Source organism: Shewanella sp. ISTPL2, assembly GCF_013283205.1.
Classification (GTDB): domain Bacteria; phylum Pseudomonadota; class Gammaproteobacteria; order Enterobacterales; family Shewanellaceae; genus Shewanella; species Shewanella oncorhynchi.
Map to the genome: position 1 here is coordinate 4596396 of NZ_JAAPAV010000001.1, position 230686 is coordinate 4827081.

Sequence of the window (230686 nt, forward strand, 5' to 3'; positions counted from 1 at the left end):
CGACCACGTTAGTATTGGATAAAGGTCAGCCTGTAGATGGTTTTGCTGGCCTGCAAGATGCGGCGCAAGTCACGGCTATGCTGGATAAATATTTACCGCCTATGTGGCAGTTACAGTTAGCACAGGCCAAAGCATTGCTCGCCTTGAGTCAAGTCAGTGCAGAGGATCTTGCTACTGCGGCTGTGTTGCTTAAAGAAGCACATACAGGGTCAAATCAAGCGGGTGAGGTGAGTCTAGTGCTTGCCGATGTGTATCTGATGCAGGGCGAATTAGTGTTAGCACAAGCCATGCTTGAGAAGGTAGGGCTTGCTGACCAAGATGGTTACTACCAGAGTTTAAAAGCTAAGCTCGCACTTGCCTTAGATGCGGCGGATACCCCTGAAATTCGCGATTTGCAGCGAAAGTTTGAGCAAAATCCAACAGATTTAGTGTTATTACTCGAGCTGAGTAAGGCATTGCATGCTGCCCACCGCGATGATGAATCATTAGAACTGTTATTCGGTGTGCTAAGTAAAGATTTAGGTGCTGAAAATGGCACAGTAAAACAAGTGTTTATGGAAGTATTAACGGCACTTGGCCAAGGTAATCCCATAGCCAATCAATACCGCCGTAAGCTCTATACTTTGCTCTATTAATGAAAAAAATCGCTTAGTAACCGCAGTTTATTTGCGGTTTCTGAGGCTAAAGTCGAAGCTAAAACCCTTCTCAATGGCGGCCAGATGTGCGAAGATCGCCGCCCTAAGAAGAATATCAATGCGAAAAGAGGACTCTTGAGATGCGCATTATCCTATTGGGCGCCCCAGGTGCCGGTAAAGGTACCCAGGCCCAGTTCATTATGGAACAGTATGGTATCCCACAAATTTCCACTGGTGATATGTTACGTGCCGCGGTAAAAGCGGGTACTCCACTGGGTTTGGAAGCGAAAAAAGTGATGGATGCTGGTCAACTGGTTTCTGATGATCTGATCATCGGTCTGGTTAAAGAGCGTATCGCACAGGAAGACTGTGTTAAAGGTTTCTTGTTAGACGGTTTCCCACGTACCATCCCACAGGCGGATGCGATGGCGGCAAACGGTATTAGCATTGATCACGTGATTGAAATCGACGTGCCAGACGAAGAAATCGTTAAGCGCATGAGCGGTCGCCGTGTTCACCCAGGTTCTGGCCGTGTTTACCATGTGGTTTTCAATCCACCTAAGGTGGAAGGTAAAGACGACGTGACGGGCGAAGATTTAGCTATTCGTCCAGATGATGAAGAAAGCACTGTGCGTAAACGCCTCGCGATTTATCACGAGCAAACTAAGCCGCTGGTTGAATACTACGGTAAAGTGGCTGCCGCTGGCCAAACTCAATACAACAAGTTTGACGGTACTCAATCGGTTGCGGCCGTGAGTGAGCAGTTAGCTAGGGTGTTGAAATAACCGAATAAAGGTTAATTTACGAGAACAAGTTCTCATATTAAGAAAAAGCCTGCCGATGCAGGCTTTTTTTATGGGTATCGCAATGTTAGCCTCCAAGTGAACTTCATTAACCATGAGCCTAACGTTGAATCCTTCCCCTGCTTTTGGTGTGTTATTGGTTAACCTCGGCACGCCTGATCAACCTAGTCCTAAGGCCGTTAAACGCTTTTTAAGGCAGTTTTTAAGTGATCCGCGTGTCGTCGATTTATCGCCGTGGATTTGGCAACCGCTGCTGAACGGTATTATCCTCAACACCCGTCCGGCTAAAGTCGCGAAACTTTACCAAAGCGTGTGGACGCCAGAAGGTTCGCCCTTGATGGTGATAAGTGAGCGCCAAGCACAAAAACTGGCGGTGGACTTAAGTGCAACCTTTAACCAGACCATCCCGGTTGAACTGGGTATGAGTTACGGCAATCCCTCCATCGATGCGGGATTTGAACGCCTGAAAGACCAAGGGGCAGAGCGCATTATTGTGCTGCCTTTGTATCCCCAATATTCCTGCTCGACGGTGGCAAGTGTGTTCGATGCCGTTGCCCGTTATCTTAAAACTGTGCGTGACATGCCGCAGGTTCGCTTTAATAAAGACTATTTTGACCATAGCGCTTATATTGCTGCGCTGGCACACAGTGTGACGCGCCACTGGAAAACCCATGGGCAGGCCGACAAGTTGCTCTTGTCATTTCACGGTATTCCACTGCGTTATGTGAAAGAGGGCGATCCTTACCGCGAGCAGTGTTTTGTCACGGCTAAACTGTTGGCGCAAAAACTTGAGCTGAGCGAGTCGCAATGGCAAGTGTGCTTCCAATCGCGCTTTGGCCGCGAAGAATGGTTAACGCCCTACGCCGATAAATTACTGGCCGAGTTACCTGCGCAAGGGATCAAAAGTGTCGATGTGATTTGCCCTGCGTTTGCGACCGATTGCCTCGAAACCTTAGAAGAAATCTCCATTGGCGCTAAGGAAACCTTTTTGCATGCGGGTGGCAGCGACTATCGGTTTATCCCTTGTTTGAACGACGATGAGTTACACATTGAATTATTACGGCAATTAATCCAAGAACAAGCGGTATCTTGGGCCCATACCCAAGCCACCTGAAGATACGAGTTTCAGAGCGCCTAGGGTGATTCAATTCAAGGCGCATCAATGACAGAATGTCGGCCACCTTTTGAATTGATGCAACACGGAAGTGAAGTGCCCTAGGCGCTCCGTCCCGGCGTTTTTTAACGCACTTTATACTGTGTTGACTATTTTTAACTTAGCCCACTAGGTCTGCAAATAGCCGCCTTGCCTAAAGTGCGTTAAATTCCCGCTGAATCCTGCATCTTCAGGTTGTTTGGGTATTGGAGCACTGGCTTCGAACTGATTTTGTGATAGAATCTGCGCCCTTCCGGCTAAGGGGTGGTTTTTTTGTCTCGCTAGCCTAGACTCAATATTTTTAGGATGCTGCTTGGCTTGACCGCCTCGGCAGACGCCAATTAGCATGGATGCCAGGAAAAGAGAGCCACTATGAAGTTTCCCGGTCAGCGTAAATCTAAACATTATTTTCCGGTTAAAACCCGAGATCCGCTGCTTGAACAGCTGACTCAACAGCCTCAGCCGTTTGCGACCTATATCAGCGGTATTGATCAAACCTTAGTGGATATCGAAGCGAAAGTGGAAGACGAATTGCTGAGCCGTTATGGCTTGCCCAAAGGCAATTCTACCTTGATCAATGATGAACAGGCCCACAGACTCTACACTGAGTTAAAAATTCATGGTTTGATTAGCGATGAATTTGCTGGTGGCACGATTGGTAACACAGTGCACAACTATTCTATTCTGGCCGATGACCGTTCAGTGCTGTTTGGGGTTATGAGTCAGAATATTGAAGTGGGCAGTTACGCCTACCGCTATTTATGTAATACATCTTCTAAAGTCGACCTTAACTTTCTACAACCTGTAGATGGTCCTATCGGTCGCTGTTTTACCCTGATTTCTGAGTGCGGCGAGCGAACATTTGCTATCAGCAAAGGCGCTATGGATAAACTCACACCTGAATTTATCGATAAAGACGTGGTGCAGGGCAGTTCAGCCTTAGTGTTGACCGCGTATTTGATGCGCGCCAGTGATGGCGACCGTATTACCGATGCGGCCATGTGCGCTATCGAATATGCAAAAGCCGCCGAAGTTCCCGTGGTATTAACCTTAGGCACGCGTTTCTTGATTGAAGAAGATCCACAATGGTGGCAAAACTTCATCAAAGAACATGTCACCATTTTGGCGATGAATGAAGACGAAGGTGAAGCCTTAACGGGTTCACGGGATCCTCTGCTTGCCAGTGAAAAAGCCTTGGAATGGTGCGATATGGTATTAACCACAGCGGGTCCAATCGGGCTTTATACTGCGGGTTATACCGAGGACTCAGAAAAACGCGAAACGACGCACACCTTGTTGCCGGGCGCTATCCCTGAATTTAATCGTTATGAATTTTCCCGTCCAAAGCTTAAAAGTGACTGTGAAACACCAATCAAAGTGTTTGCCCACATTTCACCTTACATGGGCGGCCCTGAAAAAATCGGTAACACTAATGGCGCTGGCGATGGCGCATTATCGGCGTTATTGCACGATCTGGCGGCCAATACTTTCCACAAGACTAACGTGCCAGGCTCAAGTAAACATAAGCGCGATGGCCTGTGTTATTCCTCGTTCTCTCAAGTGTGTAAGTACGCTAACCGCGTCGCCTATGAAGTCTTAGCTCAGCATAGCCCGCGTTTATCCCGTGGTTTACCTGAGCGCGAAGATAGCTTAGAAGAATCCTACTGGGAAAGATAAGTCGATAGCTGTATTGGTATTAAGCTAACTGATTTACGCTAGGGCAATAACGGCAAACCGTTGTTGCCCTTATTTTTATAGCGTTTATCAATAATCAATTAACTAAGCATTAATTTTAACTACAGGCAGTTGCGAATAAATGTTAACGTTAGTCGGGTTCAGGTAGTCCAAATACAGCGATAATTTAAGGTGGAATTTTCGGTGAAAGCGCAAATCTTAAGAGAAATGAAGGTACTCACGGCCATAGAGCCTGAGTTCGAAGTGCAACGTCGTGTCGCGTTTATTAAAACCAAACTAAAAGAAGCGCGTAGTAAGGCATTGGTATTAGGGATCAGCGGTGGGGTGGATTCTTCTACTGCTGGGCGTTTGTGTCAGTTGGCGGTGGACAGTTTAAACCAAGAAAATGGCCAAGGCGGTTACCAGTTTATCGCTGTGCGATTACCCTATCAGATCCAAAAAGATGAGCATGAGGCGCAATTAGCCTGTCAGTTTATTCAGCCCTCTAAGTTGGTCACTGTGAATGTGCATCAAGGTGTTGATGGCGTGCACAGCGCTACCGTTGCCGCGTTAGTCGAAGCTGGATTGCCTTTGCCCGATGTGGCGAAGGTTGATTTTGTGAAGGGTAACGTCAAAGCCCGTATGCGGATGATAGCGCAATACGAACTCGCCGGACTCGTGGGCGGGCTTGTGGTGGGGACAGATCACAGCGCCGAAAATATCACAGGTTTTTACACTAAATGGGGCGATGGTGCCTGCGATTTAGCGCCATTATTTGGTCTTAACAAACGCCAAGTTCGCCAACTCGCCGCGTATCTTGGTGCGCCAGAATCGTTAGTCTATAAAGCGCCGACCGCGGATTTAGAAGACAATAAACCGTTACTTGAAGATGAAGTCGCGCTTGGCTTAACCTATGCGCAAATCGATGATTTCCTTGAGGGTAAAGACGTTGGCAAGGCGGTTGAGGACAAGTTGATTGGTATTTATAAGGCGACGCAGCATAAACGTCAGCCTATTCCAACCATTTACGACTAACCCTGAATCGTCCTTGAATATGCACTCGTTTGAACTCTGTTCACGAGTGCTTTTTTATGCCTTTGTTATTTGGTGACTAATGCTGTGGTGACAGCCGTTACCACAATCATAATGGAATTATTCACTGTGTTGGGGCTCTGGCGTTGCTAAGTGTTGCCGTGTCAGGGCGATCTGTTGGTTTGGGTACTGGCGATAATCCAAATAGGGCGTGAGTAAAAAATGCTGTCCTAGCGAAGATGGCAGCTTAAGTGCGGTTATAGATTTATTTTGGGCAGTTAAATGCTGCGCACCGAAATCGTTCACGGACATGGTGAGCTCTAAAGCATTTGCAGCTACTTGCCCCGCAATGAGATGAATCTTAGCGTTTGCCATCAGATCTATAGCGCCTATGCAGATCATTTCATTTTGCTTAAGTAACACTTGGTCACGATAGCTGCGCCAATCATCTCCAACCGTACTTATTTTGGCCATAATAGTGAAGATCTTACGCCAATGATTGCCATTTAGAACCATGAGAGCCCCGACAGCATCTGGCTGAGTGTAATGCCAGCCGTCAGGTATCAGCGGCGCGGTAGGAAGATAGTAGGCGAACCTAGCGTGTGGATTACCGATTATCATCGAGAGCGTATAAGTTTCGTTGGAATAAGACTATTTTCGATCCTAACCCGATTAAGGCCTATGCGGCTAATAAAATTGCGAGATGAGTAAATTGGGGTGACTAAATAGGAGTGATTAAATTGTACTGCTTACACTAGTAGATTTTATCGCGGTAAAACGTTTGAAGGATGTTTTTATCTACCCGTATAATCTAGTTGCACATTTTATTTTCATGTAGGAACAGCGATGAAGGCCATCATCATAGGTTCGACAAAACACCTATTTTTAGCTGCAGTGTATGCAAGTACTGGCATAGTGGTGGCGTTACTCGCGACAGGGATCTATTTTCTTAATGCGCGCCCTGAGCTGTCACTTTGGCATACGGTCGAGCTAAAAAATGAGTTCCATTACAATACCAAACTTGCCAATTTTAATGAGTACTTAGCGCTAGAAGACCGCTTATTCGCCGAAGTTGAGCGCAAAGTTGTACAGAAGATTCCCGCCAATGAATTTTCTCCAGTGAACCGCTATGTCAAAAATAGCTTATCTGATCCTGCCCATTGGCCACAAAACTGGAATCGCAGTTATGAATGGCCTGTGGCTAATGCCGAATTTGGAGTATTACTGCTCCACGGTATGTCGGATTCGCCCTATGCTCTATCCAATGTGGCGGCGCACTTTAAAGGTAAAGCCCATGTGCTCGGTTTAAGATTGCCAGGGCATGGCACGATTCCAAGTGGATTGACTGAGCTTTATTGGCAAGATCTGGCCGCAGCGGTTAATTTAGCCACAGCGCATATGCGGCAAACTCTGAAAGATAAACCATTATTTGTGGTGGCTTTTTCGACGGGTGCCGCCGTCGCGCTGAACCATGAGTTAGAACGTATAAGCCATGATAAAGCCCCTGATTATGATGGAATGATTTTTATCTCTCCCGCGATAGGGCTAGCGCCATCTGCGGCGGCCGCACGCTGGCAGAGTTGGATAGGACGATTGTTGGAGCTGGATAAACTGCAATGGAACAGTATTCAAGTAGAGTACGATCCCTTTAAATACACCTCTTTTGCGGTTAATGCGGGCGATGTAGTTTATCAATTAGCCCTGCGTAACCAAGGTTTATTGGCAGGATTAACGCCGCAGCAACGGGCGCAAGTTCCGTCGATACTCACCTTTCAGTCGGTAGTGGATGCAACCGTTTCAACCGCGGCGGTGGTGAATAATCTGTATCAAACATTGCCTGAAAAAGGCCATGAGTTAGTGTTGTTTGATATGAACCGACTCGATGTAAATGCCAAGATGGTGTCCAATGATCCGCTTGCGGGCTTGTTGGCGAACATTAATAACCCTGAGTTACATTATCGTGGCACTGTGGTGGAAAATATCAGTAATGAAACCACGCAGATTCAGGCGCGATACTTTGGTTTAGATGAACTGGGTTTAGATGAACAGAATTTAGATACACAGGATATAGACGCACAGGGTAAAGTGCTCACTCAGGTCAGTGAAAACGTGCGGATATTAGATTTATATTGGCCTGCAGGCGTGTATTCTTTATCCCATGTTGCGCTACCTTTTGGCATAGATGATGGGCTTTATGGCGCGGTGATCCAGCCTGATTTACATAGGATTCAAATCGGAGCCTCAGCTTCGCGCGGAGAGCGCGGCTTGTATAGCGTGTCAGCGTCTGAAATGTTACGACAGAAATGGAATCCATTTTTCCCGTATCTACTCGAGCGCATGGATGAGTACCGACTCGCCCATATGCACTCGCATTGAATGATGATTTAGTAAACGGGTGTCATTATGTCTGTTCTGCAGCTAAATCCTGTTTGAGTATGGACGTAATCAGTATCGAGCAATCATTATCGACGAAAATTGTGTCATTCAGAACATAAACTAAGCAGTTGATCAAAGAGATGTAATGAAGCCCTTGCGCAGTTGCGAGGCAATTGCTACAGTTCTGGCTCGCTTAAGATAAACCCCATAAACAGTATCTTAGGTGATAAGTAATTGAGCAAAAACCGTAAAGATTATCGCTAAACTATATTTAGCTAAGTCAGCACAGGTATGCAATATACTTAAAAATTCGGTATGTAGCGCAGCCCGGTAGCGCACTGTCATGGGGTGTCAGGGGTCGGAGGTTCGAATCCTCTCATACCGACCAAATTCATAAACAATAAAGCCTGCAATCTTAATCAGTTGCGGGCTTTTTTGTGTCTGCTTGTTTATATCAGGGTGGACTAACGGGGGACTAATGGGGGACTAACGGAATTCAAAAATTCTTTTTCCTATTAGTGCTTTGCCTTAGTTTTATTAATGGCTGAATTTAATCTCAGCGTGTGGAACTTCGGTCCATTGCAGGTGATCCCGCACATAGATTTTGGTGGACTTGGCATCGGTGTGAGCCATCCGACCTTGAGGGTCAACACCCATATCAGAAAACAATCTGGCAGATAGCGCGCGGATCTCGTGAAAGGTTGGGCGCTGGCTCATTTCTAAATGGTCACACAGACCTAACTCATCCCTCAACGCCGAAAAGGCTCTGCTAAGGTAATTAGGATCAAGCTGATAGCGGTGGTCTGTGGCCACACTTTGTTTATTCTGTTTGTCTGGTCGGCGATGAACCACATAAGGGCAAAGTAGCCCGTCTCGACTCTTATCAATAATGGCCTTCAATACTTCACCAATCGGTATGGCCACATGGCTGGCTTCTTTTTCTTCTACCTTTTGGCGGTGAATAAATAGGGTGCCGTAAATGCCATCGACAGGTTCATCAAACCATAGGCAACCGCATTGGCCTTCCTTAGGTTTTTTAATGCTGTATTTAATCCGCGAAACTTCAAGGCGCGCTTGGGTCGATTGCAAAGCAAGGTCCATTGCCGTTTGTAACCACAGTGGCGCCGCGGCATGGATTCGTTGATACACTTCAAAGCTTAGGCGTTGGCGTTCTTTGCCTTTGGTTTTACGCTTTTTCATTTTTCGAGAGGCTGGATTATCTAACATGATGGACTGGTCGATCGCGTAGTTAATCAGTTTCTCTAAAAATCCCAACTTACGGTTATGCACATTGGGGCTGGCATCAGGATGATATTGGTTTAAATAGCCGTTGATATGCTCTAGGCTAATCTCTTGGCTGCTAACCTCGGCAAAATAGGCTTTAACCCGTTCGGCATCGTTGCGCATGGTACTGGCCAGTTGTTTACTTGGCATTTCCTCTTTAAATATCAGTTCTAAAAGACGGTCCACATGGCTGGCAAAGGACTGGCCATCAGCCAGAGGCGACTCGCTTGAGGCTTCAATTAACTGATCCACACTTAAGCCAATAGTCGGTCGCATAATGCGGTTGTACTCAACCGCAATTTGAATTGCCTGCACCTTGTCTTTACCCAGTGTTTTGCGAACACCATTTACCAACGTAAAGCGGTAAGTGCCCTTGGAGCTATCAAACTTAAGGTGCTGAGGCAGATTTTTATTATGCGACTTTTTAGGGCGTACCATGTTAATTACCTTGAGGCTGCTATTAATTCTGACACCGCGCTGCTAACTGCGGGCGCGACACCAAAGTGTTGGTCTTCGTAAACATACACCTTGTTATCGACGATGATCCCGCGGATCACACCACGTAAAATCCAACCTTTAATGGTGCGATTTTGTGGGGCCGAGTTAGATGCAAACTCACGTTCAGACCACTCACTGGCCCTCATTAGTTTGGAAGGTTTTTTATAGGACATTTTAGACTCCTAGTATCTCTAATCTAGCGATAACGGCTTGTTCACGGCCTTCAGTTGTCGATAAATCGAATTTAGGGCGCTGGCTGAGAACGGCAACTTGCTGCTCAAGTTCAGCGACCTTAGCTTTAAGTTCTGAGTTTTCTGAAATTAGATGATTCATTCGATCATTCATCGTCATTCTGCACTTACCTGTGTTAAACAACCTTCATCCTCATCTTCTTGCCATTCACCTGAGTCGATTAATGCTTTGGTGCATTGACTGCAAATCTGATGGGTACTGCCGCAATGTTCGACAAAGGTTGGTCTATGTGCTTCACAGAAATAACCCTCGCAGCTGATCTCATCTTCGCCATGCATACCACCACACGCATAAGAAAGGCCGCGGTCGATTTGTTTGTGGCAACCCGGATGATCACAGGTTGCTTCGAAGGCATAACCAATGGGTCTGCCGTTACTATCCTCACCACAATTTGACCAGCTCATTGCTTACCATCCTCAATGTAACGATGAAAATCATCCTCGCCACACGTTGCAAATTCCTTTTCGCAATGCGCCCATGAACAGACAAATTCGTTTTCGTATAGATCTGATGCGTAAATCGTATTTTCACCGCCACAGTGTGGACATGAAACTATTAGCCCAGCAGGCTTTGCCATCTTCTTCATTGTTTACCACCATTTGTTACGCTTTTTTCTTGGCCGCAAATTTTTAGAAGCTCGTTCGCATCAGTTATTGCACTCTCGATTCCTAGGCACTGTGGATAGTCATTACTTAATACAAATAGGTTTGGCAGTGCTTGTGTAGATATGAAAGTTTTGAGCTTATCCACCTGCATCGCCAGCTGGCCGCGCTCAGCTGTTAGAGTGTCAATTTCTTGCGCTGCCTCAGCCGCAAGATTCTTTTCACCACGACGAGATAAGTCGTCTTGATCTGTAGCGAACTGCTTTAGCCGTTCAGATAGTGAAAGCTGCTTCATGCTGCTTCCTTGTCCTTTGGCGCGAAGAACAGCGCGACGGGGCCATCTTCGGTGTCGTGAATACTCAGCAAGAATGAGCCGGCTTTGTCGCAAACGGGTTGCCAATCGCTGATATCGGTGTCGCCCTCGTCAAAGTAGCGCTCGATTAAGTTTTCAGGCGCATCGTGTTCAAACCAAATCGCTACAAACTCGCCGCCTTGGCGTGCCGCCCATGCTTCACACTCCACACGGGTCACACCTTCATCCCACTCGGGCATATCTGGATGGGTCCAATAACCTTCTTCACGTTCTACTGTTGCTGCTTGTATCGACTTCATGCTGCTTCTCCTTTTATCCTGAGTTTTGATTCTGCGTTGAGTGCGAATACTTCGGCGTCGGCTTGGCCGAAGTCGCTGCACTCGATGGCGTTAAAAGACTTACAAATGCCCCAGCCGTGGTAATTGTTGGGGGTGTACTTCACTTCGATTTGTTGCTGATCGCACATCAAGGTGGAGTAGGGCTTAGATAACGTGACCACACCCGCTTTAGTGCTGAACGTATTCATGCCGCCTCCTTGTTTTGGTTGTCGCTGGTTTGGCTGACTGGCGGGTGGCAGGGCAGGCGCATTGGGTGATATCGGTACGAATACACTATGGTGCGGCTAATGCCCTTGGCGAGGTTGGTTAAACCGTTGCCCAATGCTTGCCAGTACAGGCAATCTAACGCGCCGAGTGCTAGCGCGATTTTGATGCTGTCGCCCGTTGTGGCCTTGAGTAACAGGCTCAACTTATGGCTGCGGTAATGATTTAGCAGATGGCGAAACGCCGCTGATTGAGTCATTTAGGCCACCTGCTTCGGTTGCAAAGGGTTTGATTGCAGCTTGGCCCAGTCGATGGCCTTAATGGCCTCGACCGTGGCGGCGATTTGCTCTAGCTTCTTTTGCCCGCGCATAAAGTTCGACAGTTCAATACCGTGGCGAGCAGCTGCGCGTTCGGCGGGCAGGGCGTTGGTGTAATGCAGCGTTAACGCAGCAATCACCTCGGGTGAACTAATGCGGGTGAGCGACAGCAATAACGCAACGCGCTCTTGTGATTCAAAGCCCGGGAGTAAGTGGTTCATGCTGCACCGCCTGTGGTACTGATCACCCTGAACTCGATCACCCACACCCACGGGTTAGCATCAACGTTGTGATAGATTTGCTCCCAAGTGCGCAGGAATGCCGCCCGTGGCTTCTCATACCAGCCCGTCGATTTCGCCGCGGCAGAGCATGAATGATCAAACCCCTCTTTTATGGCATCGTCTTCTGAGATCTCATTTAATCGCTCAACCCGAACGGCGGTGACTTCCAGCAAAATGCGCGCCGCCCAGCGTGGCATGTGGATAGACGGAATAAACCCGCGATACTCAGCGCCATGATAATCAAAGTCTTCATCACCCGTGCCTGCCGTTAATCCACCACAGACATAATGCAAATCAGGCCAGTGTGCTTTGGTCATTGCCTCACGGACCCACAGCTGATCACCAAGCGTGCCGAACGGCGAAACAAACGCGCAATCTTCATCGTTAACACCAAAAACCTCATCATTGGCTGGTTGATAGAATCCGTGCTTATCAATGACTGTCGGTGTATACCATTCGGCATTTCTAGAAAATGGCGCCCAATCATCATGCGGCTGAGCTTTAAACATTCTGCGCGTCTGTGTTTTACGGCCATCAAGGATGGCGCGCACCATTTCGGTGTTGAAGATAATAGGGCGCTGTTTCATGCTTCACCTCTGTTCCATTCGTGCTCAGGGCTTGCGTCCCAGTAGCAAAACTCGATAAAATTTTTAAAGCCGTCGCCGTACTCTAAATAACGCTTATAGCGCTGCTGTGACTTAGTTGTTTTGCGGATACTGCCAATGCCACCGTATTCAACCTCCCAAGTTGGGTGGCAATGACGAATAACGCCTGGCTTATCGTCGTCAAAGTTAACGCCAAGGTGATGGCCGCAATCTTTGATGATCACGCCAGCGCGGCCATTCACTTTAACTAAGCGGCCTATTTCGGCTGGAACAGCGTAATGCTGTTTGATGTAGTCAAATTGGCTCATGTTGATTTCCTTATCTTCTAACCAAGAAACGGTGCAGACCTTTGGCGGCACGAATGGCGACAGTGCGGTCGGTGGTAAACTTGCCACCGGGCAACATCCAACCTTCCTTAAACGCGACGATATGGCCAACGCCGATTTTGATATCGCTGTGTAGCGGTTTGTCATCAGTTAACATGCTGCTTTCCTTCTCTCGTCATCACACACCGCAGGGCTAAGCTGCGGCTTCGCCGTTAAACACCACCAGATTGATGATGGGTTTCTTGGTTTTGGGGTTCACCTTGTCCGAAAGCTTGTGATAGCGAATATGCACATCGCGGTGGGCTTCTTGGGTCATGGCTAAAACGATGTATTGCTGGCACAGCGCGGGCGTCGATAACGAATGCGACAGTCGTTGTGGCTTCATGGTTTCAAACAAGTGCTGCGCCATCTCATCCAACTTAGCTTGGTACTCGTCGGGGCTCAGTTGACGGCGGTTAGGGTGCGCACCTACTGAGGTGCTGCACTTTTTGGCCGCTTGATTTTTCGCTAAGGTCATGGACACGCCGTAAACAAAAAACATAATTGCCTCCAACAAGGTGAAACTGTCGCCGTTATCGTTACAGGGATATGGACCATCACCCCTTGGTTGCTTTGCCTTGGCTGCTTTGTCTAGATAGCCTAAATCGTGAATGTTCGCGGTGGCTCTATGGCTCTACTGCGTTAGTGGCCGACGGGCGCGGCTGTCGTCATCGTGTGCAGCGGATGCACATTAGTGACGGTTTGCGAGTCGTTACGCCACACCATCACCTTGCCGTACAAACCTTGTTGGGGCTCGGTAAAGCGCAGGCTGAAATTGAGCCCGAGTTCGCCCGTGTGGCGAATGAACTGGCGGTAAAAGGCGGCGCTGGGTTGGTGATAAGCAAAATGCTTGACCAGCTCGGCGCAACGGACTTGCACCCGTGGGCAATCCATTGGGTCGGTGTGGCCCTTGGCCAGCGCCATCAAGCAGGCAAAACGTATTGCAACCAGTAGACGAAACTCATCGCGTTGCTTAGGTGTGGTGTGAACTTTCGCTAGAATCATTTCCTTGTCCTCGGTAGTGGGTTTATTGAGTACAAGTGCAAAGTTAAGATAACTTGACTTATGAGTCAAGTTAATTGGTTTAAAAAACTTGACTAAAGTTTAGTTGATTTTGATTTGATGGCTTTTTGTACGAGTGTTTATGTAAAGTAAGGTATTGAGCTAAAGAGGATTTATGGTGATGTTAGGTAAAGCCATTTTAATAGATGAGGCAGATTGCCCTTTTATGTCACAAAAGTGTTTTGGCTCGTTAGAACAATTGAAAATTCCCTCACGTGTTGCCCTACAAATTCTCACCTATTTGCCTAATGTTTGGCCCTACTGTAACGCGACTAGCAATGTATGGGTATTCAGTCGTATTTAAATTTAGATACTTTTGAGTGTTTTTTAACTCATTTTTTTGCGCGATTTTCCAACCTGAAATTGATAAAGCCTATAAAATCATGTGGATATACTTCCCCCAAATTAGTTAATAGGTTTGGAAAACGCGCATGCGTGTTTTTCCGGATGGTATATTTGATAAAAAGCTGATAAGTTCTTTGTATACAAATAGTTAACTGTGCGCGTTCTCACTGGTCTAAATAAGGTAAAAGTGCATGCGTACTAAAAAATGTTCAAGCGATTTATGCCCTGCAAACAGCGCAGCGCATAAATACTAAGACGTTAGCCCCTTCAGTATGTAGACTATTTATGGATACAAATAAACCTAATCTATTCGTTTGGAGAGATTGGCTTGATCAATCTTATATAGACATAAATCACTGGGAAAATAATCTCACTTGCATATATTGTTCTAATGAACTCGGATGGAGTAGAGAGTTAATAATTCCCGAGGATCAAGATTTCAGTATAGATACAGATGCTTATTCAGAAGCGAAATGTCAAAAATGTGGCTGGGTTAAGCGTAAATGGAAGTCTTGGCATACCCAACTTCCTTCCGTTAACTCTACTAGGTGGGTGACTTATCGAGGACTTCGAAGCTTTGAAATATCTGATCCCAGATTAGCCATTGAAGAAATTGCTACGCATCTAAAACGGCGTTATTCGGACATACATAGTGTTACACCAAAGCAGTTTGAAATGCTTATAGCAAGCATATTCAAGTCGCTAGGATGGGATGTCAGAATTACTAAAGAAACAAGGGATGGTGGAGTTGATATCTATCTACTCCAAAAGTCTAATAACGAACAAGCAATAGTGGAATGTAAACGCTATAAGAATAAAGTAAGTATTGGTGTTGTTGATCGTTTACTCGGGGTGCAGCTTGCCAAAGGAATTAAAAAGGCTTACTTAGTAACTTCCTCAGAATTCACAAAGCCTGCATTAGAAAGGGCGGCATCACCTCATATCTCTAAATCTGGTTTTGAGGTTGATCTTTGTGATGCAGAATATATAGCAAGAGCCCTTAATGTTTTTAATGAGGATCTTCCTCCGATGTTCTTAGAAAAGAATTACAAGTAAAAATGAAGCTAACAAGCAGCAACGGACTGTCAAACCTGTCACTCAAATTGCTTCGGCAATTACGTGCCAACTGTGCTGGGCTTCAGCTGTCTTTGAATCACATTTTTGTTATATAAGCTTATGATAATTAATTAAATTTGATAAGCTAAATGGTTAAAGGCTATTTGGCTTCTTACCATTAACCGCCAGAGGTTTTGTTATAATTTAAGGGAGCTTGATGAAGTACTATACATGCGATCCAGAGTCCAAACAGTTTACCGAGTTGTCCGTGGCATCATTTGAGCGTGATACGGAAAAAAGGCCTCCATTTTATCAAACTATCGGTACTGAAAAGCGTTACTTTGCATATTGTCCTGGATGTGGTAACCCAATAACAGTAGTCAACCTATACATTGACAAAAAGTATGAAGAAGATGGGACGAAGCAGAAGACACATGGAAGACATTACCCAAGTAAGATAAAAGGTTTCCTTGAATTTGATCAAAGAGCTTATGAGGATTGCCCTTTTGCTAAGCCTTCTAGTTTTTCGGGCACACAAAAACGAGAAAAAGGCGTGGTATCCAATGAACTTACAGAAATTCTTTTAGAACATGCAGAGACGGTACATTCTTTTGCAAGGTCGATAAGTGACGTAAACTTAAGTGACACTTTATTTGAGAAAGTGTTGAAAACATTTTCCGAGTCAGAAGGTATATATTTTAGGTATGTTAATAAGTTCAATTTACCTTATGCATTACTCTATTTGGCTCATAACCAATGTTTGAATTATCAGTTCCTATATCGTCTAGAAAGCAACGTTATAGCAAGTGAAATTCAGAAAAAAAGTAATTGGTTTGAAGTAGTTAAAGGACAGGTTATACCTAAAGGCGATAGAAAAAATAAATTTATCAACATGTACTTTACGGATCATATAAAATCAATTCGTAATGATGAGCCATATCATCAGTTTACTCAGGTTATTACCGAAAGCTTCAATGGTGAAAAAAATACCATTCTAGAAAGGAAAATAACGTTTGATAACTACTTTTTCTACAGAACAGTCAATAGGGTAGAGAAGTTACGAGCTATAGCAGAAAAAGTATTCGCCAACAGCTAACAAAGCATTGAAGAGTGATTCCCAACGTTTGGCATTTTTGATGTTATCGTTGGGTTTTGCGTTTAAGGTGGTATTTCGTGATAGTGTTGCTCACACCTTAATGCTGTGTTATATGCCAGTTGATATTTGTGTCCTTTAATAAAAATGGAGAAAAAATTGACCAAAAAAGATGGAAAACAATTCGAACTTCTCGTAAAAGCTATATATGAAGAAATACTCGAGCAAGATAGTGTTGAATCTATTTCTGTTAAACATGATGTTAGCTTGAAAGGGCGTTCAGGTCAGGAACATCAAATAGATGTTTATTGGTCATTCAAATTAGCAGGTGAAACCATTCAAGTCGCAATTGAATGTAAAGATTATAAATCAGCTGTTTCAGTTGGACGAATTAGAGATTTTTCAGCTGCTTTAGATGATATTGGAAATGTGAAAGGTATATTTGTAACAACGAAGGGGTACCAAACTGGTGCTATTAAGTTTGCAGAATTTCAGAGGATCGCTTTAAAGACAGTGCAAGTACCTACTGATAGTGAACTGAATCCAGAGGGTGGAATAGAAAGTATTATTGTGAACGGTAATATACTATATATAGATAATGTTCAGGTATCACCTAAATTTGATCTTAAGTGGGTGTTGGAGAATACAGAATTTAAGGAAGGTGATTCTTTTAGTTTTGATGGTAGAAATGATGAGATTAAGGTATTGGATAGTAACTTCAATTTAATTGGAACAATACTAGATTTTGAAAATAAACTACCTAGAAGTCCAGAAGATTCACAGAGTTTAAAGCATAAGTTTGAATTCGAGGATGGTTATTTCCATGTGCCTAACTCAAATACCAAGCCATGGAAGCTAGAATATATTGATTTTACGTATGATACACACACTTATAAAACCCAAAATCATATAAACCTTAAGCTTACAGCAAAAGCTGTTCTAAAAGATGTGCTAACGGGAGAGGTATTCCTTTTCAAAAAAACGGTTGATAGTACAGGCATATACAAAGCATTTTAAAAGGAACATAAACAGTTGGTTAGGTTCCGCTTCGCTTCACATTTTAACCAACTATTTATTTCCGCTTAAGTGGGCGTTACATGCTTTAGTTGCTAATAGAATGGTTAAGCCGAATCTAGATATTAAGCGTAATTGTTTAACAGGGTTATACTCAAAAAAACGTTGGAAAAGCTATTTTCGTGATACAGTCGCTTTTGCACCATTGTCACAGCAAGACTGAATACCAAAACACTTTGCCGATCACTTTGACCTGCTTGACTTGGTCGGCATCGAGGCGTTCGTCTGGATATTCGTCAGTGTTGTAGCTACGAAGACGTAAGCCACCACCGGGTAATTTATACAGCACTTTGATACGCAGCATGCCATCGTGGTTAACTGCGTACATTTTGCCGTCGATCACATCGGTGGCAGAGGTATCGACGCCAACCGTTGAGCCGTGGGGTAATATGGGCTCCATGCTGTTGCCGTTCACTTTGACACAGGCTGCATAGTCGCTATTCACACCTTGACGCTTAAGGGTGCTCTTAGTGAAGCGCAGTTTTGGTCCTTTAAATTCGCGGCAATCGAGAATGCCATCCCCTGCGGCTAGCTCCACTTCCATGTAAAACGGTATTTCAACTTCATCTTCCCCTAATGGGGTATCACTATCCCATATCTCAAAACCGCCAGCCCATTCAGCGTTGGATTCCGGTTTAGTTTCTTTATTTCCAAAGAGAAGATATTCGGGTGAGCAGCTTAAGGCTTTCGCTAAGGCATGCAGGTTCTCGCCTTTGGGAGAGGTAGAGCCTGATTCCCAAAGCGATACTGTGGCTTTAGTTAAGCCTATTTTTTTGGCAATGGCTGGCTGTGTAAAACCAAGCTCTTTGCGTCTTTGTTTAATGCGTTCATTCATCATAGTAAAGCTATCTTAACTTAACGTAAGTCAAGTTACCTTTTCTTTTGTTGACATTTTAGTTGAGTTTTCTTAACCTCGGTTGAAATTACTTGTCGGAGTTTGTCTATGAAAACGAAAGATGCGATCTCGCATTTTGGAAACAAGCTAAAACTGGCTGAGGCTTTGAGTGTTACTAAATCGGCAATTAGCCAGTGGGGGGAAGATGTTCCCGAACTCCGCGCTTATCAAATCGAACGGTTAACTGGTGGTGAGCTCAAGGCGACTGAGTTGCCGTTAATGAGCCCTGAGCATGCTGCTTAATACTGAACCGTCATAACACGTTAACAGAGAGAGGCTTATTAGCATGAAAACCCATTCACGTAAAAAAGATAGCCGTTTGAATTTGTTGATGAAAACGATTCATCGGGTGTTGGAGTTACCTAAGATGACGCGCTTTGCGCTGGCGATAGATTTTGTTGCGGCGGTTGAGCGCCTCGGGCTGAGTGAGGTGCTGGCGGCGGAGGGCATTAGCTTTGCCAGCACCCAAGACGTGCACAACGATGCGCGGATAAATGCGCAAAAGCTGTTCCGTTGGCTCGGCCAGTACGAGGGCCAACATCCGCAGGCGGATCGCTTGTTTCATGTTGAGCAAGCATTGGTTGCGGCACTGCCTGAGCATTTGCGGGTGCAGTATCTCAACGATGTGTTTGGTTGCACTGGGGTGACGGTCATTGCCGACCGCATGAATGACGGCCATGTGTTGCATGTGGCCGATATGGCGGCATCCCTCACCAAAGAGAACGCCGAGGCGCAAGTGGCGGTGATCCATTTGGGCGAGGAGCCCAAGCGCGAGCAGTTAGTGGCGGCGCACCGCGAGTTAAAAGAGTCGGCGGCGACCACGCAAGCCAGCATGGCGGCGTTAGAGCTGGCATATCCGTATTTAGCGAGTCATGGCGGTAAGGCGGCGCAATTCGCGGCCGAGAAGTGATAGCTATGCCGCAATCGAACCTTAACATCAATGTTATCGCCAGCGCTAAGACCGAGTTGCACCAGCAGTTGGTCCGCTTGGGCGACATGATCGGCGACGGTTTGCACTTAGAACCCGATGGCAAATGGATTGCGAAAGAGTATGTAAAAGTGGCGCGGGCGTTAGGGTATCGGCCTAAACGCGCGAATCACAGCGCACAGATTAATGCGGTGATGCTTAAGCGGGTGGCTGATGTGCCGTGTGGCCAGTGCGGTTTGGCTTTAAAGCAAACCAAGTCGGGCTCAAAACGCGCCGTTTGTGCCAATGGGCATAAATGGCAGTTGTTGAAATGACTTGGTGAAACGACTTGTTGGAATGAAAGAAGGAGTGAATGGCATGTTCACAAATCAGTTAAGTGATAACTGGGCGCGTAAAAAACGCCGTTATCAAATTGCCCGCCACAGTTTGGCGACGAATGCGGGCTTGATACCTAAGTGGCAGTGAGGAGGATAAACGATGTTTGATCCTGAATGTTTAATTTGTTGTTTGGAGGGCGGCGCCGCGTGTTCGGTACATGGGCAAGTTGGCCGTGCTGATGGGCCCGCCGTGGCCGCGCTGACCGAAATGGAAACCGCGCAAGTGACGTTACTCATGATGCAAGCAAAGCAGTTAATGCTTAAGGCGATGGCGCTTAAATCTAAGTCGAACATGCCTAATCGCACTGAGCCTAACGCCAAAGATCCTAGCGCGGCAACCTCTGAACGGGCCCCGTTAAGTGGCGTGAACATGGGCAAAGACATTGCCTGTTTTCATGGGCATACCACGGCGGAGTTGTTTAGACGAACGCAGGTGGGGCGAATGGTTGAGGTGTTAAGGAGCTGCGATGAATTGCAGCATAGTCGCCCCGAGCGTTGGGCGGTTATCGCGACCGACATAGTGGATAAGGCGTTGCTGGGTAGTGGCAAGCAATTGTTGCTGCCGACGGTTAGCATCGACTGGATTATGAATTATCTGCTGATGGAAGAACAACGCGCGGAACGTTCTATTGCGCTATTGGCAGCGGATGTAGGCGCGGCTGATGCGAGTGCAACTAATGCGAATGCCGCTGATATGAATGCAGCTAATGTGAATACCATCGTGACTAGCCGCAACGAGCACATTAAACGGCGTGATTTTTTTAGCCAGTTGCGCAGTAACTTGGCGCACAAGGTTTACTTGCTTGGCAGTGAAGGCGAGCGAGCGGAGGGCAACGGGGCGCATTGCAGTTGACCCGTTGCAGTAGACATAAGAAAGCCCGCTGAAGTTTTGGCGACGAATGCGGGCTTAATACCTAAGTGAGGCAATATCATGTTACTGAAGCATGGGGTTTGCGTCAATTCGAGTTTGTGGGTTGCTCCGTTTGGGGGTGACTTATGAGTATGGAATTGATGGTAAAAGCGATGAAGGCCAAGGTGGGCAATCCACTGCGCAAGCTGGTGTTGATCAAGCTGGCCGATAACGCCAATGACCAAGGCGAATGCTGGCCGAGTTACCAGAACATTGCAGAGCAGTGTGAGATAACCCGTCGCAGTGTGATGAACCACGTAAAAACGTTGGAGGACGACGGCTTTTTACGGCGCGAATATCGCAAGGGCGAGAAGGGTAACTCCACCAATATTTTCCATATTCGTTTTGAGCCGATGGCGCCAAAATGCAAGGGAGACGCCGCTGTATTAGGGGGTGAAGCAAATTCACTATCCCCCAATGGCGCAGATTTGCCCCCTAGTGAATATGGTTCACCAGCTAGTGAACGTGGTTCACCACTCCTAGTGAATCTGGTTCACCCAGAATCTATCAATCTTGAATCTATCAATGAATCTTTAAAAGACTCTTGTCCAGCAACGAGTGCTAAGTCGGTTTTCAATGCGTTTTTCAAAGCCTATCCCGCCCATCGCAAAGGCGGCTCGGATTCGGCTGCGTGGAAAGCGTGGAAGGCTGAAAAGCTGACCGATGCTGATTGTGTGTTGGCGGTGAGCTGGTTGAAGGAGGCTGCGGCGCTGGATGCGAGTTGGGGCTTTAGTGCTAACGGCCAGTTTGTGCTCGGTATTACCAAGTTTATCCGCGAACGCCACTGGCTAACGCCGCTGCCAAGACCGATGGCCGCGGCAGTTGGGCAAGTGGATTGGAGCTACGCGGTGTATGACCCTGAGGACCCCTTGATATGACGGCCAACCCAAATGCGAGCATGAAATCACTGCAGACCTTGATGCGCCAGCCGCTGGTTGGGCAGGGGCGTGTGAGCCAACCTGAGCCCACGGCGATGGACATGGCGATTGTGGACAGCGTGTTTAGCAAGTTGCGGGTGTTGTTTCCGGTGAGTGCGCCACGGCCTGAGGACGAAGCGACCCACAAAGCCGAGTGGCTTAAAACCTTGGCGGCACAGGGCATTGCCAGCCGCGAGCAAGTGCAAGCGGGGCTGAATCGCGCTAGACGCGAGCAGGGCGATAGGCAGTTTTGGCCGACACCGCGCCAGTTTGCGCTTTGGTGCCAACCGACGGCCTGTGATTTGGGGCTGCCTAAGTTAGAGGCGGCATTCAAGGAGGCAACGCGCCATTACCATCACCCTGATAAGCATACGTGGAGCCATGATGTGGTGCGCTTAGCAGTGCGTGAAACAGGCAGTTGGATGTTTGCGACTGGGCTCGAAAAGGACGTGTTAATGACCTTTGAGCGCAATTACACAGTGCTGTGTCGGCGCTTTAGCCGTGGCGAGTTGACCGATGTTGAATTGCCAAAGGCATTACCCGAAACGGTGACGCGGCCCACTGAGGCGGCCAAGGCGAAATCAATTATTGCCACGCTACGAACCAACCTTGGGCTTAAGGGGGCAAACGATGGCAACTAAACCACTGACACAGCGCGAACGTTTGATGCGCATCATCACCGGCAAACGGTTTTGGACTCTGTTTGAAATCCAGCAAGAAAGCTTTAACCGCTTTGGAGTTCACGACAGTGAGACAGCGTTAAGTGCGCGGTTTCGGGATATGCCGATGAACCAGCGAGTGAAGCGCATACGCTCAGGTACCCATCACACCTTTGAATATCGGTTGGAGGGTTAGATGGCGCAGGTAATGACAGCAACAGGCGTAGAGCAAGGCAAGTTAAACGATGCAGTATTGCGCCGTTGGTTGCGGGCAGGGATAACACGGGACTTTCGGGACACGCAGTTTCCGGCGGTGCGGTTACGGGCTTCGACCGATAGACGCCAAGCCTCAGTGTATTTAGTGATGAACGAAGCGGGCAAAACTGTGTGGCAAAAGCAGGGCGTGTGGCCAGTGATGTGCTTGAAGACCTTTTTAGCGGAGTTACCCAGTTTGCTCGCCAAACGCAGCATGGGCCAAACGGTCATCAGCAACGAGTTTGCGACCGTCGCGCAATTGCTGGCGTGGTTTGTGAACCATGTGGAATGCAACCGCACCTTAAGCAACAGCTGGCGCAGTAACTGCAAATCGTTAGTGAGTAAACATCTCAGCGGCTGCTTTGCTGAGTTACCGCTTAATGAGCTGAACTTTATCGCAGTGGACAGTTATTTAATCAAACCCATGTTGGCGCAGGGGTATTCGGCCAATTACATCAAAGCCGCGGTGAAAGTGTTAAAGCGGGCGTTATCGGTTGCGGCCGATTTACGGGTGTTAGACACCAATAGCTTGGCGGGGTATCGGGTGCAAATGAGTTTGAAGATGCCGCCTTTGGTGGGCACGCAATTAAGTGAGTCGGACGTGGGCCCGTTATTCAGCGCATTGCGAAATGCAGCAAGACCGGTGGCCATGTTGTTTGTGCTGATGTTGATGTTCGGTACCCGCATAGGTGAAACCCGCTTAGCACGTTGGGACCACTTTGCCGGCGATTACTGGTTTATTCCCGCTGAGAATGCCAAGAACCGCCAAGAGCATCGCTTACCCATGACGCCCACAGCCAAGAAACTTATTACCCATTACGCCCAATGGCAATACACGCATGTGGGCAAGCGGGCGTTTTTGTTCCCAGGCGAAGTAGGGCCGGTGAGCATTCGCACCGCGCAGTATTGGAGTGAAACGATTCGGTTTAAGGCGTTTACCTCCCACGCATTAAGAAAACTGTGCCGCACCATTATTGCCGACATGGGCGTCGATACTATGGTGGGTGAGCGGATTTTGAATCACACCTTGCCATTGCTGCTACGCACGTACGTTAACAGCACTTTAGATAAGGGCATGTTGATGGCATTAGATGCCTACCACGCACACTTAATCACGCTGGGGTTTGATGATGTGGCGCCTGAGATTATGCGCCAATCGACCACTGAGCCGAGTGAGCCAGACGAGCCAATGTTAGTGGGGTGGTTATGACAATGACAATAACAATCACAAAAACAATCACAAATAAAACGAGTGGGTTATGGACTTCACGCAGGAGGATTTATGGCTAATCGCGCCACGGATGTATTGAAAGTAGGGCGCCGTTTACGGGGCATGACCCAAGACGAAGTGGCTGAGATTTACGGCATTAGCCGCAACACTTACCAACGTTGGGAAAATGGCCGTACTACTGCGCCCTATGACGATGTGACATCGATATGCCTTGATGTGTTTAAGCTTTCGATTGAGAAGATAAATGAGGTGGCTAATGGGCTTTAGCGATGAACCCGAGCAGAGGATGAACATTAAGGCGTTGCGGTTAGGGCTGTATCGCTGGGGCCGTTATTGGGTGCACCAAGAATTGGGCAAGGGGTTTTCAAACCGCAGCGCCTGCGACCGTTTAGGCGAAGCGCTGGGCGGTGGCAACTTAAAGCACGAACTCAACGTGCCTGCCCATGTCGCCCATTTTGACCAGCTCGTTGAGCAGTTATCCATTAACTGCAAACGCGCCATTCGCGCCCATTACCTCTGCAAAGAGCAGTGGGCCTTAATGGGATTTGACAGTAAAAAGTCATACATCTTCTGGCTAAGAAAAGCCGAAATGGCACTGCTGGATAGGATGAGTTAGAAGGAACGCCCTCTTGCGAGGGCTGGCGGGTTAGACGGTTGTCCACCAAGACTGCTAACCCGTTGATTGGATTTTATCAAAGGTTCGGACAGATCCCTATGCGAAATAATTCGCTATTAAATGATGCACTGAGCTTAGGTGTGAGCTCGATATTGATCACAATGAAACTAGGCTTTTACAAATGATTGTTTTGTGGGTTTATCATTCTGGTGCTCTTGCCGCAATACGCCTTTATGCATTTGTTTGGGCTAACGCCAGTTACCCCCAAGTGTTTTACGGGGCTATCCAAACACTCTGTAAGTTAAGTGTTAGTTGACCTGAATTAGTAAGACTACTAGAGGCAATCGAGATTGCTTTATTACTTAGAATTTATAACTTATCTAATGGACTCGTTGTCCCTGCGTAATGTTGGCCAAGCACATGGGTGTAGATTTGTGTTGTACTAACGTCATTATGACCAAGTAGCTCCTGAACACTTCTGATATCACTGCCCGATTGAAGTAGATGGGTTGCAAAGCTATGTCTAAATGTATGACAGGTAACACGCTTAGTTATTTTGATGTTACGCACCGCATTGCCGAGCACTTTACGAATAACACTCTGATGAAGATGATGCCTGCAAAGCGTTCCTGTATAAGGATTAATGCAGGTTGTGGTTGAAGGGAAAATGAACATCCATCCGTGTTGCTTAAAGGCATTTGGATACTTACGCTCTAACGCATTGGGTAGGGAAGGGCCGATCCCTTGTTGGTTGTCACGGTGTTGAATCTCCATTGCCTTATTAATATATGCTGTGAGTTTAATGGCACATTTATGGCTAAGGATTGTTTGTCTATCTTTATGACCTTTACCATCCCTCACAGTCAACGAAGCTTGTTCAATATCAATATCTTGGATACGTAACCTGAGGCATTCTGAAACTCTAAGTCCACTACCATAGAGTAGTTCTATTATTAGCCTATCGCGGCCATCAAGCTCATTTAGTATTAGTGAGATTTCTGATGGGGATAACACAGTAGGTAAATAACGCTGTTTTGTGGCATAGCAAAAACCTAAGTTTCCAAGCTCATGATGCAAATGTTTCTGGTACAAATAGGCTAACGCGTTCAGTGCAATTTTTTGAGTGTTGATAGCCACATTCCGTTGATTGGCAAGAAAGGTTAAGAATTGTGCGACCTCCTCTGTTCCCATCGTTTCAGGGTGATGCTTGTGGTGAAAGTTAATGAACGCCTTGATCCAATACAGGTAGGATTTTTCTGTTCTAATACTGTAACCACGCATGCGCATTTCTTCTTGAACACCGCTTAAAAAAGGGCTTTTTATACTCATGATAGCAATCCTTGCTTTTACTGTTTATATATACAGTATTATTTAGAAATCGCTTAAATCAAGGAAGAGTGTAAATTTTTTTGCGCGTTTACACTTATGTTAAATTATATATTGTATTAATTATCAATAAGTTATTTTTTGATGGTTTGAGATAATAGGTTTGGGAAACGCGCATGCGCGTTTTTCCAGATGGTGTATTTGAAAAAAAGCTGATAAGTTCCTTTTATTACAAGTAATTAACAGTGCGCGTTTTTACTGGTCTAATGAGGTAAACGCGCATGCGCACTAATAAAATGTTAGGGCTACAAAGGAATCGAGATGCGGAGTGAGTTTCAATACTTTATGAATCAAGATGATCATGTAGCCTTTGATAATCACCTTCTCAGTATCGATGGGGTAAGTATCAAGCAGGGGAAACACTTCGATGAGATTCTATTCGATGATGGTTTTATCCAATATCAGCGAAGCATCCTAGAAGATGGAATCCTTACGTCAGGCCGTATTGCTATTGCTTCAACTGATCTGGAAGGTTCTTACAACTTCTCTTCACATCAGGCTGTTGAAGCACTGTACAAAAAATTAAGAAGTTGGCTCAAAAAACGTAGTGTCAACACGCTGGTTTGCTACAACGAAAAATCAGAAAAACCCGCAGCTCAAACCGTTAAGAACTTTTGGTTGTTAACTGGTGCTGAGACGATGCTAAATGAGTCGGCTATTAAACTAAAACAATTTAAATCGGGCAATGTCGTATTTAACCTGGCATAAAGCCCTAACAAGCAAAGGCAGCCGACGCGTACCGCGCAGCTGCTTTGAGCGTTAGGCAACAAGGAGAGTTCTGTGACCTGGCCTAATGATGCAGATGGGGATGTGCTCCAACGGCTTGAAGCCGATGGCTTCGATTTTTCTAAATCCTATACGGTTGATTACAACATTGACTTTGATCGTTGGCCGCCAGCACCAGAGGCTCTTGAATTACTCAAAGCTCAATACTGCAATATTGAGGTCTACGAGCCAGATGAAGATTATGCTGGGTATGTGCAATTTCAAATAAATGCCCCTATTACTTATGAAGGCGTCACATCTACTCAAAGAAATGCTAGTTCCGCAATGCAACCTTTTGGTGGAGTTTGCGAGTCTTGGGGAATATTGCACTAGCACATAGCCTAACAAATGGTTCAAATCGTTCGCTTCGCTCACTGGGACGGGCTAAAGCCCGCCCCTTAACCAAACGTTATGTACCTAGGTTGAGTATGAGAGTATTTATAGTTGTTTTTGCTGCAATGATATCCAGTTTTGCTCACTCAAACTCTGAGTTAGATGCCGAAAATGAGGGAGAGGCAGTTGGAATAATATATGGCTACTTTAAAAAAGTAGATGTTATAAAGTTCATGTGCGAACGGAAAGCACCTGAAAAAGGAGTGCTACTTTCAGAAGCTATTGATAAATGGAAGACTCGAAATAGTTCTGTGGTTGCTAATTTAACTAACGGGCTAGATAGAACTCCAATAGATATGCGTGAACAGCTATTTGAAATGGAAAAACAAGTTTCAAGAAATAGGATCATTCTATTTAACAAAATGAGTCAGTTCGAAAAAGAAAATACTTGTGCCTCATTAGCTGAATATTTGAATTCTGATTCTTACAAAAATGAGTACCCAATTGCCTATAAGCTCATGAGTGAATAAGTACATAACAAGCGCCTTAAACATCGCGGCCTGCGGCCGCTGGACTCGCAACAAGTTGCTCGCCGTTTAGGCGTGCGTTATGTTCTGGTAGAAACGGAGAGACCGTGCAAAATTACTCAGTCAGCGTGAATGACAATGACTCATATATGTGCGCGTGCACAGATAGAGTCTTTGAGAATGTGATTGGTGTAAAGGTCTGCCCAGAATGCAAAATCAGAACTAATTTTGATTTTATTAATGATAATTTTAGAATAAAAAGAAAAACAGACGATTTATCAGCGACCTATGACGGTTACTATATAGCCTCACTGAAATTCAAAGAAGCCATTTCTAGAGAAGGCTTAACGGGCATACATTTTGTGGCAATTAATCGAGAGCCACTATATTTTGTTATGTTTGTAACTAACATAGTGCCTTTTGACACTGAGAAGCGAAAATCGAAAGCAGACAAATACTGCTCGGCATGCGGTAACTACGAGTCAGTTGTTGGGGCTATACCAGCATTCTTAAAGGAGCCTCCACGCCATGATTTATCTCGCACGGATGTGGCCTTTGGCTCAGGCAACTCTAAATCACCGCTTTTGATTGCAAGCGAGCGCTTCATCTCGCTGGTTCAACGCGAAAAATTGAAAGGTTTATTTTTTGAGCCAACAAGAACATAACAATGGGTTCAAATCGCTCGCTACGCTCACTGGGACGGGCTAAAGCCCGCCCCTTAATGCATGGATTAGCATGGTCAAGTTTCTGAAAGTAATTGCATATGTTCTTATTGGAGGAGTGGTCATAGTTGGTGCATTGCTTTTGTGGTTTGATCGCTCAAAAGATATAGATTTTACCATTTACCATCCTGATGCTTGGGTTACATGCAACGGAAAAATCAACAAGGATTCAGTTGAATATGCTCAGCTTAATAAATGGTTACAACTGAATAACTCAAGTTGGCAAAACTATGTAGCAACTGCTGTTCCTGGTTATTTTTATAAATCAGACGATATTACGATTCATGTATATAAGCATGGCGTAGTCGTTAATTATTATGACGGTCAAAACTGGTCTCAAGTGCAAAAGTCCGTTGATACAAAGGAAATTCATGGTATTTGCAAAAGCAGTTAACAAGCCAATTCAGCGGAAATTTTACTCGCTGAAAAACGCTCATAAAATCCCCTGCTTGGGGCGTTAGTACGATAAATGACGAATCGAGAAATTATCACTCTCATGCACACGCTATCACACGGCAGAATAGGACCTTGTGGTAATTGGGTGCGGGTTTTTAATGATAGTGAAGAACTGGACGATCGGAAGTTTAGTAAACTCCTAAAAGATACTATTCAATCCGACATCGTTCTGATATATCAAAGTTCAATCAATGTCACTGAAGCGAAAGCTTCTGAAGCTTTCGAAATAGTTGCCCAGTTTGTTAAGCACGGTGTAGTTAAAATAGCAGACGTAAGGTTTACGTCGCAGATTGAAATAGACCCGTTAGGCGTTGGTGCGGTATATCGTACTAACAAGTAAATTATGTTCGCCCAGCAAGCTGGGCTGGGACGCGAAAACAGCACGCGCCCCATATTTAAAGCGTTATATGCCAATGGTGGACCATGCTAACTGTTGAAAAAGATGTAGAAGCACTCCAAGTGTACATACATGGAACACCTGAAAAGTTGCGTTGGCTTGCTAGCCGATTGGAAGCGATAGCAAATCAGGCTGAAAAATCAGGGCAAGCTCATGATCACTTCATGACAGAGGATTGGGGTGGAAATGAATTATCAAATGAGCTTCAAGGTAATCCTGAATCACGGCAAATAATCAATCATTTAATAGTGTATGGCCATAAAGGTTCATAAATTGGAATATAACAAGTTGCTTAATTTCGTTCCGGCCACAAAAAGCATGGCCTCCACGGGACTGCCTACGCTGTGCTGCGGCAGCCCATTAGCAAAGCGTTATACATCAAAAGGATCTTGCAGATTTGTCTATCTGGATTAGAAAAGTAACTGACGGGAATTCGGAGAATTATGTTCGCTTGGCTGAGGAGTCCTGGGATCTACCAGAATTATTTAAAATTTTTGAAAACTGGCTTACCGAACATGCCGATAATCTCCCATCTGGACATCAGTGGATAGCCGATATTGGTTTCACACCGAGAGAAGGGGCTAATGGTGGAGGTCCTATTTTGTCAGTTCAACTAATGAAAAAGTGTACTGATTTAGGTATGTCTATTTATCTCTCGGAGTACAACGATGAAGATGATGTATAACAAGTTAAATCATCGGAAAACCGTTCACTGGCTGCGCCAAAACGCTCGCGTTTTCCGCTGTTTAAAGCGTTATATTTCTAAGGTGAGTTATGATCTTTCCCAAGTTTAAATACCATCCCGATCCGATAAAAACTGGGAGTATAGTAGAGAGTAAAAACTCATGTGATTGCTGCAAGCATCAGCAGGGGTACGTTTACTCAGGTTCTATTTATAGTAAAAATAGACCAGACTCAATCTGTCCTTGGTGCATTGCCGATGGTGGTGCAGCTAAAATGTTCNCATCGAAAGATGAGGCTTTTTTCGTTATGGTGTCGTGGATAATTCGTGTCAGTGACGCACATGCTTTGGGCTCGAAGTATGTGGTTATCGTCATAGCCGGCCATCCCAATTCCTACGAGTGTACGTTATTGTTATTCGGATCAGTCCGAGATAATTTTAATCTCTTGGCTTGTAGCTGACGCTCTATGCCTACTGGTAACGTCTATCTTTTTCTCGTCCTAATTGACTTAATATCGTTTATATTGAAGTATTTATTATTAAGCAGATACTTAAATTCCAAGAATGATTGAAATTGAGTAATTTGCCCCAAGATCGTCTTAAGTGCTGCAGTTTTGTAGCGTCCATCAATGAGGTCTATGCCATGCTTTATGATTTAACGGTTGTACAATTTAGCAAGATGCTGAAAAATTTAAGCGTTATTCTTGAAAAAGGCGAATGCTTCGCAAACCTCAAGAAAGTTGATATGGCGGTGCTATTAAACTCACGTTTAGCGCCGGATCAATTCAATCTTATTCGCCAAGTTCAAATTGCCTGCGATACTGCCAAAATTGGCGTAGCACGTTTGACTGATAACTTAGATACAGTACCAAAGCATGATGATAGCGAGACGACGCTGGCTGAGTTGCAAGCGCGTATTAGCTCGGTTTTGGATTATTTAGCGACGTTTAAAGCGGATGATTTTGCTAATGCGGCCACGATCCATGTCTCACAACCACGATGGGAAGGAAAATATCTTACAGGTTATGAGTTTGCCATTGAGCACGCTATTCCGAACATTTACTTCCATGTAACAACAGCCTACGCGATTTTGCGCCACAACGGTGTTGAAATTGGCAAGAAAGATTACCTCGGCGCTATGCCATATAAGTCGTAAATCTAGGCTAGATGTAGTACTGTTGCGTAGCCTAATTGTTGCGCAGCAGCGCTTTGCCGCTCGAGCTTACCAACCTTTCTGCATTACTACCTGTTCTTTCTCTACCTATGTTATGCCGCTTTGTCGCTGGAAATTTAGGACTCGTTAGGGTTCTGTTACGCGGATGAAGTCAATCAATACTCAGTTTTTCATTTCGACCTTACGTCTCGATTATTTTTATCCTGTTAGCATGTGATTTAATTTTGTTGGCTTAGGTAAATGATATGGGCCGTAAGTTTATGAGTCGCCAAATTATCTATTACTTAAATAGTGAATGGCGAATTGACTCATTATAAAGATGACCTGTTTGTTCGTTTTGAGCAGGGATTTACTGGAAGAGCCTATTTAAGGTTCTAATTAAAGGAGTTAGCTATGTCTATCGAATCTCAAGCCGTCGAGAGTCCAACTGATGCAACGACAACTAAGAGCAAGAAAGCAAAAAAAGCCGCCATTACTAGTGGTTTGCGCCTCAAAGACAAGTTAACCCAAGACACTCGCCGCCGAATTGAAATTCTGCACGAGCAACGCCAATTATCCAATCGTTTCGGCGTGGATATAGAAATTGACTAAAGCCTTTGGCTTGTCGCTAAGTATTGGATATCACATCTAGATATTTAGCCAGCATGTACAGCTTCACGACGCCCGTCGTGAGGCTTGCTCACTCTCTTTAAACATTCACTTCTTAAATTTATATTCCATTATCGTGACCATCTCGCCCTTATAATCTTCATGTGAAATCATTGACCAACCCAGCGCTCGATAAAAATCGGCTTTATCTGCAGTAAACAAATAGATTTTCTGTAAACCAATCGCTCTAGCATGCTCAATGACGGCATTGACTAGCAACTTACCTAATCCTTTATTTCGATGGTTTGCATTCACATACACATTGGCGAGCCAAGGGCTTAAGTCAGTTCGGCTGTCCATATCTGCAGTGATTAATGAAGATGATCCCATCACTTGATTTTCCTGTTCGCAGATAAACATTTTGGGGATGGCGGCGTCAGTTAAATACTCGTTCATTTCCTCAATCAGCGTGGTGACAGAAGCATCCGCAGAACTCAAATGTGCCCATGCTTGATGATGCCACTCCGCCAATTGTGGAATGTGTTGCGGGGCAGATTTTAGGTCGATAACTTTCATATAAATCTCTAGACTGATTGCTGAAAGGGGGAATGGGCAAATTATACCCTCTATTGGCTTGCATGAACTTAGTGGTCATAGGCCGAGTGAGTATACCGCTTAATTCGGGATCGGCAGAAATACGCTGGCTTTAAGCCCGCCTTGTTTCGCATGGCTAAAACCGAGTTCGCCTTGATAACTGTCGACGATATCTTTGCAGATAGATAATCCTAAACCATGGCCCTGGATGCTTTCATCTAGCCGAATGCCGCGCTCAATGATAACGGACAGCGCGGCATCGGAGACGCCTTCGCCATCATCACTCACTTCTATCCCATAGCCTGTGGTTGGCACGTTCTGCTGACTGATATGGATCTCAATATTTTTGCTACCATGCTTGCAGGCATTATCCAGCAAGTTGCCTAAGAGTTCGAGTAAGTCATCCCGATCAAACGGCATCACTAAGCCGCTCGTGTAATGGCTATGAATAATGCGGTCTGGGTAAATGCGCTGCATCACTTGAATCAGTGGCGCTAGGTCGTCATCGAGGACAGTATAACGCCCTGGAGTGGACAGGCCGACAATCTTAGTGCGCTTAAGCTCTCTCTCGATGATGTGGTGCAGGTTTGCGAGCACCTTGCCGCCCTCACTCCGCTGTTCTGGTTGAAGGCTTTCTAGGTAGGACTGCAGCCCTTGTAACGGACGTTTCATTTCGTGGGCTAAGTTACCCAAGGCATTACGGGAGCGTTGTACTCGCTGGCCCAATTGATTGACTAAACGATCTATCTCTTCGATCAGTGGGACTATCTCGCTTGGTACTTGGTCAGGATTGATTTCTTGCCCTTGGGTGCGCATTTGCCGGATAGCTTCTGGCATCTGCTCTAAGGGTTTAAAACCGCGTTTAAGTAATTGATACTGTGCTATTAATAGAATAACAATCGTGAGCAACACGGCTGCGCTGGCAAAGGCTAAAAACTGCACTTGGGTTTGTTCGATCTCGCTGATGTCTTCTGTCACCCACAGGATAACTAACTGATCATCTTTGATAACGGCCTGACTGAACATCAGCCAATGTTCTTTGCCGACAAACTCAGTGGCTTGGTGTTGTTCACCAGAGGTCAGCTTAAGCATGTTTACGTTATGGTCGAATAGGGAGCGTGAACGCAGAGTTTGCTCGCCGATTTGAATCGCAAAATAATGCCCAGAATTAACCCTGTGGTACACATTGGGCAAACGGTCGGAGGTGAGCGCCCAAGTGCCATCGGGATTGTGATTCAGGGCGGAGATCAGGCTGTCGGCATCGTGTTGCAATCGAGAGGCAACAAAGTCTTGGGTTAATATTTGGATACCTTGGTACAGAAAATACAGCAACAGCACCATAGCAAAGGTGAGCGTGATCAGCAGATTGCGCGTCAGATAGCTCTTGAGTGAATACACGCCTTTTACTCCTTGAGTCGATAACCTTGGCCGCGGCGGGTTTCGATATAATCCTTGCCTAAGCGCTGGCGCAGGCGGTTGACGTACACTTCGATGACATTGCTGTCTTTGATTTGATCTTCTTCGTAAATGCGTTCACTGAGCTCTGACTTAGAGACGATCTTGCTGGGATTGACCATTAAGTAATGCAGCAGACGATATTCAATCTTAGTCAGTTCTATCACTTCACCATCAACATTAGTGACGGCTTGTTTGTCGACATCGAGGGAGACGCCTGCATGCTGCAACACATTGTCGGCGCGGCCAAAGTGGCGGCGGATCAACACTTCGAGCCTTGCGAGTAGTTCTTCAATGTGAAAAGGCTTGCCGAGGTAATCATCCGCACCCGCCTTGAGACCGTCGACCCGTTCGTGCCACGCATCACGGGCGGTGAGGATCAGCACTGGCATAGCCAAGCCTTTTTGTCGCCATTGGCCAAGGACTTGTAAACCAGGTTTGCCGGGTAAACCGAGATCGAGGATCACGGCTTCGAAGTTTTCTTCTTCGCCTAAAAAGGCACCGTCGATACCGTTATCGGCGTGCTCGACGGTATAACCCGCCTTGTTAAGGGCGGGAATGAGGCGCGCGACCAGATCGGTATCATCTTCAATCAATAGCAAACGCATCAGTCGACCTTTTCCTTTAGCCACTCGCCGGTTTTGGCGTCAATTTTGATTTCATACACTATGCCATCATCACGAAGGATTTCGAGCTCGTAGATGATCCTTCCATGTTTTTGCTCGACTTCGAGATCGAGCAACCGCCCCTTTAGCCGTGATTCATAGCGTTGCATTATGGTGTCGAAGGGCAAAACCTTGCCCTCCTTAACCCACTCGACCACTTTGTTTGAAAGATCATCGTCGTGGGCATTGCAGCTGGGGCTGCTAATCATCCCAACGGCCAAAGCCAGGAATATTAACGGTATCTTCATCGAATATGCCCTTCTCTGCGAGGTTGTGACAATTGCTGCATTGACTGAATGAGCCGACTTTGGGGTTATCTTGCACCATACGTCTTGGGATCTCATCGTGTTTGCCAATAAAATATGCCTGTTCTGTGATCTTCTGCGGCCCAGACCCTACGAGCAGCGGCGTGCTGTTTTTCATCACCTTACCATTTTGCGCCGCATGTTGAACCAGATATTCCTCAATTCTAGCAGTGACTTGAGGATCTAGACTGGCGTTGTCACCAAAGTGATTATCAAGATTTGCGGTAATGGCGCGCCACTTATTGGCGGGGAGTAAATTGGCTGGATAAGCCATGTGGCAGCTACCACATTCTGCCGTGTATTCCGCATTCTGTGGAACGGCGCGGCTGAGCTCGCGGCCATCGTCCGCATAGCCTGTGCTGGCTAAGGTTAGGCTGATGCCGATAACGCCAATGGCTAATGCCGCAGCTGTGAGTGATGAACCTAAGATCCAGCTAATAGGGTGTGCTTGTTGAGTCATGACATCTTCCTTTTTGTGCCGTTACCTTCTGTGGAAGGTATTGAAATTAATTGATCTAATTAAATGAGCTAATTGAATGAGTGATACGGTCGACATTTGGCGGTTATTGCAGGCTTAACCAGAGTAAGGCATCGCCTTTTTCCTGTGGCGTGCAGTCGCGTTTAAAGGTCCAGTTACAGTTACGGGTAAACCATTTCTCGATTTTGGCTGAGTCGGTTAACCGATCTGCGGTAATCGACGGCGCCATAGGGTCAATGGGTTTACGGGTATTTTGGTGCATCCCCATGTCGGTGACTTTGGCGGTATGGCAACTGGCGCAGCTACGACCGTCCATGTCCTGTAACCAAAGCTTTTGTCCTGCGGCTGCGGTAAAGGGTCCAGCGCCTTGGGCTTGATAACTTTGCAGCTGCGTGCCGATGCGCTCGGCACTAAGTGGCAGGCTTTGCACTTTACTGTTGGCGGCGCTAACGCTAAGGCTAGTCAGCAGCAAGGTGGAAATCGCGACAATGGCAAGGCGACTTTTATTCGTATGTCTGGTTAATCTGTTCATAGAGCATTCCTTTTGGGCTGGATGTCTTATTGCTAAGCAAAATGGCTAATGGATTAATCTTTTTGTTCCGCAGGGCGTTGTTTCTTGCCCGTGACCATGGCTCTGACTAAGTTTTCTTTGTGCAATAGGCTGCTGACGATGACGCCGCCAACGTGGATGACCACAAGGAACACGGTGAAGTTGGCAAAGAATTCATGGACTTCTTTTATGGCGCCTTCGGGCCAAGTGGCGAAAAAGCCCGTGGCTAATGGGCCGTGTCCGTCGGTGGCGTACAGTGCCATGCCTGAGAATCCCGTGATGGCAATGCTAGCAATCAAGGCCACTATCATCATTGCCCCAGCGGGGTTATGGCCTATGTAGTCTTTGGCTTTGCCCGTGACGAGCCCTTTGAGGTACACCAGTACTTCTTTAGGGCGAGTGATAAAGTTGCTAAAGCGCGCATTGTGTGTGCCCATCACTCCCCACAGCAGGCGAAACACCAGTAAAATTAAGATGCTATAACCTGCGTAACTGTGGATGGTCATCCACTCGTCTTCGCCTTCAGTGAGGTAGGCTAAGGTAAAAAAACCGACGAGTGACCAATGGAATATGCGGATCAACAGGTCCCAGACTTTGATGGTTTGCAGTGTGTTTGATGGCATGGTGTGACGCTCCTAAGTGGGTTTAGGTGTAGGCTACTTAACCCAAACTTAAACCTCGCTTAAATTTTGAGGCGCGAACATTTATCGAATTGATGGGGGTGAGTGGTGCGCTTGCTCGTGTGGCGAGTCTTAAATGTCAACGAAAACTCACTTGTTAAGCTATTGGTATTACGGTAAATTCTGCCATCTCAACTGAGTGAAGGGATTAACTTATTTATGTCTACCGCCGTTATGCGCGCTTTCATCAGCCGCAATTCGAGTCGTAAATCCTTTTGTATTTATGCCGTTTTATTATTTTTGACCGAAGTCTTAATCGCCTTATATGCACCTGCGGGTTTTATCCGTGGTTTTGTGGGCGATGTATTGGTGGTGATCTTACTGTTTTGCATGGTGCGGGCTGTCGTTCCGGTTGACAGCCCAGCAGAAAAGTCCCTAGCACAAAACACAGGCGAGGGCATGAAGCGTTTTTTTCAAACTCCTTGGTTGGCGTTTTCGGTATTGCTGTTTGCCTTTGCTATCGAGTTTGGTCAGTATTGGGGTTTAGTCGACAAGCTAGGCTTGGGCGGAAATCGCTTGGCGCGAATAGTGATAGGTAGCCATTTTGATCCACTCGATCTCGTGGCGTATTTTGTCGGCTATTTGATCTTACTGGGCTGTTATTGGAAAAGCCGTCAGTCCTAGTGCTTTGAATCCGCAAGAGTTGCGTGACGTGTATTTTCGCAGATAGACGAGATAAGTGGGGTTAGGGATGCAACCGATAACGGGGTTTTCACTGCTAACAGAGCATGCCGATGGGGTTGAGCCTCATCCACTGAAAATGCCTCTGTATTTTAATGGCCAACCTACTCACACTTTTATTGCAGGCCTAGTGATTGAAGCCCAATATCGCTGCGTTTTATCCAATAAAACCTTGGGGTATTTGGTCATCACTTCTTTCGATTGTCCCTTCGAAGAATCGACCGAGTTTAGTCTGCTTGATGAAGGGTTTAAGCTCATTGCGACAACCTCTTTGGCGCAAATGTACGATTCTTTTCTGCTTTATGCCCATTGGCCTATGACGGATAACCGACTGAGATTGCACTATTATGGTCAGTTTGTGCTGGATTTAGTGATGACAACGGGCAGTTCTTGGTTACCTTTTCAGCCCAAACTTAAACTGGTTGAAGTTATCGATCCCCAAAGCGATCCACAAACAGCCTCCTCTCTTGCTGAATTAGCTCAGCGTTTAGCGCGGATTGATAATATAAACTGAGTGAGGTTTGAATTAAATTCAGTTAAAAAAGAAAGGGCTATTCGCCCTTTCATGTTTATCACTTGTATCGATTACTCATGCGGAAAGTTTAATAAGCTTGCTTGCAAAGACGTTTAAAAACCGAAATAAAAGCTTCCTCACATCAGCTTGTTTGAGCCCCAAAAACCTTAGAAGAAACCTAAAGGATTCACATCGTAACTCACCAAGAGATTCTTGGTATTTTGATAGTGGTTGAGCATCATCTTATGGGTTTCGCGGCCGATGCCGGATTTTTTGTATCCACCAAAGGCGGCATGGGCTGGATAGGCGTGATAACAGTTAATCCACACGCGGCCCGCTTGAATGCCACGTCCCATGCGTTGAGCCGTGTTCATGTCCCGTGTCCACACACCAGCGCCTAGGCCGTACTCAGTATCGTTCGCGATCGCTAAGGCTTCGGCTTCATCTTTAAAAGTGGTGACCGAAATGACGGGGCCGAAGATCTCTTCTTGGAAGATACGCATCTTATTGTGGCCTTTCATAATCGTCGGGCTGATATAATAACCTTCGCTTTGACCGCCATCGAGTTGGCAAAGTGTGCCGCCCAATAGTACTTCTGCACCTTCAGCCTTACCTATGGCTAAGTAACTTAAGATTTTATCGAATTGCTCTTTAGAGGCTTGAGCGCCGACTTGAGTGTCGGTATCTAAGGGATCGCCTTGTTTAATGGTTTGCGCGCGGGCGAGCACTTTTTCGATAAAGCGATCGAAAATCGATTCTTGGACTAGCACCCGAGATGGGCAAGTACAGACTTCACCTTGGTTAAAGAAGGCCAGCAACATACCTTCGACGGCTTTATTTAAATATTCGTCCTCATGGTCCATCACATCGGCAAAAAACACGTTAGGCGACTTACCGCCAAGCTCAACGGTCGATGGAATTAAGGATTCGGCGGCGCATTTTAAAATGTGATAGCCAATTTCGGTGGAGCCCGTAAAGGCCAATTTAGCGATGCGTTTGCTGGTGGCCAAAGCTTGTCCTGCTTCGGCGCCAAAGCCGTTGACTACGTTAAGAATACCCGCGGGTAATAGGTCTTCAATCAGCTCGAGCAAGACCAGAATCGAGACTGGCGTCTGCTCCGCAGGCTTGAGTACCACACAGTTACCCGCCGCTAGCGCAGGTGCGATTTTCCATGCGGCCATTAAGAGTGGAAAGTTCCAAGGAATGATCTGGCCGACCACGCCTAAAGGCTCTGGGAAGTGATAACTGACTGTGTTGCCATCGATATCGGCAGCGCTGCCTTCCTGTGCGCGGATACAACCCGCAAAGTAGCGGAAATGATCGACGAATAAGGGCAAGTCGGCATTTAAGGTTTCACGCACCGCTTTACCGTTTTCCCAGGTTTCGGCAACGGCTAAGTATTCGAGATTTTGCTCGACGCGATCGGCAATGCGCAGTAACAGGTTTGAGCGCTCGGTGACTGAGGTTTTACCCCATGCTTCTTTGGCTGCGTGAGCGGCATCTAATGCTAATTCAATATCTTGTGCATCGGATCGCGGGATTTGGCAAAAGTTTTGGCCATTCACGGGGGAGCGATTGTCGAAGTATTTGCCATTGACTGGGGCGACCCATTTTCCGCCGATAAAGTTGGCGTATTTTTCTTTGAAGTTAACGATTGCGCCTGCGGTTCCGGGTTGAGCATAAATCATAGAATCATTCCTTCTTGTGGATGGCATGCTGGGCGTTGGCGATTTTTACGCTCTTGGCTTCAGCAAGGGAGTCTTGTTGATGCATCTCTGCTGGATGCCTTTTTAAATATTTTTCGTTTTGCTTTAAGCCAATCCTATTGATTGGCTTAGTGTTCTCTTATGCAACACCTGAGGCTTGCATACCAAGGGTGCATCGCAAGGAGAGTGCCAAACTGGCAGGAGTTGTACACTTGTTGTGCTAACAGTATGATGAAAAGCTAATTTTGCAGATTTGAATAAGTATGGGCACTCAGGGAGAGAAGTGTGTCCTGTGGTTACTTTGTCATTGAGTGGCACACAGCAATTGTGCTGAAACGGAACACAGCTCTGGGGAGCACGGCTATGGCAGTTAAACCGCATTTACCATCGACACAGGCGTGGTTGGCCGATTCGTGGCAGCGCAGCATTGGCGCTGGCTTGTCAGAATTTCAGTTACCCCAAGATCTTAGGCTCGATGCCTGCGGACTAAAGCAGAAACATGAGCAATATCAAATGCTCATAGCATTAGTGCAATCCCATGCCTTGCCTTTGTTCAATCAGTTGATGGCGCATTCTAATAGCCGACTCCTGCTCTCCGATGCCGAGGGTTATGTGCTTAGGCATTGGGGTGTGAGCCATTACTCCACAAAACTGGCAGATGTGGCTTTGGATATTGGGGTGAATTGGCTTGAGCAGCACAAGGGCACCAATGCGATAGGGACGGCACTTACCGCCAAACAAGCGGTCTCTGTGGTGGGTGAGCAACATTTTATTCGCCAGAATCGTTTTATGAGTTGCACTGCTTGCCCGATATTTTCCCCCCAAGGTGAGATGCTCGGGGTGATTGATATCACCAGCGAGCAGCAAAGGCACACTCAGCAGACGCTAATGTTAGTGTCCAGTTTGGCGCAGCAGGTCGAGACCGCGCTTTTGTGCCATCTGCCCGATAGCCATTATCGAATCGATTTAGCGGCGCAGCCCAATCTGCTCAATTCGGGTTGGCAGGGTATAGTGATTGCCGATAGCGATGGCCGCATCGTGGGTTGTAATCCCATGGCGAAACAATTGCTTAATCATGCCAAGGTGGGCGATACCGTCGAGCAGTACTTAGGCGATAATTGGAGCCGAGCGGGTGGTTTTAATCAGCATTTAGCCTTGCATCTACAGACTCAATCCTTAAATATTCCCAGCGCTAAGGGTCGAGTTGCGATTAGCAATAAATCGCTCAGTCAATTGGGGGTTCGGTTTCGCGATCCTCAATTAGAACGCGCTTGGCAACATGCCAATAAGGTGATCACCAAGCAAATTCCGCTGTTAGTGCTCGGTGAGACTGGGGTGGGTAAAGAGCAATTTGTTAAAAAGCTCCATGCCCAGAGTGCGCGTCGCACCGAGCCCTTAGTGGCAGTGAACTGCGCCGCATTGCCTGCCGAGTTAGTCGAATCTGAACTTTTTGGTTATCAGGCAGGCGCTTTTACTGGGGCAAACCGCACTGGATTTATCGGTAAAATTCGCCAAGCCCACGGCGGTTTTTTGTTTTTAGATGAAATTGGCGAAATGCCGCTGGCGGCACAGAGTCGTTTACTCAGGGTATTGCAAGAGCGCGAAGTGGTGCCCGTTGGCAGTAATCAAAGCTTTAAAGTCGATATCCAAATCATTGCCGCAACCCATATGGATTTAGAACAACAGGTGACTCAAGGGCTGTTTCGGCAGGATTTATTCTATCGATTGAATGGTCTGCAAGTACGTTTACCTGCGCTGCGTGAGCGGCAGGATATCGAGCGTATTATCCATAAATTGCATCGTAAACATCGTATCGCCGCGCAGGATATCTGCCCAGAACTGTTAGGGAAAATGATGCAATACGACTGGCCGGGGAATTTGCGTGAGCTGGATAACCTCATGCAAGTCGCTTGCTTGATGGCAGAAGGGGACAATACCCTCAATTGGCAACATTTACCCGATTATCTGGCGGCCAAACTCACATGCGAGCCGTTAAAAGTAGGCCTGTTACAAGCTGAATCTTTATGTGATGAATTTAAGGAGGTAAGTGGTCAACCTTCTGCATCACCGCTGCAAAGTGGTAAGTTCGCTGTGGAGCCGAATGCCACAAAGGTTCAATCGGATTCCCTAAATGAGGCGATTTATAGCAATGTGCTGCAGGCATACCAAGCCTGTAATGGCAATGTGAGCCAATGCGCTAAGCGTTTAGGGATCAGCCGTAATGCCTTGTACCGGCGATTAAAACAGATGGGGCTTAAGGATTAATGCTAGCTTACGGCTCTTGTTGTGAAGCTCAATCAATCGCTAAATATCTTTTAATCACCCCACGTTTATCCACTTCGCAATAGACTAAAACCGAGAGGTTTTAGTCTACAATCTCTAGCTTCAGTATCTGACAATGTGATTTTTTGTTGTTGCCAATTTATGTCTAATAGGTTTTGTTGATTCATATAATCGATAAAGATCGTTTCTTCTAATTACAAATTCAGAACTATACTGCGGGCAGGCAGAAAAGAGCTTGGCGTTATGCATAGAAGAGGAACTGTTATGCATCTTACTAAAAGCCTTTTAATTATTTCTATGGGTCTGACATTGAATGTACAGGCTCAAACTTTACCAACAAATACCCTGACACGTGACAATGGTGCACCTGTGGGTGATAACCAAAACTCGACCACAGCGGGCAGTAATGGCAGCGTGTTATTGCAAGATGTGCAGCTTATCCAGAAGCTACAACGCTTTGCCCGTGAGCGTATTCCTGAGCGTGTCGTCCACGCCAGAGGCACTGGTGTGCATGGTGAATTTGTATCGAGTGGCGATTTTAGTAACCTAACCCAAGCGGCACCCTTTGCACAAAAAGGTAAAGTGACGCCCGTATTTGTGCGCTTTTCTACCGTGATCCACTCAAAAGGTTCACCAGAAACGCTGCGTGATCCCCGAGGGTTTGCGACCAAATTTTATTCGGACCAAGGTAACTGGGACTTAGTAGGTAATAACTTACCCGTATTCTTCATTCGCGATGCGATCAAGTTTCCTGACATGGTGCATTCACTCAAACCATCGCCAGTGACCAATATGCAAGATCCGAATCGTTTCTTCGATTTTTTCAGTCACGAAGCGGGTTCAACCCATATGTTGACTCAGGTTTACAGTAACTTAGGTGTACCTGCCAGTTATCGTGAAATGGACGGTTTCGGTGTACATGCGTACAAATTTGTGAATCGAGATAACCAAGTTAAATACGTGAAATTTAACTGGAAGAGTCTGCAAGGTGTTAAAGGCTTACGTCCCGATGAAGTGGTTAAAGTCCAAGGACAAAACTTTAACCATTTAACCGATGATCTTTATAGTGAGATCAACAAGGGTAACTATCCTAAGTGGGATCTGTACGTTCAATTACTCGACCCGACTGAGCTTAATAAGTTTGATTACAACCCACTAGACGCCACTAAGGTGTGGCTAGATGTGCCAGAACAAAAAGTGGGCACTATGACGCTGAACCGCATGCCTGCAAACTTCTTCCAAGAGACTGAGCAAGCGGCATTTGCGCCATCGAATTTGATCCCTGGGATTGAGCCTTCGGAAGACAGATTACTGCAAGGCCGTATGTTCTCCTACGCCGATACTCAGCTGTATCGACTCGGCGCGAATTTGTCGCAATTGCCGATTAATAAACCCTTAGTGGCGGTGGCAAACCACAACCAAGAAGGTGCGGGCAATATGGGGCATACCCAGTCCGATGTGAACTATCAACCGAGCGTACATTTAGCCTTGGCCGAAGATAATCGTTATCGTGCGGTAACAACTGCGCTGACGGGGACTGTGCAACAAACGGCTATTAGCAAGCAGGATAACTTTAGCCAAGCGGGCGTCTTTTATCGCAGCTTGAGCAAGCAAGATAAAGCAGATCTGATCACTAACTTGGCCGGTGACTTAGGCAAAGTGAACGATACCAATGTGAAGCATCAGATGCTCAGTCACTTTTATCGTGCAGACCCAGAGTTTGGTGAGCGTTTAACCAAGGCCGTCAAGGGTGATCTGGCCGACGTTAAACAGCGTTCAATCTGATTTTGTTATTTTTAGGACTGTTTGGGTCGCAGAGATTTGCGCGTTAACAGTCCGAACCTAGTAAGTCCCGCAAGACGTAAACAAGCTCTTTTCTGCCCAGTTTAAGAGGGCGTCTTGCGGGCATTTCGTCACGTCTCATTGTTTAAATCTCTATTTTAGCTGTGCTGGGAGCCATTGATGAAACACACTATTGCTATCTTATTATTGATTATTGTGGCCCTGAGTATGTCGGTGGCAATGGGGGCGGGTTCGCTTCAAGCGCCATTGGTTACATCCGCAACTGCAAGTCAAACAGACGAGCCCGATACCGCACAAGTACAATTGCTGGTGGACTACTTTTTTGCTGCAGCGCGTACCGGCGATATCACAGTGCTTGAGCATTTTCTCGATGCTGGCTTCCCTATTGACCAGAGAAATAGTCAAACCTATACCGCGCTAATGGTGGCGGCTTATAACGGCCAAGAGGCTGCAACGGATTTATTGCTTGAGCATGGTGCTGATGCTTGTTTGCAAGATAAGCGTGGTAATACGGCAATGATGGGCGCTGTGATTAAGGCCGAATTCAATATTGTAAAGCGGCTATACGCGAAAGAATGCAATGCGAACCTAACGAATAATGCCGGAATGACCTTGACTGAGTTTGCCCGTTACTGGGGTCAAAGTGGCGCTTTACAGCAGGCGAGTTTGAAGCAATAAAGACGCTAGATCTTGCCATCTCTTGCGCTCGATCACTCTTGGTCATTATCTTTAATCTGTTTAGATCTCAGCATTTACTATTAGCAATAAGTCTGCTTGTTAATGATGTCTATGCCTTTTATGGTAACTTTTTGAATATCGTTTAATACGGTTTGGCCTTCGGAGAGCGATTTATGTTTGATGCCTTACTACTGACGCAAGAAGATAAACGTACGTTTGCTCAAGTTTCACAAATCACAGAAGCTGATTTGCCAGAAGGGGAAGTCTTGGTTGATGTCGCCTATTCCTCGCTGAATTATAAAGATGGTTTAGCTGTGACGGGTGCTGGCAAAATCATTCGTCAGTTTCCTATGGTACCAGGCATCGATTTTGCGGGCGTGGTGCGCGAATCGACGGATGCAAGATACCAAGTTGGCGATCAGGTGATTTTGACGGGCTGGGGCGTGGGCGAAAATCACTGGGGTGGAATGGCGCAAAAAGCGCGAGTTAAAGCCGACTGGCTGGTGCCCATGCCGCAAGGTTGTGATGCCGCTAAATCCATGATGATAGGCACGGCTGGGCTTACGGCTATGTTGTGCGTGCAAGCGCTGCAGCAGGCTGGGGTAACACCGCAAAGTGGGGATATTCTTGTTACAGGTGCCAGTGGTGGTGTGGGTTCTGTGGCGGTGACTTTGCTCGCCAATGCTGGCTATCGTGTGGTTGCCTGCAGTGGTCGGGTTGAACAGAATGCGCCTTTATTGAAGGAGCTTGGCGCCGCAGAAGTGATTGATCGCAGTGAACTTGAACAAGATGCTAAGCCGCTTGAGGCGCAGCGCTGGGCGGGTGTGGTCGATACCGTTGGCAACAAGATCCTCGCCAAAGCATTAGCGCAAATGCAATACGGTGGTGCAGCCGCTATCTGTGGTTTAGCGGGCGGTTTTGCATTACCAACAACCGTTATGCCGTTTATTTTACGGGGTGTGAGTTTACTGGGAATCGACTCTGTTTCTTGTCCATTTGAGAAGCGAAAAGCGGCGTGGGAAGCTGTGATTAAAGCACTACCCGAACATTTTTATCAGCAAGCTTGTCAGCAGATATCATTGGCTGAGGTGCCTGATTTCGCAAATAAAATTATCCAAGGTCAAGTCACAGGACGTGTATTAGTTAAGCTGTAATCCCGTTTCCTACGTTTTAACACGATGGCAACACTGAGGTGTTGCCAATTACGACTAAACCATTAGTTGAGCCTCCTGTACTTGTTCTTCATATCGGCTATTTCGGCAGTGTAATCGTCACTTTAAGGCCTGTTGGTATACGGTTCTCGGCTTTAATCTTACCTTTGTGGGCGGTGATCGCCGCTTCAGTGATTGCCAGCCCAAGTCCCCAGCCTCCACTTTCTCTTTGTCTTGCCGAGTCTGGGCGGTAGAAAGGTTTAAAAATGGCATCGAGTTCGGCGGCATCTATGCCTGGACCATCGTCTTTTATGGTAATTTGTACTTGATCAGCCGTCGCACTCGCCTGCAGGTGAATACCGCTTGCGGCATAACGGATCGCGTTACGCAGCAGATTTTCAATCGCGCGGGAAAGTGATTTAGGAAAATGCGCTAACTCAATTTCTTCATCGATATCGATAGTAATGCTTTTACCTTGCTGTTCTGCTTCAAATTCCGCATCGTCTAAAACTTGGCTCAGGGATTCGGCCAAGCCTAAATGTACTTTGGTTTCGTTAGTACTGAGCTTGACCCGCGAGAGCTCTAACAATTCACTGATAAGCTTTTCGAGTTGCTCAACTTCATAACCTATGCGTTCCGTTTCGGTGGTCTGCTGACCTTTTTTACGGGCGAGGGCAAGGGATAACTGTAGCCGCGTCAATGGGGTGCGTAGTTCATGGGAAATATCCCCCATGAGCCGCTGCTGATTATTCACCATAGCTTCGATGGAGTCGGCCATGCTGTTAAAAGCCGTGGCGAGCTGACCAATTTCATCGTTGCGCTGAGTGGTGGACTTATCGACTCGGTGACTTAAGTCGCCTTCTGCGAGGGCATTAGCACTCTTTTTAAGTGAATTTAATGCCTTACCTAAATGCCACGCGAGCAAGCCACATAATAATCCCGAAAGGAAAATCGCCAGGCTTAAGGTTAATAACTTATTTTCGGCGAAGAAGAAGAACCAAGGCCGTGGATGGTTATCTGGTAGGCGACCATAAAGTGAATAGGTTTCAGCGCCCAGATTAAATTGATAGGGACCAAACACCAGCTCATCTTTAAACTGATGGCTAATCGGTTGTTTTTCTTCATCTGCCATCAGCATAAAGCTGCGTACACCGCGACTCACCCTGTGTGTGTTGACGACTTGGCCCTGGCTGTTGACGAGATAAACTCGTAGTGGCTTGCCTTCCATGTCTCGATGTCTTTCCCAGCGACGAAGAAAATCGGATTCCAGTAAGGCGGGGTTTTCTTGAATGCGCTTAGCTATCGTCGATAGGACTTTTTCAAGGTGAGGTGGCAGTGGCGCACGGTCGTGATTTTGTTGCAGCAATGGTAGCAGACCCACTAAGGCAATGATTAGCGAGCTGCAAAGCCAAAATCCGAGCAATAATTTGATAAATAAACGATTAGGCACAGTCGATACCGCCGTTATGGAAGCCAAATATAACCTTTGCCACGGATGGTTTTCACCCTTGGCCGACCATCGCTACGCTCGGGGAGTTTTTTACGTAGATTCGATAAATGCATGTCTAAGCTGCGATCGAAGGGCATGAGTTTTTTGCCGAGCACTTTCTCGTTTAACTCTTCCTTGTTCATCAACTCTCCAGCGTGCAGTGCTAGGGTGTGCAGCAGAGTGAATTCGGTGCCTGTGAGTATGATTAATTGCTCATTACAGTAAGCTTCTTGGCGCGATGGATCTAAGCGCAGATCGCCAAACTCTTGGGCGGGCGCGGCATGGATTTCTTGGGTTGTTAAGTTCGAACGACGAATAATGGCGCGGATACGGGCAATTAATTCTCTGTCATTAAATGGTTTTGGCAGGTAATCGTCGGCGCCTATCTCAAGCCCAACCACGCGATCGATTTCATCGCCGCGGGCCGTCAACATTAATACTGGGGTTTGTTTATGTTGGCGCAGTGCGCGTAGCACTTCAAAACCGTTTAATTTAGGTAGCATTACATCGAGTAGGATCAGATCGTAATCTGCGGTCAGTGCCAGATCTAAACCTTGTTTACCGTCGTAGGCCAAGGTTAATTGAAACCCTTCTAACTCGAGCAGTTGCCCTAGTAGCTCAGATAAACCCAGATCGTCATCGATTAATAATATCCGACTCATACTGTTCCTTAATCTCTGTAATGTGGCCTCGTGTGCCTGTTTATCATAGGCACTTTTAGCGCTTTGGCTGAGTATACCTGTTTTGATGTCAATTGCTGTGTAGCAATGTAAGCCAAAGTAAAGAATAGAGAATCTGTTAGTTATTGCCGCAACTTTACAGTGATTTACTCAGGCAACGCCCTCACTTACATATAGGGGTTTAGACTGGAAGGGTCGAAAGTGACTCGGCTTAAAAGGGTCGTCACTGTGTCTTATTACTTGCCATATTAAAGTTGAACCATCGAGGTTAACACTATGAAAACATTATCACCTTTGAAAGCGAGCCTGTTTGCCATTCTAGCGAGTTCTGCGGTTTTCGCGACGGCAGTTAATGCTGCACCTAAGGATGCTGGCTGCGACTTCTCTAAATCTGAATTCCATAAAGGCGACCGCATGGAACATGGCGGCCGACATATGGACCACGGTGGCATGCATCGTATGTTTGAAGGGCTCGATTTAACGGATGCCCAGAAAGCTGACGTCAAAAAGTTGTTTGCCGATCAGAAAGCCACGCGCGCTGATAATCGTCCAACGAAAGAGGAACGCTTGGCACATCGCACAGAGATGCAGGCCTTAATTACCGCGCCAAGTTTTGATGAAACACAAGCAAAGGCACTGATGAGTGCGCAGCAAGAGCAGCGTCAAACTCAAGCCATTGAACGTATGAAGCTGCATAATCAAATATTTAATCTGCTGACACCAGAGCAGCAAGCTAAGTTTAAAGCGCGATTTGAAGCACAAGCTGGTAAAGAACCTCGCGGTTAAGCGTCTTAGCTGATATACAATAGGGTCATAGCTTCCCAAGATAGATCCCTTATGACTCAAACTTCCCAATACGATTTTTGGGTCAAACTGGCTAGCCGCGCTTCCGTGGCTACCGCTTTGATCCTTATTCTTATCAAGATGTTCGCTTGGCTTTATTCCGGCTCCGCCAGTATGTTGGCATCTTTGACGGATTCCTTTGCCGATGCTCTCGCTTCTATTATCAATTTTATTGCCATTCGTTACGCGCTTGTGCCGCCGGATCATGACCACAGATATGGCCATGGTAAGGCTGAGCCGTTAGCGTCTCTAGCGCAATCCGCCTTTATTATGGGCTCCGCATTTTTATTACTTTTCTATGGTGGCGAGCGTCTATTAACACCTGTTCCGGTTGAAAATGCCACCATAGGTGTAGTTGTTTCTATCATAGCGATTGTGATGACGTTAGCTTTAGTCATGTTGCAGAAACGCGCATTAGCGGCGACAAAAAGTACTGTGGTTGAAGCTGATTCGCTGCACTATAAATCAGATTTATTCCTTAATGGTGCGGTATTGTTGGCACTAGTATTAGCGCAATACGGTTGGTGGTGGGCTGACGGTTTATTTGCGGTAATGATTGCATTTTATATTGGTCATCAAGCCTTTGGCTTAGGTTATCGCTCAATTCAAGCCTTGTTAGACAGAGAGCTAGACGAAGAAACTCGCCAGCAAATCACGCAAATCGCGATGGAAGATCCACGGGTGCAAGGGCTGCATGATTTACGCACTCGTCAAGCAGGCAAAACTGTTTTTATTCAATTTCATTTAGAACTCGATGGCAATTTGAGTTTGAATGAAGCCCACAGTATTGCTGATACAACAGGGATAAGAGTCAAAGCCGCCTTCGAAGATGCTGAGGTGATTATTCACCAAGATCCGGTTAAACCTGAAGTCAACGAAACATAAATTAAGGACAAGCTATGGCATGGATGCAGAAGCAAAGTCACAGATGGGATCATTCCACTCGATTGATATGTCGCTATCATAGGCTATCGACTCGCTTTGAGTTGATAGCCGAATCTGTGATTTCTGACATTAGCATCCCTATGAGTACAGAAATCACGCTCCTGATGGAACAGAAACCTTCGATAGTAAATCAAGCGGATAGTACCGTATCTCCTGTGATAGCGGGGGCTTGGAGTCAGTTAGTCCTGCGTAAACATCTTTATTACTTACCGCAGAAAATTGATCTCGACATTGCTAACCAAGCTTATCGAGTCCATGTCTGGCCATTATTTCTTTAGCGTACACGTATTACTTGTGTGGCGTCTGGCAGAGTTGTCGTATCCGAATATTTGGATGTGAGAAGGCGTCGTTCCCTCATCCGTTGGCTATATGCGAGTTTTATAGGGCTGTTGCGGGTGTTAGGTTAAAGTTATTAATAGTTTCAATTTAAAAATAATACTTACAGTAAATATTATTTAGCCACATAACGAATAACAATAACTTCCATTTTCCGACTCAAGCTGAATCAATGCTGTATGATTTGTATTTTGATAATTTAAACCATGACACTTCTGAATTGCTTATTGTAATATCCGCGCCGTCTAATACTTTCGTTAAATCATTAGGGAATTATGATGAATAAATTATCAATTGTTGCTATCTCTTTACTATCAGCATTAGCGGCCACTCAAGTCTCTGCAGCAACCGACACTACTGGATTTTATGTGGGTGGTGCATTAAATAGAGTCACAGCTGATGCTTTTGATGGTTCAGAAACCGGTACTGGTGTAGGCGTATACGGTGGCTATAACTTCAATGAATGGTTTGGTTTAGAAGCTAACCTGTTTGCCACTGGTGACTTAGGCGATAAGGATGTTGATATTAGTGCAGGTGCATTAAGCTTCACACCTAAATTTACTGCACAAATTAATGATATTTTTTCTGCCTATGCCAAAGTGGGTATAGCATCTATGGCGGCGAATGTTGATGGCTATGGTTACGATGAAGACTTTACTGGTTTTGGTTGGACTTATGGTGTAGGTGTTAATGCCGCCGTAACAGAGCACTTAAATATCCGTGTAAGCTATGATGTCACTACAGGTGATTTAGATGCCGACCGTAGCTATTTAGGATTAAAAGATATTGACACTGATATTAAGCAATTCGCTGTAGGTATGCATTATCAATTCTAATTTTTTTAGATTTGGCATATTTAATTCATGCCAATGAAAATGAAATGAATTTCAAATAGAAAGGGATGTGAAGATATCCCTTTTTATTGTTTGATATGAATAAGCTTGTATTGATATAACGAGTAGTAACGTTATTTTATCTACTCAATCCATCGACAGTTCTTTTAATTTCCGCGTTAAAGTATTTCGTCCCCAGCCTAAACGTTTCGCCGCTTCCTGTTTATGGCCTTGAGTATGGCGCAGCGCAGTTTCTAGCAGTATGCGCTCGAATGCGGGCTGCACCTCAGTTAACAGATCGCTGTTTCCTTCCGAGAGTTTTTGGTCTATCCACTCAGTCAGTGCCGATTGCCAATCTTGGCTGCCTTTCGCCGTGTGGGTGACACTCACAGGGTCTTTCAGTAATTCTGGCGGTAAGTCTTGGGGTAAAATTTCTTGCCCCGATGCCATTACGGTTAACCAACGACAGGTGTTTTCGAGTTGTCGGACATTACCGGGCCAAGGTAATTGGGAGAGTTTTACCGCAGTCTCCTTGGCCATGATCTTAGTTTCCACGCCAATTTCCTTTGCTGCAGAGGCGAGGAAATGGGTAGCGAGCTGGGGAATGTCCTCCCGTCTTTGTGATAGTGGCGGCAAGTGCACGCGGATCACGTTGAGGCGATGGAACAAGTCCTCTCTAAAGCCACCTTTTTGTACTAATAATTCAAGATCTTGGTGGGTCGCCGCTATGATACGCACATCGACTTGTACCGCATTATGACCTCCGACGCGGTAGAATTGGCCATCGGCGAGCACTCTGAGTAACCGTGTTTGTACGTCTAACGGCATATCGCCGATTTCATCTAAAAAGAGCGTGCCACCGTTTGCTTGTTCGAAGCGACCTTGGCGCACATTGGCTGCGCCAGTGAAGGCACCTTTTTCGTGGCCGAATAGCTCAGATTCGATTAAATCCTTAGGGATCGCTGCCATGTTCAGCGCGATAAACGGCTTATCTTTACGTGGGCTGTGCTTGTGTAACGCGCCAGCCACTAACTCTTTTCCCGTACCCGATTGACCATTGATCAGCACGCTGATCGATGAGCGTGAAAGTCTGCCTATGGCGCGAAACACTTCCTGCATCGCTGGCGCTTCACCTATGATTTCGGGTGTTTTGACTTGGGCTTCCTGCGCGGGTGCAGGGCTCTGTTCAGTGGCATGGGTAAGTGCGCGCTCAACCAGAGAGATAGCCTCATCGATGTCGAAGGGTTTAGGCAGATACTCAAATGCGCCCGCTTGATAGGCACTCACTGCACTGTCTAAGTCTGAGTGCGCTGTCATAATGATCACGGGAATATGGGGATAATGCACCTGCAATCGTTCGAGCAGGCTTAAACCATCCGTGCCGGGCATACGGATGTCCGACACTATCACGTGCGGTTGCGATATTTCTAATGCCTGCCACAGGGATTCGGCGGCGGCAAAGCTGGCGGTGCTGAGCTTAGCACCTTGCAGTGCCTTTTCGAGTACCCAGCGTATCGAGCTGTCATCGTCGAGGATCCACACTTGTTCACTAATTCGCATCTTGCTTCCTCATACGGTAGGGGTAGGTACTCTCGAAATTATTTAGCGCTTAAAATCGGTAATGAAATGATAAATTCTGTGTGCCCAGCGCTGGAGAGGCAATCGATCCTTCCCGAGTGTAAACGGGCAATATTATGGGCAATCGAGAGGCCTAAACCTGAACCTTGCTCACGGCTTGTCACCATGGGATAAAATAATGTGTCCATTAGCTCAGGCGGTATACCGGGGCCGTTGTCGATAATCGATAGGGTTAACACTAGCTTGTGGCGCTGTGAACCTATGGTGACTTGGTGTTGAGTGCGAGTGCGGATCAAAATCTCGCCCCCCGTATGCTCAAGTGCTTGCACCGCATTTTGTAAAATGTTCAGCACAGCTTGCTGCATTTGGTCCGGATCCATCTCGATATCGGGAATGGATGGATCGTAATCCCGTTTGAGCTGGATGTTAGCGGGCAGCGCCATTTCAACTAACTTATAGACCTTTTGCACCACTTGATGGATGTTGTGCAGACTGTGCTGTGTCGGCCTTTGCGGGCCGAGCAGACGGTCCACTAAATTACGCAGCCGATCGGCCTGCTCTATGATGAGCGTAGTGAATTCCTTCAGCGCCGGATCATCCAGCTCCCGCGATAATAGCTGCGCCGCACCGCGAAGGCCGCCTAAAGGATTCTTGATTTCATGGGCTAAGTTGCGCACCAAAAACTGCGCCGCTTGTTGCTGTGCATCTTGACTCAGTTGCTGATGAATGCGTCTTTGTTGGTCGACTTGGCGCAGTTCGAGCAGGCTGAGCTCTGCCTCATCATCGAGGGGAATAAGGGTTAAATCAACGGTATGATGTTGGCCATCGAGCGTGACTAGTGCTGCCGTATTGACCGTTAAGCCTTGGCCGGCTGTTACTGCATCCATTAATAGCTTGGCGTCGACACCGAGGATTTGATAATGCTCAGGCAAAGTTTGTTCTACGAGTCTATGGCTACCAACACCTAATAATTGCTCTGCTGCTGCGTTGGCATAACAAGGCTTGAGATCCTTATCTATGACAAGTACAGCGGTAACTAAATGATTGAGCAGTGTCTCTTTATCCATCGACCATTCCTAGAAATAGGGTTGCACCACTATGGTGCACCAATCTGGTGCAAGCTGCAACTTGTCTTCATCAAACGGTTTAGTCAGGAGGAGTTAATCTAACTTCATGTATTTAAAGTTTTTATACTAACTTTTACTATACAAATAGTGACATTAACGCTTAGCTGCTTGATGAAGAAATATCTTTCTTGGTGAACTTGATGCAAAGACTTTGCCGTTTTGAGTCAAAGCGTCAACGACTAAGGTATGTTCACCTCTGTCGATGTTTTTGAGTTTAAAGGTACCGCCAATTTGCGGTTGACCGACGGGGTTGCCATCGAGCTTGAGGGCCATCAAATACTGACTTTTTAGCTCTGGGGTGATAGTCGCAACGACGTCGAAATCGCCATTGTTATCTCTGACGGTTTCCTCTTCGGTCGGAGAGGTAATATTGACTTGATATTGAATAGATTCAATTGCTTGAACTGAGCTGTTTAAGTCTGTTTTGGGCAGAGGAAGGGCAATTTGATTTAAGGTCTTATCTTTTAGCTCAACGACTTGGGCATTTGGCTGCGGCTCATCGGAGTAATGGACTTTGCCATCCTTATCGACCCATTTATAAACAGTCGCTTGCGCTAACATGCTAAATAGCACTAAGCCGATGAGTGTGAGTGAACGCATGCTAAAGTCCCTGTAGCCTTGAGATAGAGTTAATCAAGATTAGTCTCTTTTACATCAAAAATCATGGTGTTTGTTGCACTAAGTGGTTAAGGATGTCATCACAGAGAAGGTATAAAGTCGACAGAAAATGGGGCGGCAGAAACAGGGGTTAGTTAAAGTTGGTTAAGCTCGGGCACTAACATGTGCCCGAATTCTATCCATCAATTACAGGCTTGCATCGAGTTGTTTCTCGATCTCACTCGCTTTGACCCAAGCGGCATGTTGGGATAATTGAGTGGCATAGCGTTCAATGTGTTCAAATTTCGCGAGATCGCCACTGTTCGCCAGTAGTTCTACAACAAAGGACATCATGATATCCGCACCCGTGAGCTTGTCTGCAACAAGATAGGTTTTATCGGCCAACATATCATTGAAGTAATGGCTTATCTTACTGACTTCTATCGCCGCATAACCTTCAAGGAAATTGGTTTTACAACCGTCCTTTTGCACGAACATACGCAGTAACAAAGGCAGCATGGCTGAGCTTTCGGCAAAGTGTAGCCATTGCAGATAACTGACATAGTCTGCGCTGTCTCTGGCGGGGGCTAAGGTATCCGCCGCATATTTTTCAATAAGATATTCGGTGATCGCACCCGATTCTGCTATCACTTGACCGTCCATTTCGATAACGGGTGATTTACCTAACGGATGAATTTGCTTAAGTTCGGGTGGCGCGAGAAAAGTCTGGCTATCACGTTGATAACTCTTAATTTCATAGGGTTGACCTAGCTCCTCTAGCAACCAGATGATACGTTTAGAGCGTGATTTATTGAGATGGTGCAAGGTGATCATGGGCTTTCCTTTGGACAGTGAGAGTACATTTTGGCTGTCGCACTATTATGGTGCGACAGCTCTTTTTAACGTATTTAGCACACTTGTGCGCCTGTCTTTGTTCATTTCAAGCTGAGCGTCGCGTATTTATCGCTTAGCCTCTCGCGTTCAATTGCGCAACTATGGTTTCGGCTACGGCTTCGGATGATCCCGGATTTTGGCCTGTGATCAAATGGCCATCTGCGACGACAAAGCTTGTCCAGTCATCGCCTTTGACATAATTGCCACCATTTTTCTGCAGCATGTCTTCAACCAAAAATGGCACGACATGAGTGAGTTGCACGGCTTCTTCTTCAGAGTTGCTGAAACCGGTAACCCGCTTGCCGCTGACCAATGGCTTGCCATCACTGGTTTTAGGGTGCAGCAATGCAGCAGGCGCATGACATACGAGCCCTAGGGGTTTATTGGCTTGATAAAACTGTTCAATCAAGACGATAGAATGTTTATCTTCGGCAAGATCCCACAGTGGACCGTGGCCGCCCGGATAAAAAACCGCATCATAATCGGCTGCGTTGATTTCACTTAAGCGAGTGGTATTCGCTAGCAGTGCTTGAGCCTCAGGATCTTTGCTAAAGCGTGCAGTAGCTTCGGTCTGAAAGTCTGGCTCATCACTTTTTGGATCGAGTGGTGGTTGACCGCCCAGTGGTGAGGCTAAGGTAATGTCAAAACCTTTATCTTTAAAAACATAAAAAGGTGAGGCGAATTCTTCTAGCCAAAAGCCGGTTTTTAAACCGGTATCACCGAGTTTATCATGCGACGTGAGTACCATTAATATATTCATTTTCATACCTTTACCTAAGTTGCTCACATCAATATGTGTGAGCTTTGGGTTTAGTTCATTTGACGTTATAGGGCTAAGGTCAAAATGTCACGGCTCATGGCTGGGTCAATATTGCCATGTTCGCCAAGTGCCACCATGCCGTGCAGTTCAAGCTGTTTCACTACAGTATCAACGTGGCTGGCATCGAGATCATAGGCAGATAAATGTGTCGGTATGCCCATGGCTTCGAAGAAAGCCTTGGTTTTTGCGATAGCGGCGTCGATACGCTCGTCATCTGTACCTGTGTTGATGTGCCACACACGGTCGGCGTACTGGAGTAGCTTTTCGCGTTTAGCCTCTTTTGTACATTGCAACAGGGCAGGCAGTACGATTGCCAATGTACGCGCATGGTCGATATCGTAAAGTGCAGTTAGTTCATGGCCAATCATATGGGTTGCCCAGTCGTGGGGAACACCGACGCCAATCGTGCCGTTGAGTGCCATAGTGGCAACCCACATTAAGTTCGCGCGAATGTCGTAATCTTCGGGTTGAACTAGCACTTGTGGACCAAGCTCAATCAAGGTTTGTAAAAGACCTTCGGCAAATCTGTCCTGCACGGCGGCGTTAACTGGGTAAGTGAGGTATTGCTCTGTGATATGTACAAAAGCATCGACAACACCGTTGGCCACTTGGCGCTCTGGCAGGGTGAAGGTTTTGGTCGGATCGAGTATTGAGAATTGTGGATAAACCAAATCATTACGGAATGGCAGTTTAGCCTGTAGTGATTTACGGGTCACTACGCTGGCGTTGTTCATTTCGGAACCGGTCGCAGGTAAGGTTAACACTGAGCCAAAAGGCATAGCTTGAGTCACATTGGCGCCCCAGCTAGTGAGAATGTCCCAAGGTTCACCTTCGAATACCGCTGCAGCGGCAACAAATTTAGTGCCATCGATAACCGAACCACCGCCAACCGCGAGGAGGAAGTCGATATTCTGCTCACGTACTTGGGCGACGGCTTTCATTAAGGTTTCATAGGTTGGGTTTGGCTCAATGCCATCGAACTCGACAACGAAACGATTACCCAATGATTGTTTAACTTCGTCTAACGTGCCTGTTTTTCTAGCACTGCTGCCGCCAAAGAGGATCATCACTTTAGCATCGCTCGGTACTAGAGAATCAATTTCGGTGATAGTGTCTTTACCAAAACGGATTCGGGTCGGGTTGTAATAGTTAAAATTTAGCATGGATGATGTTATTCCTATTATTACTTTAAATGAGCAGCGTTAATTGAGCTGTATTAATTAATCGCCCGTTAAATTAGTAGACCAGTCGTCTAATTTTGGGGCGTGAAAATGTATTCTTTAAAAATCTGGGCTGATCGATATCAGCAAATATTAGTTTTGAGTCGGTATTAGGTTAAAGGGCCGTTTTAGGCGTTAAAATGGATTCAGTCGTTACGAGTGCACGTTCGAGTGCCGTAGGGCTGTGGCCCAACTTGTTCATTAAGCTGGCGCCTAACCACATGTGATACAACATTTCAGCGGTTGATTGCGGATCTTGCTGGGCGATTGATCTATCGGTTATGCCCACTTGAACACAAGTCGTTAACCTCTCTATGATGCCGGCGGAGCCTTTAAGTAAGGCAACACGCATGGCTTCTGATAAATCGGCCACTTCGGCGCTGAGCTTAACGACTAGACACTTTTGATCTACGCAGCCATCGGCTTGTACGTGCAACCATTGTTGCCAGTATTGCATCAAGCGTTGATGGCCTGTCAGTGTTGAGTCATTGAATAATGCGTCTAAATCTAATTGATATTTTTCAAAATAATCAGTAATAAGCGCTTCACCAAATTGTTCTTTGGATTTGAAGTAGTGATAAAACGAGCCTTTTGGCACTTCGGCCGCCTGCAGCAGTAGGGATAAGCCGACGCTGGAGAAGCCTTTGCGTACGATCAGCTTGTAGCCGATGTCGAGAATATGCTGGCGAGTGGATTGAGTTTCAATTTTCATGGGGTTTAGGATAAATCAAATTAGACCGGTCGTCTAGTGTTGTTTTTTTCGGCGATATCAACGCATTCGATTTAGTATGCTTTGCATTGTGACTTTTGCGCTGCCTTGAGCCAAGTTAATAAAATTGCCAAATTGATAAATGTTAGACGGATAAGGCATTCTGATGGTGAAATGGTGAAATGGTGAAATGGTGAAATGGTGAAATGGTTCGGTAGGACAACATACTCACAGTGCTGAGATAAACCGTCACTGTGAGCGTTCGATTAACGATTGATATGAAATATTAATCGCACTGTCACTTAATCGAGATGACTAGAGATAGCTACAGCAATATTCGGCAATGGCTGTGTTACGAATTTTAAAGCTAACATTTGCAGCCAGCTCAAATTGAGTGCCTTCTCTAAACTCCTGCCATACAGAGCTCTCCGGTAACAACACCTCAAAACGGCCACTGGTGACTTCCATTATTTCGCCTTGGGAGGTTGAGAACTCATATTCCCCTGGTAATACAACACCTAAGGTCTGCTTGCTGCCATCGGCAAAAAATACGCTACGGCTAGCCACTTTGCCATCAAAGTAGATGTTGGCTTTTTTAGATACTGACACTTGCTCGAGTAAACTCATTATTAATCCTCTATAAATTGGCTTGAGATGAATTTATATGCATATTTAATAAATTTCAATGCATCATTTGTCGCATGGATGTGCGCATTCAATATAAGTTGATGCTAACGTTCGGTTTATTGCTTATTTCCCACTATATCATTTTGTTTGAAATGGTCGGTATGGCTTGGCTGTCATTTAAAGTTATTAATCATTTTTCTACTTAAAAATAATGAGTTGTCGGAATTTTAGTGAACTTTTGATGAAAATAGTCGGCACCGCTTTGTTTAGCTGAGATTCTTCTCCTATAGTTTTAAGGCAGGTTTGATTCTGCAAAGATTGAAGGAATGGAATTCGACGCGCGACAAGGAGTCTCACCATGGGTTTTACTCGTAAAATTCAGCTTATCAGTTTATTGATTGTCCTATTACCCCTCATATTTGCCACCGCAATAGTGACTTACATTGCTCGGGATGAATTGTTTGCCGAGGCTCAGTCTCGTTTAGTGGCAGTGCGTGAGATCAAGCAACGGCAGATTGTTGGCATGTTTCAGGACTTTTCCGATAACCTGCAGGCCGTCAGCGCCGTAATTGCCAGCCAAAAAAGCCTCGATACTCTTACTGACATAGATCAAACCTTGCAGTCATTAAATAAATCCCTCGGTTTTTATGACCTATTTATTATTAGTGACGATGGCACCGTTTTATATACAGTGGCGAAGGAGTCTGATTTCGGCACCAATTTGCGTACTGGACCCTTCCATGATTCGGGATTAGCACAGTTATTCAATAAGGCATTGGGATCGGCGGGCACAGTATTACTACAAGATTTTTCCGCATACGCGCCTTCAAATGGTCAACCTGCGGCATTTATTGGCCAGTCGATTCAGTTCAATCAGCAAAGATTGGTGGTGGCGGCTCAAGTATCAATCGATCGCATCAACAGAGTTATGCAAATTCGTGAGGGTATGGGGCAAAGTGGTGAAACTTATCTCATTGGCCCAAATAATCGTATGCGTTCTGATTCTTTTCTCGATCCCATTAATCGCACTGTTACGGCTTCGTTTGCAGGAACGGTAGCTCAGAATGGTGTCGATACGCTGGCGGTAAAGGAGGCGCTGGCAGGTAAATCGGGTGTGATGCAAGTGAATGACTATAACAATAATCCCGTTTTATCCGCTTATTCTCCTGTCGTTGAGCTCGGTTTACGTTGGGGTTTGATGGCTGAAATTGATGTGAGTGAAATAGCAGCTCCCGCCTACCGTATGATGTTTATCGGCTTATCTGTTTGTGCAGCAGCCTTAGTGTTGGCGTTCGCTGCCGCTAAGTTAGTTACAGGGTTTGTATTAAAGCCGCTCGGCGGTGAGCCTGAGGACATGTGTAACTTGACCAGTATGATCGCCTCTGGCGATTTAACTCATAATTTACCGCATGTTCAAACGGATAATCACCTGATGAGTTGGTTGGCGCGGATGCAAACTAAGCTCAAAGAAATCATCAGTCAGCTGGTGGGCGTTGGGCATGAACTTGAATCTGCCGCCGAACAAAACTCTGCCGCTATGACACAAGCCGATTGCAGTATTCAGATGCAGGCTAAAGAAACTGATATGTTGGCTACTGCAGTTGAAGAAATGAGTTATGCCGCAGCTGAAATCAGCACGAATACGATGAGATCCTCCGATGAAGTGTCCGCCTGTACCCATTCGAGTGAAATTCTTTCGCAAAACTTGGCTAGTACTCGTAAAAGCTTAAAAGTGACCTTGAGCAGTTTTGCAACTATTCATCAACAGGTGGGCAGTCTTGAGGCGGATAGTCAGAAAATCGGCTCAGTATTAGCTGTGATAAATGCGATTGCGGAACAAACTAATCTCTTGTCTCTTAATGCGGCGATTGAAGCAGCGAGAGCTGGCGAGCATGGTCGTGGATTTGCTGTGGTTGCCGATGAGGTGCGTCAGTTAGCGGTGAAGGTTCAGTTAGCAACTCAGGATATTGGGCAAGTGTTAAAAGGTATTCAGCAACAGTCAGGTGTGCTGGCGTTGCATAGTGTGACTTGTTCCACTGAAGCCTCTAAAACCGCAGAAGATGCGGATGGAATGCAGACCGCGGTGGATGATATTGCTTTGCGCTTAGAAACCTTAAAGGCATTAATGATTCAAACCGCAACCGCTGCGGAAGAACAAACAACGGTTTCGGCGACGATTGCGCAGGGGATTGCGGGCTTAAGCGTGGCGGCGGAGGAAAATAGTGCGGCTATCAGCCAAGTAGCAGCGAGTACGCGGAGTCTGTTGGGGTTAGCAAATCAGCTTGGTTTAACAACGGCACAGTTTAAGGTGTAGATATTTTTCGCTGCATTTACAGTGTTCTCACCTTAGTTGGTGCTGTAAATGTGACTGAGCTGGATGTTACACATCCGCCAGAAATGGATTTCTGGCGGATATTTTTATCAGGACTTCAGTTGGTTATCCCATGAGTGAGCATTAACGTTTACGCCAAATTGTCATTTCTGAGATGGAATGTTGGAATTTACGTTTAGTCTCGCGGATCACGAAGGGAATTTCCTTCACTGCGACCAGCTCAAATTGGCCGATCAAGGTTTCGGTCAAACCATCTAAGGTGGTGAAGTTCTCTCCTTTGACTTTAACGCCACCTAACCATTTATCCTTGGGCGTATAATCTTCAAGCCAAGTGTATGGCGAGGCAATCACAAGGTATCCACCTTGATTAATCCGCTGGGCAATACTGGTTAAAAAGTGTTTAGGCTCGTTCAACCTGTCGATAAGATTTGAGGCATAAACCAAATCATAACCTGTGTAGATGGGCTTTAAATTACAGGCATCACCTTGCATAAAGTTGACCTTTTTCGCCTCAAGCTCATATCCCAGTTTTGCGAGACTCGCACTCTTAAATTCCTGTAAGTCGCCTTCGGTGCGTATGGTGTAACGTTTTTCACCTTGTTCTGTCAGCGCATAGGCCTGTTGAATAAAGCGCGCCGAGAAGTCGATACCATCAACATGATCAAACACTTTTGCCAGCTCGAAACTCGCGCGACCAACGGAGCAGCCGATATCCAGGGCTTTAGCAGTATGAGTCAATTGAATTTCACTCAGCGCTTGCTGCACACCATTGACGCAGAAGTTAGCAACCCCGAAATATTCGGCGCCATAGTGAAATTCAAGGTATTGGGAAATCAGTTCATCCGTTTCGTACACATTGACCTCTTCCATTTGAGCTGGATTTTGGGTGGATTCCACATAGCGAAAGCCCGCGTGTTGATAAAAATGTCGACGAAACGAATAGCGTGATGAAGCTATTGCCTCATTACCCGTAGAGATCCACGAGCCGCCTTTGATGAGATTATGTTTGCCATCGAAGGTTGGGGTGGAGAAATCATCGTAAAGTGGGTGTACGGCGAAGCCGTCAAAACCGTCGATTGCGGTTTCTGTCCATTGCCAAACATTACCGACAATATCGAAAAAGCCATTATGTTCGAAGCGATTCACTGGGCAAGAAGAGGCGTAATAAGCCAAAGCAATATTGCCCGGCACTTCATGCCAATCGGGCGCATCGGCGGGCACATTCTCGCGTAAGATGTACCACTCAGCTTCAGTTAATAGACGTATATTGCTTTGCTTTTGTTCGGCTTTCCAATTACAGAAGGCCTTAGCTTCGAGCTGATTCACTTCAACAGGCCAGTTTAATGGCAGCGGAATTTCTTCCACTAAGTTACGTTGCCACCATTTATCTTGTCTTAAGCGCCAAAAACGCGGCATTTGTGCTTGGGTATAGGCAAGCCAAGCTTGGCCTTCTTCATTCCAAAATTGGGGTGAGCGATAGCCGCCAGCTTCGACGAATGCGAGATACTCTTGATTCGAGACTAAGAATTTAGCCGCCTTAAAGTCGTTAACGTTAAATATTTTATGGCCGTACTCATTGTCCCAGCCGTAGGTTTGGTCTTGTTCTGTTTTGCCTAAGGTCACTTTTTGCCCTTTTACAGCCAATAAACTGTTGGTCTCGGCAGGGGCGGTGTCTTGGCACGCAGGCCAGAGGTGGTTGGGCGCGACATACTCCAGCGGCAGTTGGCGTATGATCACCGATGAGGTTTCTAAATGAATACGCTCATGTTCAATGCCCATCAAAATGATCCAAGCTGGACTATTTTGAGTGATAGGTAACGCTAGAGGCATTTCATCGATAACACGATTGATGACAGCATTAACTTGTTGGCGATAGCTTCGCACCTCTGCTACATCCGGCCACGGATAATGTTGTTCGTTCAAATCATCCCAAGACATCTCATCGACACCAATGGCGAACATGGATTCGAAGTTGTCGTTTACTCGTTCATCGAGAAATTTACCAAGTTTGAGTTTGTTGATATAGAAAGTGGCCGTATGGCCAAAGTAAAAGATTAACGGATGGCGCAGCGGCTCGGCTTTGAGGTAATAGGCGCTATCTTCTTGGATCAAATCATACAGAGACTCGTATAAAGCCCATGTCTGATTAAAGTATTGCTTAAGCTCTTGACGCTTTCCGGCCTCAGTTTCACCAATGAGCTTAAGGGGTTGAGGGGGTTGCGTTATGGGCTTATCCATAGACAAGTAAACTCCGTATTTATCGGCCTGCGGTGCAAGCATGGGAAGATTAATCTATCGTGTGTGACTCTATACGCGATTACTGAGCTCAGGATCACTTTGTCAGCTTAATGTGTCGGTTTCAGGCAAAGTGTTTTACAAACTAACAGAAAGACCAATTGAGTCCAACATCAGTGCTGGAGCTTAAAGCATCTCAGGTATGACCCTTTGGTTTGGAATTATCTTACAAAGAAAGTGATGCGCTCAATTTAGTGATGCTATCCCTTACAGGGATTAAAATTATTTTATCCCTGAAGAGTATTTTCTCTGTCGGGGTTAAGGCAGAATGATCCCGTCCGTAAAATTATTATGCAGGATATAACGGGATGACAATTAACGCATTATGGATACCCGCCTGGTATGAGCTTGATCCGTCGATCGTAGTGGGTGTGACTGAGGAGTTTGTTTTTCACAAGACTGCCGCAAACGAGGCGTTAAAGTTTTACAGCGGTGCAAAGGAAAACGATGCCGTTAAGGCAACCGGAACTATTTCGGCCATTAAGCACAATGTCTTGGGGGACATTGAAAGTGTCGATGCGCAGGGGCTCGATTATACGCTTGTGTTGCAAGATGGACGGCGTTTGTTAGTCAACGCAGAGGAAAACCCTGGCTTGGTTTATGAGTGGGTTGATGACAGTTGGCAGCCTTCAGATATGGTCATTACAGATTGGACATTAGCAGTACAATTTGCGTCTTTATCACCATTGACGCCAATAAAGTAATTGAAGGTTTATCGTGAGTAACTAGATGGCAAAGTGCAGTTAGCGCTCGGGATCCGAGGTTGACTGCACTTTTACTTGTTCAGCAAGTTGTTGGTATTCTTGTTTGATTTCTGCAATATAAACATCGTGAAAATTCAATTCATTAAATTCTTCTATACAGAGCTGATAACGGCGTAGCTGCTCAGATTTTTCTTCGGCGGTATCCCATATTTCCATTAGCATAGCGTTTGATTCCATTCATAAATTTAATATATGTATCCAGCATGCATTTTAACTATGTCTACTGATAATTAATCGAGTCGGCTTCAAAATGGTTACGCTTCATGTTGTCCTGAGACGTTATCTTTTCTATAAATCGATGTTAAACAAAGTGTTAGAGTTAACAACTATATTATACCGTATGAGTGGATAACTTTTTTCCTCATCTTCTTCGGGACAAATGCTTACATCAAGGCGCTGCCATATCCTTATAATGTTTCTATCTTGATGATTGGATTGTGCCTGTGAGCATTTTGCTCTAGATTGATATTTCTTTGTTTTTATCTTCTGGCCTTGATTCTTTTTTGCCCTTTGGAGCCGTGTAATGGCTAATATTCTGTTAGTTGCCAATCTCAACTGTGATCGGATCTTACTGCTTGATAAACCTTTAAAAACGGGTGGACGTTTCCATTATCAAGATGGCGGCCAAAGGCTCGGTGGCGGTGGGGCAAATACCGGATTAGGTTTAGTCTGGGCTGGGCATAGCGTCGCGTTGGTGAGTCAAGTGGGCCGTGATGACATGGGGGATTGGCTCATTGCAGAAGCCAGTACTCAAGGGCTCGATTGTCGTTTAGTGCAGCGCCGCGCCGGCAATACATGCGAAATGCTGCTTGTAATGACGCCAGATGGCGAGCGCACCATTATTCGGCCACAAAGACCCATATTTGAATTATCTGTACCGCCGAAATGGCAGCCATGGGACGCGCTGTATTTTAATACTTCCGCAGAAGGCTCTGTCAGCTGGGCAAAAACAGCTTTAGAACATTGTCTTGTGGTCGCGCAATTAGCCAAGGACGACAGACAGAGACCTTGTCATATTTTATTGGCCTCCATGAGTGATATTCAGGGGCGTTGTGATGGCGCATCTTGGGAATATGGCAAAAGCATTGGCGGCGATTGTCTGCGTTACTTTATTGTCACCGATGGTATCAATGGGGCTAAGGTTTACACGCACGATCAAGTGCAGCATGTTGCCGCTATCCCTGCCACAGTTGTTGATACCACTGGCGCTGGTGATGCCTATGCTGCAGGGTTGATCCACTGTCTCTGCATCGGCCAGTCGATTACTGAGGCCATGGCAGAAGGGGCGATTTGGGCGGCATTTGCGGTGGCAACTGATAGTTCTATTCCGGGTGAGGCACTAAAACAGTATTTAGAGGCGAAGCAAATCGCATGAAAATCTGCGGGCGAGCAGTTTGAGTCATCTTTCTGTCATACGTCCTTGCTAGAGTATGTCTTGTGGCGCATAGCTTGTCCCTTAACGTTTTCTTGTACTTTTCTCCCATTTATTGGTTAGTATGTTTTTTGCCTCGTTTCCCCAACGAGGCATTTTTTTGCTCAAAATAAAGTTATTCCATCGTAGAACGCCAATACGACAGAAATCTTGTGCGGCTATGGCGCAATTGCGTTAACATTTATTCAACTAAAATAGTTATCGTTAAATTAAAATAATAAGCCACTCAAGGTGTTCTGTAGTCTTTGGAGTTGAGAATGGGCAATAACGCTTGGAATGATAAAAATAAATTTATTTGGCTTCTGTCTGTTTTGCTTTTGGTCTCCTTTTTAGTGACCAGCGGTATCAGTTACAAAGTAGCCCATGATTCACTGAGCCAACAAATAGAGAGCAATACCTTACCGCTCACAAGTGACAATATTTATTCAGAAATTCAACAGGATTTGTTACGACCCATCTTTATTTCATCCTTGATGGCGCAGGATACCTTTGTTCGGGATTGGACCTTAAGTCATGAGCAAGAGCCCGAAAAACTCATTCGTTACCTTAAGGAAATCCAAGAAAAATACGGTACAGTCACGAGCTTTTTTGTGTCTGAGAAAAGTCGAAATTATTACCATTCCACGGGCATTTTAAAACAAATCCAAGATGTAGAGCCTGACGATGCTTGGTATTTTCGAGTGCGTTCTTTACCTGAATCTGAGCATTATGAGGTCAATATTGATGCCGATACGGCTGATCGCAGTAAGACAACAGTATTTGTGAATTATAAGGTTTTTGATTTTGAAGGAAAATTTATTGGTGTTACCGGTGTGGGGTTGGCGGTTGAAAAGGTTAAAGCCTTAATTGAGTTATATCAAAAGCGTTATAACCGCCGAGTGTTCTTTACGGATCGGCAAGGTAATGTCACTTTGCATGGCGATCAATATGACGGTACGGATTCGCTGCAAACGAACGTAGGGCTTGATAATTTGGCTACGCGTATTTTAACCAGCCCAAGTGCCGCCTTCAGCTATCAGAAAAGCGGGAAAACGGTTTATCTCAATAGTCGCTTAGTTCCTGAGTTTAAGTGGTATTTGATTGTTGAGCAGGAGGATGCGCCACAAGAGCGGGAACTGTTAAATACGTTTTGGGGTAATTTGGCGTTAAGCCTAATGGTGACTCTAGGTATTTTATTCATCTCAAACATGACCTTAGGTCGTTATCAGCGCAAACTAGAAATTATGGCGTCTACCGATAAGCTCACTGGCGCCGCTAACCGTCAGGTGTTTGATGAGTACTTTAGGCAGGCGTTAGATAAAGCTAAGCTGACACAATCGCCGATTTCAATACTCTTGTTGGATATCGACCACTTTAAAAAAGTGAACGACAGTTATGGGCATGGGATTGGTGACTTAGTATTAAAAACCATGACTAATATGCTGCGTGGTTTACTACAACAACAGGATATTTTATGTCGTTGGGGCGGTGAGGAGTTTTTAATTTTACTCCCTGAGATGGACTTATCCCGAGCGGCAGAACTGGCAGAACAGATCCGTGACCTCATTTCCCAGCGGGAAATTAAAGTGAATGGATTACACATTTCTATTACTGCCAGTATTGGTGTTGCTGAGCATCAAGTGCAAGAGCCTGCGGAGGACCTTATCAAACGTGCCGATCTGGCCTTGTATCAGGCAAAAGAAGCGGGCCGAAATCAAGTGGTGTTAAATCATTCATAGACTCTACTCGGTTCTTCTTGGCAGCAATGTTTAGCCTACCTTTGTGGGTTATGGCGTGGGTTGATTGTATTATTGGCGTATCGCGGTTTACACTCTGACAGTAATGCGCGATAGGTCATTGATTTGGAGTTGCAGATGTCAAAGTTGTTGATTAATAAGTTGTCTGGATTGTACTTAGGAACTCATCTTCAAGAAATGTCCGGTGTTGCTACGGGGATTGATGGTAAGCAAGCGGCTCAACAACTGTTAGTGCATATCGACCATGTTGAAGGGGACGCGCAGGCCGATCCAAAACACCATGGCGGCCTTGATCGCGTGCTACATCATTTCCCCCGCGAGCACTACGGCCAATATCGTCGTTGGGACTTAATCACCCAGCTCGAAGATGCGCCCAGCATGGGAGAGAACATTAGCACAGTTGGACTGAACGAAACTCAAGTCAATATTGGCGATATCTTGCAAATTGGCGCAGTAAAAGTGCAAGTGACTCAGCCGCGTTCACCTTGTTTTAAATTGAATCTGCAATTTGGTCACAAAGAATTCGCCCTCGCCATGCAGCAAAGCCAATTATGTGGTTGGTTTTATAGAATCTTAACCCCAGGGATTATTCAGTTAAACGATAGGATTGAATTAGTTGAGCGTCGTACTGATATCAGTGTTGCCGAGGCCATGTCACTCTATTTCTCGCCAACGTTTAATACCAGTGCCTATGATCGTTTAGCTTCCTGCGAGGGATTAGCGCTGAGTTGGGTTAATAGCCTACAACGCCGCTTAGCATTACAGACAGTAGAAGATTGGCAAATGCGTTTATATGGGCCGAGTGGAAAATAAGGCTTTATATTCAAAATGATAAAACAGGGATGACCTATGATTGAACCCGTTACAAAAAGTGATAAAGATTTTGGCTTACTGGTATACGCCTCAAGTTTTATTGGATACTTAGTGCCGTTGGGCTCTATTCTTGGTCCTTTGATCATTTGGCTGATGAAGCGTGAAGAGTCCGCATTTGTCGATCAATGTGGCCGTAGTTGTTTGAACTTTAAATTGAGCCTGTTGATTTATGTGATCATCAGTGCCGTATTAGCTTTGGTCGGAATAGGTTTCATTTTATTGATCTTACTGGGTATATTCGATCTGGTGTGTACTGTGCTGGCGATTATTAAGGCCAGCGAAGGTAAAGTGTATCGCTATCCATTAACGATTAAATTTATTGCTATGGATTAATTGCCTCTGCGAGTTAAAGAAAAACGCCTTAGATGGAAACATCTAAGGCGTTTTTTATGGCGTAAATTTTAAGGTTTTACACCTTAAACTTGGCCACTAAGGTATCTAAGCGGTGTGACAGTTGATTCAAGGCTAAACTCGCCTGTGCCGCCGCTTGTGCAGTATTGGCAGTACGTTGAGTAATGTCATTGATTTCAGTGACGTTACGGTTGATGTCCTCCACAACTGTGGATTGTTCTTCCGTTGCCGCAGCAACTTGAATGTTCATGTCGCTGATAAGACCAATGCGATCGCTAATGCCAATTAACGATTTGCTGGCTTCATCGACGGCCACAACGCCTTCGTGGGAGCGGGTACGACTCTGGGCCATCGCATTAACCGCGCGGCTGGCTTCCGATTGCAGTTTGTCGATCATGCCTTGCACTTCATTGGTCGATGCCGCGGTGCGTGAGGCTAAGTTACGTACTTCATCGGCCACGACAGCAAATCCACGTCCAGCTTCGCCGGCACGTGCTGCTTCAATGGCCGCGTTAAGTGCTAACAAGTTAGTCTGCTCAGAGATAGCGCGGATCACATCTAAAATACCACCGATGGATTTAGTGTGGGTCGCGAGGGACTCAATCACTTCACCCACTTGGCCAACGTCTTTCGACAATTGGTTAATGGTATCGCGGGCACGGGTTACCACAACTTGGCCGCTGCTGGCTTCAGTATCTGCATCTCTGGCGGCAACCGCAGCTTGGGCGGCATTACTGGCAATTTCATTAACCGTCGCGCCCATTTCATTAATGGCCGTTACCACCATCATAGTGCGATCTTTCTGCTCGTGGCTGTCTTCTAAGGTTTGCTGTGCCTGATTCGACACATCCTTAGCCGAGAAACCGAGCTGTTCGCTGGTTTGTGCCACTTCGATGACAGATTCCTGTATCTTACTGATAAAGCTGTTAAATCCTTTGGCGAGCTGTGCAATTTCATCTTCACCATTGACTGGTAGACGTTGACGTAAGTCACCTTCGCCTTCGCCTATGTCGTGGAACATGGCGGCAACTTGGGCAATAGGACGACTCACAGAACCTGCCACCACGATGGCGAGTACAATAAAGCCCGCTGCAATTATTAGCGTCCAGATTAAGATCTGATAAGCCGCTTCGGTTAATAGTGCGAACACTTCGGCCTCGGGCACCTGTGCGACTAAGTACCAATCCATAGATGCGATATAACTACTGGCAACCAGCATTTTTTCGCCATTGATTTTGGTATTGATCAGATTGAAATCACTGCGGTTTAATAATGAGCTTGAACTCGCATCCTTGTATAAGCTGCTTAGGCTGCTCTTACCAATTTGGCTCGTATCTGGGTGGAGTTTTACCTCACCTTTAGCATCCACTAAGTAGACTAAACCGGTTTCTTCAATTTTAAACGAGCTCAGCAAACGCACCATGTCATCGAGTGATTTAGCGAGCCCGACTAAGCCGCGACCATTGGGTTGTTGGTAGTTGATGAAGAGTTTGACTTCGCCGTTGGCCTCAGTAAATACGTTCAACATACGTTCTTGGCCACTGTCTCGGTAACCAAAAAACCAGCCGTCCTGCGCAGGAGTGAGCACGCGCAAAAAACCATCCTGAGTATAGTAGGCGGCAGTTTGTCTGTCGGCGTAGGAAGCTTGCGCTAGCTTATACTGACGAGTGATGTCTTTGAGTTGGGCTACGACTTGGGGTTCTTGGGCCTGCGGTCTACCGTCTTCGAGCCATTGCAGTAACATGCGGCTACTGGCCAATTGCTCTGCAGCATTCATCAAAGTGGAAATGTCGAGATCGATCTTATTGCGAATTTGCATCATTAAGCTCGGTAATTCCGAGCCTAACATCCTTTGTTGTACGACATTTTTCGCGCTACGTTGGCTTAATACGCCGACGAGTATGGTCGACAGCAGTACTGCAAATGTCACTGTTAACAGAATTTTCTGCTTAATGGTGAGGTTATTAAATATCATAAATATCAATATGCCTGTGTTGGACTATTTTGAGTTATCGGTCAACGCACTCTTGTACGGTAAAAGATTATCGGACAGAAATGTTAAAAGTTAACCTTAGTCTAGGCCGGTTGCCGAATAAAACAGCGTATAGAACACTTATTTGGCCTAACCTGTTGGTCTTGCTGTAGATCTAATTATGTAGAGTATAGATGGAAATGAGATGGTGATTGAAAACGAACTCTTTTTTGTGTGGCAATTGTGGCCAATGTCGCGAGTAAGGGCAAGCAAAAAAAGTGAACTATTCGTGTAAAAGGTGAAAAAAAGGCGCTCAACTGAGCGCCATTATTTACATTTATCATCCAAATGTTACATGTTGGGGTAGTTTGGACCACCACCGCCTTCCGGTGTAACCCAAGTGATGTTTTGGCTCGGATCTTTAATGTCGCAGGTTTTGCAATGAATGCAGTTTTGCGCATTGATTACAAACTTGGGTTGACCCGCCTCTTCGACGATTTCATACACGCCTGCTGGGCAGTAACGCTGTGCTGGCTCATTAAACTGAGTCAAGTTAATGCCCAGTGGAATGCTGCTGTCCTTGAGACGTAAATGGCATGGCTGATCTTCCTCATGATAAGTGCTCGACAGATACACTGAGGACAGTTTATCGAAGCTAAGCTTGCCATCGGGTTTTGGATAATCAATCTTGCTGTAAGCGCTCACAGGTGCCATTTGCGCATAGTCTGGGTGCTCATCACGCAGTGTGATAGGGAACTTTCCGCCAAACCAGTTTTGATCTATATAGTTGAATGCGCCGCCTAAATAGGTACCAAATTTGTGCATTGCTGGACCAAAGTTGCGGGATTTATGCAATTCTTCGTATAGCCAGCTTTCTTCAAGGTGGGTTTGGTAACAGTCGAGATCTTTACCGCCTTCAACCCCAGCCATCATGGCTTTACCTAAGGTTTCTGCTGCAACAATTCCGCTCTTCATCGCAGTGTGAGTGCCTTTGATTTTCGCAAAGTTCAACGTACCCGCGTTGCAGCCTATGATAAGACCGCCAGGAAAACTCATCTTAGGTAGCGAGTTTAAGCCGCCTTTAGTAATCGCGCGGGCGCCATAACTAAGGCGTTCGCCACCCGTTAAATACTTAGCAATCACAGGGTGGGTTTTATAGCGCTGGAATTCGTCAAATGGGCTCAGATGCGGATTTTTGTAGTTCAAATCAATAATAAGGCCGACCGCAATTTGGTTATCTTCCATGTGATAAAGGAAGCCGCCACCCGATGCGCCCTCGGTTAATGGCCAGCCACCTGTGTGAACGACTTTGCCTTGTTCGTGTTGCTCGGCGGGGACTTTCCAAATTTCTTTGAAGCCTAAACCGTAATGCTGTGGTGTTTTACCATTATCTAAATGGTATTTTTCGATAAGTTGCTTACCTAAGTGGCCGCGGCAACCCTCGGAGAAAACGGTATATTTAGCATGCAACTCCATGCCTGGCATAAAGCTGTCTTTGGGTTCGCCATCGGCACCCACTCCCATATCGCCAATCAAAATACCTTTAACGCTGTTATCGGCGTTAAATAGCAGTTCACTGGCGGCAAAGCCGGGGAATATTTCGACACCGAGTTCTTCTGCGCGATTGGCAAGCCAGCGGGACAGATTACCGACGCTGATAATAAAATTGCCGTCGTTGTGCATGGTTTTTGGCACAAAAGCATTAGGCATGACTCGGCCGTCGGTGGCTGAGCTGAGTAGGTAGATTTCGTCGTGGGTGACAGCGGTTTTTATTGGGGCATCTTTTTCGCGCCAGTCGCTGAATAGCTCGTCTAGCACTTTTGTCTCGAACACTGCGCCTGACAGAATATGCGCGCCCACTTCTGAGCCTTTTTCTACCACACAGACGGTAATTTCTTTGCCTGAATCCTGTGATATTTGCATTAATCGACATGCCGTGGCCAAGCCAGCTGGACCAGCACCGACGATAACAACATCGAATTCCATTGATTCGCGTTCCATCAGTTCACCTCTTCCTTCACGTTTCCCCGATTTTTATCGAGTGTTGTAGTTTGTAAACGGGCGTTTTATTGCTTGCACCACCTTACCTGAAAATAAGATAAGGTCACAGTGGATTAAGCTGCTGTTTAGTCTAATTCAATACAAATCTTTAGGTGAGGACTGTCACAGATTATTCACGCTAGCGTGATCTAGGTTAATAAATACCTGTTTAGGGGTATAGCTAGTGAGTACTTTCGGCCTATAATCACCGACGACGGTTCTCCGAGCTTGCCTGCCTAAGTCGAAAGATATGGAGGTGTAGCCGTGGTAATAATGCCACCGGGGTGGGATAAGAAATGCTCTCACCTCCCACACTTGGAAAGGTGATCATGTCTCAATTACAAGACAGCTTTGGTCGAAAATTTCACTATTTACGGATGTCAGTCACTGACGTTTGTAACTTCAAATGCAGTTACTGCCTCCCTGATGGTTATCATCCTGAAGGTAAACCAAAATTCTTATCTCTCAATGAGATAGAAAACTTAGTCTCCGCATTTAGCCAAGTCGGCACCCAAAAAATCCGCATTACAGGCGGTGAACCTACCCTGCGTAAAGACTTTACCGACATCATTCGTGTCGTCGCTGATAACCCGCGCATTCATACTATTGCGACGACCACTAATGGATATCGACTCGAAAAGCATGCCAAAGAATGGTTCGATGCTGGCTTGCGTCGTATCAATGTGTCCGTGGATAGTTTAGATCCCAAAATGTTTTACCAGATCACTGGCGAAAATAAGTTTGATGAAGTGATGCGGGGGATTGATGCCGCCTTGTCAGCAGGTTTCGAGCGAGTAAAAATCAATGCCGTACTGCTTAAAGGTTTAAACGATAAAGATTTGCCACGTTTTTTACACTGGATTAAACACACGCCAATCGACCTGCGTTTTATCGAGCTGATGGAAACGGGTCTTGGTCGTGAGTATTTTGAAGCCCATCACCTAGCGGGCGCCGACATCAAAGCACAGTTACTGGCAGATGGCTGGCAATTAGATACGCCAAGTGCCTCCGATGGTCCAGCCCAAAATTTCAGCCGCAGCGATTATCAGGGCCGTATCGGCTTGATCATGCCCTATGCCAATAATTTTTGTGCTACCTGTAACCGTTTACGGGTATCTGCTAAGGGTAAATTGCACTTGTGCCTCTTTACGGAATCCGGTGTCGATTTACGTGATCTGCTACAGCATTCTAACCAGCAAGCGGAATTAATTGAGCGTCTGCACGGTCAATTAGCCCAGAAGAAAGAAACCCATTACTTGCATCAAGGCATCACAGGTGTCACTCAGCATCTTGCCTCTATTGGCGGCTAGACCTGGTTTTAGGTCTGTTGCCATAGCCAATTTAGCGCGAGTATAAGCTCAATTTCCCTTGTACCCTGTTTTGACCTCAATTAAAGGATCGCTCCGATGAGCAATGTATTTACTCATATTAATGCCGATGGCAATGCCCATATGGTTGATGTAACTGAAAAAGCCGTTACCGAGCGCGAAGCCCGTGCAGAAGCTTTTATCGAGATGGCGAGCACGACACTCGAGATGATCATGAGTGGTAGCCACCACAAGGGTGATGTGTTTGCGACCGCGCGTATTGCGGGCATTCAAGCCGCGAAAAAAACCTCAGACCTTATCCCTCTCTGCCATCCGCTGATGCTAACGAAAGTTGAAGTCGATTTAGAGGCACAACCTGAACATAACCGCGTGCGTATTACTAGCCTGTGCAAGTTATCCGGTAAAACGGGCGTAGAGATGGAAGCGTTAACTGCGGCTTCAGTGGCGGCGTTAACTATCTATGACATGTGCAAGGCCGTGCAAAAAGATATGGTGATCTCCCAAGTCCGTCTGTTGGAAAAGCGTGGCGGCAAGTCGGGACATTTTAAGGTTTAGCGGATCAAAAACGAGAGAAGACTATGATTAACGTGTTGTTTTTTGCTCAAGTTCGAGAATTGTTGGGCACAGCTAAATTAAGTCTAGAGGCGAGCGAGCAGACACAAACTGCCGAAGCATTACGGGCAACGCTGGCGGCCACCGACGACAAATGGGCTAAAGTATTAACCTCTGACAAATTGCTGGTGGCGGTAAATCAGACCATTAGCCAATGGGATACACCTGTAAGCGATGGTGATGAAGTCGCCTTTTTCCCACCGGTTACAGGAGGTTAATATGCGTTTATTACCCGCAGTTCGAGTGCAAGAGGTCGATTTTAGTGTTTCTGAAGAATATCGCCAGCTAGCTCAAGATGATAGCGATGGTGCCGTAGTCACTTTTGTCGGCAAAGTGCGTGATTTTAACGATGGCGCCGCGGTGACAGATTTAACCTTAGAGCACTATCCGGGCATGACCGAAGCCGTGTTAGAACAAATCGTTGCCGAGGCGCGTAGCCGTTGGCCGCTTAATAAAGTGACGGTTATTCACCGTGTCGGTACTATGGCTCTGGGTGAGCAGATTGTGTTTATCGGCGTAACCAGCGCCCATCGCAAGGCCGCTTTTGCTGCCTGTGAATTCTTAATCGACTTTTTAAAAACCAAAGCGCCATTCTGGAAATTAGAAGCGGGCGAGCAAGGTAAAAGTTGGGTTGAAGCGAAAGATGCCGATGAACAGGCGGCTAAGCTATGGCAACACAAAGACTAGTCGCGTGGCAGAGATACTCGTAGTCGCAACGCAGCTTGCCAGTTTAAGTCCCGCGCGAATATTGCACTAAGGTGACCCAATGCAGAGTTTGACCCGTTTCTTCCATACCTGTGTTTTTGCATTACTCTGGTGCTTGGCGGTCGTGCCATCTAGCAGTCGAGCGGCGGATAATACAGCGATTCCCGTAATTGCCGCTGCCTCAGATTTACGTTTTGCCCTCGATGATATTAGCCAAAAATTTACCAATGAAACTGGGCTAAAAGTAAAAATATCCTATGGGTCATCGGGCAATTTTGCTACTCAAATCCAAAATGGTGCGCCCTATGAATTATTTTTATCTGCGGATGAAAAATATATTCAGCAATTGCATAGTGCTGGTGTTGTCCGCGATGCTGGCGTGCTTTATGCCCAAGGGCAACTCGCTATTGTTGTACCTAAAACCGGTCGTTTGTCCGTTGATCCTGAACTTAAGGGGTTAGCCGAAGCACTCGCTGCAGGAAAAATTACCCGTTTTGCTATTGCTAATCCTGATCACGCTCCCTATGGCGAAAAGGCCAAAGAAGCATTGCAGTTTGTGCAGTTGTGGGATGCGATTCAACCTAAATTGATCCTCGGGGAAAATGTGTCCCAAGCAGGGCAGTTTGCGATTAGTGGTTCAACCCAGGGCGGGATTATTGCGCTCTCTTTAGCTATGTCTCCTACTTTTGCCAAACATAGTGATTACGCCATAGTGCCAGCAAAAATGCATAGCCCACTGTTTCAGCGTATGGCATTAATGGCCAAGGCGGGTGAAACAGCTCAGCATTTTTACGATTATTTAAGAGCCGATAGTGCTCGTCGTGTTTTGGCCGATTATGGTTTTTCATTGCCAGAGCAACCATGATGGATTGGCAGGCACTTTGGTTATCGGTCAAGCTGAGTGGCATCACCGTTTTAGTGTTGATTCCTTTAGCTATTTTGGCTGGACGAGCATTAGCCTATCGTCAATTTGTTGGCAAATCTTGGGTCGAGGCGCTGATCATGGTGCCCTTAGTATTACCGCCGACTGTGATTGGTTATTACTTGCTGGTGGGGCTTGGCAGTCAAAGTTGGCTCGGACAATGGATTGAGCAAGTCATGGGTCAGCAACTCGTGTTTCACTTTTCAGGTCTGGTTATCGCCTCTGTTTTAGTTAATATTCCCTTCGCTGTGCAGCCGATACAACGCGCCTTTGAAACTGTACCTAATGATGTTCGCGACGCAGCCGCTTGTTGCGGCATGAGTCGACTTAAAATTCTACTTAAAATTGAATTGCCTATGGTGTGGCCGGGTGTGCTAACGGCATTAGTTCTGTGCTTCTCCCATGTGCTTGGGGAGTTTGGCGTTGTGCTGATGATGGGCGGCAATATTGCTGGCGAGACTAAGACGATTTCGATTGCAATTTATGACAGTGTGCAATCATTCGATTTTAATGCCGCAGGCACTATGTCATTAGTCTTATTGCTGTTTGCCGTGACGGCGTTAGCACTAACAACCAGTCTATCGCGGCGTTTAGGAGGTCAGCGTGGCGCAAATCATCGCTGATCTGCAGTGTCAGATCCAAAATCATAAACATATTAAACTCAACGCCGATTTTCGCTGTAAAGCGGGTGAAGTACTTGCTGTGGTAGGGCCGTCTGGCGGTGGAAAAACCACGCTGCTACGGATGATCGCTGGGTTAAATCATCCCGATACGGGACAAATCCACTTTGGCGATCGGCCTTGGTTTGATGATAAAGCGCGTATCGCCTTAAGCCCGCAGCAACGCCATATCGGTTATATGCCGCAGCATTTTGGCTTATTTCCGAATCTCACTGCCTTAGAAAATGTAGTCGCTGGGCTTGATCATATTCCCAAGGCGGAGCGCATTCCGCGCGCGAAAGATTGGCTCGAACGGGTCAATTTACAGGGATTACCCGATCGATTACCGGCGCATTTATCGGGCGGCCAGCGCCAGCGCGTTGCGCTTGCCAGAGCGCTTGCTCGCGAACCGTCGGTTTTGTTGCTGGATGAGCCTTTTTCTGCGGTGGACAGGGAAACTCGCGAGCGTTTATACCTTGAGCTTGCGCGCCTCAAAGAGCAGTTACTCTGCCCAGTGATTATGGTCACCCATGACTTAAATGAAGCCTTGCTGCTGGCTGATTCGATGATTTTGATCAGCCAAGGCAAGATGCTGCAGCAAGGTGCACCTTTCGAGGTATTGTCGCGGCCACGAAATGAAGCTGTGGCTAGGCAGATGGGGCTAAGAAATATTTTTGATGGTGAAGTGGTATTTCAAGACAGCACTAAAAATCTCACTTGGCTTAAATTTGGTGAGCAGCTAATTGCCTGCGACTATGGCAAAGATCGCCCTGTGGGAAGTCGAGTCCGTTGGGTTATCCCCAATCAAGGTATTCGTTTTAATTCGATATCCAAAGGGCGTTTATGCCGCAGTTTTAATAAATTAGATGTCACGATCGACGCTATGCTGGTGATGGGCGAATCCGTTCGGCTTATCTGCTACGTCACTGGCACCCCATTACAACTTAACACTGAAGTCTCGCTGCATTTTGCCCAAAAGCTTGCTCTTACTAAGGGGATGCAAACTACGGTGGCACTCAAATCCGAACAAATTCATATTTTGGAATAGCTTAGTCCACCATGATAACTCTGAGTAAACCAGCCACCATTTAGGTGCGATTTCGCATTATCGCATCTAGCTCAGTTATCAATTGGGCTATTGTCGTTTGAAATTGAGCCAATTCCGCTTCAGCATTATTATTTCCCTGTTGCCTCATTTTTTCTTCGAGTATCCAAGCGTGCTCTGCTATTGATGTGAGCCCTAACATACTGATAGTTCCTGCACATCTATGGATCTTATCCGCAAGTTGAGGTGTTTTAAGTTGAATATCCTGAAGTGAGGTTTCGAGCTCAGTTTTAAACATTAATAGCATTTTGCTTAATGTCTCTTCCCGACCAAAGGCATCCTCTAATATTTTTATATCGATAAGTGCTGGTTTTGCAGACGGTAGCCATTTCAAAAGCATTTCATACAGCTCATCTAAGTGCAGTGGTTTTGCCAGTAAGTCATCCATCCCAACTGCGATGCACCTTTGCTTCTGCTCATTTAGCACGTTGGCCGTGAGTGCGATGATGGGAATATGTTGCCCCTCGATTTCCTGCGATCTCACTTGTTGGCAAAAAGTGTAGCCATCCATCACTGGCATGCGGCAATCGCATAACACTAAGTCATATTGAGTCTTTTGCATGAGGGCGAGCGCTTGGGCACCGTTATCTGCGATATCGCATGTTAGGCGTAACTGTTTCAGCTGTCGCTGCACCAATATCTGATTAAGTTGATGATCTTCAACTAATAATATTTTGCATTCTGGCCAGTTAAACTTAAATTGAATATCCCTTTGCGGGGTTGAGACGATAGTATCAATCCACCCCATGTTGATGTAACAAACATCTTTCACAGCTTGCGATGTTAAGGGATTTGCATTCAATAAACATTGCTCATTTTGATATCTATAACCCAGTGCTTCATTAAAGTGAGTGCAGAGTATGTGTTGCCGATCATCCGAAGCATTATCAGTAAACAACAGGTCTGCATTGGCTTTATTCTCTGTTAATACAATGCCTAATGAAGCTAAATGCCAAGATAAAGTGTGACGTAGTTTTATATCGCCGATGGCGATATATGCTTTTAATCCCTGTAATTGCTCATCAAATTCATTCTGAGCCACCACAGGTAACCGAATGCGTAAACCAATAAATGTGCCTAAATGAGGGGCGCTATTCAGGATGATGTCGCCGCCCATCATTTCGGCGAGTGTATGGCTAATGGCAAGGCCCAAACCTGCACCACCATAGCTACGTGTTGTCGAGACGTCAGCTTGCTCAAAAATATTGAATATTCGCGCTTGAGTCTCAGTGTTCATGCCGATACCCGTATCTTGTACGCCAATGAGCAGTAATTGTTGACCTTCTTGTTCGGCTTCAAGCTTGACTGAGACTTCAATAAACCCGCGTTCAGTGAATTTAATGGCGTTATTTACCCAATTGAATAGGATTTGCTTTATGCGAAGACTGTCTCCTGTTACCCGTGCTGCTACGCCTTGGTCAACGTGTAAATAGAGGCTTAAGCCTTTAGTACGTAAATCATTCATGACCATATTAAGCGTACTATCGAGAACTTCACGCAATAGTATTGGTGTCGATTCTAGACGCATTTTTCCCATGTCTATTTTAGAAAAATCGAGAATGTTATTAATGATTTGGAGGATTTCTTCCGCGCCATTACTAATGATTTGCACCATTTGTTTTTGTTCTATGCCAAGAGGGGTAAAGCTGAGTTGCTCTGCCATACCCACGAGTCCATTCATGGGCGTGCGGATCTCATGGCTCATGGCTGCGAGAAATTCAGCTTTTCTTTTAGTGGCTTGCTCGGCGTTTTCTTTTGCGATGGCTAGAGCATTTTCGACGATGCGCCGTTTATTGATTTCTTGCCTGAGTTTTAAATAGGCTATGGTTAAGCCGCCAATGAAAAGCAGTAAACCTATCGCAATCGGCAGTAGTGTTTTGAGTAAAGTGTGCCAAGAGATGCCTTCACTGTAATTTACGGCTAGCCAAGTATTGCGGATCTGCTGTTTTTCTTTCTCACTCATACTGGAGAAAACACGGTTAATTAATGGGATAAGTGGCCAATAAGGTTCACGAACGGCAACAGCGAGTTCATCTTTATAAGGCGTTGGTGCCGCTACTCGTAATTCATTGTCAAATTTGTCGTCGATAAGCATAGTCACAACGGCCAAATTACCTATGTAAGCCGCTGCTTTGCCCTTTGCGACTAAGGTCAGACCTTCGTCGGGATTGGCAGAAACTACAACATCGATATTCGGATAGGCTTTTTTAATGCTTGGCAGCAGTAGATTATCTGTGATGACCACGCGTTGAAAGTTCAGTTCTGACAGCCCCGCGATTCGCGGACTGTTGCGGGCAGTGGCTATAACAATAGGGAAAGACGTAAACACTTCGCTCATGTGCCAGTCTGGATATTGTGCTTTCAATCGTGTTGGAATAATGGCGAGATCAATCTCATGATTAACGAGTGCGGTTTGGATTTCATCCCACGTTCTGGTTTTTTGTGCCGCATAATCAAGCCCTAGTTTTTCTCTGAATTGTTCAAGATAATCAGCAAGTAAACCAACCAAGATGCCTTTATTGTTAACCGAAGAGAATGGCATCCAATGACTTACAAATCCGACTCTGAGTGAAGGTAAACCTGCCAGCCATTCGCGTTCATTGGGTCTAAGTAGAAAATTACTGTGGCCTAAAAAATGAAGATCACCCATACCCAGCCAAGTTACTTCGAGAGCATTGCGCTCTTCTACACTCAGAGCCATTAAGGCGTTATCGAGTTGTGTTACAAGCAGGCTATTGTTCTTCGTGATCCCTAAATGTAAGTTTTCCATCATCAGGGGGGCTTGGGCAACGATAAGAAGTTCAGGGTGTGCACTAATGTATTGGTTAGCAACATGAAGATTACCGATATAGGCATCGGTCGTTTTATCAATGACGGAGGAAAGTGCTTGTTCTGTATTAGAAAATGTTACTTCTGTTACGGTTGGATAATGCAGTTTGACTAATTTCTCCGTCGAGAATCCTTTTTCAACGGCAATCCGAGCTTGGCCAAATTCACTCACATCGCGAAAAAATCGGCTGTCGTAACGAATAACGACAACAGTGGGGGAGGTGTAGTATGAGCGGCTAAACATAAGGCATTGAGTACGTTCAACAGTACGAAAAGCGTCAAGCAAGACATCGACTTCCCCATTACAGCCAGCAGAATAGAGGCTCATCCAATTGGGATAAACCTTCCAGTCAATTTGGTAATTAAGATTTTTGGCGAGCAGTTGTATGAGTTCGACACTAAATCCCGTTGTTATCTGGTCATTAATTTGTTGAAAAGGTCCCCAGCCATTGGCGAGTACGCCTACTCTAATTGTTGTGGTTTTGGGCTGTTCGGCATGAGTGATAAAAGTCATGCATAGCAGGGATAAGCAACTGAAGATGCAAAGAAGTTGGTAACGCATTTTTTGAGTCGCACTCATCTCTATGACCAAAGTGTATTAAGTCTCGAAAAAAACACCGATGCCAAGTAGTATAGATAAGGCATCCATAAGTTCACATTATCACGAGGAGTTATATATGGCTTTTAAGATCATCCTTGCCGACGATCACCCTATTATACTCACTGGCGTGCGTAGTTTGATGGCTGAAATGCAGCCAAGTTGTGACATTGTTGCTGAAGCAAATAATGTTTCCGAATTATGGCGTACATTAGAACAACATGAATGTGACTTATTGATCACAGACTTTAGTATGCCTAATGATGACAATGTCGACGGTATGGCCATGATTAAACAGCTAAGACGAAAATATCCAAATTTACCCATAATAGTATTGACCCAAGTACATAATTTAGGTGTATTACAAGCGCTGTTACAGATTGGAATACAAGGCTTATTATTAAAAAAATCAGTCATTGCCGAATTAGAGAAAACAGTTAAAAAAGTATTATTAGGTTCTGTTTACATTGGCGAAACTGTCCGTGAATTATTAAATGAACAAGGTATTAATCAATATACCATCCCAGTTGAACTTTCACTGAAAGAAATAGAAGTGGTACGTTTACTGGCAAACGGCATGTCAGTGACTCAAGTTGCCAGCTATTTACACCGCAGTGTAAAAACCATAAGTACCCAAAAAACCAATGCGATGCAAAAACTCGGTTTAAAAAGTGACAGTGAATTGTTTCATTATGCACAGCAACAGGGATTATTTTAATGTTAAAATGGAGGGATTTCAGCCTCGAACATAATAGTTACATCCCCTTGGTAAGTGCTTCCTGGATATTTCATCATTTCAGTTAAGTTGGTTTTGTTAATTTCAAACAATAGCTTTCTTGCAACATTGATATATTCCCCATCTGTATTTGTAAAATGGTACTTTGATGTCGATAGCGGCACTGATTTTCCTATACCATTTATATAACTGATTTCTATATTTGTTTTGTGACTGTTTTTAATGTTTTTAAGTTGGCACTGGCCATTGTTTTGATATTGGCAATAACTCAATGAAACATCAAATGGTGCGCTAAACCAAAACTTAAACGGCAATTCAGCCTTTAAGTTGGGCGGTGTTTTTCCGCTGTTCATCCATGGTGCCCAGCCCTTAGGCGGTTGCAAGATTACTTTATTGCTGCCAGCAGGGAATTCTAACTTAAGTTGATGCGTGACCCTTAAGGTAAATTCTATGGTTACGTTTGAGTCTGAATAGGTTGCATCACCAAAGTCGAGATCTTTATTGCGTCCAAGGCTCAGGGTTATATTGCCTTTATAAGTACCATTTTCCATTTTTAAAGGATCGGGAGGTTGCAGTTTATAACCAATATAAATCCTTTGAAGGGTGACATTCTTTGATGATGTGAATTTCGGGTTAAATTTATTGTTGTAACAAATGCCTCCAGACTGTTGGTTAGCGTTTTTTATGTCATAAAAATAATCTAAAATGCTACTGCTTGCCCAGGTATTTAATCTGAAGTTGCAATCTCCTTGAACATAATATAACCAAAAATTATCGGTTTCTCCTGCTTCTTTTATTAAGTTCGGGGTTTGAGATGCTCCAATTTTCGTTAGTTTAAATTTCATTTTGTGTGTTTTACTACTCCCTTTTTTTGTCAGCTCTACAGTTTTTTCGCCAGTAAACTTTTGATAAGTAATAGCATGTTCTAGTTTTCCATCATTACTAATTAGTTTTGATGATATTGTCGTCTCTATTTTTATTGCTTGCTCATTTTCTAAAGATGCGGTGCCTTTACACCAGAAATCACCAGTCATATTTTCAGGAACTGAACATGGTGTAGTGTTAATAAACTTACTACCATTAATATCATAGGGCGCAGGTTTATATTCAGCAGTAACCTGAATGGTAGCTGCCTCTGTTAATGGGCTGAGTAGCAAATATCCCAACAATGCATATAAAGCGTAACGATAATTCACTTGGCTAGGTTCTCTGTTAATGTTTGTTGTGCCCATGTTTGGGCATTACAAGTGATATTGCCTAATAGCAATAGGTTCTGTTCACGTTTCACTCGGTGTAAATCGAGTTCAAGGTTGCACTCTTGTATACCTTGATACTCCACTTGCAAGCTCGGATGGTGTTCACTCATTTCGACGGCAAAAAAGCCATCGGCCTCACTCAAGCTGCGCCCCGCATGGTTGGCGATAAGTGCGCCTTTAAGCGGCAATCCCTGTTGATTCACTAAGCGGCCAATCACAGTGACAGTCTTCATGACTCTGATTTGTTGGTAACTGACGCCTCCCTTATTGAGGTGGTAGTGCAATACGCTCGGTTGGATGACTGAAGGTGTGTCATCAAAGTCCTGTATGGCGAGTTGTACGCTACCACTGCGATAGGCGGTCACTGGCACTAAGTTGCGCCCAGGCTTTAAGGTGACACTGCCACCGTGCTCATCTTCTGCTTGTAAAATGATGTCTGGGGTATCAGCCATGACATCGATTATCATGCCCGCATCGTGGTTTTGGCTTTGGCCTGAGATGCTGAGTTCACCCTGTTGCCCCAGTGCAACCATACTATCGAGGTTTATGCCGCCTGTGATGCCGCTGTTATAGGACGATGACTGTGCATAGGCATCCCCGCTAACAATATCGTTGCTAAAGCGGCTATTGGCGGTTGCACCAACCCCATAGCTATCCGTGTTTAGCCCCATCCCTATGGTTTCAATGCCACGCCAGTCTAGTTGCTGTTGGTAATCAACATAGGCATGCTGTTCTTGCCCGCCAGAACGTGAAGTTCTGCTGCCTAAGCCACCACCCATTCGACGCGTTTGAGCGCCTAAGTTCATACTGAAATAAAGTGCTCCGCCTTGGTCGCGCTGGGCTGAAGTGTTAATGCTGCCAGGACGATCGAACGCATTTAAACTCCAGCTCATTTGGCGTCCCCAGAGTTTGTCGCTGTACTGCCAACCTAAGTCAATTCCTTGACCTTGCTCGGATTGATGTGACAAATAGGCCGAAACAGAGTGACCATTTCCTAAGTTATGTTGCAAAGATACACTCGTCTTTTGGGGATTAGAGTTCGTGATATCACTACTTTGCGATTGATTGAGCTGTTGCTGATGGCTGAGTACAAAGCTGCCGTGTCTATAGCTATAAACTGCTTGTAAATCAAAATCGCTGCCCTGTTGTTCATTCATCACCCAGTTACCAAAAAAGCGCAGTTGTTGGTTCCAGTCCCAATCAGCCGAAATGCTGTAGTGCCAACCTTTATCCATAAATTGAGCCGCGGCGCCAAGGATGATCGCCGGTGTTAATAAGTAGTTTGCGAGTACCCCCGTGCTGAGTCCGCGTCTGCTTTCATCATCCCAATTCGTTATATCTTGTAACTTTTCTCCAGCAAACAAGTTCACCCGAAAGGGTTCTTCAGTGTTTTGCCATTGAATGGGTTTGTTAATGATTTCTCGACGACGTTCAGTGACTTGGCCATCTTCTAGAATCCGAATTTCAACTTCATATATGCCAGATGGTAATACTTTAGTATCAATGGCTTGTAAGCCAGCGTTAATCTGTTGCGAGTTGATCAATTGTCCATTTTGATAGATTTCTACCACACCTGCACGATTCGGAGTGACATAAATGGGTGTGGCACTGGCATAGGCTTGATCGACCAATAACTGATTAGAGTCACCCAACATCACGCCCATCACAGCTTGTGAGCTGCCGCTATAAATGATGGGCTGACGAACTAAACCTTGGGCATAAGGGGAGAAATACCCGAGTCGATAGAAGTGTCCTTCGTTTTGGTGTTCTGTATACAACTGTTGAATAGTCGAGTTGAGTGTCTCTTCATTATTTTGAGTGACTTCACCTTCAAGCAGTGTGGTCCACTGGCCTAAACTTGCTTGGGCTTGCAAATTATAACGGCCTGCGTAATCGCTCTCATTGGATTGACTCCAATTGAGTTGTTGTCGAAATAGCGCGCCGTAGCTGCCTTGTTCAGGCAAGGCATAGTAGTGTGAGTTTGATGGCTGCTTTTCGATATTGGCCGTTAAAATAGATAATTGAGAGTTCTCCAAATTATATTCAATCGCTAATATGCCGCCCTGACAGCCTTTTGAGCACAAACCCAACTTATGTTTTTGGTTTAATTGCGCTATCCATAATTGTTGCTGACGTTCGTCAAGATCGCTTTCGCTCACGTCTATGAGTTTTAATAGTTGCACACTGGTATCGAGTCCTAACACTATTTCACCTTCGCCAAGCAATTTATTATCAATGGTGATTCTTACTGTTAATGGGGCATTGAAAAAATGCTCAGAAAATCCATCAGGTAAGTCTTGATATTGCTTTAGCAGCTTGAGCGAGTCCGATGGCGTGTTATTCGCCAAAGAGCAAGAGCTAAAGATTAGCGTTGCGATCAGAATCGTCAGGATCAAAGATGACAAGTGTGTTGCCTCATATCGAAAAAATGAAAAGCATGAGTCGTTAACTTGAAAATTAATAAAGCTCCCTTCGCGGGAGCTTTTTTGAAATTTAACTTAATAAATCTCTATGGTTTTTTAATTGGCGCTTCCGATTCGAAAATCATATTGACCATGCCTTGGTAGTTACCTGCTACATAGCCGCTTGCTGGCGCAGTAGGAATGATCTCTAGTGCAAGGGTTTTACCCGTTTTAGCATTGTCGACATCGACTAATTCAGTCGCAGATGTCTTCAGTTCAATACCGCCCACTTTAACTGTTAGTGCAATATTATCATTGCCACTGGCGATAATGGCTGGGTTTGATAAGTAACCCGTAATAGCACCAATAGTACTTTTAACTTCTAGTTGCTTATTTAATTGATCTAGCTTTTTTGTATGGGCGTTATATGCTAACTTTTGCTGGCTGTTGATCCAGTTATCATTGCCTGTTGGTTGCACAAAAAAGTTCTCTGACGGAATTTGTGCAATCACAGTGACTTGATGTTCAATCTTTTCAGCCGCAAATGAGTTCATGGCCACTAATAAGGTTATTGGGGCCGCTTTCCATATTTTCATTACAGTCTCCTTTAGGATGCATTAGTTACCAATAACTATGCTTTTGGTTTTATCACCTTCAATCAATTGAAAGTGATAGCTTTCGTTACTATTTTTTACCAGTTGCTTTTTTGAGCCGGGTAAGATGTGCAATTTGGTCGCTGTGGAACACTCTTTGGTTTTTTTGTTACATGATTCAAAAAAATCTAAAACAATAGTCGTATTCCCGTTATTTTTTATTTCTGCGCTATTTGTGTCTTCCGTTATTTCAGTCGAGTATTTAGGTTCTTCTGGGGTGATAAATAAAAATGCCCCATAACCTGTTAGTATTTGTATTCCGGCAGTGAGTTCTTCACGCGTTTGTTCATTTTTTTGCTCATCAAATCCATCATTGTTTTTTGGCTGCACTGGTACAAAGCGAACTCTAAAGTAACGTTCTGTGTCTTTTTTATCTAAGAATAATAATCTCGTTGCTTGTACTCCCTTGGCTGGAATAATTAAGCGAGACGGGCTCGCTATCAAGGCGCGGTTTTCTGCGTCTTGTTCAGGTACTTCGTATGGCAGACCATGTTCATCATATTTTATTTCATTGATAGATATTTTAATAAATGCGGTTGAATTGCCCATGTTCATTATTTTTTTCAAATAAGTGGTTTTATTGCTAGGCATGTAGTCAAATAAGGTGCCTATGCTTATTTCTGCCGCAGCATAAACTTGAGAGCTATAAAAAATAATACCAAAAAGCGCTAAATATAATCGCATTATTATTGAGTTACCTTGATTTCATTTTTGGTTGATGTTGCTGTTCGATTGGAACAACATTTTAGCTGTATTTTATATGGGTGATTTTTATGCGTTAATAGGAATAGTCCTATAATAAAGTGCAGTGATTTTTTGTTTTTAGGATTTATCTGATAGAAGCGAGTGCCAATTTAGTTAAAAATAAGTCAGATATATTAATATTCTGTAGGTATCTATGCTGTCAGTTAAGCGTAAAAAAGTGAGTGAAGATATTGCAAGCTGCATTATGTCTGATGTGGTTATGCCTTTTTATCAGCCTATTATCGGGGTTGATAAAACCGTTATAGGATATGAAGCACTTGCACGCCGTTGGGATGCCAAGCGTCATGCATATACAGGTATTGATTTTTTATTGTTAGATAAAAATGCTGCTTTGCATATTGATATATGGATGTTGAGGTCGATTATCAAAGACTTACCTCGATTAGCCGATCAAGGCGTTGGCATACTGTCCATTAATTTAAATCCCATGCCATACAGTGTGACTTACCAAAATTTATTACAAATGCTGTTGCTTCAAGCAAAAGTGCTGTGCATCAAAATTTGGTTTGAAGTGTTAGAACACACTTTATTAGATGATAAACAGCATGAATTGATTGAAATGTTACGGGCACTAGGAGCCAGCATCGTACTGGATGATTTTGGCTCCCAAGAATGTAATTTCTTGCGTATGATGGTATTGCCCTATGATGTCATCAAGTTAGACCGTTCCCTTTTGCTGCAAGCTTGTCGCTCTTCACATTCAATGCGTATGTTGACGAGCTTAGTTGAGTATTTACAGCGATTAGGAATGCAGGTTGTTTGTGAAGGTGTGGAGACTTTGACGCACATTGATGTGGCAACCTTATTGGGATGTGATTATCAACAGGGGTATGCCCATGCTATGCCTGCGCCGATTTCACACTGGGATAGTTAGGACGAATCACGCACTAGCTGCAAATTAACTGAGGCTGTTTATTTCGTTTTTCGCTTACCGAGTAATCCAATCCAAAATGTCCCTTCCAATAGCATGCCTAAGATGATGAACACCAATGCACTGGTGGCGCTGCCATAGGCATAAGCGCTTAATGCTGCTATTAATAACAAGCTTAAGCTTATCCATCGTATGACTGGTTTCATTTTCGCTCCGATTTAAAAATACCGTTACCTGACGCTAAGTTATCTGACTTTAGTCGAGGGAGATTTATTTGCCAATTCCACTTTGTAATGACACAGATAGACTAAAATACCCGCTAAAATTCAATCCTCTTGATTCTAAATGGCGAAATTGAGGGTTATCACTGAAAATGTCATGTTTAAAAATCCTCAGATGATCAAAGCTTAATCTTGTTTCCATCGGTGTTTAAGCTGGTATTAGGTAGACTTAACACATTAGCCACAAAATGATTTAGTGTTTGGCTTATCAGCGATGTAGGTGCTGTTGACGTTGGATTTCAGATCAATTGATGGCCGAACCAGAGTTAACGCTGACACAGTGTGATTCTATATCCAGTGGTAAATTGTGAGGGATTAGCTTGGAATTGCATACAGGCGCAATAGGTCCATCGACTTCTAACTGATTGTCTCATAAGATACAAACTTAGCTGATTTATATGGAGGGGCCATGAGACTATGGTTGCTAGGATTCATGTTGGTATCTGGTGTCGCAACGGCGGCTCAGAGCATGTATTCGATGTTTGCGGGTGGAGACTATGTACCGCCGTTGAGCGTTATGCAGCAGATTGAAAAAGGGTTCTCCGGTGTGATTGCCGAATTTCATATGGAAGAGCAAGAGGGTGAATTAGTCTATCAATTTGAGTTGATTAATCCTTTAGCAAACTCTATAACGCGGTTTGAATATCGTGCCAGTGATGGTAAGTTACTGAAACAAAAGGCGAGTAAAGTAAGCGCCGATGATCTGGGTGAGGTTGAGGCAACGCGTATGATCGCGGCAAAAGATCAAACCTTTTCAGGTCTAATCATTAAGGCCACTAAAGATCATAAAGCCTTCTTAACCGAAGCAAAGTTAGACCACGACTTAGGTATCAGTTACTTAGAACTTAAGCTGCTAGACGATACGGGTAAGTTTAAGTTGGCCTTTGATGTCGAAAATTTACGACCGTTACCTTTACTTAAGTGGGATTGAAATATCTAAGTCAATCGAGTGCTCACACGAGTGCTTAAGATTGAGGAGCGCAACATACAGATGAAAATACTTTTAGTTGAAGATGATGCGACGACGATTGATTATATCGTCAAAGGATTTCTTGAGCAGGGCCACAATATCGAAACGGCGAGCGATGGTCATCAAGGCCTGTCACTCGCGACGAGTAGTCAGTACGATCTCGTGATCCTCGACCGCATGTTACCTCAGCTCGATGGCTTAAAATTGCTGGCCGCCTTAAGGGCAACGGGTAATCAAACCCCAGTGCTGATTTTATCCGCTTTAGCGCACGTCGATGAGCGAGTAAAAGGCTTGCGGGCAGGTGGCGACGACTATATGACTAAGCCGTTTGCTTTCTCCGAGTTATTAGTTCGCGCTGAAAAACTGATGCACCGCGGGCAATCTGTGCCTGTGACAACTGATCTCGTTGTTGGTGGTTTGAAGATGGAGTTACTGACCCGTAATGTCACTTTAGACGGGCAGGAGTTGATGCTACAGCCGAAAGAGTTTCAGTTACTTAAGTATCTGATGGAACATGCTAATCAAGTTATTAGCCGCACCTTATTGTTCGAAGCAGTGTGGGATTATCACTTCGACCCGCGCACGAACGTCATCGATGTGCATATCGCAAAATTACGCCGTAAATTTGAAGAGTTAGGCCATGGCGAGCTTATCGAAACCGTGAGGGGAGCGGGTTATCGCTTACGACAAAGGCATTAAGCCTTACCAAAGCAGCGCCTGGCGCATCACAATCGTTTTTTCGACCTTAGTGATAGTGATCATCGGGGCGTTGCTATTTGCCCTTTATCGACAGTTGATTATTGAGCAGCAGTATCAAGTGACTCAATATTTAGAGTCAGAGACCCAACGTTATCAGCAACTTGCCCTAACGGTTGATCGCCGTAGTTTTGCCGCTCAAATCCGCGCCGCCGATCCACAAACGGCCCTGATCGCTTGGCGTAATAGCTACGATATGGTCGGTGCCTTGAGCTTTATGCCCGAAGGCATGCCCATGCTGCCGCAAACGCGGGATTTTCCTATTTTAACTGGTGGTCCAGATAAGCTGCATATTCTTACCGGCGGTCTGGTGATGACCCGCTACGGCCCAGTATTGATTGCGACCCGTACCGATAACTTAGCGACGTTAATTGATAAGTTTATCAGTGCCGCCGCGACGGCTGTCATGCTTACCGTAGTGTTGACTTTAGCGCTGGGTTATTTGTTTTCTAAGGCTATTTTGCGTCGGCTTGTACAATACAACCGTTTGAGTGAACAGATTGAACGCGGTCACTATGACACCCGCTTACCCTTGAGTTGGCGTCAGGATGAGTTCGATATGTTGGCACTGCAGTTTAATAATGTGCTGGATATTCTTGAAAATAACCTGATGGCAGTGCGTGGTGCGACCGATAATATTGCCCATGATTTACGTACTCCACTGTCACATATCCGTATTGGTATTGAAGAGTTGGCGAGTAAGCCGAGCAATGAGATTAGCGAAGGTTGCGCCATTTTGACCGAGGAGCTCGATCATTGTTTAGCGACGTTTGATGCCATGTTATCGCTCACGCGTATCGAAGAAGGTCAGCAGACACTCGATTTGCAGGAGTTAAGCCTAGCGCAACTGTGTACCGACTTATTGGATATGGCCGATGCTGTGGCTGAATCTAACGAGCAAACCTTGAGTTTATCGCTACTGACAGATCATAAGGTTTTTGGTGATAAATACTTATTATTCCAAGCCTTATATAATCTTGTCGATAATGCGATGAAGTATTCTGGCCAAGGTGCGCGGATTGAGATTATTCAGTCAGGCCCACAAATTCAGATCCGCGATAATGGGCCCGGTATTCCAGACGAGAGTAAAGAAAGAGTGTTCGAACGCTTAGTGCGCCTCGACCCTAGCCGGCATTTACAGGGCACTGGTTTAGGATTATCTATGGTCAAAGCGATTCTCTCACGGCACAATGCCAAAATTAATCTCACGGATAATCATCCTGGCTTAGTCGTCACTATTCAGTTTTAAGTCGATGATCCGCATTACAACACCGAGTACTCCATGTATCGAATCATAGCCGATGAGGCTGATTTTATTGTTATTTCTAAATCAGCCAAAGTGCATTTCCACAGTCAGGACGGAACAGCGGGCGTGGTGGCGCAGGCTGAGCAAGATTTAGGGATTAAGCTTTTTACCGTTCATCGACTCGATACGCCCACCTCCGGTCTGTTGATTTTGGCTAAGAGCGCGGTCGCCGCCAAGCAATTTACTGAGCTGTTTACCGCCCATAAAGTGCAGAAATATTACCTCGCCCTCGCGAAAGGTAAGCCGAAGAAGAAGCAAGGCTGGGTGATTGGTGACATGGCAAAGTCGCGTCGTAGCATGTTTAAGTTACTGCGGACTAAAGAGAATCCAGCGATTACGCAGTTTTTCTCCTTGAGTGTTGGCGAGGGATTGCGTTTATATTTGCTTAAACCCCACTCAGGTAAAACCCATCAATTAAGAGTCGCCTTGGCGAGCTTAGGTGTACCTATTTTAGGGGATGATTTATACGGAGGTGAGGCTGCGGATCGGTGTTATCTGCATGCCTATTGTCTGCATTTTCGCTATGGTGATGACGTGACAGGTTGGCATGATTACGCTTATCGGGATTTGCCGACTCAAGGTGAGCATTTTGGCGCTGAAGGTGTCACTGAGGCGCTAGTTTCATGGCGTGAGCCCGATACTTTGGCTTGGCCTGCGAAAGGAGATTAATCTTTGCAGCGTTATGTTGCGAAAGCCTAGCAAGCTTGGCAAATACGGTCTCTGCCCTCAGATTTTGCGCGGTACATAGCTTGGTCTGCTTGAATGAGTAGTTTGTCAGGTTGGCATCCTTGATAAATCGTGGCGTAACCTAAACTGGCATGGATTTTTATCGTAACACCTTGCCATATAAATGAATTATCCTTAAGTACTTGATGCAATTTCTCGGCGACGACTCTGGCCGCGGGAGCATCAGTTGCGGGTAAAATCACTAGAAACTCCTCTCCACCGTGACGACATAGGGCGTCATTTTCTCGCAATACCGATCCAAATAGTCTCGCCGCCGTCAGCAGGGCGAGATCGCCCGCATCGTGCCCGTATTGATCGTTTATGTCTTTAAAATGATCAAGATCCAATAAAATCATACTGTAAGGTACTTTATCCCGCAGCCAGCGTTGATGGATATTGTTTAAAAACTTATGCATAGCACGGCGATTCCACAGGCCTGTGAGTTGGTCCCGCTCCGCTAACATGCGGATTTTACTGACAAGCCGAGTCATGGCATTACCTATCATCACGATATTGATCAATAGGGCCAGAAATACATAGAACCAAAGCACAGGTATGGCTTCTTGCGTGTGCATGGCGATAAACATCGAACTTTCTTCGGGAGAGAGTAAGGCGATAAAGATACGAATGATAAAAATACCCACCATGGCGACTAAGGGCATGACCATAGCGATGGCAACTCGATTTCCCGTATCGCGTTTGATGGCAAGATAGTTATCTCGAGTTAACATGGCGAAAATGAGCGCGGCGCAGGCTGAGAATACGATGGCCAAAATGCGTTCGGAGCTGAAATTAGGTGGAACCAAGAGCATCACACCAGCGGTGAGTGCTAAAAGAATAAGATCCGATTTTACGCTGGGCTTGAGTCTGAAAAGCGCCTTCGTTCCCCAACGCGCTAGAATGAAGCCAAATAAAATCGCCATATCCGAGCAGAACCAAAAAAAGTAACTGGAGGCTTCGGTGCGTTGGCTGTTGAGTATGATGCCAAGGAGGACGAATAAGTTCGCCAGAGAAAAGCGCATACTGGCTTGAGTGGCAATTTTTAAAGGTTGTGCAATGAGTCCCCATGCGACGGCAGCCGTGCTAGTAAGCAGGCAAATAAACTTGATGAGTAATAAGGCTTGGGGATCAAATATCATTCTTTTACTTCATATTTTTCTTTAACTATAGATGCTTTTAGGGATTTTCGGTTGGAGTTTGCTGGATATCTTAGTCTACTCTGGACAGATAATGGGTTGAATATCCTTTTTCATTTTAGGAAATGTTAAGGGCCTTCATTTAGGCTACAACAGTGATTATTTACGCCTTGCAAACTAAAAGGTTTGCAAATTCTGAGCCTTCCTGCGAAGTTAGATCTTGTTGATTTGCCTACAATCTCCGTTTTGAGGATGTTCTGTTATGGATACAAATAAACTACTTTTAGTCATTATTGCGATTTTATTGCCCCCAGTTGCTGTATTTTTGAAGGCGGGAGCGGGTAAAGATCTGCTAATAAACATAGTGTTATGTTTACTGTTCTGGTTCCCTGGTTTATTACACGCACTCTGGGTCGTGACCAAGGCATAATTTGCTTTCTTCCACACAATAAAAAAGCGCAATTTAATTGCGCTTTTTTATGTTTCAAAATGGGCCTTTCACTTAGAAAGGTAAGGTGTAGCCTATTGTTGCAGTACGCCCCATCCCTTTGAAATAACGATCATTTGTACCCATGGTTTGTGAGTAATAATTGAAATAATCCTTATTAAATAGATTTTGCAAACCTAGGCTCAGGGTGCCAGTGTAAAGCGGCATTGAGAAGGAAGCATCGACTGTCGTGTAGCCATCAAACTCTGCATACTTGTTGCCCGCCGCGTTTTTAAAATCGCGGTCCATGTAGTAATTGGCTTGAACGCGGGTCGACATTTCATTATCGAAGCTATGGGTCCAGAACAGGTTGATACGGTTTGGCGAAATATTTGCACCATCGAGATCGGTATCGACTTGGCTATCACCATTTGAATCGTATTCGCCCTGCTGGAAGGCGATATTCATGCCGAGATCATCATTGCTGGTAATGTAGGCGGTGACATTGGCTTCAATACCATCGATCACACTCTTTTCGCGCTTCACGTCGTAGAAACCATCACTATTTAAGGCCAAACGTGAACCAAAATCAGTGGCGGAACGATAGTAAGCTAGCTTAGCGCTTAAGTATTTACCTTGGTAATCGGCGCCGACTTCAACGTTATCTGTGACTATCGGCGTGAGTGCCAGTGAGCCATCTATGCTGGGATTGTCGCCGGGGAAGCTTTTACCATCACGCAGAATTCGGCCGATATCCGGCATGCCAAAACCTTGGTTATAGCTGGTATAAACGCGAATGTCAGGAGTGATTTTATAAGAGATACCGACGTTAAATAAGGTTTCATCGAAGGTGGCTGAACCGCCCGCAATTTGCTTATTGCCTGCACCCCACAGGGTTTTGTAGTCATCGACACTTAACTCGGCATGTTCGTAACGAACACCGGTCGATAAGGTTAAATTTTCAATTAAGTCATAATCTAACTGCAAGTATGGCGCAACGTTGTCATAGGTACTTTCGGGAACCCATGAAAAGCCAGTTTTTACTAAGTCTTGCTCAGTGGTGTCGCGGAAAAGGTCGACACCGTAGGCTGCATCAATTCCTGAGCCGGCAATATCCTTAGCGATCAAGGCGCTTTTTAAACCCCATTTAACCGAAGAGTTACGCGATTGCTCGTAGTACAAGCTTTCGCCTTTACTGCCGACACCGCACTGGATCACTTGGTCGCTACCTTCGAAGGATGGATCGTAGAAGCTATCGAAACAGCCGCCGCCATAAACTGCTTTAAAATCTTGATTAAAGAGTTGTAGGCTAAGTTGCTGGCCACCAATATTGGCGTGGGTGTAAGTCAAACTTGTGGTGGTCACTTGGTTGTTGGCGGCTTCCCATGGCTGGGTTTCTTTAACTGCACCTGTGGGGACACCATTGGGCTTGTCACCTGCAACGGGCATCCAATCGCCATTGTTGTCTGCATTGTAATGGTTAACCATTAATTCAAGGCGAGACTCATCGAAGTTATGGCCAAGCTTGATGAAGAAGTCTTTACTTTGACTATCCATCGACTCGCCTTGAGTCGTGTCGACACCCACTACGTTATGATTGGCATCGTAATAGACGCCATTATTGCGGTAGCTAACCGAACCTATCATGTCGATAAATTCTGACTCGCCAGAAAACGCATAGCTAGCACCAAAGCTTAAGCCATTGGATTTCATTGAATCAGGCACTGTGACATCGAAACTAGCAACCTGTTCGCTGTCGCCTGTTGGCTTTTTAGTGATGTAGTTGATGATGCCGCCTTGAGCACCGAGACCGTGCATGGCATTGGCGCCGTGAATGATTTCGATGCGCTCAATCATGGCAGGATCTATAGTTTGTCCCTCTCTACCACCACTGCGAAGTGGGTTCGATTGAGGCACTCCGTCGATCATAATTAATGGCGGACGACCACGCAGGGTTTCACCTGTGTTACTCATCTTCTGGCGGCTCGGTGAAAAGCTAGGCGCTAAGTTACCGATAATAGTCGATAAATCTTTAGTGGTGCGGAACTGTTCTTCTAATTGGGCGCGGTCGATGATAGTGACAGTATTGGGGATCGAGCTGGGAGATTTATCCATTCGACTTGCAGTGACAGTGATTTTTTCTATGTCTTTATTTTTGTTGTTTGGACTGTTGTCGGTGGTATCTTGGGCCGCAGCGGATTGGGTTAACGCTGCCAATACGGCTAAAGCAACAAACGAGGTTTTGAATGTCATATAACTTCCTGCTAAGGGCGAATGAGTTTATTACACCGGCTCCCTTGGCATAGGTTAATATTCCATTAAATTGTATTGCAAATGATAACGATTTTTATTATTCGCGATTTTAGGGGAGGAATTACAGCTTGTCTAGTCACGTCATACAGGAAATTACATGATTTGACGACAGTATGAATAAATTGCGACACAGCACTCGGTATCGAGAGGTTTTACCGTAAAGGCCATACATATAATGCGATTTCATGTCGGTAAGGCATTACCTTTTTTGGCATTTGTCTTTGATTTAGGAGACCTATGTTTTAGTCGCAGGTTTGATTATTTGATTGGGCTACGTGTTTGCCTTAGAGCTTTCGATTGTCTGGCGCGTTGATGGAAGGCTATAATCGCGCCCCTTTATACCGTATCTCGCATTGGTACTCTGATGAACCGTAAAAAGAAGATTAATCAAACCTTGGAGAGCAAGGCAAAAAAGGCCAATGCCAAACTGCAATCTAGCAATAAACCTAAATATATTGCGAAGGCAGAGAGAGAAGCATTAGCTGCGGCAGTTGAGCATGAGACCCCATCAAAAACCGCAGAACCTCAGCTTGGCCAATAAGCTGATTAAAGTAAGTTGTTAAGCCTATAGTGCAGTTAAATACTCGATAGGGTTTTGATAAAAGGCCTTTTTATAACCTTGGGTTGAAGTATCCATCAGCCAAGGTTTAGGCAATAAGCTCAAAATGGAATAGTGCAGATGGGGCGGTTTACCTTGTGCATTGCCCGTATCGCCGACAGTGCCCAAAGTGTCACCTTGGTAGGCAATCAATCCTGTGGCTGATTCAATTTGTGCTAAATGGGCAAAGTAGTGAATTTGCCATTTCGGACCTAAACCAACCACCACATTTCCTCCTTTGAAGAAGTCACCTCGATACAAGATCAGCATAGGCGTTGGCGCAATCACTGCGGTGTTTTTGGCGGCGAAAATATCTATCCCCTTGTGAACGCCCGATGGACCCCAAGGTTCATACCAAAAGGTTTGGCTGTTCCAATCTTTACTGCTGGCCCCCTTTACTGGGATCGCGGGTGACTCAGGGATCAGATAACCACCAAGTAGCAGTAACGTCAGTGCTAATCCAACATATTTCAATTTCATTTTTTATCCTGCATTAAGTGTTTGCGTACCTTAAGTTTTAATGAAAATCGCTAAATTCCCGCCAACTTTCAGGATATTGCAAGCGCTCGGCTTCTGAAAGCGATAGCCAATAGGGGCGCCAAAAATAGCTGCACCAAAAGTCGATATTACCTTGAAGACTGCCGAGGGTATCGGGATCGATATTAGGAAAGCTTTCCCATGGATTGGGCGGGGTGGATTTGAATCTGATTAATGCTTCTAGCAAGGGTTTGTCATTGGTCACTAAGGTTATGCACACACCCGCAAAATCGTCATATTGGTTCAGTAATACGCAGGTCGCTTGGGTTGGATGTTCGATAAAACCGTTAAAGTTGACCGTTTGCTCGGGCAATGTGTTAAAGCCTGCCTGGCTAAGTAAAGTGTTTAAGGCCTCTTTCCCTTGGTAAGTCAGCAAGCAATGCAATTGATAAGCAAAAATATCTGCTCTGTCCATAGGTACAACGAGTGGATAGGTTTGTATGATTGGCAAGCTGATATTGGGCATCTGGGCTTGATGAAAAACAGTGTGTAACTCAGTTTGTGGCCTAGATTGCTTGAGGCTATTACTGTTGCGCGCAAAGCGTTGTTTAATCCAAGTTAATACTGACATTATTGTTATTTCTCAGTGAACTTTACTGGTGAATGGCGTATTTGCGGATTCTGCAATCGGGGATGCCGTGATTTCCGGAGCCTGCCATCTTAACCAACCTTTTACTCGAGGCGCATCAATATACCAGAGGCCGTTTTGTTGAATTAATGCCAACCGTTCGCGTGATGGGCCAAAGGGGCCGGGATTTTGCTGGGCAATTTCAATACTGCTATCGGTAACTGAGGCAATGATCGCAACGTGACCATAGGGGTTAAATATCCATGGAGAAAACACGAGTAGATCATCCTGCATAGGTTTGGTCTGACTCGCATTAGTGTATTGCCGCATAGCGCGTTTTTCATTCCACATGCCATCGCTTAACTTGTTATCAAAAAAGTCTCTAGCATGGCCTAAAGCGTCAGGCATTTTATGCTGGTAGCGTTGGTAAAAGTAGCGCTTAACAAATTCAACACATTGATATTGAATACCTAAGTTATAACCATCTATAGATAGGTTACGTCCTGAATGGGTATTAACTCCTCCGTTATAATAGATATTAACCCCGTTTAGAGTGTCGATGACTTCTCCTACTTGATGGTGGGAATTAAAGTTAATCCGAGTTATCAGACTGTAGGCACAGTATATGAGCCCCATCAGTATCGCGAAAAAAGCTAATAGAATGGATAAGCGTCTAATCATCTTTAGTACGGCAAGCTAAAAAGAGTTGTTGAGTAAGATACTTATCTCACTTTCGGGCTGCGTATTTTATGTTCTGAAGAATATGGGCGTCTAGGGTATGGGTTTTATATTGGCACAGGTTAATACTTTTGTGTGATCTAAGGTTATCTAAAACAAAGGCCGCATTAGCGGCCTTTGTTATTTGTGGAGGTTAGAGTAAAGCGGTTGCGAGTAGATAACCGACAGCCGATGCTGTCGCTACACCGATAAAGCCTGGAATGATAAAGCTGTGGTTAATAATGAACTTACCTATTTTAGTCGTACCTGAACGGTCAAAGCCGATACAGGCCAGATCACTTGGATAGGTTGGTAGCACGAAATAACCGTAGCTTGCAGGGAGGAAGGCGATTAAGAGTTTTGGATCGACCCCTAAGGCGAGTCCCATAGGTGCGATTGCTGTGAGTGCTGCCGCTTGGCTATTAACAAGCTTAGAGATGAGAAACAGCACTAAGGCATAGGTCCAAGGCTGGCTTTGTACTACATGGGACAGGTTTTCCTGAAGTACATCCATATGGCTGATGAAGAAAGTATCACTCATCCAAGCCACACCAAATACTGAGAAAATTGCTACCATGCCCGCTTTAAAAACGGGACCGTTAGAGATGTTGGTCGGTTTGACTTTACAGGTCATCAGGATAAAAGCACCTGCAATTAACATCATCATCTGGATCACTAAGTTCATCGAGAGCAAGGTCGACTTACCTTTAACGTCAAAGGCGGGACGCAATTCACTAAATGAACCTAACAGTACCACAGCAGCGATAGCGGTGAAGAAAATCCCCGTTGCCCAGTAAGCTTCCTTCGGATATTTTTGATTTAACAGGGTTTCGCTCTTGTCATAGATAAAGGCTCTTTGGACTGGATCTTTAATGCGTTCTTGAAATTCTTCATCTTTATCTAAATCTTTACCACGACGCAGACTCCAAAGTGCAGCGGCCATGACACCGCAAAGCGATGCTGGCACTGACACCATTAAAATTTCGAGCAGATTGTAAGCGCGGCCTACACCCTGTTGTGATGCCAGAATCGACACCATAGACACCACAGCTACCGACACGGGCGAAGCACAAATCGCCATTTGCGAGGCGACAGATGCCACCGCCATTGGGCGCTCTGGGCGAATATTTTTCTTCAGCGCGATATCGGAAATAATCGGGAACATGGTGTAAACCACATGGCCAGTACCGCAAAGGAAGGTCAGCGTCCACGTGGTCAGCGGCGCTAGAATCGTGATGTATTGTGGATGACGGCGCAGTAAGCGCTCGGCATACTGCATCATCACATCTAATCCACCCGCGGTTTGCAATACGGCTGCACAGCCAATGACTGCAAGTATGGTTAGCATAACTTGCACTGGCGGTTGTCCCGGCGCTAAACCGAAAACAAAAATCAGTAAAAATAAGCCAATACCGCTGATGAGGCCTAATCCCATGCCGCCGTAGCGGGTACCTAGCAGTAGGCAGCTAAGCACTACTATAAATTCCATTAAAATCATCCGATTTACCTCTGCGGAACTTACCGCTTAGCTATTAGTTGAGTGATGAGTGTCTTCAGGAACATTCTGCGGAGTAAAAGTGTTTGAAAAATTGCGCTGGCGCATGGTGTAAATAAAAAATGGCATTAGTTTTTTCGGAAATTTGACCTAACGCTAGAAACATGTGGCGATAAGTTGCATTCTGGTTACGAGTTTTACGGATTGGGCTAACGCTTTGAGCTCACTCCGTTTAAAAGAACGATAACAATACTCAAGGATAAGCCCGTGAAACCTGCCACCTTTAATACCGAAGCTTTTGATGATTGGATCCGCAGCCGCTTTGTGGAACTCAATTCCGAGCTAGAACAGCTTTACTACCAACAAACGGAGCGGGCCAATGTGCTTGATATCGGCGCAGAAGCTAAGTTGGCGCTGGAGAGCGAAGGGCGAGAGTTGATTAAGACCTTGCTCGATGAGGGGAATACTGATGAAGGTTTCGACAGTGCCTTCGATTTACTCGGTAATGTGGGCTTGTATATGGCGGCCTGTCGGCGCCATGAAATTACCGAGCCCTCGCGGGAAACGACATCGCCATTAGCTGAGGCTTCTGCGCTCGCCATGCATATTGGCGCTTCAATAGGCGTCACGCCGCGCTTTGCCACCGCACATTTAACTACTCACAATCGTGCCCACAATGGCATTTATAAGCGCTTTACCGATCTGTCCGCCGAAAAGCTGTTTGTGGATTACAACACTAAGGGCATTTTGGCCTATAAACGCGCCGCCGATGCGCTATTGAAGGTCCAGCCTTTGGGCATTTCCCATCCCATCAGTCACGATTTACTGCGAGTCGCTAAACAGGCCTTGCAAGATGTGATTGAGTCGAATACCCAATTATTTAATCGATTAGATACGGACCGTTTCTTTTACTGTGTTCGCCCTTACTACAAACCTTATCGGGTGGGCTCGGTCATTTATCGCGGCGCTAACGCCGGGGATTTTGCGGGGATTAATGTCATCGATTTAACGCTAGGTCTTTGTTTTGCCAATGAAGCTTCCTACTCGCAAATGCTGGTGGACAAGTTTTTATACATGATGCCGGAGGATCAACAGATATTGCGCGAGTGCATGCGTCGGCCGAATTTGATGGATGACTTCCTGCAGGCAAAAGACTGCTCAACCCAAGATTGGTATCAAGAAAACTTGCGACTCTTTATTGAAGTCTGCGAATTACATGGCGAGACTGCGATTCAGCACCATAATGAGTTAGTGACTAAATATATTGCTGAGCCTTCGACAAGTATGGAGCAGCAGCATTTAGCCAAAGTCACCGCCAGTGGTCCGCCACTGCATGTGCTACTCGGCTCATTGGAGCGACTCAGAGACAGACGCGCCGCCGCTCAGCGCAGCGATATTCGGACTCGTTATTGTGATATTAAAAAACTAAAAGAGAGTTTGAGATAACACTATGTTTGAAGATTTTAAAAAGGACTTTTACCTAGCAGGTCCAGGATATCTATTAAACCATTCCGTTGGCCGGCCATTAAAATCGACCGAGCAGGTCTTTAAAGAAGCCTTTTTTGCGCCTTGGCAGGAGTCGGGGCGTGAACCTTGGGGCCAGTGGCTGGGTGTGATTGATGATTTTACCTTTGCTTTATCTAAACTATTTAACGGCCACCAAAAGGATTTTTGCCCTCAGGTCAATCTTTCCAGTGCGCTGACTAAAATTGTCATGTCCCTCGACAGATTGAACCGCGAACACGCCGTTGTGTTAATGAGTGAGATTGATTTTCCCAGCATGGGTTTTGCCCTTAAAAAAGCGCTGCCTGCCAGTTGCGAAGTACGCTTTATTCCTAAAGGGCTCGATATCACCGACCCTAATGTGTGGGATACGCATATCAGCCGCGATGTGGATCTGGTGTTTGTCAGCCATGCTTACTCGAATACGGGGCAGCAGGCGCCATTAGCCAATATTTTCACTATAGCCCGTGAGCGAGGTTGTTTGAGCTTAGTGGATGTAGCGCAATCGGCGGGGATTATTCCGCTGGATCTCGCGCTCCTACAACCCGACTTTTTAATCGGTTCGAGTGTGAAATGGCTCTGCGGCGGCCCTGGTGCTGCCTATCTTTGGGTTAATCCCGCCATATTGGAGAGTTGTCAGCCTAAAGATGTGGGTTGGTTTAGCCACGAGAATCCGTTCGAATTTGATATCCATGATTTTCGTTACCTGCATTCCGCACTGCGCTTTTGGGGAGGGACACCATCAATCGCGCCTTATGCCATTGCCACCCATAGCATTCATTATCTTGCTGGTTTAGGTACTCCGTTGCTGCGTAAATACAATCAGCAATTGATTGATGCTGTGGCGCAAGAGCTCGACCATGAGTTTGTGTCGCCGCGGGATACTGAAAAGCGCAGCGGCACGCTTATTCTGCAGTTTGGTAAACAGCAGCATCAAATGATGACGGCATTGGCGAACGCGAATATTAGTGTCGACGCCCGCAGTATGGGGATCCGGATTTCTCCGCATATTTATAACAATATGGCTGATATCAAGTTGTTACTTGATGTGATTAAAGCAAATCGCTAACTTAAATGATTTAAAATGGCTTGCTAGGCTAAGTTGTACCACGTAATTACAACTAACAAGGCACAACACTCTGGGAGGCAAACCGCGACATGGTCGTTCCCGTATGCCGGCGTTAATTCACCGCCACACGGGCAACTTGAGGTTATTTATTGGGTGCGATCATGCTTAAATCTTATAGTCATAGCGGCAGACCATGGGTCGCGGGGTGTGGAGCTTGGGATCGCTGGGCGTGATCGCTAAATCTGCAGGTAGCATAACAGTATCGATGATCAACGCACTGCTCATATCAACGAGTGTCAGCGGGATGGTAAAGAGCAGTAAGGGTGGGGCCGCTAACGCGGAGATCATCATACACTCCTCGCCATTATCAACAGCCGTTTGCACACTTGAGAAAGAGTGACCCCAAGTTGAATTTTCTCCCATCCTCGACGTTATCGTTGCACATCCCGTGAGAGAACAGCACACGACCAACCAAGTCAACCAACGCATAACCACTCCATTGTTTATATGTGAAAAACTGCATTGCTTCGGTATGATCTACTCACTTGATCAACTGAGAGCGTTAGTGATGTGGAACCAGATCAGGTTTCATTTGACGCCAACCTGTTCTGTTTCAACAGCTTGGCATTCTAACTATATGATTATATCTGTCAATTATTCATCAACAGAAACGAGATACAACCAAGCTCAATAACCTAGTTGTTAACGGCGACTCTTGTTTTGGATTGGTATTAAACATGGAGGTTTGTATGCCGTGCCCTTGCAGAACTCAGATGAGTTTTGAACATACTCTTTAAAATCAGTCTCCACTTCCCTCACTGGCCATCTAGCTACTTTTATTACTTTCCTTAAAACTGTTTCAGTAAATATTCGCTTGAGGGTAGGCCGAGAGCATATTATGTTGCTGATTTAAAATGGATGACTGGATTTACTGCCTGGCGATGGCCACGCTACAAGTAGAGTCTACCGAGAGGTAACAGGATGAACAATAAAGCAGCGTCGCCGCAGTCGGCGTCGACAGAGCAAGAGACACAACCGTTGGACGACAGCCGGTATGAAGACCTGCCGCGCAGTGAGTACCTGCAATTACCCCAAGAGGAGCAAGACCGGCTCAATAAGCTACGTCAGCAGCGGGTACGCGAGGCACCGACCCTCTATGAGTGGGATATTAAGGTAGCGACCGTGTATAGCATGGGGTGGCTCGTTGTCATTATTCCCTGCGGTATAATGGTGCTGATTGGCTTGGTGGCACACTGGTATGAGTCTGACCAATGGTATGGTTTTTTTTTCATGGCATTGATTTTTGCGCCATTTATCCGCTACCTCTGGTTGGCCGACAAACAGTACCATTATCGACTCACCACCGAGGGTTTAGTTACCACCTATCATGATGCGATTCCGGATGCCGCCTACGCGGTAGTGCGGGGGCTGGCTTGGTTTGGGGTAGTGGTTTGTATTGTCGGGGTGGCCTTTTTAGGCCCGGCAGCGCTGGTTGGTGCAGGTGGAATGGCTCTGGGGGCATTTTTCTTTACTGGTTTTAAAAATGTAGAAACCACCTCAATAAGTGCTATCAAGCGTGGACACCCCCATATGATAAAAGTGACCCACAAGAGGCCATATATATCGTGTGATACAGACAGGTTTTATTTCGGATATTATTCAAATCTCGACTGTTATTGTCATCCCGAAGATATGCATAAAGTGTTGTCGCTACTGATGAAGCAATTACCGGGGTCGGAACTCTTTTTATTGAAAAATGAACGAATAGTTGGCCTCTCTAAAGTTGGCACCCGTGACGGCGAACCAGTCCAATTGTCAGATTTTGCCCCTGAGAATCCCCTGCCCAGTTAACGTTTTTTCTCGCGCCTGTTACTGGCGCTAATTACGACCATTATCTGGATGCAGGCTAACAGACCTTTAGCGGCGAGGTCGTCAAGGGTGAGAAGACATTAAGTACGAGCTGTGTGGGTAGGTTAACGATGACCGTGCAGTCGGTGGGCACAGCAAAGGGATAACTAAATGAATAAGAAAGCAACGGTGCAGCCGTCGGCGTCAACAGAACAAGCGCCCCCCCCATTGGACGACAGCCGGTATGAAGACCTGCCGCGCAGTGAGTTCCTGCAATTACCCAAAGAGGAGCAAGACCGGCTCTATCAGTTGCGTCAGCAGCGGGTGCGGGAGGCGCCCACGCTTTATGAGTGGGATATTCAGGTGGCGACTGTCTATGGTCTATTTTGGTTAACCTTCCTGATCCCGTGTGGCTGTTTAGCACTTATAGGGAGCTATTTGCTATCTGGCGATACTAGCTTGGGTGTGGGGTTAATCATCATGGCCCTAATAATGTGCCTATCTGCTCGCTACCTCTGGTTGGCCGACAAACAGTACCATTATCGACTCACCACCGAGGGGCTGGTCACCACTTATCATGATGCTATTCCGGATGCAGCCTACACGGTAGTGCGGGGGCTGGCTTGGTTTGGGGTAGTGGTTTGCATCGTCGGTGTGGCCTTTTTAGGCCCAGCAGCGCTGGTTGGTGTAGGTGGAATGGCTCTGGGGGCATTTTTCTTTACTGGTTTTAAAAATATAGAGACAACTTATGAGAGCCCTATAAAAAATGGGCATCGTCATTTGATTAAGGTAACGCGGAATCGTCCATTTATTGCCTGCCAATCGGATGTACGAACAATGGGCTTACGAGCAAGTATTCGTCTTCATTGCCCATTGGATAAGATGCACACTATCTTGTCATTGCTGATGACGCAGTTACCTGATTCAGAAATCCGTGTATTTAAAAATGAGCGCGTGTTAGATGGCGTACCATTTGCGTTATTTGAGTCAGGCGAACCTGCCCAACTGGCAGATTTTACCCCTGACAATACCCAGCCCAGTTAACGTTTTTTCTCGCGCCTGTTATTGGCGCGAGACTCGGTGTCCATCAGTGACAGCTTTGCCACCAAGATGCTAACAGACTTTTTAGCGGCAAGGTCGTCAAGGGTGAGAAAACATTAAGTACGAGCTGTGTGGGTAGGTTAACGATGACCGTGCAGTCCGTGGGTACAGCAAAGGAATAGCTATATGAATAAGAGAGCAGCGCCGCAGCAGTTGGCGTCGACAGAGCAAGAGACACAACCGTTGGACGACAGTCGGTATGAAGACCTGCCGCGCAGTGAGTACCTGCAATTACCCCAAGAGGAGCAAGACCGGCTCAATAAGCTGCGTCAGCAGCGGGTGCGTGAGGCGCCCACCCTCTATGAGTGGGATATTAAGGTAGCGACTGTGTATGGCATTGGGTGGATCATGGTCCTTATTCCGTGCGGGATTACGGCTCTAGTTGGGTTGGTGACATACTGGTATGGATTTGAGCAATGGTATTATTTTCTCATCATAGCGATGATTTTTGGGCCATTNCACCTCCCATTTACGGCCGGTGTATCCTTGCGCAGCATTCGCCTCAGGCACCACTGTTGCAGGGGTGTCTTCCGTAGACACGCCATCCGTCTGTGACATTGAAGGCGTGTTTGTGGTCTTCGTCGCAACAGGCGGACGAGCCGATGTCCCCGCATTCGTCGGTGTTTCTGCGACGGCTGTCGGAACATCGACTTGAGTGCCATCATCTGTCATCGATGGCGAACCGTTGCCCGTCACTGGTGGGGTTGTACCATTGCCATTACCTGCCGCGGGACCACGAGGATGACCAGTCGCTGCACTCGGCGCTGCATCTGGGGTTGTCCCCAGATTACGTCTAGGTCCTTGGGTGTAATTGCTGCCCGTTTGCGCACCCTGACTCAGATTCACTGGTGTTGAACTACTCACCTCCCATTTACGGCCGGTGTATCCTTGTGCAGCATTCGCCTCAGGCACCACTGTTGCAGGGGCGTCTTCCGTAGGCACGCCATCCGTCTGTGACATTGAAGGCGTGTTTGTGGTCTTCACCGCGACAGGCGGACGAGCTGGTGTACCTGCATTCGTCGGTGTTTCTGCGACGGCTGTCGGCACATCGGTTTGAGTGCCATCATCTGTTACATCCGCCACCGATGGCGAACCGTTGCCCATCACAGGTGGGGTTGTACCGCTGCCATTGCCAGCCGCGGAACCACGAGGATGACCAGTCGCGGTACTCGGCACTGCATCTGGGGTTGTCCCCAAATTACGTCTAGGTCCTTGGGTGTAATTACTGCCCGTTTGCGCACCGTGGCTCAGATTCACAGGTGTTGAACTACTCACCTCCCATTTACGGCCAGTGTATCCTTGTGCAGCATTCGCCTCAGGCACTTCTGTCGCAGGGATGTCTTCCGTAGGCACGCCATCCGTCTGTGACATTGAAGGCGTGTTTGTGGTATTCGCCGCGACAGGCGAACGAGCCGGCGTACCTGTATTTGTAGGTACATCGGTTTGCGTGCCATCATCTGTCATCGATGGCGAACCGTTGCCCATCACCGCTGGGGTTGTACCGCTGCCATTACCAGCCGCGGGACCACGAGGATGCCCAGTAGCTGCATCTGGGGTTGTCCCAAAATTATGTCTAGGTCCTTGGGTGTAATTGCTGCCCGTTTGCGCACCCTGGCTCAGATTCACAGGTGTTGAACTACTCACCTCNCCGTACAACTGACGTAACCGGTACTATCGAACTGCCAGAAGGCGTAGAGATGGTAATGCCTGGCGATAACATCAAAATGGTAGTGACTCTGATTTGCCCAATCGCGATGGACGAAGGTTTACGCTTCGCAATCCGTGAAGGTGGTCGTACAGTTGGTGCTGGTGTAGTAGCTAAAATCATCGCTTAATTGCGATAGAGATTAGTTTGAAAAGGAAGCTTCGGCTTCCTTTTTTGTTTAAGTGGATTATTTCATAGGTTTTGTGGTTTGCATGGGATTCGCATCCTTGCTTACAAAGTCGAATAAGAATACAATCTATGGCCGATTTTTGACCCTGAGCTTATGCTATTTTGCGTTTCTAAGGGTGTTCGGAAATGCAGAGTGATGTGGGATTATGCCCGTCAATTAATGTGCTCTAAGCTCAGGCCGTATTGAGTAACGGAAAAACCGATGACAACAAATACTGAAAACCAGAACAATTCTCTGGATATCGTGAAGTGGGGTTTAGTGATTGTATTGCTAGCCGCTGCTGTTATTGGCAATCAAATGTATAGCGAAGCCAGTGCCGTCATACGTGCGCTTAGTGTTATCGTTGCATTCGCTATTGCTGGTTTTATTGCGCTTCAGACTGTAAAAGGTAAAAAAGCGTTAGCTTTTGCCCGTGAAGCGCATATCGAAGTGCGCAAGGTTGTATGGCCGACGCGTCAAGAAGCGCTAAACACCACTTTTATTGTCCTTGCAGCAACAGGTATCTTAGCTCTTATCCTTTGGGGTATGGATGCTGTGTTAATGCGAATTGTCAATTTTATCACTGGCGTATAGGCACCTCGAATGACTGAAGCTAAAGAAGCTAAAAAAAGATGGTATGTAGTGCAGGCATTCTCAGGCTATGAAGGCCGAGTTTGTAAGTCACTGATTGAATATATTAAAATGCATGGCATGGAAGCATACTTCGGTGAAGTATTGGTTCCGACTGAAGAAGTCATCGAAATGCGTGCAGGTCAGCGTCGCAAGAGCGAACGTAAGTTTTTCCCTGGCTATGTGTTAGTCCAGATGGAAATGAACGATGACAGCTGGCATTTAGTCAAAAGCATCCCGCGTGTTTTAGGCTTTATTGGCGGAACGTCTGATCGTCCTGCCCCAATTTCAGATAAAGAAGCTGATGCAATTCTGCGTCGCTTACAAGAAACGACAGCGTCACCGACTCATAGAACCATATTTGAGCCTGGTGAAGTGGTACGTGTGTGTGATGGTCCATTTGCTGACTTTAACGGCACCGTTGAAGAAGTGGATTATGACAAGAGCCGCGTGAAAGTATCAGTGATGATCTTTGGTCGTTCTACGCCTGTTGAACTTGATTTTAGTCAAGTTGAAAAAGGCTGATTAAATAAACTACAAAATCCGTTTGGCAACGGGTGCGAATTTCTATATAATTCGCACCCGTTGTTTTCGGGGGAGCATGTCAGCATGTCGCTGATGCGCGTTTGAACCCAAACTGAGGAAATGTCAGATGGCAAAGAAGATTGATGCTTATATTAAGCTACAAGTAAAATCCGGTTCTGCGAACCCGTCACCACCAGTTGGTCCAGCTTTGGGTCAAAAAGGTGTGAACATCATGGAATTCTGTAAAGCGTTTAACGCCCGTACAGAAAAAATGGAAAAAGGCATGCCTATTCCAGTCGTGATCACTGTATACAGTGACCGTTCATTCACTTTTGAAACCAAGACTTCTCCAGCGTCTTACTTACTGAAGACTGCTGCAGGCCTGAAATCAGGTTCTCCACGTCCAAACACTCAGAAAGTGGGTACTATCGCTCGCGCTAAAGTTCAAGAAATTGCTGAACTTAAAGCTGCCGATATGACTGGTGCTGACATTGAAGCGATGACTCGCTCAATCGAAGGTACTGCGCGTTCAATGGGTTTGGTTGTAGAGGATTAATATAATGGCAAAGCTAACTAAACGCATGCGCGTAATTCGCGAGAAAGTTGACGGTACTAAAAGCTACGATATCAACGAAGCTGTTGCTCTGTTAAAAGAATTAGCAACTGCAAAATTCGTTGAAAGTGTAGACGTAGCAGTTAACCTGGGTATTGACCCACGTAAATCTGACCAAAACGTTCGTGGTGCAACAGTGTTGCCACATGGTACTGGTCGTGACGTTCGCGTTGCAGTATTTACACAAGGTGCAAATGCTGAAGCTGCTAAAGCTGCTGGCGCTGAGCTAGTTGGTATGGATGATCTGGCTGAGAAAATCAAAGCCGGTGAAATGAATTTTGACGTAGTTATCGCATCTCCAGATGCAATGCGCGTTGTTGGTATGTTAGGTCAAATCTTAGGCCCACGTGGTTTAATGCCTAACCCTAAAACAGGTACAGTAACGCCAAACGTTGCTGAAGCTGTTAAGAACGCCAAAGCGGGTCAAGTTCGTTACCGTAACGACAAGAACGGTATTATCCACACTACTATCGGTAAAGTGGATTTCACACCAGTTCAATTGAAAGAAAACTTGGAAGCGTTAGTGTCAGCACTGAAAAAGGCTAAGCCTGCAGTTGCTAAAGGCATTTTCGTGAAAAAGATCAGCATCTCTACCACTATGGGTGCAGGTGTTGCAGTTGATCAAGCTACGCTTGAAACAACTCTATAATTTTACAAAGCGGGTGCATTAGTCTATAATGCGCGCACTTTGTGGGTTGAAGCCTGTTTTATCTTCCGTTTAGGCGGAGTTTAACTCAGGTTTCCGTCCAAGACCGCAGGTGTTTTTTGTAAAAATAACTTAATTTCCTGCGTAGACGGTGTCAGGCCCCAGCTAAAATTTTTTACTGGATAATCTGCACCGTAAGTCACTAAATACATAAGTATTTAGTATGGTAAATACTAGGGAATACCCTAGGTAGAATCCAGGAGTAAAGCCAATGGCATTAAGACTCGAAGACAAAAAAGCGATTGTTGCTGAAGTCAACGAAGCTGCCAAAGGTGCGCTATCTGCAGTTGCCGCTGATTCTCGCGGTGTGACTGTAGGTGCTATGACCGGTCTGCGTAAAAAAGCTCGCGAAGCTGGTGTATATGTACGTGTAGTACGTAACACGCTAGCTCGTCGTGCTGTTGAAGGTACTGCTTTTGAGTGCCTAGCAGAAACGTTCACTGGCCCAACTTTGATTGCGTTTTCTTTAGAGCACCCAGGTGCTGCAGCACGTCTGTTAAAAGACTTTGCTAAAGAACAAGCTAACTTCGAAGTTAAAGGCGCAGCCTTTGAAGGGAATTTCATCCCTGCAGCTGAAATTGATCGTTTGGCGAAACTGCCAACATACGAAGAAGCACTAGCTCAGTTAATGATGACTATGAAAGAAGCATCTGCTGGCAAGTTCGTTCGTACACTGGCCGCCCTGCGCGATCAAAAACAAGAAGCCGCTTAATTTCAAGCTGGCTGCTTAATAAAATTGAATTCAGAACAATAGGAAACATTTGTTATGTCTATCACTAAAGACCAAATCTTAGAAGCCTTTGCAGCTATGTCTGTAATGGAAGTTGTTGAACTGATCGAAGCTATGGAAGAGAAGTTCGGCGTTTCTGCCGCTGCTGCTGTTGTTTCTGGCGGTGCAGAAGCAGTTGTTGTTGAAGAACAAACAGAATTCAACGTAGTTCTGACTGCTCACGGCGACAACAAAGTTGCAGTTATTAAAGCCATCCGTGGCGCAACTGGTTTAGGCCTGAAAGAAGCTAAAGCTATGTCTGAAGCTGCTCCAGTAGCAGTTAAAGAAGGCGTTTCTAAAGAAGAAGCTGAAGCTCTGAAGAAAGAACTTACTGAAGCTGGTGCTTCTGTAGAAATTAAGTAAGCTATTATTTAGCTTGCTCACCCAAGCCACTTGGGTGGAGGCTGGCGGTTTTTTAACCGTCGGCCTTTTTTGCGCTATATGCGCTGGCGATTTTTTTTCACCGTTTGTCGCCAAATTTTGCAGTCCCTAGCAGAGATTACTGGTTAGGTTCTTGCCATCAACGGTGATGGGCAAACGTGCTGAATTTTAATAACTTAAGTTATTTATTCAGTCTTGGTCACATCTCGTAAGCAGAGGAAACCCATGGTTTACTCCTATTCTGAAAAGAAGCGTATTCGCAAAGACTTTGGTAAGCGTCCAAAAGTTTTGGATATCCCTTATTTATTGTCTATCCAGCTAGACTCTTTTAAGAAGTTCACCGATCAAGATCCTACCGGTGAGCGCGGTTTAGAAGCCGCCTTCCGTAGCGTTTTTCCCATCAAGAGCTTTTCTGGTAACTCAGAACTGCAATACGTCAGCTATAAGCTTGGCGAGCCTGTTTTTGATGTGAAAGAGTGTCAGATCCGTGGTGTTACGTATTCAGCTCCACTACGCGTTAAATTACGCATGGTGTTGTATGACCGTGAAGCAGCGGCGGGCACAGTAAAAGATATTAAAGAACAAGAAGTCTACATGGGTGATATCCCATTGATGACGGATAACGGTACTTTTGTTATCAACGGTACTGAGCGTGTAATCGTATCTCAATTACACCGTTCTCCAGGCGTGTTCTTTGATCATGACCGTGGTAAAACCCACTCATCAGGTAAGGTGCTGTATAACGCACGTATTATTCCTTACCGTGGTTCATGGCTTGACTTTGAATTCGATCCTAAAGATGCACTATTTGTGCGTATTGACCGTCGCCGCAAACTGCCTGCGACCATCATGTTACGTGCATTAGAATATTCTACTCAAGAGATCCTCGATCTGTTCTTCGAACGCGTTGAGTTCAAGATCAAGAAAGATACTCTGGTCATGTCTTTGGTGCCTGAACGTCTGCGTGGCGAAACTGCCAGCTATGACATCAAGGATGCTGAAGGTTCTGTACTGGTTGAAGCGGGACGTCGTATTACTGCGCGTCACATTCGTCAGTTAGAAAAGACCAATACCACTGAGCTTGAAGTGCCAGTTGAATATATCGTGGGCAAATATGCTGCTCAAGATTATATCGATCCGGACACAGGTGAAGTTTTAGTCTCTGCCAACAGTGAAATTAGCTTAGAAGATCTGGCTAAACTATCATTGGCCGGTATTAAAGATATCAGTACGTTGTATATCAACGAGCTAGATCATGGTGCTTATATTTCAGATACGCTGCGTATCGATTCAACCACTAACCGCTTAGAAGCGCTGGTTGAGATCTATCGTATGATGCGTCCTGGCGAGCCACCAACCAAAGATGCTGCCGAAGCACTATTCCAGAACTTGTTCTTCAGTGAAGAGCGTTATGACCTGTCTAAAGTAGGTCGTATGAAGTTCAACCGTCGTCTCAGCATTCCTGATGACGAAGGTAGCGGTGTATTGTCTAAAGAAGACATCGTCGCGGTAATGAAGAACATCATTCATATCCGTAACGGTTTCGACGAAGTCGATGACATCGATCACTTAGGTAACCGTCGTATTCGTAGCGTCGGTGAAATGGCTGAAAACCAATTCCGTGTTGGTTTAGTCCGTGTTGAGCGCGCCGTGCGTGAACGTCTGTCTTTAGGTGATCTGAATGAGCTGATGCCACAAGACTTGATCAACGCTAAGCCAATTTCTGCTGCAGTGAAAGAGTTCTTCGGTTCTTCTCAGCTGTCACAATTCATGGACCAAAACAACCCGCTGTCAGAAGTAACGCATAAGCGTCGTATTTCTGCTCTTGGCCCTGGTGGTTTGACTCGTGAACGTGCAGGCTTCGAAGTCCGCGACGTACATCCAACGCATTATGGTCGTTTATGTCCAATTGAGACCCCTGAAGGTCCAAACATTGGCCTAATCAACTCATTAGCAAGTTTTGCCCGTACTAACTCCTACGGCTTCCTAGAAACGCCATACCGCAAGGTTATCGACGGCGTGATTACTGACGAAGTGGAATACTTGTCAGCAATTGAAGAAGGTCGTTATGTGATTGCACAGGCGAACATCGAAGTTGACGCTAGCGGTCGTATGGCAGAAGAGCAAATTGCTTGTCGTCATAAAGGTGAATCAACCTTTATGCGCGCTGCTGACATCCAGTATATGGACGTTTCGCCACAACAGATTATTTCTGTTGCTGCGTCACTGATCCCGTTCTTAGAACACGACGATGCTAACCGTGCCTTGATGGGTGCGAACATGCAACGTCAAGCCGTACCCACACTGCGCTCTGAAAAGCCGCTAGTAGGTACTGGTATTGAACGTACTTTGGCTGTTGACTCTGGTGTTGTGGTTGTTGCTAAACGTGGTGGTTTTGTAGACTACGTTGATGCGAGCCGCATCGTTGTTAAAGTAAATGAAGATGAGCTGCGCCCAGGCGAAGCCGGTATCGACATTTATAACCTGACTAAATACACCCGTTCTAACCAAAACACTTGTATCAACCAACGCCCTTGTTGTGCTGTTGGTGAGCCAGTCGTTCGTGGTGACGTGTTAGCAGACGGTCCGTCTACTGACTTAGGTGACTTAGCCCTTGGCCAGAACATGCGTATCGCATTCATGCCTTGGAACGGTTACAACTTCGAAGACTCGATCTTAATTTCTGAGCGTGTAGCGCAAGAAGACCGTTTCACCACTATCCACATTCAGGAGCTGTCTTGTATTGCTCGTGATACCAAACTGGGTAGCGAAGAAATTACGGCTGATATTCCAAACGTAGGTGAATCTGCTCTGTCGAAACTCGACGAGTCAGGTATCGTTTACATTGGTGCAGAAGTGAAGGGTGGCGATATTCTGGTTGGTAAAGTGACGCCAAAAGGCGAAACACAGCTAACGCCAGAAGAGAAGTTACTCCGTGCTATCTTCGGTGAGAAAGCGTCTGATGTTAAAGACAGTTCACTGCGTGTTCCTAACTCTGTTAAGGGCACTATCATCGACGTTCAGGTATTTACCCGTGACGGCGTTGAAAAAGACAAGCGTGCAGTTGAAATCGAAGAGATGCACATTGCCCAAGCTCGTAAAGACTTAGGCGAAGAGTTCAAGATCCTTGAAGAAGGTGTATTGAGCCGTGCGCGTAACTTGTTAATCGGTGCTGGTTTCACTGAAGCGCAAATTGCTGCGTTGCCACGTAAAGATGTATTGGTTCAAGTCATTGACGATGAAGCAAAACAAACTGAACTTGAGCAATTAGCTGAACAGCATGAAGAGCTGAAAGCTGACTTCGATAAGAAGTTTGAAATCAAACGTCGCAAGATCACCCAAGGTGATGACTTGGCGCCAGGCGTACTCAAAATCGTTAAGGTTTACTTAGCGGTTAAGCGTACTATCCAACCTGGTGACAAGATGGCGGGTCGTCACGGTAACAAGGGTGTTATCTCTAAGATTTGCCCAATCGAAGACATGCCATATGACGAACAAGGTAACCCAGTAGACATCGTATTGAACCCGCTAGGTGTTCCATCACGTATGAACATTGGTCAGGTACTTGAAGTCCATATGGGCGCCGCTGCCAAAGGCATTGGTAACAAGATCACTGCGATGCTTGAAGAACAGCGTGAGCTGGCTGAAGTTCGTGGTTACATCAAGCAAGTTTATGAATTAGGTGACGAAGTGCAGCAGCGCGTCGATATCGATTCATTCACTGATGATGAAGTATTACGTCTTGCGACTAACCTGAAAGGCGGTATCCCGATTGCAACTCCTGCATTCGACGGTGCTAAAGAGAAAGAGATCAAGCAGATGCTTGAACTTGCAGGTTTGCCAACCTCTGGTCAGTTGAAGTTGTTTGATGGTCGTACCGGTAACGAATTTGAGCGTCAAGTAACGGTAGGTTACATGTACATGCTCAAACTGAACCACTTAGTTGATGACAAGATGCACGCCCGTTCTACCGGTTCGTACAGCTTAGTGACTCAACAACCACTGGGCGGTAAAGCTCAGTTCGGTGGTCAGCGTTTCGGTGAGATGGAAGTGTGGGCACTAGAAGCATACGGTGCCGCTTATACGCTTCAAGAAATGCTCACTGTTAAATCGGATGACGTTAACGGTCGTACTCAGATGTATAAGAACATCGTCGACGGTAACCATCAGATGCAACCTGGCATGCCAGAGTCCTTCAACGTGTTACTGAAGGAGATCCGTTCACTCGGTATTAATATCGAGTTGGATCAGGCATAAGCGCAGGCCTTTAGCCGCGTTTGGCAAACAGAATGGTGCTCCGTGCAAGCGGAGCACCCGGTTTAACTCCTTCAGGAGAGAAACGTGAAAGACTTATTAAAGTTTCTGAAACAGCAAAGCAAGACTGAAGAATTTAACGGCATCAAAATTGGTCTGGCATCGCCTGATCTGATCCGTTCTTGGTCTTTTGGTGAAGTTAAGAAGCCAGAAACCATCAACTACCGTACCTTCAAGCCTGAGCGTGAAGGTCTGTTCTGTGCGCGTATCTTTGGCCCAGTCAAAGATTACGAATGTTTGTGCGGTAAGTACAAACGTTTGAAGCACCGTGGTGTTATTTGTGAAAAGTGTGGCGTTGAAGTAACCCAAACTAAAGTACGTCGTGAGCGTATGGGTCACATCGAACTGGCTAGCCCAGTTGCGCACATTTGGTTCTTAAAATCACTGCCGTCACGTATTGGCTTAATGCTGGATATGACGCTGCGTGATATCGAACGCGTACTGTATTTTGAATCATTTGTCGTGATCGAGCCTGGCATGACCAGCCTTGAACGTGGCCAAATGCTGACAGAAGAAACTTATCTGGATGCATTAGAAGAATACGGTGATGAGTTCGAAGCTAAAATGGGTGCCGAAGCAGTACTTGAACTGTTACGTGCTATCGATTTAGCGAAAGAAATCGAACAAATGCGTGAAGAATTGCCTTCAATCAATTCTGAGACTCGTCGCAAGAAAGTGACTAAACGTCTTAAGTTGATGGAAGCATTCTACACTTCAGGCAACAAGCCTGAGTGGATGATCTTAAAAGTACTGCCTGTGTTACCACCTGACTTACGTCCGTTGGTACCGCTCGATGGCGGCCGCTTCGCGACTTCAGATCTTAACGACCTGTATCGCCGCGTGATCAACCGTAACAACCGTTTGAAGCGTCTGTTAGATTTAGCTGCGCCAGACATTATCGTACGCAACGAAAAGCGTATGTTACAAGAGTCTGTTGATGCGCTATTAGATAACGGTCGTCGTGGCCGTGCTATTACCGGTTCTAACAAGCGTCCTCTGAAATCTTTGGCTGATATGATCAAAGGTAAGCAAGGTCGTTTCCGTCAGAACTTGTTGGGTAAGCGCGTTGACTATTCTGGTCGTTCGGTAATTACCGTAGGTCCTACTCTACGTCTGCACCAATGTGGTCTTCCTAAGAAGATGGCACTGGAACTGTTCAAGCCATTCATCTATGGCAAGCTAGAAGGTCGTGGCTTAGCTACTACTATCAAAGCGGCTAAGAAGATGGTTGAGCGTGAAGTAGCGGAAGTTTGGGACGTTCTGGATGAAGTGATCCGCGAACATCCAGTGATGCTCAACCGTGCACCAACACTGCACAGACTGGGTATCCAAGCGTTCGAACCTGTACTGATTGAAGGTAAAGCGATCCAGTTACACCCACTCGTTTGTGCGGCATACAACGCCGACTTCGACGGTGACCAAATGGCGGTACACGTACCGTTAACACTGGAAGCGCAGCTTGAAGCCCGTGCCCTGATGATGTCTACCAACAACATCCTGTCACCAGCCAACGGCGAGCCTGTTATCACCCCGTCTCAAGACGTGGTATTGGGCCTGTACTATACCAGCCGTGAGCGTATTAACGGCCGTGGTGAAGGTATGGCATTTATGTCTGTTGCTGAAGTTGAAAAAGCTTACGCAACTGGCGCTGCTGAACTGCATGCCCGCGTTAAAGTTCGTATCACTGAAACCATTATTGGTGACGATGGTGAGCGCACTGAACAACGCCGTATCGTTGATACGACTGTGGGTCGTGCTTTGCTGTCACTTATTCTGCCAGCAGGTTTGTCATTTGATCTGGTTAACCAGAACATGGGCAAAAAGCAGATCTCTAAACTGTTGAACACCTGTTATCGTCAACTGGGTCTGAAAGATACTGTTATCTTCGCTGACCAATTGATGTATACCGGTTTCCGTTTTGCAACCATCTCTGGTGCCTCTGTCGGTATCGATGACATGGTTATTCCAGACGAGAAATACACCTTAGTTGCTGATGCAGAAGCGGAAGTTCTTGAAATTCAAGAGCAGTTCCAATCTGGTCTAGTCACAGCCGGTGAGCGTTACAACAAAGTTATCGATATCTGGGCAAGTGCCAACGAAAAAGTTTCTAAAGCTATGATGGAAAACCTGTCAACTGAGACAGTGATTAACCGTGATGGCGTTGAAGAGAAACAAGCCTCGTTTAACAGCATCTATATGATGGCTGACTCAGGCGCTCGTGGTAGTGCCGCACAGATCCGTCAGTTGGCGGGTATGCGTGGTCTGATGGCTAAGCCAGACGGCTCAATCATCGAAACGCCAATTACCGCTAACTTCCGTGAAGGTCTAAACGTACTCCAGTACTTTATTTCTACTCACGGTGCGCGTAAAGGTCTAGCCGATACGGCATTGAAGACAGCGAACTCGGGTTACCTGACTCGTCGTCTTGTAGACGTTGCACAAGATTTAGTGGTTATCGAAGACGATTGTGGTACTCACGAAGGTCTAACCATGAAACCGCTGATTGAAGGTGGTGATGTGGTTGAGCCGTTACGTGAACGCGTACTGGGTCGTGTGGTTGCGATTGATGTGTTCTATCCAGGCACTGAAGACGTATTAGCACCACGTAACACGCTACTCGACGAAGCATGGTGTGACAAGTTAGAAGAGCATTCAATCGACGAAGTGATTGTACGTTCTGTTATTTCTTGTGATACCGATTTCGGTGTGTGTGCAGCCTGTTACGGTCGTGACTTGGCTCGTGGTCATATTATCAACCACGGTGAAGCCATCGGTGTTGTGGCAGCACAATCTATCGGTGAACCAGGTACACAGTTAACGATGCGTACGTTCCACATCGGTGGTGCGGCATCTCGAGCGTCTGCAGAAAACAATGTCCAAGTGAAAAACTCGGGTTCATTGAAACTGCATAATGCTAAGCATGTTACTAACAGTGACGGCAAACTAGTTATCGTTTCTCGTTCTTCTGAACTGGCCGTTATTGACGAGCTGGGTCGTGAGAAAGAGCGTTATAAAGTGCCATACGGTACTGTGCTCGAGAAACTAGAAGAAGCAGCTGTTGAAGCGGGCGATGTTATCGCTAACTGGGATCCACATACTCACCCAATCATTTCTGAAGTGGCGGGTAGTATCAAGTTCGTAGACATGATTGACGGTGTCACTATGACACGTCAAACAGACGAACTAACGGGTCTGTCATCAATCGTGATCCTTGACGTTGGTCAGCGTGGTACTGCGGGTAAAGAAATGCGCCCAATGATCCGTCTGCTTGGCGCTAATGGTGCTGACTTGATGATCCCAGGTACTGAAGTGCCAGCACAATACTTCTTACCAGGTAGTGCGATCGTTAACTTAGAAGATAACGCGCAAATCAACGTGGGTGACGCATTAGCTCGTATTCCTCAGGAATCGTCTAAAACACGCGACATCACCGGTGGTCTGCCACGCGTTGCTGACTTGTTCGAAGCGCGTAAGCCAAAAGAGCCTGCTATTCTGGCGGAAATCTCTGGTACCATCTCGTTTGGTAAAGAGACCAAGGGTAAGCGTCGTTTGGTGATTACACCTGCTGATGGCGGCGATCATTATGAAGAGATGATCCCTAAGTGGCGTAACTTAAACGTGTTCGAAGGTGAAAAAGTCGAACGTGGTGAAGTTATCGCTGACGGTCCAGAAGCTGCGCACGACATTCTGCGTCTTCGTGGTATCCACAACGTAGCTAACTACATTGTGAACGAAGTACAGGACGTTTACCGTCTGCAAGGCGTGAAGATCAACGATAAGCATATCGAAGTGATCATCCGTCAGATGCTGCGTAAGTGTCTTATCACTTCTGCCGGTGACACTGACTTCCTCGAAGGGGAACAAGCTGAAGTGTCACGCGTGAAGATCGCTAACCGCGAACTGATCGCCCAAGGTAAAGTGCCTGCGACCTTTGAACGTGAACTACTGGGTATTACTAAAGCATCTCTGGCAACAGAATCCTTTATCTCAGCAGCATCGTTCCAAGAAACCACGCGCGTACTGACCGAAGCCGCCGTAGGTGGTAAGAGCGATCAATTACGTGGTCTGAAAGAAAACGTTATCGTTGGCCGACTGATCCCAGCCGGTACTGGTTACGCTTATCACAAGACTCGTAATGAAGCGCGTGCGAAGAAAAACGAACCTGTAGTAGTGAACAAGATCACTGCAAGTGAAGCCGAACAGAACTTGGCCGATCTCTTAAACTTGGCTGGTAGCCAAGATTAAGTAATAAGTTTGTTATAAAAAGGCGCCTATGGCGCCTTTTTTCTTGTAATATGCCGCAAAAGTTGGCTATTTCTTGACAGTCAGGCATTACCTTTCTAAAATTCCGCGTCCCACCATTGTGGGATATAGATTTTTCACACCTTATCGTTGAGTTTGATTCAACTGACTCGGAGCTATACATGGCAACTGTAAACCAGTTGGTACGTAAGCCACGCGCGCCAAAAGTCGACAAGACTAACGTGCCTGCGTTGAATGCGTGCCCGCAAAAACGTGGTGTTTGTACACGTGTGTACACTACTACCCCTAAAAAACCTAACTCTGCACTACGTAAAGTAGCTCGTGTGCGTCTAACTAACGGTTTCGAAGTTACTTCGTACATCGGCGGTGAAGGCCACAACCTGCAGGAACATAGCGTGATCTTAATCCGTGGTGGTCGTGTTAAAGACTTACCAGGTGTGCGTTATCACACTATTCGTGGCGCATTAGACTGTGCAGGCGTGACTTCACGTCGCCAAAGCCGTTCTAAATACGGTGCTAAGCGTCCTAAGTCTTAACTTATCCGTTAAGTAAGGCCAAGCTAGTTTTATTTTGAGAATTCCAGTTTTGGAAATCCCTGAAGCATACGGAGAATTGTTATGCCAAGACGTCGCGTTGTAGGACAACGTAAAATCCTACCAGATCCAAAGTTTCACAGTGAGTTGCTGGCTAAGTTCATCAACGTCATTATGCAAGACGGCAAAAAGTCGACTGCAGAAAAAATTATTTACAAGGCACTAGATGTTGTCGCTGAAAAGAAAAGCGAAAACCATTTAGTTATCCTTGAAGCAGCCCTGGACAACGTTCGCCCATCAGTCGAAGTTAAATCTCGTCGCGTTGGTGGTTCTACGTACCAGGTACCATGTGAAGTTCGTCCTGTGCGTCGTAACGCACTGGCGATGCGCTGGTTAGTTGAAGCTGCTCGTAAGCGTGGTGAAAAATCTATGGCTTTACGTCTGGCAGGTGAAATGCTGGATGCGTCTGAAAACAAAGGTACTGCTGTTAAGAAGCGTGAAGACGTGCATCGCATGGCTGAAGCTAACAAAGCCTTTGCTCATTACCGTTGGTAATATGATGGTGTGGGCTTAGGCCCACACCATAGTTGTTGATATTGCCAAGGCTTAGGTCTTGGTGGAGAGGGTATAATCGTGGCTCGTACAACCCCAATTGAGCGTTATCGTAATATCGGTATTTGTGCTCATGTTGACGCAGGTAAAACCACCACAACAGAACGTGTTCTGTTCTATACCGGTTTGTCTCATAAAATCGGTGAGGTGCATGACGGCGCCGCTACCACAGACTGGATGGTTCAAGAGCAAGAGCGTGGTATCACTATCACCTCGGCTGCGGTAACCACATTCTGGCGTGGTATGGATGCTCAATTCACTGAACACCGCATCAATATCATCGATACCCCTGGTCACGTTGACTTTACTATTGAAGTTGAACGGTCTCTGCGCGTCCTCGACGGTGCTGTTGTCGTTTTCTGTGGTTCATCTGGTGTTGAACCTCAGTCAGAAACAGTGTGGCGTCAAGCTGATAAATACCGCGTTCCACGTTTGGTATTTATCAACAAGATGGACCGTGCAGGTGCAGACTTTGAACGTGTAGTGAAGCAAATTAGAACTCGTCTTGGAGCCACTTGTGTGCCTATTCAATTGAATATTGGTGCAGAAGAAAACTTCAAAGGCGTGATCGACTTAATCAAGATGAAAGCAATTAACTGGAATGAATCAGACCAGGGTATGACTTTCACTTATGAGGAGATCCCTGCAGAGTTAGCAGCTAAAGCGGCTGAAATGCATGAGTATCTGGTTGAAGTGGCAGCCGAATCTTCGGATGAACTGATGGATAAGTACCTTGAAGAAGGCACGCTATCAGAAGACGAAATTAAAAAGGCGCTACGTCAGCGTACTATAAATAATGAAATCGTTTTAGCGACTTGTGGTTCTGCATTTAAGAACAAAGGCGTTCAAGCGGTACTTGATGCGGTTATTGAATTCTTGCCAGCGCCAATTGATGTGCCTCCAATTAAGGGCATCGATGAGAACGACCAAGAAGTAGAACGCCCATCAGATGACAATGCGCCTTTTGCTGCATTGGCATTTAAGATTGCTACAGATCCATTCGTAGGAACTTTGACCTTTATTCGCGTGTACTCTGGCGTACTCGAATCAGGTTCGGGCGTTTACAACTCTGTCAAACAGAAGCGTGAACGCGTAGGTCGCATGGTGCAAATGCACGCAAACGATCGTACTGAACTGAAAGAAGTCCGTGCTGGTGATATCGCAGCGGCGATTGGTCTAAAAGAAGTGACTACGGGTGATACGCTTTGTGATAACGATCATAGAGTGATCTTGGAACGTATGGAGTTCCCAGAGCCAGTAATTACCATTGCCGTTGAGCCTAAGTCAAAAGCCGACCAGGACAAAATGGGTATCGCGTTGCAAAAGCTTGCAGCGGAAGATCCATCATTCCGAGTTGAAACTGACGAAGAATCATCACAAACTCTGATTTCGGGTATGGGTGAGTTACACTTAGACATCATCGTCGACCGTATGCGTCGCGAATTCGGTGTTGAATGTAACGTAGGTAAGCCACAAGTGGCCTACCGCGAAACTATCCGAGCTTCAGTAGAAGCTGAAGGTAAATTTGTACGCCAATCAGGTGGTCGTGGACAATTCGGTCACGTTTGGTTAAAACTAGAGCCTAATGAAGAAGGCGCTGGTTACGAATTTGTCAATGCTGTTGTGGGAGGTGTGATTCCTCGTGAATTCATTCCTGCGGTTGATAAAGGTATCCAAGAACAGATGAAGAATGGCGTTCTCGCTGGCTTCCCTGTGTTGGACGTGAAGGTCACTCTGTTCGATGGTTCATATCATGATGTGGATTCGAACGAGATGGCGTTCAAAATTGCAGGTTCTATGGGCTTCAAAAAGGGTGCGCTTGAAGCGAATCCGGCGTTGCTCGAACCTTGCATGAAAGTAGAAGTAACTACCCCTGAAAATTATATGGGTGACGTCGTTGGTGATTTGAACCGTCGTCGTGGCTTAATTGAAGGGATGGATGATGGCTTCGGTGGCATCAAAATAGTCCATGCTGTAGTGCCTCTTTCTGAAATGTTTGGTTATGCAACTGATTTGCGCTCTGCTACACAGGGTCGCGCTTCATACTCTATGGAGTTCTTGAAGTACTCTGATGCACCGCAAAACATTGCAAAAGCGATTATTGAATCTCGTAGCTAATATCCAGTTACGACATAAATGTTATTATGGTCCAGCACTGACTGGACTATTCTGAAAAGAAAGGAATATATCGTGGCAAAAGCTAAATTTGAACGTATTAAGCCTCACGTAAACGTGGGCACCATTGGTCACGTTGACCATGGTAAAACCACACTGACTGCAGCTATCTCTCACGTACTGGCTAAGACCTACGGTGGCGAAGCTAAAGACTTCTCTCAAATCGATAACGCTCCAGAAGAGCGTGAGCGCGGTATTACGATCAATACCTCTCACATCGAATATGACACGCCTTCACGTCACTACGCACACGTAGACTGCCCAGGCCACGCTGACTATGTTAAAAACATGATCACTGGTGCTGCACAGATNTGAGTTGCTCTTTAACAAGATAAAACAAGAAATCTGTGTGGACACTCACAGGTGTTGAGTTAATCGAAACTGCTTAACCTTCGGGTTGGCAGTCAAAAATTTAAATCAATGTAACAATGAGTGTTCATAGCAATATGTACAGTTTGTTTCTTTAGTTAGAAACAAAAAATCAGAATTCATTGAGCCGCTGAAGTCGCAAGACGGAAGCAACAAAACTTTAATTGAAGAGTTTGATCATGGCTCAGATTGAACGCTGGCGGCAGGCCTAACACATGCAAGTCGAGCGGCAGCGCAAGGGAGTTTACTCCTGAGGCGGCGAGCGGCGGACGGGTGAGTAATGCCTAGGGATCTGCCCAGTCGAGGGGGATAACAGTTGGAAACGACTGCTAATACCGCATACGCCCTACGGGGGAAAGGAGGGGACCTTCGGGCCTTCCGCGATTGGATGAACCTAGGTGGGATTAGCTAGTTGGTGAGGTAATGGCTCACCAAGGCGACGATCCCTAGCTGTTCTGAGAGGATGATCAGCCACACTGGGACTGAGACACGGCCCAGACTCCTACGGGAGGCAGCAGTGGGGAATATTGCACAATGGGGGAAACCCTGATGCAGCCATGCCGCGTGTGTGAAGAAGGCCTTCGGGTTGTAAAGCACTTTCAGTAGGGAGGAAAGGTAGCAGTTTAATACGCTGTTACTGTGACGTTACCTACAGAAGAAGGACCGGCTAACTCCGTGCCAGCAGCCGCGGTAATACGGAGGGTCCGAGCGTTAATCGGAATTACTGGGCGTAAAGCGTGCGCAGGCGGTTTGTTAAGCGAGATGTGAAAGCCCTGGGCTCAACCTAGGAATAGCATTTCGAACTGGCGAACTAGAGTCTTGTAGAGGGGGGTAGAATTCCAGGTGTAGCGGTGAAATGCGTAGAGATCTGGAGGAATACCGGTGGCGAAGGCGGCCCCCTGGACAAAGACTGACGCTCATGCACGAAAGCGTGGGGAGCAAACAGGATTAGATACCCTGGTAGTCCACGCCGTAAACGATGTCTACTCGGAGTTTGGTGTCTTGAACACTGGGCTCTCAAGCTAACGCATTAAGTAGACCGCCTGGGGAGTACGGCCGCAAGGTTAAAACTCAAATGAATTGACGGGGGCCCGCACAAGCGGTGGAGCATGTGGTTTAATTCGATGCAACGCGAAGAACCTTACCTACTCTTGACATCCACGGAATTCGCTAGAGATAGCTTAGTGCCTTCGGGAACCGTGAGACAGGTGCTGCATGGCTGTCGTCAGCTCGTGTTGTGAAATGTTGGGTTAAGTCCCGCAACGAGCGCAACCCCTATCCTTATTTGCCAGCACGTAATGGTGGGAACTCTAGGGAGACTGCCGGTGATAAACCGGAGGAAGGTGGGGACGACGTCAAGTCATCATGGCCCTTACGAGTAGGGCTACACACGTGCTACAATGGCGAGTACAGAGGGTTGCAAAGCCGCGAGGTGGAGCTAATCTCACAAAGCTCGTCGTAGTCCGGATTGGAGTCTGCAACTCGACTCCATGAAGTCGGAATCGCTAGTAATCGTGGATCAGAATGCCACGGTGAATACGTTCCCGGGCCTTGTACACACCGCCCGTCACACCATGGGAGTGGGCTGCAAAAGAAGTGGGTAGCTTAACCTTCGGGGGGGCGCTCACCACTTTGTGGTTCATGACTGGGGTGAAGTCGTAACAAGGTAGCCCTAGGGGAACCTGGGGCTGGATCACCTCCTTACCTATACGACTAACTTAATGTTTGTTGAGTGTTCACACAGATTGCTTGTTTAGCTTCTCTTAGGAGAAGTCAGAGCTAAATGCGCCGCGAGCCGGTACGCATTGTTCTTTAACAATTTGGAAAGCTGATAGTATTTAATTACATGAGTCTGTCATGTGATTAATTACAAAACGTTTAATGCGCAAGCATTGAACATGAGTTCTCAAACACTTTATTAAGTGTCTTGAATATTCAATAGTAAATTATTCTTTATTGAATAGTTTACGTCTAAGGCGCGTCCACTTCTTTGGTCAGAAGTGAGACAAGTAAAACCAAGCTGGTCGCAATGCGGCGCAGATGAGTGAAACTCATTTGGGTTGTATGGTTAAGCGACTAAGCGTATACGGTGGATGCCTTGGCAGTCAGAGGCGATGAAGGACGTAGTAACTTGCGAAAAGCGTTGGCGAGCTAGTAACAAGCATTTGAGCTAACGATGTCCGAATGGGGGAACCCAGCAGCATAAGCTGTTATCGCAACATGAATACATAGTGTTGCGAGGCGAACGAGGGGAACTGAAACATCTAAGTACCCTTAGGAAAAGAAATCAACCGAGATTCCCCTAGTAGCGGCGAGCGAACGGGGATTAGCCCTTAAGTCAGTGGGGTGTTAGTGGAATGCGTTGGAAAGCGCAGCGGCACAGGGTGATAGCCCCGTACATGAAAACTAACCATTGATGAAAACGAGTAAGGCGGGACACGTGACATCCTGTTTGAATATGGGGGGACCATCCTCCAAGGCTAAATACTCCTGACTGACCGATAGTGAACCAGTACCGTGAGGGAAAGGCGAAAAGAACCCCTGTGAGGGGAGTGAAATAGAACCTGAAACCGTATACGTACAAGCAGTGGGAGCGGTTCTTGAGACCGTGACTGCGTACCTTTTGTATAATGGGTCAGCGACTTACATTTTGTAGCGAGGTTAAGCGAATAGCGGAGCCGTAGGGAAACCGAGTGTTAACTGCGCGTTTAGTTGCAAGGTGTAGACCCGAAACCCGGTGATCTAGCCATGGGCAGGTTGAAGGTTGAGTAACATCAACTGGAGGACCGAACCGACTAATGTTGAAAAATTAGCGGATGACTTGTGGCTGGGGGTGAAAGGCCAATCAAACCGGGAGATATCTGGTTCTCCTCGAAAGCTATTTAGGTAGCGCCTCGAGCGAATACCATTGGGGGTAGAGCACTGTTAAGGCTAGGGGGTCATCCCGACTTACCAACCCTTTGCAAACTCCGAATACCAATGAGTACTACTCGGGAGACAGACGGCGGGTGCTAACGTCCGTCGTCAAAAGGGAAACAACCCAGACCGTCAGCTAAGGTCCCAAAGTACTAGCTAAGTGGGAAACGATGTGGGAAGGCTTAGACAGCTAGGATGTTGGCTTAGAAGCAGCCATCATTTAAAGAAAGCGTAATAGCTCACTAGTCGAGTCGGCCTGCGCGGAAGATGTAACGGGGCTAAGCTAGTCACCGAAGCTACGGGTGCACAGTTTACTGTGCGCGGTAGAGGAGCGTTCTGTAAGCCGTTGAAGGTGAAGGGGTAACCCACGCTGGAGGTATCAGAAGTGCGAATGCTGACATGAGTAACGATAAAGGGGGTGAAAAACCCCCTCGCCGAAAGACCAAGGGTTCCTGTCCAACGTTAATCGGGGCAGGGTGAGTCGACCCCTAAGGTGAGGCCGAAAGGCGTAATCGATGGGAAACAGATTAATATTTCTGTACTTCCGCTAACTGCGATGGAGAGACGGAGAAGGCTAGGCTAGCGCGGCGTTGGTAGTCCGCGTTTAAGGTGGTAGGTGGTGTTCTTAGGCAAATCCGGGAACACGTACTTTAATGTACACACTGAGAGCTGATGACGAGGTCCTACGGGACTGAAGTAGTTGATGCCATGCTTCCAGGAAAATCTTCTAAGCTTCAGGTTAGTGGGAATCGTACCCCAAACCGACACAGGTGGTCGGGTAGAGAATACCAAGGCGCTTGAGAGAACTCGGCTGAAGGAACTAGGCAAAATGGTACCGTAACTTCGGGAGAAGGTACGCTCCTGTTGGTGATGAGACTTGCTCTCTAAGCTGACGGGAGTCGCAGATACCAGGTGGCTGCAACTGTTTATCAAAAACACAGCACTGTGCAAACTCGCAAGAGGAAGTATACGGTGTGACGCCTGCCCGGTGCCGGAAGGTTAATTGATTGGGTTATCGCAAGAGAAGCTCATGATCGAAGCCCCGGTAAACGGCGGCCGTAACTATAACGGTCCTAAGGTAGCGAAATTCCTTGTCGGGTAAGTTCCGACCTGCACGAATGGCGTAATGATGGCCACGCTGTCTCCAGCCGAGACTCAGTGAAGTTGAAATTGCGGTGAAGATGCCGTATACCCGCGGCTAGACGGAAAGACCCCGTGAACCTTTACTATAGCTTGGCACTGAACATTGAACCTACATGTGTAGGATAGGTGGGAGACTTTGAAGTTGTGACGCTAGTCATGATGGAGTCGTCCTTGAAATACCACCCTTGTAGTTTTGATGTTCTAACCTAGGTCCCTTATCGGGATTAGGGACAGTGCCTGGTGGGTAGTTTGACTGGGGCGGTCTCCTCCCAAAGAGTAACGGAGGAGCACGAAGGTTGGCTAAGTACGGTCGGACATCGTACGGTTAGTGCAATGGCATAAGCCAGCTTAACTGCGAGACATACACGTCGAGCAGGTACGAAAGTAGGTCATAGTGATCCGGTGGTTCTGAATGGAAGGGCCATCGCTCAACGGATAAAAGGTACTCCGGGGATAACAGGCTGATACCGCCCAAGAGTTCATATCGACGGCGGTGTTTGGCACCTCGATGTCGGCTCATCACATCCTGGGGCTGAAGTCGGTCCCAAGGGTATGGCTGTTCGCCATTTAAAGTGGTACGCGAGCTGGGTTCAGAACGTCGTGAGACAGTTCGGTCCCTATCTGCCGTGGGCGTTGGATGATTGAAGGGAGCTGCTCCTAGTACGAGAGGACCGGAGTGGACGAACCGCTGGTGTTCGGGTTGTCATGCCAATGGCATTGCCCGGTAGCTACGTTCGGAATCGATAACCGCTGAAAGCATCTAAGCGGGAAGCGAGCCCTAAGATGAGTCATCCCTAGGAATTTAATTCCTCTAAAGAGCCGTTCGAGACTAGGACGTTGATAGGCATGGTGTGTAAGCGTTGTGAGGCGTTGAGCTAACATGTACTAATGACTCGAGAGGCTTAACCATACAACCCAGATGGGTTTTACTGAAAATGTTCCAGACATTTTCTAGCACTTCCTCCTTCCATGGAGGTCGTACGAAAGCCTTAGACAGAATACAGATACTTGATAAAGTTAAAGACTCAACAGAAAATCAGCTTTCCGAATTATTATTAGCGTGAGCCAGAGATGGACACGGTAATAAACAGAATTTGCTTGGTGACAATAGCCTTGTGGAACCACCTGATCCCATCCCGAACTCAGAAGTGAAACGCAAACGCGCCGATGGTAGTGTGGGGTCTCCCCATGTGAGAGTAGGTCATCGCCAAGCGCCTAATTATCTCATTGAGATGTAACGAAGCCAGCTGAATAAGCTGGCTTTTTTGCGTATGCAATTTGTTAAATTGTCATTTAAAGACCAATGCTATCTAGCATTTTTCTATTCATTTTAGTTTTGGTTCTTCTGCTAGTTCTTTACGTTTTTTCCTTCCTTTATTTCAGACTTTTCTACTCTAAGTTGATTATTTACATGAAGATCTCGCTTAGTTTGATAAGTCCTTTTGCTTAGTGGTTAGTTTCCCGTTAGCATACAAAAATATTAATTTTTTTGTTAACGGCCATCTGTTGCCTATGCTTCGTAAGCTTTCGCTCGCGGTACTGCTTCCTCTTTGTATGCTGACCCTATATTTAGTGTTGGTCATAGGTGAGTACCTGTTCGAAAGTGACCAAGTTAGGGCTGAACTTGCGCAGCGACAGTCGGCTTTGATAAAGCAACAGTTGTTCCGCATGCAGAATGTGGTTCAATCGGCGCAAGCTTTACAGGATGTGGAGCGGATTGAGCAGGAAGTTTCCTTGGCTGCACTGGATATGGGCACTATGGTGTATATCTTGGTTGATGCTGAAAGCCGTATTCGTTTTGCTAATCATACTGTGTGGCGTGATAGCAATGCGACTCAAGTCATCGATGGTTATGATGTAGATCTTCACCGCTCTGTGGTTCAAGCTTTTCTTCCGCAGATCCTCGTTAATCTCGACCGTTTAACTATTCAAGCATATTATCCCGTTCTTCCCCAGTATGGTGGGGCTGTTGATTTGATTTATCTTGAAGCCGATTTAGCCCCTTTAGTTGCCGAAGCTTCTGCTAAGTTGCAGCAACGTTTTATGCGGGTTTGGGGCCTTGGCGGATTATTGCTGATTGGCTTTACCTTTATTTTATATTTCCTGCTGATCCGCCCATTCCAAATGTTGAGCGAGGCAGCTAAGCTGGTAGGTACTTCTTCCTTTTCGACATCGATACCTTGGAGTTCATCTGAAGTTTTATCTTTGCAAGCCAGTTTGCAGCAGGCACATGAGCGTTTAAGTCGGGCAGTTAAACAGCTGAATGACAGTGAATTGCGTTGGTTATTTGCTGTGGAAGGTTCGCGTAACGGTATTTGGGATTGGGACATCAGTACGGGGGAGGTTTTTCTTTCTGATCGCTGGAAAGAGATGATTGGTTATGCGCCTGATGAATTGGCTGGAGTATTCCAGACATGGGAGACGCGGCTACATCCCGATGATAAGCAGATTGTGTTAGATGCTTTGCAGGAATACGTTAGCGGAAAGAGTAAAGAATTTGAAAGTGTTCACCGCTTACGGCATAGAGATGGCCATTATGTGTGGGTGTTAGACCGCGGTATGTTAGTTGATTGGGATCCCCAAGGCCGCCCGACTCGCATGATAGGCATTCATATGGATGTGTCAGAAAGCGCGAAGAACCATGCTGCAATTACTGAGCTTGTGGATCAATCTGTTGTCGGTCGCAAGATGTTGCCCGATGTCTTTATGGGGCGTTTATCGCAATTTTTAACCCAAGGTAATAGTTCGGGGCAATGGGGAGCATTGCTGCTCGTTGAGGTGGATCGCTTAGGATTGGTCGCCACTTTAAATTCCCATGAATTAGAGCGCTTGTTAACGCAAATCGCGGCCCGTTTATCGAGTTATTTCACTGAAAATATAACGGTCGGTCGATTAGGGTCTGGTAATTTCGTTTTGCTTGCTAAAGATTTAGCGGCAGATGCGTCAGCCGCTGCTCGTCGTGCTTTAGCCCTTGCGAGTGAGTTAAGGCAAGTGATTGCTCGACCATTCCATTACGGTCATCATCACTTTGAGCTGAGCGCGTGTGTGGGAATCTGTTTACTCGATAGTATAGAAACCTTAGATCCCGCTTTAGTGATGCGTCGTGCCGAGTTAGCAACGTTAAGATCTAAGCAAGCAGGTCAAGCTGGGTGCGCTTTTTACCATGCTGAAATGGACTTTCGCCAGAGCCGTGATGAGCTGTTGCAACAGGAATTACAAACCGCATTACAACAAGATAGCTTAACGTTAATGTTCCAGCCTGTGATCAATGCGACCAGTGAACTTGTCTCGGCTGAAGTGCTCACGCGTTGGTATCGTGCTGATGGAGAGTTTATTCCGCCAGCTGAATTTGTGGCGTTAGCAGAACAAGGGGGAATTATTGCTGAGCTTGATCTTTGGGTGGCTAAGCGGGTGTGTCTGTTTATTCAGAAATCGCGGGCTCAAGGAAGGAGTTTGCCTCCTTTGACTCTCAATATCAGTGCATTCTCATTTGGTCAGGCAGATTTTGTTGATACATTCGTTGGGTTGGTTAAGGAGCATGGTATTGGTGCTAATCAACTGGGTATTGAGCTCAATGAGGCCGCATTTTTAATGCAACCACAGTTTGTGGATGAGCGTGTCTCTAAGTTAGTTGAAGCAGGTGTAGGCATCATCCTCGATCATTTCGGTTCGGGCTCGAGTGCCTTGAGCTGCTTAGCGAATCAGCCATTAGTTGCGGTTAAATTGGATATGAGTTGTATTGATTCATTAACCACAATGCCAACAAAAGTGAATGTACTTATTACCTCTGCGCGGCAATTCAATTTGAGCGTTGTCGCCAAAGGTGTCGAATCATCCCAACAATATCAAGCTTTTGTTGAACTTGGCTGTGATGGCTATCAAGGCTATTTATTCAGTCGAGCCTTAAACCAAGCGGACTTTATCCAGCTTGTTTGTCCTCGTCCTTTATTGCGTAGCGTTTAAAGAAGTCGAGAGCATAGTTTAAGGCTTGGTTTCGGCAGGCGTCTTTTTCCATAAAAATCTCATGGGCAGCCCCAGCGATTACTTTCAATTGGCAATGGGTACTCACGGCGAGATTCTGGGCCGCATTATCAACAATCTTATCTTCACTCGCTTGCAGTATCAGTATCGGAGTGCGAATTTGTGCCGTTGCCAGTACGCAAGTATCTGCCGCATCTAAAGATTCAGTCAACCAACGGTTAGTGGGTGAACCGAGTTGTAACTTAGGGGCAGCATCATACAATTCTCGGTAGGCTTGGTATCGGGTTTGGCTGTGAGTTAGCTCATTCCCTTTGAACGGAACAGGTTTATAGTTTTGTCCTGCAAGTACATAATTAGGCTCGCCGCCATTGAGTGTGGTATCGAGTTTACTGGCTAACCAGCGCACGAACGCTTTTGGCATAGGTAATTTAATGCCATACATGGGCGCTGAAAATGCCGCGGCGGTAAAAATATCGGGATGCTGTTTGAGATACAAAGTGCCAATCGCGCCACCCATTGAATGGCCAAGTAGCATGAGTTGTTTGTCGTTTTGTGGTAACACTATCTTCTGCATAAATAGTGCAAAATCATCAATATAATCATTGAATCTTCGCACATGGCCCATGTGTGGATTGATTGTCATACGATCCGATAGCCCTTGGCCACGGTGATCTATGGCATAAACAGAGTAACCTTGTTGGTATAAGTCGAAGACCAATTCTTGATACTTTAAATAGGACTCGACTCGGCCACTGCTGAGAACGATTGCGGTATGCGCTTGGGGATGTTTGACCATCATATAGGCCAGCGTAACGCCGTCGGCAGAGGCTAGCGTGTCTTGAACAACGCTTTGCCAGAAGGCTTGCTGCTCTGAGGTATTTAAATCGTGTTCAGTCGAAAATGTCGCTTTGGCTTGGCTCATACTCAGTCGCAAATCATTTGGCTTGAATGGTTTGTTAGAGTGTAACAGACAACCATGGGAGTCTGAAAATACCGACTCCCATGAATTTCATTAACTTAGCGTGTCGCCTTTTTCGCTTCAATAAAATCATTGATTTGCTGTTCGAGGATCGACATAGGCACTGAGCCATTTTCGAGCACAGCATCGTGGAAGGCACGAATATCAAATTTGTCGCCGAGTTCCTGTTCTGCCTTGGCACGTAATCGTTTGATTGTTAACTCACCAATTTTGTAGGATAAGGCTTGTCCTGGCCACGAAATATAGCGGTCAATTTCGGTAGTGACATTGTGCAGTGATAGTGCGGTATTGCTGGCCATAAAGTCGATGGCTTGTTGACGACTCCATCCTTGGGCGTGCATGCCAGTATCTACGACTAAACGCGCCGCGCGCCACATTTCATAGGTTAAGCGACCAAAGTTACTGTATGGATCTTGGTAGAAACCAGCTTCTAAACCTAAATATTCGCAATATAGCCCCCATCCTTCACCAAAGGCAGAGATATAGCCATAACGACGGAAATCTGGGAGTGAGGTTAGCTCAGAGTTGAGTGAAATTTGCAGATGATGACCGGGTACGGCTTCGTGCAAGGTTAAGGCTTCTAGCTCGTAGAGTGGGCGTTTATCCAATGCATAAGTGTTGACCCAGTAGTAACCGGGTTCATCATCGCTGTTCGATCCTGAATATCGCCCAGTGGTGTATTTCGGTGCAATTTCGGCGGGCACTGGCGCTATACCATAGGGTTGGCGTGGGAGTTTGCCGAAGTACTTAGGTAGCATGGCATCGGCTTTTTTGGCAATAAATGCCGCTTCTTTGAGTAACTGCTCGGCACTGGTGGTGTAGAACTGGGGATCGGTCCGCAGGAAATGTAAGAAGTCGGCAAAGTTGCCTTTAAAACCTACTGACGCGATGATTTGTTCCATTTCTTGGCGGATACGTTGTACTTCTTTTAAACCCAGTTCATGCACTTCTGCTGATGTCATATTCAAGGTCGTATAGTAACGTACCCGATTCTCATAAAATTCAGCACCGTTAGGTAAGCTACTGGCCGCGATATTTTCCCGTGCATTGGGAATGTACTCTTTAGTCATAAAATCATAGAAGTTTTGGTACAGAGGTAGAACTTTTTGCTCAACTAAAGCGTGGCCTTCTTGGGTCAGCTGAGTTTTTTGTGCCTCAGTGAAATAGCTGGGATATTGAGTAAAAGGTTTGAAATAACTGCTCTTTTCAACAGGGACGATATAAGCACTGATACTGTCTTCAAAGCCATTGAGTGTTACTTTTGGCGGCGTTATTCCCTCGGCTAATCCTTGTTTTAGCCAGTGGGTTTGCTGGGCGAAATAGGTAGGGAGAGTATTGAGTTTGGCAATATAGTTGCGGTAATCCTCAAGGGTGCTGAATCTTCCCTGTGCGATTGACGTGATATAAGCGTGGAAGCCGCTTTCCGCCGTAATGGGCAGGTAATAATCCTTGAAACGATATAGGTCGACATCGTTTTGGATCTGATCTTCCAGTATTTGAGCGTTAATCTTATCTTCTTTACTCAAGTTGCTGCGGTCGAGTGCTTTGAGCTGCGCTAGTACTGCTATTTGACCTTGATTAAGCTTAGCGAGCGCGGCTGGCGAGAGATCCGCTAATTTTCCTGCTGCACTGGCATCGCCCATGCTGTAAGCCATTTCAGGACTCGCACTGAGCTGTAATTGCCAGCTTTGGTCGATAATCGCTTGCAGCGCTGGGGCGATTGGCTCAACTTGCGACTGTGCTGCTGATATTGTCTGTGACGATGGGGTTTGAATATCTTTTGTGGTTTGAGTGGCACTGCAGGCGCCTAATGCGCATATCAATAAACTGGGGGTTAAGAGTTTATGCATGTTAGATCTCTGATATTTTCGTTGTTATTGAAGTCATTATGCCTGATGAATGCGGCCGTTCCTTGTATGGATATTAAGCAGAATTGTGACTGAATGTGAATTTAAATGCGTTTGGCGCATAAATGCCCCCGAAAATGCGTGTTAAACTTAGTGTCCGCCCTCGACCAAATAACAAAAGCATTGGCTGGGTAGTTCAAATAGGGGTTAAATATGATTGATACATCCATTCCATTGGTGGATCTGCATCGTCACCTAGACGGTAATGTGCGGGTAAATACCATTTGGGAACTAGGACACCAACACGGCATTGCGCTACCTGCCGATTCTTTAGAGACACTCGCACCTTTTGTGCAAATTCAGGGGAAAGAAACTAGCTTAGTCGCCTTCTTAAAGAAGCTCGATTGGATGGTTGCTGTACTCGCAGATTTGGATGCGGTTAAACGCGTCGCCTATGAAAACGTTGCCGATGCGGCGTTATCTGGCTTAGATTACGCTGAGTTACGTTTTAGTCCTTACTATATGGCGATGAACCATAAGTTACCGATTGAAGGCGTAGTTGAGGCGGTAGTTGACGGCGTTAAAGCGGGCTTAAAAGACTATAACGTGAAGATCAATTTGATTGGCATTATGTCACGTTCATTTGGTCAAGCTGCTTGTACTCAAGAACTTGAAGGCTTACTCGCCCATAAACAACATCTCGTGGCTATGGACTTAGCCGGTGATGAATTAGGCTTCCCTGGCGAGTTATTTAACGATCACTTTAAACGTGTTCGTGATGCTGGCCTTGCGATTACGGCTCACGCCGGTGAAGCTGCAGGTTCACAAAGTATGTGGCAAGCGATTCAAGAACTTGGCGCAACTCGAATTGGTCATGGGGTGAACGCGATTCACGATCCTAAGCTGATGGAATATCTTGCTAAGCACCGTATTGGCATCGAATCTTGCCCAACCAGTAACTTGCATACTTCTACTGTGGCTTCTTACGCTGAGCATCCATTCAGAACCTTTATGGATGCAGGCGTGTTGATAAGCCTAAATACCGATGATCCCGGTGTGAGCGCTATCGATATTAATCATGAGTATCGTATCGCCAAATCTGAACTCAAGTTAACCGATGCTGAGTTAGCGCAGGTGCAACGTAACGGCGTTGAAATGGCATTTTTATCGGACAGTGAGCGCAAAGCACTGTATGCCGCTAAGGTATAAGTCGATTCTGAGTCGTTAATAAAAATAGCTATGAATAAAAAATCCGACTCTAGAGTCGGATTTTTTATGAGCGTTTACGAGTGCTGCGATAGGCGTTTTAGATCACGCGTGAGAACTGTTGCTGACGCGCTTTTTTACGATAGTAAAGATCGAAGCACATACAGATATTGCGGATCAATAAACGGCCAGTAGGGCTGATAGTGATCTGTCTGTCGACGATTTCAACTAACTTATCATCGATAAATGTCTGCATTAACTTAAGATCTTCCGCGAAATAGGTTTCGAAGTTAATCCCCAGTTTCTCATCAATTTTCGCCATATCCAGTTCGAAGTGGCAAATCAGCTGTTTAATCACTACACGGCGGATTTCATCGTCACGGTTTAGGCTGCAACCTTTCCACAAAGCATGGCCTTCCTTATCTATGGCCTCATAGTAAGGGCGGATATCTTTCTGGTTTTGCGCATAGCAATCGCCAATCTGACTGATGGACGATACGCCAAGACCTAACAAATCACATTCTTCTTGGGTTGTATAACCTTGGAAGTTGCGGTGCAGTCTGCCTTCGCGCTGTAACTTGGCTAACTCGTCATCGGGTTTAGCAAAGTGGTCCATACCGATATATTGGTAGCCTGCGCCAGTTAAGGTCTCGATAGTTTGGTGCAGCATTTCGAGTTTTTGTTTTGGCGAAGGTAAATGCTCGTCTTTGATCTTACGTTGAGCGGCAAAGCGCGCAGGTAAGTGAGCATAGTTAAATACCGACAGACGGTCAGGCGATAAATCTAAAACGCGCTGCATAGTAACGGCAAAGGTTTCTGGCGTTTGGTGTGGCAAACCATAGATTAAATCTATGTTGGTTGACACAAAACCCATGGCTTTCGCTTTAGCCATTAAGTCGAAGATAAATTGCTCATCTTGTTCGCGATTAACGGCAATTTGCACTTCTTTATTGAAATCTTGTACACCGATGGAGATCCGGTTAAAGCCCGCTTCTTTCAACGTGTCGAGCATTGACAGCTCAATCTCGCGAGGATCGACTTCAATTGAGTACTCGCCTTCTTCCGCAAAGTTAAAGTTGGCTTTAATCAATGACGTAAGTTTAAGAATCTGCTCTGGATTTAAGAACGTGGGTGTACCGCCGCCCCAATGCATTTGGGTCACACTGTAATGTTTGAACAGGGGCGCACGTTTAATAATTTCTTGGCTTAAATATTCAATGTATTGATCGGCTTTGTGTTGGTGGCGGGTGATGACTTTATTACAGCCGCAGTAATAACAAAGCTTGGCGCAGAACGGGATATGAATATACAGCGACAGTTTATCGCTTTTGCTATTTTCAATGGCCGTCAGCAGATTTTGTTCGGTGAATGTATCATCGAACTCTAATGCCGTTGGGTAAGAGGTATAACGGGGACCGCTGTAGTTATATTTTTCGATCATCGACTGATCCCAGCTAATCTGAGTGGGCTGCTTCAAGGCGTGTCCTCCGTGGGTAAATTAGCAACAAGCGAAGTATGCAAGGTTCTTAAGTAAATAACCTTGATCTAGGTTGTAAAAATGACGTCTGTCTTTTTAGAAGTTACGCAATATCTATCAAAAAAGTACGCTTGTCTGTCGATATTTGGCGGTTTTGTGCGCAGGCTCACGGGAGTAAGGAGGGTAAGATTGTTGTGGGTTTTATCGAGATAACCTCAAAACCACAATATAAGTGGTCTTGAGGTATAGCAATGGGCTGGTTTAATGCATCGCTTTGGCTTGGTAATCCGACAGTTTTTTCGCATCATCACTGATGCCTTGTTCTAATGCGGCTTCAGACTTCATTCTGATCAAGTCTAACTTCATTCTTTCTTGCTTAGGCAAGGCTTGACGAGCATCCATGATGGGATGATTTTTAATTAACTCAAAGTGTTTGAATAATGAAGGGTAATCGGGAGCCACACGCTCACTTAATGACAGGATTTCAAATAATCGCCCAATCCTGACCACGCCTTCAGAGATCTCACAGCGGTCTTCAATCATGGCTGTGGCGATATAGCGGATATCATCTAAAACTTGGGCACGTTTTGCGTTCGCAGTCACTTCACGCTCGGCTTGTTCAGCCTGCTGACGCTTTTTTTGTTGCTTGAGTTTTAGGATTAAGAAGGTGGCGTAGCTACTTAGCGCTACTATGATGATAAAACCGAGAATAATGATAGTCGTAGACACAAAGACTCCTTATATGAATGGCATAAGGAGCCACAGCTAAAAACTGAGTTCCCTATGCCTTAGCACTGAGAGGTTAGAACTTGTCTTGATAATCTTTTAGTAAGTCAGCGCCTGATTCGAACTTGTCGAATAACTCATCGTCAGACAAAGACTTAGCAGGTGATGAAGGTGTGTCATCATCCATATCGTCGCTAATGCCCAGTTTAATCATCAGAGCTTCAATCTTATTTAGCTGTTGATCTAACCACTTTTGGTCAACCTCGTTGAGGTCGCGGCCTTCTTCAAGCATATCTAACAGCTGATTTAGTCTTGGATCTTCTTCCAATTTCAGCAATTTTTGCTCGTCAGTCAGCTTAGCTTGTTTAACTTTTGGCTGAGCGGCTTTATCTGTTACCACTGCCGCAGGAATCGCTAAAGCCACAGGCTTTTTACTGCCATGACGCGGGTCTTTTTTCTTAGCGGCCTGCTGTTGCGGCGCTTGCGCTAAAATTAAGCTTTCGTTATGACGACTACCTGATTTATTGCCAGAATCTTTACGTTTGCCAGTCGCTACAGCGCGATCTTGCTTCTTCACTCTTGGCTGTAACTTAGGGCTGTTCTCGCCGCCCTTGCGTGTTTTCTTGCTACGAGACATGGTCTTCTCAATTATTTACAACGTATGGCCTTGCAGACTAAGGGTGAGCTTGTCTACAAGGTGCGAAATTAGGCCGAGTATTATACCAGATTATGATGTTTTTTGCATCAAAACGAGGTCCTTTGCGGCAAATAATAGTTCAAAATCGCTATTGTTTGCGAGGTACTCGAAGGTTTGTCGCTGATAAAAGCTCACATGGGTGAGGTTGTTCTTATAATGCCACTTAGCAAAACCATCTAATTCAGTCAGTAATGGTGTGCTTATCGCTAACCAACCACCAGAATGCAGTAGCCGAGAGAGCAAAGTCCACTCTTTTATAGGGTTTTGAAAATGCTCAAATACCCGATAACAGCAGATAAAATCATACTCTAGCTTTAACACGTCATGATTAGGGGCAAAAAAGGGATCATATTGATTTAACTTGTGGCCCGCATTTTCTATGGTCGTCAGGCTCTCATCATCGAGTATGCGGCCAAAATTCAATCCTAATAAACTGCCCGCTTGTTGCTGCTCTAATTGCGCTAACAGCGGCAAAATAAATTGCGATAACTGTTTTTGCTTCGACGCTATGCGTGAACGACCGTATCTTTGCTTCTCTGCCGCGGGGGGTAAATGGCTATTCGCATCCGCAAAGGTTAACTCACATGTCTTGCAAACATAAAAACTCCGCTTTTTATCTTGATGAAGGAGTCGTGTCTGACTGTTATGACAAAGAGGGCATCTGGGCATTGAGTCTGCTGAAGTGGTTATTAAGGCTTTGATTGTACCAATTATATTGGTTGAGTGCACATTTTAGACACTAATGGGGTGTTACAAAAGAAAAAAGGCGGCAGTTAAACTGCCGCCTTACAAAGGGTGCTTTAGCACCTTATCCTGATTCCAAGTATCCATACTTGCTATGCGACTTTCCCGGTCGGTATCCTTCTTTTTTTTACTGCTTTCCCTGCATTATTTTTGTTAATGGTCTTCCAGACACTTTATTTTTTTCTGTCGCCATCCTGACTACAGTTTCCGTAGATGGTCTCGCGACACATCTTTTAAAGCATCGTCATCATTGACGTCGAGTTAACCATCCATGTTACTTAAGTACCTTCCTGTGATAACAAGCATCCAGCCAGTGCATCCTAAGCTTATCGCTTCCTTTGCTACAGTTTACATCATGTAAACTATGTCCTGATGGGGCAAGTTACCCTTAGTGTAAGGTGTTTTGCTAGAAGCAAATTGGCGTTATCGGCCATCCCTTACAAAATTGTGCTGACCTGGATTTCAAGTGGAAATCACGACTCTTGTTATTATTAGAGAGTGGTCTTAAGTATATTATTGTTATTGAGTATCTTTATTCTTATATCTTGAATGTTAATTATACCGAAACCTGTAAGTTATTATTAATCTTTTTGTACAAACAGATGGGTTTATCTCGGTACGGGGCTTATTAAACCGAAATCTGTGATCTATGTCAAGCACGAATCTTAGCAGTTTACGTCCACGTCAACTTTGTGGTGTAAAAAAGGGTGACAATACACCCTTCTTTTCACTCGCGAAGATTACTTCAGGCTAGAAAGATACTTTGATAGCGCGTCGATATCGCTATCATTTAGTTTTTTAGCCACATCTTGCATCATGCCATTCAAGTCATTATGGCGGCCCGCTTCACGGAATTTTGTCAGCTGGATCTTGATGTAGTTTGCGTGTTGGCCTGCCAGCGTTGGAAAACCTGCAAGCTCAGCGCCTTTACCATCTGGGCCATGACATGCCATACAAGCGGTAATGCCACGAGAAACATCACCACCTTTGTAAAGTTTAGCACCTAACTCAGGAACATCTTTTGCTTCAGCCACTTGGATTGCTTGGCTAGAAAAATATGCGCTAATGTCGAGAATATCCTGATCGCTTAGAGGCATTGCCATGCCACTCATGATAGGATCCATACGACCATCTTTACCACCAGTTTGTGCTGCGCTACGGAAATCATGTAGTTGCTTTTGGAGGTAAGTGGCGTGTTGGCCCGCAATTTTGGGGTACATATCGATCATACTGTTACCGTCCATACCGTGACAGGCCGAACAGACAATGATTTTCGTTTTTCCCGCTTCAGCATTACCTTCAGCAATCGCAGGTGAAGATATGGCGGCAATTACAACAGACAGCGCAAGAGCTAGCTTTTTCATGGCGTTCCAACTTCTGGTTAAATTATTATCCTGAGCTTACTAGGGTGACCCGCAAGCGTGGTAAAATATGATTAATGTGATCGGAGTAATATTTTACACGAAAACGTGGGAAAGTAAGTAATTCTTCATAAATTATGGTATTGCGTAGAAAAATTTCGGAGTAAATAGTGACTGAATCTCGTATAGATTTTCGTAGGGCAAAGTTTTTAATCAGTGCACCTGACATTGCACATTTGGATCAATATCTGCCCGGCGATGTTGGAGTTGAGATTGCATTTGCTGGCCGCTCTAATGCTGGAAAGTCTAGTGCACTCAATGCATTAACTGAGCAAAAAAGTTTAGCAAGAACCAGTAAAACACCGGGCCGTACTCAACTAATTAACGTATTTGAGTTAGATGCTCAGCGTCGTTTAGTTGACTTGCCTGGTTATGGCTTTGCGCAAGTCCCACTTGCGTTGAAAAATAAATGGCAGCAAGCATTGGGTGAATATTTGCAAAAACGCGCTTGTTTAAGTGGCGTGGTTGTCTTGATGGATATTCGTCATCCATTAAAAGATCTCGATATGCAGATGATTGAATGGGCAGTTGCTAGTGAAATTCCTGTATTAGCTTTGCTAACGAAATCAGACAAATTAGCCCAAAGTGCTAAGATGAAAACCGTAAATGAAGTGCGTCTCGCACTAAGTGAGTTTGGCGACTGGGTGCAAGTTGAACCCTTCTCATCACTTAAAGGAACCGGTAAGCCTAAAGTGTTGGCAATTCTTAATGAATGGTGTCATCCACAGTGGTTGACTGATGAGTTAGATGCAGCGAATAACGCTGAATAATATCGCCTGTTTTGGTGTACATGGTAGAATTTGACTGTGTATACCTCCTCTTTGTTTTTACTGCAATTTTTTCTCTTTTGTTCAGTCTCATTCCCATCGGTTATTCGTTAATCTCAGGCAAAAAAATAGCCGATGATATTATCATCGGCCAAAAATATTAGCTCTTTTGGGGAGAAGCTAAATTCAACAAGACTCAAGCACCATCAAATTAGCTTCAATGGTTCTCAATGAAACTAGCATACAGCCAATCCATCCCTTATTAAAGCAAATACTCTAAAATTTACTTAAAGTCTGAAAAAAGAGCAAAAAAAAGCCTCAGCAAACAAGTTGCTGAGGCGCCAGAATTTGGCTCATCACTATAAGTGAAATAAAGGTCTGAAAGATAGAACATCTTAACCTCTGTACCCTACGCAGAGAATATTACTCTATTTATCTTTAAATGGAAAACAGTTTTTTCAAAAAAGAGGTAATTATGTGCGCTTGATCTCAGGTTGTGAGTGAAAAAGCATCTCAAATTGATCCTAAAATTTCAGTGAAAATGGTTAATTGGCTGATTTAAAGAGAAAACTCGAAATTTATATACAAAAGTGATCAATATTTGAGATTTGATTTTTTACTCTAATCCTGACCTAAGATTTTGGTGTACGCGTGAGAGAACAACCGTTATGGCATTCTTGAGCATATATGGCTGACTTGAATGCAGTTTCAATTCGAGTAAATCACACCTTTTAATATCCATCTGCTGTGGCAGTGTATCGATGAACTCTACTGCCAAATGTATCAGGTAAAGATTGTTTGGCTGTGAGTGAATCATTTTCTGCCGATGAAGTTTGTCTAACTTAACGAGCTAATTTGTATTGTGAAAGGGTTATTTATGCTGAGTGATGAAAAGGACTCTGTATTGATGTTCTTAGAGGCGATTAAGACGGGAGAGAGCTAATCTGAGCTCAAAATATTGAAGTCAGATTAGCTTTATTTTCAGTTAAATCATATTGATAGTGTTCTTCTGGATATTACTGAGATTAGTGGGCTTCATCCCAGTTATCACCAATGCCTGCTTCGGCAAGCAGTTCAACATCGAGATTAGCTGCTTGCGCCATCAAGGTGCAGATTGTCTTTTTAAGTGCCTCTGCTTTATCCGCATCGACTTCAAACACTAATTCATCGTGAACCTGCATGATCATAGTGATTTCGCCTTGGGTTTCTGTTTTGATCCACTGGGCAATATTGATCATGGCCTTTTTGATGATGTCAGCAGCCGTACCTTGCATTGGCGCGTTAATCGCAGCACGTTCAGCACCTTGGCGGCGCATCGCATTACGATCACGGATTTCGGGCAAGTAGAGGCGACGACCAAACAGAGTCGACACATAACCTAAGTCAGCAGCACCCGCGCGCGTTTCTTCCATATAACGTAATACGCCAGGATAACGGGCAAAGTAGGTATCGATATAGGTTTGTGCTTCATGGCGTGGGATATCAAGCTGACGCGCCAAACCAAAGGCTGACATGCCATAAATTAAGCCGAAGTTAACCGCTTTGGCACGGCGGCGTTGTTCTGTGGTTACTTCATCAAAGTCGGTACCAAATACTTCTGCAGCAGTGGCTCTATGAATGTCTTTGCCCTCGGCGAAGGCTTTGAGTAAGCCAGCATCTTGGGATAAATGGGCCATGATCCGTAGTTCGATTTGCGAGTAGTCGGCGGCCAAAATTTTACGGCCTGCTGGGGCGATAAAGGCTTGGCGAATACGGCGACCTTCTTCGGTGCGAATCGGAATATTTTGCAGGTTAGGTTCGCTTGACGATAAGCGACCTGTTGCCGCATTAGCTTGATGATAGCTAGTGTGTACGCGACCCGTTTTGGCGTTGACCATCAGTGGCAGCTTATCGGTGTAAGTGCTCTTTAACTTAGATAGACTTCGATGTTCGAGGATCACCTTTGGCAGTGGGAAATCTAAGGCTAATTCGACTAATACTTCTTCCGCGGTCGATGGCGCACCCTTTGGGGTCTTTTTGGTGATCGGATAACCTAGCTTTTCATAAAACAATACTTGCAGCTGCTTAGGTGAACCAAGATTGAATTTTTCACCGGCAATGTCGTAGGCTTTTTCTTCTAAGGTATCGATTTTACGCGCCAGTTCATCGCTCTGTTGGCCGAGTAACATGCTGTCGATTAAGACCCCTTGACGTTCAATGTCCGACAACACTTGGATTAGCGGTAATTCGACTTCGGTAAACATGGCGGCAAGTTCGGCTTCTTTCTCGAGTCTTGGCCATAAATGTTGGTGTAAACGCAGTGTGATGTCAGCATCTTCTGCTGCATAAGGTGCAGCCGTCTCTAGCGGGATTTGGTTGAAGGTCAGTTGTTTTGCACCTTTGCCAGCAATTTCTTCAAAACTGATATTTTTATGGCCTAAATACTTGAGTGCTAAACCATCCATATCATGGCGCGAAGCCACTGAGTTGAAAACATAGGATTCGAGCATAGTGTCGAAAGCGACGCCCTGTAGTTTGATCCCTGCATTGGCTAAGATACTGATGTCGTACTTAAGATTTTGACCGACTTTCTTAAGTTTTGGATCCTCAAGCAGCGGACGCAGTTTTTCTAACGCGACCGTTTTATCGATTTGAGTCGGTGCACCAACGTAATCGTGGGTCAAAGGAAGATAAGCGGCTTTTCCTGTCTCAACGGCGAAGGAAATCCCGACTAATTCGGCCACCATGTAATCTAAGCTGGTGGTCTCAGTATCGACTGCCATTAAGTCGGCTTGTTTAAGCTTAGCAATCCAAGTGTCTAATTCGGCTTCGGTGAGAATGCAGTCGTACTGTGTTTCAATCGCTTCGACTGGAGATGAGTATTCTTGTGTTTCTGTGGATGCCGCATCAATTGAGGTATTTGCCGTCATTTTATTATCTAAGACTTCAGCTAACCAACGTTTAAACTCCATCTCGCCGTAGCATTTGATCAGTTCATCTTTGTCTGCTGGCATGAGAGTGAGTTCGTGCCAATCTTGCTCAAGTTCGACATCGGTTTTGATGGTGGCGAGTTCGTAAGAAAGCTTGAGCATGTCGGCATTTTCAATGATTTTTGCCGCCATGGTTTTAGAACCTCTAAAGCCGAGCTCGGCGACTTTTTCGGGTTCAGCTAATAAGTTACTCACACTGCCGGCTCCCGTGAGCATAGCGAGCGCCGTTTTCTCTCCCACGCCGGGTAAGCCTGGAATATTGTCAGCCTTGTCGCCCATCAGTGCGAGTAAATCTATGATACGGTCTGGACCGACACCAAATTTGGTGACGACTTCTTCTGGGCCCATTATGGTGTCTGTCATGGTGTTGATGAGCGTAACGTTCTCATCCACTAACTGGGCCATGTCTTTATCGCCTGTGCTGATAAGCACGGCACGGTTTTCTAAGCTGGCTTGGCGGGCAATAGTTCCAATCACGTCATCGGCTTCGACGCCGGAAATTGAAATCAGTGGTAAACCCAGTGCGCGAATAATGCGATGCAAGGGTTCGATTTGCGAACGTAGATCATCAGGCATAGGTGGGCGCTGTGCTTTGTATTCGCTGTACATGTCATTGCGGAAGGTTTTTCCCTTGGCATCGAACACGACTGCTATATGGCTTGGCTGATAACGGGTCAACAAGCTGCGTAACATATTCACTACGCCATAAACGGCACCCGTTGCTTCGCCCTTTGAGTTTGTTAGGTGAGGAGGCGCATAATAAGCGCGATACAAATAAGAAGATCCATCCACAAGCACAAGTGGGTTTTTAGCGACGGTTGGCATAGGTATTTTTCGTTTATCGATGACTTAGATGGCGCTAAGCATGCCACAGAAGCACTATTTCAGCCATGGCAAAATGACTCTCAGCCTGTGGATAAGTCTGTGAGTGAAAAAGTCAACTGAGAATAATGGCGATGATTACGGCTTAGTGCGATTTTTTTAAGTTGTTGTTTTTTATGTTTATAAAAGATTTGTGTGAGTTCAATACTGTTTCTTAAAAAATCTTCCCAATTTGTGGATTTTTTATTGACTCCGTAAAATACATCTAAGGATTGGCTTAATTTTCGGCACTCGTCAGATTCGACGAATTAAGTTAGCACGATTTTTAATCAGATCAACTAGTTTGTTTATGGTTTGTTAAAACTTAATGACATAAGAAGGATATTTTTAATGAAAAAAGTCGCAGTGTTACTGAGTGGATGTGGTGTTTTCGATGGAACTGAGATACATGAATCGGTTTTAACGCTTTTATGCTTATCCCGATCAGGGGCTCACTACCAGTGTTTTGCACCAGATATCAAACAGATGCATGTGGTAGATCATCTCACTGGTGAGGTCGATGCTGCTGCAAGTCGTAACGTGCTGGTGGAGTCGGCACGTATCGCCCGTGGCGAAGTCAAAGCGACCACAGAATTAGATATCGCCGAATTTGATGCCTTGATCATTCCCGGTGGCTTTGGTGCGGCGAAAAATCTGTGTAACTTTGCGACGAATGGCAGTGAGTGTGAATTGGAACCGCTGGTGACTGATTTTATCAATGAGTTCATTCTGGCGAAAAAGCCCGTTGGTTTTATCTGTATTGCTCCTATGATGATCCCGCGTTTATATCCCCAGGGAGTAAAAGGCACTATCGGTAATGATAGCGATACTGTTGCAGCGTTTAATTTGATGGGCGGTGAGCATCAGGTTGCGACAGTACATGAGATAGTCGTGGATGAAGCGAATCGCATTGTCAGCACTCCCGCTTATATGTTGGCTGGTAATATTGCTGAAGCGCATTCAGGCATCGAGAAGCTAGTCGTTAAGCTACTAGAAATGACTGATCTGAGTTAGTTTGAGCGGTTTGCAGAGGGGTGAAGCGAGTTATTGAACCAAGATAAATTTTAGGATTTATCTTGGTTCACTATATTAGATTGAGTTATTAGATTGAGCTCGAGGATTTGCGGCTATCAAATAAACCTTGGGCTAAACCTATGAGTAAGCCGCCAATGTGGGCGCCGTTAGCAACCGAAACCCCTAGAATATCTGTGAATCCCAATGCCAACCATATCATCATAAAGCCCATATATGATGGTGGGAAATCTATTCCTGCTGCGGGTTTACGTATACCCATGATCCAAGTGTAACCCACCACTGCATACACAACGCCGGACAGCCCGCCAAAGTTAGGTCCACCGACATAATATTGGATAACGTTTGGCAGTGTTCCTGCGACAAACAGCAGGATGAGTAATGGTGCAGTACCAATACGGGTTTCGATTTTACCGCCTAAATACCACCACCAGAGCAAATTAAAGATGACGTGCATGGCGGAAAAATGCAGCAGGCTCGGTGTAAAAACACGCCAGAACTGGCTGAACTCTGAATGAGGTACTGCCCCAAAATAGGACAGTGCTTTGTAGGTTTGGTTGGCGAATCCTAAGTTCATCGCTGCAAAAATGAGTACGCAAGCCGCAAATATGATCAGCGTGACTGGGCCTGCGCCAGTAATAAATTGGGTGAACAACTGCAGCGAAGGGGCACCATAATCGAGTTTGGTTTGGGTATCGCCGTGTTCCCATGAGGCTTGCAGATATTTATTGTCGTAAGGGTGAGCAATAAAGTGGGCAAACTCTTTGCGTGCTTGCTCCACATCTTTGTCATGGATAACCAGAATGGCAACACCCTGAACCAGCGGCTCAATTTGGCAGTCAATGTCTTCCCCTTTGAGGTAATCGACAAATGCCTGCGCGGCTCTGCTGTTGGGGAGTCTGCCAATTTCTATCATGCATTCGCCTCATGCCAAGCGCTATAGCCGCCGTCTAGGCTGTAAACGTCATCAAAACCTTGTTCGCATAAATATTGCGCCGCATTTTGGCTGCTCATGCCGTGATAACAAACCACCACCAGTGGGCTATCCATATCGGCTTGGCTAATAAATTGCGCTAGGTTTTCGTTATTCAGGTTAGTTGCACCTGCAATATGGCCGTTGGTGAAGCTATTGCCATCGCGGATATCGACGATTTGCACTGGCTGTGCTTCGGTCATTTGCAGCAATTGATTAACGCTTAAGTGTTTAAAGGAAGACATAATAAAACCTGACAAAGCTAAGAGATGGAAATCAAGATGGGATAAGTGTGCAACAAGGGGCTGCGAGTGTACAGCCCCTATCTAGGTAATGCTCTGGAGGATTAATCCCAGCTGAGGATTACTTTACCTGATTGGCCCGAGCCCATAGCGTCGAAACCTTGTTGGAAATCGTCAATCTTGAAGTGGTGAGTGATGATAGGTGAAATATCTAAGCCTGATTGGATAAGACTGGCCATCTTGTACCAAGTTTCGAACATTTCACGGCCGTAGATGCCTTTGATGACCAAACCTTTGAAGATCACTTTGCTCCAGTCGATGGCCATTTCACCACTAGGAATACCGAGCATAGCGACTTTGCCGCCGTGGTTCATGGTATCTAACATGGCGTGGAAGGCTGAGGGTACGCCAGACATTTCTAATCCAACGTCGAAACCTTCGGTCATGCCCAGTTCTTTCATCACGTCTTTTAGGTTTTCTTTTGACACGTTCACAGCGCGCGTGGCGCCCATTTTACGGGCCAGTTCTAAGCGGTATTCGTTGACGTCGGTGATCACCACATGGCGAGCACCTACGTGACGACATACTGCTGCCGCCATTATGCCGATGGGACCTGCGCCGGTGATCAACACGTCTTCACCGACTAAATCGAAGGATAATGCTGTGTGCACAGCGTTACCAAAGGGGTCAAAGATTGAGGCTAAATCATCGCTGATATCATCAGGGATTTTAAAGGCGTTAAAGGCGGGGATAACTAAGTATTCTGCAAATGAACCTTCACGATTGACACCCACGCCAGAGGTGTTACGGCATAAATGGGTGCGGCCTGCGCGGCAGTTACGGCAGTGGCCACAGGTAATATGACCTTCGCCAGACACGCGGTCTCCAATCTTAAAACCACGAACTTCTTGGCCTATATCAACCACTTCGCCTACATATTCATGACCAACAACCATAGGGACTGGAATGGTTTTTTGTGACCATTCGTCCCAGTTGTAGATGTGCATGTCGGTGCCACAAATCGCAGTTTTTTTAATTTTGATCAGCAGATCGTTGTGGCCCATCACTGGCTTAGGCGCATCGACTAACCAAATACCTTTTTCGGCTTTTAACTTGCTTAGTGCTTTCATTGTCTTAAGTCCTAAATAATGCCCATTTCTTTGGCAATACGGGTAAAGGCGGTGATCGCTTTGTCGAGTTGCTCACGGGTATGTGCCGCTGACATTTGCGTACGGATACGGGCTTGTCCCTTAGGAACGACTGGGAACGAGAAGCCAATAACATAAATATGTTCTGCTAATAAGCGGTTAGCAAAGTCGCCCGCCAGTTTCGCATCACCAATCATCACTGGGATAATCGCGTGGTCGGCGCCGCCCAAAGTAAAGCCTGCTGCTGACATTTGCTCACGGAAATAACGGCTGTTTTCCCATACGGCTTCGCGCAGGGCTTGGCCTGATTTGAGCATTTCTAACACATGGATAGATGCAGTCACGATTGACGGCGCTAATGAGTTAGAGAACAGGTAAGGACGTGAACGCTGGCGTAACCAGTCGATGACTTCTTTTTTACCCGAAGTGAAACCGCCCGATGCGCCGCCTAAGGCTTTGCCTAAGGTGCCGGTGATGATGTCCACTCTGTCCATCACATTGCAATATTCGTGGGTTCCACGGCCGTTTGCGCCAATAAAGCCTACCGCGTGAGAGTCATCGACCATCACCAGTGCGCTGTATTTATCGGCTAAATCACATACGCCTTGCAGGTTAGCAATCACGCCGTCCATCGAGAATACGCCATCGGTGGCGATCAAGATATTACGGGCGCCCGCTTCTTTCGCGGCGATCAACTGAGTTTCTAAATCGGCCATATCGTTGTTGGCATAACGGAAACGCTTTGCTTTACATAAACGTACACCGTCGATGATAGAAGCATGGTTTAACGCATCAGAAATGATGGCGTCTTCTGCATCTAACAAGGTTTCGAATAGACCTGCGTTCGCATCAAAACATGAAGAGTAAAGAATGGTGTCTTCAGTGCCGAGGAATTCGCTCAGGCTAGCTTCTAGCTTTTTATGTATGTCTTGGGTACCGCAAATAAAACGTACTGATGCCATACCAAAGCCGTGGCTGTCTAAGCCCTGTTGGGCGGCTTTGATTAGCTCTGGGTGATTCGCTAGGCCTAGGTAATTATTCGCGCAAAAGTTAACAACTTCTTGGTGATTAACTTGAATGGCAGTTTGTTGCGGTGAGGCAATAACACGCTCGCTTTTATATAAGCCTTCGGCTTTGATGTCTGCAAGCTGTTGATTAATCTGTGCGTAGAATGAGGTAGAGGCCACCTGATATCTCCTTAGTTAACTTTATTCTGATTTTGGGAGTGGCGGCATTCTAACTCTAAACCTAATCGGCCTACAGCCTTTTTTTCATGCAGGTTCGCAAGATAAACTAGTTTAGGGCTAAAGTGGTTTTTACATTATAAAAACTAATGTGCAACATAAGTTTGCCACTGTTTGACTGAGTATTCTTTTAAGCGTTGTAGAGCGAAAACGGGTTCGCACTCAGTACTATAATTGCTTTGAGTTTAGTTCCGAATGCGAGTTCCCAACATAGGCGTTTGGGATGATGTTATAGGGATTCTTGACTCGCTAGCGCGTGGTAATGTTGCTCTAGGCGAGTAAAAGTCGCAACGGAAGTCGGGGTTGCATAGGCTTTGAAAATCATCAGCACCCTTAAAACGCCTTCATAAAGTGTCGCTTTAGTAATGGTGGACGTGCTGGATTGTGTGAGTTGATAACCAATCCAAAAGCTGACGATCATCTTAATGGTATCCGCCAGTGGCGTGATTTTGTCAGCATCGACACACAGAAATCCGTCTTGTGTGAGTTTATGCAGCACATGGCTTGAACGCGTTAAGACTTGCTGCTGTGCGTGCAAATAGCGTTTTTTTAGTTCTTCATCGCGAGCGAGAATATCCGCAAGATTGGCGTACATGAAGCGGAATTGCCACAAGGTATAGAACATAGCATCGAAGTAGCCGATTAACAGTTCTACATCCACTTGCTTATCTTCATAGGGTTGGAAACCCGATTCGAGATGATTCTCATAGAGACTGAAAATACAGCGGATAATGTCTTCTTTATTGCGAAAATGGTAATAAAGATTCCCGGGACTCATATTTAAGTGAGCGGCAATGTGATTGGTGGTGATGTTTCTTTCGCCATGCTCGTTGAACAGTTCAAGACTGGCATAGATTATTTTGTCGCGGGTTTTCATAAGTTATCCAAATTGCTAGTGAACGCCACATAATTGATCAAAGAAAGCTAACCAACGACCGCCGAACTGCTGGTAAATTATCCCTAATTTGGTGCATATGCTAACATTGCCGCTATTCATCAGGCAAAACTCATAAGCACGTTTTTAATGAATCGTTTTCTCTATTCCACGATCTTATATTTATTATCCCCTTTGCTAATCGTCTATTTAGCATTTCGTGCTATTAAAAGCCCTGATTACCGCGGTCGTTGGGGGGAACGTTTTGGATTAACCCGACTTAAATCGACGGATGTACTGGTCCATTCTGTGTCTATGGGTGAAACGCTTGCGGCAATCCCATTGATCCGTTTGATTATGCAATCACACCCTGAGTTAAGCATTACGGTTACCACAACCAGCCCAACAGGGTCTGCCGAAGTGCGTAAAGCCTTTGGTGACTCAGTGCAGCATTGTTATTTACCCTTTGACTTACCTTGGTGTGTGCGGCGTTTCTTGCGCCAAGTCTCACCTAAATCTTGCATCATTATGGAAACCGAACTGTGGCCTAACTTGGTTGCCTTAGCGGCCAAGCGAGGTGTGCGCTTGATGTTGGCCAATGCACGTCTGTCGGCCAAGTCGGCGGCGCAATATGCTAAGCGCCCTAAACTCAGTCGACCTATGTTGCAACGACTCGATGTTATTGCGGTGCAGACTCGAGTGGAAGCGCAGCGTTTTATCGAGTTAGGTGTATCGCAGGACAGAGTAACAGTATGCGGTAGCTTGAAGTTTGATCTCAGTATTACGCCCGAGCGTTTAGCCAATGCCAAGCTGTTGCGTCAGACTTGGGGGCGTGAAACCTCGCCGATTTGGGTCGCTGGCAGTGTGCATCCTGGAGAATTTGACGCCATGCTCACCGCCCATAGGCAATTATTGGCTCAGTGGCCTGATGCCTTGCTGATTATTGCACCGCGTCATCCTGAGCAGTTTTCTGCCGTTGCTGAGTTTGTTGCCAGCCAAGGTTTTGAATCTGTTCGCCGCAGCGGTAATCTTCCTGTGACGGCCACGACTCAAGTGCTGGTAGGCGATACCATGGGTGAACTTCTGACCTTTTATGGCGCCGCGGATCAAGCTTTTGTCGGTGGTACGCTGATCACTAACGGTGGTCATAATCCCTTGGAGCCTGTTGCTATGGGCGTACCTGTTATGGTGGGGCCGAACCATTGGGACTTTGCCCAAATTACGCAGATGTTGGCGGATGCTGGTGGGTTAAGGGTTGTCACTTCGGCGGATGAACTGGCGGCTAACTTGATTGCCTATTTTGCGAAATCTGAGTTACGCCTTCAGGCGGCAAACGCGGGATTGGCTGTGGTTGAGGCAAATCGCGGTGCCTTGCAACGACAATTTCTTCTCGCGCAATCTTTAATAACCGCTTAATTCAACAAGATAATTTGTTTAGTGGATCAGGCGCTTTGCATCGTCGCTTGATAGCCCAGCAGCAGTGATGACCAGTTATCAGCGGTGAAGGCAAGGTTTGGTAGCTTGGCTTGTTCTTTATTAAAGGAACGTAACAGTCTGTCTAGATTCGATTTCTGCCATTGCGGGCTCGGTGTTTTTAACTCACCACGGTCGAAATCGATAAGATAAAACCGCTCTGGCGTTAAGGGTTCAGTTTGTGCGGGCTGGAACAGAATATTCTTGGCATTGAGGTCGGCGTGGTACACACCACGCTGGTGGAATTGGGCGATAGTTGCTCCCAATGCTTGCCATTGCTCAGTACTCATGACCCCTTTGCCGAGTTTAGCGACTAAATCCTCGGCGCCTTCGACCCGTTCGATAATGATATCGGCGCGGTAAAATAATCCATCACGCACTATGTTGGCGGCAATCGGTTTAGGTACAGCAAAATCTTCGCGATACAAAATGTCTAATAAGCGTAACTCACCCATGGCGCGGGTATTTTCGAGGCCAGTATAAACGTAAGCATCTTTGCTGAATTTCTCCATTAAGCCGCCACGCCAATAATGACGCAATACCCAATGACTGTGCTCAAAAGCCACAAACCAAGTGGTGTAGCGGCCTTTGGATGAGCCGACGACAGCATTTTTAGCCCGCCAAAAATCCACCGAGAACCACGCGGGATCGATATCTGTTGGCGTATCTTGGCAAACTGCCATGTGACCTTGGGCGGTTTTTATGAGCTGTATCTGAGCATTCATCGGAGATTTGTTGACTTAAGCGTGGCACCTAGGGCCATTCTACATTAAGATCCTTAGCTTGCGCCAAATAACCTTAAGAGCTTTTAGCTTCAATCCCAATGAGTTTAAATCCCAATACCATGAATTCCCTTTGTTTGCTGCGCTTATCCGCTATCGGTGACGTCTGTCATGCCGTGGCTATGGTGCAGGCGATTCAGCGGCAATACCCCGAGCTCAAAATCACATGGGTGATCGGTAAACTCGAATATCAATTGTTGAAGTATTTACCCGGCATTGAGTTTGTTATTTTCGATAAATCTCAAGGATGGCGCAGCTATTTTAATTTGCGTAAGGCCTTAAAAGGCCGACGTTTTGACGTGCTGCTGCATATGCAGGTTGCGCTACGTGCTACCTTGGCTTCATTAGCCATTTCGGCAAAGGTGCGCATAGGCTTCGATCGTGCCCGCGCCAAAGAAGGTCAGTGGCTAGTGACAAATCACAGGGTGGAGCCCTTGGCCAAGCCCCATGTGCTCGAAGGATTTATGGGATTCGCTAAGGCGATTGGCGTTAACGATCTCACTCCTCAATGGCATATTCCTGTGCCAATTGCGGATACTGAATTTGCCCAGACGCAGATTAAAGACAATGAAAAAGTCTTTATCATTTGCGCTGCAGCCAGTAAGGCAGAACGTAACTGGTTACCAGAGCGTTATGCCGCCGTTGCGAGCCATGCGATTGCGAAAGGGTTTAGAGTCATGCTGTGCGGTGGTCCAACGCAGCTTGAGAAGGATTTAGCAGAGCAAATCTTGCAGGCGTGTCCCTCTAAAATCGATAATTTAGTGGGCAAAACCAGTCTGACTCAATTATTGGCCCTGCTAAAACGCGCAAGCTTAGTGTTAGCTCCGGATACGGGCCCTGCGCATATGGCGGTTACCCAAGGTACCCCAGTCATTGGTTTATATGCCCATTCCAATCCTGGGCGCACAGGTCCTTACCTATCGCAGCAATATGTGGTGAGTGCCTATGATAAGGCCATGAGATCGCAACATAGTGGACAAATTAAGTGGGGAACTCGCGCCAAAGGCGAGCATTTGATGGCTTTGATCGGTGTTGAAGCCGTGATTGAGAAGTTTGAGTTAGTGGTTCAGCAGACACTCAGTTAAGGCTTGTTAGTATCGTGCATTCTTGTTCAGCACTCTTGAAATATCGCTGCATTAGCGGTGGGTATTCAGAATATCATTTAGGAGATAAATCATGCGGATAGCCATTGCCATTGACAGTTTAGCGGGTGGCGGAGCCGAAAAGGTCATGATTACCTTAGCCAAGCAATTTATTCGCTTAGGGCATGAGCCGCATTTTTTAGTCATGGAAGATAATCGCTATTATGAAATCCCAGATGACTTACCCATTCATCAATGTTTTGCCCCTAAGGATAAAGATTTCGACCATTTTGGGCGATTGAATGCTTCGGTTAACAAACTCAGCGCAAAAATCGCGGAAATTGAATCTCAAGTGGGCAAGTTTGATTTGTTTTTATCAAACTTAGATAAAACCAATTTGATGATGACCAAAACCGGTGTTTCACCGCTTTATGTCATAGTCCATTCTTCTGTAGAAGAAGAGTTGAGCCGCCAATTTAAACTGGGACCGTTTGCTTATTTCAAGAAGCTAAAATCCAAAAAAGCGCTCAATGGCCAGCATTTGATTACTGTCTCAAATGGCATTGCAAAGGAGATTAAAGATAAAGGTCGTTTGCATCCAGCATCTATGCAAACTATCTATAATCCATTTGAATTTAACGAAATCACATCTCAATCACAGCAAGATAATCCGCAAATCCCTCAGGGAGATTATCTTATTCATGTCGGTCGCTTTGCTAAGCAAAAGCGCCATGATGTGTTGTTTGAAGCCCTCAAGCTCACGCAAAATCAACTTCCTGTCGTGCTCTTGTGTCATAACCACAAAAAAGCGATAAAAGCAGCGAAAAAGTTTGGTATTGAAAAGCGATTAATTATTCCCGGTTTTCAAAGTAATCCTTTTCCATGGATTAAGCAGGCTAAGGCATTAGTGCTCAGCTCTGATTTTGAAGGTTTACCGACAGTCTTGATTGAATCTTTAGCTTGTGGGACTCCTGTTGTGAGCACTGATTGCCCACATGGACCCAGTGAAATTTTAACGGGGAATTTAGTGCCTTATCTCGTGCCGCGTCGTGATCCCAAAGCGTTAGCTAAAATGATAGACGAGGTTGTTAGCTTGCCGCCATCCCTCGAGCAGGTTGAGATTTTGGCCAAAGTCGATGCGACCTTAATTGCCGAACAATATTTAGCATTGGCAAAATAATTTATTCGTTTGTGTTTTAGGAGCATGCTTGTGGAAGAAGCCAAACAAGCCAAACAAGCCAAAAGACGTTATTTATTTTACATAGCGCAAAACTATTCCTATGCGATGTTAAGGCCACTTCAACAAGTCATTTTGGAAAGAGGTGATGAGGTTAGCTGGTTCTTAGAGGGAAATGAGGTCGATCCTAAGTTTTTAAAAACCGATGAACTGCGCTTGCAGAGCATCGATGCTGTGAAAGCGTGGAAACCAGATGCGGTATTCGTCCCTGGGAACGTTGTCCCTCGTTTTATTCCTGGGGTTAAAGTGGGCGTATTCCATGGATTTAATGCGGGTAAAATGAATCATAAGGGCCGAGAAGATCACTTCGAAATCAGAGATTGTTTTGATTTGTATTGTACCCAAGGCCCTGCGACGACTCTGCCCTTTCTGAAACTAGAGAAAAAGTTTGGTACTTTTACTGTCGTTGAAACGGGATGGCCTGCGCTCGACCCCCTATTTCTTGAGAATAAAGATAATCCCTATATCAAAGCTGATGACCCAAGGCCAGTAGTACTCTTTTGCTCAACATTTTCCCCAAGTTTGACCTGCGCACCTGTGGTATTTGAGCAGATTAAAGCCCTGTCGCAAAAGAGCCAATGGCGCTGGCTCGTGCAATTTCATCCAAAGATGAACCCTAAGATTGTTGAGCAGTACAAGGCTTTAGAAAACGAGAATTTACAGTTTGTTGAAACTGATAATGTGATCCCTTTGTTGCAGGCGGGGGATGTGATGTTGTGTGACACTTCATCGATTCTGTTGATGTTTTTAATGCAGCGAAAACCAGTGGTGACCTTTAAAAATCAGTCACCGAAAGATCATTTAATCGATATCAGTCGGGTTGAGGATATTGAATCTGCATTAACGCGAGCACTGAGTCGTCCTGATGATTTGATGGCGCACATCCATGATTATTGCAATCAAATTCACCCTACGGGCGATGGTCAATCTAGCCAGCGAGTTTTAGCCGCAACAGATGCTTTGATTGATAAAGGCACAGATTGGCTAAAACCTAAACCATTGAACTTGTTGCGCCATTTTAAGATGCGGCGCAAGCTAGGTTATTGGAAGTTGTTTTAGCTAGTTGTCGTTACTTATGGGCCGATATTGAAATATCGGCCCATTTTGTTAGCCTTGCAGTTTCGTTTCTTCAACCAGTTTAAAGATGATTTCTTGCATATTTTTCTGGAAATCTTCAATACTGTGGTTTGCTTTGATGTAGTCAACTGCCTTAACCGCGAGTTCTTGTCTTAGTTGTTCGTTTTCCATCAGATGGCGTATACCATCGACAAATAAATCGACTTTATCAAAACCATCTCCGAGCACTGTACCTGTAAATACGCCAAATTGACTCGTCAGCTCGTCGGGGTCACGGCAACTGACGAGAAGGGTGCCATAAGATAACGCTTCTAAGAAAGAAATTGGTAGAGCTTCGTGAATTGAAGTGTTGACTAAAATTTTAGCATCTTTGATTAGCTGGTTTTTTCGATCGCCTTCTACATGCCCTACAAAATGTAGGTTGGGAATATTTAGGTAGTCATTCATGATGGACTGATTTTTCTTTGACTGCCTAAATGACTGACCTAACATGAAAAATTCATATTCAGGCATCAGTTTAGCTATCTCGCAAAATAACCAACCACGTTTGACTGACTCAATTCGTCCCAGAAAGATAATGTGATTTTTCTTCGGGTGTGCTTCTACATCGAAATTATGATCGATCTCGATAGGATTGGGTAAATATTTGATTTCTGTTTTATCATCGAGATTGTAGAGATCTCTGGCTTTACGATCTAAAAAGCGTGCCTGAGAAATAAATGAGACTTTCCCTGCCGCCCAAAGGTCATGAACAAACTGATAAATATTACTGTCCCAATAACTTTTCTCAGGGAAAAGTTTTACGGTATTAATTTCATCCCATTCATAATCAGGTCTTGGATCTTGAACCCAAAAGAGGAGTTTTTTATCAATATTGGGGATAGTTTTTAGAATACGATATGAGTGGGTTGTCATTTCTATTGACAGAAATATATCGTAATTCTTCTTTTTCAGAAACCTAATATTAAGGAAATCCATAAACTTAGCCGCTAAGCGGTAAACTTTAATGCCATCTATCATATAGCGACGAGGTATTAATCTTTGCTTGCTGCAGTCTTTTTTTATCAGCACTTCTACTTCAATATTTTCGTTGGGTAAGTGTTTGGCGATTAAGTGGCGTGCTAGAAAACCGTATCCACCATACACTGTTCCTGTACCACCAAAGTACTCATCAACTAATAAAGCCACTTTAAGCTTACTCATTACTACCCCAAAAAATCATTTATTGCTAATTCTACTTAGGTAGAATTATTTGATGGGAAGTATTTTGATATTTTTCAAATAGACTATCAATGAATTTATTTATTCATAAATACAGAATGGTTAACCTTATAATAAACTGTTTTATCGATGTTCAATAATAGTAATTATACAGGCTAAATGTATTGTATTTCTGTGTGTTATCACTCTTTGTTTGATGCATTTGTTAATGCATTGTGTTTTCGGGGGCTAATTCAAATGAGCCGTCATACTGTATCAGAGTGTAACAGGTGTTGGAGGTTAAGTAGAAACTCTACTTATATTCAATAGAGTTTCTACTTTTTACCGTATAAAGATATTTATTCGGCTAAGTCAAAATATTGCTTTGCAATATTTTGACTATCTACGGCTTTAAGAATAGCAAGGTCTTCAAGCGATGGAGGCGATGCCAGACATTCCAGAGCCTTTTGTGCCAACAATGCAGGTTGGCGAACGGGAACCAAATATTTAGCTAAATGTCCGGTAAGGATTTCATTCGGGCCGTGAGGGCAGTCAGTGCTTACGACGGGGGTGCCACAGGCCAATGACTCAATGACTACCGTTGGCAAGCCTTCAAAATCTGAGCTCAGTAGCATTAATTCTGCGTTGGCAATCCAAGCATAGGGATTATGTTGAAAACCGGGTGTGATAATTCGGTGCTCAACACCGTATTTTTTGGCTAATTTACGCGCTTTATTTGGTCGATTACAGAGAAGCACGAGTTTAGGTGCTGTCGGCATATCCCTCAATGCTTTGAAGAGAATGTCATGGCGCTTTTGACGAGTGACTCTACCCACATGGATCATATAAGGCTCATTGGGAATTTCGGCGATAACTTCTTGAGTCTTAATTTTTATTTCTTCTAAGCGAAAAGGGTTGTAGATGGTTTGCACGCTCTGGGGTTTTAACCAAGAAGTGGCTCTGAGTTCGTCGGCAATACCATTTGAGACTGTGATGATTTTTTTGCCGATCAGAGCCTTGGCTTTTTTCCATCTGCGCCAGAAGTGTACTGGACCGCGTTTTAACTCCATCAATAACTCTTGTTTTAACGCACAATGACAGAAGTAGTAGCAAGGATCGAAATGACAGCCGGAAACAACAACATCGCAGTCAGTTGAATTACTTAGAAAGAGTGAAAACTTGCCCGTTTTTTCGGCGGCGCTCACTTTAGCTTTGAGTTGTTGTATCTGCTCCTGTAGCGAAGGTTTTTGACCCGCTTCAAACAGATAATGAATGGTCACATTTTGCGGAGGTATAAAATCGCCTTCCCTGTGAAACACAAACAAATGCACATCTTGTCCTGCTTCCTGTAACACTTCTGCCTGCGACAAGGCGACTTTCACTGTGCCGTTGGAGAAAAAGTTATGGCAAAAAATCGCGATTTTCTTCATATATGCTCTTCTGCGTGTCTTCAAACGTCGTTTTTTAAACCTAACACTGCTCAGTGTATATCGTTAAACAGGGGGAGCAACATTGTATGTGGTCGGTTTTAATTTCGTGCAACATTATACCTGTTCGTGCCTTTACATGGGCTTAATCAATAGCGTTCTTGCTTATTTTTAAGTTTTTTATCGGTATTTAAAGTCGTTTTTGCTGCGATTATTCACTCGCTTGGCTAAAACGAGTAGACTGGCGAGCAATGATTTTTGGCATCCATGTGAGTTGAGTCAGCAAAGTGCATACAAGAGCTATTTATCCAGGAACTTTTGATCCTATCACCAATGGTCATGCCGACTTGATTGAGCGTGCGGCTAAACTGTTTAAACATGTGGTGATTGGCATTGCGGCTAATCCTTCCAAGCAGCCTAGATTCACCCTTGAAGAGCGAGTTGAATTGGTCAATCGGGTGACTGCTCATTTGGATAATGTCGAGGTGGTGGGGTTTTCGGGGTTGCTAGTGGATTTTGCCAAGGAGCAAAAGGCCAGTGTACTTGTGCGTGGGTTACGCGCGGTATCCGACTTTGAATATGAATTCCAATTAGCAAATATGAATCGCAGATTGAGCCCTGATCTGGAAAGCGTGTTTTTAACGCCTGCCGAGGAAAACTCATTTATCTCTTCAACCTTAGTAAAGGAAGTCGCTTTGCATGGTGGCGATGTGAGCCAGTTTGTTCACCCTGAAGTAACGGCTGCATTGGCGGCAAAGCTTAAGTTGGTTAAACCTTAGATTTTACCTGCGAACTAGATAGTTTTTACGTAGGAGTTTTGTGTTAACTTTGAGGCATTGTTGCCTTGTGATGATACTTAAAAGGATGTTATGAAGGCTTTTTTTCCCCCCACGATCCTTGCTACTAGCATTGCCTCTGGCCTGTTTTTTTCTTCAATGCTTGCTGCTGCACCTTGGGTCGATGCCTCTGATATTTATCTTAGAGCTGACATTCAAGCACTTGCTGATGCGGGTGTGATCACTGTGCCTGTGAATACTTATCCATTGATGTGGTCAGGCATTGGTGGTGATTTAGCGAAAATTGAGCCTGAGCTGCTTTCTCCCTCTTTAGTACAAGCCTTTGCACGGGTTAATTTTTATTATCAAAATGCTGTCGATAATCGTGGTAATGCACGGATAAAAGTATCGGCAGCATCTGATCCTGCTCGCTTTCAACATTATGGTTCTGGCTATCGCGAGAAAGGTGAAGTGCTGGGCTCCTACGAGTATTTAGGATCGCGTGTTGCTTATAAGGCGACGGTGGCAGAAACCTATGATCCGCAAGATAATAAAAACTTCCGCCTTGATGAGTCTTATTTTGCCATCATTTTTGGCAATTGGATCGCAACCTTAGGCGCGGTTGAGCAGTGGTGGGGACCGGGGTTTGACTCGGCTCTACATCGTTCTAATAACGCCCGCCCTATGTCATCGTTAACCTTGAGCCGTAACAATGCCGCGGCTTTTGAAACACCTTGGTTATCTTGGATTGGCCCTTGGACCTTTAAAACCGGATTTAGCTTAACTGAAGTGGATCGTGCTGTGCCTAAGACGGCTGAGTGGGATATGCGCTTAAGTGCAAGACCGATTAAACAGTTAGAAGTGGGATTGTCTTGGTCGACCTTATTTTGTGGTGAGGGCCAAGATTGTAACTTTGACTCTTGGTGGGATTCGGTTGCGAGTAATGCTGTTTGTATCGATGGTACAAATGATTGTGCGCCGAATGAGCGCCGCGATGCAGGCCATAGAACTCAAAGTATTGATATGCGTTATGCCGATACTTTGCAGGATATCCCTGTTGGATTATATCTCGAACATAGTTGTGAAAATGGTAGTGACTGCGGCTCACTTTGGGGGATTGATACCCATTTTGGCACATCGGGTAAGCAGTTTAAGTTGTTCATGGAATATTCGGACACCTATGTAAAATGCGATGGTGATAGTGCCAATTGTTTCTATGAGGATCCTGTCTATCTGAGTGGTGCTCGCTACTATGGTCGTGCTTTGGGTTCTACCTATGATAGCGATGCACAAGTGTTCGTGGTTGGATTAGTTGGCCAGTTTAATAACAGCCGTGGTTTTACCTCGTTGCTGCGTTATGCGAAGCTGAATAAAGATGGCTCCAATGTGGCGAACACTTGGGCACCACAACCGCCAAAAGAAGATTTATTGATGCTGGAGCTTTCTTACCGTATGCCTGTGTGGAAAGGCATGTGGAGCTTAGGTGGAACAGTATCGAGATCGGAATTTGAAGTTCAAGAAAATGATACAAATGCCACGCTATTTAGCAGTTTTGAGTATCGTTTTTGACAGATATAATTGATTAAATAACGAAAAATGCCAAGCACTTGCTTGGCATTTTGGCTTATAAATAACGCAATATTAGCGTGTTTGGCAAATGCCACAAAATACTGTGGTGCGCTGGCCTAAACGGATTTCACTCAGCAAGTTACCGCAGCTTGTGCAGGTTTCACCGCCGCGACCATAGACATGCAGTTTTTGGGCGAAGTAGCCCGGCTTGCCATCGGCATTGGTGAAGTCTTTCAGCGTGGTGCCACCCTGTTTAATGGCGTGGGCTAAGATTTGCTTCACTTCTGCAACTAAAACGGTCAAACGCTCGATATCGATTTTACCTGCTTCGGCCTCTGGGTGAATGCCCGCCGCAAACAGGGCTTCATTGGCGTAAATATTACCCACTCCCACCACTATATGATTATCCATCAGGCAGAGTTTGATGGCCTTTTTCTTGCCCGCTAAAGCTGCCGCTAATTGTGCGACATTAAAGGCATGGGTCAGTGGCTCTGGCCCCAGTTTGGCGAGTAATGGATGCGCTTCTTCTGGGAGTTCACACCATAGCCAAGCACCGAATCGTCTTGGATCGTTAAAACGTAAAATGCGGCTGTTGGCGAGCACTAAGTCGATATGGTCATGCTTTTCCACTGGGGTATCGTGGGGCAAAATCCGTAAACTTCCCGACATGCCTAAATGCACTATGCTAGTACCCGCGTCAGTGTCGATTAACAGATACTTAGCACGGCGTCGCACTTGGCGTATAACTTGGCCGATAATCTGTTTGGCTATGTCAGGCACAGGCCAGCGCAACGAGCCATTGCGGATCACAAGATCAACTACGGTTTGCTCGACAAGGTAGGGGGCAATACCCTGACGGGTGACTTCAACTTCTGGTAATTCCGGCATGGATTCTTTCTTATCTTAAGTAAAATGGGGTGGCATTTAAGTTGCGGGTTTCGCATCGAGGATCGGTTGCAGTTTAGATCTTAAACTCGGTGGTACTAAATACCAATTACCTGCGGGAGACTTTAAGGCGCCTTCATTGGGAAAATAGATCCACAGTTGAGCATCGCGGATATCTGCAATCTGTATAACTAATTCTTGCGGATTATCTGTGGTTTCTGGCGCGGCGGTTAAGGGGGATACCCGTATGGTTTGCCACGCCTTTGCCCATTCATCACAGTTGAGGACTTTAGTGTCGCACTCCCATTGTGATGCTTGCTTGTGCAGCCATAACCCGTCGAGTTGCAGCTGTGAAAGCGGTGCATTATCGTCAAACAGTCGCTGAGCATCACTCGGAACATTATTGGTTTTGTTATCCATAAAAGTCAGCACGGCGACCATAAAGGCGCAGGCGACTATGATGATGTTATTCCATTGCTTACGAGTTAAGGCCATAGAAATGTGTGACGCTAAGTATGGGGTGATGCTTCGAGTTTATCACGGCCAAATTGAGATGCTAGCCCTTAAGCGATGGAGTGGTGATGCTTAACCGCCTGTGGCGTTCATAAAGCGTAGGATTTGTACCTGATTATTGCCAAAGTCATGCTGCTTAGGTTTGAGATTAATTCCCGCGAGAATAGCGACTTTTAATCTTTCAATATCAGCCGGAAATTCCCGGACTATGCTTTTGAGATCAACGGCATGTTCATTGCCTAAACATAGCAATAATTGGCCTTCGACTGTGACGCGCACGCGATTACATTCGTGGCAGAAGTTGTGGCTGTGGGGCGAGATAAAGCCGATATGGATTGGGCTGTCGGCCATAGTGTAATAACGTGCTGGGCCGCCGGTACGTTTGTTGGAAAGCTGTAGCGGATAGTGACTATTGATGATGGCTTTTACTTCATCGCTGCTGCAATGACGGGCGCGTTTCCGCTCATCCATTTCGCCAAGCGGCATTTCTTCGATAAAGGCGATGTCTAAGTTGCGGCCACGGCAGAAATCAACTAAATCAATAACTTCATTATCGTTCTGTTGTTTTAAAATCACTGCATTAATCTTGATACGTTCAAATCCCGCCGCAATAGCCGCATCAATACCATCGATGACTCTGTCTAATTTGCCGTTACGCGTTAGCTGAGTAAACAGTGTGGGGTTTAAGGTATCTAGGCTGATATTGAGGCGCTTTAATCCTGCATCAAACATGGGTTTAGCGAATTTTGTCAGCCTTGAACCATTAGTGGTCATGGATAAATCCGTCAGCCCAGGCAGTTTGCCAAGCAGACCCACTAGCTGGTCGCAATCGGTGCGAACTAAGGGCTCACCGCCGGTCAGGCGAATTTTAGTCACACCAAGCTCGGTAAAGGCTTGGGCAATCCAAGCTAATTCTTCGAGGTGGAGTACGTGGTCCTTTGGCAGAAAACAGGGATCTTCCGTCATGCAATAAACACAGCGAAAGTCGCAGCGGTCGGTGACCGAGAGCCGTAAATATTCGACCTTACGGCCAAAGGAATCCACAATTAGACTCATAAAAACTCACTGGATCCTAAAGCAGATCCGCAAAGGGTTGAATAAATACAGTTTCACCTGCATTCACGGCTTCTGCATCATCCCCTATGATGATGAGGCAATTCCCTTTAACCATTGAACTTAACATTCCGGAACCTTGGTTGCCCGTACTACTCACGTGTAGGCGTCCATCTTTACCAAGTTGATAAATCCCGCGAATAAATTCGGTGCGACCTTGACGGCTTCGTAGAGTTTCATCACTTATTGCAGGGAATAGCTGCGCTTGCCAATTCACTTCACCTGCTAATTTTCGTAAAGCGGGCTGCACAAATTGCAGGAAAGACACCATGACTGCGACTGGGTTGCCAGGTAGCCCGAAGAATAAGCTGTCATTCACTTTACCAAAGGCGAGTGGCCGACCCGGACGCATGCTAATCCGCCAGAAATCAATTTTGCCGAGGCGTGCAAGCACGGTTTTAATGTAGTCCGCATCGCCGACAGACACGCCACCCGAGCTAATGACGACATCAGCAAGGTTGGCGGCTTTAGCGAGAGTTGCTTCAAGGGCGGCTTCAGAATCTTCGATAATGCCTAAATCGATAACGTCACAACCGAGACGTTTCGCCATTGCTTTGATGGTAAAGCGGTTTGAGTCATAGATGCAGTTAGTTTTGAGTACTTCACCGGGCTGGCTCACTTCATCGCCGGTGGAGAATACTGCAACAGTTGGGCGGCGATATACGCTCAGGTGATTGAGCCCGAGTGAGGCCAGTAAACCTTGTTCTGCGGCGCTTAGGCGAGTGGCTTTTGCAAGTGCGACTTGGCCTTGAGCAATATCTTCTCCAGCGAGGCGAACGTGTTGGCCAGAAAGAATGCGGCCTTCAAAGCTAACAATGCCATCGACTTCCTTGGCAAGCTCTCTGGGCTGCACAGTATCGGCACCTGCAGGCACTGTTGCGCCCGTCATGATACGCACGGTCTCGCCGACTTTAAGCATGCCCGAATATTGATGACCGGCAAGAACCTCTCCCACCAATTTTAAGGTGGTAGGCATGGGGTCTTGATAGACAAAGGCGTAGCCATCCATCGCCGAATTGGTTTGTTGTGGCACGTTGACGGGAGAAATGCTGTCGCTGGCTAGTACGCGGTTATCTAAGGCATCTAACTCAATGTCTTCAATCTCTGCCACAGGTGATACATGGGATAAAATCTGCGCTAAACCTTGGCTGACGGTAAGGTTTTTGTTGTCGCCTATGGCGCAGGCATCCACGGCCGAAATGGGGTATTGGAGTGGCGCTTCCCAGTTTTGGGTGTACTCCATCACAAAATCGGCAATCTGGCTGATATTGTTGAGATCGATTCGGCGCAGCTCACTCGGGAGTGCGTCGTTTGGCAACTGAGTGTCATCGCAACAGGCGATGGCGAGGATATTCTCATCTTGGGTGTAGATAAAAGGTTTGCCGTGGGCGGCGCGGTGCAATTCAATTTTAGGTAATGCGAGCTTTTTAAAGCCTTCGACGAGGACAATATCGACTTTGTCGGCTTCGATTTGCTTGAGTAAATGGACTAACTCAGGATCGCCATCGCGCGCATCTTCTGTCATCAGCGCCCAGCGTACATGGGAGGCAACCAGCATTTGTCGTGCGCCCGCTTTACGCATTTCGTAACTGTCTTTGCCGGGAATATCTACGTCGAAATTATGGTGGGCATGTTTGATTACGGCTAAACGCAGGCCACGTTGATTTAATTCGGGGATCAATTGCTTGAGTAAGGTGGTTTTCCCCGTGCCACTGTAGGCACAAAATCCGAGAACGGGAATAGCGAGCGGATTGACGAAGGGGTTACTCATTTGCACCTCTAATTTGGGTTATTGGAGCCTTTTTAGCTACTGGGTGATTTCTATCGCTAGTCGTTGTTTTTGTTCTGGCGTATTTACATTCACAAAAGCATTGGGCTGGTCGGCGAATGACGCTACGACGAAGTGATGTTTGATATACCAAAAGTCCACTTTACGCTCACCCGCCTCAAGAAACGCTTTCATCGAGTCACGTAAGCTAGGTTTTAAGAGTAAAACAACGGGTTGTTCATACTCACCGTCACTGGCGACAGCAATCTCGGCCTTTTCTGCTTCAATTGCTGCCAACATACGCGGAACAAGGTCGAGTGGCAGGAGTGGACAGTCGCAGGGTACTACCAATAAGTAGTCTGCATCTGTTTGGCCCATAGCGGTGATCATACCCGCTAAAGGTCCGAGGAAACCACTATGCTCGTCACTTATCACCTTAAAACCGAACTCAGCATAACGTGTTTGGTTACGATTTGCGTTGATCAGGATCTCCTTAACCTGAGGTTTTATTCTATCTATTGTGTGCTTAATCATGGCTTCGCCGTTTAATTCGACGAGACCTTTATCGTCGCCACCCATGCGACGGGCCATACCACCGGCGAGAATAACGGCATCAATTTGCGATGACATACAAAGGCTCCTGTGCTGGCAAAGATTCAGGCTGTTGATAAGAGGTCATCACGCGCTCACCTTCTATGTGCCACTGTTGTTCGCAGATGGCGGTTAGCGCGCAATTCTGATGGCTACTCAGTAACATTCCTGTGCCTTCGTGTTTGAGTTGTTGGATCATTTTTAATACTAGCTCTTGGGAATCCTTGTCCATATTGGAGGTGGGTTCATCGAGCATTAATAGTTTAGGTTGTAGGATCCAAGCGCGCGCAATCGCGAGGCGCTGTCTTTCGCCACCAGAGAGATTACTGGCCCTTTCGTGCAGCAGCGACCCTAGCTGCGCCATCTCAATTGCTTGAGTAATCCGCTGTTTCGCCTTGGCTTTTGTTTCTGAGCTGAAATTCAGCCCATAGGTGAGATTATATTCTACTGTGCCGTCGAACAAATAAGGATGTTGGTGCAGATAAACAGCCTTACCTAACAATGGATTGCGTCGCCACCAAGCATTTTGGGCAAAACCGACAGCCTCAATATGACCTTTGGTTGGTGGCATTAAGCCCGCCAGAATTTTCATCAAGGTTGATTTGCCTGTGCCATTGTCGCCTTGCAGATAAATCACATCTCCTTGGCAGAGCGATAATACGTCGGCTTTGAATAACAGGCGCGCACCAAAGGACATTTCTACGTCACGGGCGATCAGTTTGACCTTAGTCATTGCTTAATGGCTCCTTGGCATAGCTTTGCCGCGTAAACTACCTAAGGCAAAGTTGAGGATCAAGGCCAAGATTAGCAGCACTAGCCCGAGGGCGATAGCTTGGGCGAAGTCACCTTTGCTGGTTTCAAGTGCGATTGCGGTAGGAATATTACGGGTCACGTTTAAAATATTGCCGCCGACCATCATAGAGCAGCCGACTTCGGTCAGAATGCGACTAAAGGCCGCGACAATCGCCAGCAGTAAGGGCATGCGCAGTTCTCGGCATACTGTCCACACTGCACGGCACCAAGAGGCACCTAAGGTGCGTGAGGTTTCCCAAGCTCTGCGATCAACGCTAGTGAATGCGGCTTGGCTCATTGCAATTAGCACGGGGGCACAGATGAACATTTGCCCGAGAATCATGCCTTCTTGGGTAAATAACCACTTTAGATCGCCCAGAGGACCGTTGCGCGTTAGCAGTAAATACACGAGTAGACCGATAACAACTGTAGGGATTGATTGCAGAGTTTGAACTAAGTTAGTGACTATCCATTTGCCGCGAAATGGCGCAAACGCCAACACAAAGCCGAGCACCATGGAAGGAACAAGCGTGATCAGCAGTGCCGCGAAAGAAACCGAAAACGAGATCGAAATGATGGACCAAACGTCAGGGTCTAAAGAAAACAGCAGGCTTAACGCCTGCTGTAATAGTGCTAGCCAGCCGTCGTTCATTCGCTATAAGTTGCCTTGAACAATTGCTCGCCTTCAACTTTGAAGCTGTTGATCATGCTTTGACCTTCTTTGCTGATCAACCAGTCGCTGAATGCTTTAGCGCCTTTGTGGTTCAGATCTGGGTATTTAGCAGGGTTGATGAGAATGACTTGGTATGGGTTGGCTAAGGTTTTGCCACCATCGAAATCAACGGCAAGATCGAGCTTAGTTTTATAAGCAACGAAAGTACCACGGTCAGACAGAGTGTAACCTTGCATTTCGTTTGCCATCAGCAGGGTTTTACCCATGCCTTGACCTACTGAAGTATAACCTTTGAAGTTAGGAGTAACATTTGCCGCTTTCCATACTTCTAACTCTTTGATGTGAGTGCCTGAATTGTCACCACGAGAGATAAAAGGCACGCCTGATTTTGCCATTTTAACGAAAGCTTCTTCGGCTGTTTTGCTGTCACGGATTTTTGCTGGGTCGTTTTTAGGGCCAAGTACTACGAAATCATTTTCCATAATGCCACGGGGCTCAACACCAAAACCATCGGCTACGAATTTAGCTTCGGCGCTAGGCGCGTGAGTCATGACTAAATCCACGTCACCTTGCTCACCTAGTTTCAGGGCTTTACCTGTACCTGTGGCGATGACTTGAACCTTGTAGCCTGATTCACTTTCGAACTTAGGTAACAGTTCTTTCAATAGGCCTGAGTTTTCTGTGCTGGTGGTGGTGGCTAACTTGATAATTTCAGTCGAGTGAGCGGGTAAAACAGTGAACATACTGGCTGCAACAACCAGTCCCAGTAATGACTTCATATGAGATTTCATGTTTAGCATGGGTACTCCTTGGCGGAAAATAGGATTCCAACTCAAATGCCTACTGAGTGGAAGGTCTCGTAAATTGTAATACGTTCGGTTGAAAGCAAGTTAGATGCCAAGCTGAGAATGCGGTCATTTTCTTCACAGCTTAACCTAATTTGTGAGCTTGATCCCAAGCTTAACAAATACTCTACAGACAAATTGTCTCAGGACAAACTTCTGATGGTTCATAGTGACCTATTCATCTATTTTCAGTGCTAGAATTGGTCGCAAATGAGTCAAAATGTCCAGAAGCAGACAATATGAGCCAGATAGATAATAACCTCAAGCCTCTTCCATCGGCAGTATCGGTACTGATTGTTGATGATGAACCCGGAATGCGGAGTTTTTTAAATAAGGCACTCTCGAAGAAATTTGCCTTAGTCGAAACGGCGGGCAGTATCGAAGATGCGGAGCAGCTGCGTAGCCGTTGCCATTTCGATTTGCTTATCGTCGACATTCGTCTGCCTGGTCGTTCGGGTATCGAATGGCATGAAGCGTTGGATGAGCAGGGGCGTCGTTCGGACATCATTTTTATGACCGGCTATGCTGACATGGAAGTCGCGATTACCGCGCTACGCGCTGGTGCGTCTGACTTCATCATGAAACCTTTCCATCTCGAACAGATGATGACTGCGGTCGATCGCTGTATCGAACGTCGTCTGCTTAAACGTGAAAATTTGATGCTGCGTCGTGAGGTTTCAATCGGTTATTCATCGACCATTATTGGCAGCAGTGAAGCCATGAAGTCGGTGAAACATATCATCGAACGTGTGGCGCCGACCAATGCCGTCGTCTTAATCCAAGGTGAGTCGGGCACGGGTAAGGAATTAGTCGCACGGCAATTGCATTTGCTTAGTGGACGTCAGGGACCTTTTGTCCCAGTTAACTGTGGCTCTATCGCCCCTGAACTGCTCGAAAGTGAATTGTTTGGCCATACCGCCGGTGCCTTTACGGGTGCGAAAGGCAATCGTGAAGGTTTATTCAGTTTTGCTTCTGGCGGGACGATTTTTCTCGATGAAATTGGCGAAATGCCACTGAAAATGCAAACGGCTTTACTCCGAGTATTAGAGCAAAAAGCGATTCGTCCTGTGGGCAGCGAGAAAGAAGTGAACATCGATGTGCGAGTGATCGCGGCCACTAACCGTACTCTGATTGATGAAGTGGATTCAGGGAATTTCCGTCGAGATTTATATTATCGGCTGAATGTGCTAGATATTTTAATCCCGCCATTACGTGATAGACCCGAAGATGTCGTGGAGTTAACCCATCATTTCACTCGCCAACTTGCCGCTGAATTAGGGGTAAGAGAAGTCGTGTGGAGCCATGAAGATATGGTGAAACTACAGCAACACGAGTGGCCTGGTAACATTCGTGAACTGCGCAACATGATTGAGCGTTGTATTTTGCTGGGTAAACCGCCAGCGGAATATTGGAAGCAACAGCTGAAGAGTGAGTCTTTATCCACATCGGGTTATCCATTGGATTGGCCATTGAAAGACGTAGAAAAACACCATGTGACCAGTGTTGTGGACTTACATTCTGGCAATAAGTCTGCCGCGGCGAGGGATTTAGGCGTTTCGCGTAAGACCTTAGATCGCAAGTATAAAGAGTGGTTTGATTTTAGTGGCGAACAGGAGTCATAGGGTGTCATTCTTCACTCACTTTTTTGGTGTCAGTTGGCAGCAAATGCAGGCCAAGGTGCGCTATCGCATATTAATCCTGACGTTACTGCCCATTCTACTGACACTGGTGAGTTTAGTGTTTATCACTATTTACTGGAACATCAGTTATACAGGTAAGCAGCTGTTTATGAAGGTTAAAGCTGACTTATCTGTTGCCGAAAACACCTTGCAGCAAGTGCAAGTACGCCAAGAAAAACAACTTGAACGTGTGGTGACGTCTTGGACTTTTCAAAATGACTTTAGGCCACTTTTCAGTGGTAAAGAATTAAGTGGCGAAGTCAGCTACCGAGCCAGTATTGATGCTTTTCTTCTTGAACAGAAAAAACAGCTAAATCTCGATTATTTGCGTTTAGTTAGTGTTGCCGAAGCGGCCGCAGACCCCGATTTACGCCAAATCCTTCCTAAGTTAGACGGTTTATTACCTTACTCCGGCTTGATGGTGCTGCCGCCCGAGCGTTTAGCACGTATCGACCCCGAATTGGCTATCACTGCGAGCATTCCGATAGTTGCAACCTTGCGGGCGCAGAGCCCCGTTAAAACCGTTGAAGAACGTGGTTTATTGAGCCGTAGTCTATTGCCCGTCCCTGATATGGAAGGCAAAGTGGCTTGGTATCTCGATGGTGGGATCTTGTTTAATCGCGATACTCGAATTGTCGACCACATTCGTGATCTGGTATACGACAAAGGCACCTTGCCCGAGCGTTCCATCGGTACTGTGACCATCTTCTTAGATAACATCCGTATTTCCACCAACGTGCCGCTGCATTTTTATCCCACAGGCAATGAGACGCTGGGCCGCGCGCTTGGCAGTTTAGTATCGGAGGAAGTGAAAGACAAAGTGTTAACTCAAGGTGAGCAGTGGGTCGATCGCGCTTTCGTATTTAACGATTGGTTTATTTCCGCTTATGCCCCCTTGGAAGATGTTCGCGGCCAACGTGTCGGTATGATCTATACCGGCTTTTCTGAATCGCCATTTATCCATAATTATTTACTCAATATCATAGAGCTAGGCACGATTCTAATGTTAGTGCTGTTGGTCTCTGGCCTGCTGGTTTATCGCGGTGCTTATAGTTTATTGCAGCCAATTGAACGTATTCACCATGTTGTACAAGCTGTGCAGTCGGGGCGCAATATTCGTATCGGCGCCTTAGGATTAGATAGGGATAATGAGTTATCGAACTTAGCCGAGCAATTTGACAGTATGCTTGACTTGCTACAGCGTCGAAATGCCCAAATTCAAGCGGCGGCAGAACAGCTTGAAATGAAGGTTGAAGAGCGTACTCGCAGCCTGCAGGATAAAACCTTAGAGCTGCAACGTAACGTGGCGTTACTAAACGAAACGCGTCAACAGCTCGTCACTAACGAGAAGCTCACAGCTCTTGGCGAATTGACCGCAGGTATTGCCCATGAAATCAATAATCCGACGGCCGTAATTCTTGGCAATATGGAATTACTGCGCTACGAACTTGGTGATAATGCTGAAGTAGTAAAAGAAGAAATTGATTTAGTCATTCAACAGGTTGGGCGGATCAGCACTATCATCCGCAGCCTGTTGCAATACAGCCGACCTGGCGAATTCAACGCACCACTAGAAATGCATCCGATGACTCCTATTATCGAAGAAATGTTGGTGTTGGTGCGACATTCGATTCAAAAACAAGAAGTCGTGCTTATCACTGAGTTGAACGCCAGTTGTCCAGTACAAGTCAATCGACCTCAACTGCTGCAAGTGTTGATTAATCTTGTAGTAAACGCGGCGCATGCGATGGACGGTAAAGGACGTATTTGGGTGCGAACCTATGACTGGGTGCAGCAAGATATGCCGATTGGCGTCAAAATCGAAGTGGAAGATGAAGGCTCAGGGATAGCGCCAGAGCAGCTTGGACGGATTTTCGACCCTTTTTATACCACACGTAAGGATGGCACTGGTTTAGGTCTTTCGCTCAGTTACGGCATTATCAAGCGGATTGGCGGTACGATAGAAGTAAGTTCAACTTTGGGTAAAGGGTCTTTATTTACCATAGGTTTGTATCATGAAGCGAAGGAAGATCAGCAAAATAATTCCTACGATGGCTTACACTTTGCGGGCAACTACAGCGATATGTCTGCAGATTAGTCTTATCCCGTTAGATAGGCCGTGTGTTGTATTTGGCTGATTAGGTTTGAATTAAAATATGTCGAGCGATTGCTAGCTTTGCATTACTGATTTTTAGGCAAAAAAAAGCCGGATGATGAGTCCGGCCACAAAGAGTGTGTGTGAGCAATGTCGTGCTTGCAAACTCAGGAGCTCCATAACAACGTCGATTACCAGTCATCGTTGTTAAAGATGAGTTTTGGAACGCACGTTAACGATAATCATTCTCAATTGTGTTTGCAAGCTATTTATTGCAAAAAGTGCACATCTTTACAAATATCGTTTTGCCCTCATCCATTAACGGTTTAGATCGACTTGCACAGATACAGTTTATGATCGACTAAGCTTTTAGGATCGGCTGTCAGTTCAGTAATTAAATATTGATTACTGATCAATAAATTAAGCATCGCAGGGAAGCGGTTCAGCGTCTTCACTTGAATATGATTATATCCTTGGCGGCGCGCCCAAGTTTCTTGATATTCGAGTAGACTCTGCGCTAAGCCTAAACGTCTAAAGTCGGATGCAACGCCACCTAACCAGCTATAAAATATGGCTTCTTCTTGCTCGTAACCCAGTTTAAACCCTGCCAATTCACCTTCTACATATGCGACTAAGATCAAACATGTCTTGCCCTGTAAGCGCTGGTCCAACACTTCGTTTGTGAGTGGGTGATCGAGCTCAGGGATTTGTTGGCTAAGTTCGATAAGCTGAGCGGCTAACTCGGGAGTCAAACTTGACTCTGCTTTAATTTCAATAGAATACATAGTTTACTCTCATAAAAAATCAGCCCCACTCGCGCGTTAACAGGAGCAGGGCTGAGCTATTAACTGGTTAAATTATAACAGGTCTGGCCAGTTGGGTTAATTAGGAAATTGATTCTTGCGGATTGGCTCGCAAAATCTTGTCCTGTAAGACTTTTAGCAAAACACCGTATGCCGGTAGGAAAAGGCCTAAGCTCACGATTAGCTTAAAGCCGTAATCGACTGTAGCGATTTCGGGCCAATTGGCTGCCATAAAGCTATCGGAAGAGGCGTAAAAGGCGATACTGAAAAAGACTAAAGTATCGACCAGATTTCCGACTAAGGTTGAGGCGGCTGGGGCGACCCACCAAGAGCGACTGGCTCGAATACGGGCAAAAACCTTAATATCCATCAACTGACCAATCAAATAAGCCGCGAAGCTGGCAAAGGCAATTCGGAACACAAAGGTATTCCACTGTGCAAGTGAATCAGCACCTTGAAAGCTGCCTTGATGGAACATCACTCCCATCACGTAGGAAATCATCAAAGCGGGAATCATAGCTTTGAGTATGATGCTGCGTGCGGCTTGTTGGCCAAAAATACGGACAGTGAGATCTGTGGCTAAGTACACGAACGGAAAGCTGAATGCCCCCCAAGTTGTGTGGTAGCCAAACAGTTGAAATGGCAATTGTACTAAGTAGTTGCTGACGCAAATAATCAGTATGTGAAATCCTACTAATAGGAATAAAGCGCGGCGAAGCTGCGCTGTGGTTAACATTAACATATGTGGCCTTTTTAGTTGTGTAGGGCGGGGTGAGGGAACCCGCTAATATTCAATTTATTATGTTTACGACTTTATTGCCGGTGACAGCGTGCTGAAATCGGGTCGCCATTATAGTGGTCGAGTTTTAAGATGCAAGTCTGCTGTTTAAATGTGCACATAGAATGAAAACTCTTCTACACTTTGAATACGTCGAAGGAGGATAGCCATGAGACGATTTTTTGCTACTTTTTGCTTATTTTTAGCTGTGTTACCTGTGTCTGTTTCCGCCGCTCAGCCGATAGTGGTCGATGTAGCAACGTCAACTTGGGAGGGATTTGCCAATCGTGATAAAACGGGTTACTACTTCGAGTTACTTCAGCGGATTTTCCCTGAGCCAGAATGGCAACTCAATGTGCAGTTTATGCCTTTTGCCCGCAGTTTATATCTTGTTGAGCACAATCGTACCGATATCACGCTCAGCGTTTACAAGGGTGATATTAAAAAGGGGCTATTAACAGAGAATATGGTTGAAGTGGACTCTATCGATGTGGCTGTTACTCCCGAGGTGGCAGCAGGCTGGACCGGTATTGAAAGCCTATCCCACAAGAAGGTTCAGGCCATGCTGGCCTACAGATACAATATGCTGACACCTGTGCCTATGTATTACGAAGAAAGTAGCGATATGTTGACTATGCTCAATAGCTTAAATGCTGGACGTATAGATGCCGTGCTAGATTACAAACCTAATTTGCTTACGTTTGTTCCTAAATTAAAGGCGCCACAAAATTTTGTGATTATTCAAGGTGTACTCAAGGCCGAAACCTATTTTGTTTTCGCTAACACCGAGAAAGGCCAGATGTTGAAACAACATTTTGACCTTGCACATAAGCGCTTAATCGATTCGGGTGAACAGGACAGGCTTTACCTTGAAACGATTGAAAAACGAAGGGCTGATGGCGCTGAATAGTCTTAATGTTTACTAGGCTTATTACATTTCGAATAAAATCGACATTATGGTTGCGAGTTTATTTTCAAGCTCTTGCCACTCAGCTTCAGGCTCAGAACCTGCAATAATTCCCGCCCCCGCAAATAGATTAATCCGACCTGGTTCGATCAGCGCACTGCGGATCGCTACCGAAAACTCACTCTCATATTTATTGAAATAGCCGCAGGCACCGGCGTACCAACCGCGAATATAACCTTCACGTTGACGAATAAAGTTTAGCGCTGAATACCGCGGCAAGCCGCCAACTGCAGGAGTAGGATGCAGGGCTTGCAAAAGTTGGAAATCATTCACGCCCGGCTTCAATTCGGCTCGAATTGCACGGTGTAAATGTTGAATATGGTTCAGCTTAAAAATAGTCGCTAATTCATCGGCGCCAACATAATTGCTCAGCGGCGTGAGCATATTCACTATGTGACTGCGAACAAGTTGGTTTTCAACGCTATTTTTGTTGTCTTCTAATAAAGCGTTCGCCAGCGCAACATCTTCTTCTTGATTGAGACCGCGTACCGTTGTACCAGCAAGTGCCTCGGTAAATAGCTCCTGCTGACGGCGGCGGAATAAACGCTCTGGTGAGCAAGAGATAAAAGTGCGATCTGGACTAAATTGAAAGCCAAACTGGAAACTATTGGGATTACGGCCCTGCCAGCAAGCCAGCACCATCCAAGGATCGATAGGTTCATTGACTTCAAGTTGTGTTAAGCGGGATAACACGACTTTTGGGGTATCTTGATTGAACTTAGGATCCACCACTTGCTCGACTAATGTCTTCCAACGTTCAAAATCAGGTTTGTCACTGCGCCCAAGTGGAACGATCTTTTTAGGTGGCGAGAGTGGCTTCGCAGGCATGACGGCTTCGATAGCGCCGATGGCCTTATCTATCTCGCTATGGTGATCATTATCAGCAAAATTAAGATTCACTAATAGGCTAAATTTGTTCCCACTGCGTCTAAATTCAATGCGCGGCAGGATAAAGCGGCTATTACCGAACTCAGGCCAAGACTCTATAGTGCGATCGAAGGCAACACCGCCATAGTAGCGAATATTCTGATTCGTCGATAAGGCTCGCTGCTCTTGGTAGGCCATGGCCAGTTGCTGATCATTGATTCCGGTTTCAAATCTAAAGTCTTTGCACGCCCCTATCGCCGCGACTTCTTCGATTCTGTCGCGCCCATGCCAGTAGATCCTTGGGTATTGAGTCTGTGATGCCAGCCATGAAATTAAAGGCATAGCGACAGTGTTTAGTGACAACTGCACTATCGGTTCCGTCGGTGGAACTTGCTTTAATTGAATGAGTTTGTCGATGAGAGACTTAAGGTCTTCAGACAGGGCATGAACGGGCAAATAGAACTCCAAAGATAACGGATGAAGGCGAAAGCTGAAGGTCACTCTGTCAGCGTCAGTAAATTCGACTCAGGTTAATGTCCTCTTTTACAAGCCATTTACCTGTAGTGATTTTAGTCTGTAAATAAGAATCTTTCGCTCAAATTAAAGGCCACGGTCGAGTGTGTCAAGATGTAAGGCCCTATCGTGTGACTTTCGCCATAGTCTCATTTTACGCTGATAAAAAATGTGACTTGAGTGGGTCTTTTTGTCGGGCAAGTCACCCTCGGTGGACATTTTGTCTCTTAGTCGCTAAATGTACTTTCCCTTTGTCGTAATTAGTCGATCTAGGTTGGTTTTTAAACGTTTTTCGGTTGAGACAGAATAATCGCGGTCCACAATAGCTGGCACATCTTAAATTTTCTACGTGACAAGTTAGATGTCTATTAACGTATGACTCGCCGTGGGAATGAAAAGACGACTAGGGTGAAGCCTTGTCATAGGCTGTTCGTTAGATCTTTATAGGCAGATATAGCATGAAACTCTTAGATCTCGAAGGCGTTAGCTTCAACTATGGCAGCCAGTTACCGACGGTATTGCAGGAAGTTAACTTGGCGATTGGTACCGGCCAATGCCATTGCGTGAGCGGTCCTACGGGCTCAGGAAAATCGAGTCTGCTAAATCTACTGGCGGGCGTGTTAAATCGCCCGCATGAAGGTGACATCTGGCGTTATCCTCAATTGGTTACGGGTCTGGTAATGCAAGACCCACAAACTCAGCTACTAAGGCAAACCGTTGGTGCCGAGGTGGCTTTCGCCTTAGAAAACCTCGATATTCCCGCCGAGCAAATGCTACCTAAAGTGCAATTAGCACTACGGCGCGTGGGCTTGTATCTGCGCCTCGATACCCAAGTCAGCACGCTTTCCCTCGGTCAAAAATATCGCTTAATGATCGCCGCCCAGTTAGTGTCAGAGCCGCATTTACTGCTGCTTGATGAACCTTGGGCACAACTCGATGATCACGGTGTGAGTGAGCTACTGGTCGTGCTTCGCAATCTTATCCAAGATGGTATGGCGCTAGTATTAGTTGAGCATAACGCCTCGGCATTCGCCGAGATTATTCAGCATTATTGGCAGTTAGAGGCTGGCAAGTTGTCCGAAGGCATCTATACCGTGAGCGATGCGCCGCAAATTGAAGCGCCTGCGTGGCGAAATCAGGCTAAGTTTGAGCATTTAGGTAAAGTCTTGGTCAGTGCCGAAGCCTTTGATTTTGGGTTCGATGCTTGTCCCACGTTATTTGCGTGTCCACAAGGATTCCAATTGCAGTCGGGGGAGATAGTGACCTTAGTGGGCGACAACGGCTCTGGTAAAACGAGTCTATTGAAAACCATAGCGGGTGTGCACAGTTTAAGGCAGCGTCTTCCCCTTAAAGTGCTAGGGCGAAGACCTAAATTGGGGATTTATGGCGCTGAATTGGGACTGTTGATGCAAAGGCCGAGTCGACAATTATTCGAGTCTAACGTGCTAGCCGAAATGCAGTTTAGCCTTAGGCGCTTTGAACTCCCCAAAGAGCGAGCGGTGCAAATGTTGGACGAGTTGGATTTATTTAGCTTAGCCCATCTGTCGCCCCACAAATTATCCTACGGCCAACAGCACTTGATTGCCTTAGCGTCACTCGCCTGTTTACGCCCTAAGGTGCTGCTTTTGGACGATCCATTGGCGGGGATGGATAAGCATTACTACGGCAAAGTGTGGTACTTGCTAAAGCGGTTAAGCTCCCAAGGTTGCGCTATTTTGCTCAGCACTCACAGAAGCATTGAACACAGTGCAGTGTCACGGCAACTGAGTTTACGTAATGGTTTATTGGTGGAAGAGTCAACTGAAATGGCTGAGCGTTATGTGGGGTAGTTGTGAGCTTTTCGCGCGTGAGGGTCGCTGGTTTTGAATGCCTAGCCCTTAGGCATTTGTTGAAATAATGAGAGATTGAAATGAGTCTAATCGACACCTTAAGCTCTGATTTCATCGTATCTTGTTTAAGCCCCTTTATTTACCAAGAAAGTCTATGGTGATTTTCTAATCCTCGTCTTAGAATGCCCCTCACGTCTGTTCTATAATAATCAAAAATAACAACAGAACATTTGAGCGTAAGTCGCTTTAATGTCGTATGGTTAAGTTGATATTTTATTCAGGCACATCATCCTTGGGGTTGTAGATATGAGTGAGTCGGCAGAATCAGTTGAACTTATCAAATTACCAGTGTCACAGCTGACATTGGGTATGTTTGTCAGTGCCATAGACAAAAATGATAAAGGTCAACTTGCTATTGCAAATGCAGGACAAATTAAACACAAGGATGCGATTTTAAAGTTAGCTAAAAGTGGTATTAAATTTGTTTGGGTAGACGCTGATCGTTCGGCTGAACATTGTGGGTTAAAGAAAAAAATCACTAACGATAATCAAACTGACAATAAAAAAGCGCTCATTAGCCGCGATAAGCAACAAGCTCAAGCTAAAGTCATGCTTACCGAAGCGAAAGACCTCATTCGTAAAGTCTTATCTGAGACCTTCGAAGGTAAAGCCATCGAAGTTGCCCCCTTCGAAGCGTTAGCCGATACCATGATAGAGTCAGTGATGTTGGATGCTGATGCGCTTAAATGTATGTCTGCACTCCGTTCAAAAGATGCCTATCTACTTGAACATTCAGTGAATGTCGCCTTTCTACTGGTTACCTTTGGTAAATACTTAAAGCTAGATCGTGTCATGCTACGGGAAATGGCGGTCGGGGGTATTTTGCATGATATTGGCAAGATTAAAGTCGACAATAAAGTGCTGCACAAGCCGGGCAAACTGACGCCGGAAGAGTTTGAACATATGAAGCTGCATCAAGTGTATGCGCTTGAAATTATGAACGAAACTACTGGTCTTTCGCAGATCAGTAAAGATATCTGCTTGATGCACCATGAAAAATTAGATGGCAGAGGTTATCCAAGGGGGTTGAAGGGTGATGAAATCCCCCGCCATGGCCGTATGAGTTGTATCGTTGATATCTTCGATGCTTTGACAGCGACGCGATGTTATAAAGAGGCTATGAGCCCTGCCGCGGCCTTTAAAATTTTACTCAGTCTAACGCCATTCCATTTGGATCAAGAATTGGTCTATGAGTTTATTCGTTGTATTGGTGTTTACCCTGTGGGTTCCTTAGTTGAATTGTCGGATGGTCGTGTTGGTATTGTTTGGGCCTCGAAAGATAGGGATGCGCTACATCCAATCGTAAAGTGTTTTTATTCTTTAAAAGTAAAACGTTACACTGATGTCGCTATGGTGGATTTATTAAAATCTGAACTTTATATTGAACGCGGTGTGTCACCGAGTACATTAGATATCGATCCGACTCCTTTCTATTAATCTTCAAATCCTACCTTAAATGCCGGTCATCTGAGTCGATGGCTGGTGTGAATGATTGCAGAGCCTGCGCTAAAAACCGTAAACTGAAAGTATTTCTCTGGTCGAGCAATGCTATGAACAGTGCTATGAAATCACTATTTCCTATTTTTATCATTCTCTTATCCTTGGCTTTGTTAATCCCTGGGGTGACTCAACCTATTTTGAGTATCAGCGGCAGTATCGATAAGGCCAAGCTGGCGGAACAAGGCATAGAGCAAGTTGCCCAAAGCTTTGATGAGGACTCTGGGCGTGAAAGTGCCCGCGGTATGTTAAGCATGGTCAGTGGCTTGCTTGGGTTTAATAGCCTTAAAGGTGAAGTCCAAGTGTTGCAGAAGACTCGTAGTATTTGGGGGACGGTAACCGAACTTTATCACTCTGGGAATGGGCTCGTCGCGGGATTAGTCATGTTATTCAGTGTGATAGTGCCAGCCTTGAAGTTGAGCTTAATGTTGGCACAGCAATGTGTTAGCTCGATTGGCCTGAAACTGAGGATTAATGCCGTCGTCAACGCACTCGCCAAGTGGTCGATGGCCGATGTGTTTGTGATAGCGCTGATCATCACCTTTATGGCGGGGAACGCCTCAGGTGACATGGGGGAAATGTTAAAAACCCAAGCGCAATTTGAAAACGGTTTTTACTTCTTTACCGCTTACTGCATTTTATCGATCCTGAGTGGTTTTTTAGTGCGGCGTCCAACGCCAATTTTGTAGCTATTTTATAAGGCATCCCGACCTTAGCGATAAGGTCGGGATGCCGAGATTTAACCGCTCAGCGAGTTAGGACAAAGTGCCATTTTGATAGATGGGCATAATCCAATAGCGACAGGGATTATGTTTGCAGACCAGCGCCAAAGCAGCGAGCAGCGCGGCTTGTTGCGTAGCGGGGTGCATGATTTCGAATTTGCAGAACTCCCGATAACCTTCCACTTGTTCCTTGATATTAAAATGGCTGTGTTCACGGCTAAAACCACAAATATTCCCTAGGCTAAAGCCCGATAGAAACTCCAACTCTATCAAGGTATCGACTATGTCGTCCTTAATATCATTTTGGGCGATCAGTACTAACAGTTGTTCTGTGCTCATTTACGTTTATCCAGCCAAAAATACAGAATTGGCAGTAAATACAGTGTGGTTATGGTTGAAGTGAGCAGACCGCCAATCACCACAATCGCTAAAGGTTTTTGAATTTCAGCCCCAGGACCTGAGGCAAACACTAGCGGCATAAGACCAAACATGGCCGTTGTCGCCGTCATCAAAATGGGGCGTAAACGCCGCGCTGCACCTTGTTCTACCCGTTCGCGCAGATTACTGAACATGTGCTTGGTTTGTTCGTAATAGCTGACCATCACCACGCCATTGAGCACAGCAACCCCAAGTAGGGCGATAAAGCCAACTGAGGCGGGCACGGACAAATATTCCCCCGATAAATACAGGCTAACTATGCCGCCCATCATAGCGAAGGGAACGTTGGCGAGGATTAAGCCCGCTTTGGCCAGTGAGCCAAATGTGGTGAATAAAATCAAAGTGATCAGTGCGATAGCAATCGGGATCACTAACAGTAAATTGCTGGTGGCCCGCTGCTGGTTTTCAAACTCACCACCAAAACTCACGCTATAACCGCTCGGGAGTTTGATTTCCTTTGCTATTTTAGCGTTGAGCTCTTCTACAAAACTCACAATATCGCGACCCTGCACGTTGGTGGTGATCACTGAAAAGCGATTCCCTTGCTCACGCTCGATAAGGATGGGGCCTTGCTTATAACTTAAGGTGGCGACATCACTCAGGCGTTTTAAGGAGTGATCTGGCATCACCAGTAACTGATTTTTAAGCTCATTGATGCTGCTTAAGTGGCTCTGATTATTAGCCATCAGTACGGGTGTGCGCTTCTTACCTTGCAGCACTTCGGTCACGATCACGCCTTCGAGCTGGCTTTTCAGGTAGCGGGCAAACTCCATGGTGCTCATGCCAAAGCCTCGGGCGAGCTCGTTATCTAAGGTGAGGTTGATAAAAGGACTGCCTTCGATCATCGCCATTTTTACATCGACGCTGCCACTGGTGGCATTAACGAGCTGTTGGATCTGGCTCGTGAGCTGGCCTAAGGTGTCGATATCATTACCAAAGACCTTAATCGCCACGTCGCCAATGCTGCCGGTGAGCATTTCGGACACACGCATTTGTATCGGTTGAGTGAAGTTAAAATTAACGCCGGGATAGTCCAATAACACAGTGCGGATCGCATCGATAAGCGCTTCTTTATTGGCAAAGCGCCATTCGCTGCGGGGCAGAAGTTCTAAGAATACATCGGTTTCATTGAGCCCCATGGGATCTAAGCCGATTTCATCCGCGCCAGTACGCGCCACCATTTGTTTGATTTCAGGAACTTTAGCCAGCAAGGTTTGCTGAATTTGCTTGTCGATGGCAATCGAAGCTTCGAGTGAAATCGACGGGGATTTCTCCAGCTGCAGGATAATGTCGCCTTCATCTAAGGTCGGCATAAAGGTTTTTCCCACTAACCCGAACAGCCCTAGGCTGACGATAAGCAAGCTAAAGGCGATCACCATAAAGCGTTTTTGATGGCTAAACGTGCTCTTGAGGCTGGCCAGATAAAGCTGTTTAAGCTTTTCAATCGCCTTAGGTTCCTTGGCGGCTTTTTCGTTGACGAGATAAGAAGCGATAACCGGAATAACAGTTAACGACAACACCAGCGCCGACAGCATGGCAAACACGATAGTGACCGCAACTGGGGTAAAGAGTTTGCCTTCGAGCCCGCTCAAGGTCAGCAAGGGTGAGAACACTATCATGACGATCACAGTGCCCGACACTACGGGAATGGCAACGTCCTTGGTCGCGCGAAAAATCAAATGCAGCCGCGGTAATCTCTGCTTAGTAGCGATAAGATTCACCATGTTTTCGACTACGACCACAGATGAATCCACTAACATGCCGATGGCGATAACCAGTCCGCCTAGGCTCATTAAGTTTGCAGAAAGATTGAAGTAATCCATCATCAAAAACGTCATCAACGCGGCAAGAGGCAACGAGAGTGACACGACCAATGCGGCGCGCACGTTACCTAAAAATAGCGCCAGCAAGATGATCACCAACACTACGGCTTCGAACAAGGCATTGGAGATGGTATCAATCGCGGTATTGATCAGATTCGCGCGGTCGTAAAAGGTGTTGATCTGGCTCCCTTCTGGCAAGGTTAGGCTGATTTGATCGAGTTTTGCTTTAATGTTTTTGACTACTTGTGCTGTATTGGCGTCTTTTAGGGCGATGATCAAGGCTTCGGCGGTTTCGTTGCCGTCTTTCGTGACTGCGCCATAGCGGGCTAAGTGGCCAATTTGAATATCGGCCAAATCCTGCAGTCGATACACTCTGGCATCATCGGCCTTGATCACTAATTGTTTGAGTTCGTCGATATCATCGATGCGACCTTCGGCGCGCACTATTATGGTATCTGTACCAATAGTGAGCTTGCCCGCACCTTCGTTGTGATTATTCTCAACTATCGCCTGTTGCAGCGCCGCAAAACTTACGCCCGCGGCCGCCATAGCCGCAGGTTTGGGGGTCACACTAAAGCTTTTGGCATAGCCACCGAGGATATTCACATCGGCCACACCCGCAACGGTTCGTAGTAGTGGACGGATTTCCCATTCGAGCAACTGCCGTCTTTCCATCAGCGAAAGATTGGGATTTTCGAGTGAAAACATAAAGATTTCGCTGAGCGGCGTACTCATTGGCGCCACACCGCCCGTCACACCTTCAGGGAAACTGTCCCACACGGCGGCGATGCGTTCGCTCACCTGCTGGCGCGCCCAATAGATATCTGTTCCTTCGTCGAAATCGAGGGTGATATCGCTGATGGCGTATTTAGTGGTCGAGCGCAGAATCGATTGATGGGGAATACCTAACAGTTCAGTTTCAATCGGCACGGTAATTTGCGCTTCGATTTCCTCCGGCGTCATGCCGGGCGCCTTGAGGATAATCTTCACTTGGGTGGGCGAAATATCGGGAAAGGCATCCAAGGGAATGGAAAACCAGGCTCGCGCTCCCGCTAACATGATGATCAGCGCCACAATCAGCACAAATAAGCGCTGCGTAAGCGAAAAGCGGATGACTGAGGTCAACATCTTATTCGCCTCCTAAGCCAAGCATTATGCCTTTGACTGCAGCAACTGACTGGGATAACACTTGGATTTGGCTGAGTTCTTGATCGCTTTCAACGATATATTGCTCAGGGGTTGAGCCAAGAATATCGATTGTAATCGAGGTGAGCGTGTCTGCGGTTTTAGTGAAGACTTGGCTGTCTTGCTCCCAACTGAATACGCTATTTTTAGGCAATAAATACACCGCCTTTTGATACTCGGGTATCACAGTGATCTGTTGTCCTAACAGTAAGTTACACTCCTGCGGTACGGGTGATGACCAAGCGGTCACAAACGCACCTTCGGCGATGGCCGACACGGACTCAATGGCGATATGGCACTGATTGATATTCACCGCCGAAAGTGAGTGCGACTGACTCATTGGCACACTGACCTTGACGCGAATGCTGTTGCTGGGCACCAGTGAGAATAGCTGCGAACCCGCCATATAAGGTCCATTCACTTGGTTGAGTTTAACGATCCCCGCCACTGGCGTGCCTACCACTAGGGAGTCTGTGGTGGCATCTGTGCTTTTGACTATCTCCATAAAATGCTGCATGTGCTCGTATTCGAGGTGAGTACTGAAGTAGTCTTGGCTGATCTCTTGCCATTTTTCTGCGCTGATACTGCCATTGTTTAATAAGAGTTTATTGCGCTCATAACGGCTTTTGGCTAGTTGATACAAGCTGCTGGCGGCTTCGACTTGGGCGAGGTAGTGGAACACTTCTGGCCCTGTCAGTTTGACAATCGCTTGGCCTTTAGTGACGAGCTGGCCTTGGCCGACGAGAAAGCTGATCTGCTGGATATTCTCCGGCGTGCTGATCCAGTAATCATTACCGGGGAGGATTTCAACCTGCGCGGGCAACGGGCTGCCCTCATAACTGGCGACTTTCTGTGGTTGCACGTAGCTCAGGTCTAAATTACCGAGGGAACTTATCGTTAAGGATTCAGCCTGCACTAAGGTGGCAACACTGGCGGATAAACAGAAAAGGCATGCGCCGTACTTGGCCATCATAATGAAATTCCTAAGGCTTGCAGTTGTTGGGAGTGCAGTTGTTGCTGCGCGACTTGGTTCAGTGCCAAGCGGGATTCGGTATCGAGGGCATCCATATAGCGGCGCAGCCAGACTTCGTAGCTAACTTGGTTTTGGTCTTTGACCTTAGCCAGCTCCTCTGTGATGGTGCGGCTAAGGTGTAAGGCTTGAGTCAGCAATGTTTGTTGGTCGAGCAGATTTTGTTGCTGTTGCTCTAGTTTTTTAAGCTGAGTTTTCAGCTCGATATAGGTACGGTCGAGGTTGAGCGTGTGCTCGGTATTGGCTTGTTGCCATTGGGATAATTCGGTTTGTGATAGGGCAGAACCTAAGGTCAGCGGTACAGAAACGGCGATGCCAAGCTGTTGATCATCGACTTGATTATCTGCGGTATTTTTGGCCGTGAGTGAGACTGCCCAAGGATCGTTATTCCCTGCTTGCTGACTCTGGATGATCAACAGCTGTTGCTGTTTCTGCAGGCTCAGTAGTTGCCATAATGGATGCTGCGCGAGCATGTCATTGGGTTGGTTGTTGGCAGAAAGTGGCCGCGCGGTTTCGGCTATGTTCTGCGGTATTTGCTCTTGTCCGGTGAGTTGTTGATAGAGGGCACGCGCCTCGGCCTGTTGCTGATTAAGATCGACCCGCTCCAGTGCAATATCCACCAGTTCGCGTTCTAACAAGAGAATGTGGGCAATCGGCAGTTCGCCCGCATCTGTGAGTTGCTTTTGCTGACTATGAAGCTTGTCGAGTAATTGGCTCTTGCGATCTAATTGGACCAGTTTCACTGCAGCAAGACGATGTTCCCACAGGCTTTGTCGCAATAATCCCGATAAATACAGACCTTGCAGCGCGGCTTGTTGCACCTGAATGCCTTGGGTGAGTTGTTTAATTTGCTTATCGCTGCTGTGCAAAGCAGGGGATTTTATTGGCAAATTGAGTGAGAGTTCCTGCTCGTAGCTGTTACCATTATCTAGGCTACCTAAGTGACTCAGGCTAATGCTCGGCAGGCCACTGAGCCAAGCTGAGCTGCTCAAGCTTATTTGTGATTGCGGTAACTGGCCGCCCGATTGAGATAGAGAATGTAATCTAGCTTGGCTGGTGGTGAGTGCTTGAGATAGCTCGGAATGCGCGGCGTGGCACAGGAAACTGCTGCTGACTAAGGTCGCCAACAGACATAACTTGATACAAGACGTACTGACAGACATAGGACGATTCTATGGTAATAAAGTGTGCTGTCAGTGTAGGGATTGGTGGGCGAAAGTCGTGGGGGACATGTATCATAAAACCGTCTATGGTACATATGTCCCATAAATTAATGGGTTGATTTTGCTTTTATTTAGGAGTTTTTCGATGAAGGATCTTGTCATTATTGGTCTGTTGGCCTTGATCATATGCTTTAAGCTTTTTGACATCACTTCCGACATTCAATTGGGCATTCCCCAATGGCATATTGTGCAGGAAGCCATGTTATTAGTGCTCACTGTGATTGGTGCCATGTACTTAAGTTATGACCTTATTCGTCGCTCCCGCGAAGTGAAAGCGTTGGCTAAACGGTTGGAGCATGCGGATAAAAAAATCGACAATATGTCGACGCAAATGCGCTCTGCCAGACAAGAATATAGCCAAGCGGTGTCGCAGCAATTCGAGACTTGGGGCTTTACTAAGAGTGAGCAGCAAGTGGCATTTTTATTACTTAAGGGCTTAAGCTTTAAAGAAATTGCCGAAGTGCGCCAGACTAAAGAAAAAACCGTCAGACAACAGGCATCGACCATTTACAGTAAAGCGGCAGTCGATGGACGCCATACTTTTTGCGCTTGGTTTATGGAAGATTTTATTCAAGAACATAATCAAGATCTTGCTGCGAATGAAGCAGCATCAAGCCCTAAGGCGGCTTAATCAACGCAGGATTGGCTTAGCTGTTATAGCTATTTGTTATTGAAAATCGATATTTGCTGAGTTTTTAGTTCTAAACAATAATGAGCATCCCCTAAGTTTGCAGGAAGATGCAATTGAAAAACTGGTTGATTATCGTGTTTTGCCTGATTGCCTTGGTCGCTTCGACGCAAACCACAGGACTCGTGCGCTCACTTATCGAATTCTCCGCCTTTGTTGGTGTTCTCTACTGGGCTTGGCGAATGAAGCTGACGGCAGAGTAGATTGGTTTTGAGTTAAATCTTAGCTATTGAAAATAAAGAATATACACTAAAGACGTGATACCAATCGCTGCCCACAGCATCACCCCAAGCAACAAAGGTTTGGGGCCACTCGCCCGCATTTTCTGCACTGTAATTCCTGCACCAATCAAAAACAAACACAGGACTAATGCCCGTTTCGACACCATAAATAAGGTGTCATAAACAGCGTGGAATTGTGGCAACCAATGGGCCACGGCAATGGCTAAACAATAAAAACCGATAAAATACGGCAGGTTAAGCTTGCGCTTATCGCCACCAAACAACATAGCGCTGACCAATGCGATCGGGATAATCCACAGGGCGCGGGCGAGTTTTATAGTGGTTGCGGTTTTTAAGGCTTCATCGCCGTAGGCCGAAGCCGCGCCGACAACCGACGAAGTATCGTGGATGGCGATGGCACTCCACACGCCAAAATCGTATTGGCTCATATTGAGCAAGTGGCCGAGTGCAGGGAATAAAAATAGCGCGACTGAATTGAGCACAAATACGCAGGCTAACGCAGTGGCGGTTTGATCGTTACGCGCATTGATGGCCGGAGCGACTGCGGCAATGGCGCTGCCACCGCAAATAGCGGTACCAGAGGCGATTAAGTGGCCCGTGACATGATCAAATTTCAGGGCGCGGGTGAGCACAAACCCTAAGCTGAGGGTGAAAAAGATTGAGCCAACAATCAGGCCGAAGTTGTGGGTGCTCGCCTCGATCGCCGCGTTTAAGTTAATCCCAAACCCTAAGCCAATGATCGAATAAGACAGGAGTTTTTTGGTAAGTGCAGCGATATTCCATTGCACTGGCACCCAACCAAGGCTGGCTAAGGTAAAACCGAGCACTAGCGCCATAGGCGATGAGATAAAAGGCGCGAGGCATAACAAACCCGCACAGATGAAAACGATGCGATGAGTCTTATTATCTTGCTGTGATGTCGATGAAGAATTCATAACGCCTTAGGCTCGAGCGATTCGGTTTATCGTTCCAACCACAGATCTTCACATTAAGCGACGGATACAAAATGGCGATCAATTGGATTGATCATGGAGACAGATGCAAGAGGGCATTATAACTGTGTGTATGAGCCTCAATAAAATCAATTAAACTTATCTAGTCAGTCAGTTTTATTGACTATCAGAGGATTGTGCAAAGCAGGAGGATAAATTGAAGAAGATGAACTGAGCTCAGTTCATCTCCTTGGCGAAATTGTAAATGGCTAGATTATAAAGAGTGAAATTATAAATTTACGATACTTTTCAAGTTGTAATCGCTGCCATCCTTTGCGGTAAACAACTTATCTTGGGTGTCGTTGGCGCTGGACATTCCCGCATGTAATAGGCTGAGCCAATGGCGCGATGCGGCAGAACGTGACTCTGGTGTTCCGACTACCATGTTTAATGACGTTCCGATTTGGATATCTTCCAGATTGGCAACGTCTCTCGCACCTATCATGCCACTGCGGTCGAAACTGAGTTCAACGTGGCAACCTAGGTCCTGTAACACTATGGCGCAAGGCGCATCTTTAGTGCCGTTAAAGGCCACAAACTGTTTTGGCTGACGTAAACCACTGTGGCTGCCGTCGGCAAAAAAGGCCAACAGGTGTTGATAGTAAACCACATAGCTGCTCACATCTTGGTGTGAACCAGAGTTAAGTGGAAAGAGGCGGTCGAGGAATTGTTTCGCATTAGCGATCTTCTCGTGCTCGGCGACATTCACTTGGGCCACGGCTAGCACTTCTTCTGCGATGAGGCTGTTTAGATTCGGTTGGATCTGGTTGCTCTTGATAATTGACATATTCATCGCTTGTTCCTCTCACTCTTTCAATTTAAAAAAATTCAGGGTTTTGATTTAACTTTTGGCTTATCAAAGTTTGTCTTCAATTTGGTTTGTCCGCTTTGAGTGCTTAGCCACTTTTAGTGGGAGTGGTTAAGCATTTCTTGTACTGGAATGGCTTAGCTTGTTCGCATTAGCCTTTCCTTGATTGCTTGATTTGTAGTCTAGTCTTTTTTTGACTACAATTTCACAATAAAAATTTTACACTGTGAATTTTACAAAATGCGCAATGACCAGAGCTTGATGAGAAAATCACATTTCCTAGGCACAAAAATACGTAACCTACGGAAACGTAATAATTTAACGATGGAAGATTTGTCGGCACGATGCATTCGAGTCGACGCGGGAAGTGCGCCCTCTGTGTCATATTTGTCGATGATCGAACGTGGCAAGCGTGTGCCGAGTGCAGGAATGCTGGCAGTGATCGCCGCGGTTTTTCAAAAAGACGCCGAATGGTTCTTAGACGATGTGCCTGAAGAAAACGCCATTACGCCAGACAAGGGCCGACGTGGCGGCATAAGCGGTATGGCGCTCGAACCCAGCTTTTTGTTTTCCAATGATATTTTACAAATAGCGATACCTGAGATGCTGTCGCAAACAGGGATCTCAGGTCGGCAGTTTGCCCATTTATTGATCCGCGCCCATCAAGAACATCATCAAAATCATTTCCCTGATCTTGAACGTGCCGCCGAAGAAGTCGGCCTCAAACGTATGCCCTTATCTCTGGACGATATGCTGGATATCGCTAAGGGAATGGGATTAAAAATCAAGTGGATAGACAGTACGCCGCAGGAAGTTATCGATGAAATGGGCGTGAGTTCGCGTCAGTTGGTCACCTCATTTATTGAGCCGCCGAGCACGATTTATGTAAATAAAATCCTCAAAAATCGCCCCAACAGACTCAAATATGATTTAGCCGTGCACATAGGTCATTGCGTGTTGCACAACAAGGACGGCCTCAAGAGTGTGATGATCTCAGGCCGCAAATTAGAAGTGGATGAAGAGGCGGGTATGCAGTCCAATACCTTGAACGCGCAGGATATCTTGCATGCATGGCGCGATTTTGAATCGAGCTTCTTCGCCGGTGCGCTGCTGTGTCCTAAAGTGCCTTATCGCCAATTACTCGACCGCCACGGTTATGAGATTGAAGTACACAAGCAACTGCAAGTGTCAGCCTCAGTCGCCATGCGGCGCATGACAGTGGTATCTCCTTATCCTCATTGGCATTATTTCGACGCTTACGCACCAGGCAAACTCAAAGCCGTTTATCGTGGTAACGGTATTCCACTGCCTTGGGGCAATATGCGGTTAGTGGAAGACCCTTGTCAGCATTGGGCCGTCTTTAGGATGATCAGTGAGCCGACGGTCGGTACTTCGGCACAGATTTCGATTTTAAACGTCGGCAACGAACCCCGCATTTACTGCTGTGAGTCGATTAAAGTCGAAGATTCTGCGGGCAACCCGCATGTGCTCTGCGCTGGTATCGATTTGAATCCAGCGATTGAAGCCCAAGGTAAAGATGCCCTGTCTATCGCCCACGATTTGAAGAATGCCTGTGTCGCCAGCGGCGGTTCAGTCACTATTCCCAAACACATTAAAAGCGATCTGGTGAGCGTCGCAAAAATCCTCAATATCAACTGGATAGAACGCGGGATTAAAAACGACGCCCGCCTTATTTGCTCCCGCGGCGCCGTATGCCCACGTCAACCAAGTTGCTATCAAGCAGGTAAGTCACAGTGTGATGGTACTGAATAAAGTATCGCAGATGGGATTGATGTTACTCCAGTGACTCGCCGTAAACTCGTCCCTGAGGGCTCGACGGCGGCATCCATGCCGCCAACGGTCACTTCCATGAGAGTGCTTAACTCTGTGGACTCCTGTGTTTGTCTGTATCGCTCATTTAGTTGATAGTTAAACAAAATAACGACTTTATTCTGAAGTATGAGTAACTGATTAATAAAAAGGGATTTTATGTCTGATGATATTGTAGAGTTTAACTGGCAGAAGCCTATTTTATGCACTGATGGAACAGAATTATTTCCAAAAGACACATTAAATAGAGCAAGATACGCTTCATTTTTGCACAACTATTTGGCAAGTAATGCCATCGATGGTGGTTATGTATTAAACCTAAACGCTAAGTGGGGATCGGGTAAAACCTATTTCATTAACCGCTGGATAGAGAGCATTAAAGAGAGTCACCCTGTCGTTTATATTGATGCTTGGAAGCAGGACTATTCAGACGACCCAATGCTTACGGTGATTTCATCTTTGATAAACGCTTTAAGTGAGCAACTGCCACCTGACAATAAAGCTGTGTTAAATATTGCCAAGAAATCTGCTCGTTTTATCAAGGCCGCTGCACCTGCTTTACTCAAAGGATTGGTGAAAAAGGCAACTGGTTTGAATCTCGATGATGTTTCAATCGAAGACGAAGATAAAATATCGCCTGAGCATAAAAGTGATGGCAAAGGTTCATCGGATATTTTCGGTGAGTCAGGCGCGGCCATTGCACAATGCTTAGTGAAAGATCACAACGATAAACTGAAGTCGGTTGAATATTTACGATCTGAAATTAAAGAATTAATTACTGCGGTAATTGCACATAAAAAGGGTACTTTAAAAGCACCAGCTTTTATATTCATCGATGAATTAGATCGCTGTCGTCCAAGTTACGCAGTAGAGATGTTAGAAGTCGTGAAGCACTTTTTTGAGCTCGATAATATTGCCTTTGTTGTTGCGACTGATACGGAGCAATTACAGCATGCAGTGAAAGCTGTTTATGGTGAGGGCTTTGATGCTCAAACCTATTTAGGCAGATTTTTCCGGCGGCGTTACTCGTTAACAGAGCTTTCCCGCTATGAGTTTGTAAGCCGTATTGCAGAAAGCAAGGTAACTTACAATCCGAAATGGAAGGAATACGTACCTAGTCTAGCTGAATTAGATGACTTTACTAACGTGGTTTCTACTGTAGCGGATAGATTTAGGCTTTCTCTAAGGGAAACTGAACAGTTAACGGATAAATTTATAGCTGTTTTAAGCAATACACCCAAGACATTTACCCCTTATTTATTGCTGACTTTATTTGTCTTGAGGGATAAGCATTTTTCTCTTTATAGTGAATGGGTTGAAGCAAATGATAAAGACCATGATTTTTCTCTTTCAATATCAAGTATTGGATATTTCATAGATGATATGCCTATTTGTTTTTATAATCGTGAAGAAGGCTTTTTACCTAAATTAGTTACATCACCACGTGGCCTTTCTTTTAATTTAGGATTAAATGGATTGCTGGCTGAAATGAATAAAATGTGCTCGAATTGGATACCTAGAGATAAGAGTATGTATATAAAGCATTTAGATGAAAAACATGAAAAAAGTATATCTTACTTTGATAAAATAGATTGTTACCGTCAAGAGCAATTATTAAATCTCTCTGCAAGTAAAACGGATTATAAAAACTGGGTAGAGTTAGCAGTGTCTTTTGATGAATAGAAAGAAGCGCTTATCTATACTCCTTAGTCATTTTAGAGCTATCCATTTATGAAATTTTGGTATTAATGTAACAATAGTAAGCTTCAAAAATACACAGAGATTAACGAGATTAAGCACTCGCGTGTAAGTGACCGTTGGCGGTATGGTCGCTCTTTCACATCCATGTGATCGCGACATTCGTAGGTCCTTCTACATCAGATGCCGCCGTCGAGCCTATAGGGATATATTCACGGCGAGTCACTGGAATGAGAGTGCTTAATCATTAGTTATGTCGTCACTCATGTGTTTATCGTTTTAAAAAGAACTCATCTCACAATCCCTCCTCTATGATTTTCTATCAATCAGTCTCGCTCATGGTTGACGTAATTTTGTTTTTAAAATCATTGGTTAATACAACAATCCGAGCAAACACACTACGGTGCTGGCGGGTAATATGGGCTGTAACCAGCGTGGTTTGTAACTGAGTAAAATCACTAGAATTATCGAACTCAAACATACCCAGCCGAGCAGTAATACGCTGGCGTACGCTGGGCCGTAATGACGACAGGCAAGCCAATAGCACAGGACGAGCGTTGCAGTACCAGCGGTGCGAAATCCGCGTGCCTGTGCATCGGTTAACGGGCGGTTACGCACGGCGCGGTGGTGGCTAAAATAAGATAAGGCCAACAGCCCCATGGCGATAAAACAGGTTAACAATTCGCCTGTGGCTGTCATGATTCAACTCCTAATTCTGTCGTCGCTTTGGTTACCCGTGTAACCAGCACTTTTTTAGGGCTACGCAAGTGTTTCGCTGCCATGTAAAACAGCACTGCAAGCACGAGCATCATAAGGTCAAATCCTGCGAGAACATAGGCTTGGCGCTGTAGATTGCTTATCAGCTGATACTGCGAAGTCATGGCATTGAGCAGGGGTAGCAGGCCATAAAGTAAGGCTGTGAGTAAAAAAAGTCGTTGCCATGTTTGTTTATCTCGTTTGAAACAAGCGAGCAGTGCGACTAACGCCCAACTGATAAAGAAACAATGGATTTCCCAGTTCTCTCTATCTGCAAAGGTGACGGGTAAGAGTCGATTGGCATAAAAATAACAGGCTAGCGCAATGGGCAGGCCAGCAAAGGTGGCGAGATTCAACATGTTCACTAGCGTGAGCCCGCTATGATTCTTATCTTTTTTAAGCTGCTTTTGTGCCAGTTTATCGGCCCACATAATTGCGCCGCTGGCGATCATCACGCAGCCTGTTAATCCCGCCAGTAAATACAGTAAACGTAGGCCTTGGCCTGCAAAGCGACCACTGTGCAGGGCTATCATGACACTTTGGGTTTGATTCGCTCCCGAAGTCACAGCCGACTGCGCCAACACAGCACCTGTCACAGTAGACAAGTGATACCAAGGCGCTTGCTGATTTAAGCTGTGCTCAGGGGCGATTTTGACTGTTACGCTGGCATTGCTGTCGTTGAGATTATCAAACTGCAAGCCTTCAAGTGGCGACTCACCCACGACACTGTGAATCGCACTGAGTAAACTCTGACTATCGAGCATAGTGGCTGGTGTGCCAGTGGCGGCGGGAGTTTGGTAAATGGGTTTCCATTGCGAATAAAAGGCTTGAGTTTCATCACCATATTGCGTGTTAAGTCCCCATGGCATATACATAAACATCAGGGTCACTAGGCCGGTGTAAGTGATCATAAGATGAAAGGGTAATGCGAGAACTGAGCTGGCGACATGGGCATCTAACCAAGAGCGCGGGCCTTTTCCGGGGCGAAAACTAAAAAAATCCTTAAAAATACGTTTGTGGATCACTATCCCGCTGATGATGGCGACCAGCATGAACATAGTGCAAAAGCCGACAATCCAACGCGCCGTGAGCACACTCATGTAGTACAAGTCGAAATGCAGTCGATAGAGAAAGTCGCCCCCTCGGCTTTCCCGTGCTTTAGGTAAGGCTTCACCTGTCGCAGGGTTAATAAAGCCTTGATGATAATCACCAAATCGCTGGCCTTCAGCGGCGGGATCGCTCCATGCATAGGTCAGTAATGGCACCCGTTGTGTGGGTAAGTAAATCCACCATGACTCAGCGTCAGGCGCTTGTTGTGCCAAGGACGTGAGGCCCTTGAGTATCAATTGTTGATTATCCGCATTGGCATCATATTGGCTGCCGTGGTTTTCGGGTTGCATCCACAGGTTGATTTCAGCACGGTAATAGGCCGCTGTTCCGGCGAAAAAAACCAGAAACAACACCCAGCAGGTGAGTAATCCAACCCAAGTGTGCAGCCAAGTCATTGAACGAAAAAAGGAGTCTTTCATAATCCACTCCCTTGAGCACTTGTAGCATCAAACGCTTTAGCGGCTAGGTAAGCTAAATACAGCAGACCGCTGAGCGCGAATAAATCCAGCCAGTATCGCCATGTTGATTTAACGCTGAACACCCAAATCACGGCGCAGGTGTACACAGTAAATGACAGCATCATGGCGGTTAACACCCGATCAACCTGAGATAACGGCAGGATTTGCGCGAGCAAAATAGTCGCGACTGCACTTAACAAATAGCCACCAAAGGTTGCTGCGAGACAGCGATTACCTATGTGCAGGCTATCGCTCCAGATGGCTGACGTTTTCCAGCGCATCAGTCTTTGTGTTAACGGCGGAGTCATGTTGGTTTTTTCAGTCATGATGGTGTGCCACTTCTGCTGAATTTGTCTTGTGGGTGCGGGATAGCACAGAGATTAACAGGGCGGGTAAAAAGGTTAAGCTGAGTAGCGTTGCCACGATAAGACCTGCCAGCACCACTATGCCAACGCCGCGGTAGAGTTCGCTGCCAGCACCGGGGAATAACACCAGCGGCAATAAGCCAAACAAGGTCGTCGCGGTAGACATTAGAATTGGTCGTAATCGACTGGCGACGGCAGATTTGACGGCTTCAACGACACCAAACTGACCCGATTGCAGGTTTTTACGGCTCTGTTCCACGATCAAAATCGGGTTGTTAACGACAGTGCCGAGTAGGATTAAAAATCCAAGCATAGTAATCATATCAAAGGGTTGGTGCCAACCTTGGCCGCCAAAATACGCAAATAAGCTGCCAGTATAATTAAGCGCTTGTAAGCCGACTAAACCGCCAGCAAGTCCTAGCGGGATAGTGATCAGCACAAATAACGGATAACCCCAGTGATTAAAAATCGCGACTAATAACAAGTAGATGATCAACACGGCGACCAGAAAATTGCTGGAGAGTGCCGCTTTCGTCGCTTCGAGCTGATCGGCTGCGCCCGAAATATCCAAACTGACATCTTTGCCGACAGCACCCTGTTGATAGAGGATGGGGACTAATTCTTCCCGCACCTTAGCCACAGCGGTTTCTAACGCAATGGAACGCGGCGGAATAATGTAAAGAGTCACGGTTCTGCGGCCATCGACGCGGCGTAAACTGTCGCTATCCATCTGCTCGCTAATGTCGGCCAAGGCTTGCAGTGGCAGTACATTGCCCTTAGGCGTGACTATCGGAGCGAGCGCTAATTGCGACAAACTCTGTTGATTGCCTGCCAGACTAAATAGAAAGATATCCACCTTGTTATCATTGAGGAAAAACTCGTCGACATAGGCGCCATCGCTCAGTGCCGAAACCGCATAGCCAAACTCGCTGCCGCTAAAATCTTGTTCTACAAGACGTTGCCAGCGAGGGGAAATCTGCCACAGCGGTTGGTCTAGCGATAAGGTCGATGGGTCTGAATACAGCTGCGGCTCGGCAAATACTTTTTCCGCCGCTTGATACGCCGCTTCGGCTGCACGATAGAGGCTGGCTTGATTTGGGCCAGAAATGTCCAAGGCGACAGCGCGGGTGCCACCATCGTTGCTGGAAATAATCGACCCCCGCGATGAATAGGCGCGCATGCCAGGATATTGCTCAAACAAGGCGGTGAGTGAGCTCATCATGGCATCCATATCTTGGCTGCGAATGGGTTCGCTCATCACCCAAATACTGCCGACACCCACGCTGAGGGTATAGTATTTTAGCGGCGGGATCTTTTGCTCACCACGTTCAAAGGATGCCGCCTCGGCATTGACTCTTGCGGATAGCTGAGTCGTTAATTCTTCTGCAATTTTAGCCATTTCCGATAGGTTGTAACCCGGCGGCGCGACCATAGAAGTAAAGGCTTTTGGTTCTTCACCTTCGGGTAAATATTCGGCCGGGGGCATCAGCCAAGCAGCAAGCCCAATCGTCGAGATTAGTGACAGCACAATCACAAAGGCGCGGCGTCTTGCCGACAGTACAAGTTGGCTGACTAAGCTCAATATGCGTGATGCTTTGGGGGGCTCACTTTGGTTTGTCTGCGCCGAGTGCATCTTACCGAAACCAAAACGGGCAATAGCTGCGGGTACGATGAACACCGCGACCAGCATAGAAGCGATAATGGATGAAGCGATGGCAATCGCGATATCCGAGTACAGTTGTCCCGCTTCTTGTTTGATAAATAGAATGGGTACAAACACTAGTACTGTGGTGAGCGTCGAGGCCAGTACCGCAGGCCACACATCGTAGATACCACTTATGGCTGCTTCGAGACGATCTAATCCGCGTCTGCGCGCTTGTTCAATGCTTTCGAGCACCACAATGCTGTTATCGACCGTCATGCCTATGGCAAAGGCAACACCCGCCAATGAAATGACATTAATGGTGCGATCAAACACCAGCAGCCCGACGAAGGCGGCTAAGGTACACAGCGGAATACCGATAACACCAATCAGGGTGGCTCGATTCGAGCGCAAGAAGAGGTACATGACCAAGGTTGCCAGTAAGGCACCTAGACCTAAATTCACCCACACATTTTCAACTGAATCTTGCACATAGCGCACATCATCACTGAATAACTCTAACTGCATGGCGTGCTGGGCGAGTTGATTTTGATTGATCTGCGCTATCACGGGCATCATGGCATCTTTGATGGCGATAACGTTAGAACCGACATCCCGTTTGACCGCTAAGCTGAGGGTGCGTTCTTGTTCGGCAAAGGACAGTTCACGGATCTCGGCGTGGTCGAGTTTTATCTCGGCAACGTCTTGCAGCAGAATATTCGTATTACCTTGGCGTTTTAAAATCAGTTGCTTAAGTTGATTTAAATCCTCAAAACGGCCAATTACCCGCAGTAAATAACGTTTTTTACCACTGTCGATATCGCCCGCAGAAGTGTCCTTGTTGCGATCTCGAATGGCTTGGCGCACGTCCATAATGCTGATGCCACGTTGGGCGAGTTTGGCGGGATCGAGCCGTATTTGAATTTGCCGTTCAGCGCCGCCTTGAATAGTGACGGAGGAAACGCCTTTGACGCGCTCCATTTGTGGGCGAATAAAGTCGTTAGCAAAATCGCGCATCATGTCTATGTCTAGATTCAGCGGGTTCCCCGCGACAGGCACCAGGCGGAAATACATGAAAGCGTTGTCTGAATATGAACTGCTGTAAAGCCTTGGTTGATCGACGTTTTCAGGGTAGGACGACACTTGACTGAGCGCATTGCTAACACGAATAAGCGCATCGCTTATCTCAGTGCTTTGGGGGAATTCGAGTTCGATCCATGCCGAACCCGTATCTGCCCAAGATGTCATGCGTTGTAAGTTGGGCAGGGTGCGCAGGTAGCGTTCCTGCTCAAGTAGAATTTCTTTTTCGACGTCTTGCGGTGTCGCTCCCGGCCAACCTGTGGCCACGCTGATGGTGCGCACATCTAAGTCGGGGATCATTTGGATTGGGATACGCAGTGCTACAGCCGTGCCCAATACGCAAAATATCAGGACTATGACAGACAGTAAGGTGCCATGTTTAATTCCAAACTTCAGCATCCCACTAACCTCCTACAGCAGAGTTGAGTACAGAGACTGGCTGTTGGTCTTGTAGGCTCTCGTTACCTCGGATCACTACGGGCGCATCTTTGGGTAATGGGCTAAGGATTTCAATCCCGATGGCGCTCGTATGGCCCACTTGAACGGTATGCCGTTGGGCTATGTTGTTTTGCACGGTAAAGACACTGAACTGGCCGTCGGGGTGACGGACTAGCGCATCTTGCGGCACGACAACACTGTGTTGCGCCCGCTGTAAGTGGAAGGTCGCAGTGGCCGATGTGCCGGGCATCAAAAGTCCACTCGCATCAGGAATGGTTAAGCGCACCAAGAAGCTGCGAGCATTGTGGTCGCTCACGGGGACGAGTGCATTCACATGGCCGATAAACTGCTGTTCAGGCATCATATCTGCAGCAATATCGACTTGAGTTGCAGTGGCTATATTTTGGAACATTTCCTGTGGGACTTGAATATCGAGCCAGAGCTGTTCTTGGGATACTAAGGTGAAGATTTCAGTGCCAACATTAACCCACTCACCGGTTTCAGTTTGTTTGCTTGAAATCACTCCCGCAAACGGCGCGATCAGTTGGTGGCGGGCGACCACCTCTTTTTGGTGTGCTAATGCTGCCGTTAAACTCTGCAGATTAGCTTCGGCTTCGGTTAACGCCGCTTGACGAATCGCGCGCTCAGTTTCGGGGAATAATTGCTGAGAACTGAGTGTTTGCGCTTCGGTGAGGAGTCGCTGTTTTTCTAGCAGCATGGTCTTAGCGGCCATTACACCGGCTTGACGCTGTGCTAATTGATGTACGGCTAAGGTGTCATCGAGTGCGAGCAAAGGCTGGCCAGCGGTAACGTTAGAGCCCGCATCGACCAGTACTTTGGCGACTAGGCCATCGGTACGTGCCGATAAGCGGGCTACCCGTGCGGATTTAATGGAGCCACTGAGTGGCAAAAGTTCATTGGTACTGCCTGTTTGGGGCAAGGCGACTGTTACAGGTGCTGTGCTTGCGTGTACTGCAGAACACAGCATGTATAAACCTATCATTAAATAACGCACGTTAACTCCATCTCACTATAAGATTATTACTGAGTGATAAAACTCGTGGTGGTGATGTGTAAAACGCTATCAACCTCGTTGCCTGCGAGTGTTTGTTTACCTTCTGTAGTGTGATTACTGACGAGTAAGTAGCGGCCCGCATCTGGGGTATCGAGGGCGAATTTACCTTGGGCATCGGTGGTGAAAGATTTACTCCAAAAACCGGGGCGATAAACTTGTACTGGATGATTCACCAGTGGTGCGCCTTTATAGCTAAGCACAAACTCGGGAACGCCTGACTTTACTGGCGTAAATTCAAAATCTTGCAGCGCTTTTGTGTGTTCTTGTCCCGTGCGGGCATAGAGTATTGCGGCCTGCAATCCGGTCTCAGTTTTCCATGGTTGCCACGCGGTATCGGCATAGAAACTGATGTCACTCTTGCTATCTTGGGTTTTGACCAGTAGATGATCGGCCTGCGCTGTGGCGGTTAACGGTGTCTTGGCATTGGCGGCGAAAATACGCGCCGCGCTTAACGATGCTAACTCTTCTGCCGAAGCTTGCTCTGAACCCGGTTCGCCAAATTGCACTTTAACCGAACCATCGTTATTACGCTCAAGCCATACTTCATGTGCTTGAGCCGAAAAAGCGATACCGCCGAGTAAAGTGAGTATTACAAGTGCTTGTTTCATTTGATTATCCTTAATGTTATTTCGGGTTAGGGCTATGTTTTAGAGCGTCCAACGTAGTGACAGTGTGGCATTACGTGGTTCGCCAAAGTCGGCGTAACCCCAGAGTGAACGGTTGTAGTTCTTGTCGAAAATATTGTTAATGTTCAATTGCATAGAAATAGAAGGTGTGATTTGGTAGCCAAACATTAAGTCAACGAGTGAGTAGGCGGATTGTGTTTGGCGGTAAGCCACATTCGGCGCGCCATCGACACCCCAAATAGTGCCTTGATAGAAGGTGCTGCTCTGCCAGCGCCAGCTCGCACCTGCAGTAATGCCCGGTAGAATATCTTCAAAGTTATATTTAGTGGTGAGTTTGAAGATATCTTCGGGCAGATAAGTTTGACGACGTAGGCCATCTTTATCTTCTGCATTGTTGTGGGTATAACCACCGCTGATATCCCATAAGTCGGTAAGACGTCCGGCAATTTCTAACTCATAGCCTTTGGTGGTAATCCCATCCACACTTTCGTAGATAGAGTCACCGGAAGGTAGCTGACCTTTCCCTGCATATTCGGGTTCGTTGTCTTTATTGGTTTCGTAGACGGCGGCTGACATGTTTAGCGTGTCATCGAACAGCGCGACCTTGACGCCGCCTTCGACGTTTGTGCCTTCTGCAGGTTCGAGCAGTTGGCCATCTTCACCAAAATAGGTGCCAGGTTTGAAGATTTCAGTACGGCTAGCGTAGACAGCGATCTGCTCGGTCACATCGTAGACTAGGCCGTAGTAGGGGATGAAAATACCGGTTTTTTCCATGGTTGCATCTGTGCTGTTACCCACGAGATCATGCTTTTCATAGGACCAGTTACTTACGCGTCCACCGACCATTAATTTCAGTGAATCCAACAGATTGACACGGACAGTGCCGTAAACACCCGATTGGCTTTGCTCATTGGTTTGGCCATTGGTGGGTGAATTAGGAATATTAGGCTTGGGGTAATTGCCCTGATCCGCGACGTTATAGCGACGTTGGGGGGCGGAGTTCGTGTTGATGTTATCGAACTCGTTGTCACCATAGTTAAAACCGATCACAGCGCTATGTTCACGGCCGAGTAAGTCGAAGTTACCCGTTGCATACAGGTTGAAACTGTTGGTATCGGATTCACGATCATGTTGGGCTGCATAGGTATCGCCCCAAGGGCCAACAAATTCGCCGGTTGATTTGACGATATAATCGCCAGGGTAAAAGGCCAATGCGTCTATGGTGGCGTTGGCGATACGATAGGCACTGACGAGTGACCAGTCGTTATCGAATCTATGTTTAAATTCGGCCATGAGACTCTTTTGGGTCACGTCCCAATGGGTCCAGTCCTGTGAGCTAGAGTAGTTGCGGCCAAAATCGACAGCTGTGCCATCGGTATAAAATGCGGGATTAGAGTTCCAGTTATACACACCGTCGGTTTGTGATTTTTGATAGTCCGCAAACAGCGACAAGCTAGCATCTGTGCCGAGACTCGTTTCAACTACGCCATAGAGCACTGTGGTATCGCGTTGATAGCGATCGATAAAAGAATCGCCTTTCTTCACTGCACTTACGAATCGACCTTTCACATTGCCCGAATCCGTTAGCCAGCCAGAAACATCGGCCTCAAGTCTATAGGTATTCCATGAGCCATAACTTGCACTTGCCGTGGCACGGGTGTCATCCGTTGGACGTTTACGAATAAAATTAACCGTGGCAGAAGGTTCACCTAAACCGCTTAAAATCCCTGCCGCCCCTTTTAATACTTCAACCCGTTCGGCAATCACAGGGTCTAAACCTTGATCAATTGAGCCGCTGTAAACATGGGATGAAGAGGTTGTGATTAAGCCGTCAATTTGCACCCCGCTGTCGAGTGCATAACCGCGCACGAATATCTGACTATTTTCAGAGGCATCGCCCACCATAGTGACGCCAGGAGTGTGATTTAACACTGACTCCATAGTGACCAAACCTTTGTCACTGATCATCTCTTCGGTAATCAAAGTGACGCTTTGTGGGGTTTCTTGGAGTGACATAGACAAACCCGTGGCGCTATTCATTGCCGCGCGGGTGTATGTTCCTACCACGTTCAATCTTTCTATCTGTTCTGTATCTTTTTTCTCATCTTGCTTAGGGTCAGTATTGGCTTGAACCGTCAGAGTAAGTGTGCTGAGAAGTACAGGGATCAATGGCGAGCGCCAAGACGTTAAAACAGATAGGGGAGGCATGGTATTTCAATCCTTTCAGGCGATTTCAGATTAAATAATGATTGGTGATCCTGAGTGCAAACAAAGTGTTTAGGTGCAAATGAGAATCGATCGCATGATAGGTTTGTTTAAAATAAATGCAATATGCTCAATGTGTAAATTGTTTAAGCTGGGTTGTAACTTATTGGCGAATAGCTTGTCAGCGAGCTGTGATAAGCCGTCGCAGTGGGATCTGCACTTTTAGCGCATGCCTTACTATAACTCGGTTTCAGGGCATTGACTGGGAACTCAGGCTGTTGTGGTTCGAGTCAATTTAGCCAACAAAAAGGCCACAGTCGTTACTGACTGTGGCCTTTAATCTTTACAATTGAATCGAAATCCAACGGACTTGTTAAGCCTAAAAGTGTGATTTACAGCTTAGGTTTACGCCCGCACTTGGCCTGTGCCTGAGACTAAATACTTCTCAGCGGTCAAGGATTCGAGTCCCATTGGGCCATAGGCATGTAGCTTAGAGGTCGCGATGCCGATTTCTGCTCCAAGGCCGAGTTCGCTGCCGTCGGAGAAGCGCGAAGAGGCATTGACCATTACCACAGAAGCATCGACCGCACGTTGGAAGTGTGCGGCAGTGACTTCGTTTTCGGTGCAAATCACTTCGGTGTGCTGGCTACCAAAACGGGCAATATGTTGGATAGCATGGTCAAAGTGATCGACTTGGCGAATGGCAATTTCGAGATCTAAATACTCTTGGCCGAAATCGTCTTCTTCCATATACGTACAGTTTTCGAAGTAGCCACCGGCTTGAGTACAAGCGTTGATTTTAACCTTATGCTCGGCCAGCGCTTTGGCTACTTTAGGCAGGAATTGCGAGGCAATTTCTTGGTGTACTAATAGGGCTTCGAGGGCATTACATACGCCAGTGCGCTGGGTTTTACCATTGAGCAGTAAGTCCATAGCAATATCCAGATCGGCATCTTTATCGACGTATAAATGACACACGCCTTTAAAATGCTGGATCACTGGGATTTTACTGTTGTCAGTCACAAAGTTAATCAAGCCTTCACCGCCGCGGGGAATGATCACATCGATATAATCTCGTTGCTGCAGCAGTTCTAGCATGAGGGCGCGATCTGGGTCGGGCACTACTGTGATTAACGCCTCGGGCAAGCCGTATTGTTTCAATACGCTTTGCAAAATCGTGGCGATAATTTTACTGCTGTGCAGCGCCTCTTTACCACCGCGCAGGATCACGGCATTGCCGGATTTAAAGCACAGGGCACCCGCATCGGCGGTGACATTGGGGCGCGCTTCATAAATCATACAAACCACGCCCAATGGAACGCGCATCTTACTGATGGATAAACCATTAGGTCGTTGACCAATATAGCGTTCGTTGCCAATGGGATCGGGTAAGGCGGCGATGGTTTCAATGCCTACCGCCATAGCTTCGATACGCTCTGGCGTTAGCGTTAATCGGTCGAGCATGGCTGGGCCGACGTTATCGGCGGTCGCTCTGTGTAAGTCGATTAAATTTGCGCTTTGGATTTCATAGGACTTTTCGCGTAATGAGCGTGCCATATCGAGGAGTACAGTATTTTTAAGCTGTTCGTCAACTTGGGCGAGGATCAGAGCCGCTTTGGCAGCTTCTTGAGATAAATTTTTGATTAAAGTCATATTTACTCCGCTTAGATGTTTACTCGCTTAGTTTTATTCGGCTGATGCTTATTCGAGAATGGCGATGTTTTTCTCGGAAATAATCGGCCCAGTCTTTTGCTGAAATTCACTGGCAAACTCGCGATCGTCTTGGTCTGTGATAAAGCTAAGTAAACAACTGCTGTAATTGGATTTGGCCTTGGCCAATTTAGTGCCATCGTCTTTGCGTACTAAAATGGTGTCACCGACAGAAAAGTCCCCATTGATGGCAACGACATCGTCACTGGTCAATTGCTCGCTATGGATATCAAGGGCGATATTAAAGTCATTTTCAACAATGACTTCGCCTTGAGCCTGCGAGGTATGTGTCATCCAGTGCAAGTGATCCTGCATTGGCTTTTCATCGGGGGTAAATAAGGTTCCTGGGTTTTGGCCCTTCAACAATTGGTTGAATGAGTCGGCATCAAAACCATTGATAATAAAGGTTTCGATCCCGTGGGAAATCGCCTTCTTGGCGGCTTGTATCTTAGTCCGCATTCCCCCCGTACCGACGGCACTGCTAGCGCCGCCCGCCATGGCGTAGATCTCGGCATTAATCTCGGTAACCTGCTTGATAAGCTGTGCATCGGGATATTCATGGGGGTTTTGTGTGTAAAGCCCATTCACATCCGAACAGATAATCAGCGTATCGGCATCGGCCGCCGCGGCGACCATGGCCGAGAGATTATCGTTATCGCCAACTTTGAGCTTGTCGGCGGTGACGGCATCGTTCTCGTTGATGATAGGCAATAGCCCATGTTCGAGTAGGCTGAAAATCGTGTCTTTAATACTGATGTAACGATCTCGATTGCGTAAATCACCGTGGGTTAACAGTAGCTGTGCGGTTGGGAAATCAAATAACTTGTTCCATGTGGCCATCATATCGGCCTGACCCGCTGCTGCCATGGCTTTCTTCACTGTGACGCTCGGTTTATCAACCTCGCCAAAGTGATGCCATCCTGCAGCGACTGAGCCCGAAGAGACCAAGACAACTTGGATCCCTTGGGCACGACAATAAGTAATAAATTGGGCAATGCCGAGTAAGTAGTGACTGCTGCAACCTTGTTTGTGTGGAGCAATCAGGGCACTACCTACCTTAACGACAATGCGTTTCCAGGGTAAGTCAGTCATACCTGCGCGCCTCATCTGTCTTCGGCTAAAACACGGCCAGCCTTATGGAATAATTTAGTGGTTTTGGCACAGGGATCAGTATCGAGTAACGAGACTATCCAAATCACCACACTGCTCACGGCAAAGCCGGGGATCATCTCATACACCACTGTGGTTAAAGCTTTACCGTCAGCAAGTACTGGTGCATAAATCCAAAACAGCACTGTGGCTGCGCCTGACACTATGCCGGCAATCGCGGCTTTGTGGGTTAGGTTAGCTTTATACAAGCTAAACAAGACTAACGGACCGAAGGCTGCACCGAATCCTGCCCATGCATTACTCACCAGTGATAGCACACTGCTAGAGCGGTCAAGCGCCAGTAGACTTGCGACAATTGCCACGCCAGCTACGCCAAAACGTCCCATTTTCACCATGTCTTTTTCGCTAGATTCTTTCTTCGAGATCACGCGATAGATATCTTCCGTTAGCGAGCTTGATGACACTAATAGTTGCGATGAAATAGTGCTCATGATCGCGGCCAGAATTGCGGCTAATAAGAAGCCACTAATGATCGGATGGAACAACAACTCAGAAAACACGATAAAGATGGTTTCAGGATCGGTCAGCTTCATGCCAAATTTATTGGCGTAAGCGATGCCGACAAGGCCAGTTGCCAGTGCACCCACAATGGTCACTGTCATCCAGCCCATACCTATGTGTCTGGCGGTTTTAATGTCAGCGACTGAACGAATTGCCATAAAGCGGACAATAATATGTGGTTGGCCAAAGTAACCGAGTCCCCAAGATAAGCTTGAGATAAGCCCTAACATAGTGACGTTCTGCATGGCATCGGTGAAGTGTGGAATCGATTGATACGCAAAGTTCAGCATAGTGTCAGCGCTGGTAAACTCTTGATATGCCACCACAGGCACTAAGATTAAAGCGACAAACATGATACAGCCTTGGACAAAGTCAGTGAGGCTCACTGCTAAGAATCCGCCCAACAAGGTATAAGAAACCACTACGCCGAGGGTGACGACTAAACCTATGTCGTAGTTCAGGCCAAATGCTGACTCAAATAACTTACCGCCAGCCACTAAACCCGCTGAGGTATACAAGGTAAAGAAGATCACAATGATCACGGCCGAGATAATTCGGATACTGCTGTTGGCATTGCCGAAGCGTTTAGCAAAAAACTCCGGGATAGTGAGGGCGTTATCCGCGACTTCGGTATAGACCCTTAATTTGGGTGCAACGACCAAGTAATTAATTAGAGCACCAATCAATAGTCCAAGTGCGATGTAAATGGTTTCGAAACCAACCAAAAACATTGCGCCGGGAAGACCCATTAGCATCCAGCCACTCATATCAGATGCACCCGCTGAGAGTGCGGTGACCTGTGGGCTCACCTTGCGGCCGCCCAAAATATAGCCGGATACATCGCTGGTGGATTTTTTATAGGCGAATAAGCCAATAGCAAGCATGGCGATAAAGTAAATCGCTAAGGAAACGTAAGCCAGGTAATTCATGGGTTATTTGTCTCCTAACGCTTTGTTATTTTGAATAATACTCGGTTTCAAAATGACAAAGAGATAGGTGCTTAATATTGCGCATAAACACATAAACTGCATTGTTTCCTTGGCGTGTAATCGGGTAAAGCTTGCTACTTGCGAGATAAGATTTTCCTCTGGTGGGTTCTCCGTAGACATAATTGCTCCTTGGTTGATAATTGAATTTATATCACCAATATAGTTAGTGATCTAATTATATTAAGGCATTTTATCGGCCAAATATCAAGCTTCTATTGGATTTAAATGGTTTTGGCGGCGGTGCGAGAGTGGCTTTGGGGGCGGAAAATAGTTTGAGAACTGACTATTTTTCAGAGGTGTTTTTCTGCTCGGCGATACTGTGGGCAGTACGTTCGAAGGTTAAGGTGATGCGTTCAAACATCCCAGTAATCAGAGTGAATTGTTCGTGGGGTAACGGGCATTGCGCCAGCGCTTGTAATAAGGCTTCGCTGCTGATGTTAAACTCTTCTGCGACTTGGCCGTGGGCGCAGGCGATAAATGCCTGACCTAAATTGTGTTGCCAGAGGTTGAGTGCATTTTCTAAGCCTAAGTCTGAGTGCGTATCTGAAATCCCCTGCAACATGCGCCGCATTCGAATCGACACATGGCCTAGATTCAGTGCAGTGAACACCAGATCGGTAAATACCCTCGAACTCTTGCCCGAGCCTTTTTCGTAACTGGCTATCCGCAGCAGTCGATCGCCCATGCGGGCGTTAAACCAAGGCTCAGGATCATCATGCTGCGCGATATGCACTAGATCTTTTTGGATAGATTGCAGCAGACGATATTGCATCAGCCGCTGGCTAGGTTCGGTAATCAATTTAAACAACCAATACAGCACAGTAACGCCAACAAAAATCGCTAAGGCATTGCTGACAGTGTTTTCTATCGCAAATGAAATGGTATTACTGGGCTGTACTAATACCGCAAACGGCACGCAAATCCCGAGCCCATAGGGCAAGGTCGGTCGATTCGCTAAGGCGAGTAGCCCAATAAAAAAGGGGCCTGCGAGCACTAAAATGAGGATTTCGAAATCGCCGCTACTCTCTGCCAGCAAAGGTAAAGCGTAAAACACTGTGAGGGGCACAGCGATAGTGATACCAACAAGAATACGGCGCAAAATCGTGGTTAGCATCGGCAGTGGCTGGCGCGCCATCATGATGGAAAAGACTACAGGCATCAGGATCATCATGAGTACCGCACTCGACCCTGTGCCGATCCACAGCGAAGCCCCAATGACAAATACCGCCATGCTGCGTAGACCGGTCGTAAACCCTATCAGTGGATCTCGGTGAAATTCCATTGGCGGCGCGTTGAGTTGTACCGCAGAATTGCTTGTCAGTACGTTATAACTCTTGAGCACCATGATCAGATCGGCGCTTAACTCCATCGCAACTTTGAGTAAGCGAGTCTCTAATGGGTTTCGGTCGCGGTATTGCATCAGGTTTTGTTGGAGTTGATACCTTAAAGTACGCGCCATTTTGTAGCATTCTTGGTCATCAGTGGATTGCGCCATCAGGGTAAAACTGCTGCGCATATTGGCTAAGGTTTTCGCGAGCGGTTCGCTGACCAGATGGGAATGATTACGTTGTAGTCGGCCAAATATTTGGATTGCCGCCAACAGCGAAAGGGTTTTATTGCAGAGAAAGTTCGCCGCATGGCTCTGCCCGCGTCCTTCGGGGCCTTCATAAATCACTGCGCTGGAGTCGTCACTCAGCGCCGATACTGATTCCATAATAGTGTCGATATGTTCATGGCGACTCGCATGTTCCCCCTGTAAATCGAGTTCTAATGCAAGATAGTTAAGCGTATGATTAATGGTGTTTTTAGCATGCAATTGCAGACTATGTTTTACCTTGGTCGGCCAAAGTAGCGAGCTGACCAAGACGGCGCATATCGCCCCGACGACAATCTCGCTGATCCTCGACTGTGCCACATCGAATATTTTTGCACTATCGGCCGTGCTTGGGCTCGCCATCACAATGAGCACTATCAAGCAGGCTGTCATGCCCGCCATGGCAAAGGCATAGACAAAGTTTTGCTGGCGAACCATGGCCGACAACCCAGAATTTAGCCCTATCCAGCAGGCGAGTAATCCTAAGGCGAGTTCGGGATAGGGCGTAAACCCGTTGAGTATGGCAATCCCCGCGAGCGCGCCGACTAAGGTGCCGCCGATTTGGCATAAGCCCTTTTCGATCACGAGCCCGCTTTCGGGGCGGATTTGCAGAAATACCGCCGACACCAGCGCCCAATATGGCCGTTCTAAATTTAAGAACATGGCCACATATAAGGCGAGCGCCATCGAGATCACGCCTTTAATCGCGAAGATGATGGTTCGTCGGTCAGGAAAAAATAAACTCTTAAGTAACAGCGTCATAATGACTATTTGTCAGTCTGTAGCTGGATGGAAACTGTCATGCCGACGCTCAGCTCTATGTCCTTAGGAATGCTGTCTAGCTGGATATCGACCGGAATACGTTGTGACAATCTCACCCAATTAAAGGTTTGGCCGATTTGCGGCAATAACTGCCCATTAGTGGTGACATTGGTATTGGCAATCGCCTTACCTATGCTGACCACTTTTCCGTGCAAGAAATGGCCGCCACTCATTAGGCTGACATCGGCGTTTTGACCTATGTGAACCAAGGGGATTTTGGTTTCTTCAAAATAGCCTGTGATATAGAGAGAGTCTTGTTTGACCAGCGAAAATACCGAGTTGCCTTTGCTGACATAGTTGCCATTACGCAGGCTTAAATTGATCAGGGTGCCATTTTCAGGGGCGTGAATTTGCGTCCGCGCTAAGTCAATTTTGGCGGTATTCAATTGTGCCTGTGCGAGTTCATAACTGGTTCTTGCCAGTTCGGTATTGATAAAGGCTTCGTCGAAGGTTTCTTTGCTGACTAAGTTGGCGTTGGTCAAACCGATACGGCGTTTGTATTTATGTTTTGCCAGTTCCCATGCCAATTTTTGGCTTTCTGCTTTGGCATTCAATTCGGCAATGGTGGCTTTGTAGCGGGTATCGTCCACTGTGAACAATACATCACCTTTATTAACGACTTGATTGTCTTTTACATTCAGTTGGTTTACCCAACCGGACACATCTGGCGCTATGGTAATTATTTCGGCGCGAACTCGGCCATCGCGGGTCCAAGGAGAATAAAGGTAGTGCGACCATATCCAATGTCCGGCGATACCAGCAATCGTGACCACAATAAGGGTGAGGCTGATACGAAAGATTTTTCCCATGAACAATCAACTCCCAAGCAAGTAAATGACCAAAGCCAGATAGCAGATAAACAGCCCAACTTCGAACCAAGCTGCGCGCCACAGCGTGTGATAGAGCCCAGTTTGATAGAGTACCAAGCGAGTGATGCAGGAAAGCAGAAAAGCTAAGGGGATAAAGATAATTAATGGACTAAATAACAAACCATCGAACGCGAGTTCTTTAAGCATTACGCTATTCATCCCGATAACAGTGGCGCAGCGATAACCGCGCTAGGTGTTTAAAATGCAAAGTACTCAGTCGAGATTATAGGAAAGTCGCGTGAGAGTTAATGGTTTTATACTATCTGTGATCAATTAGGGCCAGCATAAGCTGGCCCTAAATATGATGAAATCAAAGCGAAAATCGCTTCTACCTCATGGTAACAAACTCTTCGGCGCCCGTTGGGTGGATAGCAACGACCGCATCGAAATCGGCCTTAGTTGCACCCATTTTCATGGAGACGCCGAAACCTTGAAGGATTTCGTCCATACCAAAACCAATACCATGAATACCGACGACTTTTTCGTCCTTGCCAGCGCAGACTAGCTTCATCTTACAGGCTTGGCGATGGGCCGTAACGGCTGTGTACATTGAGGTAAACGTCGATGTATACACTTTGACGTTATCGTCGCCGTATTGAGTACGGGCTTCTGGTTCGGTCAAGCCCATAGTGCCGATAGGCGGATGGCTGAATACAACTGTTGGGATCAGGTTGTAATCCATTTTGGCATCTGTCATACCGTTAAATAAACGCTCGGACAACAAACGGCCCGCTTTAACCGCAACAGGAGTGAGCTCTACGCCGCCCGCCATAATGTCGCCGACACAGTAAATCCCTTTGTGAGTCGTATTTTGCTGCTCATCAGTGATGACATAGCCTTTGCTATCTAATTGCACTTCAGTATTTTCTAGGCCGATATTGCCTGTTGCAGGTGAGCGGCCAATTGCCCAAATCAAGCAATCGACTGTAATGCTTTCACCGTTTTCTAAGTTTAATGTCAGGCTGTCATCGGCATTTTTAACCACGGCTTTTGGCACGCTATGGGTGTGCAATGTTGGGCCTTCGGTTGCCATCGCATCGACGAGAGCATCGACTAATATAGGGTCAAAGTTACGCAGCGGCGCATGTTTACGCACTAATAAGTGAGTTTCACTGCCCAGAGCGTGTAACACGCCAGCGACTTCTACGGCGATATAACCCGCGCCAACAACGGCAACGCGCTTAGGTTGCTCGCGCAGGGCGAAGAAACCATCGGAATCGATACCGTATTGCGCGCCAGGAATGTTCGGAATCGTCGGCGCGCCGCCAGTGGCGATAAGGATGTGATCGGCAGTGTAATGTTCGCCGTCCACTTCGATGGTGTTGCCATCCACAAAACGGCCGTAGCCATTTAACAGCGTCACTTTGTTGTTGGCAAAACCACGGTCATAGGCATCGTGAATACGACCAATGTAGGCTTCGCGGTTTTCGACCAAAGTGTTCCAATCGAATTTATTAACAGTGACGTCGAAACCATAATCTTTGGCGTAAAGGTTCATCGCTTCGGCAACATGGGCGCCATACCACATGACTTTTTTGGGTACACAACCTACGTTTACACAGGTGCCACCCACGTGTTTGGCTTCGATGAGTAGAACCTTAGCACCACGCATTGCCGCTCGGTTTGCTGAGGCGATACCGCCGCTGCCTGCGCCTAGGCAGATATAGTCAAAATGTTGAGCCATGAGTTTCTCCGTCTTACTTCAAGGATGAGATGCTTTACAGCAGAATGTCATTGTAGGGGGCTTTGCGGTAACAGACCAGCCTATTGCATCATTAACGTATAAGGCATTGCTTTTAATAAAAATACTCCTAAAGTTGCTTTCAGTTGTTATCGCGTGGCTGTTTCGCGGCGATATTGGCACTTAGAGTGATCGTTTTGAGCTGGGCCTTCTGCACCACATTTTAAACACTGCCACTCTTTTTGGCGGGCGCTGAGTTCGTCGGCTTGATGTTTAGCAGCGTTATCTTGCTTGTCGCCGAGTAGGGACTCTAGCTGATCCATACGTTTATCGAGCCAACGGCAGTTAGGATCATTGGCGACATGTTCACGACTGGCGAGCTGTTGTTTGCGACTGAGTTTTTTACTCTTAGCGGCTTTGTTCGATTGAGTGGCTTTAGTTGATTTATTGGTTTTGGATGGCTCTGCGGGTGTGACAGTGGGGGGCGAATACTCGAATGCACTTTGCACTTGGTTAGGCACATTAATCGGCTTGCCCTCATTGTCGAGCAAAGTGCCTAGGGGCAAAGGCGCGGTTTGTGTCGGTTGCGCTAAGGATTCTAGACTCGGTTCAGGCTCAGATACCTGCTGCGCATTAGTCGAGCTTGTCACTGGGATAAAAAGCAGGAGCAAGGTAATGACAGCGGTTCGGATAAGATAGAAATGATGCGTTAACATTCCCTGTTCCTCGGCAAAATCGATATGAATAGTGAGTCGCTCCGTCGACATTTTGAGTTTAGTTAGTGAGCTTTGTTTTTGCCAAATGTCACGGGATAAATTGACAGAGGAAGGTTGCAATACAGCGCTAGAAACACAGAGCTAAAACGACGTTAAAACGTTATTGCAAAGTGGATGCCTGCATAGGTTTGATCCTGTGAACTCATATCGCCATTGGCTGAGGCTTCTTGCTCAATATCACTCTGGGCAATGCTGTGGCTAATGTGCCCGCTAATATTCATGCTTGGGGTCAGTTGATAATTCGCTTCGAGGCCAAACTGCAGGTTATTACTGCCATCGTGTTCTTCTGTGCGGTATTTAAAATCAAACCCTTGAGTGATATAGGGCGTGAGGCTGAACTGGTCTGTGATATTCCAATAACTGTGCAAACTCACTTCAACAAAGTAGCCTGCCGCTTCTGTGGAATAGACATAACTCACCGATGGTACCAACCAAGCTGTGGCGCTGTAGGCGAGTTCTGCAAATAGCTCGTTATCTTGGCAGCGGCTATTGCTATAGCCTTCAATGCGCTGATATCCCAAATTGGCCTCTAGGTTTTCGGCTAAGTTGAACCCATATTCAAGGCCGATATTCCACTCTGTATAGGCTTGGCTATCACCGCGTCCGACTAAGGCATAAGTGGTTAAGTTGCCGTGTTGAACAGCAGCATTGAGCCAATAAATACCCCCATTTTGCAAGTTATTGCGACCCTGTGAGACATATTTGCTGTCCCAACCTAAATCCAGCGTCACCGCCAAAGGTTCTGTTATCTGGCGGGGTAATATGGTGTTTGAAATACTATCGACTTGTTCTAGGCCCTCATTAGCAACTGCGTTGTGACTAAGGCAGTTGATCCCTAATGTGCAGAGGACGCTGGCGATAAGTTTCACTGAGTGTGTTGCCATATTTTTACTGATTTTGGTCGAGGTACGTTAGTTACGCAGATAATACCTTGCTCACATACAAACATTAATGCGAATTGATTCGATTTGCGATCGAGATTGCAACAATGTGTAGGTAAATAAAACGTAAATCCTAAATGCGAACTAGTTCACTTTTTTTCAGGGGAAATAGGGTTAAGTAAGGCGTTCGAAGGGGACAATCGGTTTTCTCGCCTTGATAAATAGGCCATTAGCCCTTATTTATAACAGATACAGATTGTTGAGGAGTCAATATGAGCAACCCTTTGCTTAGCGGCGCAAAATTACCGCTTTTTTCACAGATTAAACCGGAACATATTCAAGTCGCCGTTGAGCATGCCATTGCTCAGTGCCGCACTAAGATTGATGAAGTGCTGCAGAACCAAGGTCCTTTTACGTGGGACAACTTGGTCGCGCCATTAGAACAGGTTGACGATGAGCTAAGCCAAATTTGGTCGCCCGTTTCTCATATGAATTCAGTGACTAGCACAGATGAGTGGCGTGCCGCCCATGATGCTTGTTTACCTCTTTTATCGGAATACGGTACTTACGTTGGCCAACACCAAGGTTTGTATCAAGCCTATAAAGCGCTGCGAGCATCCAATGAATTTGCACAATTGAGCCAAGCGCAGCAGATGGTGATAGAGCACAGCCTGCGCGACTTTGAACTATCGGGTATTGGTTTAGATGACGCGCAAAAAGTGCGTTATGGCGAGATTGTAAAACGTCTTTCTGAACTCACCAGTGGTTTTTCGAATCAATTACTGGATGCGACGCAAGCTTGGACTAAGTTGATCACTGATGAAGCTGAGCTTGCTGGTTTGCCTGAGTCTGCCAAAGCCGCCGCTAAAGCGATGGCGCAGTCGCGTGAGCTAGAAGGTTGGTTATTTACCTTAGATTTTCCATCTTATCTACCCGTCATGACCTACAGCGAAAACCGCAGTCTTAGGGAAGAATGCTACCGTGCGTTTGTCACTCGCGCTTCAGATCAAGGTCCCAATGCCGGAGAGTTTGATAACAGCCCGCTGATGGACGAAATTCTTGCTTTGCGCCACGAACTCGCATTGTTACTCGGTTTTGACAGTTTTGCTGACAAATCCCTAGCGACGAAAATGGCTGAAACGCCGGCGCAGGTGATGGCATTTTTAAATGAATTAGCGCTGCGCTCAAAGGATCAAGCTAAGGCAGAACTGGCTGAGCTGAGAGCGTTTGCTGAGGCCGAATATGGCGTGACTGAAATGGCCTCTTGGGACTTAAGTTTCTATGCTGAGAAGTTGCAGCAGCATAAGTATGAGATTTCACAGGAAATCCTGCGTCCGTATTTCCCCGAAGATAAAGTGCTCTCGGGGTTGTTCTACACAGTATCGCGTTTGTTCGGCCTTAAAATCCTTGAGCAAAAGGATTTTGACCGATGGCATAAAGACGTGCGTTTCTTCGATATTTTCGACGAAACTGACGAACACAGAGGTAGTTTCTACCTCGATTTATATGCCCGCACAGGTAAACGTGGTGGTGCTTGGATGGATGACTGCCGTGTGCGCCGTCAAACCGCCAATGGATTACAAAAGCCAGTGGCTTATTTGACCTGTAACTTTAATGGTCCGGTCGATGGCAAACCTGCGCTGTTTACCCATGATGAAGTGACAACCCTGTTCCACGAATTTGGCCATGGTATCCACCACATGCTGACCAAAATCGATGTTGCAGGCGTGTCGGGTATCAATGGTGTGCCTTGGGATGCGGTCGAGTTACCAAGTCAATTTATGGAAAACTGGTGTTGGCAGGAAGAAGCATTAGCCGAAATTTCTGGCCACTTCGAAACGGGCGAGCCATTACCTAAAGCCTTGTTAGATAAAATGCTGGCGGCGAAAAACTTCCAGTCTGGCATGATGATGCTGCGCCAACTCGAGTTCTCGTTGTTCGATTTTAGAATGCACCACGAATACGACCCAGCTAAAGGCGCGTGCATTCAAGAAACCTTAGACGAAGTGCGTCGTCAGGTGGCCGTATTAACACCGCCGGATTTTAACCGTTTCCAACATGGATTTGCCCATATTTTTGCGGGCGGTTATGCCGCAGGTTATTACAGCTATAAATGGGCAGAAGTGCTGTCGGCGGATGCGTTTTCTCGCTTCGAAGAGGAAGGTATTTTCAACCCTGAAACGGGTCGTCGTTTCCTGCACAATATCCTCGAAATGGGTGGTTCAGCCGAGCCGATGGACTTGTTCAAACAGTTTATGGGACGCGAGCCGAATATCGATGCCCTGTTAAGACATTCAGGCATTGCTGCATAAGCAATTGTGAGTTTTGATAAATCAGCCCCTTTTAATGGGCTGATTATCTGAGGGTATTTAGCTTAATCGAACGATAAAAAGACGCCCTAGGGCGTCTTTTTTGTGAGCTATATCCCGCTTGCCCTGTGGTATGACCTCTGTTAGCCTGTGGCTCTTATTTCAAGGGCGGCGCGTTATGAATCTGTATTTTCGTTTGTTTTGGTTGTTATTCTGGCGCACGCGCCATTGTCGTAAGATCGATTTTCTAGGGACAAGCCGTATCACTTATCGTGCTTTACCGAGCGATTGCGATATCAATTTCCATCTCACTAATTCTCGCTATCCCGCGTTTATGGATCTGGCGCGGACCTATATGTTGGCTGAGATGGGTCTGCTGAAACGTTTCTTAAAGTTGAAGTGGATGCCGATAGTTAACGCCGCCGAATTTACTTATATTCGCGATATTAAGCCGCTGAAAACTTTTGAGATTGAAACCAAAGTCGTCGGTTGGGATGAAAAATATTTCTATATTGAACAACGCTTTGTGAGCGAACGTGGCCTACATTGTATCGTGCATGTGCGCGGTGTGTTTGTGTGCAAAGGTAAGCAAGTGCCGTTAGATGTACTAGTGAAAGAGGCGGGTTATACCGATCCTGCACCTGAGTTGCCGCCAGAAGTCGTGAAGTGGAAAGCGTTTTTGCAGTTGAAGAAAGAACGCAATATGTGATTGTGTTGAGGCATGACTTACTCGCTAAGGTATGCCTCTTATTCCTGCCGTTTCCTCCATCTCAGCCAGTAACACCTCTTCTTGTACTAACATCCAAGCGCCACGCAGTTGTGCCTGCTGCCAATAGCGCACGATTTCATCTAAATCCAACAGGTTTAGATGTTGGAAGCTATAGCTTAAACAAGGGATGAGTGCACAGTCGGCTAAGGTAAAACTGTCGCCACAGACCCAATGATGTTGTGTGAGTTGCGCGTCTAAGCGTTGAAACTGTGTCAGTAGTTGCTTCTCTAATTGTTTGATTTCGAATTCATTGCTGTCTTCTATGTGCTTTAACTTTTCTAATTGAAATAATGGGTTGTTAATATCATTGTCTATGATGCGATCGAACAAACGTACCTGTAAGTTGCGTTGTGGTTCTTGTGGCAGCAGCTGGGTACTGTTTTCAAAATGCCTATCTAAGTACTCGATAATAATGCTGGATTCGGGTATCAGCTGTTCATTTTGGGCTTTAAGCAGGGGGATTCGCGCTTGCGGATAACGTTGGTGAAATTCCTTGCGGGACAAAGGGTCGCGTAGATCTATGATTCTGGGGTAGAAGTTGGCCTGCTTTTCATAAAGTGCGATGAGCACTTTCTGTGAATAGCGTGATAACGGGTGATAAAAAAGCTCCATAGGCACTCACTCCAAACCCAGTCTTTTACGGACTTTACGTTTTAACTTTAGTCGTAATTGAAGCGCTTGCTGTAAGAGTTTTCTTAAAAAATGCTGGAATAAACACAATTTTTCTTGGCAAAGCCAAGTGATCCATCAGGGGTAAAAATAGGTATTATGAGCCCATATAGGAAGTGTCGGGATTTAATCATTTTAAAGGTAATAATATGAGCCAGTTAGAGCGTTTTTCATCTATTTATGCCAGAGCCAGTGAGCGCAAAGGCGGACCTGCTGGACTCGAAGCCTTATTGTCTGGTTGCCTGTCTGATGATGAAATTCGCCAATATCGGGATGCTGAATTATTGTCGGCGATGAGCCGTCAGGTGTTTCAAAGTGGTTTTGTATGGCGGGTGGTTGTGAACAAATGGCCCGAGTATGAGAAGTCTTTCTTTGGGTTCGAACCGCATAAAGTATTAATGTTATCGCCTGAGCAAATTCAAGCGCGGGCAAGTGATGCGACCTTGATTCGCCATCTTAAAAAGACTCAAGCCATTTATGATAATGCTCTGATGATCCACGATGTTGCTCGCGAACATGGCAGCTTGGCGCAGCTGATCGCCGCTTGGCCGACGCAGGATATTATCGGGTTGTGGGCATTTTTAAAGAAACGAGGTACTCGATTGGGCGGGAATACGGGTCCCTATTTTCTGCGCGGTATTGGCAAAGATACTTTTTTGTTAACCGATGATGTACAAGGTTATTTTAAAGCACATAAGTTAGTCGATGCGGGCTTTTCATCACAAACGGCGCTTAAGCAAGTGCAAGCCGTATTTAATCAGTGGCAACAGGAGTCGGGTCGTTGTTTGGCTGATATCAGCCGTATTTTGGCTTGCAGCGTGGGCGATAATCGAATTTAGTCCTGTTAAGTTGTGATTGAAGATGAACAAATTAGTTTTAATAGACAAATATTGCTTTGCTAGCAATATTTGTCATTACAGAAGCATTATTTGTGGGAGTCTGAGTTTCATTTAATGGGGTATTAATCTGAATTTCGGGTTTGCTCCGTTTTGGGGTAACCACTAAAATAGCCCGCTAGCTATTATTTGTGACTGTTTAATTGTGTGGCGTTACCTCATAACGCTGGCGCTGCCTTTTAGCCGTGCACAAATAGTAGATGTAATAAACTGCACAGCAATCCGCTATCGGATGTATTCATGTTTTTACGCACAAGCAGTCTGAAGCCAGCTCTTTGCTTACTCTCTTTCGGTATTGTCAGTCTTGATAGGGTCGTTTTTAACGACTTGATGCTGAGAGTGGCCTGAGTAAAAACAAGCGCGCTGCGTTTTCGTCTCTATGTACAAATTATTGCAACAAGTGACGGTTAAGCTAACGTCATTGAGCTGTGGGCCTTGGCCTGCGGCAAGTCTAGAATATGAACAGATTTGCAACATATTCAATATGGAGTAGGCTTATTGGGTGTTTTACGGCATATCTCCCTAACAATGCCACTCAAAGTTAACCGATTTTTTAAATCGAATAACAATTCGATGAATATAGTAATGCTGAATGAGTGAAAATTTTCATTAGTTTACAATTTAGTTTCGTTATCTTCCTTGTTGATTCATATAGGCTATGAGATAAATAACGGATTTGATTTTAGTTACAATTACGGCTCGTGTCAGCGCAATAAGTGTACTGGTATGTGGGCAGTTAATATTTGAAGGAGTTCTCATGCGGCAGACAATTAAACTTGCCTCAGTTATAAGCGTGGCGTTATGGATGGCAGCTTGCAGCCCTCAAGAAGAGAGCGCTCAGGCGGGTGCTGGTCCACGTAGTATGGAAGTGGGAATCCTTAATGTTGTTGCCCAGCCACAAGTGATTCAGGTGGAATTACCAGGACGCAGTAAAGCTTTCCTCGAGGCTGAAGTTCGTCCACAGGTTAACGGTATTATCACTAAGCGTAGTTTTGTTGAAGGTGGCAATGTGAAACAAGGTGAATCCTTGTATCAGATTGACTCTTCAACTTATAAAGCTGCTTTAGTGAGTGCCAATGCTGATTTAGCCAGAGCGAATGCGGGCTTAGCCTCAGCAAAAGCTAAGGCGGCACGTTATCAGCAATTGGTAAAAACCAACGCCATCAGTAAGCAAGAGTTCGATGAAGCTGAAGCGGCTTATAAAGAAGCATTGGCAAATGTTACCGTGGCTGAAGCTGCGATTAACACCGCTAAAATCAACCTGCAATATACTGAAGTATTAGCACCTATCTCTGGTCGTATCGGTAAATCGAGTGTGACTGCGGGTGCGTTAGTCACTGCCAACCAGAGCCAAACGCTGGCGACGATTCAACAACTTGATCCTATCAATGTGGATATCGCGCAATCGAGTGCTCAGTTGTTACGTCTTAAAGCTAAGTTGCAGCAAGGTAAACTACAAGCTTCAGAAAATGCAGACGTGAAATTATTGCTTGAAGATGGTACTCAATATAGTCATCCGGGTAAGTTGCAGTTCGCTGAAGTGAGCGTGGATCCAAACACTGGCTCCGTTATTCTGCGCGCAGAATTCCCTAACCCTGAAGGTATCTTGTTACCTGGCATGTATGTTCGCGCTATGTTAAATGCGGGCACTGATCCACAGGCTATCTTGGTTCCACAAAAAGCGATTACGCGTAACTCTAAGGGTGAAGCTGTGGCTATGGTGGTGAATGACCAAGGTTTAGTCGAAGCGAAAACAGTGACGACCGCAGAAGTGATTAACAACCAATGGCGAGTCACTTCTGGTTTAACTGTGGGCGACAAGTTGATTGTGGAAGGATTACAGAAAGTTCGTCCCGGCGCTCCAGTAACCACCAAAGTTATTTCTGAAACGCAAGCACAATAGGGCATAGCTATGGCACGTTTTTTTATTGATCGCCCCATCTTTGCGTGGGTGATCTCCTTGATTATTATGCTGGCGGGGATCCTCTCGATCCGCTCGCTGCCAGTGTCCCAATATCCTAACATTGCACCACCGACCGTGGTGATCAGTGCTAACTATCCTGGCGCTTCCGCTAAGATTGTTGAAGATTCTGTGACTCAGGTGATTGAGCAACGTATGACGGGTATCGATCACCTCCGTTATATCGCCTCAGCCAGTGACAGTTTTGGTAATGCTGAGATCACTTTAACCTTTAACGCTGAAGCCGATCCGGATATTGCACAGGTTCAAGTACAGAACAAGTTACAGGGCGCTATGACCCTGTTACCGCAAGAGGTGCAGGCACAAGGGGTTAACGTTAACAAGTCGAGTTCAGGCTTCTTAATGGTATTAGGCTTCGTATCGACCGATGGTTCGTTAGATAAAGGCGATATCGCCGACTATGTTGGTGCGAACATTCAAGATCCTATGAGTCGCGTACCTGGCGTAGGTGAAATTCAGTTGTTTGGTGCCCAATATGCGATGCGTATATGGCTAGATCCGTTGAAATTGACTCAATACAACTTGACCAGTTTAGACGTTATCGCAGCGATTCGTTCTCAAAACGCTCAAGTTTCAGCTGGACAGTTAGGTGGCGCGCCCTCTGTGGCAGGCCAAGAGTTGAACGCAACGGTATCGGCTCAAAGCCGCTTACAAACGGCAGAAGAGTTCCGTAAAATTATCCTTAAATCGGATATTTCAGGCGCAAACGTCTTCCTAAGCGATGTGGCACGGGTTGAATTAGGTTCTGAAAGTTATGCTGTGGTGTCACTGTATAACGGTCAACCTGCGACAGGGTTAGCGATTAAGCTGGCAACGGGTGCTAACGCGCTTGATACTGCTGAAGCTGTTCGTGAAAAAATTGCTGAGATGAAACCTTTCTTCCCGCAAGGGCTAGAAGTTGTTTATCCATACGATACAACGCCTTTCGTTGAAAAATCGATAGAAGGTGTAGTGCATACCCTGCTTGAAGCTATTGTACTAGTGTTCATCATCATGTACCTCTTCTTGCAAAATTTCCGTGCAACTTTGATCCCGACTATTGCAGTACCTGTGGTATTGCTGGGAACCTTTGCGATTCTGTCGTTAGCGGGTTTCTCGATTAACACTTTAACCATGTTTGCTATGGTGCTCGCCATTGGTTTGCTGGTGGACGATGCGATTGTGGTGGTGGAAAACGTCGAGCGGGTAATGGCCGAGGAGGGCTTAAGTCCACTGGAAGCGACGCGTAAGTCGATGGATCAAATTACTGGTGCTTTAGTCGGTATCGGTCTGACCCTCTCCGCAGTGTTTGTCCCTATGGCATTTATGTCAGGTTCAACGGGGGTTATTTATCGTCAGTTCTCTATCACTATCGTATCTGCGATGGCGTTGTCTGTTCTAGTTGCTTTGATTTTAACTCCTGCACTTTGTGCGACTATGCTCAAACCGATTAAGAAGGGCCATGCTCATATCGAAACTGGCTTCTTTGGTTGGTTTAACCGTAGTTTCGATAAACTGACTAATCGTTATGAGTCGAGCGTTGCTGGGATCATCAAGCGCGGCTTTAGAGTGATGGCGATTTACGTTGTGCTGGTTATTGCAGTGGGTTGGATCTTTATCCGTATGCCTACGGCTTTCTTACCAGATGAAGACCAAGGTATTTTGTTCACGCAAGCCATTTTGCCGACTAACTCAACTCAAGAAAGCACCTTAAAAGTATTGGAGAAAGTGTCTGATCACTTTATGGCTGAGGAGGGAGTGAGATCGGTGTTTAGCGTGGCGGGCTTCAGTTTTGCGGGTCAAGGGCAAAACATGGGTATCGCCTTCGTTGGTTTGAAGGATTGGTCTGAGCGTGAAGCGTCTGGTATGGATGTGAAGTCTATTGCTGGTCGCGCTATGGGTGTGTTCGGTCAGATGAAAGATGCCTTAGTATTTGCCTTCGTACCGCCTGCGGTAATCGAGTTGGGGACGGCGAACGGTTTCGACATGTACCTGCAGGATAAGAACGGCCAAGGCCACGAGAAGTTAGTGGCGGCACGTAATCAACTGCTTGGTATGGCGGCACAGAATCCAAATCTGGTGGGTGTGCGTCCAAACGGTCAAGAAGATGCGCCAATTTATCAATTACATGTAGATCACGCTAAGTTGAGCGCGTTAGGCATTGAAATCACTAATGTGAACAATGTGCTTGCAACGGCTTGGGGTGGTTCTTATGTGAATGACTTTATTGACCGCGGCCGCGTGAAGAAAGTATATGTGCAAGGTGATGCCCAGTATCGTATGCAACCGGGAGATTTAGATTCTTGGTACGTGCGCAATAACAAGGGTGACATGGTGCCATTCTCTGCGTTTGCCACTGGTGCATGGGAATACGGTTCTCCACGTTTAGAACGCTTTAACGGCTTACCATCGATGAACATTCAAGGTGCCACGGCTCCTGGTTTCAGTACCGGTGCAGCTATGACAATTATGGAAGACTTAGCCAAGCAGCTTCCTCCTGGTTTTGGTGTCGCGTGGAACGGTCTATCGTATGAAGAACGTCTATCGGGTAACCAAGCGCCAGCGCTGTATGCTCTGTCGATCTTAGTGGTCTTCTTAGTATTGGCAGCACTCTATGAAAGCTGGTCGGTACCCTTTGCAGTTGTGCTCGTGGTTCCGCTCGGGATCATCGGTGCCTTGATTGCAATGAATGGTCGCGGCTTGCCAAACGACGTGTTCTTCCAAGTGGGGCTGTTAACCACAGTAGGGTTAGCGACTAAGAACGCCATCTTGATTGTGGAATTCGCTAAAGAGTTCTATGAGAAAGGTTCAGGCTTAGTTGAGGCGACCTTACATGCGGTGCGTGTGCGTCTTCGCCCCATCTTAATGACGTCTCTAGCCTTTGGTCTGGGTGTTGTGCCGTTAGCTATCAGTACCGGTGTAGGCTCTGGTAGTCAAAACGCCATTGGTACAGGTGTACTCGGCGGTATGATGAGCTCGACTTTCCTAGGGATATTCTTCGTACCATTATTCTTCGTGATAGTGGAGCGTCTCTTCAGTAAGCGCGAGAAGAAAGGTAAAGAACAGAAGCCAAACTCAGCTGAATAAGCTCGATCGTTTCTAAACTTCTAAACTAAAGCCCTGCAATTGCAGGGCTTTTTGTTATTTTAATGCTGTTAGTTATAAAGATGGATAGGCACTGTGCGCGAGTTCTGGCATATTGCGCTGAGGCAGTTAAGAGGACGAAACATGGATGATGCTGCGTTGGAATTGCAAAAACTAGATGCACTCATTGCTAAAGGTAAGATGTACGTCATTTTGGTCTTTGGCGTATTTTTCTGGGGTATGCTGACGTCCCTCGTGGTCGCCTTAATACATTATTTTATCTCGGGCGATCCATTCTGGGCGGAACTGCAAAGAGCGCTCTATATTTATCCCATTGGCGGTATTTTATTTGGTTGGTTTGTGTGGGTGCAGATTAATCGTAAGCGAGATAAACTTCGCGCCCAATAGTATCAATAGTTCTGGTTAAGCTGAGTGTAGGAGTGACATGGTGTTTTCGTGGGGTAATCTTGCCACTAAGCAACTTATCGTGGGAATGGTATGCCATGGCATAGCGCTGGCATTTTTGGCCTATGGCGTTTATGCATTTTACTTGCAGGAGCTTGTACTACCAGAGTTAACTCGCTGTGTCGGTGCTGCAGTGTTATTTGTGGGCATGGGGCTAGCCCCTCAATTATTTTTTATGTCAGTGAGCCAGATAGTATCGCAAGCTGAGGACACGACATTAAAATCTACCCTACAGACCTATGTGTTTAATCTAGGTATTTTTTTGATGATCTGCAGTCTGTTAATGGAATGGCTATACGAGTAAAGTTATCGAATAAAGAAAGGGCGTCGACTTTATCATCGACGCCCTTTTTATTGCGGTTAAGGCGTGTAGTAAGTCGCGGCTCCCGGCCCAACGGGCAGACCAAAGCCAAATACCCACAGGAAGAAGAACGCTGTCCAACCCACGAAAAACACGAGCGAGTACGGCAGCATAGTGGCGATCAGCGTACCTATCCCTAGGTTTTTCTGGTAACGACAGGCAACCGCTAAGATCAAACCAAAGTAGCTCATCATAGGTGTGATTAAGTTAGTCACCGAATCCCCAATACGGTACGCCGCTTGAATCGTTTCGGGCGCATAACCAACCAGCATCAGCATAGGCACAAAAATAGGAGCGGTAATGGCCCACTGGGCCGAGGCACTGCCAAGCATCAAGTTGATAATGCCGCAGAGCATAATAAAGAACAAAAATACGATCGGGCCCGTCAAGCCAATGGATTGCAGAGCATCGGCACCTAACACCGCCAATACTGCACCTAAATTACTCCAGTTGAAGAAGGCGACAAACTGCGCGGCGAAAAAGACGAGGACGATATACATGCCCATAGTGCTCATGCTGTGGGACATGGCATTGATGACATCTTTATCATTTTTGATGCTGCCCACGACTTTGCCGTAAATAAAGCCAGGTATGGCAAAACAGATAAAGATAAAGGCGACTATGCCCTTGAGGAATGGCGAACCTGAGATGAGACCGGTTTCAGGATGGCGCAGCGGTGCGCCTTCTGGTACGACTGAAATCGCTAAAATAACCGCGAGCACTAACATAGATAACCCAGCCCATTTTAAGCCGCGTTTCTCAATAGCACTGATGCTCTCCATCGATTGCAGTACGGTTTCGTCTGCATCATCATCTTGGTATTGACCTAACTTAGGTTCGACGATTTTTTCTGTGACAAAGGCGCCAAGGAAAGTGATCACAAAGGTGGAGACAAACATGAAGTACCAGTTTACTTCTGGGCCGACGTTGTATTGAGGATCTATCATGCGCGCCGCAGCTTCGGTAATGCCCGATAGCAAGGGATCGACAGTACCAAGCAATAAGTTAGCGCTATAACCTCCTGAAACCCCGGCAAAAGCGGCAGCTAAACCTGCAAGTGGATGGCGGCCAAGGGAGTGGAAAATCATCGCCGCCATAGGGATAAGTACCACATAGCCAAGCTCGGCAGCGGTGTTGGACATTATGCCGGCAAATACTATGGTCACAGTGACTAATCGTTTAGAGGCGCCCATGACTAAAGCACGCATAGCCGCAGATAATAAGCCAGAGCGTTCGGCAATCCCGACGCCGAGTAGCGCCACGAGCACAGTGCCGAGCGGCGTAAAGCCAGTAAAGTTGGTCACTAGATGCGAGACTATCATCCGCAAACCTTCGGCGTTCATCAGGCTCACCACATGGATTAAACCGTCGGCACTGCGGCCGTGTGAGCCAATAGGTCTAGGATCGACTACGGTTAACCCAAAGTAGCCCGCAATACCTGAAATAATGATCACTGCAACACAGAACAGTGCGAATAAGGTGATTGGATGGGGCAGCAGATTGCCTAAGCGTTCAACAATATTGAGAAAACGTACAAACCAACCACTAGAGCTGATATCGCCCTGTTGTGGATTGGGTTCAGAAGCTTTTTTTGGGGGAATATCGCCGGAATTAAAACTCATCGTCCTTCCTTTATGTCGACCTTTACGCAGCGCAATATTTGGACCCTATAACAGACTCGAGACATTGCCGACGGCCGATTGTGGATGACGTGGCTGAGGGGATAACTCTAGGTGCAAGACTCGGAGTGAAAGCTAAGGTAAAAGTTAAAAAATTAGCGGCAAAGTATGATTGTTAAGTTTTAATTGAAACTTAAATGTTGCTATTGACTGCGTTGAGGCGAGGAGGGCTAAAATTAGGATAAAAAAATGGACTCTCGAGGAGTCCAGTATTCACGAGCAAAATTGGATGCTCTAATGTTGTGCCATATCACTATAGACGTTGTTTGCTGTATCGGAGCTGAATATCGATAAATTTATAGTTTAAATGCTGTTTTTTATGCAGATGATCACTTTTCATCGTTGAATATGGCCAGTTTCATTGATGATTGCTCGTTAGATGACATCGCCAGCTCTGACCAGCGAGTAATTTCATTGTCTTAATCAGCCTGCAGGTGAAATTTTCACTCATTTATGGTTAGCTGTATCCTATTAACAAGAATAAGAAACCTAAGGATGGAAGATGGAAAAATTGTTATTGGGATTAACGCTGATTTTTATCGTGACCTATCTTTGGTACGTCAGCCTAGTCAAAAAGCGCAATACAGCGCTTGAAGCCTTGTCGGGTATCGATGTACAGCTGACCAAGCGTGCCGACCTTGTGCCTAATATTCTAAAAATTGCTAAACGATTTATGGAGCATGAAAAGTCACTGCTCACTGAAATCACCGAATTACGCACTCAGCTCAGCAATAATTACAACAAGGCCGATCCGAGTGCCGTTAAAGAGCATTTAGTTCAGGCCGAGCGGTTGAACGACAAAATGAGTACCTTGATGGTGAATGTGGAGAACTATCCTGAGCTCAAGTCCGACAACACTATGTTGCAGGCGATGCAGACCTATAACGAGGTCGAAGCACATATCTCAGCTGCGAGGCGTTTTTACAACTCGGCAGTTTCCGAGCTTAATACTGCGGTAGAAATCTTCCCCGGCTCGATTATCGCTTCTATGGCGAGTATTAAAGTGATGCCATTCTATGAGGTGAGCGAAGCGGCAAAAGCGCCCGTAGATGCGGCCGAATACTTGTAAGCTTAGCTGTGCAGGGTGAGTTATTACCCTGCACAGCTATGACATCAATATGAATATCATCACTTTTATTTTAGGTAGCCCGATTCGGACTTATCGGGGGCCTGTTGGTTTGACTGCGGATTTGGACGAACTACCTCAACTCGAAGCCTATTACGAAGAACATATCGCTCCAATCAGTCGCAAATATGAAACTAAGCGTGTGGCTTGCCTTAAGGCGGCGCGTAAACGTTTGTATTTGAGTTTGATGATAGTGCTTGGGCTGAGCTTGCTCACCGTTATTGGCTACTACAGCGGTGGCGCTTATTTCCCGCCTTTGCCATTGCTTGCCTTAGTCGGATTAAGCTGGTGGAGCTTTGCTCCGACTCGTGAGTTTAAGCATTTGGTTCAAAATGATATTTATCCGCTGATGTTTAAATATTTCGGCGATGATTTTATTTATAGCCGCGAAATGCGCCTCGACATGAATCGACTCGTTGCGGCTAAAGTATTACCGCGATACGACAAAGTCAGCTTCGGTGACTATATACAAGGCTGCTATAAGGGCGTTGAGTTGGCGGTTAATGAGCTTACCCTGACCAAGAATGTGCAAGTCGAAGAGCTGGATGTCAGTACCAGCAGGCGCAGAACTGTGACCCGCACGGAAACCCAGTTTCGTGGCTTAGTGGTTGAGCTGAGTAGCCATAAAGCGTTTATGGGTCATACTGTGGTGCTGAGGGATCGCGGTGGTGTAGCAAATTTCCTGTCCGACAGCCATGCGGGACTGGTACGAGTCAAACTTGAAGATCCGCAATTTGAAAAAGAGTTCGACGTGTTTTCAACGGATCAAATCGAGTCACGTTATTTGCTCAATACGGCATTTATGGAGCGCTTACAGGAGCTTGCCAAACATTTCGATGGCAATATTCAATGTGCATTTTTTCGCAATAAATTGACTTTGTTCCTACCGAATCGCAGAACGCATTTTCAAATGCAGTCCATTTTTCATGGCGCAACCTTTTCAGTAGAATTTAGTCAGATAAACCGAGAAATGAAGCAACTCTTTGCTATTATTGAAGTACTTAAACTTAATCAGTACACGGGACTTTGATGTTGCTTACTCGCTCAGCGCTTGCTCGTACACTGACTTTTGCAGCCTTTTCATTGCCCTGCAGATTTGAGGCGCTAGGCCTGTGCTTATTATTGATATCGAGTTTGATAATAAATGCAAATGCTGAGGAGACGCGCGAAAAAGCTAAGCCGCGTATTGTGGCGCGGTACTCACAGAGCGGCATAGTGAGTAGTGAAGGTCTAGAAAAACTCAAAATTTATCAATACCAACAAGCTAATGGTGTCACCGTATTTACCGACAAAGCCCCCGCAAATAACCAATATCAAATTTTGTTATATGACTGTTTTGCCTGTCGTCCCGATTCGACCATAGACTGGAATGGTATTCGGCTATTTACCGCTAATTATGACGCCCTGATCTCCCATGCAGCCCATAAGCATCAACTTGATCCCGCCTTAATTCGCGCTGTGATCCACGCGGAATCAGCCTTTAATGCGCGTGCACTTTCGCGAACTGGTGCCATGGGATTAATGCAATTGATGCCAGAAACAGCAAAAGAGATGGGGGTGGCAAATGCATTTTTGCCCGAAGAGAATATCTTAGGTGGCAGTAAGTATTTGGCACAAATGCTAAAACAGTTCAATGGTGATGTCGCATTGGCCTGCGCGGCTTATAATGCGGGGCCGACTACCGTGGTTCAGTACAATGGCATTCCGCCTTATCCTGAAACCCAAGCCTATGTTGAGCGTGTGAAAATTTTATTGAAGCGTTACCGCGAGCAGAAGGACGTTTAGTTACCGCATTGATAAGCTGAAATGAAGTGGCGAAAATCCGGAGATCATCGCCGCCATTTGAGTCGAAGGTTACTCGCCGACTTCCCATTTTACAGTAATGTTACCGTCCACTTGTCCAAGTGTTTTACCCAAGTAATCCATTAATTCAGTTGCGATTTCGTCTAACTGCCAAGGTGGATTGATGATCCATAATCCTGCCGCAGTCATGCCAAATTCATCTGAATCGGGCTTAATGGCTTGTTCAATTCTCAGCTGACGTTTAATGCCACTGTTGGCGAGGCGCGATAACATACCTTCGGTCTGAGCGCGATTTACGACTGGATACCACAGGATAAACACACCCGTAGCAAAACGCTTGTGCGCTTTTATCAGGGTTTCGGCCACATCTTGGTAGTCGGTTTTCATCTCGTAGCTAGGATCTACTAGCACCAGAGCACGACGCTCTAATGGTGGTACTGCGGCGATAAGGCCTTTTAAGCCATCACCTTTGATCACTTTAACTTGTCTGTCTTCGCAGAAATAATCATCCAATAACACATAATCAGTGCTGTGCAGCTCGTGCAAGACCATGCGATCTTTAGGCCCTAGCTCCATGTCGATAATGGCGGGTGAACCTGGGTAGAAGTTTAGTTCGTCTGGATTTTCTTCATTAAAATGGCGCACGGCGGCGACATAGTCCTGCAGTGATTGTGGTAGGTCAGTTTTATCCCAAAGCTTAGCTACACCTTCGAGGTATTCACCTGTTTTCTGTGCAAATTCATCGCTTAAAGCATAACCACCCGCACCTGCGTGGGTATCGATATACACGAGTGGTTTGTCTTTTTTGTGCATCAGCTGCAAGGTTTGTAGCAAGATGGCGTGTTTCAACACATCGGCATAATTGCCAGCGTGATAACCATGGCGGTAACTTAACATGGGGGATCCTAGTAATTTGCAAACATAGCAAAGAGAGGCAAATGCCAGTCGCCAATTATACCTGCGATGCTTCTAGGCGTAAATTTAATGCCTCAGTTGGCGCTCTTTTTATTGGCAAACCAATGTGTGGGGGTTTGCATTTGAAAGGTTTTCAGCCAGAGATTCGCTGGTGCGGGTTTACCGAATAAATAACCTTGAAATTGTTCGCATCCTAGCGCAGTGAGTTGCAATAACTGGGCTTCGGTTTCGATACCTTCGGCAATGACGTTGAGTTTTAAGCTCTTGGCTAACAGGATGGCAGCGTTAACAATTTGGGTATGGCGTTCACTAATGCCCATTTGACTGACAAAGTAACGGTCGATTTTAATTGTGTCGGCACTGATATCAATGAGCTGGCTTAATGACGCATGGCCAGTGCCAAAATCGTCAATGGCGATAGAAACCCCCATGCGAGCTAAGGTGTTTAGGCGTCGGCCTGTTTCTTTATGGGTTGAAAATACAGAGGTTTCAGTAATTTCAATTTCCAACAATGGGATGAGTTCAGGATGATTCATATAGGTTTGGATTAACACTTTAAAGAAGCGATCCGACAGAATATCTTGCCCTGATAAATTAAAGGCTATCCTAACCAGAGGCACATTCTTAGGCCAAGAACGGATCAGTTGTAGTAATTGCCTGAAGACTTTTATCGCAAAAATCGCCTGCAATTGAGATGACTCTATGATGGGGATAAAAGTGTTCGGCATGATCATAGTGCCGTCTTCGTCAAACATTCTGGCTAGCGCTTCAAAGCTAGTAATGTGGCCATTGGCCATCACTTTAGGTTGCAGCCACATTTCAAGGCGGTTGTGTTTCAGCGCGTCACGGATTCTGGCTTTTTGCGATGAAGCTTCGAGAAGATTGTTAATCAAACCAATGTAATACACCATCACTGGGCTAGCTTGGGTGGTTTGTTTTATGGCAATTAAACATTGCTCCGCGGCTTGCTGCGGTGAGGCTTTATTACCTGAGCTGCAACCGACTCTGCACTCGAGATGATATTCAGTCTGTTGTTCTTGCTTAAGTTGTAGGTTTGTTGGAATACGCTCGCGTAATTGTAGCGCTAGGTTTTCAGGGGAGATAAGCGGCAGGCTAGTAAACTCGAGTGCAAACGATGCTCCTCTAAATCGGTATATTTTTGCGATATGACCAAAGCGATTTTTGAGTTCAATAGCAAAGGCTTTTAGGATGGCATCTCCGACGCTGATACCGAAAGCAGCATTAATTTGGCTAAGATTATCAATTTTGATTAAGGCTACGGTCATTTCCTGATGGATCAAGCTTGGCGCTGGGTTATACCAGTGATTTTCGTTGGGTAATCCCGTCACTAAATCATAGAAATGCGTGCTGATGTGGTGCTTTTTAAGTCTACTCAGCTCAATCGCATGGTTTGCCTGTTCTGTGACATCGTGGCAGTGAAACAACAAAGTATCATGGTGCTGTAATGAGGCTTTTTGCAGCAGATATTTAGTGCTGTTATTGTTCTTTAAATGGGTCGGAAACGACGCCGCCAGTAAATTCGTGCTGGTATCTTCGGTAAGTTCAAAAATGTCACATAGGCGAGTGCGGTTTAGTGTGACTTCTCCAGCGATTTCCCTCGCGGCATTATTCAGGTTGAGAATGACTCCATCCTCATTGCAGAAGAAAGAGGCTGTACCATTATTTTCAAAGATTTCAGCATATTGATCTAATGTATGTTGCAGTGCATTTTGATGCTGGATCATTTGCTGTGCATGGATTTTCTGGGTTTTTAGCAGGCGCATCGCCGACAACGGGATGCAGATATTAAAAAACATAAACAGCAAACCGTTTAGATAAGCGTGGGTCGCAGGTAGGCTGATATCAATATCGATAATGGGAGGCAGGTTTTGGTTACGCAGTAGCAGTAAAAAAGGCAATACGTTGAAACACATCATAATAAAAGCGACTTTTCTGCCAAACAGGAAAAGCGCCATCAAGGGCAAGGTATATAAGAAAGTAATACCTACCTGCGATAAGTTAAAGTCAGGGATAAACAACAGCATAGATAAACAGGCTGCAATAACCATCGCCAGCAGGCTGATAGAGCTGACGAGTAAATATTTGCGCGTAAACCATAAAGACAGGAATAGTACGGTTAAAAAACTGACCGTAATGCTGATAATGAAAGTGAGGTTTAACTCATACGCAATTAAAGAGCTATGCAGCACTATACTAGTGGTCAAGATGGCACCACTGAGCAGAATAATCCGCAATAAGCTGGTTTTTAATATCGTTTTGTCAGGATTTAAAAAATCTTGCTCCCTGATAAACAAAAAACCTTTTAGCCATTGAAGCAAAAAAAGTCCTTATCCCGTACGGAAGTCACGCAGGTTGGCTGGGGACGTAACATATAACATAAATCACTAAACTGTTATACAAATAGATTGCTGCCTTTATAAATCAGTATATTACAGTGTGATGCTTGTTTGAATTTTTAAGGGCGTACTGAGACAAATTGGCTAAGACAGTGATGAGCTTGGTGATGTGTTTTGCTTACTAGCATATTCATAAACGAGATTTTTAGGCATAATGGCCATCATTTTCGTTGGTTAGAAGACAGCCTGTGACCCCGATTTTTTTCAATCAGCAATACCCAACACTTGTGGATATTTGTGCACGTTGGCAACTCGTCTACGATGCGAATGCGACCTTCGAATTGCGTTTTGAATCAGATACTTTATCACTGCATAAACGCGATGAGCCTAAGCTCGATGGTATAGTGGTGGATTTTGTGACTGGCGCCGTCGCCCATAGACGTAAGTTCGGTGGCGGTCGCGGCCAATCTATCGCTAAAGCGGTGGGATTAAAGCAAGGGGTAACACCGAGTGTTGTCGATGGCACTGCGGGTTTAGGGCGTGATGCGTTTGTGCTCGCAAGCCTTGGTTGCACTGTAACTATGGTTGAACGTCATCCTGTGGTTGCCGCATTACTTGAAGATGGCTTACGCCGTGCTTATCAAGATGCTGAAATCGGTGATTGGATGCGTGAGCGGATGCGCCTATTTCATGGTTCTAGCCTAGAAGCACTATCGAAATTGGCACAAGAGGTGGATGTGGTTTACCTCGATCCTATGTACCCCCACCGTGATAAATCGGCCCTTGTTAAAAAAGAAATGCGTGTATTCCAATCCTTAGTCGGTGCCGATTTAGATGCCGATGGCTTACTCGCCCCAGCTTTAGCCTTAGCAACTAAACGTGTCGTCGTTAAGCGCCCTGACTATGCCGAAGATTTGGACGGGGTTAAGCCTAATACGGTTATTGAAACCAAGAAA

212 protein-coding genes, 1 tRNA gene, 3 rRNA genes, 3 pseudogenes and 1 riboswitch (2 of these 220 only partly in view) are annotated in these 230686 nt (G+C 46.0%); of the genes and pseudogenes, 113 read left to right on the plus strand and 106 right to left on the minus strand.

Annotated elements, in window-relative coordinates; translation table 11 throughout:
- The 5 genes from HUB64_RS20430 to nadE form a co-directional block, all read left to right on the plus strand.
- On the plus strand, nucleotides 1–635 hold the 3' portion of the coding sequence (locus HUB64_RS20430; protein ID WP_173497740.1) for a tetratricopeptide repeat protein. It extends 229 nt beyond the left edge of the window; 635 of the gene's 864 nt are visible here — the last part of the coding sequence; the start codon falls outside the window, past its left edge; its stop codon occupies nucleotides 633–635.
- Nucleotides 636–775: 140 nt separating this feature from the next.
- Nucleotides 776–1420, plus strand: coding sequence for an adenylate kinase (adk, locus tag HUB64_RS20435; RefSeq protein ID WP_028759655.1), 645 nt, complete (start codon nucleotides 776–778; stop codon nucleotides 1418–1420).
- A 112-nt stretch (nucleotides 1421–1532) separates the two neighbouring features.
- A complete protein-coding gene (hemH, locus tag HUB64_RS20440; protein ID WP_173497741.1) occupies nucleotides 1533–2552 on the plus strand; it encodes a ferrochelatase in 1020 nt (339 codons plus the stop codon).
- A gap of 411 nt (nucleotides 2553–2963) precedes the next feature.
- A complete protein-coding gene (locus tag HUB64_RS20445; protein WP_028759658.1) occupies nucleotides 2964–4268 on the plus strand; it encodes an inosine/guanosine kinase in 1305 nt (434 codons plus the stop codon).
- A 201-nt stretch (nucleotides 4269–4469) separates the two neighbouring features.
- Nucleotides 4470–5300 (plus strand): ammonia-dependent NAD(+) synthetase, encoded by an 831-nt coding sequence (gene nadE / locus HUB64_RS20450; protein WP_168825281.1) that lies wholly within the window; start codon nucleotides 4470–4472, stop codon nucleotides 5298–5300.
- Nucleotides 5301–5417: 117 nt separating this feature from the next.
- On the opposite strand, the gene HUB64_RS20455 is transcribed toward nadE, so the two are convergent.
- The gene (locus HUB64_RS20455) at nucleotides 5418–5918 is read right to left on the minus strand and encodes a hypothetical protein (protein WP_173497742.1); all 501 of its coding nucleotides are present in this window, start codon (nucleotides 5916–5918) and stop codon (nucleotides 5418–5420) included.
- A 225-nt stretch (nucleotides 5919–6143) separates the two neighbouring features.
- On the opposite strand from HUB64_RS20455, the gene HUB64_RS20460 reads away from it, so the two are divergent.
- Together HUB64_RS20460 and HUB64_RS20465 are read left to right on the plus strand one after the other, a co-directional pair.
- Nucleotides 6144–7673 (plus strand): carboxylesterase, encoded by a 1530-nt coding sequence (locus HUB64_RS20460; RefSeq protein ID WP_028759661.1) that lies wholly within the window; start codon nucleotides 6144–6146, stop codon nucleotides 7671–7673.
- Nucleotides 7674–7984: 311 nt separating this feature from the next.
- Nucleotides 7985–8061, plus strand: a tRNA-Pro gene (locus tag HUB64_RS20465).
- Between the two features lie 149 nt (nucleotides 8062–8210).
- Here the strand turns inward: HUB64_RS20465 and HUB64_RS20470 are convergent.
- From HUB64_RS20470 to HUB64_RS20535, 14 genes are all read right to left on the minus strand, one after another.
- The gene (locus HUB64_RS20470) at nucleotides 8211–9395 is read right to left on the minus strand and encodes a recombinase (RefSeq protein ID WP_173497743.1); all 1185 of its coding nucleotides are present in this window, start codon (nucleotides 9393–9395) and stop codon (nucleotides 8211–8213) included.
- 5 nt (nucleotides 9396–9400) lie between these two features.
- The gene (locus HUB64_RS20475) at nucleotides 9401–9628 is read right to left on the minus strand and encodes a hypothetical protein (RefSeq protein ID WP_173497744.1); all 228 of its coding nucleotides are present in this window, start codon (nucleotides 9626–9628) and stop codon (nucleotides 9401–9403) included.
- 1 nt (nucleotide 9629) lies between these two features.
- Complete coding sequence (locus tag HUB64_RS20480; protein ID WP_173497745.1) at nucleotides 9630–9788, minus strand: hypothetical protein; 159 nt, start codon at nucleotides 9786–9788, stop codon at nucleotides 9630–9632.
- Nucleotides 9789–9802: 14 nt separating this feature from the next.
- A complete protein-coding gene (locus HUB64_RS20485; protein WP_173497746.1) occupies nucleotides 9803–10111 on the minus strand; it encodes a hypothetical protein in 309 nt (102 codons plus the stop codon).
- 178 nt (nucleotides 10112–10289) lie between these two features.
- Nucleotides 10290–10604, minus strand: coding sequence for a hypothetical protein (locus HUB64_RS20490; RefSeq protein ID WP_113941495.1), 315 nt, complete (start codon nucleotides 10602–10604; stop codon nucleotides 10290–10292).
- The gene (locus HUB64_RS20495) at nucleotides 10601–10921 is read right to left on the minus strand and encodes a hypothetical protein (RefSeq protein WP_173497747.1); all 321 of its coding nucleotides are present in this window, start codon (nucleotides 10919–10921) and stop codon (nucleotides 10601–10603) included. Before HUB64_RS20495 ends, HUB64_RS20490 begins: the two co-directional genes overlap by 4 nt.
- Complete coding sequence (locus HUB64_RS20500; RefSeq protein ID WP_012089043.1) at nucleotides 10918–11148, minus strand: hypothetical protein; 231 nt, start codon at nucleotides 11146–11148, stop codon at nucleotides 10918–10920. The genes HUB64_RS20495 and HUB64_RS20500 overlap by 4 nt, the downstream gene beginning before the upstream one ends.
- Entirely contained in the window at nucleotides 11145–11423 is a 279-nt protein-coding gene (locus HUB64_RS20505) for a hypothetical protein (protein WP_168825293.1), read from the minus strand. The genes HUB64_RS20500 and HUB64_RS20505 overlap by 4 nt, the downstream gene beginning before the upstream one ends.
- Nucleotides 11424–11702 carry a hypothetical protein gene (locus tag HUB64_RS20510; protein ID WP_173497748.1) on the minus strand — a complete coding sequence of 93 codons (279 nt, stop codon included), beginning with the start codon at nucleotides 11700–11702 and terminating at the stop codon, nucleotides 11424–11426.
- A complete protein-coding gene (locus HUB64_RS20515; RefSeq protein WP_173497749.1) occupies nucleotides 11699–12349 on the minus strand; it encodes a hypothetical protein in 651 nt (216 codons plus the stop codon). Before HUB64_RS20515 ends, HUB64_RS20510 begins: the two co-directional genes overlap by 4 nt.
- On the minus strand, nucleotides 12346–12675 hold the full coding sequence (locus HUB64_RS20520; RefSeq protein WP_173497750.1) for a hypothetical protein: 330 nt from the start codon (nucleotides 12673–12675) through the stop codon (nucleotides 12346–12348). Before HUB64_RS20520 ends, HUB64_RS20515 begins: the two co-directional genes overlap by 4 nt.
- A 10-nt stretch (nucleotides 12676–12685) precedes the next feature.
- On the minus strand, nucleotides 12686–12850 hold the full coding sequence (locus HUB64_RS20525; protein WP_006083880.1) for a hypothetical protein: 165 nt from the start codon (nucleotides 12848–12850) through the stop codon (nucleotides 12686–12688).
- Nucleotides 12851–12886: 36 nt separating this feature from the next.
- Entirely contained in the window at nucleotides 12887–13234 is a 348-nt protein-coding gene (locus HUB64_RS20530) for a hypothetical protein (RefSeq protein ID WP_012197008.1), read from the minus strand.
- A 140-nt stretch (nucleotides 13235–13374) separates the two neighbouring features.
- Complete coding sequence (locus HUB64_RS20535; protein WP_173497950.1) at nucleotides 13375–13737, minus strand: hypothetical protein; 363 nt, start codon at nucleotides 13735–13737, stop codon at nucleotides 13375–13377.
- A 687-nt stretch (nucleotides 13738–14424) separates the two neighbouring features.
- Between HUB64_RS20535 and HUB64_RS20540 the strand changes: the two genes are divergently transcribed.
- The 3 genes from HUB64_RS20540 (at nucleotide 14425) to HUB64_RS20550 (ending at nucleotide 17305) form a co-directional block, all read left to right on the plus strand.
- Nucleotides 14425–15195: a restriction endonuclease gene (locus HUB64_RS20540; protein WP_173497751.1), complete on the plus strand. Its 771-nt coding sequence runs from the start codon at nucleotides 14425–14427 to the stop codon at nucleotides 15193–15195.
- A 217-nt stretch (nucleotides 15196–15412) separates the two neighbouring features.
- Nucleotides 15413–16291 carry a hypothetical protein gene (locus HUB64_RS20545; protein WP_173497752.1) on the plus strand — a complete coding sequence of 293 codons (879 nt, stop codon included), beginning with the start codon at nucleotides 15413–15415 and terminating at the stop codon, nucleotides 16289–16291.
- A gap of 156 nt (nucleotides 16292–16447) precedes the next feature.
- Nucleotides 16448–17305: a restriction endonuclease gene (locus tag HUB64_RS20550; protein WP_173497753.1), complete on the plus strand. Its 858-nt coding sequence runs from the start codon at nucleotides 16448–16450 to the stop codon at nucleotides 17303–17305.
- 205 nt (nucleotides 17306–17510) lie between these two features.
- Here HUB64_RS20550 and HUB64_RS20555 read toward each other — a convergent pair whose 3' ends face one another.
- Complete coding sequence (locus tag HUB64_RS20555) at nucleotides 17511–18200, minus strand: S24 family peptidase (RefSeq protein WP_173497754.1); 690 nt, start codon at nucleotides 18198–18200, stop codon at nucleotides 17511–17513.
- Nucleotides 18201–18305: 105 nt separating this feature from the next.
- On the opposite strand from HUB64_RS20555, the gene HUB64_RS20560 reads away from it, so the two are divergent.
- The 10 genes from HUB64_RS20560 (at nucleotide 18306) to HUB64_RS20605 (ending at nucleotide 24150) form a co-directional block, all read left to right on the plus strand.
- A complete protein-coding gene (locus HUB64_RS20560) occupies nucleotides 18306–18500 on the plus strand; it encodes a Cro/CI family transcriptional regulator (RefSeq protein WP_012089987.1) in 195 nt (64 codons plus the stop codon).
- A 43-nt stretch (nucleotides 18501–18543) separates the two neighbouring features.
- A complete protein-coding gene (locus HUB64_RS20565) occupies nucleotides 18544–19167 on the plus strand; it encodes a hypothetical protein (protein ID WP_173497755.1) in 624 nt (207 codons plus the stop codon).
- Between the two features lie 5 nt (nucleotides 19168–19172).
- Nucleotides 19173–19499 (plus strand): hypothetical protein, encoded by a 327-nt coding sequence (locus HUB64_RS20570; RefSeq protein WP_006082030.1) that lies wholly within the window; start codon nucleotides 19173–19175, stop codon nucleotides 19497–19499.
- 163 nt (nucleotides 19500–19662) lie between these two features.
- Entirely contained in the window at nucleotides 19663–20415 is a 753-nt protein-coding gene (locus tag HUB64_RS20575; protein WP_173497756.1) for a hypothetical protein, read from the plus strand.
- 143 nt (nucleotides 20416–20558) lie between these two features.
- Nucleotides 20559–21350, plus strand: coding sequence for a helix-turn-helix domain-containing protein (locus HUB64_RS20580; RefSeq protein WP_173497757.1), 792 nt, complete (start codon nucleotides 20559–20561; stop codon nucleotides 21348–21350).
- Nucleotides 21347–22030 carry a replication protein P gene (locus HUB64_RS20585; protein ID WP_173497758.1) on the plus strand — a complete coding sequence of 228 codons (684 nt, stop codon included), beginning with the start codon at nucleotides 21347–21349 and terminating at the stop codon, nucleotides 22028–22030. Before HUB64_RS20580 ends, HUB64_RS20585 begins: the two co-directional genes overlap by 4 nt.
- Nucleotides 22020–22244 (plus strand): hypothetical protein, encoded by a 225-nt coding sequence (locus HUB64_RS20590; RefSeq protein WP_006082025.1) that lies wholly within the window; start codon nucleotides 22020–22022, stop codon nucleotides 22242–22244. The genes HUB64_RS20585 and HUB64_RS20590 overlap by 11 nt, the downstream gene beginning before the upstream one ends.
- Nucleotides 22245–23513 carry a tyrosine-type recombinase/integrase gene (locus tag HUB64_RS20595; RefSeq protein WP_173497759.1) on the plus strand — a complete coding sequence of 423 codons (1269 nt, stop codon included), beginning with the start codon at nucleotides 22245–22247 and terminating at the stop codon, nucleotides 23511–23513.
- A gap of 72 nt (nucleotides 23514–23585) precedes the next feature.
- Nucleotides 23586–23801, plus strand: coding sequence for a helix-turn-helix transcriptional regulator (locus tag HUB64_RS20600; RefSeq protein ID WP_173497760.1), 216 nt, complete (start codon nucleotides 23586–23588; stop codon nucleotides 23799–23801).
- On the plus strand, nucleotides 23791–24150 hold the full coding sequence (locus HUB64_RS20605) for a hypothetical protein (RefSeq protein ID WP_173497761.1): 360 nt from the start codon (nucleotides 23791–23793) through the stop codon (nucleotides 24148–24150). Before HUB64_RS20600 ends, HUB64_RS20605 begins: the two co-directional genes overlap by 11 nt.
- A gap of 369 nt (nucleotides 24151–24519) precedes the next feature.
- On the opposite strand, the gene HUB64_RS20610 is transcribed toward HUB64_RS20605, so the two are convergent.
- Entirely contained in the window at nucleotides 24520–25479 is a 960-nt protein-coding gene (locus HUB64_RS20610) for an integron integrase (RefSeq protein ID WP_173497762.1), read from the minus strand.
- Between the two features lie 318 nt (nucleotides 25480–25797).
- Here HUB64_RS20610 and HUB64_RS20615 point away from each other — a divergent pair, with 318 nt between their 5' ends.
- The 11 genes from HUB64_RS20615 (at nucleotide 25798) to HUB64_RS20665 (ending at nucleotide 31183) form a co-directional block, all read left to right on the plus strand.
- Nucleotides 25798–26244, plus strand: coding sequence for a hypothetical protein (locus HUB64_RS20615; RefSeq protein WP_217363109.1), 447 nt, complete (start codon nucleotides 25798–25800; stop codon nucleotides 26242–26244).
- Nucleotides 26245–26316: 72 nt separating this feature from the next.
- Nucleotides 26317–26634, plus strand: a complete 318-nt coding sequence (locus tag HUB64_RS20620) for a ribonuclease E inhibitor RraB (RefSeq protein WP_173497764.1) — start codon at nucleotides 26317–26319, stop codon at nucleotides 26632–26634.
- Nucleotides 26616–27164, plus strand: coding sequence for a hypothetical protein (locus HUB64_RS20625; RefSeq protein WP_254451443.1), 549 nt, complete (start codon nucleotides 26616–26618; stop codon nucleotides 27162–27164). The genes HUB64_RS20620 and HUB64_RS20625 overlap by 19 nt, the downstream gene beginning before the upstream one ends.
- Nucleotides 27165–27268: 104 nt before the next feature.
- On the plus strand, nucleotides 27269–27826 hold the full coding sequence (locus HUB64_RS20630; RefSeq protein ID WP_173497765.1) for a hypothetical protein: 558 nt from the start codon (nucleotides 27269–27271) through the stop codon (nucleotides 27824–27826).
- 70 nt (nucleotides 27827–27896) lie between these two features.
- A complete protein-coding gene (locus tag HUB64_RS20635; RefSeq protein ID WP_173497766.1) occupies nucleotides 27897–28277 on the plus strand; it encodes a hypothetical protein in 381 nt (126 codons plus the stop codon).
- 75 nt (nucleotides 28278–28352) lie between these two features.
- Nucleotides 28353–28679, plus strand: coding sequence for a hypothetical protein (locus HUB64_RS20640; RefSeq protein ID WP_173497767.1), 327 nt, complete (start codon nucleotides 28353–28355; stop codon nucleotides 28677–28679).
- Nucleotides 28680–28762: 83 nt separating this feature from the next.
- Nucleotides 28763–29008: an Imm32 family immunity protein gene (locus HUB64_RS20645; protein ID WP_173497768.1), complete on the plus strand. Its 246-nt coding sequence runs from the start codon at nucleotides 28763–28765 to the stop codon at nucleotides 29006–29008.
- A 125-nt stretch (nucleotides 29009–29133) separates the two neighbouring features.
- The gene (locus HUB64_RS20650; RefSeq protein ID WP_173497769.1) at nucleotides 29134–29421 is read left to right on the plus strand and encodes a hypothetical protein; all 288 of its coding nucleotides are present in this window, start codon (nucleotides 29134–29136) and stop codon (nucleotides 29419–29421) included.
- A gap of 89 nt (nucleotides 29422–29510) precedes the next feature.
- Complete coding sequence (locus HUB64_RS23410) at nucleotides 29511–29879, plus strand: CbrC family protein (RefSeq protein ID WP_173497770.1); 369 nt, start codon at nucleotides 29511–29513, stop codon at nucleotides 29877–29879.
- 182 nt (nucleotides 29880–30061) lie between these two features.
- Nucleotides 30062–30574 (plus strand): DUF1993 family protein, encoded by a 513-nt coding sequence (locus HUB64_RS20660; RefSeq protein ID WP_063885021.1) that lies wholly within the window; start codon nucleotides 30062–30064, stop codon nucleotides 30572–30574.
- A 411-nt stretch (nucleotides 30575–30985) separates the two neighbouring features.
- Nucleotides 30986–31183 carry a hypothetical protein gene (locus HUB64_RS20665; protein ID WP_006079715.1) on the plus strand — a complete coding sequence of 66 codons (198 nt, stop codon included), beginning with the start codon at nucleotides 30986–30988 and terminating at the stop codon, nucleotides 31181–31183.
- Between the two features lie 105 nt (nucleotides 31184–31288).
- Here HUB64_RS20665 and HUB64_RS20670 read toward each other — a convergent pair whose 3' ends face one another.
- The 7 genes from HUB64_RS20670 to HUB64_RS20700 all read right to left on the minus strand — a co-directional run bounded on the left by HUB64_RS20670 (nucleotide 31289) and on the right by HUB64_RS20700 (nucleotide 35850).
- The gene (locus tag HUB64_RS20670) at nucleotides 31289–31756 is read right to left on the minus strand and encodes a GNAT family N-acetyltransferase (protein ID WP_173497771.1); all 468 of its coding nucleotides are present in this window, start codon (nucleotides 31754–31756) and stop codon (nucleotides 31289–31291) included.
- A 99-nt stretch (nucleotides 31757–31855) separates the two neighbouring features.
- Nucleotides 31856–33172, minus strand: a complete 1317-nt coding sequence (locus HUB64_RS20675; protein ID WP_173497772.1) for a sensor histidine kinase — start codon at nucleotides 33170–33172, stop codon at nucleotides 31856–31858.
- Between the two features lie 5 nt (nucleotides 33173–33177).
- Nucleotides 33178–33837 (minus strand): response regulator transcription factor, encoded by a 660-nt coding sequence (locus HUB64_RS20680; RefSeq protein ID WP_006079718.1) that lies wholly within the window; start codon nucleotides 33835–33837, stop codon nucleotides 33178–33180.
- Nucleotides 33837–34103 (minus strand): PepSY domain-containing protein, encoded by a 267-nt coding sequence (locus tag HUB64_RS20685; protein WP_012196525.1) that lies wholly within the window; start codon nucleotides 34101–34103, stop codon nucleotides 33837–33839. Before HUB64_RS20685 ends, HUB64_RS20680 begins: the two co-directional genes overlap by 1 nt.
- The gene (locus HUB64_RS20690; RefSeq protein WP_173497773.1) at nucleotides 34096–34659 is read right to left on the minus strand and encodes a diheme cytochrome c; all 564 of its coding nucleotides are present in this window, start codon (nucleotides 34657–34659) and stop codon (nucleotides 34096–34098) included. The genes HUB64_RS20685 and HUB64_RS20690 overlap by 8 nt, the downstream gene beginning before the upstream one ends.
- A gap of 103 nt (nucleotides 34660–34762) precedes the next feature.
- Complete coding sequence (locus HUB64_RS20695; protein WP_006079721.1) at nucleotides 34763–35209, minus strand: DUF1924 domain-containing protein; 447 nt, start codon at nucleotides 35207–35209, stop codon at nucleotides 34763–34765.
- Nucleotides 35210–35262: 53 nt separating this feature from the next.
- Nucleotides 35263–35850 (minus strand): cytochrome b/b6 domain-containing protein, encoded by a 588-nt coding sequence (locus HUB64_RS20700; protein ID WP_173497774.1) that lies wholly within the window; start codon nucleotides 35848–35850, stop codon nucleotides 35263–35265.
- A 216-nt stretch (nucleotides 35851–36066) separates the two neighbouring features.
- Here HUB64_RS20700 and HUB64_RS20705 point away from each other — a divergent pair, with 216 nt between their 5' ends.
- Nucleotides 36067–36531 (plus strand): DUF2809 domain-containing protein, encoded by a 465-nt coding sequence (locus HUB64_RS20705; RefSeq protein ID WP_173497775.1) that lies wholly within the window; start codon nucleotides 36067–36069, stop codon nucleotides 36529–36531.
- 67 nt (nucleotides 36532–36598) lie between these two features.
- Entirely contained in the window at nucleotides 36599–37102 is a 504-nt protein-coding gene (locus tag HUB64_RS20710) for a hypothetical protein (RefSeq protein ID WP_173497776.1), read from the plus strand.
- Nucleotides 37103–37269: 167 nt separating this feature from the next.
- On the opposite strand, the gene HUB64_RS20715 is transcribed toward HUB64_RS20710, so the two are convergent.
- The gene (locus tag HUB64_RS20715; RefSeq protein ID WP_006079725.1) at nucleotides 37270–38790 is read right to left on the minus strand and encodes an aldehyde dehydrogenase family protein; all 1521 of its coding nucleotides are present in this window, start codon (nucleotides 38788–38790) and stop codon (nucleotides 37270–37272) included.
- Nucleotides 38791–39171: 381 nt separating this feature from the next.
- Between HUB64_RS20715 and HUB64_RS20720 the strand changes: the two genes are divergently transcribed.
- The 4 genes from HUB64_RS20720 (at nucleotide 39172) to HUB64_RS20735 (ending at nucleotide 44726) form a co-directional block, all read left to right on the plus strand.
- Nucleotides 39172–41073: a sigma-54-dependent Fis family transcriptional regulator gene (locus HUB64_RS20720; protein WP_173497777.1), complete on the plus strand. Its 1902-nt coding sequence runs from the start codon at nucleotides 39172–39174 to the stop codon at nucleotides 41071–41073.
- A gap of 282 nt (nucleotides 41074–41355) precedes the next feature.
- Nucleotides 41356–42876 (plus strand): catalase, encoded by a 1521-nt coding sequence (locus tag HUB64_RS20725; protein WP_173497778.1) that lies wholly within the window; start codon nucleotides 41356–41358, stop codon nucleotides 42874–42876.
- A 177-nt stretch (nucleotides 42877–43053) separates the two neighbouring features.
- On the plus strand, nucleotides 43054–43572 hold the full coding sequence (locus HUB64_RS20730) for an ankyrin repeat domain-containing protein (protein WP_173497779.1): 519 nt from the start codon (nucleotides 43054–43056) through the stop codon (nucleotides 43570–43572).
- Nucleotides 43573–43745: 173 nt separating this feature from the next.
- On the plus strand, nucleotides 43746–44726 hold the full coding sequence (locus tag HUB64_RS20735; RefSeq protein WP_105251060.1) for an MDR family oxidoreductase: 981 nt from the start codon (nucleotides 43746–43748) through the stop codon (nucleotides 44724–44726).
- Between the two features lie 97 nt (nucleotides 44727–44823).
- Here the strand turns inward: HUB64_RS20735 and HUB64_RS20740 are convergent, their stop codons facing one another.
- Both HUB64_RS20740 and HUB64_RS20745 read right to left on the minus strand, forming a co-directional pair.
- On the minus strand, nucleotides 44824–46200 hold the full coding sequence (locus HUB64_RS20740) for an ATP-binding protein (RefSeq protein WP_217363110.1): 1377 nt from the start codon (nucleotides 46198–46200) through the stop codon (nucleotides 44824–44826).
- Nucleotides 46188–46874: a response regulator gene (locus tag HUB64_RS20745; protein WP_105251061.1), complete on the minus strand. Its 687-nt coding sequence runs from the start codon at nucleotides 46872–46874 to the stop codon at nucleotides 46188–46190. Before HUB64_RS20745 ends, HUB64_RS20740 begins: the two co-directional genes overlap by 13 nt.
- A 294-nt stretch (nucleotides 46875–47168) precedes the next feature.
- On the opposite strand from HUB64_RS20745, the gene HUB64_RS20750 reads away from it, so the two are divergent.
- From HUB64_RS20750 to HUB64_RS20765, 4 genes and pseudogenes are all read left to right on the plus strand, one after another.
- Entirely contained in the window at nucleotides 47169–47678 is a 510-nt protein-coding gene (locus HUB64_RS20750; protein ID WP_113941370.1) for a Spy/CpxP family protein refolding chaperone, read from the plus strand.
- Nucleotides 47679–47729: 51 nt separating this feature from the next.
- Entirely contained in the window at nucleotides 47730–48620 is an 891-nt protein-coding gene (locus HUB64_RS20755; RefSeq protein WP_131525141.1) for a cation diffusion facilitator family transporter, read from the plus strand.
- Nucleotides 48621–48634: 14 nt separating this feature from the next.
- Nucleotides 48635–49087 (plus strand): annotated as a pseudogene (locus HUB64_RS20760) (hypothetical protein).
- Between the two features lie 207 nt (nucleotides 49088–49294).
- Nucleotides 49295–49852: a porin family protein gene (locus HUB64_RS20765; protein WP_131525140.1), complete on the plus strand. Its 558-nt coding sequence runs from the start codon at nucleotides 49295–49297 to the stop codon at nucleotides 49850–49852.
- A gap of 144 nt (nucleotides 49853–49996) precedes the next feature.
- On the opposite strand, the gene glnG is transcribed toward HUB64_RS20765, so the two are convergent.
- The 8 genes from glnG to HUB64_RS20805 form a co-directional block, all read right to left on the minus strand.
- Nucleotides 49997–51409 (minus strand): nitrogen regulation protein NR(I), encoded by a 1413-nt coding sequence (gene glnG, locus HUB64_RS20770; protein WP_131525139.1) that lies wholly within the window; start codon nucleotides 51407–51409, stop codon nucleotides 49997–49999.
- 38 nt (nucleotides 51410–51447) lie between these two features.
- Complete coding sequence (glnL, locus tag HUB64_RS20775; RefSeq protein WP_105251067.1) at nucleotides 51448–52494, minus strand: nitrogen regulation protein NR(II); 1047 nt, start codon at nucleotides 52492–52494, stop codon at nucleotides 51448–51450.
- A gap of 153 nt (nucleotides 52495–52647) precedes the next feature.
- Nucleotides 52648–53154 carry a DUF4124 domain-containing protein gene (locus tag HUB64_RS20780; RefSeq protein WP_131525137.1) on the minus strand — a complete coding sequence of 169 codons (507 nt, stop codon included), beginning with the start codon at nucleotides 53152–53154 and terminating at the stop codon, nucleotides 52648–52650.
- A 204-nt stretch (nucleotides 53155–53358) separates the two neighbouring features.
- On the minus strand, nucleotides 53359–53985 hold the full coding sequence (locus HUB64_RS20785) for a glutathione S-transferase family protein (RefSeq protein WP_168826402.1): 627 nt from the start codon (nucleotides 53983–53985) through the stop codon (nucleotides 53359–53361).
- Between the two features lie 133 nt (nucleotides 53986–54118).
- Nucleotides 54119–54811 (minus strand): type 1 glutamine amidotransferase domain-containing protein, encoded by a 693-nt coding sequence (locus HUB64_RS20790; protein ID WP_173242660.1) that lies wholly within the window; start codon nucleotides 54809–54811, stop codon nucleotides 54119–54121.
- Nucleotides 54812–54870: 59 nt separating this feature from the next.
- Nucleotides 54871–56028, minus strand: a complete 1158-nt coding sequence (locus HUB64_RS20795; RefSeq protein ID WP_173242662.1) for an iron-containing alcohol dehydrogenase — start codon at nucleotides 56026–56028, stop codon at nucleotides 54871–54873.
- 172 nt (nucleotides 56029–56200) lie between these two features.
- On the minus strand, nucleotides 56201–56797 hold the full coding sequence (locus HUB64_RS20800) for a TetR/AcrR family transcriptional regulator (RefSeq protein ID WP_173497780.1): 597 nt from the start codon (nucleotides 56795–56797) through the stop codon (nucleotides 56201–56203).
- A gap of 312 nt (nucleotides 56798–57109) precedes the next feature.
- On the minus strand, nucleotides 57110–57421 hold the full coding sequence (locus HUB64_RS20805) for a pyrimidine/purine nucleoside phosphorylase (RefSeq protein ID WP_173242664.1): 312 nt from the start codon (nucleotides 57419–57421) through the stop codon (nucleotides 57110–57112).
- A 358-nt stretch (nucleotides 57422–57779) separates the two neighbouring features.
- Here HUB64_RS20805 and HUB64_RS20810 point away from each other — a divergent pair, with 358 nt between their 5' ends.
- Nucleotides 57780–59735 (plus strand): methyl-accepting chemotaxis protein, encoded by a 1956-nt coding sequence (locus HUB64_RS20810; RefSeq protein ID WP_105251072.1) that lies wholly within the window; start codon nucleotides 57780–57782, stop codon nucleotides 59733–59735.
- A 141-nt stretch (nucleotides 59736–59876) separates the two neighbouring features.
- Here the strand turns inward: HUB64_RS20810 and ovoA are convergent, their stop codons facing one another.
- Entirely contained in the window at nucleotides 59877–61991 is a 2115-nt protein-coding gene (gene ovoA, locus HUB64_RS20815; RefSeq protein ID WP_105251073.1) for a 5-histidylcysteine sulfoxide synthase, read from the minus strand.
- 365 nt (nucleotides 61992–62356) lie between these two features.
- On the opposite strand from ovoA, the gene HUB64_RS20820 reads away from it, so the two are divergent.
- On the plus strand, nucleotides 62357–62752 hold the full coding sequence (locus tag HUB64_RS20820; RefSeq protein WP_105251074.1) for a hypothetical protein: 396 nt from the start codon (nucleotides 62357–62359) through the stop codon (nucleotides 62750–62752).
- Between the two features lie 39 nt (nucleotides 62753–62791).
- Here HUB64_RS20820 and HUB64_RS20825 read toward each other — a convergent pair whose 3' ends face one another.
- Nucleotides 62792–62974, minus strand: coding sequence for a hypothetical protein (locus HUB64_RS20825; RefSeq protein WP_105251075.1), 183 nt, complete (start codon nucleotides 62972–62974; stop codon nucleotides 62792–62794).
- A 361-nt stretch (nucleotides 62975–63335) separates the two neighbouring features.
- Between HUB64_RS20825 and HUB64_RS20830 the strand changes: the two genes are divergently transcribed.
- The 4 genes from HUB64_RS20830 (at nucleotide 63336) to HUB64_RS20845 (ending at nucleotide 67186) form a co-directional block, all read left to right on the plus strand.
- Nucleotides 63336–64187, plus strand: coding sequence for a PfkB family carbohydrate kinase (locus tag HUB64_RS20830; protein WP_173242668.1), 852 nt, complete (start codon nucleotides 63336–63338; stop codon nucleotides 64185–64187).
- Between the two features lie 314 nt (nucleotides 64188–64501).
- Nucleotides 64502–65962, plus strand: a complete 1461-nt coding sequence (locus HUB64_RS20835) for a diguanylate cyclase (protein ID WP_173497781.1) — start codon at nucleotides 64502–64504, stop codon at nucleotides 65960–65962.
- A gap of 135 nt (nucleotides 65963–66097) precedes the next feature.
- Nucleotides 66098–66793 (plus strand): MOSC domain-containing protein, encoded by a 696-nt coding sequence (locus HUB64_RS20840; protein ID WP_173242672.1) that lies wholly within the window; start codon nucleotides 66098–66100, stop codon nucleotides 66791–66793.
- Nucleotides 66794–66829: 36 nt separating this feature from the next.
- On the plus strand, nucleotides 66830–67186 hold the full coding sequence (locus HUB64_RS20845; protein WP_173242674.1) for a DUF4870 domain-containing protein: 357 nt from the start codon (nucleotides 66830–66832) through the stop codon (nucleotides 67184–67186).
- Nucleotides 67187–67262: 76 nt separating this feature from the next.
- Here the strand turns inward: HUB64_RS20845 and HUB64_RS20850 are convergent, their stop codons facing one another.
- Nucleotides 67263–69179, minus strand: a complete 1917-nt coding sequence (locus HUB64_RS20850; protein ID WP_173497782.1) for a methyl-accepting chemotaxis protein — start codon at nucleotides 69177–69179, stop codon at nucleotides 67263–67265.
- Nucleotides 69180–69527: 348 nt separating this feature from the next.
- Complete coding sequence (locus HUB64_RS20855) at nucleotides 69528–71177, minus strand: electron transfer flavoprotein-ubiquinone oxidoreductase (RefSeq protein WP_105251081.1); 1650 nt, start codon at nucleotides 71175–71177, stop codon at nucleotides 69528–69530.
- 247 nt (nucleotides 71178–71424) lie between these two features.
- Nucleotides 71425–71558, plus strand: a riboswitch (molybdenum cofactor riboswitch).
- On the opposite strand from HUB64_RS20855, the gene moaA (HUB64_RS20860) reads away from it, so the two are divergent.
- The 7 genes from moaA (HUB64_RS20860) to HUB64_RS20890 all read left to right on the plus strand — a co-directional run bounded on the left by moaA (HUB64_RS20860) (nucleotide 71546) and on the right by HUB64_RS20890 (nucleotide 76490).
- Nucleotides 71546–72526 carry a GTP 3',8-cyclase MoaA gene (gene moaA / locus HUB64_RS20860; RefSeq protein WP_105251082.1) on the plus strand — a complete coding sequence of 327 codons (981 nt, stop codon included), beginning with the start codon at nucleotides 71546–71548 and terminating at the stop codon, nucleotides 72524–72526. It overlaps the preceding riboswitch by 13 nt.
- 96 nt (nucleotides 72527–72622) lie before the next feature.
- Nucleotides 72623–73099: a cyclic pyranopterin monophosphate synthase MoaC gene (gene moaC, locus HUB64_RS20865; RefSeq protein WP_006079755.1), complete on the plus strand. Its 477-nt coding sequence runs from the start codon at nucleotides 72623–72625 to the stop codon at nucleotides 73097–73099.
- Nucleotides 73100–73122: 23 nt separating this feature from the next.
- Nucleotides 73123–73374, plus strand: coding sequence for a molybdopterin synthase sulfur carrier subunit (gene moaD, locus HUB64_RS20870; RefSeq protein ID WP_105251084.1), 252 nt, complete (start codon nucleotides 73123–73125; stop codon nucleotides 73372–73374).
- 1 nt (nucleotide 73375) lies between these two features.
- The gene (gene moaE, locus HUB64_RS20875) at nucleotides 73376–73843 is read left to right on the plus strand and encodes a molybdopterin synthase catalytic subunit MoaE (RefSeq protein WP_131525126.1); all 468 of its coding nucleotides are present in this window, start codon (nucleotides 73376–73378) and stop codon (nucleotides 73841–73843) included.
- A 79-nt stretch (nucleotides 73844–73922) separates the two neighbouring features.
- Nucleotides 73923–74726, plus strand: a complete 804-nt coding sequence (gene modA / locus HUB64_RS20880; protein WP_173497783.1) for a molybdate ABC transporter substrate-binding protein — start codon at nucleotides 73923–73925, stop codon at nucleotides 74724–74726.
- The gene (gene modB, locus HUB64_RS20885) at nucleotides 74726–75406 is read left to right on the plus strand and encodes a molybdate ABC transporter permease subunit (protein ID WP_105251087.1); all 681 of its coding nucleotides are present in this window, start codon (nucleotides 74726–74728) and stop codon (nucleotides 75404–75406) included. The genes modA and modB overlap by 1 nt, the downstream gene beginning before the upstream one ends.
- Complete coding sequence (locus HUB64_RS20890; protein ID WP_173497784.1) at nucleotides 75387–76490, plus strand: ABC transporter ATP-binding protein; 1104 nt, start codon at nucleotides 75387–75389, stop codon at nucleotides 76488–76490. Before modB ends, HUB64_RS20890 begins: the two co-directional genes overlap by 20 nt.
- Nucleotides 76491–76530: 40 nt before the next feature.
- On the opposite strand, the gene HUB64_RS20895 is transcribed toward HUB64_RS20890, so the two are convergent.
- On the minus strand, nucleotides 76531–79956 hold the full coding sequence (locus HUB64_RS20895) for a transporter substrate-binding domain-containing protein (protein WP_173497785.1): 3426 nt from the start codon (nucleotides 79954–79956) through the stop codon (nucleotides 76531–76533).
- Nucleotides 79957–80053: 97 nt separating this feature from the next.
- Between HUB64_RS20895 and HUB64_RS20900 the strand changes: the two genes are divergently transcribed.
- Nucleotides 80054–80692: a response regulator transcription factor gene (locus HUB64_RS20900; protein ID WP_168826430.1), complete on the plus strand. Its 639-nt coding sequence runs from the start codon at nucleotides 80054–80056 to the stop codon at nucleotides 80690–80692.
- A gap of 2 nt (nucleotides 80693–80694) precedes the next feature.
- Here the strand turns inward: HUB64_RS20900 and HUB64_RS20905 are convergent, their stop codons facing one another.
- From HUB64_RS20905 to HUB64_RS20920, 4 genes are all read right to left on the minus strand, one after another.
- Nucleotides 80695–81942, minus strand: coding sequence for a hypothetical protein (locus HUB64_RS20905; RefSeq protein WP_168826432.1), 1248 nt, complete (start codon nucleotides 81940–81942; stop codon nucleotides 80695–80697).
- A complete protein-coding gene (locus HUB64_RS20910; protein WP_173497786.1) occupies nucleotides 81903–84371 on the minus strand; it encodes a fimbrial biogenesis outer membrane usher protein in 2469 nt (822 codons plus the stop codon). The genes HUB64_RS20905 and HUB64_RS20910 overlap by 40 nt, the downstream gene beginning before the upstream one ends.
- A 104-nt stretch (nucleotides 84372–84475) precedes the next feature.
- Nucleotides 84476–84964 carry a CS1 type fimbrial major subunit gene (locus HUB64_RS20915; protein ID WP_168826436.1) on the minus strand — a complete coding sequence of 163 codons (489 nt, stop codon included), beginning with the start codon at nucleotides 84962–84964 and terminating at the stop codon, nucleotides 84476–84478.
- A gap of 21 nt (nucleotides 84965–84985) precedes the next feature.
- The gene (locus tag HUB64_RS20920) at nucleotides 84986–85705 is read right to left on the minus strand and encodes a hypothetical protein (protein ID WP_173497787.1); all 720 of its coding nucleotides are present in this window, start codon (nucleotides 85703–85705) and stop codon (nucleotides 84986–84988) included.
- 214 nt (nucleotides 85706–85919) lie between these two features.
- Between HUB64_RS20920 and HUB64_RS20925 the strand changes: the two genes are divergently transcribed.
- Nucleotides 85920–86660, plus strand: coding sequence for an EAL domain-containing protein (locus HUB64_RS20925; RefSeq protein ID WP_173497788.1), 741 nt, complete (start codon nucleotides 85920–85922; stop codon nucleotides 86658–86660).
- A 38-nt stretch (nucleotides 86661–86698) separates the two neighbouring features.
- Here HUB64_RS20925 and HUB64_RS20930 read toward each other — a convergent pair whose 3' ends face one another.
- Nucleotides 86699–86863 (minus strand): hypothetical protein, encoded by a 165-nt coding sequence (locus HUB64_RS20930; RefSeq protein WP_105251095.1) that lies wholly within the window; start codon nucleotides 86861–86863, stop codon nucleotides 86699–86701.
- A 484-nt stretch (nucleotides 86864–87347) separates the two neighbouring features.
- Between HUB64_RS20930 and HUB64_RS20935 the strand changes: the two genes are divergently transcribed.
- From HUB64_RS20935 to HUB64_RS20950, 4 genes are read left to right on the plus strand one after another with little or no spacing between them, the layout of a single operon-like run.
- Nucleotides 87348–87869: a hypothetical protein gene (locus HUB64_RS20935; RefSeq protein ID WP_105251096.1), complete on the plus strand. Its 522-nt coding sequence runs from the start codon at nucleotides 87348–87350 to the stop codon at nucleotides 87867–87869.
- 60 nt (nucleotides 87870–87929) lie between these two features.
- The gene (locus HUB64_RS20940) at nucleotides 87930–88607 is read left to right on the plus strand and encodes a response regulator transcription factor (RefSeq protein ID WP_006079763.1); all 678 of its coding nucleotides are present in this window, start codon (nucleotides 87930–87932) and stop codon (nucleotides 88605–88607) included.
- Between the two features lie 49 nt (nucleotides 88608–88656).
- Nucleotides 88657–89913: a HAMP domain-containing sensor histidine kinase gene (locus HUB64_RS20945; RefSeq protein ID WP_105251097.1), complete on the plus strand. Its 1257-nt coding sequence runs from the start codon at nucleotides 88657–88659 to the stop codon at nucleotides 89911–89913.
- Nucleotides 89914–89946: 33 nt separating this feature from the next.
- Nucleotides 89947–90639: a TIGR01621 family pseudouridine synthase gene (locus tag HUB64_RS20950; RefSeq protein ID WP_173242696.1), complete on the plus strand. Its 693-nt coding sequence runs from the start codon at nucleotides 89947–89949 to the stop codon at nucleotides 90637–90639.
- A 26-nt stretch (nucleotides 90640–90665) separates the two neighbouring features.
- Here HUB64_RS20950 and HUB64_RS20955 read toward each other — a convergent pair whose 3' ends face one another.
- Nucleotides 90666–91835, minus strand: a complete 1170-nt coding sequence (locus HUB64_RS20955; protein ID WP_173242698.1) for a GGDEF domain-containing protein — start codon at nucleotides 91833–91835, stop codon at nucleotides 90666–90668.
- 259 nt (nucleotides 91836–92094) lie between these two features.
- On the opposite strand from HUB64_RS20955, the gene HUB64_RS20960 reads away from it, so the two are divergent.
- Nucleotides 92095–92262 carry a YqaE/Pmp3 family membrane protein gene (locus HUB64_RS20960; RefSeq protein WP_006079767.1) on the plus strand — a complete coding sequence of 56 codons (168 nt, stop codon included), beginning with the start codon at nucleotides 92095–92097 and terminating at the stop codon, nucleotides 92260–92262.
- 72 nt (nucleotides 92263–92334) lie between these two features.
- On the opposite strand, the gene HUB64_RS20965 is transcribed toward HUB64_RS20960, so the two are convergent.
- The gene (locus HUB64_RS20965; protein ID WP_173242700.1) at nucleotides 92335–94512 is read right to left on the minus strand and encodes a TonB-dependent receptor; all 2178 of its coding nucleotides are present in this window, start codon (nucleotides 94510–94512) and stop codon (nucleotides 92335–92337) included.
- A 424-nt stretch (nucleotides 94513–94936) separates the two neighbouring features.
- Between HUB64_RS20965 and HUB64_RS20970 the strand changes: the two genes are divergently transcribed.
- Nucleotides 94937–95113, plus strand: a complete 177-nt coding sequence (locus tag HUB64_RS20970) for a DUF2986 domain-containing protein (RefSeq protein WP_173242702.1) — start codon at nucleotides 94937–94939, stop codon at nucleotides 95111–95113.
- Nucleotides 95114–95137: 24 nt separating this feature from the next.
- Here the strand turns inward: HUB64_RS20970 and HUB64_RS20975 are convergent, their stop codons facing one another.
- The 4 genes from HUB64_RS20975 to HUB64_RS20990 form a co-directional block, all read right to left on the minus strand.
- Entirely contained in the window at nucleotides 95138–95650 is a 513-nt protein-coding gene (locus tag HUB64_RS20975) for a M23 family metallopeptidase (RefSeq protein WP_168826445.1), read from the minus strand.
- A 37-nt stretch (nucleotides 95651–95687) separates the two neighbouring features.
- A complete protein-coding gene (locus HUB64_RS20980) occupies nucleotides 95688–96278 on the minus strand; it encodes a hypothetical protein (protein WP_173242704.1) in 591 nt (196 codons plus the stop codon).
- 12 nt (nucleotides 96279–96290) lie between these two features.
- Complete coding sequence (locus HUB64_RS20985) at nucleotides 96291–96956, minus strand: CHAP domain-containing protein (protein ID WP_173242706.1); 666 nt, start codon at nucleotides 96954–96956, stop codon at nucleotides 96291–96293.
- Between the two features lie 190 nt (nucleotides 96957–97146).
- The gene (locus tag HUB64_RS20990) at nucleotides 97147–98490 is read right to left on the minus strand and encodes an anaerobic C4-dicarboxylate transporter (RefSeq protein WP_105251110.1); all 1344 of its coding nucleotides are present in this window, start codon (nucleotides 98488–98490) and stop codon (nucleotides 97147–97149) included.
- A 264-nt stretch (nucleotides 98491–98754) separates the two neighbouring features.
- On the opposite strand from HUB64_RS20990, the gene HUB64_RS20995 reads away from it, so the two are divergent.
- Nucleotides 98755–99933: a monodechloroaminopyrrolnitrin synthase PrnB family protein gene (locus tag HUB64_RS20995; RefSeq protein WP_173497789.1), complete on the plus strand. Its 1179-nt coding sequence runs from the start codon at nucleotides 98755–98757 to the stop codon at nucleotides 99931–99933.
- A 4-nt stretch (nucleotides 99934–99937) separates the two neighbouring features.
- Nucleotides 99938–101059, plus strand: coding sequence for an aminotransferase class V-fold PLP-dependent enzyme (locus HUB64_RS21000; RefSeq protein ID WP_173242708.1), 1122 nt, complete (start codon nucleotides 99938–99940; stop codon nucleotides 101057–101059).
- Nucleotides 101060–101224: 165 nt separating this feature from the next.
- Here HUB64_RS21000 and HUB64_RS23260 read toward each other — a convergent pair whose 3' ends face one another.
- The gene (locus tag HUB64_RS23260) at nucleotides 101225–101548 is read right to left on the minus strand and encodes a YceK/YidQ family lipoprotein (protein ID WP_173242710.1); all 324 of its coding nucleotides are present in this window, start codon (nucleotides 101546–101548) and stop codon (nucleotides 101225–101227) included.
- A 492-nt stretch (nucleotides 101549–102040) separates the two neighbouring features.
- Between HUB64_RS23260 and HUB64_RS21010 the strand changes: the two genes are divergently transcribed.
- The 19 genes and pseudogenes from HUB64_RS21010 to HUB64_RS21105 all read left to right on the plus strand — a co-directional run bounded on the left by HUB64_RS21010 (nucleotide 102041) and on the right by HUB64_RS21105 (nucleotide 129794).
- Nucleotides 102041–102910, plus strand: coding sequence for a hypothetical protein (locus HUB64_RS21010; RefSeq protein WP_173497790.1), 870 nt, complete (start codon nucleotides 102041–102043; stop codon nucleotides 102908–102910).
- Between the two features lie 168 nt (nucleotides 102911–103078).
- Nucleotides 103079–103951, plus strand: a complete 873-nt coding sequence (locus tag HUB64_RS21015; protein ID WP_173497791.1) for a hypothetical protein — start codon at nucleotides 103079–103081, stop codon at nucleotides 103949–103951.
- Nucleotides 103952–105657: 1706 nt separating this feature from the next.
- Nucleotides 105658–105843: pseudogene (gene tuf, locus HUB64_RS21025) on the plus strand (elongation factor Tu); the annotation flags it as partial.
- A 261-nt stretch (nucleotides 105844–106104) separates the two neighbouring features.
- Complete coding sequence (gene secE / locus HUB64_RS21030; protein ID WP_006083613.1) at nucleotides 106105–106476, plus strand: preprotein translocase subunit SecE; 372 nt, start codon at nucleotides 106105–106107, stop codon at nucleotides 106474–106476.
- Between the two features lie 9 nt (nucleotides 106477–106485).
- Nucleotides 106486–107037: a transcription termination/antitermination protein NusG gene (gene nusG / locus HUB64_RS21035; protein ID WP_105251029.1), complete on the plus strand. Its 552-nt coding sequence runs from the start codon at nucleotides 106486–106488 to the stop codon at nucleotides 107035–107037.
- Nucleotides 107038–107164: 127 nt separating this feature from the next.
- Complete coding sequence (rplK, locus tag HUB64_RS21040; protein WP_006083611.1) at nucleotides 107165–107593, plus strand: 50S ribosomal protein L11; 429 nt, start codon at nucleotides 107165–107167, stop codon at nucleotides 107591–107593.
- 4 nt (nucleotides 107594–107597) lie between these two features.
- Nucleotides 107598–108299 (plus strand): 50S ribosomal protein L1, encoded by a 702-nt coding sequence (gene rplA / locus HUB64_RS21045; RefSeq protein ID WP_105251030.1) that lies wholly within the window; start codon nucleotides 107598–107600, stop codon nucleotides 108297–108299.
- Between the two features lie 268 nt (nucleotides 108300–108567).
- Nucleotides 108568–109068, plus strand: coding sequence for a 50S ribosomal protein L10 (gene rplJ, locus HUB64_RS21050; RefSeq protein WP_006083609.1), 501 nt, complete (start codon nucleotides 108568–108570; stop codon nucleotides 109066–109068).
- Nucleotides 109069–109122: 54 nt separating this feature from the next.
- Nucleotides 109123–109488, plus strand: coding sequence for a 50S ribosomal protein L7/L12 (gene rplL / locus HUB64_RS21055; RefSeq protein ID WP_105251031.1), 366 nt, complete (start codon nucleotides 109123–109125; stop codon nucleotides 109486–109488).
- A 243-nt stretch (nucleotides 109489–109731) separates the two neighbouring features.
- A complete protein-coding gene (gene rpoB / locus HUB64_RS21060; RefSeq protein ID WP_105251032.1) occupies nucleotides 109732–113763 on the plus strand; it encodes a DNA-directed RNA polymerase subunit beta in 4032 nt (1343 codons plus the stop codon).
- An 84-nt stretch (nucleotides 113764–113847) separates the two neighbouring features.
- Complete coding sequence (gene rpoC, locus HUB64_RS21065) at nucleotides 113848–118065, plus strand: DNA-directed RNA polymerase subunit beta' (protein ID WP_105251033.1); 4218 nt, start codon at nucleotides 113848–113850, stop codon at nucleotides 118063–118065.
- Between the two features lie 179 nt (nucleotides 118066–118244).
- Nucleotides 118245–118619, plus strand: a complete 375-nt coding sequence (gene rpsL / locus HUB64_RS21070) for a 30S ribosomal protein S12 (RefSeq protein ID WP_006083605.1) — start codon at nucleotides 118245–118247, stop codon at nucleotides 118617–118619.
- 81 nt (nucleotides 118620–118700) lie between these two features.
- Nucleotides 118701–119171, plus strand: coding sequence for a 30S ribosomal protein S7 (gene rpsG / locus HUB64_RS21075; protein ID WP_011787570.1), 471 nt, complete (start codon nucleotides 118701–118703; stop codon nucleotides 119169–119171).
- A 78-nt stretch (nucleotides 119172–119249) separates the two neighbouring features.
- Nucleotides 119250–121346 (plus strand): elongation factor G, encoded by a 2097-nt coding sequence (gene fusA / locus HUB64_RS21080; protein WP_006083603.1) that lies wholly within the window; start codon nucleotides 119250–119252, stop codon nucleotides 121344–121346.
- A 72-nt stretch (nucleotides 121347–121418) separates the two neighbouring features.
- Nucleotides 121419–121712, plus strand: a pseudogene (locus tag HUB64_RS21085) (GTP-binding protein); the annotation flags it as partial.
- 221 nt (nucleotides 121713–121933) lie between these two features.
- Nucleotides 121934–123476 (plus strand): 16S ribosomal RNA (locus HUB64_RS21090).
- A gap of 362 nt (nucleotides 123477–123838) precedes the next feature.
- Nucleotides 123839–126741 (plus strand): 23S ribosomal RNA (locus HUB64_RS21095).
- Between the two features lie 187 nt (nucleotides 126742–126928).
- A 5S ribosomal RNA gene (gene rrf / locus HUB64_RS21100) occupies nucleotides 126929–127044 on the plus strand.
- The 16S, 23S and 5S rRNA genes sit together here, the layout of an rRNA operon.
- A gap of 299 nt (nucleotides 127045–127343) precedes the next feature.
- Nucleotides 127344–129794: a GGDEF domain-containing phosphodiesterase gene (locus tag HUB64_RS21105; protein WP_173497792.1), complete on the plus strand. Its 2451-nt coding sequence runs from the start codon at nucleotides 127344–127346 to the stop codon at nucleotides 129792–129794.
- Here the strand turns inward: HUB64_RS21105 and HUB64_RS21110 are convergent.
- A complete protein-coding gene (locus HUB64_RS21110; RefSeq protein ID WP_105250768.1) occupies nucleotides 129751–130734 on the minus strand; it encodes an alpha/beta fold hydrolase in 984 nt (327 codons plus the stop codon). The genes HUB64_RS21105 and HUB64_RS21110 overlap by 44 nt on opposite strands.
- A 95-nt stretch (nucleotides 130735–130829) precedes the next feature.
- A complete protein-coding gene (locus tag HUB64_RS21115; protein WP_173497793.1) occupies nucleotides 130830–132641 on the minus strand; it encodes a DUF885 family protein in 1812 nt (603 codons plus the stop codon).
- Nucleotides 132642–132851: 210 nt separating this feature from the next.
- Here HUB64_RS21115 and add point away from each other — a divergent pair, with 210 nt between their 5' ends.
- Nucleotides 132852–133847: an adenosine deaminase gene (add, locus tag HUB64_RS21120; protein ID WP_105250766.1), complete on the plus strand. Its 996-nt coding sequence runs from the start codon at nucleotides 132852–132854 to the stop codon at nucleotides 133845–133847.
- A 97-nt stretch (nucleotides 133848–133944) separates the two neighbouring features.
- Here the strand turns inward: add and hemN are convergent, their stop codons facing one another.
- The 5 genes from hemN to HUB64_RS21145 form a co-directional block, all read right to left on the minus strand.
- Nucleotides 133945–135321 (minus strand): oxygen-independent coproporphyrinogen III oxidase, encoded by a 1377-nt coding sequence (hemN, locus tag HUB64_RS21125; protein ID WP_173497794.1) that lies wholly within the window; start codon nucleotides 135319–135321, stop codon nucleotides 133945–133947.
- Nucleotides 135322–135582: 261 nt separating this feature from the next.
- A complete protein-coding gene (locus HUB64_RS21130; RefSeq protein WP_113940148.1) occupies nucleotides 135583–136050 on the minus strand; it encodes a DUF2489 domain-containing protein in 468 nt (155 codons plus the stop codon).
- 73 nt (nucleotides 136051–136123) lie between these two features.
- Nucleotides 136124–136684 (minus strand): Der GTPase-activating protein YihI, encoded by a 561-nt coding sequence (gene yihI / locus HUB64_RS21135; protein WP_105250763.1) that lies wholly within the window; start codon nucleotides 136682–136684, stop codon nucleotides 136124–136126.
- Nucleotides 136685–136774: 90 nt separating this feature from the next.
- Nucleotides 136775–137413, minus strand: a complete 639-nt coding sequence (locus HUB64_RS21140; protein WP_105250762.1) for a class I SAM-dependent methyltransferase — start codon at nucleotides 137411–137413, stop codon at nucleotides 136775–136777.
- An 815-nt stretch (nucleotides 137414–138228) separates the two neighbouring features.
- Nucleotides 138229–138852, minus strand: a complete 624-nt coding sequence (locus HUB64_RS21145) for a cytochrome c (protein WP_105250761.1) — start codon at nucleotides 138850–138852, stop codon at nucleotides 138229–138231.
- Nucleotides 138853–139019: 167 nt separating this feature from the next.
- Between HUB64_RS21145 and yihA the strand changes: the two genes are divergently transcribed.
- Nucleotides 139020–139679, plus strand: coding sequence for a ribosome biogenesis GTP-binding protein YihA/YsxC (gene yihA, locus HUB64_RS21150; RefSeq protein ID WP_006079362.1), 660 nt, complete (start codon nucleotides 139020–139022; stop codon nucleotides 139677–139679).
- 1022 nt (nucleotides 139680–140701) lie between these two features.
- Here the strand turns inward: yihA and polA are convergent.
- Complete coding sequence (gene polA, locus HUB64_RS21155; RefSeq protein ID WP_173497795.1) at nucleotides 140702–143470, minus strand: DNA polymerase I; 2769 nt, start codon at nucleotides 143468–143470, stop codon at nucleotides 140702–140704.
- Between the two features lie 387 nt (nucleotides 143471–143857).
- Between polA and elbB the strand changes: the two genes are divergently transcribed.
- Nucleotides 143858–144520: an isoprenoid biosynthesis glyoxalase ElbB gene (gene elbB, locus HUB64_RS21160; RefSeq protein WP_173497796.1), complete on the plus strand. Its 663-nt coding sequence runs from the start codon at nucleotides 143858–143860 to the stop codon at nucleotides 144518–144520.
- 88 nt (nucleotides 144521–144608) lie between these two features.
- Here elbB and glpG read toward each other — a convergent pair whose 3' ends face one another.
- The 5 genes from glpG to HUB64_RS21185 form a co-directional block, all read right to left on the minus strand.
- Nucleotides 144609–145454 (minus strand): rhomboid family intramembrane serine protease GlpG, encoded by an 846-nt coding sequence (glpG, locus tag HUB64_RS21165; RefSeq protein ID WP_173497797.1) that lies wholly within the window; start codon nucleotides 145452–145454, stop codon nucleotides 144609–144611.
- Nucleotides 145451–145756: a thiosulfate sulfurtransferase GlpE gene (gene glpE, locus HUB64_RS21170; protein ID WP_006084745.1), complete on the minus strand. Its 306-nt coding sequence runs from the start codon at nucleotides 145754–145756 to the stop codon at nucleotides 145451–145453. Before glpE ends, glpG begins: the two co-directional genes overlap by 4 nt.
- Before the next feature lie 101 nt (nucleotides 145757–145857).
- Nucleotides 145858–146883 (minus strand): L-threonine 3-dehydrogenase, encoded by a 1026-nt coding sequence (gene tdh / locus HUB64_RS21175; protein WP_012090660.1) that lies wholly within the window; start codon nucleotides 146881–146883, stop codon nucleotides 145858–145860.
- Between the two features lie 11 nt (nucleotides 146884–146894).
- The gene (locus HUB64_RS21180) at nucleotides 146895–148088 is read right to left on the minus strand and encodes a glycine C-acetyltransferase (protein WP_168826108.1); all 1194 of its coding nucleotides are present in this window, start codon (nucleotides 148086–148088) and stop codon (nucleotides 146895–146897) included.
- 286 nt (nucleotides 148089–148374) lie between these two features.
- Nucleotides 148375–149022 carry a TetR/AcrR family transcriptional regulator gene (locus HUB64_RS21185; protein ID WP_113940155.1) on the minus strand — a complete coding sequence of 216 codons (648 nt, stop codon included), beginning with the start codon at nucleotides 149020–149022 and terminating at the stop codon, nucleotides 148375–148377.
- A 147-nt stretch (nucleotides 149023–149169) separates the two neighbouring features.
- Between HUB64_RS21185 and waaA the strand changes: the two genes are divergently transcribed.
- Nucleotides 149170–150435, plus strand: a complete 1266-nt coding sequence (gene waaA / locus HUB64_RS21190) for a lipid IV(A) 3-deoxy-D-manno-octulosonic acid transferase (protein WP_173497798.1) — start codon at nucleotides 149170–149172, stop codon at nucleotides 150433–150435.
- Nucleotides 150436–150461: 26 nt separating this feature from the next.
- Here waaA and HUB64_RS21195 read toward each other — a convergent pair whose 3' ends face one another.
- Nucleotides 150462–151217 (minus strand): 3-deoxy-D-manno-octulosonic acid kinase, encoded by a 756-nt coding sequence (locus HUB64_RS21195; RefSeq protein ID WP_173497799.1) that lies wholly within the window; start codon nucleotides 151215–151217, stop codon nucleotides 150462–150464.
- Nucleotides 151218–151315: 98 nt separating this feature from the next.
- Between HUB64_RS21195 and HUB64_RS21200 the strand changes: the two genes are divergently transcribed.
- The 3 genes from HUB64_RS21200 to HUB64_RS21210 all read left to right on the plus strand — a co-directional run bounded on the left by HUB64_RS21200 (nucleotide 151316) and on the right by HUB64_RS21210 (nucleotide 154652).
- The gene (locus HUB64_RS21200) at nucleotides 151316–152359 is read left to right on the plus strand and encodes a glycosyltransferase family 9 protein (protein WP_173497800.1); all 1044 of its coding nucleotides are present in this window, start codon (nucleotides 151316–151318) and stop codon (nucleotides 152357–152359) included.
- Nucleotides 152360–152450: 91 nt separating this feature from the next.
- Nucleotides 152451–153536, plus strand: coding sequence for a glycosyltransferase (locus HUB64_RS21205; RefSeq protein WP_173497801.1), 1086 nt, complete (start codon nucleotides 152451–152453; stop codon nucleotides 153534–153536).
- Between the two features lie 24 nt (nucleotides 153537–153560).
- Nucleotides 153561–154652: a CDP-glycerol glycerophosphotransferase family protein gene (locus HUB64_RS21210; protein ID WP_173497802.1), complete on the plus strand. Its 1092-nt coding sequence runs from the start codon at nucleotides 153561–153563 to the stop codon at nucleotides 154650–154652.
- Between the two features lie 48 nt (nucleotides 154653–154700).
- On the opposite strand, the gene HUB64_RS21215 is transcribed toward HUB64_RS21210, so the two are convergent.
- The gene (locus tag HUB64_RS21215; protein WP_173497803.1) at nucleotides 154701–155873 is read right to left on the minus strand and encodes a glycosyltransferase family 4 protein; all 1173 of its coding nucleotides are present in this window, start codon (nucleotides 155871–155873) and stop codon (nucleotides 154701–154703) included.
- 356 nt (nucleotides 155874–156229) lie between these two features.
- The gene (locus HUB64_RS21220) at nucleotides 156230–157300 is read right to left on the minus strand and encodes a glycosyltransferase (protein ID WP_173497804.1); all 1071 of its coding nucleotides are present in this window, start codon (nucleotides 157298–157300) and stop codon (nucleotides 156230–156232) included.
- 284 nt (nucleotides 157301–157584) lie between these two features.
- On the opposite strand from HUB64_RS21220, the gene coaD reads away from it, so the two are divergent.
- Both coaD and HUB64_RS21230 read left to right on the plus strand, forming a co-directional pair.
- The gene (gene coaD, locus HUB64_RS21225) at nucleotides 157585–158076 is read left to right on the plus strand and encodes a pantetheine-phosphate adenylyltransferase (protein ID WP_105250747.1); all 492 of its coding nucleotides are present in this window, start codon (nucleotides 157585–157587) and stop codon (nucleotides 158074–158076) included.
- A 90-nt stretch (nucleotides 158077–158166) separates the two neighbouring features.
- Nucleotides 158167–159642: a capsule assembly Wzi family protein gene (locus HUB64_RS21230; RefSeq protein WP_173497805.1), complete on the plus strand. Its 1476-nt coding sequence runs from the start codon at nucleotides 158167–158169 to the stop codon at nucleotides 159640–159642.
- A 72-nt stretch (nucleotides 159643–159714) separates the two neighbouring features.
- Here HUB64_RS21230 and mutM read toward each other — a convergent pair whose 3' ends face one another.
- The 8 genes from mutM to HUB64_RS21270 form a co-directional block, all read right to left on the minus strand.
- A complete protein-coding gene (mutM, locus tag HUB64_RS21235; RefSeq protein ID WP_173497806.1) occupies nucleotides 159715–160530 on the minus strand; it encodes a bifunctional DNA-formamidopyrimidine glycosylase/DNA-(apurinic or apyrimidinic site) lyase in 816 nt (271 codons plus the stop codon).
- A 36-nt stretch (nucleotides 160531–160566) separates the two neighbouring features.
- Nucleotides 160567–161022 carry a hypothetical protein gene (locus HUB64_RS21240; protein WP_105250745.1) on the minus strand — a complete coding sequence of 152 codons (456 nt, stop codon included), beginning with the start codon at nucleotides 161020–161022 and terminating at the stop codon, nucleotides 160567–160569.
- Between the two features lie 90 nt (nucleotides 161023–161112).
- Nucleotides 161113–162096, minus strand: a complete 984-nt coding sequence (gene moaA / locus HUB64_RS21245) for a GTP 3',8-cyclase MoaA (RefSeq protein ID WP_131524425.1) — start codon at nucleotides 162094–162096, stop codon at nucleotides 161113–161115.
- Nucleotides 162097–162112: 16 nt separating this feature from the next.
- Nucleotides 162113–163924, minus strand: a complete 1812-nt coding sequence (locus tag HUB64_RS21250; RefSeq protein ID WP_173497807.1) for a bifunctional molybdopterin-guanine dinucleotide biosynthesis adaptor protein MobB/molybdopterin molybdotransferase MoeA — start codon at nucleotides 163922–163924, stop codon at nucleotides 162113–162115.
- Nucleotides 163925–163960: 36 nt separating this feature from the next.
- Entirely contained in the window at nucleotides 163961–164551 is a 591-nt protein-coding gene (gene mobA / locus HUB64_RS21255; protein ID WP_113940167.1) for a molybdenum cofactor guanylyltransferase MobA, read from the minus strand.
- Entirely contained in the window at nucleotides 164535–165245 is a 711-nt protein-coding gene (locus HUB64_RS21260) for an ATP-binding cassette domain-containing protein (protein WP_173497808.1), read from the minus strand. The genes mobA and HUB64_RS21260 overlap by 17 nt, the downstream gene beginning before the upstream one ends.
- 3 nt (nucleotides 165246–165248) lie before the next feature.
- A complete protein-coding gene (locus tag HUB64_RS21265; protein WP_105250740.1) occupies nucleotides 165249–165956 on the minus strand; it encodes an ABC transporter permease in 708 nt (235 codons plus the stop codon).
- Entirely contained in the window at nucleotides 165953–166777 is an 825-nt protein-coding gene (locus HUB64_RS21270) for a substrate-binding domain-containing protein (RefSeq protein ID WP_131524430.1), read from the minus strand. The genes HUB64_RS21265 and HUB64_RS21270 overlap by 4 nt, the downstream gene beginning before the upstream one ends.
- A 284-nt stretch (nucleotides 166778–167061) precedes the next feature.
- Between HUB64_RS21270 and HUB64_RS21275 the strand changes: the two genes are divergently transcribed.
- Together HUB64_RS21275 and HUB64_RS21280 are read left to right on the plus strand one after the other, a co-directional pair.
- The gene (locus tag HUB64_RS21275) at nucleotides 167062–168444 is read left to right on the plus strand and encodes a sigma-54 dependent transcriptional regulator (RefSeq protein ID WP_173497809.1); all 1383 of its coding nucleotides are present in this window, start codon (nucleotides 167062–167064) and stop codon (nucleotides 168442–168444) included.
- 1 nt (nucleotide 168445) lies between these two features.
- A complete protein-coding gene (locus HUB64_RS21280; protein WP_173497810.1) occupies nucleotides 168446–170599 on the plus strand; it encodes a cache domain-containing protein in 2154 nt (717 codons plus the stop codon).
- A 323-nt stretch (nucleotides 170600–170922) separates the two neighbouring features.
- Here HUB64_RS21280 and HUB64_RS21285 read toward each other — a convergent pair whose 3' ends face one another.
- Both HUB64_RS21285 and HUB64_RS21290 read right to left on the minus strand, forming a co-directional pair.
- Nucleotides 170923–171381 carry a GNAT family N-acetyltransferase gene (locus HUB64_RS21285; protein ID WP_173497811.1) on the minus strand — a complete coding sequence of 153 codons (459 nt, stop codon included), beginning with the start codon at nucleotides 171379–171381 and terminating at the stop codon, nucleotides 170923–170925.
- A 100-nt stretch (nucleotides 171382–171481) separates the two neighbouring features.
- On the minus strand, nucleotides 171482–172141 hold the full coding sequence (locus tag HUB64_RS21290; protein WP_105250735.1) for a 7-cyano-7-deazaguanine/7-aminomethyl-7-deazaguanine transporter: 660 nt from the start codon (nucleotides 172139–172141) through the stop codon (nucleotides 171482–171484).
- A 205-nt stretch (nucleotides 172142–172346) separates the two neighbouring features.
- On the opposite strand from HUB64_RS21290, the gene HUB64_RS21295 reads away from it, so the two are divergent.
- The gene (locus HUB64_RS21295; RefSeq protein WP_173497812.1) at nucleotides 172347–173087 is read left to right on the plus strand and encodes an ABC transporter substrate-binding protein; all 741 of its coding nucleotides are present in this window, start codon (nucleotides 172347–172349) and stop codon (nucleotides 173085–173087) included.
- Nucleotides 173088–173108: 21 nt separating this feature from the next.
- Here the strand turns inward: HUB64_RS21295 and HUB64_RS21300 are convergent, their stop codons facing one another.
- Nucleotides 173109–174467 (minus strand): isochorismate synthase MenF, encoded by a 1359-nt coding sequence (locus tag HUB64_RS21300; protein ID WP_131524435.1) that lies wholly within the window; start codon nucleotides 174465–174467, stop codon nucleotides 173109–173111.
- Between the two features lie 515 nt (nucleotides 174468–174982).
- On the opposite strand from HUB64_RS21300, the gene HUB64_RS21305 reads away from it, so the two are divergent.
- The 3 genes from HUB64_RS21305 (at nucleotide 174983) to HUB64_RS21315 (ending at nucleotide 178599) form a co-directional block, all read left to right on the plus strand.
- Nucleotides 174983–176353, plus strand: coding sequence for an ATP-binding cassette domain-containing protein (locus tag HUB64_RS21305; RefSeq protein WP_173497813.1), 1371 nt, complete (start codon nucleotides 174983–174985; stop codon nucleotides 176351–176353).
- Nucleotides 176354–176659: 306 nt separating this feature from the next.
- Complete coding sequence (locus HUB64_RS21310; protein ID WP_105250731.1) at nucleotides 176660–177850, plus strand: HD-GYP domain-containing protein; 1191 nt, start codon at nucleotides 176660–176662, stop codon at nucleotides 177848–177850.
- 113 nt (nucleotides 177851–177963) lie between these two features.
- Nucleotides 177964–178599 carry a paraquat-inducible protein A gene (locus HUB64_RS21315; protein ID WP_173497953.1) on the plus strand — a complete coding sequence of 212 codons (636 nt, stop codon included), beginning with the start codon at nucleotides 177964–177966 and terminating at the stop codon, nucleotides 178597–178599.
- A 66-nt stretch (nucleotides 178600–178665) separates the two neighbouring features.
- Here the strand turns inward: HUB64_RS21315 and HUB64_RS21320 are convergent, their stop codons facing one another.
- The 4 genes from HUB64_RS21320 to HUB64_RS21335 are packed head-to-tail and all read right to left on the minus strand — an operon-like array spanning nucleotide 178666 to nucleotide 184271.
- Nucleotides 178666–178971, minus strand: a complete 306-nt coding sequence (locus HUB64_RS21320) for a DUF3240 family protein (RefSeq protein WP_173497814.1) — start codon at nucleotides 178969–178971, stop codon at nucleotides 178666–178668.
- Nucleotides 178968–182021 (minus strand): efflux RND transporter permease subunit, encoded by a 3054-nt coding sequence (locus HUB64_RS21325; protein ID WP_173497815.1) that lies wholly within the window; start codon nucleotides 182019–182021, stop codon nucleotides 178968–178970. Before HUB64_RS21325 ends, HUB64_RS21320 begins: the two co-directional genes overlap by 4 nt.
- Nucleotide 182022: 1 nt before the next feature.
- Nucleotides 182023–183051: a membrane fusion-like protein gene (locus HUB64_RS21330; protein ID WP_173497816.1), complete on the minus strand. Its 1029-nt coding sequence runs from the start codon at nucleotides 183049–183051 to the stop codon at nucleotides 182023–182025.
- Entirely contained in the window at nucleotides 183048–184271 is a 1224-nt protein-coding gene (locus tag HUB64_RS21335; protein WP_173497817.1) for a metal transporter, read from the minus strand. The genes HUB64_RS21330 and HUB64_RS21335 overlap by 4 nt, the downstream gene beginning before the upstream one ends.
- A gap of 145 nt (nucleotides 184272–184416) precedes the next feature.
- On the opposite strand from HUB64_RS21335, the gene HUB64_RS21340 reads away from it, so the two are divergent.
- Together HUB64_RS21340 and HUB64_RS21345 are read left to right on the plus strand one after the other, a co-directional pair.
- A complete protein-coding gene (locus HUB64_RS21340) occupies nucleotides 184417–184962 on the plus strand; it encodes a LuxR C-terminal-related transcriptional regulator (RefSeq protein WP_173497818.1) in 546 nt (181 codons plus the stop codon).
- Between the two features lie 113 nt (nucleotides 184963–185075).
- Nucleotides 185076–185222 (plus strand): hypothetical protein, encoded by a 147-nt coding sequence (locus tag HUB64_RS21345; protein ID WP_173496095.1) that lies wholly within the window; start codon nucleotides 185076–185078, stop codon nucleotides 185220–185222.
- A gap of 23 nt (nucleotides 185223–185245) precedes the next feature.
- Here the strand turns inward: HUB64_RS21345 and HUB64_RS21350 are convergent, their stop codons facing one another.
- Together HUB64_RS21350 and HUB64_RS21355 are read right to left on the minus strand one after the other, a co-directional pair.
- Complete coding sequence (locus HUB64_RS21350) at nucleotides 185246–186196, minus strand: YeiH family protein (RefSeq protein WP_106648891.1); 951 nt, start codon at nucleotides 186194–186196, stop codon at nucleotides 185246–185248.
- A 286-nt stretch (nucleotides 186197–186482) separates the two neighbouring features.
- Nucleotides 186483–187046, minus strand: a complete 564-nt coding sequence (locus HUB64_RS21355) for a malate synthase (RefSeq protein ID WP_011845404.1) — start codon at nucleotides 187044–187046, stop codon at nucleotides 186483–186485.
- Between the two features lie 255 nt (nucleotides 187047–187301).
- On the opposite strand from HUB64_RS21355, the gene HUB64_RS21360 reads away from it, so the two are divergent.
- The gene (locus HUB64_RS21360; protein WP_173497819.1) at nucleotides 187302–188834 is read left to right on the plus strand and encodes a DUF3612 domain-containing protein; all 1533 of its coding nucleotides are present in this window, start codon (nucleotides 187302–187304) and stop codon (nucleotides 188832–188834) included.
- A gap of 216 nt (nucleotides 188835–189050) precedes the next feature.
- Nucleotides 189051–190574, plus strand: coding sequence for a P-loop NTPase fold protein (locus HUB64_RS21365; RefSeq protein WP_173497820.1), 1524 nt, complete (start codon nucleotides 189051–189053; stop codon nucleotides 190572–190574).
- 387 nt (nucleotides 190575–190961) lie between these two features.
- Here HUB64_RS21365 and HUB64_RS21370 read toward each other — a convergent pair whose 3' ends face one another.
- The 17 genes from HUB64_RS21370 to HUB64_RS21450 form a co-directional block, all read right to left on the minus strand.
- Nucleotides 190962–191288 (minus strand): DUF3325 domain-containing protein, encoded by a 327-nt coding sequence (locus HUB64_RS21370; protein WP_173497821.1) that lies wholly within the window; start codon nucleotides 191286–191288, stop codon nucleotides 190962–190964.
- Nucleotides 191285–192874, minus strand: coding sequence for a PepSY domain-containing protein (locus tag HUB64_RS21375; RefSeq protein WP_173497822.1), 1590 nt, complete (start codon nucleotides 192872–192874; stop codon nucleotides 191285–191287). Before HUB64_RS21375 ends, HUB64_RS21370 begins: the two co-directional genes overlap by 4 nt.
- A complete protein-coding gene (locus HUB64_RS21380) occupies nucleotides 192871–193239 on the minus strand; it encodes a hypothetical protein (protein WP_105250720.1) in 369 nt (122 codons plus the stop codon). The genes HUB64_RS21375 and HUB64_RS21380 overlap by 4 nt, the downstream gene beginning before the upstream one ends.
- A complete protein-coding gene (locus HUB64_RS21385; protein WP_173497823.1) occupies nucleotides 193232–196399 on the minus strand; it encodes an efflux RND transporter permease subunit in 3168 nt (1055 codons plus the stop codon). Before HUB64_RS21385 ends, HUB64_RS21380 begins: the two co-directional genes overlap by 8 nt.
- Nucleotides 196400–196403: 4 nt before the next feature.
- A complete protein-coding gene (locus tag HUB64_RS21390) occupies nucleotides 196404–197453 on the minus strand; it encodes an efflux RND transporter periplasmic adaptor subunit (RefSeq protein ID WP_173497824.1) in 1050 nt (349 codons plus the stop codon).
- 26 nt (nucleotides 197454–197479) lie between these two features.
- A complete protein-coding gene (locus HUB64_RS21395) occupies nucleotides 197480–198121 on the minus strand; it encodes a nickel transporter (RefSeq protein WP_105250717.1) in 642 nt (213 codons plus the stop codon).
- Nucleotides 198122–198160: 39 nt separating this feature from the next.
- Complete coding sequence (locus HUB64_RS21400; protein ID WP_173497825.1) at nucleotides 198161–200347, minus strand: TonB-dependent siderophore receptor; 2187 nt, start codon at nucleotides 200345–200347, stop codon at nucleotides 198161–198163.
- Nucleotides 200348–200749: 402 nt separating this feature from the next.
- Entirely contained in the window at nucleotides 200750–201997 is a 1248-nt protein-coding gene (locus HUB64_RS21405; protein ID WP_168826177.1) for a glutamate-5-semialdehyde dehydrogenase, read from the minus strand.
- 48 nt (nucleotides 201998–202045) lie between these two features.
- The gene (gene proB / locus HUB64_RS21410) at nucleotides 202046–203146 is read right to left on the minus strand and encodes a glutamate 5-kinase (protein ID WP_105250714.1); all 1101 of its coding nucleotides are present in this window, start codon (nucleotides 203144–203146) and stop codon (nucleotides 202046–202048) included.
- 11 nt (nucleotides 203147–203157) lie between these two features.
- The gene (gene putP / locus HUB64_RS21415; RefSeq protein WP_168826179.1) at nucleotides 203158–204654 is read right to left on the minus strand and encodes a sodium/proline symporter PutP; all 1497 of its coding nucleotides are present in this window, start codon (nucleotides 204652–204654) and stop codon (nucleotides 203158–203160) included.
- Nucleotides 204655–204657: 3 nt separating this feature from the next.
- Nucleotides 204658–204834 (minus strand): hypothetical protein, encoded by a 177-nt coding sequence (locus HUB64_RS21420; protein ID WP_168826181.1) that lies wholly within the window; start codon nucleotides 204832–204834, stop codon nucleotides 204658–204660.
- Nucleotides 204835–204997: 163 nt separating this feature from the next.
- Entirely contained in the window at nucleotides 204998–207070 is a 2073-nt protein-coding gene (locus HUB64_RS21425; RefSeq protein ID WP_173497826.1) for an FUSC family protein, read from the minus strand.
- 5 nt (nucleotides 207071–207075) lie between these two features.
- Nucleotides 207076–207939 carry an HlyD family secretion protein gene (locus HUB64_RS21430; protein ID WP_173497827.1) on the minus strand — a complete coding sequence of 288 codons (864 nt, stop codon included), beginning with the start codon at nucleotides 207937–207939 and terminating at the stop codon, nucleotides 207076–207078.
- A gap of 6 nt (nucleotides 207940–207945) precedes the next feature.
- Nucleotides 207946–208146 carry a DUF1656 domain-containing protein gene (locus HUB64_RS21435; protein ID WP_173248380.1) on the minus strand — a complete coding sequence of 67 codons (201 nt, stop codon included), beginning with the start codon at nucleotides 208144–208146 and terminating at the stop codon, nucleotides 207946–207948.
- A 181-nt stretch (nucleotides 208147–208327) separates the two neighbouring features.
- A complete protein-coding gene (gorA, locus tag HUB64_RS21440) occupies nucleotides 208328–209683 on the minus strand; it encodes a glutathione-disulfide reductase (RefSeq protein ID WP_173497828.1) in 1356 nt (451 codons plus the stop codon).
- Between the two features lie 146 nt (nucleotides 209684–209829).
- Nucleotides 209830–210396, minus strand: a complete 567-nt coding sequence (locus HUB64_RS21445) for a hypothetical protein (protein ID WP_173497954.1) — start codon at nucleotides 210394–210396, stop codon at nucleotides 209830–209832.
- Nucleotides 210397–210548: 152 nt separating this feature from the next.
- Nucleotides 210549–211340: a hypothetical protein gene (locus HUB64_RS21450; protein ID WP_173497829.1), complete on the minus strand. Its 792-nt coding sequence runs from the start codon at nucleotides 211338–211340 to the stop codon at nucleotides 210549–210551.
- Nucleotides 211341–211609: 269 nt separating this feature from the next.
- Here HUB64_RS21450 and prlC point away from each other — a divergent pair, with 269 nt between their 5' ends.
- The gene (gene prlC, locus HUB64_RS21455; RefSeq protein WP_173248372.1) at nucleotides 211610–213649 is read left to right on the plus strand and encodes an oligopeptidase A; all 2040 of its coding nucleotides are present in this window, start codon (nucleotides 211610–211612) and stop codon (nucleotides 213647–213649) included.
- A 175-nt stretch (nucleotides 213650–213824) separates the two neighbouring features.
- Nucleotides 213825–214355, plus strand: a complete 531-nt coding sequence (locus HUB64_RS21460) for a thioesterase family protein (RefSeq protein WP_011791203.1) — start codon at nucleotides 213825–213827, stop codon at nucleotides 214353–214355.
- A 24-nt stretch (nucleotides 214356–214379) separates the two neighbouring features.
- Here the strand turns inward: HUB64_RS21460 and HUB64_RS21465 are convergent, their stop codons facing one another.
- Nucleotides 214380–215027, minus strand: a complete 648-nt coding sequence (locus tag HUB64_RS21465) for a glutathione S-transferase family protein (protein ID WP_131524442.1) — start codon at nucleotides 215025–215027, stop codon at nucleotides 214380–214382.
- Nucleotides 215028–215233: 206 nt separating this feature from the next.
- Here HUB64_RS21465 and HUB64_RS21470 point away from each other — a divergent pair, with 206 nt between their 5' ends.
- The 5 genes from HUB64_RS21470 to HUB64_RS21490 all read left to right on the plus strand — a co-directional run bounded on the left by HUB64_RS21470 (nucleotide 215234) and on the right by HUB64_RS21490 (nucleotide 221793).
- Entirely contained in the window at nucleotides 215234–215923 is a 690-nt protein-coding gene (locus HUB64_RS21470) for a DNA-3-methyladenine glycosylase I (RefSeq protein WP_173497830.1), read from the plus strand.
- 814 nt (nucleotides 215924–216737) lie between these two features.
- Entirely contained in the window at nucleotides 216738–217883 is a 1146-nt protein-coding gene (locus HUB64_RS21475) for an efflux RND transporter periplasmic adaptor subunit (RefSeq protein WP_105250703.1), read from the plus strand.
- Nucleotides 217884–217892: 9 nt separating this feature from the next.
- The gene (locus HUB64_RS21480) at nucleotides 217893–221027 is read left to right on the plus strand and encodes an efflux RND transporter permease subunit (RefSeq protein WP_168826196.1); all 3135 of its coding nucleotides are present in this window, start codon (nucleotides 217893–217895) and stop codon (nucleotides 221025–221027) included.
- Between the two features lie 141 nt (nucleotides 221028–221168).
- Nucleotides 221169–221432: a hypothetical protein gene (locus tag HUB64_RS21485; RefSeq protein ID WP_168826198.1), complete on the plus strand. Its 264-nt coding sequence runs from the start codon at nucleotides 221169–221171 to the stop codon at nucleotides 221430–221432.
- A 37-nt stretch (nucleotides 221433–221469) separates the two neighbouring features.
- On the plus strand, nucleotides 221470–221793 hold the full coding sequence (locus HUB64_RS21490; protein WP_168826200.1) for a hypothetical protein: 324 nt from the start codon (nucleotides 221470–221472) through the stop codon (nucleotides 221791–221793).
- A gap of 56 nt (nucleotides 221794–221849) precedes the next feature.
- Here the strand turns inward: HUB64_RS21490 and HUB64_RS21495 are convergent, their stop codons facing one another.
- Nucleotides 221850–223472 carry an AbgT family transporter gene (locus HUB64_RS21495; protein WP_168826202.1) on the minus strand — a complete coding sequence of 541 codons (1623 nt, stop codon included), beginning with the start codon at nucleotides 223470–223472 and terminating at the stop codon, nucleotides 221850–221852.
- A 559-nt stretch (nucleotides 223473–224031) separates the two neighbouring features.
- On the opposite strand from HUB64_RS21495, the gene HUB64_RS21500 reads away from it, so the two are divergent.
- The 3 genes from HUB64_RS21500 to HUB64_RS21510 are packed head-to-tail and all read left to right on the plus strand — an operon-like array spanning nucleotide 224032 to nucleotide 226440.
- Entirely contained in the window at nucleotides 224032–224598 is a 567-nt protein-coding gene (locus HUB64_RS21500) for a LemA family protein (protein ID WP_173497831.1), read from the plus strand.
- A gap of 49 nt (nucleotides 224599–224647) precedes the next feature.
- Complete coding sequence (locus HUB64_RS21505; protein WP_173497832.1) at nucleotides 224648–225685, plus strand: DUF3137 domain-containing protein; 1038 nt, start codon at nucleotides 224648–224650, stop codon at nucleotides 225683–225685.
- Nucleotides 225685–226440, plus strand: coding sequence for a lytic transglycosylase domain-containing protein (locus tag HUB64_RS21510; RefSeq protein WP_173497833.1), 756 nt, complete (start codon nucleotides 225685–225687; stop codon nucleotides 226438–226440). The genes HUB64_RS21505 and HUB64_RS21510 overlap by 1 nt, the downstream gene beginning before the upstream one ends.
- Nucleotides 226441–226509: 69 nt before the next feature.
- Here the strand turns inward: HUB64_RS21510 and HUB64_RS21515 are convergent, their stop codons facing one another.
- Together HUB64_RS21515 and HUB64_RS21520 are read right to left on the minus strand one after the other, a co-directional pair.
- On the minus strand, nucleotides 226510–227355 hold the full coding sequence (locus HUB64_RS21515) for a 23S rRNA (adenine(2030)-N(6))-methyltransferase RlmJ (protein WP_173497834.1): 846 nt from the start codon (nucleotides 227353–227355) through the stop codon (nucleotides 226510–226512).
- A gap of 92 nt (nucleotides 227356–227447) precedes the next feature.
- A complete protein-coding gene (locus HUB64_RS21520) occupies nucleotides 227448–229712 on the minus strand; it encodes a bifunctional diguanylate cyclase/phosphodiesterase (RefSeq protein ID WP_173497835.1) in 2265 nt (754 codons plus the stop codon).
- Between the two features lie 266 nt (nucleotides 229713–229978).
- Here HUB64_RS21520 and HUB64_RS21525 point away from each other — a divergent pair, with 266 nt between their 5' ends.
- Nucleotides 229979–230686, plus strand: the 5' portion of a protein-coding gene (locus HUB64_RS21525; protein WP_107949945.1) for a class I SAM-dependent methyltransferase. The gene runs 39 nt beyond the window's last position; only the first 708 of its 747 coding nucleotides appear in the window; its start codon is at nucleotides 229979–229981; its stop codon lies beyond the right edge, outside the window.

Bases quoted from the DNA above. Each gene is read 5' to 3' on its own strand.
- adk (WP_028759655.1), top strand. From the start codon at position 776: ATGCGCATTATCCTATTGGGCGCCCCAGGTGCCGGTAAAGGTACCCAG.
- hemH (WP_173497741.1), top strand. From the start codon at position 1,533: ATGAGCCTAACGTTGAATCCTTCCCCTGCTTTTGGTGTGTTATTGGTT.
- HUB64_RS20445 (WP_028759658.1), top strand. From the start codon at position 2,964: ATGAAGTTTCCCGGTCAGCGTAAATCTAAACATTATTTTCCGGTTAAA.
- HUB64_RS20455 (WP_173497742.1), bottom strand. From the start codon at position 5,918: ATGATAATCGGTAATCCACACGCTAGGTTCGCCTACTATCTTCCTACC.
- HUB64_RS20460 (WP_028759661.1), top strand. From the start codon at position 6,144: ATGAAGGCCATCATCATAGGTTCGACAAAACACCTATTTTTAGCTGCA.
- HUB64_RS20470 (WP_173497743.1), bottom strand. From the start codon at position 9,395: ATGGTACGCCCTAAAAAGTCGCATAATAAAAATCTGCCTCAGCACCTT.
- HUB64_RS20475 (WP_173497744.1), bottom strand. From the start codon at position 9,628: ATGTCCTATAAAAAACCTTCCAAACTAATGAGGGCCAGTGAGTGGTCT.
- HUB64_RS20480 (WP_173497745.1), bottom strand. From the start codon at position 9,788: ATGAATCATCTAATTTCAGAAAACTCAGAACTTAAAGCTAAGGTCGCT.
- HUB64_RS20485 (WP_173497746.1), bottom strand. From the start codon at position 10,111: ATGAGCTGGTCAAATTGTGGTGAGGATAGTAACGGCAGACCCATTGGT.
- HUB64_RS20490 (WP_113941495.1), bottom strand. From the start codon at position 10,604: ATGAAGCAGCTTTCACTATCTGAACGGCTAAAGCAGTTCGCTACAGAT.
- HUB64_RS20495 (WP_173497747.1), bottom strand. From the start codon at position 10,921: ATGAAGTCGATACAAGCAGCAACAGTAGAACGTGAAGAAGGTTATTGG.
- HUB64_RS20500 (WP_012089043.1), bottom strand. From the start codon at position 11,148: ATGAATACGTTCAGCACTAAAGCGGGTGTGGTCACGTTATCTAAGCCC.
- HUB64_RS20505 (WP_168825293.1), bottom strand. From the start codon at position 11,423: ATGACTCAATCAGCGGCGTTTCGCCATCTGCTAAATCATTACCGCAGC.
- HUB64_RS20510 (WP_173497748.1), bottom strand. From the start codon at position 11,702: ATGAACCACTTACTCCCGGGCTTTGAATCACAAGAGCGCGTTGCGTTA.
- HUB64_RS20515 (WP_173497749.1), bottom strand. From the start codon at position 12,349: ATGAAACAGCGCCCTATTATCTTCAACACCGAAATGGTGCGCGCCATC.
- HUB64_RS20520 (WP_173497750.1), bottom strand. From the start codon at position 12,675: ATGAGCCAATTTGACTACATCAAACAGCATTACGCTGTTCCAGCCGAA.
- HUB64_RS20525 (WP_006083880.1), bottom strand. From the start codon at position 12,850: ATGTTAACTGATGACAAACCGCTACACAGCGATATCAAAATCGGCGTT.
- HUB64_RS20530 (WP_012197008.1), bottom strand. From the start codon at position 13,234: ATGTTTTTTGTTTACGGCGTGTCCATGACCTTAGCGAAAAATCAAGCG.
- HUB64_RS20535 (WP_173497950.1), bottom strand. From the start codon at position 13,737: ATGATTCTAGCGAAAGTTCACACCACACCTAAGCAACGCGATGAGTTT.
- HUB64_RS20540 (WP_173497751.1), top strand. From the start codon at position 14,425: ATGGATACAAATAAACCTAATCTATTCGTTTGGAGAGATTGGCTTGAT.
- HUB64_RS20545 (WP_173497752.1), top strand. From the start codon at position 15,413: ATGAAGTACTATACATGCGATCCAGAGTCCAAACAGTTTACCGAGTTG.
- HUB64_RS20555 (WP_173497754.1), bottom strand. From the start codon at position 18,200: ATGATGAATGAACGCATTAAACAAAGACGCAAAGAGCTTGGTTTTACA.
- HUB64_RS20560 (WP_012089987.1), top strand. From the start codon at position 18,306: ATGAAAACGAAAGATGCGATCTCGCATTTTGGAAACAAGCTAAAACTG.
- HUB64_RS20565 (WP_173497755.1), top strand. From the start codon at position 18,544: ATGAAAACCCATTCACGTAAAAAAGATAGCCGTTTGAATTTGTTGATG.
- HUB64_RS20570 (WP_006082030.1), top strand. From the start codon at position 19,173: ATGCCGCAATCGAACCTTAACATCAATGTTATCGCCAGCGCTAAGACC.
- HUB64_RS20575 (WP_173497756.1), top strand. From the start codon at position 19,663: ATGTTTGATCCTGAATGTTTAATTTGTTGTTTGGAGGGCGGCGCCGCG.
- HUB64_RS20580 (WP_173497757.1), top strand. From the start codon at position 20,559: ATGAGTATGGAATTGATGGTAAAAGCGATGAAGGCCAAGGTGGGCAAT.
- HUB64_RS20585 (WP_173497758.1), top strand. From the start codon at position 21,347: ATGACGGCCAACCCAAATGCGAGCATGAAATCACTGCAGACCTTGATG.
- HUB64_RS20590 (WP_006082025.1), top strand. From the start codon at position 22,020: ATGGCAACTAAACCACTGACACAGCGCGAACGTTTGATGCGCATCATC.
- HUB64_RS20595 (WP_173497759.1), top strand. From the start codon at position 22,245: ATGGCGCAGGTAATGACAGCAACAGGCGTAGAGCAAGGCAAGTTAAAC.
- HUB64_RS20600 (WP_173497760.1), top strand. From the start codon at position 23,586: ATGGCTAATCGCGCCACGGATGTATTGAAAGTAGGGCGCCGTTTACGG.
- HUB64_RS20605 (WP_173497761.1), top strand. From the start codon at position 23,791: ATGGGCTTTAGCGATGAACCCGAGCAGAGGATGAACATTAAGGCGTTG.
- HUB64_RS20610 (WP_173497762.1), bottom strand. From the start codon at position 25,479: ATGAGTATAAAAAGCCCTTTTTTAAGCGGTGTTCAAGAAGAAATGCGC.
- HUB64_RS20615 (WP_217363109.1), top strand. From the start codon at position 25,798: ATGCGGAGTGAGTTTCAATACTTTATGAATCAAGATGATCATGTAGCC.
- HUB64_RS20635 (WP_173497766.1), top strand. From the start codon at position 27,897: ATGGTCAAGTTTCTGAAAGTAATTGCATATGTTCTTATTGGAGGAGTG.
- HUB64_RS20640 (WP_173497767.1), top strand. From the start codon at position 28,353: ATGACGAATCGAGAAATTATCACTCTCATGCACACGCTATCACACGGC.
- HUB64_RS20645 (WP_173497768.1), top strand. From the start codon at position 28,763: ATGCTAACTGTTGAAAAAGATGTAGAAGCACTCCAAGTGTACATACAT.
- HUB64_RS20660 (WP_063885021.1), top strand. From the start codon at position 30,062: ATGCTTTATGATTTAACGGTTGTACAATTTAGCAAGATGCTGAAAAAT.
- HUB64_RS20665 (WP_006079715.1), top strand. From the start codon at position 30,986: ATGTCTATCGAATCTCAAGCCGTCGAGAGTCCAACTGATGCAACGACA.
- HUB64_RS20670 (WP_173497771.1), bottom strand. From the start codon at position 31,756: ATGAAAGTTATCGACCTAAAATCTGCCCCGCAACACATTCCACAATTG.
- HUB64_RS20680 (WP_006079718.1), bottom strand. From the start codon at position 33,837: ATGCGTTTGCTATTGATTGAAGATGATACCGATCTGGTCGCGCGCCTC.
- HUB64_RS20685 (WP_012196525.1), bottom strand. From the start codon at position 34,103: ATGATTAGCAGCCCCAGCTGCAATGCCCACGACGATGATCTTTCAAAC.
- HUB64_RS20690 (WP_173497773.1), bottom strand. From the start codon at position 34,659: ATGACTCAACAAGCACACCCTATTAGCTGGATCTTAGGTTCATCACTC.
- HUB64_RS20695 (WP_006079721.1), bottom strand. From the start codon at position 35,209: ATGAACAGATTAACCAGACATACGAATAAAAGTCGCCTTGCCATTGTC.
- HUB64_RS20700 (WP_173497774.1), bottom strand. From the start codon at position 35,850: ATGCCATCAAACACACTGCAAACCATCAAAGTCTGGGACCTGTTGATC.
- HUB64_RS20705 (WP_173497775.1), top strand. From the start codon at position 36,067: ATGTCTACCGCCGTTATGCGCGCTTTCATCAGCCGCAATTCGAGTCGT.
- HUB64_RS20710 (WP_173497776.1), top strand. From the start codon at position 36,599: ATGCAACCGATAACGGGGTTTTCACTGCTAACAGAGCATGCCGATGGG.
- HUB64_RS20715 (WP_006079725.1), bottom strand. From the start codon at position 38,790: ATGATTTATGCTCAACCCGGAACCGCAGGCGCAATCGTTAACTTCAAA.
- HUB64_RS20720 (WP_173497777.1), top strand. From the start codon at position 39,172: ATGGCAGTTAAACCGCATTTACCATCGACACAGGCGTGGTTGGCCGAT.
- HUB64_RS20725 (WP_173497778.1), top strand. From the start codon at position 41,356: ATGCATCTTACTAAAAGCCTTTTAATTATTTCTATGGGTCTGACATTG.
- HUB64_RS20730 (WP_173497779.1), top strand. From the start codon at position 43,054: ATGAAACACACTATTGCTATCTTATTATTGATTATTGTGGCCCTGAGT.
- HUB64_RS20735 (WP_105251060.1), top strand. From the start codon at position 43,746: ATGTTTGATGCCTTACTACTGACGCAAGAAGATAAACGTACGTTTGCT.
- HUB64_RS20745 (WP_105251061.1), bottom strand. From the start codon at position 46,874: ATGAGTCGGATATTATTAATCGATGACGATCTGGGTTTATCTGAGCTA.
- HUB64_RS20750 (WP_113941370.1), top strand. From the start codon at position 47,169: ATGAAAACATTATCACCTTTGAAAGCGAGCCTGTTTGCCATTCTAGCG.
- HUB64_RS20755 (WP_131525141.1), top strand. From the start codon at position 47,730: ATGACTCAAACTTCCCAATACGATTTTTGGGTCAAACTGGCTAGCCGC.
- HUB64_RS20765 (WP_131525140.1), top strand. From the start codon at position 49,295: ATGAATAAATTATCAATTGTTGCTATCTCTTTACTATCAGCATTAGCG.
- glnG (WP_131525139.1), bottom strand. From the start codon at position 51,409: ATGCGAATTAGTGAACAAGTGTGGATCCTCGACGATGACAGCTCGATA.
- glnL (WP_105251067.1), bottom strand. From the start codon at position 52,494: ATGGATAAAGAGACACTGCTCAATCATTTAGTTACCGCTGTACTTGTC.
- HUB64_RS20780 (WP_131525137.1), bottom strand. From the start codon at position 53,154: ATGCGTTCACTCACACTCATCGGCTTAGTGCTATTTAGCATGTTAGCG.
- HUB64_RS20785 (WP_168826402.1), bottom strand. From the start codon at position 53,985: ATGATCACCTTGCACCATCTCAATAAATCACGCTCTAAACGTATCATC.
- HUB64_RS20790 (WP_173242660.1), bottom strand. From the start codon at position 54,811: ATGAAAATGAATATATTAATGGTACTCACGTCGCATGATAAACTCGGT.
- HUB64_RS20795 (WP_173242662.1), bottom strand. From the start codon at position 56,028: ATGCTAAATTTTAACTATTACAACCCGACCCGAATCCGTTTTGGTAAA.
- HUB64_RS20800 (WP_173497780.1), bottom strand. From the start codon at position 56,797: ATGAAAATTGAAACTCAATCCACTCGCCAGCATATTCTCGACATCGGC.
- HUB64_RS20805 (WP_173242664.1), bottom strand. From the start codon at position 57,421: ATGAGTTTACTCGAGCAAGTGTCAGTATCTAAAAAAGCCAACATCTAC.
- HUB64_RS20810 (WP_105251072.1), top strand. From the start codon at position 57,780: ATGGGTTTTACTCGTAAAATTCAGCTTATCAGTTTATTGATTGTCCTA.
- ovoA (WP_105251073.1), bottom strand. From the start codon at position 61,991: ATGGATAAGCCCATAACGCAACCCCCTCAACCCCTTAAGCTCATTGGT.
- HUB64_RS20820 (WP_105251074.1), top strand. From the start codon at position 62,357: ATGACAATTAACGCATTATGGATACCCGCCTGGTATGAGCTTGATCCG.
- HUB64_RS20825 (WP_105251075.1), bottom strand. From the start codon at position 62,974: ATGCTAATGGAAATATGGGATACCGCCGAAGAAAAATCTGAGCAGCTA.
- HUB64_RS20830 (WP_173242668.1), top strand. From the start codon at position 63,336: ATGGCTAATATTCTGTTAGTTGCCAATCTCAACTGTGATCGGATCTTA.
- HUB64_RS20835 (WP_173497781.1), top strand. From the start codon at position 64,502: ATGGGCAATAACGCTTGGAATGATAAAAATAAATTTATTTGGCTTCTG.
- HUB64_RS20840 (WP_173242672.1), top strand. From the start codon at position 66,098: ATGTCAAAGTTGTTGATTAATAAGTTGTCTGGATTGTACTTAGGAACT.
- HUB64_RS20845 (WP_173242674.1), top strand. From the start codon at position 66,830: ATGATTGAACCCGTTACAAAAAGTGATAAAGATTTTGGCTTACTGGTA.
- HUB64_RS20850 (WP_173497782.1), bottom strand. From the start codon at position 69,179: ATGATATTTAATAACCTCACCATTAAGCAGAAAATTCTGTTAACAGTG.
- HUB64_RS20855 (WP_105251081.1), bottom strand. From the start codon at position 71,177: ATGGAACGCGAATCAATGGAATTCGATGTTGTTATCGTCGGTGCTGGT.
- moaA (WP_105251082.1), top strand. From the start codon at position 71,546: ATGTCTCAATTACAAGACAGCTTTGGTCGAAAATTTCACTATTTACGG.
- moaC (WP_006079755.1), top strand. From the start codon at position 72,623: ATGAGCAATGTATTTACTCATATTAATGCCGATGGCAATGCCCATATG.
- moaD (WP_105251084.1), top strand. From the start codon at position 73,123: ATGATTAACGTGTTGTTTTTTGCTCAAGTTCGAGAATTGTTGGGCACA.
- moaE (WP_131525126.1), top strand. From the start codon at position 73,376: ATGCGTTTATTACCCGCAGTTCGAGTGCAAGAGGTCGATTTTAGTGTT.
- modA (WP_173497783.1), top strand. From the start codon at position 73,923: ATGCAGAGTTTGACCCGTTTCTTCCATACCTGTGTTTTTGCATTACTC.
- modB (WP_105251087.1), top strand. From the start codon at position 74,726: ATGGATTGGCAGGCACTTTGGTTATCGGTCAAGCTGAGTGGCATCACC.
- HUB64_RS20895 (WP_173497785.1), bottom strand. From the start codon at position 79,956: ATGAGTGCGACTCAAAAAATGCGTTACCAACTTCTTTGCATCTTCAGT.
- HUB64_RS20900 (WP_168826430.1), top strand. From the start codon at position 80,054: ATGGCTTTTAAGATCATCCTTGCCGACGATCACCCTATTATACTCACT.
- HUB64_RS20905 (WP_168826432.1), bottom strand. From the start codon at position 81,942: ATGGGCACAACAAACATTAACAGAGAACCTAGCCAAGTGAATTATCGT.
- HUB64_RS20915 (WP_168826436.1), bottom strand. From the start codon at position 84,964: ATGAAAATATGGAAAGCGGCCCCAATAACCTTATTAGTGGCCATGAAC.
- HUB64_RS20920 (WP_173497787.1), bottom strand. From the start codon at position 85,705: ATGCGATTATATTTAGCGCTTTTTGGTATTATTTTTTATAGCTCTCAA.
- HUB64_RS20925 (WP_173497788.1), top strand. From the start codon at position 85,920: ATGCTGTCAGTTAAGCGTAAAAAAGTGAGTGAAGATATTGCAAGCTGC.
- HUB64_RS20930 (WP_105251095.1), bottom strand. From the start codon at position 86,863: ATGAAACCAGTCATACGATGGATAAGCTTAAGCTTGTTATTAATAGCA.
- HUB64_RS20935 (WP_105251096.1), top strand. From the start codon at position 87,348: ATGAGACTATGGTTGCTAGGATTCATGTTGGTATCTGGTGTCGCAACG.
- HUB64_RS20940 (WP_006079763.1), top strand. From the start codon at position 87,930: ATGAAAATACTTTTAGTTGAAGATGATGCGACGACGATTGATTATATC.
- HUB64_RS20950 (WP_173242696.1), top strand. From the start codon at position 89,947: ATGTATCGAATCATAGCCGATGAGGCTGATTTTATTGTTATTTCTAAA.
- HUB64_RS20955 (WP_173242698.1), bottom strand. From the start codon at position 91,835: ATGATATTTGATCCCCAAGCCTTATTACTCATCAAGTTTATTTGCCTG.
- HUB64_RS20960 (WP_006079767.1), top strand. From the start codon at position 92,095: ATGGATACAAATAAACTACTTTTAGTCATTATTGCGATTTTATTGCCC.
- HUB64_RS20965 (WP_173242700.1), bottom strand. From the start codon at position 94,512: ATGACATTCAAAACCTCGTTTGTTGCTTTAGCCGTATTGGCAGCGTTA.
- HUB64_RS20970 (WP_173242702.1), top strand. From the start codon at position 94,937: ATGAACCGTAAAAAGAAGATTAATCAAACCTTGGAGAGCAAGGCAAAA.
- HUB64_RS20975 (WP_168826445.1), bottom strand. From the start codon at position 95,650: ATGAAATTGAAATATGTTGGATTAGCACTGACGTTACTGCTACTTGGT.
- HUB64_RS20980 (WP_173242704.1), bottom strand. From the start codon at position 96,278: ATGTCAGTATTAACTTGGATTAAACAACGCTTTGCGCGCAACAGTAAT.
- HUB64_RS20985 (WP_173242706.1), bottom strand. From the start codon at position 96,956: ATGATTAGACGCTTATCCATTCTATTAGCTTTTTTCGCGATACTGATG.
- HUB64_RS20990 (WP_105251110.1), bottom strand. From the start codon at position 98,490: ATGATTTTAATGGAATTTATAGTAGTGCTTAGCTGCCTACTGCTAGGT.
- HUB64_RS21000 (WP_173242708.1), top strand. From the start codon at position 99,938: ATGTTTGAAGATTTTAAAAAGGACTTTTACCTAGCAGGTCCAGGATAT.
- HUB64_RS23260 (WP_173242710.1), bottom strand. From the start codon at position 101,548: ATGCGTTGGTTGACTTGGTTGGTCGTGTGCTGTTCTCTCACGGGATGT.
- HUB64_RS21010 (WP_173497790.1), top strand. From the start codon at position 102,041: ATGAACAATAAAGCAGCGTCGCCGCAGTCGGCGTCGACAGAGCAAGAG.
- HUB64_RS21015 (WP_173497791.1), top strand. From the start codon at position 103,079: ATGAATAAGAAAGCAACGGTGCAGCCGTCGGCGTCAACAGAACAAGCG.
- secE (WP_006083613.1), top strand. From the start codon at position 106,105: ATGACAACAAATACTGAAAACCAGAACAATTCTCTGGATATCGTGAAG.
- nusG (WP_105251029.1), top strand. From the start codon at position 106,486: ATGACTGAAGCTAAAGAAGCTAAAAAAAGATGGTATGTAGTGCAGGCA.
- rplK (WP_006083611.1), top strand. From the start codon at position 107,165: ATGGCAAAGAAGATTGATGCTTATATTAAGCTACAAGTAAAATCCGGT.
- rplA (WP_105251030.1), top strand. From the start codon at position 107,598: ATGGCAAAGCTAACTAAACGCATGCGCGTAATTCGCGAGAAAGTTGAC.
- rplJ (WP_006083609.1), top strand. From the start codon at position 108,568: ATGGCATTAAGACTCGAAGACAAAAAAGCGATTGTTGCTGAAGTCAAC.
- rplL (WP_105251031.1), top strand. From the start codon at position 109,123: ATGTCTATCACTAAAGACCAAATCTTAGAAGCCTTTGCAGCTATGTCT.
- rpoB (WP_105251032.1), top strand. From the start codon at position 109,732: ATGGTTTACTCCTATTCTGAAAAGAAGCGTATTCGCAAAGACTTTGGT.
- rpsL (WP_006083605.1), top strand. From the start codon at position 118,245: ATGGCAACTGTAAACCAGTTGGTACGTAAGCCACGCGCGCCAAAAGTC.
- rpsG (WP_011787570.1), top strand. From the start codon at position 118,701: ATGCCAAGACGTCGCGTTGTAGGACAACGTAAAATCCTACCAGATCCA.
- HUB64_RS21105 (WP_173497792.1), top strand. From the start codon at position 127,344: ATGCTTCGTAAGCTTTCGCTCGCGGTACTGCTTCCTCTTTGTATGCTG.
- HUB64_RS21110 (WP_105250768.1), bottom strand. From the start codon at position 130,734: ATGAGCCAAGCCAAAGCGACATTTTCGACTGAACACGATTTAAATACC.
- HUB64_RS21115 (WP_173497793.1), bottom strand. From the start codon at position 132,641: ATGCATAAACTCTTAACCCCCAGTTTATTGATATGCGCATTAGGCGCC.
- add (WP_105250766.1), top strand. From the start codon at position 132,852: ATGATTGATACATCCATTCCATTGGTGGATCTGCATCGTCACCTAGAC.
- yihI (WP_105250763.1), bottom strand. From the start codon at position 136,684: ATGTCTCGTAGCAAGAAAACACGCAAGGGCGGCGAGAACAGCCCTAAG.
- HUB64_RS21140 (WP_105250762.1), bottom strand. From the start codon at position 137,413: ATGCCCAGATGCCCTCTTTGTCATAACAGTCAGACACGACTCCTTCAT.
- HUB64_RS21145 (WP_105250761.1), bottom strand. From the start codon at position 138,852: ATGAAAAAGCTAGCTCTTGCGCTGTCTGTTGTAATTGCCGCCATATCT.
- polA (WP_173497795.1), bottom strand. From the start codon at position 143,470: ATGCCAACCGTCGCTAAAAACCCACTTGTGCTTGTGGATGGATCTTCT.
- elbB (WP_173497796.1), top strand. From the start codon at position 143,858: ATGAAAAAAGTCGCAGTGTTACTGAGTGGATGTGGTGTTTTCGATGGA.
- glpG (WP_173497797.1), bottom strand. From the start codon at position 145,454: ATGATAGAAATTGGCAGACTCCCCAACAGCAGAGCCGCGCAGGCATTT.
- glpE (WP_006084745.1), bottom strand. From the start codon at position 145,756: ATGTCTTCCTTTAAACACTTAAGCGTTAATCAATTGCTGCAAATGACC.
- tdh (WP_012090660.1), bottom strand. From the start codon at position 146,883: ATGAAAGCACTAAGCAAGTTAAAAGCCGAAAAAGGTATTTGGTTAGTC.
- HUB64_RS21185 (WP_113940155.1), bottom strand. From the start codon at position 149,022: ATGAAAACCCGCGACAAAATAATCTATGCCAGTCTTGAACTGTTCAAC.
- waaA (WP_173497798.1), top strand. From the start codon at position 149,170: ATGAATCGTTTTCTCTATTCCACGATCTTATATTTATTATCCCCTTTG.
- HUB64_RS21195 (WP_173497799.1), bottom strand. From the start codon at position 151,217: ATGAATGCTCAGATACAGCTCATAAAAACCGCCCAAGGTCACATGGCA.
- HUB64_RS21200 (WP_173497800.1), top strand. From the start codon at position 151,316: ATGAGTTTAAATCCCAATACCATGAATTCCCTTTGTTTGCTGCGCTTA.
- HUB64_RS21205 (WP_173497801.1), top strand. From the start codon at position 152,451: ATGCGGATAGCCATTGCCATTGACAGTTTAGCGGGTGGCGGAGCCGAA.
- HUB64_RS21210 (WP_173497802.1), top strand. From the start codon at position 153,561: ATGCTTGTGGAAGAAGCCAAACAAGCCAAACAAGCCAAAAGACGTTAT.
- HUB64_RS21215 (WP_173497803.1), bottom strand. From the start codon at position 155,873: ATGAGTAAGCTTAAAGTGGCTTTATTAGTTGATGAGTACTTTGGTGGT.
- HUB64_RS21220 (WP_173497804.1), bottom strand. From the start codon at position 157,300: ATGAAGAAAATCGCGATTTTTTGCCATAACTTTTTCTCCAACGGCACA.
- HUB64_RS21230 (WP_173497805.1), top strand. From the start codon at position 158,167: ATGAAGGCTTTTTTTCCCCCCACGATCCTTGCTACTAGCATTGCCTCT.
- mutM (WP_173497806.1), bottom strand. From the start codon at position 160,530: ATGCCGGAATTACCAGAAGTTGAAGTCACCCGTCAGGGTATTGCCCCC.
- HUB64_RS21240 (WP_105250745.1), bottom strand. From the start codon at position 161,022: ATGGCCTTAACTCGTAAGCAATGGAATAACATCATCATAGTCGCCTGC.
- moaA (WP_131524425.1), bottom strand. From the start codon at position 162,096: ATGAGTCTAATTGTGGATTCCTTTGGCCGTAAGGTCGAATATTTACGG.
- HUB64_RS21250 (WP_173497807.1), bottom strand. From the start codon at position 163,924: ATGAGTAACCCCTTCGTCAATCCGCTCGCTATTCCCGTTCTCGGATTT.
- mobA (WP_113940167.1), bottom strand. From the start codon at position 164,551: ATGTCATCGCAAATTGATGCCGTTATTCTCGCCGGTGGTATGGCCCGT.
- HUB64_RS21260 (WP_173497808.1), bottom strand. From the start codon at position 165,245: ATGACTAAGGTCAAACTGATCGCCCGTGACGTAGAAATGTCCTTTGGT.
- HUB64_RS21265 (WP_105250740.1), bottom strand. From the start codon at position 165,956: ATGAACGACGGCTGGCTAGCACTATTACAGCAGGCGTTAAGCCTGCTG.
- HUB64_RS21270 (WP_131524430.1), bottom strand. From the start codon at position 166,777: ATGCTAAACATGAAATCTCATATGAAGTCATTACTGGGACTGGTTGTT.
- HUB64_RS21275 (WP_173497809.1), top strand. From the start codon at position 167,062: ATGAGCCAGATAGATAATAACCTCAAGCCTCTTCCATCGGCAGTATCG.
- HUB64_RS21285 (WP_173497811.1), bottom strand. From the start codon at position 171,381: ATGTATTCTATTGAAATTAAAGCAGAGTCAAGTTTGACTCCCGAGTTA.
- HUB64_RS21290 (WP_105250735.1), bottom strand. From the start codon at position 172,141: ATGTTAATGTTAACCACAGCGCAGCTTCGCCGCGCTTTATTCCTATTA.
- HUB64_RS21295 (WP_173497812.1), top strand. From the start codon at position 172,347: ATGAGACGATTTTTTGCTACTTTTTGCTTATTTTTAGCTGTGTTACCT.
- HUB64_RS21305 (WP_173497813.1), top strand. From the start codon at position 174,983: ATGAAACTCTTAGATCTCGAAGGCGTTAGCTTCAACTATGGCAGCCAG.
- HUB64_RS21310 (WP_105250731.1), top strand. From the start codon at position 176,660: ATGAGTGAGTCGGCAGAATCAGTTGAACTTATCAAATTACCAGTGTCA.
- HUB64_RS21315 (WP_173497953.1), top strand. From the start codon at position 177,964: ATGAACAGTGCTATGAAATCACTATTTCCTATTTTTATCATTCTCTTA.
- HUB64_RS21320 (WP_173497814.1), bottom strand. From the start codon at position 178,971: ATGAGCACAGAACAACTGTTAGTACTGATCGCCCAAAATGATATTAAG.
- HUB64_RS21325 (WP_173497815.1), bottom strand. From the start codon at position 182,021: ATGTTGACCTCAGTCATCCGCTTTTCGCTTACGCAGCGCTTATTTGTG.
- HUB64_RS21330 (WP_173497816.1), bottom strand. From the start codon at position 183,051: ATGATGGCCAAGTACGGCGCATGCCTTTTCTGTTTATCCGCCAGTGTT.
- HUB64_RS21335 (WP_173497817.1), bottom strand. From the start codon at position 184,271: ATGTCTGTCAGTACGTCTTGTATCAAGTTATGTCTGTTGGCGACCTTA.
- HUB64_RS21340 (WP_173497818.1), top strand. From the start codon at position 184,417: ATGAAGGATCTTGTCATTATTGGTCTGTTGGCCTTGATCATATGCTTT.
- HUB64_RS21350 (WP_106648891.1), bottom strand. From the start codon at position 186,196: ATGAATTCTTCATCGACATCACAGCAAGATAATAAGACTCATCGCATC.
- HUB64_RS21355 (WP_011845404.1), bottom strand. From the start codon at position 187,046: ATGAATATGTCAATTATCAAGAGCAACCAGATCCAACCGAATCTAAAC.
- HUB64_RS21360 (WP_173497819.1), top strand. From the start codon at position 187,302: ATGCGCAATGACCAGAGCTTGATGAGAAAATCACATTTCCTAGGCACA.
- HUB64_RS21365 (WP_173497820.1), top strand. From the start codon at position 189,051: ATGTCTGATGATATTGTAGAGTTTAACTGGCAGAAGCCTATTTTATGC.
- HUB64_RS21370 (WP_173497821.1), bottom strand. From the start codon at position 191,288: ATGACAGCCACAGGCGAATTGTTAACCTGTTTTATCGCCATGGGGCTG.
- HUB64_RS21375 (WP_173497822.1), bottom strand. From the start codon at position 192,874: ATGAAAGACTCCTTTTTTCGTTCAATGACTTGGCTGCACACTTGGGTT.
- HUB64_RS21380 (WP_105250720.1), bottom strand. From the start codon at position 193,239: ATGACTGAAAAAACCAACATGACTCCGCCGTTAACACAAAGACTGATG.
- HUB64_RS21385 (WP_173497823.1), bottom strand. From the start codon at position 196,399: ATGCTGAAGTTTGGAATTAAACATGGCACCTTACTGTCTGTCATAGTC.
- HUB64_RS21395 (WP_105250717.1), bottom strand. From the start codon at position 198,121: ATGAAACAAGCACTTGTAATACTCACTTTACTCGGCGGTATCGCTTTT.
- HUB64_RS21400 (WP_173497825.1), bottom strand. From the start codon at position 200,347: ATGCCTCCCCTATCTGTTTTAACGTCTTGGCGCTCGCCATTGATCCCT.
- HUB64_RS21405 (WP_168826177.1), bottom strand. From the start codon at position 201,997: ATGACTTTAATCAAAAATTTATCTCAAGAAGCTGCCAAAGCGGCTCTG.
- proB (WP_105250714.1), bottom strand. From the start codon at position 203,146: ATGACTGACTTACCCTGGAAACGCATTGTCGTTAAGGTAGGTAGTGCC.
- putP (WP_168826179.1), bottom strand. From the start codon at position 204,654: ATGAATTACCTGGCTTACGTTTCCTTAGCGATTTACTTTATCGCCATG.
- HUB64_RS21420 (WP_168826181.1), bottom strand. From the start codon at position 204,834: ATGTCTACGGAGAACCCACCAGAGGAAAATCTTATCTCGCAAGTAGCA.
- HUB64_RS21425 (WP_173497826.1), bottom strand. From the start codon at position 207,070: ATGACGCTGTTACTTAAGAGTTTATTTTTTCCTGACCGACGAACCATC.
- HUB64_RS21430 (WP_173497827.1), bottom strand. From the start codon at position 207,939: ATGGGAAAAATCTTTCGTATCAGCCTCACCCTTATTGTGGTCACGATT.
- HUB64_RS21435 (WP_173248380.1), bottom strand. From the start codon at position 208,146: ATGCTTAAAGAACTCGCGTTCGATGGTTTGTTATTTAGTCCATTAATT.
- gorA (WP_173497828.1), bottom strand. From the start codon at position 209,683: ATGGCTCAACATTTTGACTATATCTGCCTAGGCGCAGGCAGCGGCGGT.
- HUB64_RS21445 (WP_173497954.1), bottom strand. From the start codon at position 210,396: ATGTTAACGCATCATTTCTATCTTATCCGAACCGCTGTCATTACCTTG.
- HUB64_RS21450 (WP_173497829.1), bottom strand. From the start codon at position 211,340: ATGGCAACACACTCAGTGAAACTTATCGCCAGCGTCCTCTGCACATTA.
- prlC (WP_173248372.1), top strand. From the start codon at position 211,610: ATGAGCAACCCTTTGCTTAGCGGCGCAAAATTACCGCTTTTTTCACAG.
- HUB64_RS21460 (WP_011791203.1), top strand. From the start codon at position 213,825: ATGAATCTGTATTTTCGTTTGTTTTGGTTGTTATTCTGGCGCACGCGC.
- HUB64_RS21465 (WP_131524442.1), bottom strand. From the start codon at position 215,027: ATGGAGCTTTTTTATCACCCGTTATCACGCTATTCACAGAAAGTGCTC.
- HUB64_RS21470 (WP_173497830.1), top strand. From the start codon at position 215,234: ATGAGCCAGTTAGAGCGTTTTTCATCTATTTATGCCAGAGCCAGTGAG.
- HUB64_RS21475 (WP_105250703.1), top strand. From the start codon at position 216,738: ATGCGGCAGACAATTAAACTTGCCTCAGTTATAAGCGTGGCGTTATGG.
- HUB64_RS21480 (WP_168826196.1), top strand. From the start codon at position 217,893: ATGGCACGTTTTTTTATTGATCGCCCCATCTTTGCGTGGGTGATCTCC.
- HUB64_RS21485 (WP_168826198.1), top strand. From the start codon at position 221,169: ATGGATGATGCTGCGTTGGAATTGCAAAAACTAGATGCACTCATTGCT.
- HUB64_RS21490 (WP_168826200.1), top strand. From the start codon at position 221,470: ATGGTGTTTTCGTGGGGTAATCTTGCCACTAAGCAACTTATCGTGGGA.
- HUB64_RS21495 (WP_168826202.1), bottom strand. From the start codon at position 223,472: ATGAGTTTTAATTCCGGCGATATTCCCCCAAAAAAAGCTTCTGAACCC.
- HUB64_RS21500 (WP_173497831.1), top strand. From the start codon at position 224,032: ATGGAAAAATTGTTATTGGGATTAACGCTGATTTTTATCGTGACCTAT.
- HUB64_RS21505 (WP_173497832.1), top strand. From the start codon at position 224,648: ATGAATATCATCACTTTTATTTTAGGTAGCCCGATTCGGACTTATCGG.
- HUB64_RS21510 (WP_173497833.1), top strand. From the start codon at position 225,685: ATGTTGCTTACTCGCTCAGCGCTTGCTCGTACACTGACTTTTGCAGCC.
- HUB64_RS21515 (WP_173497834.1), bottom strand. From the start codon at position 227,355: ATGTTAAGTTACCGCCATGGTTATCACGCTGGCAATTATGCCGATGTG.